The following is a 230,686-nucleotide window of genomic DNA, read 5'->3' as shown; positions in this document are numbered from 1 at the left end:
CCGCGTATTCGGCCGATCCCATCGATCCCGATTTCCTGCTCGACGCACTCGGGCTGACCGAGGTGCGTCGTACGTCCTACCGACGTCTGTCCGGTGGCCAGCAGCAGCGCCTGGCCCTCGCCTGCGCGGTCGTCAGCCGCCCCGAACTGGTCTTCCTCGACGAACCGACCGCCGGACTCGATGCCCACGCCCGCCTTGTCGTGTGGGAACTCATCGGCCGGCTCCGGGCCGACGGAGCATCCGTCCTGCTCACGACTCATCTGATGGACGAGGCCGAGGAACTCGCCGACCACGTCGCGATCATCGATCACGGCCACGTCGTCGCCGACGGGACACCCGCCGACCTCACCAGCACCGGCGCCGAGAACGAACTGCGCTTCACCGCACCACGTGGACTCGACCTGTCGATGCTGGTGCTGGCCCTGCCCGAGGACTACCACTGCACGGAGGCCACCCCCGGCTCGTATCTGGTCATCGGTCCGATGACGCCGCAGGTGCTGGCCACGGTGACCGCCTGGTGCGCCAAGATCAACGTCCTCGCGACCGATCTGCGCGTGGAGACCCGCAGCCTCGAAGACGTCTTCCTCGATCTCACCGGACGGACCCTTCGACCGTGACCTCATCCGCACCCACCGGGCTCCCCCGCCCCGCCGACCGTGCTGCCGGAACATTCCCCGACGGCCTGTTCCGCCCCGCTCCCCGGGCGGCGTCGCTGCCGGCGATGATCGCCGCGCAGAGCGGCCTCGAACTCAAGCTCCTGCTCCGCAACGGCGAGCAGTTGCTCCTCACGATGTTCATCCCGATCACGCTGCTCGTCGGTCTGTGCCTGCTGCCGATCGACACCGGGTTCGGCGACGGCCCCGCCGAGCGGGCGGCGCTGTTCGTCCCGGCGATCCTGACCGTCGCGGTGATGTCGACGGCGTTCACCGGACAGGCGATCGCCGTCGGCTTCGACCGTCGCTACGGCGCGCTGAAACGCCTCGGCGCGACGCCGATACCGCGCTGGGGCATCATCGCCGGCAAGTCGATCGCGGTCCTCGTGGTGGTCGCGCTGCAGTCGGTGATCCTCGGTGGGATCGGCGCCGCGTTCGGCTGGCGACCGAGCCCCGTCGGTCTGCTCATCGGTGCGGTGGTCCTCGCGGTCGGCACCGCGTGCTTCGCGGCTCTCGGGCTGCTGCTCGGCGGCACCTTGAAGGCCGAGGTCGTGCTGGCACTGGCGAACCTGCTGTGGTTCGCGTTCATCGGCCTCGGCAGTCTCGTCGTCGTCGACTCCAACATCCCCGACGCCGTGCACTGGATCGCGCGGTGCATCCCGTCGGGGGCACTGAGCGAGGCGCTCGAGATGGCCTCGGAGGGTTCGTTCGACGCCTTCGGGGTGGGTGTCTTGCTGGTGTGGGCCGCGGTGGCCGGCACCTTGGCGGTGAGGTGGTTCCGATTCCGATGACATCCGATACTTCGAACGCCCCGGCCACGGCCCGGTCGGGCGATCATGCCGCGGCCGCCGGCGACGCGCGCCGGCCGCTGACCGGTCCGTGGCGGTTCGTCCCCGGCTTCGGCCGGCCGACGGCACGATTCGTGCATCGCTGGGCCATCGCCCTGCTCGTCTCGAACGTGGGCATCGTGGTCACCGGCGGCGCCGTGCGCGTGACCGCCTCGGGCCTCGGTTGCCCGACCTGGCCGCGGTGCACCGACGAGTCGTTCGTGCCGCACGGCGAACTGGGCATGCACGGCGCGATCGAGTTCGGCAACCGTCTGCTCACCTTCGTGCTGATCGTCATCGCGATCGCGACCTGGGTCGCCGTCCTGCGGTCGGCCGGAGCGGCGCGCCGGGACAAGTGGCTGGTCACCCTCATCGCGCTCGGTATCCCGTTCCAGGGGGTGATCGGCGGGATCACGGTCCTGACCCAGCTCAACCCGTGGGTCGTCGCGCTGCATTTCCTGCTGTCCATGGCGTTGGTCTCCGCATCCACCGTGCTCGTCTACCGGATGCGTCCGTATCCGACGCCCACCGCGCCCGATGCCGACGCCCCCTCGACCGCCACGCGCCGGCTCGGCATCTACCTCGCCTGGCTGGTCTATCTCGTCACCTGGGGCACGATCTACCTCGGCACGGTCGTGACCGGTTCCGGCCCGCACGCCGGCGATGTGGACGCCCCGCGGAACGGTCTCGACCCCGGCAACGCGACACAGCTGCACGCCGACGCCGTCTTCACCCTCGTCGGGCTCGCGATCGCGGCCCTCGTCTACGCACGGGTCTTCGCACGGCCGCAACAGCGCTCGGCAGTGGTGTTCATGCTGCTCCTGCTGCTCCAGGGCCTGATCGGGTTCGTGCAGTTCGCCACCGATCTGCCCATCGCCCTCGTCATCGCGCACATGTTCGGCAGTGCGGTCCTGCTCATCGGCGCCACCTGGCAGCTCCTGATCGCGCGGAACCCGATCGTCAAGGATCCGGCGACGAAAAAGGCAGACCCGCTGCGCGAGCCTGCCTGATCGAACTCCGGCCTCAGAGGATGGCGCGGTTGCGCGCACGCGGGAAGCGCTTCTGCCGCGCGACCCAACCCGCCATCTTGCGGTAGTGCGACGTCGACACCGTGGTCTCCGAGGTGAGGTCACGGTCCCATTCGGCGATCTCGAGACCGTCGACGGCGTCGACCACGGCCTGCGCGGTCGCGAGGTCGGGCACGACCCGGTCCCCGAGGATGCCGTTGGCGTCGCCGACGAGCGTGATCCGCACACCGGCGTCCCCGATCGCCTGGAGGACGACCTTCGCGCTGCCACCTTCGCGTTCGACGAACTTGCGTACCGAGGCGACGACCTCGGTGGGCGCCTCGACCTTCTGCTGTGTGCCCGACTTCTCGTCGTCGGTGGTGTTCGTCATGGGGGTCAGCATACCGGGGCGATCCCGGCGTGTAGAACGGTGTCGTGCGAGCTATCCAGGTGACCCGCCACGGAGGACCCGACGTCCTGACCTTCGGCAGTGTCGACGATCCCATCCCGGCCGCCGACGAGGTGATCGTCCGGACCGCAGCGGTGGGCGTGAACTTCATCGACACCTATCTGCGCCGGGGCCTGTACCCCTCCACACCGCCCTACATCCCCGGTACCGAGGGCGCGGGCGTCGTCGTCGCGACCGGCTCGGATGTGACGTCGCTGCAGGAAGGTCAGCGGGTCGCCTGGTGTGCGGCCCCGGGTTCGTACGCCGAGCTTGTCGCGGTCCCGGCCTCGAAGGCGGTCCCGGTACCCGACGCGGTCGACGACGCGGTGGCCGGTTCGTCGTTGCTCCGCGGTCTCACCGCGCACTATCTCCTCGACGGGAGTGCTCATCCCCAAGCCGGCGATCCGATCCTCGTGCACGCCGGTGGCGGCGGTGTCGGACTGATCCTCACCCAGCTCGCCAAGCGCCGCGGACTGACGGTCATCACGACGGTCTCGTCCGATGAGAAGGCGGAACTCTCGCGCGCCGCCGGGGCGGATCACGTTCTGCGCTACGGAGAGGACCTGAGTTCCCGCGTCCGCGACCTCACCGACGGGCGCGGCGTGCCGGTGGTCTACGACGGCGTCGGCGCCGACACCTTCGAGCAGTCGCTGGCGTCGACCGCGGTCCGGGGGATCATCGTGCTCTTCGGGGCGGCGAGCGGGCCGGTTCCGCCGTTCGACCTCCAGCGTCTCAACGCCGCGGGGTCGTTGTCGGTGACGCGGCCGACACTGGCGCACTTCACTGACACGGCCGACGAACTGAACCGCCGGGCCGGTGAGTACTTCGAGGCGATCGTCGACGGCAGTGTCGAGGTGCGCGTCGGCCAGCGTTACCGATTGGCCGACGCGGCTGCCGCACACACCGACCTGGAGGCACGTGTCACCACGGGTTCGACGGTGCTGTTGCCGGCCGGGACGTGAGCCGCGCTCAGAAGTAGGACGAGATGGTCTGCAGTCCGACGACCGCGTCGATCGCGAGTCCGCAGAACACGATGGCGAGGTACTCGTTGGACTGTAGGAACACCTTCAGCGGTGCCACCTCGGCACCGCGCTTGGTGTCGCGGTACAGCTTGGTCACCCGCTCCAGGAACCAGCCACCGGCGGTCAGCGCGATCACGGTGTAGATCCAGCTCGTCGCCGGGATCAGCAGCAGTGAGGTCACCACGGTGAGAACCGTGTAGATCAGCATCTGGCGGGTGACGCGTTCCTCGGTCGCGATGACCGGGAGCATCGGCACACCGGCCGCCTTGTAGTCCTCCTTGTAGCGCATCGCCAGCGCCCAGGTGTGCGGCGGCGTCCAGAAGAAGATGACCGCGAAGAGGACGATCGGCTGCCAGCTCAGCGACCCGGTGACCGCGGCCCAACCCACCAGGGTCGGCATACAGCCCGCGGCGCCGCCCCAGACCACGTTCTGCCAGGTCCGACGCTTGAGAATCAGCGTGTAGACCCCGACGTAGAACAGGATCGTCGCCGAGACCAGCAGCGCCGAGAGGAGGTTGGCGGCGAAGTACAGGACCGCGAACGACGCCGCCCACAACGCGAGACCGAAGATGAGCGCGCTCCGCGGCGCGACCGCGCGGCGGGCCAGCGGACGCCGGGCGGTGCGCTTCATCTTCTTGTCGATGTCTGCGTCGGCGACCATGTTGAGGGTGTTGGCACTGCCGGCACCGAGCCAGCCGCCGATCAGCGTGAACGCGATGACCGCGATGTCGACGTGACCGCGATCGGCTTGCAGCATGACCGGGATCGTCGCGACGAGAAGCAACTCGATGACACGCGGCTTGGTCAGTGCGATGTAGGCGAGCACCGTCGCACGCACGCGCCCGGCCCACGACTGATCTCCCGGTGCGACCGGATCGGTCGATACCTGCGGATTCGATGCGGTGTCGGTCGAGTGAGATGCGGCGGAACTGTCCCCGCTCACACGCTCCCCTATCCTCACGAACACTCCTCGTCCGCCCGCACAGACGCCCGCGGGCTACTACAGAGCATGGTAGACGTTTGCCTTTGCGAACCGTGAATCGAGGCATGGCGACGCCGGCTGCGGCACCGCGACCGGCGACGACACCTGAACTCGCCGGTAACCATCGGTCGGCGCGCAGCTCGGGCCCGGCGCCGATTACTCTGGACTCATACACGCCGACGATCGTCGGTTGCCCGAAGACGGATGGCCCCGGTACCGATCGCCCCGGGTACCGATCGCCATGTGTCCGAGACGGACCGAGTACACAAGCACCGAGCAGGCACAGGAGACAATCAGCATCGTGGCCGACACCGACGAGATCCGCGCATTGACCACCCCCCGCCACCCGGACGACTGGACCGAACTCGACACCCGCGCCGTCGACACGGCCCGGCTGCTGGCGGCTGACGCAGTGCAGAAGTGCGGAAGCGGGCACCCCGGCACCGCGATGAGCCTCGCTCCCCTCGCCTACACCCTGTTCCAGCGGGTGATGCGCCACGACCCCACCGACACCGACTGGGCCGGCCGCGACCGCTTCGTGCTGTCGTGCGGTCATTCGAGCCTCACGCTGTACATCCAGCTCTACCTCGGCGGGTTCGGTCTCGAGCTCTCCGACATCGAGGCGCTACGTACCTGGGATTCCCTCACGCCCGGCCACCCGGAGTTCCGCCACACGCGCGGTGTGGAGATCACCACCGGTCCCCTGGGTCAGGGTTTGGCCTCGTCGGTCGGCATGGCGATGGCAGCCCGACGCGAGCGCGGCCTGTTCGACCCCGATGCGGCCCCGGGAAAGAGTCCGTTCGACCACTACATCTACGTCGTCGCGTCCGACGGTGACATCGAAGAAGGTGTGACCTCCGAGGCCAGCTCGCTGGCCGGAACGCAGCAGCTCGGAAACCTGATCGTGTTCTACGACCAGAACCAGATCTCGATCGAGGACGACACCGACATCGCACTGTCCGAAGACGTGGCCAAGCGCTACGAGGCCTACGGCTGGCACGTGCAGACCGTCGAGGGCGGCGAGGACATCGTCGCCATCGAGGCGGCGATCGAGGCGGCCCAGCAGGTCATCGACCGGCCGTCGATCATCTGTCTGCGCACCATCATCGGCTACCCCGCCCCGAACTTGATGAACACCGGCATGGCCCACGGTGCGGCCCTCGGTGAGGACGAGGTCGCGGCGACGAAGAAGGTCCTCGGTTTCGACCCGGAGAAGAACTTCGAGGTCACCGACGAGGTGATCGGCCATACCCGCAAGCTGGTCGATCGCGGCGCCGAAGAGCGTAAGGCGTGGACGTCGTCGTTCGACGCGTGGGCTGAGAAGAACCCCGACAACAAGAAGCTCTTCGACCGGCTCACCGCCCACGAGTTGCCCGAGGGCTGGACCGACGTGCTGCCCAGCTGGAACGTCGGCGACAAGGACGTCGCGACCCGCAGCGCCTCGGGCAAGGTCCTCGGCGCACTGGCACCCGTTTTGCCCGAGCTGTGGGGCGGTTCGGCCGACCTGGCCGGCTCGAACAACACCACGATGGACGGTGAGCCGTCGTTCGGCCCGACGTCGATCAGCACCAAGAAGTGGTCGGCCAACCCGTACGGCCGCACCCTGCACTTCGGCGTCCGTGAGCACGCGATGGGATCGATCCTCTCGGGCATCGCCCTGCACGGGCCGACCCGCGCCTACGGAGGCACCTTCCTGCAGTTCGCCGACTACATGCGTCCCGCCGTGCGCCTCGCGGCACTGATGGAGATCGATCCGATCTACGTCTGGACCCACGACTCGATCGGCCTCGGCGAGGACGGCCCGACCCATCAGCCGATCGAGCACCTCGCCGCACTGCGGGCGATCCCGAACCTCGACGTCGTGCGTCCTGCCGACGCCAACGAGACCGCGTACGCCTGGCAGCACCTGCTGACCCGCCGCAACCACCCGGTCGGCCTGGCGCTCACCCGCCAGAACATCCCGATCCTCGAGGGCACCTCGGCGCAGGGCGTCGCCAACGGCGGATACGTCCTGAGCGATTCCGAAGGCGACCCGCAGGTCGTACTCATCGGCACCGGTTCCGAGGTGTACCTGGCCGTGGACGCGCAGAAGGCGTTGGCGGAGAAGGGAATCAAGGCCCGCGTCGTCTCGATGCCCTGTGTCGAGTGGTTCGACGAGCAGCCGCAGGGCTACCGCGACCACGTGCTGCCGCCGTCGGTTCCGCGCGTCGCCGTCGAAGCCGGCATCGCCATGCCCTGGTACCGCATCGTCGGCGCCGGCGGCGAGATCGTCTCGATCGAGCACTTCGGCGCCTCCGCCGACTACAAGGTGCTGTTCACGAAGTTCGGCATCACCGCCGAGGCCGTGACCGCAGCCGCCGAGCGCGCTGTCGCCGGCTGAGCGCACCACAACCCGAAGAGGAGAGAATCGTGACCCAGAACGAGAAGCTCGCCGAATTGTCCGCCGCCGGAGTCTCGGTGTGGCTGGACGACCTGTCCCGGGACCTGATCAGCTCAGGCGATCTCGCGGACCTCATCGCCACCAAGTCGGTCGTCGGGGTGACCACCAACCCGTCGATCTTCCAGGCCGCGCTGTCCACGGGCAATGCCTACGACGACCAGGTCAACGAACTGGCCGCGCGGGGCGCCGATGTGGACGCCACCATCCGCACGGTCACCACCGACGACGTGCGCAACGCCTGTGACGTCCTCGCCCCGACCTTCGAGGCGACCGACGGCGTCGACGGGCGGGTGTCGATCGAGGTCGATCCGCGTCTGGCCCACGACACCGACGCGACGGTGGCGCAGGCCGTGGAACTGTGGAAGATCGTCGACCGGCCGAACCTGCTCATCAAGATCCCGGCCACCGAGGCCGGCCTGCCGGCCATCACCAAGGTGATCGCCGAGGGCATCAGCGTGAACGTGACCCTGATCTTCTCCGTCGAGCGCTACGAGAAGGTCATGGAGGCCTACCTCGACGGTCTCGACGCCGCCGCCCAGGCCGGGCACGACCTCTCCCGGATCCACTCGGTCGCGTCGTTCTTCGTGTCGCGGGTGGACACCGAGATCGACAAGCGACTCGACGCCATCGGCACCCCGGAGGCCACCGAGCTCAAGGGCAAGGCCGCACTGGCCAATGCACGTCTCGCCTACTCGGCCTACCAGCAGGTCTTCGAGGTCGAGTCCAGGTTCCCCGAGCTGCTGGCCAAGGGCGCCCGCCCGCAGCGCGCACTCTGGGCGTCGACGGGCGTCAAGAACCCCGACTACCCGGACACCCTGTATGTGAGCGAGCTGGTCGCGCCCAACACGGTCAACACGATGCCGGGCAAGACGATGGACGCCTTCGCCGACCACGGCTGGGTGAACACCGAGTCCATCATCGGTCTCGCCGCCGAGTCGCAGGAGATCTTCGACAAGCTCGTCGCAGTGGGCGTCGACCTGACCGACGTCTTCCTGGTCCTGGAGAACGAGGGCGTCAGCAAGTTCGAGGACGCGTGGAACGATCTGCTCAGCGCGACCGCCGAGCAACTGTCCGCGGCGAACAAGGGCTGACCCCAGGTGGCGGGAGGCGAGGAGTCAACCGGGACCGGTTCGTGGACCAATCCGCTCCGTGACCCGCAGGACAAACGGCTGCCGCGCATCGCGGGACCGTGCAGCCTGGTCATCTTCGGGGTCACCGGCGACCTCGCCCGCAAGAAGTTGATGCCGGCGGTCTACGACCTCGCCAACCGCGGCCTCCTGCCACCGTCGTTCGCCCTCGTCGGCTTCGCGCGGCGCGACTGGACCGACGAGGACTTCGGCGCCATCGTCCACGACGCCGTCCGTGAACACGCACGGACCGGATTCCGCGAAGAGGTGTGGGAACGCCTCGCCGAGGGATTCCGGTTCGTGCAGGGCGCATTCGACGACGACGCCGCCTTCGACAGGCTGCGCGACACGCTCAAGTCGCTCGACGTCGAACGCGGGACCGACGGCAATCACGCGTTCTACCTGTCGATTCCGCCGGGGGCCTTCCCGACGGTCTGCGAGCAGCTCGAACGCAGCGGTCTCGCCGCCCCCACCGGTGACAGCTGGCGGCGGGTGGTGATCGAGAAGCCGTTCGGTCACGATCTCGAGTCCGCACGCGAACTCAACGCGATCGTCAACAACGTCTTCCCCGAGTCGTCGGTGTTCCGCATCGACCACTATCTGGGCAAGGAGACCGTCCAGAACATCCTGGCCCTGCGGTTCGCCAATCAGTTGTTCGATCCGCTGTGGAGTTCGCATTACGTCGACCACGTCCAGATCACCATGGCCGAGGACATCGGTCTCGGCGGCCGGGCGGGCTACTACGACGGGATCGGCGCGGCGCGCGACGTCATCCAGAACCACCTGCTGCAGCTCATGGCCCTGGTCGCGATGGAGGAGCCGATCTCCTTCGAGCCCAAGCAGTTACAGGCCGAGAAGATCAAGGTTCTCGCCGCGACGCGCAACGTCCTGCCGATCGACGAGAACACTGCCCGCGGTCAGTACGGACCGGGTTGGCAGGGCAGCGAGAAGGTGCCGGGCCTCAAGGAGGAGGAGGGCTTCGCGAAGGACTCGAAGACCGAGACCTTCGCCGCCATCGCCCTGGAGGTCGACTCCCGCCGCTGGGCAGGGGTCCCGTTCTATCTGCGCACCGGAAAGCGCCTGGGCCGTCGCGTCACCGAGATCGCACTCGTCTTCAAGCGCGCTCCGCACCTGCCGTTCGACCAGACCATGACCGAGGAACTGAGCCAGAACGCGCTCGTGATCCGGGTCCAGCCGGACGAGGGCATCACCTTGCGGTTCGGGTCGAAGGTCCCCGGGTCGAGCATGGAGGTCCGGGACGTCAACATGGACTTCAGCTACGGCACCGCCTTCACCGAGGCCTCGCCGGAGGCGTACGAGCGTCTCATCCTCGACGTCCTGCTGGGTGAACCCTCGCTGTTCCCCGTCAACGAGGAAGTCGAATTGTCCTGGCGCATCCTCGATCCGGTGCTCGACCACTGGGCCGAGTCGGGGTCGCCCGACACCTACGAGTCCGGGACGTGGGGGCCGCGTTCGGCCGAGGAGATGATGGTCCGCACCGGTCGCGCGTGGCGCCGGCCGTGACGAGACGTCCGTACGCCCGCACCGACCGATCCGTTCAGGAGGCCTCCCGATGATCGTCGAACTGCCCGACACGTCGACCGGAAAGGTCGCCAAGAAGATCATCGAGGTGCGCGCCGCGGGCGGCGCGCTGAGTCTGGGTCGCGTGCTCACCCTGGTCGTGTGCGTCGAACTCGGTGAGCCGATGGAGGGGGCCATCGAGGCGGCGGTCGGCGCGAGCCGCGAGCACCCCAGCCGCGTCATCGTCGTGTATCGCGGTGTGCGCGAAGGCGACTCACGACTCGATGCACAGATCCGCGTGGGCGGCGATGCCGGCGCCTCCGAGGTGGTCGTGCTGTCGCTGCAGGGCGAACTCGCCGACCATCCGGACAGCGTGGTGACCCCCTTCCTCCTCCCCGACACCCCGGTCGTCACCTGGTGGCCGGGCAAGGGGCCACGACGCCCCGCCGACGATCCGCTCGGCAAACTCGGGCACCGGCGCATCGTCGACGCGAGCAAGGCGGGCGACTCGCTCGCGGTGCTGGCGCAGCGCCTCGAGACCTACTCCCCCGGCGACACCGACCTCGCCTGGACCCACATCACCCACTGGCGCGCGATCCTCGCGTCCGCGGTCGACCGACCGCCCCACACCCCGATCACCGAGGTCGTGGTCACCGGGTCGCAGAACTCGCCCTCGGTGGACCTGATCGCCGGTTGGCTGCGGTCCACCCTGAACGTCCCGACACGACGCCGCCGCGGCAGTTTCGAGATCCGACTCCACCGCGACGAGGGACCGACCATCCTCGCCGTCGACGAGGAGAACAACGCCGTGCTGACGATGCCCGGCAAACCCGATGGACGCGTCGCCATGGGCCGGCGTGAACTTCCCGCGTGTATCGCGGAGGAGCTACGACGACTCGACACCGACGAGGTGTACATCGAAGCACTCAAGGGTGTGCCCGAGGTCGAGTTCACAGATGACACCGAAGGAGTTGCCGCCCGATGACCACCGAGACCCTCGTCTTCGACTCCAAGCAGGAACTCGTCGAGACCGCCGCGACCCGGTTCGTGGATCTCGTGACCCGAGCCCAGGCCGAACGCGGCGTCGCGAGTGTGGTGCTGACCGGCGGCAGCAACGGGATCGGCCTCCTGTCGGCGCTCGCCGCCGACAGCGGCACCATCGACTGGTCCAAGGTCGACATCTACTGGGGCGACGACCGTTTCGTCCCCGCCGACGATCCGGAACGCAATTCGGGTCAGGCGCGCGAGGCGCTGCTCGACACCGTCCCCGTCGACCCGTCGCGGGTGTTCCCGATGGCGCCGTCGGACGGACCGCTCGGCGACGACATCGAGGCCGCCGCCGCGGATTACGCCGCGATTCTCGCCGGCCGGTCGAGCGACGGCGTGGCGCCGGAGTTCGATCTCCATCTGCTCGGCATGGGCGGTGAGGGACACATCAACTCGTTGTTCCCGCACACTGCGGCCACCGCGGAGACCACGAAGTCGGTGGTCGCCGTCGAGGATTCGCCGAAGCCGCCGCCGCGCCGGATCACCCTGACCCTGCCCGTCGTCAACCGTTCCCGGCAGGTGTGGTTCCTGGTCGCCGGCGACGACAAAGCCGAGGCGGTCGGTGCCGCACACGGTGGCGCGGACCCGGCCGACTGGCCCGCCGCCGGGGCGCGCGGCACCGAGGAGACCATCTGGTTCCTCGACGACGCGGCCGCCGCCGACATCCGGTGACCGTCCGCTAGCCCGAGTTCCGCAGCGCGGTGGCGAGGCCGTTCATCGTGAGCTGGATCCCGCGCCGCACGATCGGGGTGTCCTCCCCCGCACGGAAGCGCCGCAGCAACTCGACCTGCAGCAGGTTGAGCGGCTCGAGATACGGGAAGCGGTTGTAGACCGACCGCTTCAGCGCGGCGTTGTCGTGGAGCAGGTCGTCGGTGCCGGTGATCTTCGCGCACATCGCGATCGTCCGCTCGTGTTCGTCGACGATCATGCCGAACACCCGCTCGCGCAGCTCCTCGTCGGGCACCAGCTGTGCGTACCGGTGGGCCAGGCCCATGTCCGACTTCGCCAGTACCTGAGCCATGTTCGACATCACGGTGCGGAAGAACGGCCACTTGGCGTAGTACCGCCGCAACGTCTCCAACCGCTCCGGATCGTCCCCGACCCATTCCTCGAACGCCGAGCCCGTGCCGTACCAGCCGGGCAGCATCACGCGCGACTGCGTCCACGAGAGCACCCACGGGATGGCCCGCAGATCGGAGATCTTCTCGGTCTGCTTGCGCGACGCCGGCCGGCTGCCGATGTTGAGGGCACCGATCTCCGACAGGGGCGTCGAGGTGGTGAAGTACTCGACGAATCCCGGGGTCTCGTGGACCAGCCGGCTGTACGCGGCTCGCGCCTTCGCCGCGATGTCGTCCATGATTTCGTAGGCCGAATCGGATTCGTCGCCGAGGCCTTCGGTGTCCAGGAGCGAGGACTCGATGGTTGCGGCGAGCAGCGTCTCCAGGTTGCGCCGCGCCGTGACCGGTTCGGCGTACTTCGCGGCGATGATCTCGCCCTGCTCGGTGATGCGCAGCGAGCCCTGAACCGCACCGGGCGGCTGGGCCAGGATGGCGTCGTAACTGGGACCGCCGCCGCGCCCGACGGTCCCGCCGCGCCCATGGAACAGACGCAACCTGATGCCCGACCGCGACGCCACGTCGACCAGATCGAGCTCGGCGCGGTAGAGCGCCCAGTTCGCGGCCATGTAGCCGCCGTCCTTGTTCGAGTCCGAGTAGCCGAGCATGATCTCCTGAATCCCGTTCTGGGACTCGACCATCGCCTTATAGAACGGGACGTCGAGAACGGCGAGGAGGGTCGCTGCGCCCTGCTGGAGATCCTCGATCGTCTCGAACAGCGGAACCACGCGGACACTACACCGCGGAGAACCGTCATTCGCGTCGTAGAGGCCTGCCTCCTTGAGCAGGATCAGCGCCTCGAGCATGTCACTGACCGACGTGCACATGCTGATCACATAGTTGGGCACGGCCGCGGGACCGAAGGTCGCGACCGCCCTGGCGGCGGCCCGGACGATTCCGAGTTCCTTGGTGGCCAGCTCGCTCAGCTCGGCGTCGGGACTGGTCAACGGTCGACGCGCACGCAGTTCCGCGGAGAGGATCTCGACGCGCTCGGTCTCGTCGAGCGACGCATAGTCCGGATGCACACCCGCCCACGCGAGCAGCTCGGCGACCACTTCCTCGTGCATGTCGGAGTTCTGCCGCATGTCCAGTCCGGACAGGTGGAACCCGAAGGTGCGCACGGCTTCTCGCAGGGCGAGCAACCGGTCGTCGGCGATCGTGTCGTCGTTGTTCGCGCGCAGCGCGCCGTCGATCACATCGAGGTCGGCGAGGAGTTCGGCGGCGTCGCCGTACGGCTGTTTCCCGTCGATGAGGAAGAGGTCGCTCGAGGTGAGGAAGTCGTCGTCGAACATCTCCCGGGCGGTCGCCACCAGACGGGACCGGATGGAGCGCAGGGCGAGCCGGAAGGGCTCGTCGGCCCCCGGGTCGTCGGCGTCGGCCCCGGCGAGGTCGAACAGGGTGTCGCTGGCGTCGATGAGCCGGGCCGACATGCTGAGTTCCTGTGCGAGACTCTCGAGTTCGGCCAGGTGATGTCCGACTGCGGTCTGCGCGGCGAGCGTGGTGGCCAGGGTCACCACCTCGGAGTTCACGAACGGATTGCCGTCGCGGTCGCCGCCGATCCAGGACCCCATCCGGATCATCGGTTCGTCGGCGAGTCCGGCGTCGGGGTATGTCGAGCGCAGCGCGGTGCGTACCGCGGTGTTGATGGCGGGCACGACCTCGAAGAACGAGGCGTCGTAATAGCGGAGCCCGGAACGGATCTCGTCCTGGATGGTGAGACGTTCGAGGCGGATGAGGGCGGTCTGCCAGAGTGTCAGGATCTGACGCCGGATGGACTCGGTGACCTCCGCGTCCTCGTCCGGCATCAGCTCGGTGCGGCCGCGGAATCGCATCAGCTCGGTGATGCGGTTCTGGGCCTCGAAGACGGTGCGGCGACGGGTCTCGGTGGGGTGAGCGGTGATGACCGGCACCACGGCGGCATCGGCCAGCGCCCGGCCGACCTCGTCGTCGCCGAGTCCCGCCTCGGCGAGCTTGCGGTAGGTGGCGGCGAGGCTGCTGTCCTGGGGCGGGTCACCGGCCCGGACGTGGATGGCGCGGCGCCGCTCACGGTGGATGTCCTCGGCCAGGTTCGCCAGCAGGGCGAAGTGGCTGAACGCGCGGATGACCGGGACCGCGGTGGAGATGTCCAGATCGACGAACATGTCGGCGAGTTCGGTGCGGTCGATCTCGTTGCGGCGCACTCGGAATGCGGCCACGCGGGCGGCTTCGACGAGGTCGAAGACGTCGCTGCCGGAGTGTTCGCGGACGACGTCACCCAGGATTCCGCCGAGAAGGCGGATGTCCTCCCGTAGGGGTTCGGTGAGTGCTCGGCCCTCGTCGTCGACGACGATGTGGTCGACGATGGAGATCGATGGGCGCCAGTCCGGGACTCCCCGCGCGGGGACGGTTTCACTCATGCCGTCAAGTATCCCGGCAACTCACGGGCGCGGCATCCCGAGGCGCGTACGGTGGCTAGCCGGACAGTTTGATGTCGACGCCCACGCCGACGATGAAGATCACCCAGATGAGCCCGACGAAGATCGTCAACCGGTCCAAGTTGCGTTCGACGACGCTCGAGCCCGAGAGGCTGGACTGGACACCGCCGCCGAACAGCGACGACAGACCGCCACCCTTGCCGCGGTGCAGCAGGATGAGCACGATCAGCAACACGCTGGTCACGATCAATCCGATGTCGAGTGCACCTTGCACAGTCACGAGTCGCAACGCCCTTCCGTAAAGCCCCTACATACAGCTGTGGCAGGTCAACCCCCGAAAAGAGGCCAACCTGCCACAGTGTACGCGTGGGTGCGACCCGTCAGGGCAAGGGGCCACCCGCGGCTATCGCCGACAGCGTCGCGAACTCGTCGGACTTCAGCGATGCACCGCCGACCAACGCGCCGTCGACGTCGGGACGTCCGACGATGTCGCCGACGTTCTTGGCGTTGACCGATCCGCCGTAGAGGATCCGCACCGATGCCGCGGTCTCGGCGTCGGCGATCTCCGCCAGCGCCTCACGGATCGCCTTGCACACCTCCTGGGCGTCGTCCGCACTCGCCACCCGGCCGGTGCCGATCGCCCAGACCGGCTCGTACGCGATGACGGTCTGAGCGATCTCGGCCGCGGACAGACCGGCGAGCGATCCCTTGAGCTGCGCCACGTTGTAGGCCACGTGGTCGCCGGCCTCGCGGACGTCGAGCCCCTCACCGATGCACACGATCGGGGTGAGTTCGTGCTTGAGCGCCGCCTTCGTCTTGGCCAGCACGACCTCATCGGTCTCGTTGTGCAGGGTGCGACGCTCGGAGTGCCCGACCACCACGAAGGTGCAGCCGAGTTTCGCGAGGAACGCACCGCTGATCTCGCCGGTGTAGGCGCCCGAGTCGTGCGCCGACAGGTCTTGCGCACCGTAGGTGAGCAGGAGCTTGTCGCCGTCGACGACCGTCTGCACGCTGCGGATGTCGGTGAACGGCGGGATGACCGTCACATCGACCTTGTCGAAGTACTTCGCCGGGAGGGCGAAGGCGATCTTCTGAACCAGCGCGATGGCCTCGAGGTGGTTCAGATTCATCTTCCAGTTGCCCGCGATGAGCGGTTTACGAGTTGCCATGGATCAGCTCTCCAGAACCTTCAGTCCGGGGAGTTCCTTGCCCTCGAGGTACTCCAGCGATGCGCCACCTCCGGTGGAGATGTGCGAGAAATCGGAGTCGGGCAGACCCAGAGTGCGGACCGCGGCCGCCGAGTCGCCGCCGCCGACCACGGTGAACGCACCGTTGCCCGTCGCACCGGCGATCGCCTCGGCGACACCGCGGGTGCCCGACGAGAACTTCTCGAACTCGAACACACCCGACGGGCCGTTCCAGAAGATGGTCTTGGCACCCGAGAGGACCGCGGCGAACCGCTTCACCGATTCCGGCCCGATGTCCAGACCCATCCAGCCGTCGGGAATGGCGTCCGAGGCCACCGTGTCCGATTCGGCGTCGGCGGCGAACTTGTCGGCCACCACGACGTCGACCGGCAGGTGGATGACGTCACCGAACCGCTCGAGCAGGCTCTTGCAGACGTCGATCTGATCTTCCTGCAGCAGCGAGGAGCCCACCGAATGCCCTTGTGCGGCAAGGAAGGTGAACGCCATACCGCCGCCGATGACCAGCGTGTCGACCTTGGGTGCCAACGCCTCGATGACGCCGAGTTTGTCCGACACCTTCGATCCGCCGAGGACGACGGCGTAGGGTCGCGTCACCTCTTCGGTGAGCTTGGACAGCACGTCGACCTCGGCCGCCACCAGCTCGCCCGCGTAGTGCGGGAGCAGCTTGGCGACGTCGTAGACCGAGGCCTGCTTGCGGTGCACCACTCCGAAGCCGTCGGAGACGAACGCGCCGTCGTCGCCGACGAGCTCGACCAGCGCTTTGGCGAGCGCCTCGCGCTCGGCGTCGTCCTTGGCGGTCTCCCGCGGATCGAAGCGGATGTTCTCTAGCAGCAGGACGTCGCCGTCGGTGAGTCCTTCCGCGCGGGCCAGCGCGTCGGTGCCGACGACGTCCCCGGCGAGCTGCACGTTGCGGCCGAGTTTTTCACCGAGGCGGGCGGCCACCGGCGCCAGCGAGAACTTCGGATCCGGCTCGCCCTTCGGACGACCCAGGTGCGCGGTGATGATCACCTTGGCACCGGCGTCGATGAGCGCGTTGAGCGTCGGCAGGGACGCGAGGATGCGACCCGGATCGGTGATCGTCGACCCGTCGAGCGGGACGTTGAAATCCGACCGGACCAGCACACCCCTGCCCGAAACACCTTCGTCCAGAAGGTCTTTCAGAGTGGGAACACCCATGAGGCGTTGACTCCTAAGGTCGTTGGGGGTGGGTCAGAGCGACTTGCCGACGAGACCGATGAGGTCGACGAGGCGGTTGGAGTAGCCCCACTCGTTGTCGTACCAGGACACGACCTTGGCCTGGTCGTCGATCACCTTGGTCAGGCCGGCGTCGAACAGCGAGCTGTGCGGGTCGGTGACGATGTCGGACGAGACGATCGGTGCGTCGTAGTACTTCAGGATGCCCTTGAGCGGACCGTCGGCAGCGGCCTTGAGCGCGGCGTTGATCTGCTCGGCGGTGGCGGTCTTCGACAGCTGGGCGGTGAGGTCGGTGACCGAACCGGTGGGGATCGGGACACGCAGCGCGTAGCCGTCGAGCTTGCCCTTCAGCTCCGGGAGCACCAGGCCGATGGCCTTGGCGGCACCGGTCGAGGTCGGCACGATGTTGATGGCGGCGGCGCGCGCGCGACGCAGGTCCTTGTGCGGGCCGTCCTGCAGGTTCTGGTCCTGGGTGTAGGCGTGGATCGTGGTCATGAGGCCCTTGACGATGCCGAACTCGTCGTTGAGGACCTTGGCCAGCGGGCCGAGGCAGTTGGTGGTGCACGAGGCGTTCGAGATGATGTTCTGGCTGCCGTCGTACTTGTCGTCGTTGACGCCCATCACGATGGTGATGTCCTCGTCCGAGGCGGGGGCGGAGATGATGACCTTCTTGGCGCCGGCATCGAGGTGTCCCTGAGCCTTGGCGCGGGCGGTGAAGATGCCGGTCGACTCGACGACCACGTCGACGCCCAGGTCGCCCCACGGGATGGCGGCCGGACCTTCCTTGACCTCGAGGGCCTTGATCTTCTGCTCACCGACGACGATGGTGTCGTCGCCCTCGAGGGTGACGTCGTCGGACAGGCGACCGAGGATGGAGTCGAACTTCAGCAGGTGCGCGAGGGTCGCGTTGTCGGTCAGGTCGTTGACCGCGACGATCTCGATGTCGGTGGTGCCCAAAGCTTTTTGCGCTTCGACGGCACGGAAGAAGTTGCGGCCGATCCGGCCGAATCCGTTGACGCCTACCCGAACAGTCACAGTTGTGCTCCTTAGCGGTATTCATGGTCGGGCCTGGTGGTCAAGCCCGGTCTGGCCGCGCGTGAGCGGTCAGCGAAGCACACCTGAGTGGTCACGCCTCCGCCCACGTCGCCACCAGCCTAGTAGGCGACCCTCTGCTCGGCACACCGCAGGTCCGTGTCAGGCCTCGTCGAGCAGCTCGGAGGTCACCGCGGATTCGGTGTCGGGGATGCCGTCCTGGCGGGCCTTCTTGTCGGCCATCGACAGCAGGCGGCGGATGCGCCCGGCGACGGCGTCCTTGGTCATCGGCGGGTCGGCGAGCTGACCGAGCTCCTCCAGCGACGCCTGCCGATGGGTGATCCGGAGCTGTCCGGCCGCGATCAGATGGTCGGGCACCTCGTCGCCGAGGATGTCCAGCGCGCGTTCCACGCGGGCCGCGGCGGCGACCGCCGCACGCGCCGATCGACGCAGATTGGCGTCGTCGAAGTTGGCCAGGCGGTTGGCGGTGGCGCGCACCTCGCGGCGCATCCGGCGTTCCTCCCACACGAGCCTCGTGTCGTGGGCCCCCATCCGGGTCAGCAACGCCCCGATGGCCTCGCCGTCGCGGATGACGACGCGGTCGGCCCCGCGGACCTCGCGGGCCTTGGCCGTGACACCGAGGCGTCGGGCCGCGCCGACGAGGGCGAGCGCCGCCTCCGGCCCGGGACAGCTGACCTCCAGGGCCGACGACCGGCCCGGCTCGGTGAGCGAGCCGTGCGCGAGAAATGCTCCGCGCCAGGCGGCCTCGGCGTCGGCGACACTGCCGCCGACGACCTGGGCGGGCAGGCCGCGCACCGGGCGGCCGCGCAGGTCGAGCAGCCCGGTCTGTCGTGCCAGGCCTTCGCCGTCCTTGGTGATCCGCACGATGTAGCGCGCCGACTTCCGCAGCCCGCCACCGCGCAGGACGTGGACGTCCGAGGCGTAGCCGTAGAGGTCGTGGATCTCGCGGCGCAACCGCCGCGCCACGTTGCCCATGTCCACCTCGGCCTCGACCACCACGCGACCCGCGACGATGTGCAGACCGCCGGCGAAACGCAGCAGCGCGGACACCTCGGCTCTCCGGCAACTCACCTGAGTCACCGACAGGCGACTGAGTTCGTCCTTCACCGCCGCCGTCATCGCCACCGGTACCTGTCCTCCTGTCAACAGACCACACGTCCCTCGAGTGAAAATCGCGGAGACATCGCCCGAATCAGGCGTCCGCTCGGTCAGAGTAACGGGTCAGTTCACCTTCGCACAGTTCGTTCACCACGGCGGCGACTTTCGCCGGGTCATGGACCTGCCGGCCCGGCACCGCGACGTCTCCGACATTCAGCTCCGCGCCGAACAATCCGGCCGCACGCACGAGGTGATCGCGTTCCCGTCCCGCGGGCACCGACGACGCGTCCACGAGGACGTGGTCGACGCGGAAGGTGTTCGCATGGGCGTGCAGGACGTGGAGGTGGCGCTCGACCGAGAACCCCGGGGTCTCCCCCGGCTCGGGGGCCAGATTGACCACGAGGACCTTGCGAGCGCTGCTGCGCTGCAAGGCCTTCAACTGTTCGGGGACGAGCACGTGCGGGATCACGCTCGAGAACCAGGAGCCCGGCCCCAGCATCAGCAGGTCGGCCGATTCTATTGCGGTGAGCGCCGATTCGCAGGCCGGTGGGTCGCCGGGCAACAGCCGGACGCGGCGCACCTTGCCGGGGGTGGTGGCCACCGCGACCTGTCCCCGGATCTCGCGACTGATGCGTGGATCGGCCTCGAGTCCCGAGACGTCGGCCTCGATGTCGAGGGGCACGGTCGACATCGGCAGCACGTGCCCCGTGATGCCGAAGATCTCCCGCAACTCGGCGAGGGCCCCCACGGTGTCGCCGAGCACCTCGGTGAGTCCGGCGAGGAGCAGATTGCCGATCGGATGCCCGGCGAGCGCCCCACGGCCGCCGAAGCGGTGCTGGAGCACCTCGGCCCACAGTTCGTGCCGGCGGCGGGCCGCCGGGCCGTCGGCGGCCTGTGCGTCCGGCAACCCGTCGGGCGTACTCATCAAGGCGGCGAGCGCCATTCGCAGGTCGCCGGGCGGGATGAGTCCGAGTTCGGCGCGCAACCGTCCCGACGACCCCCCGTCGTCGGCGACGGTGACCACCGCGGTGATGTCGGCGCTCAGATAGCGCATCGCGGTCAGCGTCGCGTACAGGCCGTGACCGCCGCCGAGGGCGACGATCCGGGGTTCCCGGGAACTCATTCGCGCCCCAGATCACGATGCATGACCCGGACGTCGTAGGACGCGTGCCCGGCGTCGTCGACGGCGCGGCGCAACCGAGCCGACAGTTCCTCGGCGATGGCGACACTGCGGTGCTTGCCGCCGGTGCAGCCGACGCTGATGGTCATGTAGCGCTTGCCTTCTCGCAGGTAACCGCGGCCGACGATCGAGACCAGGCCGGTGTAGAGGTCGAGGAATCCGTCGGCGTCCGGTTGGCCGAGGACGTAGTCGCGGACCGGTGCCTCCCGGCCGTTGTGATCGCGTAGTTCGTCGATCCAGTGCGGATTGGGCAGGAAGCGGACGTCGGCGACGAGATCGGAATCGATGGGCAGACCGTACTTGAAGCCGAACGACTGCACCGCGATCGACAGCCGGGGTTCGGTGTCGCCCGGCGCGACGCCCTCGACGATCGCGCGCAGTTTGGCCGCGGTCAGCGCCGACGTCTCCACCACCAGATCGGCCACGTTCTTGATCGGGGCGAGGATCGCCCGTTCGCGGGCGATCCCCTCGACGAGGGTTTCCTTGCCCTGCAACGGATGTCGGCGACGAACCTGCTCGAAACGGCGGACCAGCACCTGGTCGCTGGCGTCGAGGTAGAGCAGCCGGGTCCGGATTCCGGACTCTTCGAGACTATCCCGCAGCTGTTCGAGCTGATGGGCGAGGTTGGCGTCGGACGCGCGCAAGACCATGGCGAGCCGGGTGATCGCCGGATCGTCTTCGCGGACCATCCCGACCATCGTCGAGATCAACGAGGGAGGCACGTTGTCGGCGACGTACCAGCCGTCGTCCTCGAGCACGTTCGCCGCGGTGGAGCGTCCCGCGCCGGACATCCCCGTCACGAAAAGGACGGTGAAGTCGGTGTCGTTCGCCTCGGCGATCGCCGCGCTCTGCACTTCGGTGTGGTCACTCATCGGCACCTCGTCCCGTGTCACCGGTCGCCACCGTCATCTCCTTCTCGGCCCGCTCCGGGATCGGGGCCGGGTTCGGGGTCTGGTCGGGCGCCGCCACCTCGCCGGAGAGCGCGGTCTGGACCGCACGCGCCGTGGTGAGGCCGATCCCGGGCACCTGGGATATCTCATCCAACGATGCCTCGCGCAGGCGCGCAACCGAACCGAAGTGGGTCACCAGCGCGGTGCGGCGGGTTCGGCCGAGGCCGGGGACCCCGTCGAGCACCGACTCGGTCATGCGCTTGCTGCGCTTGCTGCGGTGGAACGTGATGGCGAACCGATGGGCCTCGTCGCGCACCCGTTGCAGCAGGAACAGTGCCTGGCTGTTGCGCGGCAGGATCATCGGGTCGTCGTCGCCGGGCACCCACACCTCCTCGAGGCGTTTGGCGAGCCCGATCACCGAGACGTCGGTGATGCCGAGTTCGTCGAGGACCGCCGCGGCGGCGTGCACCTGGGGCGCACCGCCGTCGACGACGAAGAGGTTCGGCGGGTAGGCGAACTTCCGCGGTTGCGCCGTGGTGTCGGCCGCCGCGCTGATCTCGCCGGACACCGGTGGCGGCGCATCGCGGTCGGTGCGGTGGCGCAGGAACCGGCGTCGGGTGACCTCGGCGATGGACGCGACGTCGTCGGATCGGCCCTCGCCGGCGGCGTGCCGGATCGAGTAGTGCCGATAGTCGGACTTACGCGGCAGACCGTCTTCGAAGACCACGAGGGAGGCGACCACATCGGTGCCCTGCACGTGCGAGATGTCGACGCACTCGATGCGCAGCGGCGCCTGATCGAGCAGTAGCGACTCCTGCAGTTCGGTGAGCGCCGCCGATCGGGTCGTGAGATCGCCCGCGCGTCGGAGTTTGTGCTGCGCAAGGGCTTCGCCGGCATTGCGGGCGACGGTCTCGAACAGCGCCTTCTTGTCGCCGCGCTGGGGCACCCGCAACCGCACCCGGCTGCCGCGGAGACCGGACAGCCACTCCTCGAGCTCCTCGGCGTCGGACGGCAACTCCGGCACCAGCACCTCACGGGGTATCGACTCCCCGTGTGCCCGATCGGTCCCGACGTCGACGGTGGCGTCGAAATCGACCTGGGCGCCGTAGAACTGGGTGATGAACTCCCCCACCACATCGCCGTCGGTGCCGTTGTCGCTGCGCTCGACCACCCATCCGCGCTGGCCGCGCACCCGTCCGTCGCGGACGTGGAACACCTGGACCGACACCTCGAGCTGATCGCCGGCGAGCGCGATCACGTCGGCGGTGGTGCCGTCGCCGAGCACGACCGCCTGCTTCTCCATGGCGCGTCGCATCGCACCGATGTCGTCACGCAACCGTGCGGCACGCTCGAAGTCGAGCTCCTCGGCCGCGACGTTCATGTCCCGTTCCATCTTGCGGATCATCAGGTCGGTGCGGCCGGCGAGGAAATCGCAGAAGTCCTCGACGATCTCCCGGTGTTCCTCGGCATCCACCCGCCCGACGCAGGGGGCGGAGCACTTGTCGATGTAGCCGAGCAGACACGGGCGGTCGATCTGCCGATGCCGTTTGAACACACCGGCCGAGCAGGTCCGGGCCGGGAAGACCCGGGTCAGTAGGTCGACCGTCTCGCGGATCGCCCACGCGTGCGCGTACGGACCGAAGTAGCGCACGCCGCGCCGGCGCGGACCCCGGTACACGAACAGGCGCGGGTACTCCTCGTTCAGGGTGACCGCGAGCATCGGGTAGCTCTTGTCGTCGCGGTAGCGGACGTTGAAGCGCGGGTCGAATTCCTTGATCCAGTTGTATTCGAGCTGCAGCGCCTCGACCTCGGTGCCGACCACCGTCCACTCGACGGAGGCGGCCGTCGTCACCATCTGACGGGTGCGGGGGTGCAGCGAGGCGATGTCGGCGAAGTACGACGTCAGCCTCGACCGGAGGTTCTTGGCCTTGCCCACGTAGATGACACGACGATGCTCGTCGCGGAACTTGTACACCCCGGGATCGGTCGGGATGGACCCCGGGGCGGGTCGGTAGGTAGTCGGGTCGGCCACGTGTTCCAGGCTAGTGTCCGGGCCGGACAGTCCCGCGGTAGCGCTCCTCGAGTTCGCGGAATCGACCCATCGCGTCGATGGCGCGCTGACCGTCACCGGCCTGAACGGCCAGGACGGTGATGTGTTCGTCGGCCGGGAAGAGCAGCCACGCCCCGAAACCCTGCTCCGGGTAGGTGAGACCGAGAACACGGTCCCATTCGAAGAGCCGCGCCGACACCAGGTTGCGCACCTCGACGCCGGCGGCTCCGACGCGCAGTCGCGGGCGGGTGAACAGCAGGATGGCTGCCGAGATGAGCACGCCGATGAGGATGATCGCGATCTGGTCGGAACCGCCGAGATTGCGGACTCCGACGTCGTCGATCGTGAGCAGTAGACCGAACGTGATGTGGATGGCCATCACCACGACGGCGGCGGCGATGGCCCACCGCGGTAGGTTGCGGGGCCGGTAGACCAGGTCCCAGCCGGTGGAGTCGGTCGGCGGGGTGTCCGCGGGACTCACGCCGATGCTCCTCCGACCGCCACCGGGAGGGTTTCGCCACGCGCGAGCGCGCGCAGGGTCAGCGCCGACGCCAGCGCGGCGACCGTCGCCTGTGCGCCCTTGTCCTCCGTCGAGCCCGGGAGTCCGGCCCGTGCGATCGCCTGGTCCTCGGTGAGCACGGTCAGGACTCCGTTGCCGACCGGGGTCGACTCGTCGAGCGACACCCGCGTCAGGCCGGCGGTCACCGCGTCACACACATACTCGAAATGCGGTGTCTCACCCTTGATCACGACGCCCAGCGCGACGACCGCGTCGTGCGTCCGCGCCAGTGCCTGCACGATGACGGGCAGCTCGATGGCGCCGGCCACCTGCACGATGGTCGGGTCGACGACGCCGTTGTCGCGCGCGGCCCGGATGGCGCCGTCGAGGAGCGCGCCGCAGACGACCTCGTGCCACTGCGACGAGACGATCGCCAGGCGCAGCGAGCCGGCGTCGGCGAGTTCGAGGGTCGGCTCTCCGTGGCCGCTCATGCAGGTGCTCCTTCGGACGCGCCGTCGGTGGGCTGGACGTGATCGTCGAGCCCGATCAGATCGTGGCCCATCCGGTCGCGCTTGGTACGCAGGTACCGCAGGTTCTCGGCGTTGGCGCGCACTGGCATCGGGACCCGGTCGACGATGTGCAGACCGTATCCGTCGAGCCCCACGCGCTTGGCGGGGTTGTTGGTCAGCAGACGCATGGACCGTACGCCGAGGTCGACGAGGATCTGGGCACCGAGTCCGTAGTCCCGCGAATCGGCGGGCAGGCCCAGTTCCAGGTTGGCGTCGACGGTGTCGGACCCCGCGTCCTGCAGCTGGTAGGCCTGCAGTTTGTGCAACAGCCCGATCCCGCGACCCTCGTGCCCGCGCATGTACAGGATGATCCCGCGGCCCTCGTCGGCCACCATCTCCATCGCGGCGTCCAACTGCGGGCCGCAGTCGCAGCGCAGCGACCCGAAGACGTCGCCCGTCAGGCACTCCGAGTGCACCCGGACGAGGACGTCGTGGCCCTCGCCGTCCTCGCCGGTGACGTCTCCCTTGACGAGCGCGACGTGTTCGACGTCGTCGTAGACGCTGGAGTAGCCGACGGCACGGAAGTCGCCGTGCCGGGTGGGGATCCGGGCGTCGGCGACGCGGACCACGTGCTTCTCGTGACGGCGTCGCCACGCGATGAGGTCGGCGATCGAGATCAGTGCGAGATCGTGCTCGTCGGCGAACACACGCAACTCGTCGGTCTGCGCCATCGAGCCGACGTCCTTCTGGCTGACGATCTCGCAGATCACGCCGGCCGGGGCGAGGTCGGCCAGGCGGGCGAGGTCGACCGCGGCCTCGGTGTGCCCGGGACGACGCAGCACGCCGCCCTCCTTGGCTCGCAGCGGGACGACGTGGCCGGGTCGGGTGAAGTCGGCGGCCGCGGCGTCGGGGTCGGCCAGCAGACGCATGGTGGTGGCGCGGTCGGCGGCGCTGATACCGGTACCGATGCCCTCCCGGGCATCGACGGTCACGGTGTAGGCGGTGCCGTGCTTGTCCTGGTTCATCGAGTACATCGGCGGCAGGCCGAGCCGGTCGCAGGCGTCGCCGTCGAGCGGGACACACAGGTAGCCGGAGGTGTAGCGCACCATGAACGCCACCAGTTCGGGGGTCGCCTTCTCCGCCGCGAAGATCAGGTCGCCCTCGTTCTCACGATCCTCGTCGTCGACCACGACGACCGCCTTGCCGGCGGCGATGTCGGCGATGGCGCGCTCGATCGTGTCGAAGGCGACGGCGCCGCCACCCTCGGTTGCCGTCGCGTCGTTCCCCTCGCGCGGTGACTCGCTCATCAGAACCTCACTCGTTGTGCTCATTTCGCCCCCGCTACATCAGGAGTACCAGTCGTGTCCGAACCCAGGTGAAGGCGCTCGACGTATTTCGCGATGACGTCGACTTCGAGGTTGACCACGGTGCCGGGTCGGGCGGCGCCGAGGTTGGTCTCGTTCAGGGTCGTCGGGATCAGGGAGATCTCGAACCAGGAGTCGTCGCCGGACCCGCCGACCGCGGACACGGTGAGGGACACCCCGTCCACGGTGATGGAACCCTTCTCGACGAGATACCGGGTGAGCGCCGCGGGCACGGCGATCCGTACGACCGTCCAGTTCTCCGACGGGTTGACCGCGGCGATCGTGCCGGTGCCGTCGACGTGTCCCTGCACGATGTGGCCGCCGAAGCGGCCGTTCGCGGGCATGGCGCGTTCGAGGTTGACGGTGCTCCCGGCGGCGAGGTCGGACAGCGAACTACGGCGCAGGGTCTCGCCCATCACGTCGACGGTGAACTCACCGGGACGGAGGTCGACGACCGTCAGACACACGCCGTTGACGGCGATGGAGTCGCCGTGACCGGCGTCGGCGGTGACCACGGGCCCGCGGACGGTGAATCGGGCGGCGTCGGAGAGATCCTCGCGGTCGGCGATGACGCCGAGTTCTTCCACGATTCCGGTGAACACGCACTCCTCCTGCTCGCTCGGAGCAGACAGGGCGGCCTCGTGTCGCCTGTTCTCTCGCATCCGGACTATGACCGTCGGCTTCGGATTCGCACCGAATCTGCTGTCCCTGCCTGGTGGCAGGCGCTCGCGGGCTGGACGATGCGGATCCACCGCACCCTCATCACCGCCGGTGGGGATTTCCACCCCGCCCCGAGAACTGGTGACATCGACGCTAGCACGGTCGGGGATGTCAGTCGCATTGCGATTCCGGTGAGCGAAATGCATCGCGGGCATGTCGCTCGCTCAGCTGTCGTGGAGGATGGTCGACGGTCGTGCCAGCGTGACGAGGATGTCCTCGCCGAGCCGGGTCACCGATCTCGTGCTGAACCGCTGGCCGTCGTCGAGGGTGGTCACGCCCGGGATCTCCACCGAGGCGCGACCGGCGCCCAGCACCAGCGGGGCGACGTAGGCGTGCACCTCGTCGACGAGGCCTGCCGCGAAGAATGCGCCGAGGATGTGTGGCCCGCCTTCGACCAGCACCCACAGCGCGTCGGGCAGCGCGGCGAGGACGTCGGCGGGGTCGTGGGATTCGACGCGGACCAGCGGCCCGCCGGCCGGATCCCGGAGCCGGGCGTCGGCCGGGATGCCGCGATGACCGAGGACGACGCGAGCGGGTTGGTGCGGATGGAGCGCGCCGTCGGCGGTGCGCGCGGTGAGAGTGGGGTTGTCGGCCAGCGCGGTGCCGGTGCCGATCACCATGGCGTCGATCCGGGCACGCTGTGAGTGCGCGTGTTCGCGGGCCTGGGCACCGGTGATCCACTGACTGGTGCCGTCGGGCGCCGCGATCCGGCCGTCGATTCCCGACGCGATCTTCGCGGTGACATGCGGACGACCGAGACGCTGGCGGGTGAGCCATGGCCGCAGCGGCCCGTCCTCGACGGCGCCGGCGGATACTCCCCCGGTCACCCGGACCCCCGCGGCCCGAAGCGTCTCGGCACCACCGGCGGCGAGCGGGTTCGGGTCACTCACCGCGAACTGGACTTCGGCGATCCCGGCCTCGATGAGTGCCTGCGCGCACGGGCCGGTGCGGCCGGTGTGGTTGCACGGTTCGAGGGTGACGATCGCGGTGCCGCCTCGCGCGGCCTCGCCCGCGGCTCGGAGCGCCATGACCTCGGCGTGCGGCCCGCCGGGGGGTTGGGTCGCGCCGATGCCGGCGACGGTGCCGTCGGCGGCGAGGATGACCGCGCCGACGGGCGGGTTCGGTGAGCTGATCCCCATCGCCTCCCGGGACGCGCTGATGGCGCGTTCCATGGCGGCGGCGATGTCCATCGGGTCAGGCCTGGGTCTGTGCCCGTGCGGCGGCGGCCGACTCGCGGAGTGCGGCGACGGCCTGTCCGGGATCGTCCGCGCCGTAGACGGCCGAACCGGCGACGAAGCAGTCGATGCCGGCCTCGGCGGCCTCCTCGATCGTGTCGGCGTTGATGCCGCCGTCGATCTCGACGAGGAGCCGCAGGTCTTCGGCGTCGATGAACTTCCGGATGGCGCGGGCCTTTTCGAGGACCTCGGGGATGAACTTCTGACCGCCGAACCCCGGTTCGACGCTCATGATCAGCAAGGTGTCGAAGTCGCGCAGGATCTCCAGGTACGGCTCGAGCGCCGTACCTGGTTTGATCGACAGCCCGGCCTTGGCCCCGGCGGCGCGGATGTCGCGGGCGACGCCGATCGGGTTCTCGGTGGCCTCGGCATGGAAGGTGACGTTGTGTGCTCCGGCCTCGGCGTACGGCGGCGCCCACCGCTCCGGGTTCTCGATCATCAGATGGCAGTCGAGCGGGATGTCGGTCGCCTTCAACAGGCTCTCGACGATCGGCAGCCCCAGGGTCAGGTTCGGGACGAAGTGCGCGTCCATCACGTCGACGTGCAACCAGTCGGCGCGAGTCTCCCCCGGCTGCGCCACCGCAGCGGCCTCGGCTGCGAGATTCGCGAAGTCCGCGGACAGGATGGACGGGGCGATCATGGGCGCGGTACCGGCGGTGCACATGGTCGACAAGTGTAGGGCGCGGGTTCCACTACGGACGAAAGCGTGCCGGAGTCTCAGAGACCGTTTGCCGGCCAGCCCGGAGACGGGGGCTCAGGCGGACGCGGGGTTGGGCCCATTCCTCGAAGTTCTTCCTCGAGCGGTATCCCCTCTGGGACCGGGTGGGCTTGGCACTGCTCCAGTTCTGATGAGAACTCGCGCCCCACGGCCACGAACTCGAACTCTTCTGCTCGCCACCCACCAAACACGTCTTTCTGGGCCTCCCGAGCGGCACCACGCTGCCGAGCGGGCGGTGCCTGTCCCGGCCGGGTGAAACTGATCACGGATGGGACCGCACTCTTCGGGTACGTAGTCCACACGCCCGTTCCGCCCGAATTGTTGCTGGAAGCGTATCCGAACTCGCACAGTACAATTCGCGTTTGAGAACCCCTCTGCTCCCGACTCGCAACGACGAAGACAGAAGTGCCTGCAAGGCCGCCCTCTGCACTCTCGCTCGGAATCTCGCGAACTCGTTGCTCTATATCCGTTGGCGATGCGCTGACGAAGCCCGGGTACGCCCACTTGGTGGACTGCCCCTCATTCGCCAAATAGAACGACTCCACATACGCGCGTACGAAAGTGCCTTCAGCAGATAGTGGGTCGAAGTTATCGTTCACGGTCCAACGAAACGTGACGTCGAATCCAGGCGGCAACTCGGCTGCCCGCGCGGGTGACGGTGGAGCTACTTCCGGACTGTCTTCTGAGTCGCACGACGAGATCAACACGGCCACCATCAACGCCGTGGCAAGTGCCGCAGTCGGTGCGATTCGCCTACTCACCAACCGGCACCATCCGGGTAGTCCTTGTCATTCATCCTGGACAGCTGATTGTTGTAGTCGTTGAGAAAGTAGCTGCCGGGGCCGCCGATAAGATCTTGTACGACAGTTTTCAACGCCTTCTCGTCCCAGCCTGGCGGCAGGCCGTTCGCTTTTATGGATTCCAAGAATTCCGGATCGTCAGCGCGCGAATCGTAGATGGACCGGAAAGCAGCTGTGTCGAGAAACTCCGGATGACGCGAGATGTACCCCTCGAGCATTCCGTGATACACTAGATCCAGGTCGGTGCTCTTATACAAACTCGCGCGCAAAGGAGCGAATTCAGTCGCTGAACCAACATCCTCAGGATTCGGCGGTAAACCGGTGACATCGAGCTTGAGCGAGGGCGCCGCTATGTCAATCGCACCCTTGATAGCCGGGCTCAACCCGGGAATACTCGTTGCGAGGGACTTCACGGAATCGAACGCGGCGCCGTGCAGGGCGTAGTCGCGCGCCGCGTCATAACGCCGGTCGGCAGTATCTTCGTCTAGCATCGCGTTCATACCGGCGGTCATTCCACCGTGTAGTCGAGCCACCTTTTCCCCGAGATCAGTCCGCTCTGGGTCGCTACCGAACACCTGTTCAAGCACATTGGCTTGCCAGAGCGCGCTTGTGTTCATCACGCGCCCGGCTTCCGGGTCCGAGGTGAGGATTTGGAAGAGCGACTTGAACTGATTCGCCTCGCCGAGGGCGGTTACACCGCGAGTGTCGAACAGCGTCGGGTCCACCTCGGCCAGTTCGGCCAGATACGGACTGACTGCTCGCGCAAACGTTCTCGTCAGCTCGGGATTGACCTCTCCCAGCGAGGCGGATCCGCTATTCATGTCTTCGAAGTCGCTCTTGTTCTCGGCGATGATCCTTGCCAGCTCGCTCGCGATCTGGCCGGATCTGACGCCGTCGGCCATGCGCTCGGCAGACACACCGTCCGGGGTGCTGGCAACGTCCGGCATCCAGTTGAACAGCCGGTTGATCCCGTCGTGTTCGCGTCCCGCCTTGTCTGCCCAATCGAACTGGAATAGCTCTTTCATTGCCAGCGATGGGTCGTAGGGCTTCTGGTCGCCATCAAGACTGTGAACTACCGGCATCGACGAGTGCGAGCCACCTGTGGCCCCCACCACCGCATCGTGGACAGCAATGTGGTCGGACCCAGCGACTCCCAGCATTCTGTCGAGCAGCCTCTCGACGGACGAGTGCGAGATGGTTTCGTTCCGGTCGGTGACGTAACGCTCGTTTACGTCCCCGCCGGCAATCTCGCTCGCACGAGCGATGAGCGCCCTGTCGACGTCACTCCCGAGCTGAACAGATTGCGACCCGTACGAGGCGAGACCAGGGTCCTCTGAGCGGTGTTCCAGGACATCCATGAGGTCGTTGAAGTCGTCAACAGAATCGAGCCGTGTGACATCGATCATCCGGCTACCGTCTACGCCAGACGGATCGTTGGAGATGCTCGCCTTCGATGCTGCCGGACCACTCAGAAGGTCCCGTATCGGCGCCGGGAGTTGGTTCAATCCTCCTGCCACGAGTGGCGTATTTGTCCCCAAGACCTCGGCGATCGAATTCGAATCGGTCTGTCTGGTCCGCAAGTTCGGATTCCCCAACAGATAGACGCCGTCGCCGAGACCTCGTTTCAGGTTCTCTCGCTCTGCGCCGATGTATCTGTCGCCGAACGACTTCAGGGCATCAAGAGATAGCGGCTGCCCTTCGGGTCCACCACCCCAACTCGGTGTGTAGATCGCTTTCAGGTAATCGAACTGCTCCTTCGAAATCTCCGCGAAGTCCCCGCGGGCCAACGCGGCCCGCTGTTCCGCGGTCAGGCTGGTCGCACGGAAGAACCGATCTTTCTGCTCCTTCGTGGCACTACCACTCATGATGGCCTGGACATCGATGCTCGCCTGGCCGGGTGAGTAGCTCGACGCGAGTGGCGCATTACCTTCGGCATCGCCAAAGGCTGCCGCGAGAACTCTCGCCCCGTTGCGATCGTCCTCGCCCATCTGATCGGCCAGGGATTGCAACGAGAGGGTCGCCGTCTTCGCCTCCTCCGCTTGGGCGGCCTGAGCGTCGAGAATCGAGCGCTCGGTCGCACTTCCCGCCTCCACGCCCTTGAGCTCGGCCGCATAGTCTCGGGTGTCTCGTACCGTCCAGTCGTCGGCAACGCTGAACTCGTCCCGTTCCAGCCCGAGCGCTCGAACCAGTGCGGTAGTGCGATTCGGACTGATCGCAGACGACGTATCCCGGAGCACAGTGGCGGCGCGGGTGATGTCGGCCCCGAGTTTGTTGATCTCGGTTCGATCGGAGTCGGTGCGCGCCTCACAACCCCGCTGGGACTCCCCCACCCACCCTTTGGAGTCACCCGCTTTCATCGGCGCTTCGGCCATCCTCTGGGTGAGATCCCTCAGGCCATCCACGGCCGCGTCGAGCGCAGTCGCGACCGCATCCAGAGACATCAGGTCCCAGCCGTTGACGACGGAACGCGACGGACGCGACATCAAAACTCGCTGATGGCACGGAAGCCGCTGGCCAGGTACTCCTCGGTATCAGCAACGTCACCGGCGGCCTGGTAGCAGGTCTGCGACACCTGGTCCATCCTCGCCGCCGCGCGGCCCAGCAATGAGCGGACGGTGTCGTCTTTCCCGGCGCACGCCGCACCGATGGCCGACGCCGGCATCGCCCCCGACGCATCGTCGAAGGCGGACTTTCCGGTCCACAGAGCTCGTGTCTCCGATGAGCATCGAGCGAGCGCATCGCCCACGCCGGTGATGACACCCAGCTCCTCGACACCGAACCGCTCAGCCATACAAACCCCCGAGTTTGCACCGACAACGACGTGGCGGACCGCCACGACGAACAACCTAGTACAGCATCACCGGACTATGCGTTCGCCATCCACAATCACGACGCTGCGAGTATCTGGATCAGGCTGGTTTCGACGCCGCTGCGTGCGGGCGGTTGATGCCCGATCGCGGGCGGAGCGACACTGCGGTGTCGTCGCGCGGTCGCGGTGATCACGTCGCGGCTGAGTCGGCCACACCCAGAAGGGGCCGTTCGGGCAGGACGAGGTTCACCGCGACCGGCGTCGGCTGGGAAGGATCTCCACCTGGCTGGATCATCAGCGCGTTGTCTGGACCGAGCGCACGGCCCGTCCAGGACAAACCCGAAGTCGAGCGATCGCAGCGACGAGTGATTGACGTGACCGGCCACGTGATCGGCGAAGAATCACTGCTTGCCGGCAGATCTCAGTTGTTGGGCGGAGGTAGTTCGAGTGCCCGCGAGTGGCGCATCCGCCACGTCAGGAACGCCATACCGAGCCTCGCTCGGCCGACTCCGTCGAGGGGGTCGAAACCCAGTGCATCCGTAAGGATTTCGACCCGGGACTGCATTGTCGAATGATGAATGTCGAGGAGTCTCGCCGACTGTCGCACACTGGAAGAATCGAGCAGTGCCCCCACGGTGGGGCGGACCCACTTGAGATCCCGAATGGAATCGAGCGCGTCCGCGTCGGGATTTGTTGCGGCGGAGGGGGATTCGGCAAGCAGATGAACCAGCCCACCGTATCGTTCCGCATCCACGGCTCGGTGGGGACTCTCGCAGAGTTGGAGGGCGATGAGTGCGGTTCTGAACGAGTCCGCCAGTCGGTCGATGTGGGCGGTGACACCCAGCCCGCACGGCGTCATGGGGGCATCCGCACACATCGCATCCGCCGGCGCGATCAGCGCATGAATTGTCCCGATCGCGGTCGCCATCACGTCTTGAGGCCAGGACGGGTGCGTAGTCCACTCGGCGAACAGAGTGCTGGCAACGGCCCGATAACGCACATCCGGAGTGAGACCCAGACGGCACGCGGCTTCGCGACGATCGTCGATCGGCGTCTCGCGATCGAACAGCACCGCGATATCACGACGAGTACGCTCCGGTGCGGCCCCGGCCAGTCGAACGCCGACCGCGAGACCGAGCCGCTCCAGAATGATCGCATCGTTGGGCAATTCGGGACCGTGACGTTCCAGCCACACTTCGCCACCGTCCACCTGTAGTCCACGACGCATCGGCGGGAGACCTCCGCCGAGGGGTTCTCCAAGCACTGACACTCGATAGGACGAAGAACCATGCGAACAGCCCGCCGGGCACCCTGCCAGGGCTGCGGCGGTGGCGAGCAGACCCTGGATGTTGACGTTGCCGACGACCAGTTCGTCGAAGCAAGCTATCACCCTCAGACCCACACTCGCGTTCGGATCCAGTGCAGCGATGCGACCGAGGAGTTCCTGCACGTCGCCTCCCTGGAGAATGGTGGATCATGTGATCGGATCAACACTACGCCGCCACGCCCGTGCCGCACCGGCACACCGGCACACCGGAGGTCGGATGGATCGGGGGCACGGGCGGCGTCGCAGGCAGATCGGCCGGCAGATCCGCCTCGCCTTCGCTAGCTCTGCAGGGAGGCGTACACGGCGGTCTCGAAGTCGAGGTATCCGCCAACCGACCCGGCGTCGGCGAACGGCAGGATCTGAGTCGCCCAGTAGCCTCCGATCCTGTTCTGCCGGTCGATCCAGTAGTAGAGGTTCGCCAGCCCCGCCCACGCGAGGGAACCAGCAGGACGTCCGGTGGGAGCATCGTGTTCATTGATCATGAAGGTCAGCGCCCACGACTTCGGCATTCCGGGAAAGAACTCGGCGTCGTTGCTCAGACTCGGGATGACGCCGGGCAGTCGCGTGATCTTCATCGATCCCGGCAGATGGTTTCGCGCTGCGAGATCGACGGTCGCCGGGCTCAATATCGGCTCGCCGGAATCAGCGCGGCCGTCGGCAAGCCACATCCGGATGAATTTCAGGTAGTCGCCGACTGTGGAATAGAGGCCGTGACCGCCCATGTGCACTTCGGGCTCGTCGGGCAGAGTGAAGTCGTGGTCAGGCGCCAGGGACCCGTCGGCGGCTCGGTGATGGATGGTGGCAGTGCGTTCGCGCATGGAGTCGGTTCTGGTGAAAGCAGTATCACTCATCCCCAGCGGCGCGAGAATCCGCTCGGTGATCACTTCTCCGAGCCGTTTGCCGGCGATTCGTTCCACCACCAGCCCCGCCCAGTCGATGTTGGTGCCGTACTCCCACGCGGTACCCGGATCGAAGAGCAGAGGCGTCTGGAGCGATGCCATCGTGGACGTGACAATGCTCGGCTGGCCGTGCTCGGCGGCGAGTCGCGCATACACCTCGTCGAAGAAGTCATACGCGAACCCAGCAGTGTGGGTGAGCAGGTGGCGAGTCGTGATCTCCGATCGGGGCGCACGCAGGCGAGGCTGACCTCGATCGTCGAACCCCTCGATGACAGCCACGTCACCAAGCCGCGGCTCGTACTCGCGGGCCGGGGCATCGAGATCGAGGTCTCCGCTCTCCACCAGCTGGAGAACGGCGGTACCTGCGATCGCCTTCGTAGTGGAGAAGATGGCGAAGACCGTGTCGTCGGTCATCGGGTCCGGTTCGTCCAGCGCGCGGACACCGGAGTGGCCCAGGTAGACGGTCTCCTTGTCGGTGGTCACTCCGGCCACGACACCAGGAACTCCCTGTTCGCCGGCCGATGCCACTCGGACCACCGCATCGGCAAATTCGGCAATTCTGTCGGAATCGACTGTGCGAGTACTCATTTCGAACCTCTCGTTGTGTTGACGCGGGCGTGTGGAACCACCGCCGGTCCATATGGTGTCGGGCGGAAGAGTGTCGGTTGCGTGAGCGCCGCTCTCAGTCGGCAAGCATCCGCTGCATCCACAGCAGTCTTGTGTGCAGCATGGCCTTGGCCAACGCGGTGTGCGGCGCAAAAATGTCGCAGGCATGGAATGCTCCGGGCCACACATGCAGCTCGGCGTTACCGCCGGCGGCCCAGATCGTCGAGGCGTAGGCGATGACCTCGTCCCGGAAGATCTCACAGTCACCGACGTCGAGAAACGCCGGCGGCAGACCCGACAGGTCGGTCTCGCGAGCCGGGACCGCGTAGCGGTGGGCGTCTTCTGTCCGGTAGGTGGCACCCAGATAGGCCCGCCAACCGGTCTCGTTGGACACCCGGTCCCAGACTCCGACGCCGTCGAATTGCGTTGTCGACGGTGCGATACCCCGATCGTCGAGCATCGGATAGGACAACATCTGGCCGCGGAGGGGTGGCGTCGAACACCGGTCGCGCGCGGCAAGTGCCAGCCCCGCGGCAAGACCGCCACCGGAACTCGCACCGGCGACGACAATTCGTGTGGGATCGATTCCCAGTACGCCGGCCTGCGACACCATCCACTCGAGGGCGGCGTACATGTCCTCGCGCGCGTACGGATCCGTGTATTCCGGTGCCAGCCGGTACTCGGGACTCACCAACACCGCTCCGAGATGTTCGACCCAGTCGAGATTCGCGTCGAGCGCATTGAAACGGTCACCGAACATCAGTCCGCCGGAGTGCGCGTAGAGCACTGCCGGCCGGCGGCCGGCCGCCGTGGGCGAACGAAACACGGACACCACGATGGCGTCGCCCCGGTACCCTGCCACCTCGTACTCGAGGTGGTCAACCGCGCGACCGGCGAGCGTCTCAGCCACCGGTCGGGATGCATACGAACGACGCATGAAACCGATCAGGTCGGGTGTCACGGTGGGCGGAAACATCCCACCGACAACAGCCAGGCCGGCGCGAAGCTCCGGATCGAAAGCAGGTCGAGCCTGCGCCCTGGGCTGTGTCATAGAGCACAGTTTATGGAACCTGTGGGAGCCGCGGAACCGCCGGATGTGCCCTGTTCGGCTGTCGTCGACCGCCATATGGCGGCCGTCCGGAAACCTGGCCGTGAGCCGGCACGCAACCGCCGGCCACTAGTCCCGCGTCAACGCCGCCAGGAACATCGCGTCGGTGCCGTGGACATGTGGCCAGAGCTGCACGTGGGGGCCGTCGCCCAACAGGTCCGGGCCGAGCTTGCCCACCGTCGCCAACGGGCGGGCGTCGAGTTGGCGCACACCGTCCGTCGACGCCAGGACGTCGGCCACCACCGCCGTCGTCTCGGCCGGGTGCGGCGAACACGTCGAATAGACCACGATGCCACCGGGTTTCACCAGGCGCAGCGCTTCGGTGAGGAGCTCCTTCTGCAGGACGACGAGTTCGTCGACGTCGGCAGCGGTCCGGCGCCAGCGGGATTCGGGTCGTCGGCGCAGCGAGCCCAGCCCCGAGCACGGGGCGTCGAGCAGGATGCGGTCGTAACCGGCGTCGAGCCCACTGGACCGGGCGTCGGCGACATGGATGGTGACCGGGAGGTCGGAGACGACCTTGCGGATCAGGCCGGCGCGATGCTCGGACACCTCGACCGCATCGAGTCGGGCACCGTCGATCTCGGCGAGCGAACCGATCAATGCGGCCTTCCCGCCGGGGCCGGCGCACATGTCGAGCCACCGCCCACCGTCGTCGGGGACCTCGGCCACCGTCACCGCGCGTGCGATCAGCTGGCTGCCCTCGTCCTGAACACCCGCGTACCCCTCACGGATCGCGGCGACGTCACCGGGATCGCCGCCCGGGAGATACACGCAGTACGGCGAGAAGTCGCCGACCTCGCCCTCGCTCGTGAGGGCGAGCTCTTCCGCGGTGATAAATCCGGGGCGGGCGACGAGGTGGACCGGTGGTCGTTCGTCGTCGGCGGCCAGCGCCGCCTGCAGTTGTCCCGCCGATCCGCCCAGAGCGTCGCGGAACACCTCCGCGATCCATCGCGGGTGCGCGTACTGGAAGGCGAGGTAGCCGACGAGGTCTTCGGTGGGTGACGGCGCGAGCTCCTCCACCCACATGTCCTCGTCCTTCTGGGACACCTTGCGCAGCACCGCATTCACGAACCCGGAGGGGCCCATTCCGTTCTCGGAGCGCACCAGATCCACCGATGTGGACACCGCAGCGTGGGCACCAACCCTCGTCCGCAGGAGCTGATACGTACCGAGGCGCAGGACGTCCAGGACGGAGCCGTCGATGTCGGCGACGGGACGCTTCGCGGCGGCGGAGATCACCGCGTCCAGCAATCCCTGTGCTCGTGCGGTGCCATAGGCGAGTTCGGTGGCGAAGGCGGCATCCCGACCGTCGATCCGCCTGTCCCGCAACATCTTCGGAAGAACGAGATTGGCGTAGGCGTCACGCTCGCGCACCGCGCGCAGCGTGTCGCGGGCCGCGACACGCGCCGGGTCGAGGTCCTTCTGCCGGAACTTGCCGCTCATCGGAGAACCGTCCCGTCGGTCAGCCGCGCGCCACGAGCCCAGTCGGGCGCGGACATCGGCTTCTTCCCCGGCGGTTGTACGGTGCCGAGTTTCACCGGCTGCGAACCGGTTCCGACGAACACCGCCTTCTTCGTGACGGCCAGTGCACCGGGCGCCAGGGCGCCGTCCCGCACCGCGTCGGGCAGACCGGGATCGTCGGTCGACGCGACCGACACCGGCCCGACCTTGATCCGCGCGTCGTCGAGGCTCGTCCACGGTCCGGGTGCGGGCGTGTAGGCGCGAACCAGGCGATCGATGATGTGTGCCGGCAGTTCCCAGCGGACCCGCGCGTCCTCGACCTCGACCTTGGGCGCGTGGCTCACCCCCGTGGTGGGCTGCGGTTCGGGGGCGAGTTCACCGGCCTCGAGGCCGTCGAGCGTGGACAGCAACAGTCCCGACCCGGCATCGGCGAGACGCCCGAGTAGATCACCGCTGGTGTCGGTGGGTCGGATGGTCTCGGTCAGCACCCCGAAGACCGGACCGGTGTCAAGACCCTTCTCGAGCCGGAACGTGCTGGCCCCGGTCACCTCGTCGCCGGCGGCGATCGCGGCCTGGACCGGAGCGGCACCGCGCCAGGCGGGCAGCACCGAGAAGTGCAGATTGATCCAACCGTGGCGCGGCAGGTCCAGCAGTCCGGGCGGTACGAGCCCGCCGTAGGCCACGACGGCACCGCAGTCGGGAGCCCAGCGCCGGAGCACGTCGTCGACCTCCGGCTCCGACAACCGGCGCGGGGTGATCACCTCGAGCGCATGCTCGTCGGCGAGTTGCCCGACGGGTGACCGCATCACCTTGCGGCCGCGGCCTGACACGGCGTCGGGCCGGGTGATGACCCCGACCACCTCATGCGAGGGCGAGTCGATGAGGGCCTGCAACGACGGCACGGCGACCTCGGGGGTACCGGCGAAAACGATGCGCATTCATCCGATCGTAGGCGGGTCGATCTGCACCCGGATCGGCCCGGTCTGTCGATGTGTGTTGCGGCGCACCTGTCCCGCGACGAGCGCCTCGGCGAGGAGCCGTCCGTGCTTGCGCGGCAACCGCACCAGGATGCGATCCATCTCGTCGTCCGCGGCGGCCTCCCACTCGGCACTGCCGGCCGGCGGGCGGACGCCGGGCGGCAACGGCACCGGGCCGAGAACATCGGCGTCGGACGGTAACTCGAGGTGCTCGACGAAGTCGGTGATCACCCCGGTCGGCCCGTCGACCGACGCCATCGTCACCGCCGGGGGGAATCCGAGTTCCACGCGCTCCTGCAACTGGATCGACGCGAAACCCACCGGGTCCCAACGGATCAGGGCCTGCACGGGTGCGAGCGCCGAGTCGGCGACGATGACCACTCGCCCACCGTCACCGTGCGGGGTCACCATCGCGGCGAGCGCCATCCACCGCCGGACCGCATGCTCCTCGGCACGCAGGTCGGCCCGGTCGAGCTGGGCCCAGGTGTCGACGACGATCGCGGCGCCGTACCCGCCCGGGGCCACCGGCTCCGCGCCAGGCGTCGCGACGACGAGCCGTGCGCCGGGTTCGATCTCGTCGAGGATCGTGTTGCCGCCGCTGGTCAGCACCGGCACGCCGGCGAAAGCACGCCCCAGCTCCTCGGCGGTCCGGCGCGCACCGGTCACCGTCGCGCGCACCGAGGTGTTGCCGCACTCCGGGCAACGGAAGGACCTTTCGGGCCGTCCGCACCATCGGCAGCTCAACCGTTGGTCGGCATCGAGCTGCAGCGGTCCGTGACAGGCCCGGCACCGCGCGTGTTCGCGGCAGCGGGTGCATGCGAGCGACGGCACGTAACCCCGGCGCGGGACGCTGAAGATCACCGGACGATCGGCGGCGAACGCCGACCGCGCCGCGTCGAACGCGACTTCGGGGATGCGCGCCGACCGGGCCATGGGGTCGCGGGCGATCTGCCGGTCGTCGTCGGAGATGGCCTGGACACGGGGGCTGCGGGTGCGGACCGTCGTGCGGTCGGCGACGAGGTCGTGGGCCCAGCCCGAGACCACCAGCGCCTGCGCCTCGGCGGTCCGGGCGAACCCGCCGAGCAGCAGGCCGCACCGCTCGTGGTGCGACCGCAGCACCGCCACCTCGCGGGGATGCGGGTAGGGCGCCCGCGGGTCGGCCATGCTGTCGTCGCCGTCATCCCACACGACGACCAGGCCGAGGTCCTTGACCGGCGCGAACACCGCGCTTCGGGTACCGATCACCAGCTGCGCGGCACCGCGGCGCACGGCCAGCCAACGACGGTAGCGCGCGGTGGGTCCGAGTCCGGCGGACAGCGCGACCCCACGGTCGCCGATCAATGGCTCACACTCGGCCCACACCCGATCGAGATCCCGCTGATCGGGCACGACGAGGATGCACCCGCGTCCCACTGCGAGTGTCGCCGCCGCGAGTTCGGCGAGACGGCGCGGCCAGTCCTCCCCCGGTAGGGCCTGCCAGACGGCCCGCGGATGGCCGTCGGCCAGGTTCTCCACGTAGGAGTCGGCCAGGGCATACCGATGCCAGTCGGCGAGTTCGGGTGATGCGACGACAGCAACCGGGTCGGGCGTCGTCTCCTTCTCGGTGCGCGCATGCCGCGGCGGTATGGCCAGGCGCACGACGTCGCCCATCGTGCCCGCATACCGATCGGCCACCGCGCGGCACAGCGTCGCCAGCTGCCGGGTCAGTACCGGCTCGGCGGACACGACCCGGTCGAGCCAGCCCAGCTTGCCGGGATGATCGCTCTTCTCGATGCGGTCGAGGAGGTAGCCGTCGACGAGCCGACCCGAGAATCGCACGCGCACACGAACACCGGGCTGCGCGTCCTCGTCCTGGTCGACGTCGATCAGGTAATCGAAGGGACGGTCGAGGTGAGCGAGCCCCAGAACAGGAAGAACACGGGCCACCGGCAGCTCGGCGGCCGGGACCCGTGCTCCTTTGGGTGTCAGTGAGAGTACTTCCGCAGAAGGTCTACAGACCCGCGGCGGCCCGCAGCTTCTCCGCGCGGTCGGTCCGCTCCCACGGCAGGTCGACGTCGGTACGACCGAAGTGGCCGTACGCGGCGGTCGGTGCGTAGATCGGGCGCAACAGGTCGAGGTCGCGGATGATCGCGAGCGGACGCAGGTCGAAGTTCTCGGTGATGACCCGCTCGATGACAGCCGGATCGACCTTCTCGGTGCCGAACGTCTCGACGAACAGGCCGACCGGTGCGGCCTTGCCGATCGCGTAGGCGACCTGGACCTCGATGCGGTTCGCCAGTCCCGCGGCCACGGCGTTCTTGGCCACCCAGCGCATCGCGTAGGCCGCGCTGCGGTCGACCTTCGACGGGTCCTTGCCGGAGAACGCGCCGCCGCCGTGACGGGCCATGCCGCCGTAGGTGTCGACGATGATCTTGCGGCCGGTCAGGCCGGCGTCACCCATCGGACCGCCGAGGACGAACTTGCCGGTCGGGTTGACCAGCAGACGGTAGTCGGTGGTGTCGAGGGTCGGCAGATCGATCTCGGCGAGTACCGCGTCGACGACCTGCTTCTTGATGTCCGGGGTGAGGAGGTTGTCGAGGTCGATGTCGGCCGCGTGCTGCGTCGACAGGACCACGGTGTCCAGACGAACCGGCGTGTCACCGTCGTACTCGATGGTGACCTGTGTCTTGCCGTCCGGGCGCAGGTACGGCAGCGTGCCGTTCTTGCGCACCTCGGTGAGGCGGCGCGACAGGCGGTGGGCCAGCGCGATCGGTACCGGCATGAGCTCGGGGGTCTCGTTGGTGGCGTAGCCGAACATGAGGCCCTGGTCGCCGGCGCCCTGGCTGTCGATCTCGTCCTCCGAGATGCCGCTGCGGCTCTCGTGCGAGTTGAAGACGCCGCCCGCGATGTCCGGGGACTGCGCACCGATGGCGACGTTCACGCCGCACGACGCGCCGTCGAATCCCTTCGTCGAGGAGTCGTAGCCGATCTCGAGGACCTTGTCGCGCACGATCTTGGGGATGTCGGCGTAGGCGGTGGTGGTGACCTCGCCGGCGACGTGCACCTGCCCGGTGGTCACGAGGGTCTCGACCGCGACACGCGCCTTCGGATCGTCGGTGAGGATGGCGTCGAGAATCGAGTCGCTGATCGCGTCACAGATCTTGTCGGGGTGTCCCTCGGTGACGGATTCGCTCGTGAACAGGCGTGACGAGGTGGTCATCAGATCCTCTCGAGATCTACGCGCGTCGGTGGTCGACGCGCCGCTGGCAGTGTCGGCCAGGTCCGACTGGCCGGGTGAATACATCCAACCTAATCGGTCGGTCGAGCTCCTCGACCATCAGGCACCAGTTGGCGCACTTCGTCAAGTATCCGGCTCGACATGAGTGTTTTCGACCCGAACGGCAATGCCGTCTCGTCGCCGGTGGCGGCGAGCAACCAGCCGGTGTTGTCCTCGGTTCCGAAGGCCTTGCCGTCGCCGACGGCGTTGACGACGAGCAGGTCACAGCCCTTGCGGGCGAGCTTGGCGCGGCCGTGGTCGAGGACGCCGCCGGACTCGTCGCCGGTCTCCGCGGCGAAGCCGACGATCACCGTCTCGGGAGGGATCCGGCCCTCGTCGCGGGCGGTGACCAGCCCGCGCAGGATGTCGGGGTTGGTGGTGAGTTCGATGGGCGCCGGGCCCGTGTCGCCCTTCTTGATCTTGGCGTCGGCGACGGCGATCGGGCGGAAGTCCGCGACCGCGGCGGCCATGATGACGACGTCGGCGTCGGCCGCGCGCTTGGTCATCTCCTCGGCGAGTTGCTCAGCGGTCGAGATGCGCACGATCGACACACCGGCCGGGTCACCCGGGTCGGCGGTGGACCCGGCGACGACGGTGACGCTCGCACCGCGTTGCGCAGCGGCGCGGGCAAGGGCGAAGCCTTGCTTGCCGGAGCTGTGATTGCCGAGGTAGCGGACCGGGTCGAGTGGTTCTCGGGTGCCGCCGGCACTGATGAGCACCCGGACCCCGGCGAGGTCGTATGGGAGTGCATCGGACCGGGCGAGGAGCAGTTCACCGATCAGTGCGATCTCCTGCGGGTCCGGGAGGCGGCCGCGGCCGGAGTCGGTACCCGTCAGGCGCCCCGACGCCGGGGTCATCACGACCGAGCCATGGGACCGGAGCGTCGCCACATTGGCCTGCGTGGCGGGGTGCTCCCACATCTCGGTGTGCATGGCCGGGACGAACAGCACCGGACAGCGGACGGTCAGCAGCGACGCGGTCAGCAGATCGTCGGCGCGTCCCTGGGCGGCGCGGGCCATGAGGTCGGCGGTGGCCGGGGCGATGACGACCAGGTCGGCACCCTGCCCGAGGCGGACGTGGGCGACCTCGTCGACGTCGTCGAACACGGTCGTGGAAACGGGATTACCGCTCAGCGCCTCGAAGGTCGCCTTGCCGACGAACTCGAGTGCTGCCGGCGTCGGCACGACACGGACGTCGTTGCCGGCCTCGGTGAAGTGCCGGATCACCGAACAGACCTTGTAGGCCGCGATCCCGCCGCCGACGCCGATCAGGACGCGACGCCGGGTTCCGGTCGCTGTCGTCATCAGGGGGCCGGGACTATTCGCCCTCGGTGTGCTCGAGCAGGTCGGAGTGGATCTCGCGCATGGCGATCGAGAGCGGCTTCTCCTGGAGGCCGGGCTCGACCAGCGGGCCGACGTATTCGAGGATGCCGTCGCCGAGCTGGTTGTAGTAGTCGTTGATCTGGCGTGCACGCTTGGCCGCGTAGATCACGAGCGCGTACTTCGACGACGCGCGATCGAGCAGGTCGTCGATCGGCGGATTCGTGATGCCCAACGGCGTGTCGTAGGCCGGTGCGTCGGCGATCTCGGTGATGTCGAAATTGGTCGGGGTGCTCACACGAACTCCTGCGTCGAGGTCTGGGTGTCGGAAAGGGCCGGTCAGGTCGCGGATGCGGCCGGCTGTTCAGGTCCGACCAGCAAGGATACCAACTCATCGACGGCGCGGTCGACTTCGCTGTTCACGATGACGTGGTCGAACTCGTCCTGCGCGGCCATCTCGGTGCGCGCGGTGGCCAGTCGGCGCTCGATCGCCTCGGGCGTCTCGGTGGCCCGCCCGGTCAGGCGGGCGACGAGTTCGTCCCAGCTGGGCGGCGCGAGGAAGACGGTGATCGCCTCCGGGAGCCGGGCCACGACGTTGCGCGCACCGACCAGGTCGACCTCGACCAGAACCGGCTTGCCGGCTTCCAGAGCGGCGAGCACAGGGGCGATGGGGGTGCCCGAACGCTGCAGCCCGCCGTGGATCTCGGCCCATTCCAGGAGTTCGTCGGCGGCGATCATCTTGTCGAAGTCGCCCGCGGACACGAAGTGGTAGTCGCGGCCGTCGACCTCGCCGGGCCGTGGGTCCCGGGTTGTTGCCGAGACGCTGAAGTAGACATCGGGTACCGCGGCGCAGACCCTCGCGACCACGGTGGACTTGCCGACGGCCGAGGGGCCGACCAAAACGATCAGTCGACCCCTCGTGCGTCCGGTTCCCTCGTGGTCCGGGCGGTGGTTCACCGCCGCGTCCACGGGTTCGTTCCGCTGCCGTATCCGGTTCGGTTGCTCACGCTCAGGAGCTGAACTTCTCGAGCAGAGCCTTGCGCTGACGGTCGCCGAGACCACGCAGGCGGCGGGTCGGGGCGATCTCGAGCTCAGTCATGATCTCCTGCGCCTTGACCTTGCCAACCTTGGGCAGGGCCTCGAGCAGGGCCGAGACCTTCATCTTGCCCAGGATCTCGTCGTTCTCGGCATCCTTGAGCACCTGCTGGAGATCGGTGCCACCGCGCTTGAGGCGCTCCTTGAGCTCCGCGCGGACGCGACGAGCGGCAGCTGCCTTCTCCAACGCAGCGGCGCGCTGCTCATCGGTCAACTGGGGAAGGGCCACGGGGTTCCTCCGTCTTTCGTTCTCGAGTGGGACTGCATCGTTCGCCCGGGGGCGTCCGAGGCTCTGTTGCCGTGCGACCGCGGCTGGATCGCCATCGCCGGCCTGTCAGCCGGGTCTGCACCCGGCCGACGCCATCAAAATGTTGGCGGCGAATGCGACCGTACCCACGTGAGCAGGCATTTGCGAGTGCGACCCCCCGTTTTCGGGGCGTTTTCTCATGTTGTAGGGCCTCGTGTGCGTTCACGGGAGCACAGCACCGATTCAGTGCCTCCCCCATCGCGCTGACTACGTGTTTCGTAGCATTCTCGCAGGTCAGCGCAACATCAGGCGACAAGGTGGTCGATAGCACAGCGAACGACCTCCCGTCCGGACGTCCCTCGACTGAGACGCGTGTGACACCAGTGATGTGGCCGGAATTTGTGGGATTGGACCGAGGGATCGCGCGTGTCGCGGGCAGCCCCACGGCCTCCCTGGGGACAGTTGACCGTCGTCGTCGGTGCATGCGGCTAGCATGATCTGACTTTCGGGGAAGTAGCTGATCGGGGGCGGTTGATGAAGGTGGTTCCGGCGCGGGTGCGCGAACTGGGCGAGAAGATGCGTGCGGTCGACGGAACGGTATGCAGGCTCGCGCCGCTCGACGGCGGGGTCGACGCCTCCAGTGGTGCCGGGGGCAACGAGCTCGCCGCGAACCTCAGGGATGCGGCGAAAGCTCTGAACAAGGTGATAGACCACCATGCCGACAGGTACCTGGGTTATGCCGACCTGTGCACGCGGGCCGCTGAGTCCTATGAGAACTCCGACCGCCATGGCGCAGCCGGGATCGAGTCCACTGCCGCCGTACCGGCGACGCCGGGAGGCTGAGCGGTGTCGGATGGATTCGCGTACACCGTCGAGAAGGTGCTGGCGTGGGACTTCGGCAGCGCGAGGACGGTCAGTGACCGGTTGACGTCGAAATCCGCCGACTTGAGGGGTACGGCCAGAGCAGCTGCCACGACCTTCGACGGCTCACTGGAGTACTGGCGCAGTGACGGCGGACGGGACGCCCGGGAGTCGTCGAACGCGCACGCGGACGCTGCCGATCGCAGTGCCACCGTGATCGAGTCGCTGGCCGGGAAGTTCGATTCCCTCTTGGCGTCGATGGAAGGCGAGATCGCCAACGTGAGGTCGAAGAAGGCCGAGGCACTCGGCTCGGAGTTCGAACTCGCCGTCGCCGGTGACGGGGAGGTCTACTCGACGAAGTCGAACCTCGAATGGCTGAAGACCTGGAAGTTGGCCTACCAGGTCAAGATCGTGCAGAAGGAGTCACTGGAGAGCTACCTCACCAAGGAGATCCGCGGTTCCCTGCGGCGCATCGAGGAGATCGACAAGGTCGGGTCCGAAGGGCTGCGACGGATACTCGAGAAACTCCCCGACTCCGTGAAAGCAGGAGCGGCGGGTCACCACTCCGATCCCCGGCTCGCCGAGATCCTGCGCGAGTATCAGGTCGACGCGTCCAAGGGCGGAGCGCGCCTGTGGCCGTCGGGCGACCTGCTCGACACGATCCGCAGGTTCGATCCGACGTTCAAGCCCACCCTCATGACGCCCGAGGAAGTCACCATGCTCGCCGAGATGGGGGCGACACCGGTGACGGGCTGGCGAGCGGTCTACGACTTCTTCCAGATCCAGTCGAAGGCGGATGCCGTTTCACAGCAACGACATCCCAACGCCGGAGACTCCAAGAGATCCCAAGCCGACGGACACGGTGACGCCTTCCGACATACGTACTGGAATGCTCTGATGACTGATCGGTTCGGCAAGGACTGGACCGAGCGATTTGCCACCGCTCATGAGGGCCTGGGCGGCAATCCGGCCCACCGCGAAGCGATGGATCTCTACAACAACGAGCTAGGACGACGAATCGCCACGGAGAACACAGACGCGACTCCGGAGGAACTCGCAGACCTCGTGGACCGAGCGGTGGCCAACGGCCGCACCCTGGTCCTCGACACGAACGGAAAGATCGAGTGGAGCGACAACGTCGAGAAACACCGCACGGGTATCGCATTGAAGACAGACATACCGCTTCAGATGCCCGGACGCTGAGATGAAGAACTCAAGACTCCACCGCCCCTGGCGCTGTTTGCTGACACTTGCGATGGCATCCCTCTGCGCTGCGACGACCGGTTGTCTCGCGATACCGCGCGTCGGCGACGACCCCCAGGTCGAATGCACGCGACATTTCGACCTCGACAGCACTGCAGAGCCATTGGGCTCTTCTGAGGCATTCATCGGGGCCGCAGAGGGATTCGCTGCCGCGACGAACACCTCACCGACCCTCAACGACATCGCGCACAGCGCCGGCTGGCGGCATGACGGTTGGGACCGACTTCTCAAAATCGGAGACCACAACCAGAGCGAGGACGTGAACGTCTACGCCGGAACCAGCGGTATCTGCTTCACCGGGTTCGTCAGCAGCGACCCCGATCGTGGCGGTTCCGACGGCTGGTACATCTTCTTCCACGGACCGGACCCCGTTCAGACGATCCCCTGGGGATACGACGCGGTGATCGAAACCGACGGCAACCCTGTTCTGGGGCGCGACGAGCGGCTGTCCCCAGACCAAACGGTGACACCACCGGTTCTTCGGCGAACGAACAGCGGAACGTCGTGAGCGAGTCGTGGCGGTCGCCGGAGCGGGCCTCGCCGTGGCGACCGCCGGTTGTCTCCCGACCCCGCGACTCCTGACCGCACCTCAGCCCAGCGCGGCCTCGACCTCGTCCCGGGTGCGAACGAAAGCGTCGCGCAGAGCGGTGGCATCGGGCCCGTATCGGAGCACGCCGCGGGAACTGGCGGGCAGCACCCAGGCCGGGTCGGCCCCCTCGAACACAATCGGCAGGTCGGCGGCCGTCGCACCCTGGGCACCCAGCCCGGGGGCCAGGATCGGGCCGCGGAGGCCGGCGAGATCGAGCCCGTGCTCACGTGTCGCCCCGACGACCAGACCGACGGTCGCGGTGCCGTCCGTGTTCTCGGCGGCCGCGGCGTCGACGATCGATTGCGCGACCGTCCGCTCCCCCACCTGCGCCCGCTGGAGCTCGCCGCCCTCCGGGTTCGACGTCCGCGCCAGCACGAAGACGCCGCGCTCGCCGGACCGCGCGAGATCAAGTGCAGGGCGCAGGGATTCGTATCCCAGGTAGGGAGACGCGGTGACCGAGTCGGCGCACAGCGGCGACGACTCGGACAACCAGGCCTGCGCGTAGGCGGCCATCGTCGAACCGATGTCACCGCGCTTGGCGTCGGCGATGACGAGGGCGCCCGCCTCGCGGCAGCCCGCGACGACGCGTTCCAGTACCGCGAACCCCGCGGACCCGAACGGCTCGAAGAAGGCGACCTGAGGTTTGATGACGGCGGCCACCGGACCCAGCGCCTCGACGCAGATGTCGGCGAACGCCGACAGTCCGTCGATGTCCACCGAGAGGCCCCACTCCGCGAGCAACGCGGCGTGGGGATCGATCCCGGCGCACAGACGCCCGCGCTCGGCGACCGCCCTTGTGTAGCGGCCGCCGAACCCGGACGCGTCCGTCACGAGCGGCCGGCCAGGTCGGCGTGCCGGTTCTGCAGCGACCGCACCCCGATGTCCCCGGTCATCGCGGCCTCGATGCCCTGCACGGCGGCCGAGGCACCCTGCACCGTGGTGATACATGGGATGTTCACCGACACCGCGGCGCTCCGGATCTCGTAGCCGTCGACGCGGGGCCCCGAGTTGCCGTACGGGGTGTTGATCACCATCGTCACCTCGCCGGCGCGGATGATGTCGACGATCGTGCGCTGCCCCTCGGCGGCCTCGAAGTGCTTGCGCACCGTCTCGCACTTGATCCCGTTGCGGCGCAACACGTCCGCGGTCCCCTCGGTGGCCAGGATGTCGAACCCCAGGTCGGCGAGGTGCTTCACCGGGAAGATCAGCGCCCGCTTGTCCTTGTTGGCCACCGACACGAAGATCTTGCCGCTGGTCGGGAGCGAGCCGTAGGCGGCGGTCTGCGACTTGGCGAATGCGCGACCGAAGTCGGCGTCGATGCCCATGACCTCGCCGGTCGACTTCATCTCGGGGCTCAGCAGGTTGTCGACCCCGCTGCCGTCATGGCGACGGAACCGATTGAACGGCAGGACCGCTTCCTTCACCGAGATCGGCGCCGTCGCCGGAGCCTCTCCGCCGTCGCCGGTGGCGGGCAGGATGCCCTGCTCCCGCAAATCGGCGATCGACGCGCCGAGCATGACGCGCGCACACGCCTTGGCCAGGGGCACCGCGGTGGCCTTGGAGACGAACGGCACCGTCCGGCTCGCGCGCGGGTTGGCCTCGAGCACGTAGAGGATGTCGTCCTTGAGCGCGTACTGGACGTTGAGCAGACCCTTGACGCCGATGCCCTTGGCCAGCGCCTCGGTCGAGGTCCGCACCATCTCGAGGTCGGCGCGGCCGAGAGTGACCGGCGGCAATGCGCACGCCGAGTCACCGGAGTGGATTCCGGCCTCCTCGATGTGTTCCATCACGCCGCCGATGTAGACCTCGTCGCCGTCGCACAGGGCGTCGACGTCGATCTCCACCGCGTCTTCGAGGAACCGGTCGACCAGTACCGGATGATCCGGGGTCAGCTCGGTCGCGCGAGAGATGTAGTCCTCCAGGGACTTCTCGTCGTAGACGATCTCCATGCCGCGTCCACCGAGGACGTACGACGGCCGGACGAGCACCGGGTACCCGATCCGGGCGGCGGTGTCGCGGGCCTCGTCGAAGCTCGTCGCGGTACCGAACGCCGGGGCCGGTAGTCCGGCGGCGGTCAGCACCTTGCCGAACTCGCCGCGATCCTCGGCGAGGTCGATGGCCGCCGGGCTGGTGCCGACGATCGGCACCCCGGCCTCCTCCAAACGGTGCGCGAGACCGAGCGGCGTCTGGCCGCCGAGCTGGACGATGACACCTTCGACGGTGCCCGACTCCGATTCGGCGTGGTAGACCTCGAGGACGTCCTCGAACGTCAGCGGCTCGAAGTAGAGACGGTCGGCGGTGTCGTAGTCGGTGGACACCGTCTCCGGGTTGCAGTTGACCATGACGGTCTCGTATCCGGCGTCCGACAGGGTCAATGCGGCGTGCACGCACGAGTAGTCGAACTCGATGCCCTGACCGATGCGGTTGGGGCCCGAACCGAGGATCAGGACCTTGGGGCGCTCCGTCTGGGGCGCGATCTCACTGGTCGCCCCGGGGTCGAGTTCGTAGCTCGAGTAGTGGTACGGCGTCTTCGCCTCGAACTCGGCCGCGCAGGTGTCGACGGTCTTGTAGACCGGCCGTACGCCCAGCCCGATCCGGTGGGCGCGAACGGCTGCCTCGTCGGCGAAATCCGAACGCAGAGCGGCGATCTGACGGTCGGAGAAGCCGGTGGACTTGGCCTCGCGCAGCAACGGCTCGTCCAGTGTGTCGGCGTCGCGGATCTCCGCTCCGAGCGCGGCGATCCCGCCGATCTCGGCGAGGAACCAGGGATCGATCGCAGTGGCCTCGTAGAGGTCCTCGATCGTCGCGCCGGCCTCGAAGGCGAGCATCAGCTTGTACAACCGGCCGTCGCGCGGGGTCTTGATGTCCTCGAGCAGGGCGGGCACGTCGACCGTCGCCGGGTCAGGGCGGTTGGGCTCGGCCCAGAAGCCGCCGGCCTTCGTCTCCAGCGACCGCATGACCTTGCCGAGTGCCTCGGCGAAGCTGCGACCGAGGCTCATGGCCTCGCCCACCGACTTCATCGTGGTGGTCAGCGTGTCGTCGGCGCCCGGGAACTTCTCGAACGCGAACCGCGGAGCCTTCACCACGACGTAGTCGAGCGTCGGCTCGAAACAGGCCGGCGTCTCCTTGGTGATGTCGTTGACGATCTCGTCGAGGCTGTACCCGATGGCGAGCTTCGCGGCGATCTTCGCGATCGGAAAGCCGGTGGCCTTCGACGCGAGCGCCGACGACCGCGACACGCGCGGATTCATCTCGATGACGACGAGGCGCCCGTCGCGCGGGTCCTGGGCGAACTGGATGTTGCAGCCACCGGTGTCGACGCCGACCTCGCGCAGGATGTCGATGGAGAGGTCGCGCATGATCTGGTACTCGCGGTCGGTGAGCGTCATCGCCGGGGCGACGGTCACCGAGTCGCCGGTGTGGACGCCGACCGGGTCGAGGTTCTCGATCGAGCAGACGACCACCACGTTGTCGCGGTTGTCGCGCATGAGCTCGAGCTCGTACTCCTTCCACCCGAGGATCGACTCCTCGATGAGGACGTTCGCCGTCGGGGAGGCGGCGAGACCGCCCCCCGCGATCCGGTCGAGGTCCTCGTCGTCGTAAGCCATTCCCGAGCCGAGACCGCCCATGGTGAACGACGGCCGGACGACGACCGGGAACCCCAGTTCGGCGACGGTGTCCCGCACCTCGTCCATCGTGTGGCAGACGCGGGACCGGGCGCTCTCCCCGCCGACCTTCTCGACGATGTCCTTGAACATCTGCCGGTCCTCGCCGCGCTGGATGGCGTCGAAGTCGGCGCCGATCAGCTCGATGCCGTACTTCTCCAGCGAGCCGCGATCGTGCAGTGCGACAGCGGTGTTGAGTGCGGTCTGACCGCCGAGGGTCGCCAGCACGGCATCGATGGGATGCCCGGCGTCGCGTTCGGCCTCGATGACCTTTTCCACGTACTCGGCCGTGATCGGCTCGATGTAGGTGGCGTCGGCGAACTCCGGATCGGTCATGATCGTGGCCGGGTTCGAGTTCACCAGGCTGACCCGCAGGCCCTCGGCCTTGAGGACCCGACAGGCCTGCGTGCCGGAGTAGTCGAACTCGCAGGCCTGACCGATCACGATCGGCCCGGACCCGATGACCAGGACGTGGTTGATGTCTTCGCGGCGCGGCATCAGGCACTCGCTCCTTGGGACTTGTCCCCTTCGAGCAGGGTGACGAACTTGTCGAACAGGTAGGCGGCGTCGTGGGGACCGGCGGCCGCCTCGGGGTGGTACTGCACCGAGTAGGCACGACCGGAGAGCAGCTCGACGCCCTCCACGGTGCCGTCGTTGGCGCAGACATGGCTGACCCGGGCGCGGCCGAAGTCGGAGTCGAACTCCTCGCCCGCCTCGCCTTCAAGGGCGAAGCCGTGATTCTGCGAGGTGATCGAGACCTTGCCGGTGGCGTGGTCGACGACCGGGATGTTGATGCCCCGGTGGCCGAACTTCATCTTGTAGGTCGACCGGCCGAGCGCGCGGCCCAGGATCTGGTTGCCGAAGCAGATGCCGAAGAGCGGGATGTCCTGGCCGAGCACCCCGCGGGTGAGTTCGACGATGTCGTCGGCCGTGGCCGGGTCGCCGGGACCGTTCGAGAGGAACACCCCGTCGGGTTTGAGGTCGGCGATGGCGTCGAGCGCGACGGTCGCGGGCAGCACGTGGGTGCGGACGCCGTGTTCGGCGAACATCCGCGGCGTGTTGGTCTTGATGCCCAGGTCGATGGCGGCCACCGTGAACCGGTGCTGGTCGAGGGGTTCGACCACGTAACCGCTGTCGGTGGTGACCTCGTCGGCCAGCCGGGCGCCCTTCATGTCCGGCTGGTTGCGCACGCGGGCGACGAGTTCGTCGGTGTCGGCGAGCGCCGGGCCGGAGAAGATCCCGGCCTTCATCGACCCGTGGTCGCGGAGGATGCGCACCACGGTGCGGGTGTCGATACCGCCGATCCCGACGATGCCCTGACGGTCCAGCTCCTCTTCGAGAGAGGTCGTCGCGCGCCAGTTGGAGACGCGTCGGGTGGGGTTGCGAACCGCATACCCCGCGACCCAGATCTTGCCCGAGTCACCGTCGACTCCGGTGCTCCCGGCGCTGCCCGTGCTCTCGCCGTCCTCGGTGTTCCAGCCGGTGTTGCCGATCTGCGGCGCCGTGGCGACCACGATCTGCCGGTGGTAGCTCGGATCGGTCAGGGTTTCCTGATAGCCGGTCATCGCGGTGCAGAACACCGCCTCGCCAAGGGTCTCGCCGACTGCGCCGAAGCTCCGGCCGGTGAACACCTGGCCGTTCTCCAGCACCAAGACCGCTGTGTTCATTCCTGTGCCCCTTGTCCCTGTGGCCCGTGGCCACTGTCATGCGTCCCGGCGAAGGCGCTCACCCAGCCGGGGTAGATCGTTTTGTCGTCGGCGCGCACCCCGGAGTCGATCTCGGTGCCGCTGGGCAGGACCCAGCGGATGGCGAGGACGCCGTCGGCGGTCATCACCTTGCCCGCGATGCCGCGTTCGGTCCGGACCGCGGTAATCGATTCCCGGGGAATCCAGAGGTCACTGGCTCCCTGACGCGCGATGAGGATGCCCCTCTCGAACTCGGTCAGCACCGAGGACGCCCGGTCGCCGATGTCGCCGACGGTCACCCGGTTCTGCCAGCTCGGCGCGATGGTGCTGCCGAGGTAGAGGCCGGTATCTGGACCTCTGAGTACCGCGCCCGGCTCGGTGGGGATCGTCGGAAGCGTGCCGATCACGTCGGCCTGCGCCGCGGTCTTCTTCCGATTCCCGGTCGCCAGCAGGTAGAACACCGACGCCACCCCGAGGGCGAGCAGTGCGACCACGCCGATGAACCAGGCGTTGAAGACGATTTTGCCGTATCCGAGCAGCGACGCGATCACCGAGGCGACCACCAGCACCGCGAGGATCGCCGGTACCAGTCCACGCCTGGGTCTCGCGGTCATCGGGTCACCTGCCCGTCGTGGGCCGTCACCACGCCACGCAGCACGGTCGCGGTGACGGTGGCGGGCATGGTCATCGACTCGAACGGGGTGTTGTCCGAGAGGCTTGCCAGCTCGGGACCGTGCACCACCCAGGACGTGTCCGGGTCGACGACGGCCAGATTCGCCGGCTCGCCGACCTCGATCGGACGGCCCTGATCAGTCAGTTCGACGATCTGCGCGGGCCGCTCGCTCATCACACGCGCGACGCCGCGCCAGTCGAGCAGGCCGGGCTTCACGAGGGTCTCGACGATGATCGGCAATGCGGTCTGCAGGCCGAGCATCCCGGGCTTGGCCTGGGCGAACTCGCAGCACTTCTCCTGCGCGGCGTGCGGGGCGTGGTCGGTGGCCACACAATCGACGATCCCCTCGGCCAACGCCTGTCGCAACGCCTCTTTGTCGCGGACCTCGCGCAGCGGCGGATTCACCTTGTTGACCGGGTCGTACGTCTCGAGCCGGGAGTCGTCGAGCAGCAGGTGATGCGGGGTCACCTCGGCGGTGATCGCGATCCCCTGGTCCTTGGCCCAGCGGAGAAGTTCGACGGTGCCCTCGGTCGAGGCGTGGCAGATGTGGATGCGTGCACCCGCGTCGCGCGCGAGCAGGGCGTCGCGGATGACGATCGACTCCTCGGCCGCCCGCGGCCAGCCCGCCAGGCCGAGGCGCGAGGCCGTGGGCCCCTCGTTGGCAACGGCTCCGACGGTCAGTCGCGGCTCCTCGGCGTGCTGGGCGATGAGGACGCCGAGCCCGGTCGCGTACTCGAGCGCGCGGCGCATCAGGAGCGGATCGTCGACGCACTTGCCGTCGTCGCTGAACATCCGGACGCCTGCGGCACCGGCGGCCATCATGCCCATCTCGGCGAGCTGCTTGCCGGCCAGACCCACGGTCACGGCGCCGACCGGGTACACGTCGACGAGTCCGACCTCGCGCCCGGACCGCCACACGTTGTCGGTGACGGTCGAGTTGTCGGCCACCGGGCTGGTGTTGGCCATCGCGAAGACCGCGGTGTAACCGCCGAGCGCGGCGGCTGCCGAACCCGACCGGATGGTCTCGGTGTCCTCGCGGCCCGGCTCCCGCAGGTGGGTGTGGAGGTCGACGAACCCCGGCAGCAGCACGCCGCCCTTGCCGTCGATCGTCTCGGTGCCGTCGGGCACGGTGACCGCGGAACCCATCTCGCTGATGATGCCGTCGACTACGAGGACGTCGATCGGGTCACCCTCGCCGTATGGACGAACGGCGCGGAGAAGAACGGATCCGGTGCGGGCGGTCACTTCACATCTCCTGACACGATGTCGTGGGCGGTCACAGGTGCGCTCCCGCGGAATCGGAGCCGACGAGCAGCCGGAACAGGACCGCCATCCGCACGTGCACGCCGTTGCGGACCTGTTCCAGCACGGTCGCCTTCGGTGAATCGGCCACCGAGTAGCCGATCTCCATGCCGCGCAACATCGGTCCGGGATGCAGGACCACGGCATCGTCGGCCAGCAACGCCATCCGACGATCGTTGAGCCCGAAGCGGACCGAGTACTCGCGGGCACTCGGGAAGAACCCGCCGTTCATACGTTCGGCCTGGACGCGGAGCATCATGACGGCGTCGACGGCCGGCAGTTCGGCGTCCAGACTTCCCGAGACGCTCACCGGCCACTGGTCCACCCCGACCGGCAGCAGCGTCGGGGGCGCCACCAGGACGACCTCGGCGCCGAGCGTCGAGAGCAGGTGGGCGTTCGACCGCGCGACGCGGGAGTGGATGATGTCGCCGACGATCGCGATCCGCCTGCCCTCGAGCGAACCGAGCCGCTGTCGCAGGGTCAGCGCGTCGAGGAGCGCCTGCGTGGGATGCTCGTGCGTTCCGTCGCCGGCGTTGATCACCGCGGGACCGTCACCGTCGGGCGTGGTCGTCCAGTCGGCGATCTGGGCCGGCGCACCCGACGCCGGATGCCGGACGATCAGCGCGTCCGCGCCCGCCGCGTGCAGGGTCTTGGCCGTGTCGCGCAACGACTCCCCTTTGCCCGCAGAGGAACTCGAAGCACTGACGTTGATGACGTCGGCACTCATCCACTTGCCCGCGACTTCGAAGGAGACCCGGGTGCGGGTGGAGTTCTCGTAGAACACGGTCATCACCGTCCGACCGCGCAGCGTCGGCAGTTTGCGAACCTCACGCCCGGTCAGGGCCTGCTCGAAACGTTCGGCGTCGTCGAGGAGGGCGGTGGCATCGTCACGGCTGAGGTCTTGCGTCGACAGCAGATGCCGCATCATGAATCACTTTCCGCGGCAATCGAACTCGACGCCGAGGCGAGGACGACCTCGTCGATGCCGTCGTGTTCGACGAGGTGAACCGAGACCTGCTCGTCGCGGGCCGTCGGGATGTTCTTGCCGACATAGTCTGCGCGCAACGGGAGTTCGCGATGGCCACGGTCGACGAGGACCGCGAGTTGCACGGCCGCGGGACGACCGAGATCGCGCAGTGCGTCGAGCGCGGCACGGACCGTCCGTCCGGAGTAGAGGACATCGTCGACGAGGATCACGATGGCGCTGTCGACGCCACCGGCCGGCACCATCGTCCGTTCGAGCGGGCGGTGTGGCTTGCCGCGCAGATCATCGCGGTAGAGCGTGATGTCGAGATATCCCACCGGCACGTCGACCCCCGCGAACTCGCTGATCTTGGCACCCAGCCGGGTGGCGAGAGATGTTCCGCGAGTGGGGATTCCGATGAGGACGACGCGAGGTGCGTCGGGCGAGTCCAGAGCAGTCTTCTCGATGACCTGGTGTGCGACACGGGCAATCGTGCGCGACACGTCAGCGGCATCGAGCAGCACCCTGGGAGCGGGGCTGGCCAAAGCCGACCTCCTTCTCCGCCTCGCAGGACGGATCGTTAAAGGATGTCTGTCTCGCGACACTCTACACCGGGCGGCGACGCCGACGAATTCCCGCGACGTACGCCACACCCGGTGCTGATCAGTTGGGCTCCGGCCGTCCGGGTGCGGCCCCACCGGGTTCGGCGGAAGCGGCTGCGCGGACCTGCGGCGCGAGCTCGGCGATTTTGGCCAGCACGCCGTTCACGAAGGCCGGCGAGTCGTCGGTCGAGAGTTCCTTGGCGAGTTCGACCGCCTCGTCGACGACCACGATCGTGTCGACGTCGAGAGAATTGAACAGCTCCCACGTCGCCAGTCGCATGATGGCGCGGTCGACAGCCGGGAGGCGTTCGAGGGTCCAGTCGCGCAGATACGACGAGATGACCGCGTCGACCTGACCCTGGTCCTCGGCGAGCCCCTGGATCACGGTCGCGGTGTAGTCGTGGATCGAGCCGACGCTCTCGTCCGAGCGGACGTATTCACGACGTTCGGCGACGAGCTGCGCGGGACTGACCTTCTTGGCCTCGGCCTCGAAGAGCAGGTCCACCGCGCGCCGCCGCGCCTTGTGTCGGGTTCCGGGTTGTTTCACAGGTCAGGAGTTGACGCGGCCGAGATAGCTGCCGTCGCGCGAATCGACCTTGAGCTTGTCACCGGTGTTGATGAACAGCGGAACCTGGATCTCGGCGCCGGTCTCGAGCGTGGCGGGCTTGGTGCCGCCGGTGGAACGGTCGCCCTGGAGTCCGGGATCGGTCTGGGCGACGATCAGCTCCACCGTGACCGGCAGTTCGACGAACAACGGGTTGCCCTCGTTCAGCGAGACCTGCACGGTCATGTTCTCCAGCAGGAAGCGGGCGCCGTCGCCGACGGTGGCCGGCGGCAGGGAGAACTGCTCGTAGTCCTGCGCGTCCATGAACACGTAGTCGGTGCCGTCGTTGTAGAGGAAGGTCATGTCGCGACGGTCGACGGTCGCGGTCTCGACCTTGACGCCCGCGTTGAAGGTCTTGTCGACGGTCTTGCCGCTCAGCACGTTCTTGATCTTGGTGCGCACGAACGCGGGGCCCTTGCCTGGCTTGACGTGCTGGAACTCCATGATCTGCCAGAGCTGGTCGTCCATGCGCAGCACGAGGCCGTTCTTGAAGTCGGCGGTGGATGCCATGTGGTTTTCGTTCCCTTGCAGTCAGATGACGGTGAATGTCTTGTCGGTGGCGGTCAGCAGGTCGGGGTCGCCGTCGGTGACCACCAATGTGTCCTCGATCCGGACCCCACCCCATCCGGGTAGGTAGACACCGGGCTCCACGGTGACCGCAGCACCGCATGGCAGTGTACCCGCCGCGAGTTTGCCGATTCCCGGCGCTTCGTGGATCTCCAGTCCCACTCCGTGACCGAGACCGTGCACGTAGTTCTCGCCGTGGCCGGCGTCGGCGATCACGTCGCGGGCCGCGGCGTCGACCGCCCGCAGGTCGGCCCCGGGCGTGAGGGCCTGGCGGCCGGCGGCCTGCGCGGTGGCGACGAGTTCGTAGAGGTCCCGCTGCCACGACGCCGCGCGCCTCAGGACGAAGGTCCTGGTCATGTCGGAGTGATACCCGCCGACCACCGAGCCGAAGTCGATCTTGACCAGATCGCCGTCCGCCAGAGCCGTGTGGGTGGGCCGGTGATGCGGGATCGCCGAGTGCGCGCCGGCGGCCACGATGGTCTCGAACGCGATCCCGTCGGCCCCGAGGCGGTACATCTCCCACTCGAGCGCACGCGCGACCTGCCGCTCGGTCGTCCCGGCCCGCAGGACGCCGTCGGCGATGATCTGCGCCAGGGCCGCATCCCCGATCGCGCACGCCGCCCGGAGCAGCTCGATCTCCCCCGGCTCCTTGACCGCGCGCAGGTTCTGCACGACACCGGTCGTGCTGACGAGTTCGATCCCGGAGTCCCCGACAGCCGCGGACAGCGCTCGGTGCCCGGCCACGGTCTCGGTGTCGGCCTCGAAGCCGACGCGACCCGCCCCGGCGGCCCGGGCGTGGTCGACGAGGGCACGCGCCGCCGAGCGTTCGATGATCGGCTCGACGTCGGGCACCTGTTCGGCGACCTGGGTGAGATACCGGCCGTCGGTGGCGATCCGGTCGCCGGCCGGATCGTCGACGTCGATCAGCACGGCGGCGTTGGAGCCGGTGAACCCGGTCAGGTAGCGGACGTTGACGAGGTCAGAGACGACGAGGAACGAGACCGGGTCGTCCGCGGTACGCAGCTCGGCGCGCAGCCGGGCGCGGCGGCCTGCGGTGTCATGGTTGATCGGCACCCTGGCCACGCTACGGCCGGCGCCCGAACCGCGCGAACCCGCCCGACCCGCGAAACCGGCCACTTCGACCAGGTGTGTCCGCTGTCACCACCTCCGTGCGTAAGATGACGCGCATGTCTTCGTGGTTGGTGCGCGGTCTGACGATGACCGCAGTTCACGTCCTCGCCCGCGTCTTGCTGGGATTCGCCGTGGTGCAGGCGCCGCTGAACTCGACGATCTGGCGCACCATCGCGATCGCGGTCGTCGTGCTCATCGCCCTGGTGTGGGGTGGTTACGACGGAATCCGCGACGCCCGCGCCAACCCCGATCCCGACGACTACGAGGATCTGACCGTGCGCTGGCTGCAGGCCGGTGTCCTCGCCGGCGTCCTCGCCGGGTTGATCTCCTGGATCCTCGGCACGGTCGTCCTGGCCGGCATCGGGCAGGCCAGCCTGTTCATCGAGCTGATCGCCGGGGCGTCGTTCACCGCACTGCTCGTCTTCGTCCCGGCCTTCGTCGGCGCGGCGATCGGCCGTTTCCTCGTCCGGCGCGACCAGAACAAGGGCGCAGCCGACGACGACTGGTCGGTGCACGAGGATCGTTCGCACCGCCACGACGGCGGGACAGAGGCCGACTCGGACGCGCCGACACAGCGCATTCGCTGAGGCTCAGGAAAGAGCCCGCGTGCGAGTGGCCGAATTCTCAGCTCCCTGAGGTACGAGCGAAGCGAGCCACCTCCTGCTCCCTGAGGAGCGCTCGGAGCTTGCGGAGGGCGCGTCACGAAGGGTCTTCGCAACTCGTCTCGCCAGGACTTCGCCTCACAGCAAAATCGAGGTGCTCTTCTTCGCTGAGCCACCGGCCACTGCCGAGTAGGCAGCGGCGATCAAGCCGGGGTCGGGCCCTTCGAGCCGGCCCGGCTTGGCGAGTCCGTCGAGCACGACGAAACGCAGTACGCCAGAACGGTTCTTCTTGTCCCCCGCCATCCCCTGCAGGAGGTCGGCGAACGCATCCGGGTCATAGGTCGTCGGCAGCCCCACGAGATCCAGGATCGCCTTGTGCCGATCCGCTGTGGCGTCGTCGAGGCGGCCGGCCAGGCGCGAGAGTTCGGCAGCGAACACGAGACCCACCGAGACCGCCGCGCCGTGACGCCAGCGGTAACGCTCGCGGCGCTCGATCGCGTGGCCGAGAGTGTGCCCGTAGTTGAGGATCTCGCGCAGCGACGACTCCTTGAGGTCGGCCGACACCACGTCGGCCTTGACCTGCACCGAGCGCCGGATGAGATCGGGCAGTACCGGCGACGTCGGGTCGAGTGCGGCTTCGGGGTCGGCCTCGATGATGTCGAGGATCGTCGGATCGGCGATGAACCCGGTCTTGATGACCTCGGCGAGTCCGGCGACGATCTCGTTGCGCGGGACGGTCTCCAGCGTGCCGGTGTCGATCAGGACGGCGTCGGGTTCGTGGAACGAACCGACGAGGTTCTTGCCCGCCTCGGTGTTGATGCCGGTCTTGCCGCCCACGGCGGCGTCGACCATCGCCAGCAGGGTCGTCGGGATGTGGATGACTCCGATGCCGCGCATCCAGGTCGCCGCGACGAACCCGGCGAGGTCGGTGGCGGCTCCCCCGCCGAGGCTGATGACCTTGTCGTTGCGTTTGAGGCCGATCCGGCCGAACACCTCCCAGCAGAAGGACGCGACCGACAGGTCCTTGCCGGCCTCGGCGTCGGGGATCTCGACGCGATGGGCGTCGAACCCCTTCTCCGCCAAATACTCTCGGATCTGTTCGGCAGTCTTGGCCAGCGGCGGCTGATACAGGATCGCGATGCGGTCGGCGCCCTGCGCGGCCGCGGCCACCTCACCGAGGAGTCCCCGGCCGATGGTCACGTCGTACGGTGCGCCGGCGTTGACCCGGATGGCGATGGGTTCGTTCGCTGCCTGTTCGTTCACGGTGATACTCGGCTTCCTCACATCAGTTCACGGGCGAGTTGGACGACCACGGCGTCGGCCACCGCGTCGGGGTCGGGGTCGGCGTCGACGTCGAAGGTGCAGACCGCCTCGTAGACGGGTGTCCGCTCGGCGAGCAGTTCGGCGTACCGAGCGGCGGGGTCGGCCGTCGCCAGGAGCGGACGGTCGGTACCCGACACGCGGTCGTACCCGCGCTCGGGCGACACCCGCAGGTATACGACGCGCTGGTCGGCCAGTGCCTCGCGGATCCCGGCGGTCGTCACCGCGCCGCCGCCGAGCGACACCACCCCGCCGTGGTTGTCCAGGACATCGGTGACGACGTTCGCCTCGATCGTCCGGAATCCCTCGAGACCGTCGGATTCGAAGATCTCCGGGATGCTGCGGCCGGTGCGCCGGACGAGTTCGATGTCGGTGTCGATGAAGTCGACGCCGAGCCGGTCGGCGAGCATGCGACCGACGGTGGACTTCCCGGCTCCCATGAAACCGATCAGTACGGCCGCCGGACGGCGACCGGTCGTCGGACGCGTCGGGGTCGGGGGTGCCGGGGGCTGGGTCATGCCCGGGGCGGACGCGCGTCGACGGCAGCCCGGTAGGCGGCGAGGTTCGCGGCGGTCTCGGTCACCGAGTCGCCGCCGAACTTCTCGAGAGCGGCCTGGGCCACGACGAGCGCGACCATCGCCTCCGCGACGACGCCCGCCGCGGGCACGGCACAGACGTCGGAACGCTGATGGATGGCGCTGGCCGTCTCCCCGGTCGACATGTCGATCGTGGACAGCGCACGCGGCACCGTCGAGATCGGCTTCATCGCGATGCGGACGCGCAGGTCCTGGCCGTTGGTCATGCCGCCCTCGAGTCCGCCCGCGCGGTTGGTCGATCGCAGGACGCCGTCGGCACCGGGCACCATCTCGTCGTGGGCCTCACTGCCACGCCGGCGGGCGGTGGTGAAACCGTCACCGACCTCGACGCCCTTGATCGCCTGGATGCCCATCAGGGCGGCCGCCAGCTTGGCGTCCAGGCGGGTGTCGCCGCTCACGTGCGAGCCGAGGCCCACGGGCACCCCCGTGGCGACGATCTCGACCACGCCGCCGAGTGTGTCGCCGTCCTTCTTCGCCGCCTCGATCTCGGCAATCATGGACTTCTCGGCGTCGGCGTCGAACGCCCGGACCGGACTGGCGTCGATGGCCTCGAGGTCGGACATGCGCGGCGGCGGACCGACGTAGGGATCGCTCGCGCCGATGGAGATGACATGGGAGATCACGTCGACGCCCAGTACCTGGCGGAGGAAGTTGCGGGCGACCGTGCCCGCGGCGACACGCGCGGCGGTCTCGCGGGCGCTCGCGCGCTCCAGCACCGGACGGGCGTCGTCGAAGCCGTACTTGAGCATGCCGGAGTAGTCCGCGTGCCCGGGGCGGGGACGCGTCAGCGGTGCGTTGCGGGCGCTTCCCTCGAGTTCGGCCGCGTCCACCGGGTCGGCGGCCATCACCGTCTCCCACTTGGGCCACTCGGTGTTGCCGATCTCGATCGCGACCGGGCCGCCCATGGTCTGGCCGTGGCGAACCCCGCCGAGCACGGTGACCTGGTCGGCCTCGAACTTCATCCGCGCACCGCGGCCGTAGCCGAGCCGGCGGCGTGCCAGTTGCCCGGCGATGTCGGACGAGGTGACCTCGACACCGGCCACCATGCCCTCGACGATGGCGACCAGGGCGGGACCGTGGGATTCTCCGGCAGTTATCCAGCGCAACACAGTGATCGATTGTTCCATGCTGCCGAGCCCGGTCCGACGGCGGCGCCGCCGAACCACGCGTAGCACGCGTCACAACAGACCGGCGACCACGATGGTGGCGGCGACGAGCGCGGGTCCGTGCGGATGCGACCCGCGGCCGGCGGGGGCGCGGCGACCCACGCGATCGCCGACCACCGTGCCCACCGCGATGACCGAGGCGAGCGCCACCACGAGCAGGGCGGCGTCCCACCGTACGGTGAGCGCACCGCACGCGATGGCGAGCTTGACGTCCCCACCGCCGCACCATCGCATCCCGAAGGCGAGCGCGTACGGGGCCGCGGCGACCAGCGCGGCCACCGCCGCGCCGGGGTGGACTGCGCACGCGCCCACCGCACCGCAGATACCGGGCCAGACGAGCACGTTCGGGATCCGGCGGGTGTCGGCGTCGGTCACCGCGATGACCGACAGCCAGATCAGGATCACGCACTCGGCCATCGGTCGAGCATGTCGGGGTGATCGACCGGCACCGCTCGCCCGTCCACAACCGGCACGTCCTGTGGACGGAGTCGGAGCTCCCCCGGAATCAGTGGGCGGTGAGTGCCGCGACCATCACGTCGCGGGGTGCGGGCAGCCCGGTGAACTGCTCGACCTGTCGGAATGCCTGGTTGACGAGCATGACCAGACCGCCGACCACGGTTCCACCGGCCGCGTCGACCGCGGACGCGAGCGGAGTCGGCCAGGGGTCGTAGATCACGTCCACGACCTTGCGTGCCCGCGCCACGGCGGGCGTCAGGACCGCGGCCGCGTCGGCCGGCACCGTCGACACGACGACCGCGGACTCGCGACACCTTCGGGCCAGCGCCTCGGCGGGTTCGAAGGGCACGACGTCTCCGTTCATCCCCAACCGCTCACACAGTTCGAGGACGGGCGCGGCCCGGCCGGCGTCGCGGGCGACCACCGTGACGTCGGTGATGCCCGTCTCGGCGAGCGCCATGATGGTCGGAAGTGCCGTGCCACCCGCTCCGACGACCACGGCGACCGGCGAGGTCCCGGCGGCCCGGTCCACGTCGACCCCGAGGTCGGTGAGCGCTCCCGACACGCCGTCGATGTCGGTGCAGTCCGCGCGCCAACCGGTCGCCACGCGCACCAGGGTGTTCGCCGACCCGACCAGTTCGGCGCGTTCGGTGCGTTCGGTGGCGAACTCGAGGGCAGCGCGTTTGTTGGGCATGGTGACCGAGAACCCGATGAAGTCGGCGTCGGCTCCCGAGACGATCTCGGGCAGACGGTCGGCGGTGCACTCGATCCGGTCGTACCGCCAGTCGACCAGCCCGAGTGCCCGGTAGGCGGCCAGATGGACACGCGGCGAGCGCGAGTGCGTGATCGGCGACCCCAGAACCGCGGCCCGACGGTGGTCACCGTGCGGTGAGCGGACGTCGGCGGGCATGGTGTTCATGGCGGGTCCGCTGCTCACTGGCTGCAGCCGGTGGCCACCAGCTTGTTGCGGCAGGCGACCTGGCGGTTGCGGATGTGATCTTCGAAGGTGTTCGCGAACAACGTGGTCCCGGCGGTGTCGACGGTGACGAAGTACAGCCATCCGCCGGGCGCCGGGTCGAGCATCGCCTCCAGGGCGGGCACGCCGACCGCCGCGATGGGCGTGGGCGGCAACCCCTTGTACCGGTAGGTGTTCCACTCGTTGTCGTTCTTGTACGCCTCGCCGTGGACATCGATGTTCGTGATGTCGGCCGTGTAGTTCTGCGTCGAATCCATCTGCAGCAGCTGGTCGCGGTCGAGGCGGTTACGGATGACCCGCGCCACCTTCGGCGCATCCTCGACATGCCGGACCTCGCGCTCGACGATCGACGCCGCGATCAGGGTGTCGTACGGCTCGAGTCCGGAGTTGTTGCGGTCGAGCAGTCCCCATTGTTCGAACATCGTCGCGCTGCTGGAGATCATCTCCCGCAGGATCTGCGTGGCGGTGTGATCGGGTTCGATGCGCTCCCAGGTGGTCGGCGCGATGAGCCCCTCGATCCGGCGGTGATCGCCCGTCATCTCGGCGACGTTCTGTTCGGCCCACGCGGGCACACCGAGCTCGGCCGGGGTGGTTTCGGCGGCGGCCTTCTCGAGGTCGGCAACCGTCACCCCCTCCTGCTGCCCGTTGAACGAGAACGACGTGGCGTTCTCGATGAGCTGGAAGATGCCCGGGGTGACCTTGCCGTCGATACCGGTCTTCGAATCGAGCTGCAGCCCTGGCGGGATCACCACCCGCCCGACGCGGTGCACGGCGCCGTCGGCGGTCAGCATCTCCACGGCCGTGGTGGCCGGGATCTGGGTGCGCATCTTGTAGAGGCCGCCGGACATCGGCTGTCCACCGGCGGCGTCGACGAACGCCCGCACGCTGCCCACCACGTCGGCGTCGACGAGGATGCGGCCGAAGTCGGCGAGCGTGGAGTTGTCCGGGATGTCGACGACGACATCGCCGGAACCGGCGGCGTTGGTGTAGTCCTTGCGCGACTCGAGCAGGCCGGTGGCGCGCACACCGTAGTAGCCGACCCCGGTGATCAGCGTGAGCATGAAGACGATCGCGACGGCGAGGACCGCACGACGCTTGCCCCGGCTGCGCTTGCGGCGCGGCGTACGGCGCTGTTGCTGGTCGGGTTCGGTGTCGTCGGCGCCGGGCCACCAGTCGTCGTGCTCGTCGTGCTCGTCGAAGCGCCGGTCTCGTCGGGCGACGCGATCGTCGTCGCGGATCGGGCGTGCGGTGCCCGGCGTCTCGAAACGCCCGGTCTCGAAACGCCCGGCGTCGTGGCCACCGGTGTCGTAGCGCCCGGTGTCGTACAGCTCGGCGTCATGGCGTTCTGCCCCGTGACCCGCCGGCTCGTAGTCGGCAGCGGTGAACTCCTCCGCGGCGTGATCGTCCGGGAAAGAACGAGATTCGTCGGAGCGAGGACCCCGGGCCGGAGGCGCCGGAGCGGCCGGACGGGCCATGGTGAAGTCGGTGTCGACGTCGTCTTCGACCGGACCCCCGGCAGCCGTTGATGGACCGGGCTGCGGCGGACCGGGCTGCGGCGGACCGGGCCGCGGTAGTGCCACCGGCGGCGGGGTGGGCGGCTGCCCCGGCGGGATGCGAACCGGCGTCGCGCGGGGGCCGGGCGTGCCGGATACCGGCCGCGCCTGTTCGGCGGGCGGGACATTCGGCGGGGCCGGGCGCCGGGGAGCCGGTTCGGCATTCTCGCCACCGGCGCGCCGGCGGCGGTGCCGCGTGTGGGGCGACCCGTCGGCCGACTGCGTGAAGTACCGCAGACGCTCGGGATCCATGCCCTCGGCACGGCGTCCCTGGCCGTCTCGGTGCCGGGTGCGACGCCGATCATCGGTCACCGGAGGCTCCCCTGACTCACCGTCGCGCATCCAACCACCCCTGCAGAATAGCGACCGCCGCGGCCTGGTCGATCACCGCGCGCGAGGACTTCACCGTCCGGCCGCTGGCGTGCAGTGCCTGCTGTGCGGTCACCGTCGTGAAACGTTCGTCGTGCCAATGCACGGCCACCGGGTCGATCCGGGTCGCGAGACGGTCCCCGAATTCCTGTGCGGTCTCGGCCGCCGCCCCCGCGGTGTTCTTGAGCGTCTTCGGTAGCCCCACGACCACGCCGACGGCCTCGTACTCCGTGACCAGCGCCGCGATGCGGTCGATATCGTCTGTGCGCGAAGGGGTTCGACGCACCGTTTCGACCGGTGTGGCGAGGATGCCGTCGGGATCGCACACGGCGACGCCGATCCGGACGCTTCCGACGTCAATCCCGAGGAGTCGCCCGCGGGTCCGCTGGTGACCATCGGCCCGGGTGTGCGGATCCGGCATCAGGCGACGAACTCGCGGATTCGCGTCAGTGCCGCGTCGATCCCCGCGGGATCGGTGCCCGCGCCCTGGGCCAGATCCGGCTTGCCACCGCCACGACCGCCCACCAACGGCGCGACCTCCTTGACGAGGTCACCGGCCTTGATCCCGGCGTCGCGGGCGGCCGCCGTGGTGGCGATCACGAACGGCACCTTGGCATCCGGTCCGTCACCGCTCGGCGAGAACAGCGCGATCACCGCCTGGCGGTCGGCGACTCGGCCGCGGAGGTCGGTCACCACCGAGCGCAACCCGTTGGCGTCGAGGCCCGGCACCCGTCCCTCGACGACGAGGGTGGCACCGACGGTCGTCGCCGTGTCGAGGAGACCGGACACCGCGGCCCGGGCCGCCTCGGCACGTACCCGCTCGAGTTCCTTCTCCGCGTCACGCAGCTTGGTGACGAGCTGCTCGACCCGGCCGGGCACCTCTTCCGACGGGACCTTGAGCGACGACGCCAGGCCGGCCAGCAACGCACGCTCCTTCGACAGGAACCGGAACGAGTCCATGCCGACGTAGGCCTCGACGCGCCGGACACCCGACCCGACCGAGGACTCCCCGATCAGCGTGATGGGTCCGATCTGCGATGACGACGCCACGTGCGTGCCGCCGCACAGCTCCATGGAGAACGGCCCGCCGATCTCCACCACGCGGACGACGTCACCGTAGTTCTCGCCGAAGAGCGCCATCGCGCCCATTGCCTTGGCCTCGGACAGACCCGTCTCGAACGTGTTGACCTGATAGTTCGCCTCGACCGCGGCGTTGCTGATCTCCTCGATCTCGCGTCGCTGGGCCTCGGTCACCGGGCCGCTGGCGTTGAAGTCGAAGCGCAGGTAACCGGGCCGGTTCAGCGAACCGGCCTGCGTCGCGCCGGGGCCGAGGACCTCGCGCAGCGCGGCGTGGACCATGTGGGTGCCGGAGTGGCCCTGCGTGGCGCCGTGACGCCACGCGGTGTCGACCGCTGCGAGGACCTCGTCGCCCTCCTCGATCTCCCCCTCGTCGATGCGGACCTTGTGCAGCCACACCGACTTGCCGACCTTCTGCACGTCGGTCACCGACATGCGCACTCCCGACCCGGTCGTGATGGTGCCGACGTCGGCCATCTGGCCACCGGATTCGGCGTAGAGCGGGGTGCGGTCGAGGACGACCGTCAGTTCCTGGCCGGCCGACGCCGCCGGCAGCCGTGCACCGTCGGCCACGAGGCCGAGCACCCGCGCCTCCGACACCAGCTCGTCGAAGCCGGTGAACTCGGTCGGCCCGCGATCGAGGAAGTCCCGGTAGACGCTCAGGTCGGCGTGCCCGGTCTTGCGGGCGGTCGCGTCGGCCTTGGCGCGTTGCTTCTGCTCGGCCATCAGGGCGGTGAAGCCCTCCTGATCCACCGAGAGACCGGCCTCGGCGGCCATCTCCAGGGTGAGGTCGATCGGGAAGCCGTAGGTGTCGTGCAGCGTGAAGGCGTCGGAACCGGTGATGGTCGTACGCGACGCACTCTTGGTGGCGGTCGCCGCGTCGGCGAACAACTTCGACCCCGCGGCCAGGGTCTTGGAGAACGAGGTCTCCTCGCCCACCGCGACGTCGATGATGTGCCGGCGCTGCGTCTCCAGCTCGGGGTATGACGGTGACATCAGGTCGATGACCTTGCCGATGATCGTGCCCATGGTCGGCTGATTGTCACCGGCGCCGAGCAACCGCATCGACCGGACGACCCGACGCAGCAGGCGGCGCAGGACGTACCCGCGGCCGTCATTGCCGGGCAGCACGCCGTCGCCGATCAGCATCGCCGAGGTCCGCGCGTGGTCGGCGACGACCCGGAACCGGACGTCGTCGGCATGCGAACCGGCGGCGTATGCACGTCCGGACAATTCCGCGGCGAGGTCGATGATCGGCTTGCACAGGTCGGTCTCGTACACGTTGTCGACGCCCTGCAGGATGCAGGCCACGCGCTCGACGCCCATACCGGTGTCGATGTTCTGCTTGGGCAGCGGGCCCAGGATCTCGTAGTTGTCCTTGCCGCCCCCGGGACCGCGGACGTTTTGCATGAAGACGAGATTCCAGATCTCGATGTAGCGGTCCTCGTCGGCCTCCGGCCCACCCTCGACGCCGTACTCGGGTCCGCGGTCGTAGAAGATCTCCGAGCACGGCCCGCAGGGACCCGGGACGCCCATCGACCAGTAGTTGTCCTTCATGCCCCGTCGCTGGATGCGCTCGGCCGGCACGCCGATCTCGTCGCGCCAGATGGCCTCGGCCTCGTCGTCGTCGAGATAGACCGTCGGCCACAGCTTCTGCGGGTCGATACCGAAACCGCCGTCGTCGACGCTGTTGGTCAGCAGCGTCCAGGCGAAGGTGATGGCCTCGCGCTTGAAGTAGTCGCCGAAGGAGAAGTTGCCCGCCATCTGGAAGAAGGTGTTGTGGCGGGTGGTGATGCCGACCTCGTCGATGTCGAGGGTGCGGACGCACTTCTGCACGCTGGTCGCCCGCGAGTACGGGGGCGTCTGCTCACCCAGGAAGAACGGCTTGAACGGGACCATGCCGGCATTGACGAACAACAGATTGGGGTCGTCGAGGAGCAGCGAAGCGCTCGGCACCTCGGTGTGCCCGGCTTTGATGAAGTGGTCCAGAAAGCGCTTCCGGATGTCATGCGTCTGCACTGTGGGTTTCGTCCTAGCCGTTGGTGGTCCCAGCCGTTCGGTGGTAGCGGCCGTTGTTTGTCGCGACATCCCAGCCTACCGTCGGCGAGTCGCCGGGGGCGCAGGGACTCTGCACTGGGGAAACGCCCCACGGACGGTCAGCGCGACCGGCGCCGCGACACCGCGCCACGCACGATCGATCGCAACTTCGCGACCCGCGGCCCGATTTCGCGTTCCAGCCCATGGTCGGTGGGCTCGTAGTAGTCCCGGCCGACCAGGTCGTCGGGCGGATACTGTTGCGGCACAACCCCGTCGGGATCATCGTGCGGATATCGGTATGCGACACCGCTACCGAGCTTCTTGGCCCCCGGATAGTGACTGTCACGCAGATGGGCCGGAACCGCGCCGGCCTTGCCCGACCCGACATCGGCGAGGGCCGCGCCGATCGCCGACACCACGCCCGCCGACTTCGGTGCCGTCGCGAGGTGGATGGTGGCCTGTGTGAGCGCGAGTTTGGCCTCCGGCATCCCGACGAGGTTCACGACCTGAGCGGCCGCGACCGCGGTCTGCAGGGCCGTCGGGTCGGCCATGCCGATGTCCTCGCTGGCGTGGATCATGAGGCGCCGCGCGATGAACCGCGGGTCCTCCCCGGCCGCGATCATGCGGGCGAGATAGTGGACGGCGGCGTCGACGTCGGAACCCCGGATGGACTTGATGAACGCACTCGTCACGTCGTAGTGCTGGTCGCCGTCCCGGTCGTACCGGACGGCGGCGCGGTCGATCGCGGTCTCCACATCGGCGAGGTCGATCCGGTCGGTGGCGTCGGCGCTGGCCTCCAGCGCGGTCAGCGCCCGGCGCGCGTCCCCACCGGACACCGCGACGAGGTGGTCGTAGGCGGCGTCGGTCACCTCGACCTTGCCGTCGAGCCCACGCGGGTCGGCGACCGCACGAGTCAGCACCTCCCGGATGTCGGCATCGGTCAGCGACCGCAGCTGCAGGACCAGCGACCGGGACAGCAGCGGCGCGACCACCGAGAACGACGGGTTCTCGGTCGTGGCCGCGACGAGCAGCACGATCCGGTTCTCCACGGCGTCGAGCAACGCGTCCTGCTGGGTCTTCGAGAACCGATGGACCTCGTCGATGAACAGGACCGTCTGCTGACCGCCGTTCTTGCCGTCACCGATGAGCCGGCGCCGGGCCACGTCGATGACCGCGCGCACCTCCTTGACCCCCGCCGACAGCGCGGACAGGGCCTCGAAGCGGCCGCCGGTGGCGCGCGCGATGAGCGAGGCCATGGTGGTCTTGCCGGTTCCGGGCGGCCCGTAGAGCAGCACCGACGCCGCGCCCGAGCCACTGATCAGCCTGCGCAGCGGCGAACCGGTGCCGAGCAGGTGCTGCTGTCCGACGATCTCGTCGAGGGTCTGCGGCCGCATGCGGACCGCCAGGGGTGCGGTCGGGGCCGGTGGTGCGGTGAGACCACCGGCGTTGCCATGCCCGTCGGAGCCGGCCCGAGGATCGTCGGGTGGGTCGAACAGTCCGTCCACGAGCGTGTCAGGCCAGCCAGATGCGCTGCAGCGCGACGCCCATCGCGGTCGCGAACACCGCGATCTCCTCGTCGCCCGCGCGTCCCGCGGCGGCGGCGAGGTCGGTCCAGCGGCTGACGATCACGCGGGGGTCGTTCGTGTGCAGCGCCCAGTCATGCGTGAAGCCGGCGGCAGTGACGTCGGCCGGCTCGAAGTCGGGCGCCTCGACGTCCGCGTCCGGGCGGGTGGGAGCCAGCGGGTCGCTCGGCAGCATCCACACCGTCGACAGCCACACCCACAGCTGACGGGCGAGCAGCACCTTGCGCTGCATCTCCCGCTCATGGGCGAGCGCCGGCCAGATCGAGTGCACCTCCGAGCGCCATGCGTCGACCATCGAGACCTCGAGGTCGGTGGCCCGAGCAGTGGTCCGGGGCGGAAGCTGCGCGGTGATGGTCACGAGGGCGTAGGCGATGTCGAGGGTGGCGTCGCGGAAGCCGCCCCACTCGTAGTCCATGAACTGCACGCCGTCGTCGTTGAGCAGGATGTTCTCGGGCCCGACATCCGACGGACTGAATGCGCGGTGATCGCCCTCGTCGAACAGCGTCGCCGCGGTACGCAGCGACTCCACCACCTGCTCGGGGACCTCGACGTCGAGCGCGGCCGCGTGCCCCACCACCGAGTCGATCGACCGCAACGCCTCGTCGCGCAGGATGTCGCGTCCCTGCATCCCCGACGGTCCGCGCCGCAGCAGCGCGAGGAAGTCGCCCTCGCCGCCGACCGTCGCCGCGTGCATCCGGCCGAGTGCCTGGCCCCAGGCACTGACAGCACGTGAGGTCTCGACCGGGTCGACGCCGGCCAGGTACTCGAGCATCGTCCGGCCGTGGCCGAGGTCGGAGAGCACCATGATGCGGAGATCGGTGTCGGAGGCGATCAGTTGCGGCCCCGGGCGCGATTCGTTCGGGAGGGCGGTCGCGTACTTGTACGACGCGATCTCCCGGTGGAAGGCCTGTGGGTCCTCGTGTTCGGGAAGGGCCTTGATCACCAGTGAGCGGTCCAGGCTGAGGGGGTTCTGGGCGACGCGGACCCGCACGACCGTGGTGCGTCCGCTGCCGCCGAGGTCCTCGGGATCGTCGAGAACCACTGCTGATCCGGCGCGGTGTGACAGCAGCGCCTCTGCCGCCCGCACCACGCTGGTGATGCGGCTTTCCGTAATGACCGTCATGTCGCCAACCAACCTACCCGTTGCAACGTTGTCGCAACAGCGCGTTCGTCCATCTATACCACGTCGTTACCGGTATAGCCCGAAAACGTGCGCCGAAAACACTGTGGCACAGCGACTTACCGAGCAAGCGAGTCCGATGTGCCTGGTTCAACCCGCGGCGAGGTCATCTGTCGGCCGGACGTCGACCGACACGTCGATCCGGCTCTTCGTGGAATCGGTGTAGATGACCCCTCGGAGAGGCGGCACGTCGTCGTAATCCCGCCCCCACGCCAGCGTGACGTGGCGTTCGTCGACCAGCTTGTCGTTGGTCGGATCGAACGACAGCCAGCGGCCGTCGGGCATCCAGACGGCCGCCCAGGCGTGACTGGCGTCGGCACCGAAGACCTTTTCCTTGCCGGGCGGCGGCTCGGTCGCGAGATACCCCGACTCGTACCGCGCGGCGAGACCCTGTGACCGCAGACAGGCGATCGCGATCCGGGCGAAGTCCTGGCAGACGCCCTCGCGACGCTGCAGGACGGTGTCGACCCGCGTGGAGATGGCCGTCGACCCGGACCGGTAGGTGAAGTCGGTGAAGATCCGCGACGTCAGATCGATGACCGCCTCCGCCAGCGGCCGACCGGGGGTGAAGATGCCGGCGGCGTAGTCGCGCACCGCGGGGGTGATCTCCGGCGGGTCGAGATCGAGGACGAACTCGGCGGCCAGGGCGCTGTCCCGCCCGTCGACCACGCACGGTCGCGCCTGTTCCCACGGACCCCGGGCCGCCGGACTGAGGAGGACGCCCGGGTCCACGGGATCCACCTCGACCACCGACCGCGCGGTCACGGTCAGCTCGCGGTGCGCGGTCCGGACATGGAAATAGCTGTCGTGGTTGCCGTAGACGTCGAGCCCCGTCGACCGGTCGTCGGGTTCGGGGTCGATCTCGATCGACGTCGAGTGCACGCGCTGGCCGGGCAGGTCGCGCGGGGTCAGATGGCAGCGCCCGTACGAGGACGACACGTCGTCGTCGTAGGTGTAGCTGGTCCGGTGCAGCACACGGTAGACGCGCGTGCTCACGATTCCCCACCGGCCCAGATCGGTCGCGCCTGGCGCGGGGTGGCGAAGCGGGTCCGGGTGAGCAGATCGGAGAGTTCACGCGCCCCGTTGCGCAGGGTCGTCATCAGTTCGACGAGTTCCGGACGCCTCCGGTCGGCGTCGACCCGCACGAGGTCGGCGGGGTCGCCGCGGCGCAGTTCGGCGATCATGTCCTGCACGGCCCGTTCGGCGCCCGCCGACCGCAGGGTCTCCGGTACGGACGACAGGTCGGCGTTCATCTTGTCGAGACAGAAGATCATCGACCGGGGATTGGTCGGGTCGAACAGCAGCAGCTCGGCGACACTGGCCGCCTGATACAGCCCGCGGTTGCGGCGACGGTAGATCACCGACGATTCGTTGGCCACCAGGTACGACTCCAGCAGCGCCTGCTCGACGTCGGTGTCCTGCGCGTCGGCGAACATCGCGAGCGTGAGGTCGGCGAGGGTGACGGCCCGTTCGATGCGTCGGCCGACGTCCATGAACATCCAGGCCGGATCGTGCACCATCGACTCGGCCTGCAGCCCGGTCAGCGCCAGGACGCCGTGCAGGATCTCGTCGTGCGCGCGGGCCAGATCGGGTCCTAGGTCCAGCGCGGCGTCGCCCGCCCCGGCGTCCGCGCGCGACCGGAGGACCAGCCGGGTCGTGCTCGCCATGATCCGTTCGACCGGCGCGAGCACCATCCAGGTGCTCGTGGACATCTGGTCCCGGACCGCCCGGACCGTGCTGATCAGCCGGTCGATCGAGTAGGCGATGGTCCCGGGCACCGATCGCGACACGGTCAGGTCGGCGATCTTCTCGATCGCCTCGTTGACCTGATCGGGTGACCGCGGCCGGTCCGAACCCGGCAACAGCAGGTCGGCGGTGTCCAGATAGCGCGCGGTGCCCGTCACCGTGGCGACCGCGTGCAACAGCAGCGGTACCGCCGGCGTACCCGACATCCACGGCCGATACTGGAAGTCCTGATAACGCTCGCGGGACACCTTGGCCAGGCGGGTCACGAGCTCGGTCCGCTCCCCGTAGCGGCCCAGCCAGAACAGGTCCGCCAGGACGCGCGGACTGGCCGCGGCCGCGACGTCGGAGTACTCCCGGGTCACCGGGCGACCCGCCGACGTGCCCGCGACGACCTCCCCGGCCGGCTCACCGCGGGTCTCCGACCGCCGCGACACGTGCCCGCCCACCTCGGTACTGGTGACCCACACGTCCTTGGCGGCCACCACGTGGTGGGCGGCGCCGGCGACCCCGTCGGCGAGAACGGCCCCCAGGCCGCCCGGCATGACCGCGTACCCGGGACCCTGCGCCACGCTGAACGCGCGCACCGACACCGGCGCCGCCCGTAGCGCCGCGATCGGTCCACCGGAACCGCTGCCGGGGGTGACCGTCGGGGCCACCGAGAACGCCTCGAGCTCGCGGGCCACCCACTGCCAGGTCTGGGCCTCGATCCGGGCGGCGAGGTCGGCGCGATCGGTCGCTGCGAGCAACGGGCCGTTGAACTCCTCCCCCGTACTCGTGTTCGTCAGGACCAGGGTGGCAAGTCGATCACGAATCAGGCTGCGTTGCAACGGATCTCCGGCCCAGTACGTGGTGACCGAGCCCAGCCGCAGGTCCTCGTCGAGCAGGACGGGCGCGAGACGTTCCAGCACGGTGTGCAGCGCCGGGTTCTCCAGCACCCCCGAGCCGAGGGTGTTGAGGACCGTCACCGTGCCGCGCGAGATCGCCTCGACCAGCCCGGCGACGCCGAGCTGGGAGTCCGTCCGCAGGTCCAGCGGATCGGAGTAGGCGGCGTCGACCCGTCGCAGCAGCACGTCCACCCGCTTGTAGCGACCCAGCGAGCGCATGTAGACCGCGCCGTCCCGAACGGTGAGGTCGGCGCCCTCGACGAGGGGGAAGCCGAGTACCGACGCGAGATAGGCCTGGTCGAAGGCGGTCTCGGACATGCTGCCGGGGCTGAGGACCGCCACCGTCGGGTCGTCGACCCCGGGCGGCGCGTACTCGGTGAGTGCCAGCCGCATCGTGCCGGCGAAGGTGGTCATCGGCCGCGGTGCGCACGCCTGGAACAGCTGCGGGAAGGTCTTCGACATCAGCCGCCGCCCGACGATCGCGTATCCGATCCCCGACGGCGCCTGGGTGCGGTCCCGGTAGGCGACGAACCGGCCGTCAGCAGTACGCGAGATGTCGACCGCGTGCAGGAACAGCGCGTGCGGCCCGGCGACCTCGAGTCGGGCGGCCTTGCGGATGTAACCGGGATGGCCGAAGACCATCTCGGGCGCGACCAGACCGGCCGCGATCGTCTTCTGATCGCGGTAGAGGTCACGCAGGAGCAGGTCGAGCAGCATCGACCGCTGCGTGATGGCCTTCTCGAGTTCGGCCCATTCGACGCCGTCGATCACCAGCGGCACCGCGTCGACATCCCAGTCGCGGGTCACGGTGTGCTGACCGTCGAACTCGTTGTAGACCACGCCGTCGTCGCTGACCGCTGCGGCCAGCCGGGCCGCGGAGTCGCGGAGGCGGTCCGGACCGCGCAACTGGTAGATGCGGGCCAGGTCGGCCCACGCCGGACGGATCGCGCCGTCGGCTTCCAGGAGCTCGTCGTAGGAGTCGGCCGGCCGGTCCGCGGATGCGGCCAGACGGGCGGGATCGAAGAGAGTGTGGCCCTCGGCGCGGTAGCGGTCGAACACCGCGGAAGCGTTGCCCGGCGAAGAGGTCACCGAAGAACTGTACGTGCCCGCCGGAGGTCGAGGATCCCGGGCACCCCGAAGTCGGTGGCCTGCCGGGACTGTCGTTCGCGCAACAGCCCGACGTCGACGGTGCCGGTCGTGTGACCGGCCGCCTCGAACCGCCCGTTGCGCCGGGACTCGGCCTCGACCGCGTTCACCGGCGGCCGATCGTAGGCACGTCCTCCGGGATGCACGACGTGGTAGGTGGCACCGCCCACCGACCGGCCGTTGACCGTGTCGATCAGATCGAAGGTGAGCGGGGTGTCGATGGTGATCGTCGGGTGCAGCGAGCTCGGCGGCTGCCAGGCCCGGAACCGGATGCCGGCGACGCGTTCACCGGTGCGACCGGTTGCGCGCAGTGGAATCGGGAAACCGTTGCAGGTCAACAGGTAACGATCGTCCTCACCACCCAGGACGCGCACCTGCACGCGCTCGACAGAGGAGTCGACGTATCGGGCCGTTCCCGTTCCGGTTGCCTCCTCCCCCAACGTGTTCCACGGCTCGATGGCACCGCGCAGCTCGATCTCCTGGTCCCGGATCTGCACGGTCCCCAGACGCGGGAAGCGGAATTCGGTGAACGGGTCCAGCCAGGCGGTCTCGAACGGATAGCCGGCCTCGCGGAGTTCCTCGGCGACCAGCGCGATGTCGGCGATGACGTAGTGCGGCAACAGGTGTTTGCCGTGTAGGTCGCCGCCGTGGCGGATCAACCGGGCCCGGTAGGGCTTCTCCCAGAACCACGACACCAGGCTCCGCACTAGCAGCGACTGCACCATAGCCATCCGGTGGTGGGGCGGCATCTCGAAAGCCCGCAGCTCCAGCAGGCCCAGCCGGCCGCGCACCGAGTCGGGACTGTAGAGCTTGTCGATGCAGAACTCGGCCCGGTGCGTGTTGCCGGTGATGTCGGTGAGCAGATGCCGCAGCGCCCGGTCGGTGACCCAGGGGTTCGGGGGCGCGCCGTCGAAGCGTCCGCCGGCCCGGGCACCGTCGCCAGAATTCTTGACCGCGAGCCGGTCGATCTCGGCGAAGGCGATCTCCAGCTCGTAGAGCGAGGACTCCCGACCCTCGTCGACACGCGGCGCCTGCGAGGTGGTGCCGATGAACCGGCCGGAGAACAGGTACGACAGCGCGGGATGACGTTGCCAGTAGGTCAGCATCGACACCAGCAGATCGGGGCGGCGCAGCATCGGCGAATCGGCGGGCGTGACGCCGCCGAGGGTGATGTGGTTGCCGCCGCCCGTGCCACCGTGGCTCCCGTCGAGGTCGAAGCTCTCGGTGCCCAGCCGCACCTGTCGGGCATGGTCGTAGAGCGATTCGAGCAGCTCGGACTGCTCGGCGAAACTCCCGGTCGGCTGGATGTTGACCTCGACGACCCCCGGGTCCGGGGTCACCGACAACGAGACGAGTCGCGGATCGGCGGGCGGTCCGTACCCCTCGACGACGACCGGCGTCGACACCGTGGCGGCGGCGTCCTCGACGAGTTCGACGATCGCGAGATACTCCTCCAGGGTCGAGGTCGGCGGCATGAACACGTGGACCACGCCGCCGCGGACCTCGGCGACGAGGGCGGTCCGGGGCAGGAACTGCGCGGGGTCCACCTCGCGGACGGTGTGCCCCAGCGCCGCCGACGGGTCGGTCGGCAGGTCGTCGTGGCGCGCGGACGGATCGGCTTCGAACAGCGTCGGTGCCGGACCCCACGACAGCGAGTTGAGCGGCAGCCGCAAGCCGGCCGGCGAGGTGCCGGGGGTCAGCACGATCCGTCCCCGCCGGGTCGTCCACACCGCGCTCTGCCACGCGGTCCGGTCCTCCGAGCGGCTCAGCGGCAACACGTGCGCACTCGGCTGGGTGACGGCGGCGTCGAGCCGCTCGATCAGTGCTCGTCTGCGTCGGACGGAATCCGTTGTCGGCGCGAGGCTCTCGTCGTCGTCGCCGTCCGCCGAATCGGCGTCGACGGCGATCTCGGCCTGCGTGAACGACCGTGCGGCGGGCAGGGTGGGGTCGGTTCCGGGGTCACCGGGCGGCATCGCGGCGAGTTCCCGCATCCGGACCAGCGGGTCCTCATAGGCCGGCACGACCTGACCGACCGGGAATCCCAGTCGCGTCGCGAAGGCGGTGAGCAGTTCCCGTGCCGGGCCGGCGTCGCCGAGGTCGTCGGGGTTCGGGCCGTGGGTCTCGCGGTCGATCGCCGCGGCACAGTCGTCGGGCGTCGCCCACGGGTCGGCGAGCAAATTCGGATTCCGCCAGATCGGCAGACCGTCGGCGCGCCACATCAGTTCGAGCTGCCACCGCGGCAGCGGTTCACCGGGATACCACTTGCCCTGGCTGCGCCGCATCAGGCCGCCCGGCGCGTACGCCGTCATGAGGCGGTCGGCCAGCCGCCCGGCCAGCAACCGTTTGTGCGGACCGTCCGCGGCGGTGCGCCACTCCGGGTCCGTCTGGTTGTCGATGGACACGAATGTCGGCTCGCCGCCCATCGTCAGGCGTACGTCGTTGCGTTCCATCCGTTCGTCGACCAGCGCGCCGAGATCGGTGACCCGGCCCCACTGCTCCGCGGTGTAGGGCAGCGTGACGCGTGGGTCCTCGTGGAACCGCGTGACCGTGTTGGTGAAATCCAGAGTGGCGTGGCACGGGCCGGTCGAACCGGTGATCGGTGCGGCGCCGACCGGATGCGGGGTGGCCGCCAAGGGGATGTGCCCCTCGCCGGCGAACAGACCCGACGTCGGATCCAGTCCGACCCAACCGGCCCCGGGGAGGTACACCTCGGTCCACGCGTGCAGGTCGGTGAAATCGGCGTCGGGACCCGACGGACCGTCGAGCGACTTCACGTCCGAGGTCAACTGGACGAGGTATCCGGACACGAAGCGTGCCGCGAACCCGAGTTCGCGGAGGAGGGCGACCAGCAACCAGGCCGAGTCCCGGCAGGAACCGATGGCACTGGAGAGCGTGTACTCCGGCGACTGCACGCCGGCCTCGAGGCGGACGGTGTAGCCGACGGCGTCGCGCACCGCGGCGTTGAGGCGCACCAGGAAGTCGATGACCCGCGTGCGGCCGGACGGCCGATGCTTCGCCGCGAACCTCGCGATCTCCGGATGCACCGGCGCACCGGCGAATTCACCGTCGGTGACCCCGGCCGGCCGGAGGAAGATCTCGAGGTCGCGCCGCAGCTCGGCCGGATAGTCGAACCCGTAGAACTCGGCCCACTCCTCGATGAAGAAGTCGAACGGATTGATCGCGGTGAGGTCCGCGACCAGACTGACGGTGATCCCGAGGGTGGTCGAGGGTTCCGGGAACACCAGGCGCGCCAGATAGTTGCTGAACGCGTCCTGCTGCCAGTTCAGGAAGTGCTCACCGGGGTCGACGGTGAGCGAGTACGCCTCGATCGGTGTGCGCGAGTGCGGCGCCGGACGCAGGCGGACGACGTGGGGGTAGATCTTGGTCGGCCGGTCGAACGAGTACACCGTCCGATGCTCGAGGGCAACCTTGATCGTCACCGGCGGAACTCCCCGCCCGGGCCCGTCACCACGGTTCCGGCAGCCGACTCGATCCCACCGCTGTGCGCCATGGTGGAGATCTCATCACAGATGACCTCCAGGCGCCGGGTGACGAGCACCGCGCCGGGAACACGGTGGCCGAACTCACTTCGGTCCACCGCTTTTCGGCTCAGGCAGTGCTCCCGGCGTCCTTCTGGTCGGCGCCCTTCTGCTCGGCGTCCTTCTGGTCGGCGCCGCCCCGCGGTGCGGGCTTGGCGTCGATCCCCGATTCCTTGCGCTGCTGCGGGGTGATCGCCGCGGGGGCGTCGGTCAGCGGGTCGACGCCGCCACCCGACTTCGGGAAGGCGATGACCTCACGGATGGACGACTCGCCGGCGAGCAGGGCGGTGATGCGGTCCCAACCGAAGGCGATGCCGCCGTGCGGCGGAGCGCCGTAGGCGAAAGCGTCGAGCAGGAAGCCGAACTTCTCCTGCGCCTCGTCGTGGCCGATGCCCATGATCTCGAAAACGCGCTCCTGCACGTCCCGCCGATGGATACGGATCGATCCGCCGCCGATCTCGTTGCCGTTGCACACGATGTCGTAGGCGTAGGCCAGGGCCGAACCCGGATCGGACTCCAAGGCGTCGATCGACTCCGGCTTGGGCGAAGTGAACGCATGGTGCACCGCGGTCCAGGCCGAATGTCCCAGTGCGACATCGCCGGACGCCGTCGCGTCGGCAACCGGCTCGAACATCGGCGCGTCCACCACCCAGGTGAACGCCCAGTCCCCGTCCTTGATGAGCCCGAGCTTCGAGGCGATCTCACCGCGCGCGGCACCGAGCAGGGCGCGGGTCGACTTCACCTCTCCCGCACCGAAGAACACGCAGTCACCCGGCTCCGCGCCGACATGGGCGGCCAGACCGGAGCGCTCCTCCTCAGAGAGGTTCTTTGCGACCGGCCCGCTGAGGGTCCCGTCTTCGGCGACGAGGACGTACGCCAGACCGCGTGCCCCGCGCTGCTTCGCCCATTCCTGCCATGCGTCGAGCTGGCGGCGTGGCTGCGACGCACCGCCGGGCATGACGACCGCTCCGACGTACGGTGCCTGGAACACGCGGAACGGGGTGTCCTTGAAGTACTCGGCACACTCGACGAGTTCGATACCGAAGCGCAGATCCGGCTTGTCCGAACCGAATCGGCGCATCGCATCGGCGTAGGTCATCCGCGGGATCGGGGTGGTGATGTCGACGCCGATGAGCTTCCACAGCGCGACGAGGATCTCCTCGGCGACAGCGATGACGTCGTCCTGGTCGACGAAGCTCATCTCGATGTCGAGCTGGGTGAACTCCGGCTGCCGGTCGGCGCGGAAGTCCTCGTCGCGGTAGCAGCGCGCGATCTGGTAGTACCGCTCCATGCCCGCGACCATCAGCAGCTGCTTGAACAGCTGCGGGCTCTGCGGCAAGGCGTAGAAGGTGCCCGGCTGCAGGCGCGCCGGAACCAGGAAGTCACGTGCCCCTTCCGGCGTCGACCGGGTCAGCGTGGGCGTCTCGATCTCGGTGAAGTCGTGGGCGGCGAGCACGCCGCGCGCCGCCGCGTTCGCCTTGGACCGCAGGCGAAGCGCCGCGCTGGGCCCCGCACGCCGCAGGTCGAGGTAGCGGTGACGCAGACGCGCCTCCTCGCCCGGCGACTCGTCGAGCTGGAACGGCAGGGGCGCCGACTCGTTGAGGACCTCGAGCTCGACGGCGTTGATCTCGATCTCGCCGGAGCTCAGATTGGGGTTCTCGCTGCCCTCGGGACGCACCTCGACGACGCCGGTCACGGTGACGCAGTACTCGGCGCGCAGACGGTGGGCGGCCGGCGCGACCGACTCGTCGCGGAAGACCACCTGGACCAGTCCGGTGGCGTCGCGCAGGTCGATGAAGACCACGCCACCGTGGTCGCGTCGGCGTGCGACCCACCCGGCGACGGTGACGGTCTGCGACGCGTCGGCGCGGCGCAGCGAACCTGCGGAATGCGTGCGGAGCACTGAGAATCCTTCCGGGAGTCGAAATCGGTCGGCGGAAACGCAGACCAGGTGTCCATGGTGCCGTATCCGCGCCCCCGGCCGTCAATCGCATACCTTCGCCGAGGCAGCGAGGGGCGGGTGACGATCGTGCCAGAATGGCCGCGTGACCTTCCAAGGCAGCGGATCGATCGACACCGGCAGCGTCTCCGGCGGCGGTGGAGGCAGTGGGGGCCGGATCGCGCTGGGCGGCGGCGCGGGACTCCTCATCACGATCGTCGCGCTGTTCTTCGGGGTGAACCCCGGCGATCTGCTCGGCGCCGGCGGCCCCACTCCCGGCACCTCGTCGGACGCCGCGCAGATCCAGCAGCAACTGGACGAGTGCACCTATGAGATGGCCAACGAGAACACGATCTGCCGGATCAAGGCGACCACCGTCAGCGTCGACACGGTGTGGTCGGATCTGTGGCCCGAGTACGAGCCACCGCAGACGGTCATCTTCTCCGACGCGGTGAACACCGGATGCGGCGCGGCGAGTTCGGCGACCGGCCCGTTCTACTGTCCCGCCGATTCGACGGCGTACTTCGATCCGACGTTCTTCGCCCAGCTGCGTCGCATGGGCGGCAGCGACGGGCCCCTCGCGCAGGAGTACGTCGTGGCCCACGAGTACGGACACCACGTGCAGAACCTCACCGGCGCCCTCGCCAAGGGGCAGCGGATGGGTTCGCAGGGACCGCGATCGGGTTCGGTGCGGGTCGAATTGCAGGCCGACTGCCTCGCCGGGGTGTGGGCCCATCACGCCGACGACGGCCCAGACGCCCTCCTAGCGCCCATCACCGAGGAGCAGATAGCGACGGTCATCCAGACCGCGAAGGCCATCGGCGACGACACCATCCAGGGCGCGGGCTCCAATCCCGAGGGCTGGACTCATGGTTCGGCCGCCCAGCGCATGCGGTGGTTCACCGTCGGCTATCAGTCGGGCGATCCGGATCGCTGCGACACCTTCGCCACCGACGACCTGTGAACGCCACCGACCCCGGCGGGACCGGCCCGCGCAGGCCCACCGCCGTCGATGCGATCGCCGAGGCGCACCTGGACCGGTTGTGCGCGCTCGATCCGCTGTTCGCCACCGAGATCGGGCGCGGTGGGCACGACGACCGGCTGACCGACTTCTCCGCGCAGGGGTGCGCCGAACGCGCCGAGGTCGCCGCCGGCACCCTCTCCGCCCTGGGCGGCGCCGACGTCGTCGATGACATCGACCGCGTCACCGTCGCGACCATGAGCGCCTCGCTGCGTCGCGAGCTCGCACTCGCCGACGCGGGCGAGCACATCGGCGACTGCAATGTCATCGCGTCACCGTTGCAGGCGCTGCGCGACGTCTTCGACCTCATGCCCACCGACACCCGCGAGCAGCGGGAGACCTTCTTGTCCCGCCTCACCGCGATCCCGGCGTCGCTCACCGACGTCGTCGACGGCCTCGCCCACCGGCTTCGTCACGGTCCGCCGCCGGCCCGTCGACAGGTGGCGGCGGTCGCCCGGCAGGCCGACACCGCGGCCGATGCCATCGCCGGCAACACCGCACCGATCGCGGCCGACCCGGCGCTCGCCGGCACCCTCGCCACCGCGCTCGACGCGGCGCGGACCTCGTTCGGGACCTTCGCCCACTACCTGCGCACCGGCGTTCTCGCTCAGGCCGTCGACGACGACGCGGTCGGCCGCGACCGCTACCTGCTGCACCTGCCGGCCTACCTGGGCGCCGACGCCGACCCCGACGACGCCTATGCCTGGGCGATGACCCGGTTGCAGCAGATCGTCGCCGAGCAGCAGGAGATCGCGGAGGGTGTGCTCCCCGGACAGGGGGTCGCGGCGACGCTCGCCTGGCTGGATCGTCAGCCGCAGTACCAGATCCACGATCGCGCGGAATTCGTCGACTGGATGCAGGCGACGTCCGACGCGGCGGTCGCCGGTCTGGCGGGCACGCACTTCGACCTCCCGGCCCGGCTGTCCCGGCTGGAGTGCCGGCTCGCCCCGTCGTCGACCGGCATCATCTACTACACCCAGCCCAGCGAGGATCTGTCCCGCCCGGGCCGGATGTGGTGGGCGGTGCCCGACGACCAGACCGTCTTCCACACCTGGCAGGAGAAAACGACGGTCTACCACGAGGGCGTGCCCGGGCATCATCTCCAGCTCGGATCGGCGATCGTCGACCCCGACCTCAACGCCTGGCGCAAGCTCGCGTCGTTCACCTCCGGACACGGCGAGGGCTGGGCGCTCTACGCCGAACGCCTGATGGACGAGCTCGGCTGGCTCGAGGACCCGGGCGACCGCATGGGGATGCTCGACTCGCAGCGGCTGCGGGCCGCGCGGGTCGTGGTCGACATCGGCGTCCACTGCCGCCTGCCCGCGCCGGAGTCCCTCGGCGGCGGGATCTGGGACGCCGACAAGGCCTGGACGTTCCTGACCTCGTCGGTCGCGATGGACCACGCCGTGCTGCGCTTCGAACTCGACCGCTATCTGGGCTGGCCCGGCCAGGCGCCCTCGTATGCGCTCGGCCAGCGCGTGTGGGAGCAGACGCGCACCGCCGCCCTCCGCCGGCACCCGGACTGGACGCTCAAGGACTTCCATTCGCGCGCACTGGCTCTCGGCGGTGTCTCGCTGGACGTCCTCGTGGCCGAGGTCGCCGGCCCGCCCTCCGGGTGAGATCTCCCCGAGTGGCGGGCGCCGAAAACCGCCCATCACAGGTCCGCCGGCCGCACATCGTCGTCGGTCGAGCTGTGCGGGTCGGTTCTCAGCGGCGGAATGTGCGGCGGGCTCAGCCCAGGAGGCGACGGACCTCGGCGACCACGTCGTCCAGGGCGACCCGGTGCTGTTCGCCGTTGCTCAGGTCCTTGATCTCCAGCCGGCGCTCGGCGAGTTCGTTCTCCCCGAGCACCAGCGCCAGCCGCGCCCCCGAACGGTCGGCCGCCTTCATCGCGCCCTTGAGGCCACGATCGCCGTAGGCCAGGTCGACATTGATCCCGGCGGCGCGCAGAGCGCCTGCGACACCGACGAGTTCGGCTTTGGCCGCCGAGCCCAGCGGCACTCCGAAGACCTGGCAGCGGGCCGCCTCGGTGCCCGCGACGCCCTCGGCCTCCAGCGCCAGCATCGTCCGGTCGACGCCGATCCCGAACCCGATGCCCGACAGATCCTGCTTGGCGCCCAGCTGCCGCATCAGACCGTCGTAGCGCCCGCCGCCGCCGATGCCCGACTGCGCACCGAGACCGTCGTGGACGAATTCGAACGTGGTCTTCGTGTAGTAGTCCAGGCCGCGCACCAGACGCGGGTTGATCTCGTAGACGACACCCAGCCGGTCCAGGTGCGCCAGGACGAGGTCGAAGTGCGCCTTCGCGTCGTCGGACAGATAGTCGATGAGCAGCGGTGCGCCTGCGGTCGCCGCCTTGATCTCCGGACGCTTGTCGTCGAGGACCCGCAGCGGGTTGATCTCGGCGCGCATCCGGGTGGCCTCGTCGAGGTCGAGCCCGAACAGGAACTCCTGCAACGCCTCTCGATAGCGCGGCCGGCTCTCGTCGTCACCCAGCGAGGTGATCTCCAGCCGGAACCCAGTCAGCCCGAGTCGGCGATAACCCTCGTCGGCGATCGCGATGACCTCGGCGTCGAGCGCCGGGTCGTCGACACCGATCGCCTCGACGCCGACCTGCTGCAGCTGGCGATACCGGCCGGTCTGCGGCTTCTCATAGCGGAAGAACGGCCCGGCGTAGCAGACCTTCACCGGCAGCTGGCCGCGGTCGAGACCGTGCTGGATCACCGCGCGCACCACGCCCGCGGTGCCCTCGGGACGCAGCGTCACCGAGCGGTCGCCGCGGTCGGCGAAGGTGTACATCTCCTTGCTCACGACATCGGTCGACTCCCCGACCCCGCGTGCGAACAGCGCGGTGTCCTCGAACACCGGCAGTTCGATGTGGCCGTAGCCGGCACGACGCGCTGCGTCGGTGAGCGTGTCCCGGACCCTCCGGAAGTCCGCCGAGTTCGGCGGGAAGTAGTCCGGGATGCCCCGGGGGGCCTGAAATGCTCCGCTCACAGTCCGTGTCGTCCCTTCGGTCGCGTGCTCTGGTGCTCGAGGCCGGCCAGGAAGGGATTGCTCGCACTCTCCTGGCCGATGGTGGTCTGGGGTCCGTGGCCGGGCAGGACCAGCGTCTCTGCGGGCAGCGGCAGGAGTTTCGCCGCTATCGAGTCGAGCAACTGCTGATGGTTGCCCCCGGGGAGATCCGTCCGGCCGATCGAACCGGCAAACAATACGTCACCGGAGAAGCAGACCCCGACCACCGACGGCGTGTCGGGCCCGGCCTGATCCCGGGTCTCGTCCGGCACGTCGACGTCGACGCCGAGCAGCACCGAGCCCTGTGTGTGCCCGGGCGCGAGATCGACCGAGAAGGAGACCCCGGCGAGCTCCACCGACTCGCCGTCGGCGAACTCGACCACCTTCTCCGGCTCGGTGAACACCTGGTCGCCGATCATCGCGCCCAACGCCCGTCCGATGCCGAGACCGGGATCGGCGAGCATCGGACGATCCGCGGGATGGATGTAGGCCGGGATCGAGTACTCGTCGCAGAGTTCCGTCGCGTTCCAGGTGTGGTCGAGATGACCGTGCGTGAGCAGCACCGCCACCGGGGTGAGGTCGTGTTCGGCGAGCAGTTCCCGGACCCGCGGCGCCGCATCCTGGCCCGGATCGATGATCACCGCCTCCGATCCCGCCTCGGCGGCGACGATGTAGCAGTTCGTCTGGAACATCCCGGCGGGGAATCCGGTGATGAGCATGCTGCTCCTCGGGTCGGCGCGGACAGGACGACGCACACACGTCGGTGTCCATTGTTGCGTAGGCGGCATGGCTCGCGACCCGCCGCACCCCGTTCTCAGGTACAACTGGCACACTTGCCCCCGAGTAAGTGACATCCACGACGATGTCGGCACAGCCATGCCGAGGTTTCAGGAGGATCCACCCGCGTGTCCACCAATGAGGAGCGCCGCGAGGCGGCGAAGCGGAAGCTCGAAGAACGCCTCGAGACCGAGCGCCTCGCCCGGCGCAAGCGGAAGATCGTCATCGCCTCCGTCTCGACCGCCGTCGTGGTCGCCGTGGTCGCGGGCGTGACCGCCGTCGTGGTGAAGAAGATCATGGACGACCGCGAGGCCGCACGCTGGACGACCTGCGCCTACGAGGACTCCCCGAGCCGCTTCGACCAGCTGCCCGATCAGGTGCCCGACAACGTCCCGGCCGATCAGCGAGCGCAGTACCAAGCCGAACTCGACGAGCTGAAGGCGGCCGCGGAGAACGAGCGCACCTCGCCCAAGCCCGACGAGCGCGTCCTCAAGTCGGGCACCGAGAAGGCCACGTTCGTCACCTCCCAGGGCATCCTGCCGATCACGCTCGAACGCGATGGCGCGCCGTGCAACGCGGCTGCGGTGACCTCGTTGATCGAGAACAAGTTCTACGACGACTCCACCTGCCACCGCATGACCACCAGCGAGACGCTGAAGATCCTGCAGTGCGGCGACCCCACCGGCACCGGCATGAGCGGGCCCGGTTGGACCAGCCCCGACGAGCCGCCGACCGACCTGCAGACGGTCGGGCAGCCGGATCCGACGACTGGTTCGCAGCCCGTCATCTACCCGCGCGGCACCATCGCGATCGCCAACAGCAGCCAGGGCGGACAGAACCCGAACACCGGGTCCAGCCAGCTCTTCATCGTGATCAACGACAGCCAGTTGGGCCCGGACTACTCGATCGTCGGCAAGGTCGACGAACCCGGACTCGCGGTGCTCGACAAGGTCTACGCCGGCGGCATCAACCCCGGCCCGATCGGCAGTCAGCCCGGGGACGGCGAGCCGAAGCTCCCGGTGACCATCGAGACGGCCACGATCAACTAGGCGCCGGGAACTCTGATCCCTAATCCAAAAGAACCTCGAAACCCGTGATCCCTGAGGTGCGAGGAGCGCGAGCGACGAGCCACGAAGGGCCTGGCGAGGCAGCTCACCCGGCCCTTCGTGGCTCGCTTCGCTCGCACCTCAGGGAGCAGAGGGAGTGGGCTGGCGAATCAGAACAGAGCCTCCCGATCACGCCGCCGAGGTCACCCGGTAGACGTCGTAGACGCCTTCGACGTTGCGCACGACGTTGAGCACGTGCCCGAGGTGCTTCGGGTCGCCCATCTCGAACGTGAACTTGCTGATGGCCACCCGGTCCCGGCTCGTCGTCACCGACGCGGACAGGATGTTGACGCGTTCGTCGGCGAGCACCTTGGTCACGTCCGACAGCAGCCGGTGCCGGTCGAGCGCCTCCACCTGGATCGCCACCAGGAACACCGATTCCGGCGACGGGGCCCAGGACACGTCGAGAATTCGTTCCTCTTGCTGCCGAAGCGATTCGGCGTTGGTGCAGTCGGTGCGGTGCACGCTGATCCCGCCGCCGCGGGTGACGAAACCGAGGATGTCGTCGCCGGGCACCGGGGTGCAGCACTTGGCTAGTTTGATCACGACGTTGTCGATGCCGTCGACCATGACGCCCGCGTCGCCGCCCTGACGTGCCCGGGTCGGCATCGTCGACGGCGTCGACCGCTCGGCGATCGCCTCTTCGGCGTCCTCGATGCCACCCAGTGAGGCGACCAGCCGGTTGACGACATGCCGTGCGGAGACGTGGTTCTCACCGACCGCGGTGTAGAGCGCGGTGACGTCGGTGTAGCGCAACTCGCGGGCGATCGCCGACATCGATTCCGCGCTGAGGAGCCGCTGGAGCGGGAGCCCGCCGCGGCGGACCTCCTTGGCGATCGCGTCCTTGCCGGCCTCGAGGGCCTCCTCGCGTCGCTCCTTGGCGAACCACTGCCGGATCTTGGCCTTGGCGCGCGGCGAGACCACGAACGTCTGCCAGTCCTTCGACGGACCGGCGGTCGGCGCCTTGGAGGTGAACACCTCCACCACCTCGCCGTTCTCGAGCGTGCGCTCGAGCGCGACCAGCCGGCCGTTGACGCGCGCGCCGATACAGCGGTGCCCGACCTCGGTGTGGACCGCGTAGGCGAAGTCGACCGGGGTCGACCCGGCGGGCAGGGTGATGACATCGCCCTTCGGGGTGAACACGAAGATCTCGCGCACGGCGAGGTCGTAGCGCAGCGACTCCAGGAACTCGCCCGGGTCCGCGGCCTCCCGCTGCCAGTCGAGCAGCTGGCGCATCCAGGCCATGTCGTCGATCTCGGCGGTGTCGGACTTCTTGCCCGACTTGCGGTAGCCGTTCTCCTTGTAGCGCCAGTGCGCGGCGATCCCGAACTCAGCCGTGCGGTGCATCTCGTGCGTGCGGATCTGTACCTCGAGCGGTTTGCCCTCGGGTCCGATCACGGTGGTGTGCAACGACATGTAGACGCCGAACCGCGGCTGGGCGATGTAGTCCTTGAAGCGCCCCGCCATGGGTTGCCACAGCGAGTGCACGACACCGACGGCGGCGTAGCAGTCACGGTCCTCCTCGCAGAGGATGCGCATCCCGACGAGGTCGTGGATGTCGTCGAAGTCGCGGCCCTTGACGATCATCTTCTGATAGATCGACCAGTAGTGCTTGGGCCGCCCTTCGACGGTTGCGTTGATACGCGCACCGGCCAGCGCGTTGTTGATGTCGGCTCGCACCCGGGCCAGGTAGGTGTCGCGGGACGGCGCGCGGTCGGCGACGAGCCGGACGATCTCCTCGTAGCGCTTGGGGTGCAGGATCGCGAACGACAGGTCCTCGAGTTCCCATTTGACCGTCGCCATGCCGAGTCGATGAGCAAGTGGCGCAATGACTTCCAGGGTCTCGCGGGCCTTGCGCGCCTGCTTCTCCGGCGGCAGGAAGCGCATCGTGCGCATGTTGTGCAACCGGTCGGCGACCTTGATGACGAGAACGCGCGGATCGCGCGCCATCGCGATGATCATCTTGCGGATGGTCTCGGCCTCCGCGGCGCTGCCGAGGGCGACCTTGTCGAGCTTGGTCACGCCGTCGACGAGGTGCGCGACCTCGGGTCCGAAGTCCTTCTCCAGCGCCTGCAGGGAGTAGCCGGTGTCCTCGACCGTGTCGTGCAGCAGCGCCGCGATGAGGGTCGTGGTGTCCATGCCCAGATCGGCGAGAATCGTGGCGACCGCCAGCGGATGGGTGATGTAGGGATCGCCGGACTTGCGCTTCTGGCCGCTGTGCCGTTCGTCGGCGACGTCGTAGGCGCGCTGCAGCAACGCCACGTCGGCCTTGGGGTAGATCTCGCGGTGCAGCGTGACCAGCGGTTCGAGGACCGGCCGGACCTGGCTGCGGGTTGCGGTCATACGGCGCGCGAGGCGGGCGCGCACCCGGCGTGAGGCCGACGCACCCGGCTGGATGGAGCCGACCGCGGCCGGTGCGTTCGGCCGGTCGGCGGTCTCGGCCGACGTCGCTCCGGCGTCCGGGTTACCCGCGGGGGTCACGCCACGCTGCGCCGTGTCGGATTCATCGGGCATCAGCGGTCCTCCTCACGGTTGTCTGTCGGCATACGGTGACCCGTCCGGCCTGCCGGGCGGGCTCAGCCGATTCTAGTCGCGGCCCGCCCATGACCGGGTCGACGCCGTCAGTCCAGTGCGACCGCATGCACGGGAACGTCCGGTCCGAGGCCACGGGCGATCGTGTCCCGGCCGCCGAGACCCGCGAGTTCCATGATCACCGCGACCCCGACGACGTGCGCACCCGCACGATGGAGCAGTTCGGCCGCGGCGACCGCCGTCCCGCCGGTGGCGAGCACGTCGTCGACGAGCAGGACACGTCGCCCGCTGAGGTCGAGGCCGTCGGCCGGGATCTCGAGCGTTGCCTGCCCGTATTCGAGGCTGTAGTCGATGGCGAGGACCGGCGGCGGCAGCTTGCCGCCCTTGCGGACCGCCAGCACCCCGACCTCGAGCTCACGCGCGACCGCGCCACCCAGCAGGAACCCGCGCGCGTCGATACCGGCCACGAGGTCGATCGACGAACAACCATGCGTGAGCGCGGTGACGATCGTCGACAGCCCTTCCGGGTCCGCGAGGACCGGTGTCAGATCCTTGAAAGCGATTCCGGGAGCCGGGAAGTCGTCGACGAGGCGAGCGTGTTCGGCGATCGCCGCCTGCGCTCGCGAGACCGCCTCCGCCGTACGGTCGGGCACGACACCACCCATCGCTTCACTCCCCTGCTCAGCCACGGATCGTCCACCGATCCATGTTCCATCCGGTGCCGTCGCGGCCGAGACCGGCCACCACGTTGCCCACCCGATCCTTCCACTGCCGTACCCGCGGCGCCGCGAAGAGGGGCACCGACGGCATCGTCGCCCAGGTCGCGTTCTCGATGGACCGGGCCAGACGGAGTCGGTCGGGCGCCGAGACGGTCGTCGCGAGCTGATCCACTCCCCGACTCACCATCGGCTCCCGGATGCCGGACAGGTTCAGGGGGTCTCCGCCGCGCAACGCGTAGGCGTCCCGGCTCGGGTCGGCAGCACCGGCCGCGGCGAATGACGCGCCCCCGGCGACGATGAGTGCGTCGACATCGCGGCCCAGAGCGTCGGGCCGCAGGTCGGGTGAGGACGCGTCCTCGACGACGATCCCCGCTGCGCGGCACGACGCCGCGATCGCCGCGGTCATCTGCTGCCAGCGCGGAGTCGGCGCGACGTAGCCGATGCGTACCGTCCGCGGTCGCAGCGCGACCTCCGAACCGGCCGCCTCGCCGCCGGCCGGATCCTGTACCGCGCCCTGCACGGTGGCCGCCCGGACGAGTCCGCGCGCTCGTTCGATGTCCGGCCGCTGATAGGCCTGGCCGAATTCGGTGTTCATCTGTGCGGCCAGATTGTCTGCCGGGGAGAGCACCCGGAGATTCCAGACCTGCGCGCCGGCGCCGAAATCGCGCGCGAGGTCGGCTCGCGGGACGCAGGAGGCGAACGCCCGGCGCATCCGGACATCGCCGAACAAGCCGCGGCCCGCCAGGACGAGTTCCTCGACGCCCAGCGCGCGCGCCGGCGAGGACGTCCCGGCGGCCCCCGCCGAACCGGCGATGTCACCGTCGACGAGGCCGGCCGTCACGTCGACGACGTCGAATCGCCCGTCGGGGAGCCGGCGGGTCGCGTCGGTCCCGCGCCCCCAGACGACGACGCGCGAGGTCTCCGGCTTGTCGCCCCACCACTCGTCGTTGGGCACCAGCACGAGTCCGCCCGAGCGCGAGTACCGGTCGATGCGATACGGACCCGACGCCGGATAGTGCGCGTGATCGACCGGTCCGAACGTCAGGTCGAAGCCGGTGTTCCATGCGTCCGCGATGCGTCCGACGGCGGCCCGGTCCATCGCCCGGATCGGGTCGATGACGTCGGAGAGGCCGGCCACGCGGGCCACCACATGCGCCGGCATCATCGCCCCGGCGCCGAAGAGCGAGAGCCAGTTCCGGTACTCCCGTCCGGGCGCGAAGGTGACGGTCGCGCTCTTGTCGCCGGCCGCGCAGTTCACCGAGTCGATGTCGCGATAGCCGGCGGTGGTCGCCGGGGTGAAGCCGGGCAGCCGTCCGCTCATCGCCGCCCAGGCGAGCACGAGATCGTCGCAGTCGAGGGCCACCCCGTCGGAGAAGGTCGCCTCGGGGTTGAAGTCATACCGCAGGGTCGGCACGCGGCCGGGCACCTGGGTGACCGTGCCGACGTCGCGATCCGGGATGACCTGGCCGGCCGGGCCCAGCAGACTGAAGCCGGGCAGCAGCCGGGTGGTCGCCATGAGGACGCCATCGGCGTTGCCGCTCACCGTGTTCGCGTTGTAGGTCGTGATCCGCGCGTCGACCACGTAGTCGATCGTCGGCGGCCCGTCGTCGCCGCAGGCCGTCACCAGCCCGGCGACCGTGACGAGCCCGACGAGGAGGCTCAGGACCCTGACGAACTCCCGGCGTCCAACGCTCACGTCGCAGAGACTAGCGGTTGCGGCGGCGTTTGCCGGTCGGGACCGCGCGGTCCGCGTCGTCGGTGTCGACTGCTGCCCCGGCGGACGCCCCTCGGCGCGTCCGGACCGGCCGCGGCTCGTCGGACGGGAGCCCGGCGCGACGTCGAAGGACCTTCTCGGTGTGCCGGCCGATGTCGGGGCGACGTTCCTTCAGTGTCGCCAGGAGCGGCGCGGCGAGGAAGACCGACGAGAACGTACCGACGAGGACACCGACGAGCTGGATCAGCCCGAGATCCTTGAGCGTTCCGACGCCGAGCAGCCAGACCGCGATGACCATCAGCGCGATGATCGGCAGCACCGAGATGACGGTGGTGTTGATCGATCGCATGAGGGTCTGGTTCACACCCAGGTTGGCCTGTTCGGCGTAGGTGCGCCGGGTGGTCTGGAGCACCGAGCGGGTGTTCTCGGAGATCTTGTCGAACACGACCACCGTGTCGTAGATCGAGAAGCCGAGGATGGTGAGCAGGCCGATGACGGTCGCCGGGGTGACCTCCCACCCGACGAGCGAGTAGATACCGGCGGTCACGATCAGGTCGAAGAACAGCGACCCCATCGCCGCGATGGACATCTCCCGGTCGAATCGCACCGCGATGTAGACGAAGACGATGACCAGGAACACGGCCAGCGCGATCAGCATGCGCTCGGTGATCTCGCTGCCCCACGTCGAGCTCACATCCGAGATGCTCACCTCGGCGGGCGCGAGTTCGGGACCGAATTCGTCGGCGAGCGCGCGCGTCACCGACTCCGCCTGGGCGAGATCGAGGGTCTCGGTGCGCACCTGGACCGTCTGGCTGCCACCGGCTCCCGCGGTCTGTACCGATTCGGGCGCCTCGCCGAGGGTCGCGGTGACAACTTCTTCGACGGACTCCGCGGTGATCTCCGAGGAGACGACCGGCACCGACATCTGGGTGCCGCCCTCGAAGTCGATACCGAGGGTGAACCCGCGGATTCCGATCGAGGCCAGGCAGATCAGCAGGATCGCCGCGGTGACGCCGTACCACATGCGGCGGCGCCCGACGATCTCGAAGGCACCGGTACCGGTGTAGAGCCGGGACAGGAACGAGCGGTTGCGATCGGCGACGAAGTCGGCGTCCGCGCCGGGCTGCGCCTTGTCGGCGTCGAGGACGGCCGAGTCGCCGGTTGCCTTGTTGTCCGGCCCGGTCATCGCACGGTCCCCTTCTCCCGAGTGGCGTCAGTGGTGTCGTCGGCGTCCGTCGACGATGCAGACGTGCCGGCGGTGGCCGCACCCGCTTGCCGGTGCGCGGCGACGCGACGCTGGCGGGCGACCTCGCTGATCGCCCCGAGTCCGTTGACGCTCGGCTTCGACAGGAATGTCGAACGGCTCGCGTAGACGACCAGCGGGTGGGTGACCAGGAACACGACCATGACGTCGAGGATCGTGGTGAGACCCAGTGTGAACGCGAAGCCGCGGACCTCGCCGATCGCCAGGATGTAGATGACCGCGGCGGCGATGAAGCTCACCGCATTGCCGGACCAGATGGTGCGGCGCGCGCTCGCCCAACCGCGGGGCACCGCGGACCGGAAGCTGCGCCCCTCGCGCATCTCGTCCTTGATTCGTTCGAAGTAGACGACGAACGAGTCGGCGGTCATACCGATACCGATGATCAGACCCGCGATGCCGGCGAGGTCGAGGGTGAACCCGATCCAGCGACCGAGCAGCACGATGATGCCGTACACCATGGCCCCGGCGAGGACGAGCGACAGCACCGTCAGGATGCCGAGCATGCGGTAGTAGGCCAGGGCGTAGATGAACACCGCGACCAGGCCCACCAGTCCGGCGATCAGGCCGGCCTGCAGCGACGCGAGACCCAGTGTCGCCGAGATCGTCTCGGCGTCGGAGGCGGTGAACGACAACGGCAGCGAGCCGTACTTCAGCACGTTGGCGAGTTCGTTCGACGACGACTCGGTGAACGGACTGGCGCTACCGCCGCTGATCCGGGTCTGACCGCCCGGGATGGGCTCGTTGATCGCCGGCGCCGAGACGACGCGCGAGTCGAGCGTGAAGGCGGTCTGGGTCCGGTTGGGGGCCTGCTCGGCGGTGTACCTGGGCCAGAAGCTGGCGGCCTCACCCTCGAATTCGAGGGTCACCACCCATTCGCCGGTCTGCGGATCGGTACCGGCGTTCGCGTTCTTGATGTCGCGACCGTCGATGATCTCCGGGCCGAGGAGGTAGACCTCCGAGCCGTCCGTCGAGCAGGCCACGAGGTACTGGTCGGGGCGGTCGTTGCCCAGCAGCGGGTCGTTGGCCGTCGGCGAGCAGTCCATCTTCGCCATCTGCTGCTGGAGAGCCTCGAGCTGCTGCGGGGTCGCGTTCCCCGGCGCCTGACGGAGCTTGCGCTGCTCGTCGATGGCGGCTGCCGCGGCCTCGGTGGGCAGGGCGTCGGCCTGATCGTCGGCACTCTCGGGCTTCGGCGGTTGCGGAGTCGCCATGGCCGGCTGCCCGACGACCGGTCGGACGTACAGGCGCGCCGTCTGGCCGAGTGACTTGGCCTGCGCGCCGTCCTGGCCGGGGACCGTGATGATCAGGTTGTCACCGCTGACGACGACCTCGGAACCGGAGACGCCGAGCCCGTTCACGCGCTGCTCGATGATCTGCTTGGCCTGATCGAGCTGCTCTCGGGTCGCCGCCTGACCGTCCTCGGTCCGCGCGGTCAGCGTGACGCGCGTACCGCCCTGGAGGTCGATACCGAGCTTCGGTTCGATGGTCCGGGGTCCGGTGAAGAAGATCAGTCCGTAGACGACCGCGAGCAGGCCGATGAAGGCCACGAGCGGACGCCACGGCGGGATCTCTCGAGCCGGTCGCGACCGCTTCCCTGCAGTCCGGCCCTTCCCCGAAGTCCGAGAGGGAGTTGTCACAGCTGTTCAGGTCTCCTTGAGAGCGTCAACCGGCCGACGAGCAGCCCGACCGGCATGACCCATCGTCCACTCCTGGCCGGGACACGCCGGAAGCGCGTCGGAGGCGGTGCAGACGGACGGGCGCGCCGCATCGTGGTCCGACGCGGCGCGGATGCGGCTTACTTGTCGTTGTCGCGCGCGTCGTCGGTGGCGGGCTTGTCCAGGCTGACCGAGTCGGCGTCGTCGTAGTCGTCGGACTCGATCTCCGGGGCGACGTGGCCGGCGTAGGTGGCCGCGGCCTCATCAGTCGGGACGACGCGCATGACGGCCAGCCGGTTCCAGCGGGTGACCACGCCGGTGGCGATCTCGACATCGACGACGTCGGGCGAGCTCGCGTCGATCACGGTGCCGAAGAGACCCGAGGTCAGCTGGACGCGGGTACCGGTGGACACCGAGTTCTGCATCTCCTGCATCTCGGCCACACGCTTCTTCTGCTTCCGCATCGACAGGAACATGAAGCCGGCCAGCAGGGCGAGCAGAAGCGGGAAGAGCAGAGCGTCCATGAGTGCGAGTCAGTCCTTTGGGTATCAGTGGGTACGGCGTGAGCGAGCGGCCTGTCCGGACGAATCCGGGCAGCATCAGCTCAGCTGTGCTCCACACAGTGTGCCACGTCTTGCGCGGAGCTCATCCCCGCAGGTGGTGCCGGTGTCCTCGACGGTCGTCGAAGATCCGGCTAGAGGTCGTCGAACAGCGTGTCGGCCGCCACGTCACGGGGACGCACCCCGAAGGTGGCGTTCATCGCACCGGCGGGCGGGGTGAGTCCGAGGTGATGCCAGGCGGCGGCGGTGGCCACCCGCCCGCGCGGCGTCCGCGCGATCATGCCCGCGCGCACCAGGAACGGCTCGCAGACCTCCTCCACGGTCGCCGGTTCCTCGCCGACGGCCACGGCCAGCGTGGACACCCCGACCGGCCCCCCGCCGAAGGCGCGGATCAGGGCGTCGAGGACCGCCCGGTCCAGACGGTCGAAGCCGAGTTCGTCGACGTCGTAGACCGCGAGCGCCGCGCGGGCGACGTCCACGGTGATCGACCCGTCTCCCCTCACCTCGGCGTAGTCGCGGACCCGGCGGAGCAGCCGGTTCGCGATGCGGGGCGTGCCCCGCGACCGGCGCGCGATCTCGCCCGAGGCGTCGCCGCGGAGTTCCATGCCCAGGATCCCGGCCGAGCGATGCAGCACCCGGACGAGTTCGTCGGGCTCGTAGAACTCCATGTGCGCGGTGAACCCGAACCGGTCGCGCAGCGGGCCGGTCAGCGACCCCGACCGTGTTGTCGCCCCGACCAGCGTGAACGGCGCGACGTCGAGCGGGATCGAGGTCGCTCCCGGGCCCTTGCCGACCACGACGTCGACGCGGAAGTCCTCCATCGCGAGGTACAGCATCTCCTCGGCCGGGCGCGCGATGCGATGGATCTCGTCGATGAACAGCACGTCGCCCTCGACGAGGTTCGACAGCATGGCCGCGAGGTCGCCGGCGCGCTCGAGTGCCGGACCGGAGGTCACCCGGATGGCGGCGCCCATCTCCGAGGCGATGATCATGGCCAGCGACGTCTTGCCGAGCCCGGGCGGTCCCGACAACAGGATGTGGTCGGGGGTGCCACCGCGGCCCTTGGCCCCGTGCAGGACCAGTTCGAGCTGTTCGCAGACCCGCGGCTGTCCGATGAAATCGGCGAGTGACCGGGGACGGAGACCGGCGTCGAGGTCGCCGTCGGAGCGCACCGGCATCGCGCTCACGTCGCGATCGTCGACGTCGTGCGGATCGCCGCCCATCTACGACGCCTTGCCGAGCAGTGACAGCGAGTGACGCAGCGCGGTGGACGCATCGGCGTCGGGATTCTCGGCCAGTACCGCCGTGACCGCCTTCTCCGCCGGACCGGCGGTGAACCCGAGCCCGACGAGCGCCTCGGCGACCTGCTCGCGAATACCGCCGACGGCGGTCACACCGGTCGACGCCTCGCCCGTGGGCCGGTCCACCTTGTCCCGCAATTCGACGCACAGCCGTTCGGCCACGCGTTTGCCGATGCCGGGTACCGAGGTCAGTGACTTGGTGTCCGATTCGGCGAGCGCGCGTCGCAACGCATCCGGCTCGAGAACCGCGAGGGTCGCCATCGCGAGTCGCGGGCCGACGCCGGTGACCGTCTGCAACAGCGCGAACAGCGCACGGGCGTCGGGTTCGGTGAAGCCGTAGAGCGTCATCGAGTCCTCGCGGACGATCATCGAGGTCAGCAGCGTCGCCTCGTCGCCGCGGCGCAGCCGGGACAGCGTCGCGGGCGTCGCCAGCACGCGGTATCCCACTCCCCCGCAGTCGATCACGGCGTGGTCGAGCGCGATCTCGAGCACCGGTCCGCGGACTGACGCGATCATGCGCGACTCCCCTCTCGTGCCTGGGCCACCCGCGCGCGGTGCCGGGCCGCGGCGGCGTCGGCCTGCTTCTGTGCGGCTGCCATCCGCTCCATCATGGGTCCGCGCCAGCATTGACAGATCGCGAGCGCGAGCGCATCCGCGGCATCGGCGGGACGTGGCTTGGTCTGCATGCCGAGAATCCGGGTGACCATCGCGGTGACCTGGGACTTGTCGGCTCGTCCGCTGCCGGTCACCGCCGCCTTCACCTCCGACGGGGTGTGGAAGCGCACCGGTACGTCGCGCTGGGACGCCGCGAGCGCGATGACGCCGCCGGCCTGCGCGGTCCCCATGGCCGTGGATACCTGATTCTGCGCGAAGACCCGCTCGATCGCCACCACGTCGGGCTGGTGCACATCGAGCCAGTGACACGCGGAGGTGTAGATCGCGAGCAACCGCTCGGCGAGTTCCATGTCACTGGGGGTGCGCACGACGTCCACGTCGAGGGCGGTCACCGTCCGCCCCCGACCCGACTCGACCAGCGCGATACCGCACCGGGTCAGACCCGGATCGACGCCCATGACGCGCACTCGTACCCTCCCAGGCATCGTGATCTGCGAACAGTTGTTCGAGATCTTATCGGGGAGAGCGGACAAGTCCGGTGATCAACACACCGGGCGGGCGGCGGGTGTCAGTCGTTCTCGAGTTCGGCGAGGACCTCGTCGCTGATGTCGACGTTGCTGTAGACGTTCTGGACGTCGTCGGAGTCCTCGAGGGCGTCGATCAGCTTGAACACCTTGCGTGCGCCGTCGGCGTCCACCGCGACCTCGACCGACGCGCGGAAGCTGGCCTCGGCGGAGTCGTAGTCGATCCCGGCCTCCTGCAGCGCGCTGCGGACGGCGATGAGATCGCTTGGCTCGCTGACGATCTCGAAGGACTCGCCGAGATCGGTGACCTCTTCGGCGCCCGCGTCGAGCACGGCCATCAGGACGTCGTCCTCGGTCTGTCCGTTCTTCTCCAGCGTCACCACGCCCTTGCGGGTGAACAGGTAGGAGACCGAACCCGGGTCGGCCATGTTGCCGCCGTTGCGCGTCATCGCGGTCCGGACCTCGCCGGCCGCACGGTTGCGGTTGTCGGTGAGGCATTCGATGAGCACGGCGACGCCGTTGGGCCCGTAGCCCTCGTACATGATGGTCTGCCAGTCCGCGCCGCCGGCCTCTTCACCACCGCCGCGCTTGCGTGCGCGTTCGATGTTGTCGTTGGGGACCGAGGACTTCTTCGCCTTCTGGATCGCGTCGAACAGTGTGGGGTTACCCGCCGGGTCACCGCCGCCGGTCCGCGCCGCCACCTCGATGTTCTTGATGAGCTTGGCGAACATCTTGCCGCGCTTGGCGTCGATGGCCGCCTTCTTGTGCTTGGTGGTGGCCCATTTGGAGTGGCCGCTCATGTCCGTCGATTCCTTTCCCGGCGCCGGCACGTGCGGCGGGCCGTGGCCCGCATCCGGCGCACTCCTACCTGTATCCGGTCGCCCTGTTGGTGGTGCGCCCTGTTGGGTTGTTCCCGGCGTGCCGGGCTCGTGGTCTACCGCTGGTTCGGCACGATCTTACCGACGCACCATCTCCACGAAGTATTCATGTACGCGCCGGTCGCCGGTCACCTCCGGGTGGAACGACGTCGCGAGCACGTTCCCCTGACGCACCGCGACGATCCGCCCGGCCGCCGGGCCGTCGGGAACACGCGCCAGGACCTCGACCTCCGGGGCGACGGACTCGACCCACGGCGCCCGGATGAACACCGCGCGCATCGGCGCGGCGCCCTCGGCGTCGGTGATCCCGGTGAACTCCAGGTCGGTCTCGAAACTCTCCACCTGACGCCCGAATGCGTTGCGCCGCACCGTGACATCGAGGGCGTCCAGATGCCGTGCGTCGGGCCGGGTGTCGAGGATCGTGGAGGCGAGCATGATCATGCCCGCGCACGACCCGTACGCCGGGAGGCCGTCGGACAGCTTGTCCACCAGCGGGTCGAACAGGTCGAAGATGCCGAGCAGTTTGCTCATCGTCGTCGATTCACCGCCGGGGATGACGATTCCGTCGACCTCGTCGAGTTCGGCCGGGCGTCGCACCGCCACGGCGTCGGCGCCGGCCGCCTCGAGCGCGAAGACGTGCTCGCGCACATCGCCCTGCAGTGCCAGAACCCCGATCCGCGGCCGGTTCCCTTCGCTCACCGATCGGTCCGGGCGTGCTGGTCGTCGGGCATCACGCGGCCGGTGCGCGCCAGCCCCTCCTGGGTGACCGCCGCGACCAGGCGGCCCTGTCGATCGAAGATCCGTCCCTGGGTCAGGGCGCGACCACCGCCCGCCGACGGCGACGTCTGGTCGTAGAGGAGCCAGTCGTCCGCGCGGAACGGCCGCATGAACCACATCGCATGGTCGAGCGAGGCGACCTGCGGATTGGATTCGGGGTGGGGCACACGCGAGGACCCGAGCAGGGTCATGTCGCTCATGTAGGCCAGCGTGCCGACGTGGAAGACGGTGTCGTCGGGCAGCCGATGGCGGTAGCGGAACCAGACTCGTTGTTGCGCAGCGAAATACGACGAGGTGACCATCATCTCCGGGGGCACGATGCGCAGATCGAAGTTGCGCCACTCCTTGAACACCGCGCGCTCTTCCTCGGCCAGCTCGTCGAGGCGGTCGGTGAGCTCGTCCGGTTGCGGCGCCGGCGGCATCCGGTCCTGGTGCTCGTAGCCCTGGTCAGAACGTACATGGAACGACGCCGACATGGTGAAGATCGCCTCACCGTTCTGGATGCCGGTCACCCGCCGGGTGACGAACGACCGTCCGTCGCGGATGCGGTCGACGAGGAACACCGCCGGACGATCCGGGTCACCGGGACGCAGGAAGTAACCGTGGAGGGAATGGACGTCGAACTCGTCGGACACCGTGCGGGTCGCCGACATCAGGGCCTGGCCGGCGACCTGGCCGCCGAAGGTGCGCTGAAGGTGACTCGGGAACGCACCGCCGCGGTAGATGTCGGTCTCGATCTGTTCGACCTGGAGTATGTCCTCGATGGCTGCCACGCAGACCAGTATCGCGCACGGCGCCGGTGGGCACTCCCCTGCCCGCCGAAGCGCGGCCGGCGATCAGAGTTCGTCGAGGGTCATGATCCCGTCTTGGATGGCCCGGGCGACCAGTGATGCCTTCGTCGGGGCGGGACGACCGATCTCGGCGTACTTGGCCCGGATCCGGGTGAGGTGGGTGTTGACCGTACCGAGCGAGATGTAGAGCTCCTGGGCCACAGCGGGTTTGGAGTCGACGAGCATCCAGGTGCGCAGGACCTCGACCTCGCGCGAGGTGAGATTCGGCTTGGCCCGGTCGGCCGTGGCCTCCGCGACCTCGGGGACCTCGGTGAGCGCGGGAACGGCGACCGCACGGTGCAGGTGGGGGTGTCCCGGACGATGGCCCAGGCCGAGCGGCTGACCCGCGCGCGGCGTCTGGATCTGGTGGCCGGGCAACGGCATCCGGCGAGCCGCCAGACGCGCCAGGGCTTCCTTCCGGCGGGCGATGGCCTCCGCGTCACGACGAGCGCTGACCGAGCGCAGGTGCTGGGGGGCCTGATGGGCGATCGCAGTCATGTGTGCTTCCTCTTCACTCATTCAACCGGTGGTCTTCCGGGTTCTCCCGGCGATGAGATGAAGATTATGGGCTGTGGCCCGGGTGGTCGATGGGGAGAACTCCCCTACCCGTGGGGAGAAGTACCCACGGAGAAACCGCAGGTCAGCGACGTGCAGACGCGGCGGCTGACTCAGTCGGCCGCGTTTCGGGCCGCCTCGGCGTCGATGAGGGGGAGATCTTCTCGCGTGACGATGCGTGACGACACCGCGTACTCCACCAGTTTGGTCCGGCGGTTGCTCGCGAGTTTTCCGCCCCCGCCGCGCATTCCGCTCACCCCGAGTTGATCGAGTTTGTCGCAGACGTTGTCGAGCTTGCGATTGAACTTGGTCAGCGGCCAGCCCAGCCGGCGCGCCGCCTGCGCCGACGACGGGATGGCACTCGAGCCGGTCCCCTCACGCCGCAGGATCTCCTCGGCCAGCACGATGATCAGCAGCTTCTGACTCTCCGTGAGCGTGGGCACGCCTTGCGTCGTGTGCCCGCCGCTGTATTCCGGACGCGTCACCGATTTCACCTGCGGTGCGCGGGCGAAGAGGCTCAGCTCGTAGGTCGTCGGGCCGGCGGTGAACACGATGGTCGTCTCACCGAAGACGAGCGGCATCCGCGCACCGGGGCCCAGGGTCGCCGAGAACCCGACGTCGCCCGCCGAGACGCTCGCCGACAGGTGCGTACCGAGATTGGTGAGCCACCAGAGCCCGTTCTCGTTGTGTATCACCAGGAATCGGCGATGTAGGTACGGGTTGTCGTCGATGGACAGATCCGCTTCGCGGCCGATGAAGAACCGTCGGTCTGCGTCGAGCGCGATGCGCTCGCCGCAGTATTCGACGTAGGTCGCCCCGGCGTCCAGCGCGGCGTCGCCGGACTCTGCGGGGGGTGTCTCGGCCCGGTCCTGACCCGTGGTCATCAGTCCTCCGATCAGCTCGGGTCGGGGGCCGGAGCAGCTCCGGCGGCCTCTCCCTGCGCCGAGTCGTCGAGCGCGGGCATCGTGAGGGTCGGCACCGATTCGTGGACACTCACGACGATGACGGTGACGTTGTCGTGCGCGCCGAGCGCCAGGGCGGCGTCGACGAGCCGTTCGGCCGCCTGCCGGGAGTCCTCCGCATTGCGCAGGATGTCACCGATCTCCTCGTCGGGCAGCTCCCCGGTGAGACCGTCGGTACACAGCAGCAGCACATCCCCCGGGAATGCCGGCGTACTCGAGTAGTCGGCGACCGGGTCGACCATGCCCGCGCCGAGGGCGCGCGTGATCACGTTGCGGCGCGGGTCGGTTCGGGCCTGCTCGGGGGTGAGGAATCCGGCGTCGATGAATTCCTGGACCTGCGAGTGGTCGGTGGTGAGCTGGTTGAGCGACCCGTTCTGGAAGCGATAGGTCCGCGAGTCGCCGATGTTGAGCACCAGCCAGTGGGGGGTCTGTTCGTGCGTGACGAGCACGATGCCGGTGGCGGTGGTACCCGCGCGTCGCTCGGTCTCGGTGTCGATCTCGCCGATGCGCCGCTGGGCGGCGAGCAACAGATCGTCAAGCTGCAGTTGGGTCGCCTTGAGTTCACCCGCGCTGGTGGCCTCCGACAAGGTGAGCAGTGCGGCCTCGCTGGCCAGTTCGCCGCTGTCGTGCCCGCCCATGCCGTCGGCGAGCAGGTACATCCCCGGCAGCGCGAGTGCCGCGTCCTCGTTCGTCTCCCGAACTCGCCCCACATTGCACGCGGCGGACCACTCGAGCCGCAATTCACCCACGATGTGTGTGCCCGAGACCGAAGCGTCTCGAACGATGGTCGCCGCATCCATGATCAGCAGATACTACCGCCGCGAAGCCCCTGACCCGCCACGCATGTCGACTGTTCGGTCTCCGGCGTGTTGAGACGGGGCGCCGCGGCGGCCGGCGGTCGGTCTGACCACCTACGATTCGGACGAAGCGGTCACCAGCCGCGCTCGGCGAGGCGGTGCGGCTGCGGGATGTCGTCGACGTTGATGCCGACCATCGCCTCGCCCAGGCCGCGCGAGACCTTCGCCAGCACGCCGGGATCGTCGTGGAACGTGGTCGCCTGCACGATCGCCGCGGCCCGCTGTGCCGGGTTGCCCGACTTGAAGATCCCCGATCCGACGAACACGCCCTCGGCGCCGAGCTGCATCATCATCGCCGCATCGGCCGGGGTGGCGATCCCGCCGGCGGTGAACAGCGTGACCGGCAGCTTGCCGGCCTCGGCCACCTCGACCACGAGCTCGTAGGGAGCCTGCAATTCCTTTGCGGCCACGTACAGTTCGTCCTTCGGCAACGAGGTCAGACGCCGGATCTCGTCGCGGATCTTGCGCATGTGGGTCGTCGCGTTCGACACGTCGCCGGTGCCGGCCTCGCCCTTCGAGCGGATCATGGCCGCGCCCTCGGTGATCCGGCGCAAGGCCTCACCGAGATTGGTCGCACCGCACACGAACGGCACGGTGAAGGCCCACTTGTCGATGTGGTTGCTGTAGTCGGCCGGGGTCAGGACCTCGGATTCGTCGACGTAGTCCACCCCGAGGCTCTGCAGGATCTGCGCCTCGACAAAATGGCCGATGCGGGCCTTGGCCATCACCGGGATCGAGACGGCGGCGATGATGCCGTCGATCATGTCGGGATCGCTCATCCGCGACACCCCACCCTGGGCACGGATGTCGGCGGGCACCCGCTCCAGAGCCATGACGGCCACCGCGCCGGCATCCTCGGCGATCTTCGCCTGCTCGGGGGTCACGACGTCCATGATCACGCCGCCCTTGAGCATCTCCGCCATGCCGCGCTTGACCCGGGCCGTGCCCTGGCCGACCTCGGGAACGGTAGCGCCGTTGTGACTCACTGAAGATCTCCTCGTGTCGCAGTCCCGACCTGCCGCGTTCGCGGCGGCGGTATGCCCACCAGTCTAGGTGAGGGGCCGAGGGCCCCCGACGAGGGATCAGTCCGCCTGGCCTGGGGTGACGCGCTCGATGATCTCGAAGTACTCCGGGGGTGCCGCGTGGCCGCCGAGCCGCAGCCATCGAACGGGCCGTCGTTGCGCGAGGGCCCTGGTGTCACGCACGGCGTCGTTGTAGAACCGACGCGCCATCATCACCCGCGTCTCGGCGTCGGCGAGTTCGACGACGAGGGCCGCGGACCGACGATTCGGGTCGGTGCGCGCCAGTGCGGCCGACAGCGCGTTCTCGGCGTCCTCACGTGCCGACGGCGCGGCCCGCTCGGCGCGATCGGCCAGCGTGGCGAGCTCTCGCGCCTGGGCGGCGACGCCGTCGTCGACGGACGTGCGGGAGTTCGCGGCGCCGTCGCCGGCGATCATCTCCGCTGACACCGCACGCACGACCACCGCGCGCCGGTCGAGGTTCGATTCGAGCGCCTGGCGGGCGAGATCGACGCGGACGTTGAGCCGGTCGAGGCGGTTGGCCGTGTGGTAGGCCCATCCCGCCACGAGCAGCACGGCCACCACGCCGAGGACGATCCAGGTGGCCATCAGTCCGACACCACGACCGGACCGGCTCCCACGGTGACGGTGTCGTAGACCCGGAGGATCTGGTCGGCCACCCGCGACCAGTCGTACTTGTCGGCCCGAATACGTCCGGCGGCGACGAGGTCGCCGCGCGCCTCCGGGTCGGCGAGGAGTTCGACGAGGCCGGCGGCGAGTTGATCGGGGGAACCCGTCTCGACGAGTCGCCCGGCCCGGCCGTCGTCGAGCACCCGCCGGAAGGCGTTCAGGGAGCTGGCGATCACCGCCGCCCCGGCCGCCATCGCCTCGACCAGGACGATGCCGAAGCTCTCGCCGCCGAGGTTGGGCGCGCAGTAGACGTCGGCGGAGGCCAGCGCCCGCGCCTTGGTCGCGTCGTCGACCTGCCCCAGGAACACCAGGTGTTCGGCGAGTGGACCCGCCCGCCGCCGCAGCGCCGCCTGGTTGCCGCCGCCGACGACCAGGACCCGCACGTACGGGAACCTCTCCACGACCGCGGGCAGCGCACGCATGAGCACATCGATGCCCTTGCGCGGTTCGTCGAAACGGCCGAGGAACAGAATCGTTCCACCCGGGTGCGGATACCCCTCGAGAGGCTCGGCGTCGGCGAAGGACGCGACGTTGATGCCGTTCGGGATCTCGACGGCATCGGAGCCGAGTGACTCCATCTGCCAGCGACGCGCGAGCTCGGAGACGGCGATCTTGCCCGCGATCCGTTCGTGATACGGCCGTAGGATTCCCTGGAACACGCTCAGCCACAACGATTTCGAGGTGGCGGTGTGGAAGGTGGTGACGATGGGCCCGGAGGCCACCATCAACGACAGCATCGAGATGCTCGGCGAATTCGGTTCGTGGACGTGCAGGACGTCGAATCCGTTCTCGGCGACCCAGCGACGCAAGCGCAGGTAGCCCTTGGGACTGAAATTCACCCGGGAGACCGAGCCGTTGTACGGGATCGCCAGCGCGGGCCCCGCCCGGACGACGTAGTCCGGCAGTTCGGTGTCGCGGCCGGCCGGGGCGAGCACGCTGACCTCGTGGCCCCGGTCGAGGAAGACGTCGGCGAGTTCGGTGACGTGGGCCTGTACACCCCCGGGCACGTCGAACGAGTAAGGGCAGATCATTCCGATTCGCATAGCACTCCCCTGGTCGTCGTCATGTCGGCGTCCCGTCCTGCTCCACGCGACCGCGCTGACGGTCGGTCCAGTCGCTCTCCCAGAGCGGCTGCAGCATGTGCCAGTCCGCCGGATGCGCGGCGATATTGACCGCGAAGGCGTCGGCGAGGGCCTGGGTGGCCGTTTCGATCCCACCGGAGACGTCGATCTGCTCCCCGCAACACATCCGGGAGTACGGCGCCTCCTCGAACCAGTGATGGACGGGCATCAGCGCGGCACCGGTCTCCATCGCCAGCCGTGCGGACCCCGCCGGCATGCGGGTTCGCTCGCCGAAGAAGGTCACCGGCACCCCGTGCCGGGCGATGTCGCGTTCGCCGAGCAGGCACACGATGCCGCCGGCGCGGAGCCGGTCGGCCAGCTGCCCGAACGGGGGTTGCTCGCCACCGCTCAGCGGGAAGATCTCGAAGCCGAGCGATTCCCGGTAGGCGACGAACCGGTTGAACAGTGACTCCGGCTTCAGGCGTTCCGCGACCGTCGCGAACCTGCCGTAATGGTGGACCAGCCAGACACCGGCCATGTCCCAGTTGCCGGTGTGCGGCAGCGCCAGGATGACTCCCTTGCCCCTCGCCAGCGCGGCGTCCAGTCGGGCCCGGTCCTCGTCGGGGAGCGTGACGGTGGACGTGACGGTCGCACGATCCTGCGTCGGCAGGCGGAACGCCTCGCACCAGTACCGGGCGTAGGAGCGCATGGCGTCGGCGACGAGGTCGTCGGGCACCTGCGCGGGTTCCACGCCCAGGACACGGGCCAGGTTGTGGCGCAACTGGTCCGGGCCACCGCCACGACGACCCGCGTAGCTGCCGGCACGGTCGAACAGACCCCGCGCGGCGCGTTCCGGAGCCCAGCGAACGGCGGCCCAGCCGGCCCGGTACCCGAGATCGGCGGCCATCGCGCCGAGATCGGTCATCGCTGTCCCGCGGGCGGGGTCTGACCGTCCGAGCCGGACGAGGGTTCGGCATCGCCGTTCTCGGTGTCTGAGGGCCCGGTGTCTGCGGGTTCCGAGGCGATGGGGATGAGGTCCCGCGCACCCGGCGACTGCGCGATCGACCACATCCGCTGCCCGACGGTGATGACACTGGCGACCGCGAGGAACCACATCGCGACGTGGATGGCCCACCACAGGCCGAGACCCGTGAGACCGGCGCCGACGAGCACGATGATCAGCCGGTCGGGCCGCTCGATGAGACCGCCGTCGCCGTACAGGCCGCTCGCCTCCGCGCGGGCCTTGGCATACGAGATGACCTGGGAGGTCACCAGACAGATGAGGGTCGCGACGAGGAGCAGGTCGTGGGGTTCGGTGACCGCGCACCACCAGGCGAGGCCGGCGAAGATGGCGCCGTCGGCGACGCGGTCACAGGTCGCGTCGAGAACGGCGCCGAATCGCGTGCCGCCGCCCCGGGCACGGGCCATCGCGCCGTCGAGCATGTCGAACATCACGAACAGCCAGATGACCAGCGTGCCCCAGAACAGCTCCCCCATCGGGAACAGCGTGAGGGCGGCTGCGACGCCGGCCAGCGTGCCGATCACCGTCACCGAGTCCGGCGTCAGCCCGGTCCGCAGGAGCGCCCGACCCATCGGGAGGGTCACCTTCGAGACCGATGCCCGACCCAGAATGCTCAGCATCGCCGAGTTCCTCCCCCATCTCGCGCCGCGTCGTGGCTCAGCGCTTCCCGATCGCTCTCGTCTGACATCGCCTCACCTGATCGCACCGGCACCCGATCGCTCACAGCGGGGTCAGTCGTCCAGCCGTTGCCAGGCGGTGGCCAGCAGTCCGCGAGTGTCCCGGAGCAACTGCGGCATGACCTTCGTCTCGCCGACGATGGTGATGAAGTTCGCGTCGCCCATCCATCGCGGCACGATGTGCTGGTGGAGGTGCTCGGACAACGAACCGCCGGCCGCGTAGCCGAGATTCAGACCCACGTTGAACGCGTTGGGGTTCGACACCGCCTTGATCGTGCGGATCATCCGCTGCGTGAACGCCATCAGTTCCGCGGACTCCGCGGCGGTCAGATCCTCGAGGTCGGCGACCTGCCGGTACGGCACCACCATGGTGTGCCCCGGGTTGTAGGGGTACAGGTTCAGCACCGCGTAGACGGTGTCACCACGCGCCACGATGAGACCGTCCTCATCGCTCATGGTCGGGATGTCGAGGAACGGGTGCCCCGTCTTCTCGGCCGGTTGCGGGTCGGCGATGTAGGTCATCCGGTGGGGACTCCACAGCCGTTGCAGGCGATCCGCCACACCGACACCCTCGTCTCGGATCTCGCCGGGCGCCTCACCGAACGCGGCGTCACTCATCGAGCGCCCCCGCCACCACGACCGTCTCCACCTCGCCGAGCGCGGCCTCGACCAACTCCTTGGTGGGCGACTCGTTGCGCCTGCTCCGGACCCACTCGACGATCACCGACACCGCATCGGCGACCGGTACGCCGTTGACCTGTGTGCCGTCGCGGAACCGGAAGCTCACCGCCCCGGCCTCGACGTCGCGTTCGCCGGCCAGCAACATGAACGGCACCTTGCCGGTGGTGTGGTTGCGGATCTTCTTCTGCATCCGGTCGTCGGAGGCGTCGACCTCGGCGCGGACACCGGCGGCGAGAAGGTCGGCCACCACATCAAATAGGTGTCCCTCGAACGCCTCCGCGACCGGGATGCCGACCACCTGGACCGGTGCGAGCCACGCCGGGAACGCGCCCGCGTAGTGCTCGGTGAGCACGCCGAAGAACCGCTCGATGGAGCCGAACTTCGCCGAGTGGATCATCACCGGCTGCTGCTTGGTGCCATCGGCGGCGGTGTATTCGAGGTCGAATCCGGCCGGCTGGTTGAAGTCGTACTGGATGGTCGACATCTGCCAGGTACGCCCGATCGCGTCCTTCGCCTGAACCGAGACCTTCGGTCCGTAGTAGGCGGCACCACCCGGGTCGGGCACGAGGTCGAGACCTGATTCGACGCACACCTCTTCGAGGATGGCGGTCGCGGCGGCCCACTGCTCCGCGGAACCGATGAACTTCGGCGAGTCGTCACGGGTGGACAGCTCGAGGTAGAACTCGTCGAGGCCGAAGTCGCGCAGCAGCCCGAGGATGAAATCGAGCAGATGCTTGATCTCGTCCTTGGCCTGTTCCGGCGTCACATAGCTGTGCGAATCGTCCTGGGCGAACCCGCGGACGCGGGTCAGACCGTGCACGACGCCCGACTTCTCGTAGCGGTAGACGTGACCGAACTCGAAGAGCCGCAGCGGCAGTTCACGGTACGACCGTCCGCGCGACCGGAAGATCAGATTGTGCATCGGGCAGTTCATTGCCTTGAGGTAGTAGTCCTGCCCCTGGCGGGTGATCTCCCCTGCCTCGTTGCGTTCCTCGTCGACGTGGATCGGCGGGAACATGCCGTCGGCGTAGTACGGCAGATGGCCAGACAGGTGGAACAGATGTTCCTTCGAGATGTGCGGGGTGCCGACGTACTGGAAGCCGTTCTCGATGTGCTTCGCGCGGACGTAGTCCTCCATCTCGCGCTTGATGATGCCGCCCTTCGGGTGGAAGACCGGGAGTCCCGAGCCGAGCTCGTCGGGGAAGCTGAACAGGTCGAGTTCGGCGCCGAGCTTTCGGTGATCGCGCTTCTCGGCCTCGGCGAGCATCTCCAGGTGTGCGTCCAGCGCCTCCGACGATTCCCACGCGGTGCCGTACACGCGCTGCAGACCGGCGTTGGCCTGATCGCCGCGCCAGTACGCCGCCGAGCTGCGGGTCAGCTTGAAGGCCGCGATGTACTTGGTGGTCGGGACGTGCGGTCCGCGGCACAGGTCGCACCAGATGCGTTCTCCGGTGCGCGGATTGAGGTTGTCGTAGACCGACAGTTCCCCGCCGCCGACCTCCATCACCTCGGCGTCGTCGGCCGCGCCCTTGTCGTCGATGAGTTCGAGTTTGAACGGCTCGCCGGCCAGTTCGGCGCGGGCCTCGTCCTTCGACTCGTACACCCGCCGCGAGAACCGCTGACCCGACTTGATGATCTGCTTCATCTTCTTCTCGAGGGCGGTGATGTCCTCGGGGGTGAAGGGTTCGGCGACGTCGAAGTCGTAGTAGAAGCCGTCCTTGATCGGCGGGCCGATGCCGAGCTTGGCCTCGGGGAACAGCTCCTGGACCGCCTGCGCGAGAACGTGTGCGGTGGAGTGCCGGATCACGCTGCGGCCGGCCTCGGTGTTCGCGGCGACCGGTTCGACATCGGTATCGGCGTCAGGTGCCCACGACAGGTCGCGGAGGTCCCCGCCCGCGTCACGGACGACGACGATGGCCTCCGGGCCCTTGTTGGGCAGCTCGGCCTCGCGCAGTGCGGTGCCCGCGGTCGTCCCAGCCGGCACACGGATCGTGGCGGGGCTGGTCACCTGGACGTCGTCGGGCACGGGGGCGCTCCTCGGGTTGGGGCGGACACGCGAAGACGCGTCCGGGTCGGACGTTTGCGACTCTGATGGTATCCGCGACGGGTCGTCGTGGAGTGCACCCCTACCTTGCGGCGTCGGAGATCAGCCGAAGATGGGACTCGCCAGCCAGCCGTAGTCGAGGCCGACCCACCCGGCGACGGTGTTGAGCGCGCCGAGAACCCACAGGGTGGCGATGACGATGGCACAGGTTGCGAGCCAGAAGACGGCCTGTACCGACCAGTGTTGCCGACCGATCCAGTCCATCCAGGCGTCGTATTTCGCCCGCGCGAACTTCAGCAACCGGTGCGCCCAGTCGAACTCGGACGCCAGGATGCCCAGTCCGAGGAACACGATGAGCCAGCCCGGGCCCGGGTACGGGATCGCGACGATTCCGCACAGCAGGACGATCGTGCCGATGGTCCCGACCGCGATGCGGTACATGCCGTGCCACTTCGGGTTGCTGCGCACGACGTAGCGACGATGGCGTGCGCGGATGCGCACGCGATGCCGGAGAGACCCGCGGTCCGCGTCGGCCGACGTCCGCGCGCCGCTCGGTGTGGACGTCTCGTTCACTCCGGACTCGCTCGCCCCCTGTGTCGGCATCGTCTCCCACCTCGTTCATTCGGCCCGCTGCGCACTTCGGCCCGGTGTTCGTCTCGGCCTGGAAAGTGACGTCCAGGCTACGCGATGCAGGTGTGGGCCTCCGGCGTCGGCAGGGTGGTCGAGCGGCGCCGTCGCCTCCGCCGCGCGCCGTCGATCAGAGTCGCGGACACGGTGACCGCGAGAAGCAGCGGATAGCAGCCCGAATACAGCACGACGAGCAGATCGCCCACGACGGAGTCGTCACCGTTTCGCGGCATCATGAAAAGCCCCAACGCGATGGCGTGGTCGGAGGTGAGGTACGGCCCGCTGTCCCACCAGTGCCGCCACCAGGTGAACGTCAGCGTCGCCACGCCGGCCGGCGCGAGCCAGTACCACCACGTGCGAGCCGTACTCCCCCGCCGCATCGCCAGATCCAGCGCGACGACGAACAGCGGCACGCACCAGACCCAGTGATGTCCCCACGCGAAGGGTGAGACCGCACACATCGTCATCCCGACGATCGTGGCCGCGAGGAGGTCGCGACCGTCGCGGTGGGCAACCACCGCGGCGAGCAGTCCGAGCGCGGCGACGACCAGCGCGAGCGGGAGCCACAGCCACGTCGGCGCGACGAAGACGGGCCCGCCGGGTGCAGGCTCGGCGAACCGCCCGATGTCGAAGTGGGACAACATCTGCGACACGAATCCGCGCACCGACTGGTTGGCCGGCGAGTCGGCCCGGCCGATGCGTTCGGTGTCCGTGAGGTGGCGGGTCCAGTAGGCCCACGAGTCGGCGGGGACGGCGAGGAATCCGATCATCACGGTCGCCGCGAACGTCGCCAGCGCCGTGGCTGCCGCGCGCCACTGGCGGGTCACCAACAGGTAGACGACGGCGAACAGCGGTGTCAGTTTGATCCCGGCGGCGATGCCGATGGCGACTCCGCGCCACCGCGATGTCGTCGAGAGGAACACCAGGTCGACGAGGATCAGGGTCATCACCAGGAAGTTGACCTGTCCGAGCCAGGTGGTGGTGCGGATCGGTTCGAGGGCGGTCGACGAGATCGCTAGTAGGGCGGCAAACGTGATCAGGCGACCACCGGGCCGGTAGTGCAGGCTCCGTAGGCACATCCCGATCACGCCGGTGAGCGCGGCGAAACCGATTGTCCACCAGACGATGTTGGCGACGGCCTCGGTGAGCAGAGCCAGCGGGACGAACACGACCGCAGCGAACGGCGGATAGGTGAAGTGCAGACGCCACAGGACGGGTGCGTCGTACAGCGGACCCGCGTCGAGCACGGTGGCCGCGCCCGCGCGATAGACGCGGGCATCAGTGGCGTTCTCGAAGAGCCCGTAGAACGGGTTGGTGATCGGGAACGCCGCGATGTGCCAGGCGATCACCCCGACCGCGACGACGGCCGCCACGACGATCGCCGCCATCGGGATCCGTGCGGGCACAGAACGAGACGACTCCGGCGATTCGACGGCAGTCTTCGCGGCCACGCGGCGAGCGTACGCCCTGTCTGTGAGCTGCATCACGCGCAACGCCGTGGGGCGTGGTCGGTTGTTCGGTGGACAGCTGGATCGCGACGGTCCGTGCCGGACTACCGTTGTCCTCGGTGGGTGACGAGATCACCTTGGGGACGACACCATGTCATCACTACGAGCAACCCTCGGAGTCGTACTGGTCATCGCGGCATCGTCGACGCTGACCGTCACATGCGTCGGGGAAGGCATCGAGCCGGTCGCGATGACGCGCGACACCTCGTCGAGCACCGCCGACGGTCCGGTTCCACCGATCCACATCGCACTCGAGACCACGTCCGAGGACGTGCGCCCGCGGCTCGACCCCTGGCCACTCCCCGACGACACTGCGCTCCGACCCGACCAGCGGCGAGTCGTCGACATACTCGTCGACCTCTCGACCGGGACCGACGGTGAGGAGCTCGCGCAGCGGTCGACCTGCCGCGTTCTCGACGGCATCCAGTCACCGCCGGCCGACGCGCCGGCCTGGCAGGCGCGCATCGTCGCCACGGTGACGATGCGACACGGTTACGCGCTCCTCGCCGCGCCGTTGCAGCGGTCCGCGGACGCCGCGGTCGTCGTGCTGGCCCGGGCTCTCGACGACGTCGATGCGGTTGCGGGACAGCCATACCGGCCCGTGTTCGTTCAGGGATGCAGTCCATACTGACGCAGGTCGGTGATGCCGAACGGACGAAACGCTGGTGCGGCGATTACCACTGCCACCGCAAACCGGCGCTGCTCGACTGGCGGCAGGTGGCGATGCCGTCGGTCTGGTAGACCATCGCGCGAGCACCGAGCTTCGGGCAGGGTGTGCCGATTCGGACCTTGGGCGCACTGGTTACTGCGTAGCTGCGCCAGAACCCATCGCCCTCCGGCGAGCAGTACAGCGTGCCGTCGGCAGAGTCCATGCCGTACTCGTGCTGATAACAGGGTCCGCCTTCGCGCTGAACCGAAGACGGTGCCGCCGACGCCCCGCCGGCACCCGCTAGCAGTCCTCCGCTCAAAGCCATCGTGACGAGGATTCCGGTGATGAGTCGCTTCATCTTGCCTCCAAGCATGTGCCTGCGGCCGTGACCTCCCGATGACCCAACTGCCGCTGCCGCCGGATCGTAGCGCCGCGAGGCGAGGCGATCGGCAATTCCGAGGCACTGTTCATCCGATCGACCGAACCCCGGGTTCCGGCGAGACGAGCGGGTGAGGTCGAACGAAAAAAGCCCCGCCGATGTCGGCGGGGCTTGTGGAACTGTGGTGGTCCCGGCTGGGATCGAACCAGCGACCTTCCCGGTGTGAACGGGACGCTCTTCCACTGAGCCACGGGACCGTGTCGGGCGCCTTCGGTCAGTGCCGGGGGCGCCTGCGCACGAGCCAGAAGATTACACGGGTTGCGCAGAAGTCCCAAATCACCGCGGTGGGCCACGTCACAAACGCCCCTACACGGCACGGGAGCGAATCACACGCTGGGGATTCACTCGCGGCCACGCCCCTGACCAGGCGATTTGGATAGTTCGGAAACCATCGCGTAAGTTTCTCTTCGCACCGCGAGCAGCACGATCCACAAGATCGCTCGTGGGCATGCGGATGTAGCGCAGCTGGTAGCGCATCACCTTGCCAAGGTGAGGGTCGCGGGTTCGAATCCCGTCATCCGCTCGGCGCGAGTCGACTCGCATCTGGTGGTGTGGCCGAGTGGTGAGGCAACGGCCTGCAAAGCCGTGTACACGGGTTCGATTCCCGTCGCCACCTCCACCGCTGCACAATTCCATACCCGCGCGATTAGCTCAGTGGGAGAGCGCTTCCCTGACACGGAAGAGGTCACAAGTTCAATCCTTGTATCGCGCACCACGACAAAACCCCCGGATCGCTCCGGGGGTTTTTCGTTGGCTCCTCGGCGTCTCAGTTGCCCGCCGACCACTCGTCGACGATTTCCCCCAACGACGCCGCCGACGGACCTGAGGGCGCCGGCAGTACGGTCCGGGAGAACCGCGGTGCCGGCGCGGGGGCGATTGCGTCGTCGACGCGCACGAAAGAACCGCGTTGCACCGCGACCGGGTCTGCGGCGGCCTCGTCGAAGTCGAGAACCGGTGTCACGCAGGCGTCCACACCGTCAAACACACTCCCCCACTCGTCGCGCGTACGCGACCCGAAGCGGGCTTGCAGTGCCGCCCTGATCACCGGCCACGCGGCACGGTCCCACCGGTCGGGCAGGTCGCCGATGCCGAGGGTGTCGATCAGGTTCCGCCAGAACTTCTCCTCGAGCGCGCCGACGGCGACGAACTTGTCGTCGGCGCACCGGTACGTCGCGTAGAACGGCGCCGAACCGTCGAGCAGGTTGCCCCGGTCCCGAGAACCCCAGCGTCCGGCGGCCTTCCACGACCACTGCAGCGCCCCGAGCAGCCCGGCACCATCGACCATGGCGGCGTCGATGACCTGGCCCCGGCCGGTCCGAGTGCGGTCGTGCAAAGCGGCCAGCACGCCGACGACGAGCAGCATCGATCCCCCGCCGAAGTCGCCGACGAGCGAGAGCGGCGGCACCGGCGGGGCGCCGGCCGGACCCATCGCCTCGAGCACACCGGTGACCGCCAGGTAGTTGATGTCATGCCCTGCGCTCGCGGCACGATCCCCGTCCTGCCCCCACCCGGTCATGCGCGCGTAGATGAGTTGCGGTGCGTCGGAGCAGATCTCGGGACCCAGGCCGAGACGTTCCATCACGCCCGGCCGGAACCCCTCCACGACGATGTCGGCGCGCCGGATCAGCTCTCGGATGCGGGCCACGTCGTCGGGATCCTTGACGTCGGCGTCCACGGTGCGTCGCGACCGGTACAGACCGGCGTCGGCATCCGGGATACCGTCGGGCCCGGGCAGATCGGGGCCGGGCCGCCGGATCCGGATGACGTCGGCGCCGAGGTCGGCGAGCAGCATGCAGGCGTGCGGGGTCGGCCCGAGTCCGGGCATCTCGACCACCCGCACGCCGGCGAGTGGTCCGCTCACGACGTCGAACGATGGTGGAGAACGCCACCGATCGTGAAGTCGACGTAATCGCGGACCAACTGGTCGACATCGTGGGAGTCGTTGAGCCACCAGCTGATCCCGTTCATCAGGTCCAGCACCGCGATCGCCGACTGGTGCGGGTCGCGGACCTCGAACAGCCCTAGTCTTGCGCCGGCGGCGATCACATCGCGAATTCGACGCTGGTAGTACTTCCGATAGTCGGTGACCACCCGTCGGTGCTCGGGTGTCAGAGCCGACAATTCGCGAAGGGCGACAAGGTGTTCCACCCGGTGCCGCGCCAGACGCCGGACGTGGGCCTCGATCAGGTTCGTGAGCCGTTCGACGGGACCACCCTCGACATCGAGCAGCAGCAGATCCTGCTGGGGATCCTCGGTCATCCGCAGCGCGATGGCGTAGAGGATCTCCTCCTTGGACTGAAAGTGGTTGTACAGGCTCGCTCCCCGCATACCGACCGCCTGGGCGATGTCACGCATCCCCGCGTTGGAGTAGCCGTGATCGGCGAAGTAGCGGGCCGCGGCCTCGACGATCTCGTCGCGCCGTCGGCGGGGCCGCCGCGCCGGCGGCGTCCGGTGTTCGTCGGTGGCCGCGTCGGCGTCGATCTCAGCCCTGACCGGTTCCATAGGCCTTCCTCAACTCGCGTTTGAGCAGTTTGCCCTGGGCGTCGGTCGGCAACGCGTCGACCACGTGGACCTCCTTGGGCACCTTGTACGATGCCAGGTCGGTCCGGCAGTACTCACGGATGTCGGCGCCGGTGTGTTCCGCGCCGGCGCGGAGCACCACGAATCCGGTGACCGCCTCCGACCAGTAGGGGTCGGGCAGCCCGACGACAGCGGCGCGCTCGACGTCGGGATGCGCCTGCAGAACTCGCTCGACCTCCTGCGACGCGACGTTGAATCCGCCGGTCTTGATCATGTCCTTGCGCCGGTCGCGGAAGAACAGGTTGCCCTCCGCGTCGATGCGGACGATGTCACCGGTGTGCACCCAGCCACCCTCGAAGACCTGGGCGGTGCGCTCGGGGTCCTTGTGATAGCCGAGCATGACCGACGGTGTGCGACAGAGCAGCTCGCCCTCGTCGGCGTCGTTGCCATCGGCGTCGACGACCTTGACCTCCAGGTGACCGACCGGCTTGCCGATCCAGGTCGGGTCCTGGTCCGGTACGTCTTCGAGCCGCCGGAACCAGCCCACCGAGCCGAGCTGGGTGAGCTCGGACTGTCCCCAGTAGGTGCCCCACACGGACTCCGGGGTGGCCGCGGCCCACGCGTCGACCGCGTGCGGCGACACCTGCCCGCCGTAGGTCAGGCAGCGGCGCACCGAACCGACGGTGTCGGCCCCGAAGTCGGGGTGGTTGGCGAGCGCGATGAAGAACGTCGGCGTCTGCGCCAGGACGGAGATCTTCTCGTCCCGGATCATCCGCAACGCCGTCGCCGGGTCGACCGCGGCCGGCAGGACGAGGGTGGCACCCAGCAGCGTCAGCGACGTCAGCGAACCGATCCCGGCGATGGTGTGGAAGGGCATGACGTAGAGCCACACGTCGTCGTTGCGGCAGCGAAGTCCCCATGTGTACGCGGGCGAGGTGGAGATGAGGTAGTTCCGGTGCGCGATCTCGACGCCCTTCGGCGTCGACTCGGTGCCGCTGGTGTAGACGATCATCGCGAGATCGTGTTCGTCGACCTCGCAGTCGGGTTCGGAATCGTCAGCCGCCGCGACGGACTCGTCGAACGAGTTCCACGAGTTCGCCTCGTCGTCGCCGACGACGAGAACCGAGACGCCGAGACTGTCGGCGATGGGGCCGGCCAACGCGGACAGCGGCTGCTCGACGACGAGCACCGTCGGTTCCAGGTGCCGGAGCTGCTGGGCGACCTCGCCCTCCCGGAACATGGGACTGACGCCGGAATACGCGGCACCGACCTTGAGGGCGCCGTAGTAGGTGGCGACCGTCTCGACCCGGTTACGACTCATCACCGCAACGCGATCCCCGCGCCCGACGCCGAGGTCGAGCAGCACATGGGCGACCCGGTTGGCCATCGTGTTCAGCTCCGCGTACGACGTCGACGTACGTCCGCCTTCCGCGTCGTAGGCCACGATCACCGGGGTCGAACCCTGGGACCGGGCCAGGCGACGCAGCTGGTCACCGATGGTGGCCCGGCCCAGCATCGAGGTCTGAGCGGGAGACAGGGCGCGCGTCGAGGGGTTCACGGCGGGGGCGCTCACGCGAACATCCGGTTGTCGAAGCGGTCGAGGAAGGCGATCTCCTCGACCGGGGTCCGGGACAGCTTGCGGGGGAAGTCATCACGCGGATAGCCGACGGCGATGTGGGCGGCGGTGAGATAACCCTCGGGGATGCCGAGGAGGTTCTTCACCTCGTTCTCGGCGGCGCAGAGCAGGGTCGTCAGCGCAGTGGCCACGCCTTGCTGCCGGAGCGCAAGGGTGAGGTTCTGGACGCTCGGATAGATCGACGCCCCGCCGACGACGCTGAGCCTGCCCAGTTCGTGGTCGGTCGGGTGCAGTCCGTCCATCTCGGCGCACACCACGATCAGGGCGGGCACCTCGGCGAGGTGGTGCGCGAAATAGTTGGCGCTCTCCACGGTCTTGGGTATGGCGCCGACCTTCTTCGACCCCTCGACGACCGCGGCGTAGTAGCCCTCCCAGAACGGCAGGTACAGGTCGGCGAGAGCCTTCTTGGTCACCTCGTCGCGGACGACGACCCAACGGACGGGCTGGCGGTTGCCGCCCTGCGGGCCGAATCGCGCGTCGTCGAACGCCCGGTACAGCACCTCGTCCTCCACCGGACGGTCGCTGAAGTAGCGGCAGGTGCCCGTCGTGCGCATTGCCTCGCTGAGATCCATGTCAATCCTCCGTGCTCACTAACCGTTGTTAGTATGACTGAGGACACAGTGGCACAGCCGGCTTTGGTCGTCAAGGGCCGTCAGACGGAGTTGAAGGCGGTGTTGACGTCGCACTACTAACAGTGGTTAGTTTTAGTTATGACATCTGTTTCGCTGCGTCCGGAGACGCGACCGACCACAGCGGAGATCAGGGCGTTCGTGGCGGCGGGCAACATCCCGACCCTGCTCGCGGTCCTCGTGGAGATGACGGGTGACCACCGGTGGATGGCCGATCGATACCGCCCGACGCGGAGCCGAGGCATGGACGACAACTCCTCGGGCGGGCTCGGAGAGGACGTCCAGCAGGAGATCCGCGCGGCGGTCGTCGACGCCCTCGAGGACTGGTACGACCACGGCCGGCCCGCGCGGAAGCCGGCCGACGAGGCACTCGTCGCATCGTTGATGTCGTTCACCGCGGGCGAGCAGGTGGCCCCGGAATTCGCGCCGATGATGACCGAGATCGTCCGCGGCGACCTCCGGGACACACATCTGCCGGTGTTGCCCGACGATCTCGCCACGTCGATGGACGCATTGGTCATCGGCGCCGGTGTGGCCGGCATGCTGATCTCCACGCAACTCGCCGAAGCCGGCGTCGAGCACACCGTGCTGGAGAAGAACGACGAGGTCGGCGGCTCGTGGTACGAGAACCGCTACCCCGGCGCCGGCGTGGACACGCCGAGCTACCTGTACTCGATCTCGTCCTTCGACCACCCGTGGTCCACGCACTTCGGCAAGCGCGACGAGGTGCAGGGCTACCTACAGGCCTTCGCCGACCGGCACGCGGTGCGCGATCGCGTCCGCTTCGGCACCGAGGTCCTCTCGGCCGCCTACGACGCCGAGACCCAGCGCTGGACGGTCCACGTCCGTAACCGCGAGGGCCACCAGGACACCCTGACCGCCCGGATCCTCATCAGCGCAGTCGGTCTCCTCAACCGCCCGAAGCTTCCCGAACTTCCGGGGATGGACGACTTCACCGGTCCGATCTTCCATTCCGCACAATGGCCGGACGAACTCGACGGGCCCGGCGCGCTCACCGGCAAACGGGTCGCCATCGTCGGATCCGGTGCCAGCGCGATGCAGATCGGGCCGGCCATCGCCGATCGGGTCGGATCGCTGACGATCTTCCAGCGCTCGCCGCAGTGGATCGCGCCGAACGATGACTACTTCGCCCCGGTCGGCGACGACGTGCACTGGCTGATGGACAACCTCCCCGGGTACCGGGAGTGGTACCGCGCACGACTGTCGTGGATCTTCAACGACAAGGTCCACTCGACCCTGCGCATCGACCCGGACTGGCCCGAGCCGACCGCGTCGATCAACGCCGTCAATCACGGTCACCGCGAGTTCTACCTGCGCTACCTGCGCAGCGAACTGGGTGACCGCGACGACCTCATCGACCTGTCGACTCCCGACTACCCGCCCTTCGGCAAGCGGATGCTGTTGGACAACGGCTGGTTTCGCATGTTGCGCCAGCCGAACGTCGAGCTGGTTCCACACGGCGTCGAACGGGTCACCTCCGATGGACTCGTCGACGGCACCGGCACCGCCCACGACTTCGACATCATCGTCTTCGCCACCGGATTCCACAGCGACCGCTACCTCTACCCCATGGACATCGTCGGACGCAGCGGGCAGAACACCGTCGAGGCGTGGGGTGATCACGACGCGTACGCCTACCTGGGGATCACCGCACCCGACTTCCCCAACCTGTTCATCCTCACCGGGCCGAACACCGCACTGGGACACGGCGGCAGCTTCATCAGCATCCTCGAATACCAGGTGCGCTATGTCTGCGACGCTCTCCGCGCGATGATCGAGAACCGGCTGGGCGCACTGGAAGTCCGGCGTGACGTCACCGAGGAATACAACGACGCCGTCGACCGCGCCCACGCGCAGATGGTGTGGACGCATCCGGCGATGACCAACTGGTATCGCAACCCCGACGGACGCGTCGTCGCCGTCCTGCCATGGCGGATCGTCGACTACTGGGCGCGGACGCGCAGTGTCGACCTCGACGATTTCGTCGCCGAACCCCTCGTCGACTGACGGGACTACCGTGGCTGTCATGACGCCCCTCATCTCCGCCACCGATCTCGCCGCCCGCCTCGGCGAGGAGAACCTCCGCATCGTCGACGCCACCGTCCATCTGACCTTCGATGCCGACGGCGCACACGTCGCCTCCGGCCGGGAGACCTATCTGGCCGGGCACCTGCCCGGCGCGGTGTTCGCCGATCAGATCACCGACCTCAGCGACCCCGACGGCGAGGCACCGTTCGCCGCAGCAGACTCCGCGCGTTTCGCCGATGCGGTCGGCCGCCTCGGCATCGGCGACGACTCCACCGTCGTCGTGTACGACACCGCCAACGGCATCTGGGCCACGCGACTGTGGTGGCAGTTCGGACTCGAGGGCTTCGACGACGTACTCGTCCTCGACGGCGGATACGCCGCCTGGACCGCGGCCGGCCTCCCGGTCGAGACCGGCGAGGTCACGACTACCCCGGCTTCGTTCACCCCGCGCCGCCGGCCCCAGCGGATCGTCTCCACCGACGAGGTCGCGGCCGCCACCGGCGAGTCCTCCGTCCTGCTGGTCAACGCGCTCGACCGGGAATCGTTCGCGGGCGGCCACATTCCCGGCAGTGTCAACGTGCCGTTCGCCGAACTGGTCGACGACGCGGGGCGCCTCCGGCCGCTAGAGGAGTTGCGCGAACTGTTTGCAGATGTCGGCGCCCTCGACCCGTCGGTACGCCCGGTCACGTACTGCGGCGGCGGAATCGCTGCCACCGCTGCGGCATTCGCACTGCACAGCCTCGGACGCGACGACGTCGCGGTCTACGACGGATCGATGAACGCCTGGACCGCCGATCCGGCTCGGCCGCTGTCGTGACCGATCCCGGTATCGCCGACCTCGCCGATGTCACCGTCGAGGTCGTGACCGACCCCGCAGCGGCGGCGGGAGTCGCCGAGGTCGCCGCCATCACGTTCCCGCTCGCGTGCCCGCCGCACGCAACGCCGGCCGACATCGAGAGTTTCGTCGCCGACAATCTGCGGGAGAACAACTTTCGTGATCACATCGCCGATCCGACTGCGGACGTCCTGGTCGCGCGCGACGGTGTCGGCGGACCGATCCTCGGGTACGCGCTGGTGATGCATCGCGACCCGACGCACCCCGACGTGTGTGCGGTCGTGACCGAGCGTCCGGTGAGCGAGATCTCGAAGATGTACGTGCTGCGCGACCATCATTCGCGGCAGGGCGCGACTCCGTCTCACCTGCTCATGGGTGCCGCGCTCGATCGCGCACGGTCGCACGGCAGCGCTCTGGTGTGGTTGGGCGTGAACCAGCTCAACGTCCGGGCCCAGCGGTTCTACACGAAGATGGGTTTCGAACGCGCCGGCGCGAAGACCTTCACCCTCGGTGACAGCATCGAGCACGACTACGTGTTCACGCAGCGGCTGTGAGCCTTCGGTTCGATCGGACGTCGCACCTGGACTGGTGACTTCGGCCACGCGCTGTCAAGACACCACGCTTTCCGTGTGACCATTCGAGAGTGTCCGCAGAGCGTCATGCAGTAGTCACCGCGATCTCGGCGGCGGCCGCCGACGCCGGGATCGTGCTGGACCCTCAGCAACGGCTACTCGTCGATCGGCTCGCCGTCCTCGTTCCGGAGGGACGCCGGCGGACACGACGCTCGTCGGGCCCGCGCGGGCTTTATGTCCACGGTTCGGCCGGCCGGGGCAAGACGTGGCTGGCCGATGCCTTCTACAACGTGAGCCCCGTACCGAGGAAGACGCGGATCCATTTCCACAGCTTCTTCGAGGAACTCCATCGCCGAGTACACGAGCACCGGCACGACCCGCACTCGCTACGCCTGGGCATGGACGATGTCGTCGGCAACAGCGAGCTGTTGTACTTCGACGAGCTTCACGTGCACGACTCCGGGGACGCACGTCTCCTCATCCGATTGCTGGAGTACGTGCTCGCCCGCCGGATCACCGTCCTGGCGACGTCGAACTACGCCCCGGATGACCTTCTGCCGAACCCCATCTGGCATCACCTCTTCGAGCCCGGCATCACGCTGATCAAGAATCATTTCGACGTCCATCACCTGAACGGGCAGACCGACTACCGCACATCTCCCCGCGGGGACTCCGTCGGCTTCGCCGCGGGAACTTGGATCACAGTGCCGCCGTCAGGTCGCGTGTCCGAGACCACCCAGACAGTCGGGCTCACTGTTCGTGGGCGACGTTTCGAGGTCCACTCCGAGCGTGACGGGTGTCTGCAGGCCTCGTTTGCGCACTTGTGTGACGCGCCGGTGTCAACCATCGAGTATCTGACGTGGGCGCGAATGTATTCCCGATGGACGATCACCGACGTACCGACATTCGATGTCGCCGACGAGGAGGCGCAGCAGCGGTTCGTCAACCTTGTGGACATCCTGGTCGACGAGGACATCGCCGTCACGTTCACCTCGCCCCACTCCTTGCCCGACTTCTGCGCCGCCGCAACGGCCTACCGTCCCGATGCATTTCGTATGACCAGTCGTCTGCGGTTGATCCGCTCGACTCCGTAATCGCGGCGTTCCGCCGTCGTGGTCGAATCCCTGGCGTTTTCTTGAGTCGAACCAACTCAAGTTCGCGCCACATCACGGGACAACCGGATACTCCTGTGACTGAAGGTGCGTTCTCGTGGTAATCACGCCTCGATCCACACTCTCAGAGTGATTGCAGTGCAACAGTATTCATGTGCACAACCCCTGGCGCTCGCCAGGATGTTCGAGTACCTTGAAGGCATGACCGATCTCACACTGCTTCTCGATCAACTGGTCGACGCCGAGTCACCACCTGACGATCCCGCCGGGCGTGCAGCTTTCACCGAGCTGGAGACACTGCGGCTCCTGCGGAACGTGATCGATCACCGGATCGCCATGCGCTCAGCACAACTGGGGCGCCTACGGGTCGCTGAGCGAAACCACTCGACGCTACGGAGACTGCTGATCGAGATGGGCTTCGCGCCCGCTGTGGCCTCGCGAATCGTGCGGATCGTTGACAGACTAGAAGATCTACCCAAGGTTGCCGCCCACGCCGCCGACGGCCGTCTTTCCGCCGAGATCGTCGACGCCGTCGCCCGAGGCCTGGGTCACATCGAGAAGCGTTCGGCCACTGCGCTTGTCGACGACGACCGAGCCGCCTTCGAGACCGAGTTGATCACCCAGGCACTGTCCGGGGCCACGCCCGCAGAGGTGCTGCGACGTGCTCGAGCCCTCGGCAACACGGTTGCCGAGACCAACGGCGGAGTCCCGGCCGCCGAGGATCGGACACTCAATGCCGTCGTCCACAACGTCACCGACGATGGCCGGGTCGAGATCGCCGCCGACTTGACCAACGTCATCGGCGAGAAGTTCATCGCCATGATCGACGAGCGCTCCGTCCCGCGACCCGAACCCGACGGCGCCGGCGATCGCCGCTCGCCCGCAGAACGGCGCGCCGATGCGCTCGAACTGATCCTCGACCAGGCATGCCTGGGCGCCACCGTCCAGACCGCGGGAGCCCCACGCACACAACTGATCCTGACCATCCCCGCCGACGCCACCGACCTCGGCGCCCTGCCATGGACGGGCACCATCACCGACACCACCGCCCGCGCTCTCACGTGCGACGGCACCCTGACCGAGATCGTGGTCGACTCGGCCACCGTGCCCCTCGACATGGGTCGCGAGAAACGGGTCTTCCCACCGGAGTTGCGCAAGGCCGTGGTCGTCCGCGACGCGTGCTGCATCAAATGCGGTGCGCCACCCTCACATACCCAGGTCCACCATCTCGAGCACTGGGCGGACGGCGGAACGACCAGCCTGGACAACGGTTGCCTACTCTGCCAGCGATGCCACACGCAGGTGCACCATCATGGCTGGGACGTCGTCATGGGCTACGACCGACATCCGTGGCTGATCCCACCTGTCGAGGTGGACCCCAACCGAAAGCCGCTACCGGCCTACAACAGACGCACGATGCGCCTCGACGACGCCGCCTGAGTCACCGGACCTCACGACAACCTCGTCCACCTGCTGGTGGCACGTTCCTGCGCGGCCCCGAACCCGGGACCCTGCACGTACATTGAAAACTCCACAGTGTGTGGGCCGCCGACGACGGCCTCTACCCCGAAGTCAGGCCGCCGACTCCGCGAACCGCGAGAGAGCCAGCAGGCGCGACGTGGCGCGTAGGTACTTCTTGCGGTAACCGCCGGCGAGCATCTCCTCGGTGAAGATCTCGTCGAGCTTCGCGCCCGAGACGGTCACCGGGATGTGGGCGTCGTAGAGACGGTCGGCGAGCACCACCAGGCGCAGGGCGACCGACTGGTCCTCGGCCGGGTGCACCCCAGAGATGCAGACCAGGGAGACGCCGTCGACGAGGTCCTTGTACTTCGACGGGTGCAGGGTGCTGAGGTGGTCGCACAATGCGTCGAAGTCGTCGAGGGTCGCGCCGTCGGTGGACTCGGCGATCTCGGTCAGTTCGGACTCGCTGCGCGGCTCCGGCGCCGGCGGCAGATCGCGGTGACGATAATCGGGACCGTCGACGCGGATCGTCTCGAACACCGAGGACAGCTTGCGGATCTCCCGTAGGAAGTCCTGGGCGGCGAACCGGCCCTCCCCCAGCTGGCCGGGGAGCGTGTTGGAGGTGGCGACGATCGACACGCCCTTGGCGGTGAGTTCGGTCAGCAGCCGGGAGACGAGCATCGTGTCGCCCGGGTCGTCGAGCTCGAACTCGTCGATACACAGCACCGTGTGCTGCGAGAGCCGCTCGACGGCGTTCACGAAGCCCAGCGCGCCGACCACGTGTGTGACCTCGACGAACGTGGCGAACGACTTCGGTGCGGGCATCGAGTGGTAGATCGACGCCAGCAGGTGGGTCTTGCCGACGCCGAAGCCGCCGTCGAGGTACAGACCGACCCCTTGGGCCGGCGCCTTCCGGGAGAACAGGCCCTTCTTGCCCGAGCGCGCCTTCGACGCCCGCGCCACGAAGTCGCGCGCCTTGGCCACCGCCTCGGCCTGCGACGGCTCGTTGGGGTCGGGGATGTAGGAGTCGAAGCTCACGTCGTCGAAGGTCGACGGGGGCACCATCTCGTCGATGAGTGCGTCGGGCGAGGTCGCAGGGTTGCGATCGCAGAGTCGGGCCACCATGTGTGGAGAGTAGCCAGGCGCGGAATGATGAACGCATGTTCCACCTGCAGAAAGCGACCCAGGTCACATCCGAGGACGAGCTGGTCCGGCTGGCCGAGCTCTACTCGTACCCCCCTCGATCGTCCACGGATCCGGACGACGGCGCGCCGTTCGTGCGGGCGAACATGGTGTCGTCGATCGACGGTGCGGTCACCGTCGACGGCAAGTCCGGCGGTCTCGGCGGTCCCGGCGACAAAGCCGTGTTCCGCGTGCTGCGAGGGCTCGCCGACGTCGTCCTCGTGGGTGCGGGCACGGCGACCACCGAGGGATATGGGCAACCCGAGCCCGACGACGCCCTCGCCGCAGTCCGGCGATCGCTGGGGCAGGCGCCCGCCCCGGCACTCGCGCTCGTGTCCCGGTCGCTGTCGATACCGCCCGACTTCGAGCCCGTGTCCCACGAGAACACCGTCGTCCTCACCTGTTCGAGCGCGCCCGCCGATCGCCGGCGGGCTCTGCTCGATGCCGGCGCGACGCTGGTGGACTGCGGCGACGACACCGTGTCGACCGCGGCCATCCTGGAGCACTGCGGTGTTCGCGGATGGTCCCGGGTGCTCTGCGAGGGCGGTCCGAGTCTGCTCGGTTCGCTCGTGGCGGCCCATGCCGTGGACGAGCTGTGTCTGACCACGAGCCCGCACTTGGTCGGCGGGAGCGCCGGCCGCATCGCGGTCACCGACGAGGGGACGGCGGTCCTGCGCGCACTGCACCCGGCGTCGATCATGACCGACGACGATGGGTTCGTGTTCACCCGCTGGGTCCGCGACGGCCGCGCGTCCACCCGGTGAGCTGTCCGCTCTCTATCCGGGACTCACCCCGACACCCGGCTCGAGCGTCCTCGCGGATTCGTTGACTACGCTCGCGGACATGCCAAGAGCGCACACCCCGGCCGTCGGCGCAGCACCGAACTCCCGCCCGAGGGCTCTCGCGGGTGTGGTCGCCGGCGTGATCGCGGCGATAGTCCTGTCCTCTTGTGCCGTCGGTCCCGACCGTGGCCCCGACCTGATCCCGGGCGGCGGCGGTCAGGAGGGACCGGCACCGTCGTCGTCGACCGCTCCCCCCGCCCCCGCGCTCGCGGTACCGAAGACCGATCTCGAGTGGAGCGAGTGCGCCGCCGAGACGAGCGAACGATACGGGGTGCCCCGTCCGGACGGCGTGACGATCGAATGCGCCGAATACGACTCGCCCATCGACCGCGACCAGCCCGACGGCGAGGTCGTGTCGATCGCGGTGACGCGCGCCCGGACCGCGGACACCCCACCCGACGCTGCGCCGCTCGTCCTCACCTCCGGTTCCGATCTGCCGTCGTCGCGGACCCTGATGGTGATGACCGCCGGCCAGGGCCGGGCGTTCCTCTCCTCGCACCCCGTGGTCGCGGTCGACCACCGCGGCATCCCGCTCAGCAGCGACATCGACTGCATGACCCGACTGGAACGCACGACGATCGCCAACAACGGCCTCGTCGACCGCGCCACGACGACGGACGCGCGGATCTCGCGCCTGTCCACGGCCGCGTCATCGGCCTCGGACGGGTGCACGGAGACGCTCACCCCCTACCAACTGAGTTTCGGGGCCGCGAACGCCGCCGCGGACCTCGAGTCCCTGCGGCAGCGCTGGGGCGTCGAACATCTCGGGCTCATCGGCACCGGTGAGGGTTCCGACGTCGTGCTCACCTACGCGTCCCTGTACGGCGGACGTGCCGGGCGGATCATCCTCGACACCCCGACCCCGTTCGGCGCGAACGCCCGGGATCGCGCACAGTCCCAGGCGCGGGGCGTCCAGGTGGCGCTCCAGGGCTTCGCACAGCGGTGCTCGGCGTTACCGGGCTGCGCGCTCGGGTCCAACGGGGTCGCGACGATGACCCGCATGCTGGGCAAGGCACGGGCGGGCGACCTCGAGTCGCTCTCCGACACGGCCGCGCTCGAGGCGATCACCACGACCCTGGCCCTGGCGCCGGACCGCCCGCAATCGTTGCTCGACCTCGCAGATGCCATCGCAGCGGCCGACCGCGGACAGACCGCGGCGCTGGTCCGGCTCGCCGATCGCGCCGCGACCCTGCGGCTCCCCGACGGCGCCCTGGTGTCCCGCTGCAACGACGTGACCGGCCCGGTCGGACAGAACGAGGTGCCGGGTCTGGTGGACGCGTGGTCCAAGCAGAACCCCCTCACCGGCGCCAACAGCGCGCTGTCACTCGTCCGGTGCAACGGCTGGGCGTCGGGCAATCCGGTCCGGCCACCCACGTCGCTGCCCGCCGACCCGTTGATCCTCAACGGGACGCGCGACCCGATCAACGGTGGCGAGGGAGCCAATGCTCTGGTGCCGCTGTTCATGAACGCCGAGGCCGAGCCGGTGACCGTCACCTGGGACGGCCTGGGGTATTCGGTCCTGGGACGCAGTGCGTGCGCCGCCGAGGTCGTCGCGGAGTACGTCGATCGGGCACCGCTGCAGGGTCCGACCCAGCGAGGCTGCCCCACCTGAGTCCCCGGACCACGCCGCACTGTTCTGAGCTCGGCGGCGCGCGTAGTACGGTTCGCGGGTGGCCAATCTCGACAGGTATCTCTATCCCCCGATGAGTGCTCAGCGGATCATCCCGATGGTCCTGTGGCCGATCAGCCTGCTCATGGTCGTGCACCGCTCGGTGTTCCTCGGGGTCAACGGTGACCGCACCGACGACTTCAAACCGGTGTACGCCGCGGCCTACAACTTCCTCAACGGCCTGCCGGTCTACGGCGAGAACTATGCGACGGTCGACCCGCACTACCTCTACCCGCCGTCGGGCACCCTGCTGATGGCGCCGGTCGCCGTCATCGACTACGAGCGCGCGCGCTGGGCCTTCATCGCCGCGAGCGTCATCGCGTTGCTGATCTGCGCCTACCTGCTCACCCGGATGTTCGGGTTCGCGTTCAACTCGTGGGTCATGCCGACGGTCCTGTTCTTCTTCTTCAGCACCGAGACCGTCTCGCACACACTGATCTTCACGAACTTCAACTCGTTCGTGCTCCTCGGCCTGCTCGCCTTCCTGATGCTGATGCTCAGCCGGCACGACTGGTGGGCCGGTGTGCCGATGGGCCTCACCCTCGCGGTGAAACCGGTACTGGCGCCACTGATGCTGCTTCCCCTCCTCAACCGGCAGTGGCGGGTGTTCGCGCTCGCCATCGTGGTTCCGGTCGTCCTGACGATCGTCGCCTGGCCCTTGTCGATCGACGCCGACGACTTCATCAGCCGGACCGTCCCGTACCTCGGCGAGGCGCGCGACTACTACAACAGTTCGATCGCCGGCAACGGCGCGTACTTCGGCGTCGCACCCTGGCTGGTGCTGCTGCTCCGCGTCGCCTTCGTCGCGATGGCCGCGTTCTCGCTGTGGTTCCTGTACCGCTACTACCGCCGGACCAACGAGTTGCTGTGGATCACGGCATCGTCGGGAGTCCTGCTGTGCACGACCTTCCTCGTCGGTTCGCTCGGTCAGGGCTATTACTCGATGCTCCTGTTCCCGCTCCTGATGACGGTGCTCCTGCCCGGCTCGCCGATGCGCAACTGGCCCGCCTGGCTCGGGGTCTACGGGTGCATGACCTTCGACGGTTTCTACTCCGACCGCTGGACGGCGTTCGGCTGGATGGTCGAGTACAACAAGGTCACCTGGGGTTGGTCACTCCTGATGATCGCGGTGTTCTGCTCACTGCTGTTCCGCTACCTCGACATGCGGTCCGACGGGGTGGCCGGCATGGTGCCGCCGGTCCGTTCGGAGACCGACGCGCCGAGCGTCCCCGCCACCGAGACCGCGACTTCCACGAGCGAGACCGTGGGCCTGTCGAAATAGTGCTGCCAAAGCCGGTCCGGCTGCGCGCTACCGTGGAGGACATGACCGACAGCACCCCGTCGACCGACGCCGAGAATCTCGCCGAACTCACCGACGAGCAGTGGCGGCAGCGCCTGACGCCGGCCGAGTACCGTGTCCTCCGCCAGGCGGGCACCGAGGCGCCGTTCACCGGTGAATACACCGACACCAAGACCGTCGGCATCTACCGGTGCCGCGCCTGCAACACCGAACTGTTCCGTAGCGAGCAGAAGTTCGAATCGCACTGCGGCTGGCCGTCGTTCTTCTCCCCACTCGCCGGCGACAAGATCATCGAGGTCGAGGACAACTCGCTGGGCATGCGGCGCGTCGAGGTGCTCTGCGCGAACTGCAAGAGCCACCTCGGCCACGTCTTCGCCGGAGAGGGCTACGACACCCCCACCGATCTCCGGTATTGCATCAACAGCATCAGCCTGACGCTGGAACCGGCCGAGTAGCGGCCGGTTCCAGCGGCTCGGCTCAGGGCAGCGCGTCGATCAGCGCCGGCACCTCGACCCGTGGGCCGGTGAAGAACGGCGTCTCCTCGCGGACGTGCATCCGCGCCTCGGTGGCGCGCAGATCACGCATGAGGTCGACGATGCGGTGCAGCTCGGGCGCCTCGAAGGCCAGCAGCCACTCGTAGTCGCCCAGCGCGAACGACGACACCGTGTTGGCGCGGACGTCCTTGTACGCGCGCGCTGCCTTGCCGTGGTCGGCGAGCATCTTGCGCCGCTCCTCGTCGGGCAGCAGGTACCACTCGTAGGACCGCACGAACGGGTACACGCAGATGTAGTTGCCGGGGTCCTCGCCCGCGAGGAACGCCGGGATGTGGCTCTTGTTGAACTCGGCGGGCCGGTGCAGCGCGACGTTGCTCCACACCGCGTTGCACGCCCGTCCCAGAACGGTCTCGCGACGGAACTTCGCGTAGGCGGCCTGGATCGGCTCGACGTCCTCGGCGTGCCACCAGATCATGAAGTCGGCGTCGGCGCGCAGACCCGACACGTCGTAGACACCGCGGACGACGACGCCGGTGTCCTCGAGGGACTTGAAGAAGTCCGCGGCGTCGGATTTGGCCTGATCGCGATCAGCACCCAGTTCACCTGGGCGGACCGCGAACACCGAGAACATCAGGTAGCGGATCGTCGAGTTGAGTTCTGCGTAATCCAAGCGGCTCATGGGTGCCATCGTGCCACCGGCGCCCACCCGGCGACCAGGCAGGTCAGCGGAGTCGGGTCACGTCAGATCTGCCAGCAGTTCGGCCGCCGCGCGGCCGGCCCGGCCGATACAGGCCGGCACCCCGACACCGGCATACGACGACCCGGCCAAGGCCAGACGCGACGGCCGCGCGGCCAGCACCTGCGACATCGCCGCGAGGTGCCCGGGCGCATAGACCGGCAATCCGTCGTCCCAACGCTGCACGTATGCGTCGACGACCCGCGACGACACCGGCGCGACACCGGCGGCGCGGCACACCTCGTCGAGGTCCTCGAGTGCCTCACGACGCAGCCGGTCGTCGACGCCGGGTTCGGCCGTCTCATCCGGTACCACCGCACCGAACCGTCCGAACGACGCCCGCACCGAGACCGGCCGGCCCGCATCCGACATATGCGCCCACTTCTGCGAGCTGAACGTGAAAGCCTTGGCGCGCAACCCTTCTCCGGTCCCCACCAGCACACCGGAGTGATCGGGCAGCTCGGTCCCCGGCGCGAGCGCGATCGACACCACCACCGACAAGGCGCCCCGAACCGCGCGCAACGGCGCGGACAGGTCCGGCGCGGACCGACCCAGGAGCTCCCCCGCCCGCCAGGCCGGCACGGCCAAGAGCACGGCGTCGTACGGCCGCGGGTCGCGGGCCCCTCCGAACTCGAGCACCCAACCGTCCCCCGACGGAGTGACATCGGTGACCGGACAGGAGATCTCGGGTTCGACGCCGGCCGCGGCCCGCAGGGCGTCGAGCAGGACCGTGTATCCGCCCACGAGGGCGCCGAAGACCGGCCCCGAGGCCCCGGCCCCCGCGGCGATGAGGTCGCCGACGGCAGCGGTGAGCGACGGCGCGCCCGCGTCGAGGCGCGTGGCCAGCACCGGTAGCGCCTCGCGGACCCCGATGTCGCCGGCGAGACTGGAGTACACACCCCCGAGCATCGGGTCGACGCTGCGCGCCACCACCGAGGGCCCGAACCGGTCGGCGACCAGCTGCCCGACCGACGTATCGGTCCCGGCTTCCCACCGCATCGAACGGTCGGGTTCACCGGACATGCGGTCGACGTCCTCGGGGTCGGCGAGACCGTCGACGACGGCCGGTCCGGCCGGGATGCCCATCAGCGCCGGACTGGGCAACGGATGCAACCGCTTACCCGACCACACCGCGGGACGGCGCGGCGTCGGCGAGACGATCCGGTCGGCGAGGCCCAGTTCGGTGACGAGTTCGAGCGCCTCGGGTCGCCGGACGATGAACGCCTCGGCCCCGACGTCGACGGCCCGACCGCCGACCGTCGTGGTGTGCAGGACCCCGCCCACCCGTCCGGAGGCCTCGAGCAGGTCGAGGTGCGCGTCGGGCCCGAGCGCACGACGAAGGCGGTAGGCGGCGGTCAGACCGGAGATCCCGCCGCCGACGATCGCGATCCGGACCCGCGGGGACATCAGAGGCTGTGGATGACTTCGACGGCCCGGGTCAGCACGTCCGGGTCGGTGCCGGGCAGCACGCCGTGTCCGAGGTTGAAGATGTGCCCGACCGCCCCGGCGGCGATCGCCCGGTCACCGTCGGCGACGACCCGGCGGACCTCGGCGTCGACGACGTCGGGGCCGGCGAACAGCAGGGTGGGATCGAGGTTGCCCTGCACGGCCTTGCCCGGGCCCACCCGGCGCACGGCCTCCTCGAGCGGCACACGCCAGTCGACGCCGATGACATCGGCACCGACATGCGCCATCGGGGCGAGCAGCTCACCGGTGCCGACGCCGAAGTGGATGCGCGGGACGCCGTACCCGGCGACCTCGGCCAGGACACGGGCGCTGTGCGGTGCGACGAAACGCTGGTAGTCGGCGGCCGACAGCATGCCCGCCCACGAGTCGAAGAGCTGGATCGCGTCGACCCCGGCCTCCAGCTGGACGCGCAGGAACGCGATGGTGATGTCGGCGAGACGCGCCATCAGCTCGGCCCACGTCTCCGGGTCGCCGTGCATCATCGCCTTGGTCCGCTCGTAGTTGCGGCTCGGGCCGCCCTCGATGAGGTAGGAGGCCAGGGTGAACGGCGCTCCGGCGAAGCCGATCAGCGCCACCTGGTCCCCCAGCTCGCCGAGGAGTAGTTCGATGGCCCGCGCGATCGAGCCGACCGCTGCCGGTTCCAGCCGCGGGATGCGCGACACCGCGTCGGGCGAGCGCACCGGCTCGGCGATCACCGGCCCGGTGCCCGCGACGATGTCGAGGTCGATGCCGGCGGCCTTGAGCGGCACCACGATGTCGGAGAACAGGATCGCCGCGTCGACGTCGTGCCGGCGGACGGGCTGCATGGTGATCTCGCAGACCAGTTCGGCGTCGAAGCAGGACTCCAGCATGCCGTGATCGGCGCGGATGGCCCGGTACTCGGGCAGCGAGCGACCGGCTTGCCGCATGAACCACACCGGCCGGCGTGACGGGGTCGCGCCGGTGGCCGCGGCGACGAGCGGCAGGTTCGACCTATGGACCCGGGTACCAGTTGCGTTCGACATCACCGCTTACTCTGCCATGCCCCTCGATCTGCGCACGGGTGGTCCTCGGCGCGCCTCCGCCGTGGCCGGGCACCCCAGCCCTACGGTCGAACGGTGACCTCTTCGGGAGCTCCGGACGAGCCTGCTGATTTCCGCGCGGCGGTGGAGTCGCTGCATGCTGCCCGGGTGCGCCGCGAGATCGAGGTCGGACCGATCCGGCCGCCGCAGCGCCTGGCGCCGTACAGCTACGCCGTCGGTGCCGAGGTGCGCCCGCCCGAGGACCTCGACGTGGTGCCCACGGATTCGCAGGGCAGCGCGTTCGGGCGCCTCATCCTGCTGTTCGATCCCGCTGGACAGGACGCGTGGAACGGCACCATGCGCCTCGTCGCGTTCCTCCAGGCGGAGGTGGAGGCCGCCTTGGCCATGGATCCGCTGCTGCCCGAGGTGGCCTGGAGCTGGCTCAGCGACGCCCTCGGCGTCCCGGTGGGCGCGACCGCCACCCCCGACGGTTCCGCCCACCGAGTCGAGGTGACCGCGCTCGGCGGCACCGTCACCTCCACGACGTCGGTCCGGTACGGCGACATCGCCGGACCTCCGCGCGCACATCAGCTCGAGGTGCGCGCCTCGTGGACCGCCCTGAGCTCGGACGGCCTGAACAACCACCTCGAGGCATTCTGCGACGTCCTCGCCTCCGCCGCCGGCCTCCCGCCGGTCGGGGTCACCGAACTCGGCGCGACGTGAACGACTCCGCCCCCGGGGATGCGGCCGAGCCGGACCCCGCGCCGGAGGTCACCCCGTTGCTCCGGCCGGCCGACGGCGTGCCCCCGGTACTGGCGACCGCCACCGAATTCGCCGACGCGGCAGCCGCTCTGGCAGCCGGCGACGGGCCGATCGCCGTCGACACCGAACGCGCGTCGGGCTACCGGTACTCGCAACGCGCCTATCTGATCCAGATCAAACGACGCGGATCGGGGAGCTTCCTGCTGGACCCGATCGGTGATCCCGGCGCGCTGGCGCCCGTCATCGACGCGATGCGCGGACCGGAATGGGTGCTGCACGCGGCCGATCAGGACCTCCCGTGCCTCCGCGAACTCGGTTTCGAGTGCGTCGAGCTGTACGACACCGAGCTGGCCGGACGCCTCCTGGGCCTGGCCAAGGTCAACCTCGCCGCGATGGTGGCGGAGTTCCTCGGGCTCGGACTCCTCAAGGGACACGGCGCCGCCGACTGGTCGCGCCGCCCGCTGCCCGACGAATGGCTGAACTACGCCGCGCTCGACGTCGAGGTCCTCGTCGAACTGCGCGACGCCATGGACGCCGCACTCGCGGAAGCGGGCAAGGACGGCTGGGCGCGAGAGGAATTCGCGTACGTCCTGGGCCGGCCACCGGCACCGCCGCGCACCGACCGGTGGCGCAAGACGTCGAACGTGCACACCGTCAAATCCACCCGCGCCCTCGCCGCGGTCCGCGAATTGTGGACCGCGCGTGAGGAACTGGCGCAGCGTCGGGATGTCGCGCCCGGACGTGTCCTGCCCGACACCGCCATCGTCAACGCCGCGACCGTGAACCCCCAGTCCATCGCCGAACTCACCAAGCTGCCGGTCTTTGGCGGCCCGCGCCAGCGCCGTCAGGCCGGGGTCTGGATGTCCGCGCTGCAGCGGGCGCGCGAGATCCCCGACAGCAAGCTGCCCTCGCGGAAGTCGACCGGACCGGGCCTGCCCCCGGTCAGCCGGTGGGATCAGCGCAACCCGGAGGCCGCGGCGCGGCTGCAGGCGGTCCGGCCGGTGCTCAAACAGATCGCCGAAGACCACACCCTGCCGGTGGAGAACCTCCTCGCACCCGATGTGGTGCGACAGCTGTGCTGGGACGGGTTGGCGGAACCGATCACGACCGAGGCGGTCGATGCACATCTGGCCGCCGCCGGCGCCCGCACGTGGCAGCGGACGCTCTGTGCGGAGGCCCTGACCGAGGCCTTCCTCGACGCCGCCCGACCAGGGCCGACGGCGGCCGCCGAGTAGATCGCCCAGCCCGACGAGACCCCCGGCCATCGCGCTGTGGCGCCGACCGTCGCGTACATTCGGGGGTCACGACCCGAATGCCATCACCCGAGTACGCGAGCCACCGGGAAGTCACCTCCGGTGTGCACACCACCTTCCGCGATGGGAGCAGTTCTGTGGCCACAGTCTCCGTCGGCATCGACTCCGACCTCGAACCGAGCGCAGCATGGGCGCTCGCCAGCAACCTCTCGCGCTTCGACGAGTGGATGACCATCTTCGGCGGGTGGCGCTCGCCGGTCCCCGACACGATCGCCGAGGGCACCACCATCTCCTCCCTCATCAAGGTCAAGGGCTTCCGCAATGTGATCCACTGGACCGTCACCGACTACGACGAGCCGCGGCTCATCGCGCTGTCGGGAACCGGCCGCGGCGGGGTGAACATCGATCTGGCGATGAAGGTCGACGAGATCGCCGACGGTTCGTACTTCGATCTGTCGGCCGAGTTGTCCGGCGGTCTGCTCAACGGCTCGGTCGGTAGGCTCGTCGCCAAGATCCTGGAATCCGATGTGCACAAGTCGATCTCGAACCTGGCGACACTGCGCTGAGTCGATCGGGGCCGACCTGACCCCTCTGCACCCTAACCCGAGGAACCACCAAACCGCTGGTCTGTGGGGTGCAAGCGACACCCTCCCTCCGCTCCCTGAGGTGCGAGGAGCGCCAGCGACGAGCCACGAAGGGTTCGCGACGCATCTCACCAGGACCCTTCGTGACGGCCTCCGCAAGCTCCGGCCTCCTCAGGGAGCAGTAGTAAGGCTCGCCGCGAGCACACAGGTTTCTTTCGTAGTCCAGGACGGCCGTCAGGCCGCTGGTACTGAGGTGCGAGGAGCGCCTAGCGACGAGCCCCACGAAGGGCAGGCGTCCGTCGTCAGCCAGGCGGGTGCAGTGTCGCGGCCCGGACTACGGCGAGAGCTGATCCGGACTCCTCGAAGAGGCGCCGCTGGCGAGAGGCCCCGTTGCCATCCAGACGCAGCCGGTCCAGCGCCTGCATGACGCCGTCCCGCTCACCGAGTCGGTCCAGCGCCGGCGCGAGCACGGTGAGGAACTGCTCGACCCGCGTCCAGACCGGCACCAACGCGCCGGTCGTCGGGTCGAGCGCACGCCCGTCGACGCCGTCGTGGGCGGCGATCCAGTACGCGGCCGACAGCAGCGCCGGATCGAGGTCCGCGGCCGGGAACCGCCGGTCCTCCGCGCGCAGGTCGTCGAGGGCGGTCATCACCGCCGCACGGACGAGGGTGGCGAAGGTCCGCGTCTCCTCCACCCGCATCTGCACGTCCCCGACCCGCACCTCGACCGTGGGCAGGTGATCCGACGGCCGAGCGTCCCAGTACAGCATGTGCGGGTCCAGGATCGTGCCCGTGGCCACGAGGACTTCGACCGTCTCGGCGAAGTGTTCGGCCGAGCGCAGGTGCGGTGGCGGTCCCGCCGCGGGCCATCGCGACCAGAGCACCGAGCGCCAACTGGCGTGGCCGGAGTCGGCGTCGCGATAGATCGCCGAGTTCGCCGACAGCGCAAGCAGTATCGGTAGCCACGGGCGCAGGCAATTGCACACCGCGACGGCGGTGTCGGTGTCCGGGACACCCACGTGGACGTGACAGCCACTGATGCCCTGTTCGTGGGCCAGCATGCCGTACCGCGCGGCGATCGCCCGGTAGCGGCCGGTGTCGGTCACCGGAAACGACTCGGGCACGCGTGGCGGCACCCCGCAGGCGACCACGTCCACGCCTATGTCATCGGCCGCCGCCGCCAGGATGCCCCGCAGCCGGTGCAGGTGGTCGCCGATCTCCTGACTCGTCGCCGCGGTCGGCGTGGCGATCTCCACCTGCGACGAGGTGAGTTCCAACTCGAGATCGAGGCCGCGCGCGGATGCCGCGGTCGCCACCTCGCGGTTGCTCCCGACCGGCCGTCCGGTCTCCCGGTCGACGAGGACGAACTCCTCCTCGACCCCGAGGGTCGGCGCCGGAATGCCCCGGAAATCCCCGCCCGCGGAACCGTACTCGTCGTTCACACGGAGAAAATGCCCAGCGGCGGCATCGGTCAAACGGGACGTCAGTCCTCGGCGCGGCTCTCCGCCGGATCGGGCGTGTTCTCGATCGCCCGGTCCAGGCCGGGACCGGCCTGCATGCCCGAGACCGTCGCGGTGATCGACCGGGCGAGGTCCTGCGCGGTCAACCCGATATCGGCGAGGATCTCGTTGCGCGAGGCGTGTGCGATGAACTCCTGCGGGATGCCCTTGATCTGGACCGGGACGAGCACCTCCGCCGCCGACAGCGCGGCGGCGACCGCGGACCCGACGCCGCCGCTGGTGCACCCGTCCTCGAGCGTGACGACGAGCCGGTGGCGGCGCGCGACCTCGACCACCGAGGTGGGCACCGGCAGTACCCAGCGCGGATCCACGACCGTCGCATCGATTCCCTGACGGGCCAGGCGTTCGGCGGTGTCGACGGCCAGCCCGCAGAAGGCACCGACCGCGACGATGAGCACATCGCCGCCCGCCGGACCGAGGTCCCGGTCCGTCCGGTGCAGCACGTCGACACCGTCGTCGAGCCGCTCGACCGCCCGGATGTCTTCGGGGACAGCACCTTTGGAGAATCGGAGGGCTGTGGGGCCGTCGGCGACGCCGAGAGCCTCGTCGAACTCCTCGCGCAGTCGGACGGCGTCACGGGGTGCGGCGACCCGCAGGCCGGGCACCATCGCCATCAGCGAGAGATCCCACATGCCGTGGTGGCTGGGGCCGTCGGGTCCGGTGATGCCGGAACGGTCGAGGACGAGCGTCACCGGCTGCTTCAGCAGCGCGACGTCCATCAGCAGCTGATCGAATGCGCGATTGAGGAACGTCGAGTAGATGGCGACGACCGGATGCAGTCCGCCGAGCGCGAGACCGGCCGCCGAGGTCATCGCATGCTGTTCGGCGATGCCGACGTCGAACATGCGGTCCGGGTAGCGCTCGCCGAAGGGGGTGAGTCCCGTCGGCCCGGGCATCGCCGCGGTGATCGCGACGACGTCGGGACGGTTGGCGCCGGCGTCGAGCAGTGCGGCGGAGAACACGGCGGTCCAGTCCTGGGGTGAGACGCTCGTGGGCCGGCCGGTGACCGGGTCGATGATGCCGGTCGCATGCATGAGGTCGGCGACGTGGTTCTCGGCGTGGGCGTAGCCCATGCCCTTGCGGGTCACGGTGTGCACGATCACAGGGCCGCCGAAGTCGCGGGCCTGCCGCAGCGCCGACTCGACCGCGTCGATGTCGTGACCGTCGACGGGCCCGACGTACTTCAGTCCGAGGTCGGTGAACATCGCCTGCGGGGCCAGGAGGTCCTTGAGCCCGCTCTTCATCCCGTGCAGGACGGCGTATGCCGGCTCCCCGACGACCGGCACCTGCTTGACGACGCGGCGACCCTCGTCGAGGAACTTCTCGTACCCGGGCTGCAGGCGCAGCCCCGACAGGTGACTTGCGAGTCCGCCGATCGTCGGCGCATAGGACCGACCGTTGTCGTTGACGACGATGACGACCCGGCGGTTGCAGGCGGCGATGTTGTTGATCGCCTCCCAGCACATGCCGCCGGTCAGGGCGCCGTCGCCGACCACCGCGACCACCGTGCGATCCGGCTGACCGGTCAGTTCGAAGGACTTCGCGAGCCCGTCCGCATACGACAGCGCCGCCGACGCGTGCGAGGACTCCACCCAGTCGTGTTCGGACTCCGCGCGCTCCTGATATCCGGTGAGCCCGCCGCGTTGGCGCAGCTGATCGAAGCCGTCTTTGCGTCCGGTGACGATCTTGTGGACGTAGGACTGGTGGCCGGTGTCGAACAGGATCGGATCCGACGGCGAGTCGAAGACGCGGTGGATTCCGAGGGTCAACTCGACGACTCCGAGGTTCGGTCCGAGATGTCCGCCCGTGGCGGCGACCTTCTCGATCAGGAACGTCCGGATCTCGGCCGAGAGAACCTTCATCTCCTCGTCCGACAGCGGCCGGAGATCGGCCGGCGAGCTGATCCGGTCGAGCACACCCATCGTTTCCTCCATCACCGGCGTGACGCCAGGTCGGCTGTCGAGCCGGAGAGCGTCCGGCACATGTCTGGTCAGTCTACGGAAGCATTCGTCGCGAGCCCGATCGACGGATGGCCGACACGTCGGGATCCCGGACCTCGCGAGCGCGCCCCGCTCACCCGTCGGCGGCCGGAACGAGGCAGGCCACCGCCTCCACGTGGTGCGTCAGCGGGAAAGCGTCGAAACCGCGTATGTCGACGACACGGAATCCCCGCGCGGCGAAGTATCCGAGATCACGTGCGAATCGGGCGGCGTCACAGCCCACGTGGACCACGATGCCGGGCCGGGCGTCGGCGATCGCCCCGATTACCCGTTCTCCGGCTCCGGTACGCGGGGGATCGAGGACGACGACGTCCGGCCGCGCGGTGAGGTCCGCGATCCGGGCCGCGACCTCCCCGCGGTGGGTGTGTACCCGATCGCCGTCGCCGGCGAAGGCCTGTTCGGCGGCGTCGAGTGCGGCCGGATCCGAATCGACGATGTGCACCGTGTCCGGCGCACCGGCCGGGCCGTCGAGCAGTGCACCTGCGAACACCCCTGCCCCGCCGTACAGATCCCACGCCACCCGCGTCGGTCTTCCGAGATGCGCACCGACGAAGTCGACGACGGTCTCCGCATAGGTCCGCGGCGCGTCGCGGTGCGCCTGCCAGAATCCCGCGACGGGAATGTCCCACGACCGCCCGCCGACCCGCTGGACGGCCGTCGCCCCACCTTCGACGACCCGCTGGGCACGGGGCCGTGCGTGCCGGGCGCGGTTCTGCTGCGCCCGGCGCCGGCTGTCGGCGCGGCCCCGCCGCGGCTCCGCCACGGGCGCGAGTTCGGTGACGTGGCGCGCGCCGTCGGCGTCGAGCACGACGGCGAGTTCGGAGTGCGGGGTGAAACCGCGGTCGGCGAGTCCGTCGAGCATTCCCGGGGCAGGCTGGACACAGGCCTCGGTGACGACGCCGCGGCCGCGGAACGCCGACTGCCCCGGGCGCCCCCGGCCGTCCACGGCCAGGCGGGTCCGGATTCGCCACCCCGTGTCGGCGTCCCCGAGACGCCGGACGCCGTCGGTCGCCAGCTCGGTGCCGGCGACGATCTCGCCCGGTAGACGGCCCACGCGATCCAGGACGTCGAGCAGCACAGCCTGTTTCAGGTCCCGCGCGTGATCGGGTGCCACGTGCGCGAGATCACAGCACCCGGCCCCGGCCGCGGCCGCCGGACACCGCGGCTCCACCCGATGCGGCGAGGCGTCGAGCACCTCCGCCGCCTCGGCCCGCCAGTACGAGTCGTGCCGGTCGTCGGTGATGTCGGCGACCACCCGTTCGCCGGGGATCGCCCCGCGGACGAACACGACGCGGCCGTCGGCGCGGCCCACGGACTCACCGCCGTTGGCCGGACGGTCGACGGTCACCTCGACCCGTCGCGGTGTTGCCGGGCCGCTCACGGTCGCCGTTCGGGTTCGCCGAGCGCACGGCGGGTCTCCCCCGGCGCCCAGTACGCGCGGTCTTCCTTGCGCCGGTCCGACGAGGTGAGCTGCCACGGCACCGAGGTCACCATCACGCCGGGCTCGAACAGCAGCCGGCCTTTGAGGCGCAGCGCCGACTGGTTGTGCAGGATCTGCTCCCACCAGTGCCCGACGACATACTCCGGGATGAACACGGTCACGACGTCGCGCGGCGACTCACGCCGCACCCGGCGCACGTATTCGATGACGGGCCGGGTGATCTCGCGATAGGGCGAGGCGATGACCTTCAGCGGGACGGTGATGTCGCTGGCCTCCCACTCCGAGACGAGCTTGCGGGTGTCGCGGTCGTCGACGTTGACCGTGATCGCCTCCAGCACGTCCGGACGGGTGGCCCGCGCATACCGCAGGGCCCGCTTGGACGCCATGTGCAGGCTGGACACGAGCACGATCGAATGTGTGCGGCTGGGCAGGACGGCCTCGTCGTCGTCCTCGGCGCGGTCGAGTTCGCGCTGCACCGACGCGTAGTGGTGATGGATGAGTTTCATGATCACGAACAGCGAGACCATCGCGATCACGGCGATGTAGGCACCCTCGGTGAACTTGGTGATCAGGACGACGACCAGGACCGTCGCGGTCATCACCAGGCCGACCGTGTTGACCACCCGGGACTGCATCATCCGACGCCGCGCGCTCGGGTCGGTCTCGGTACGCAGCAGGCGGGTCCAATGCCGCACCATGCCGGTCTGGCTCAGGGTGAACGACACGAACACGCCCACGATGTAGAGCTGGATCAGGGACGTCACCTGCGCGCCGAACGCGACGACGAAGATGATCGCGGCGATCGCGAGGAACAGGATGCCGTTGCTGAACGCCAGGCGGTCGCCTCGGGTGTGCAACTGGCGCGGCAGGTAGCGATCCTGCGCGAGTACCGACCCCAGGACCGGGAAACCGTTGAAGGCGGTGTTCGCGGCCAGCAGCAGGATCAGCGCGGTGACGGTGGCGACGAAGAAGAAGGCCGGCGGGAAGGAGTCGAAGACGGCATGGGCCAGCTGGGCGATCATGGCCTTCTGCTGGTAACCCTCCGGCGCCCCGATGAGGTCCTGCTCCGGGTTCATCACGTACTTCGCGCCGATCTTCTCCGCCAGCAGCACGATGCCCATCAGCAGGGTGATGGAGAACGCGCCCAGCAGCAGCAGCGTCGTCGCGGCGTTGCGCGACTTCGGTTTCCGGAAGGCCGGCACCCCGTTGCTGATGGCCTCCACCCCGGTGAGCGCCGCACAGCCCGAGGAGAACGACCGGGCGACGAGGAAGATCAGCGCCAGCCCCGTGAGGTTGTCCTGTTCGGGCACGATGCCGAAGTCGGCGGTCTCGGAATGAATGTCCTGCCCGAGCACGTAGATCTCGGTGAACCCCCAGATGAGCATGCCCAGGACACCGATGATGAACCCGTAGGTCGGGATCGCGAGCACGGCGCCGGACTCCTTGATGCCGCGCAGGTTGACCGCGGCGAGCAGCATGATCGCGCCGACGCAGAACCACACCTTGTGCTCTTCCACGAACGGGATCGCCGAACCGATGTTCTCCGCCGCCGACGTGACCGACACCGCCACCGTGAGCACGTAGTCCACCAGCAGAGCGCTGCCGACGGTCAGGCCCGCGTTGGGACCGAGATTGACGGTCGCGACTTCGTAGTCGCCGCCACCCGAGGGATAGGCGTGCACGTTCTGGCGGTAGCTCGCGACGACCACGGCCATGACGACGGCGACGGCGATCGCCACCCAGGGCGTGAACGCCAGCGCGCTGATGCCGGCGACGGACAGGACCAGGAAGATCTCCTGCGGCGCGTACGCCACCGAGCTCATCGCGTCGGAGGCGAACACCGGCAGGGCTATCCGCTTGGGCAGCAGCGTGTGACCGAGCGTGTCGCTGCGGAAAGGCCTGCCGAGCAGGAGGCGTTTCGTCGCAACGGACACCTTGGAGACGGTGGACACCAGGCAACCCTAGAGCGTTGGCGCCGAGGCGGGTAGGTTCGACTCGCGGCAGACGAGCCGCGTGTGGAGAGGAATGCCGTGCAGGTGGTCATCATGGGTTGCGGGCGGGTCGGATCCGCGCTCGCGATGTCGATGCAGAAGCGCGGACACGACGTCGCGATCATCGATCGGGATCCGAGCGCGTTCGTGCGGCTGAGTCCCGACTTCGCGGGCCGCACGATCACCGGGGTCGGGTTCGACCGCGAGATCCTCGTCAAGGCGGGCATCGAGCACGCCGACGCGTTCGCCGCGGTGTCCTCCGGGGACAACTCGAACATCATCTCGGCGCGGGTGGCCCGCGAGACCTTCGACGTCGAGCGCGTCGTCGCCCGGATCTACGACGCCAAGCGCGCCGAGGTGTACGAGCGACTCGGCATCCCCACGGTGGCGACCGTCCCCTGGACGACCGAGCGATTCGTCTCGGCGCTCGGCGAGACGACGACGATGGAGTGGCGTGACCCGTCGGGTTCGCTGGCGATCGCCCAGATCGACGTCGACGACTCGTGGATCGGGATCTCGGTCGGCAAGTTCCAGGAGCAGACCGGCGCGCGGGTGGCCTTCCTCAGCCGTGTCGGACGTCCGGTTCTCCCCGAGGCGAGAACCGTTCTGCAACAAGACGATGTGGTCTACGGGGCGGTCATGCTCGACAACCTCAAGAACGCCCGCGGCGTCGCCGCGCGGCCGTTCACCCAGAACGAGTCCGGATGACCCGGGCCGAAGGAGTCCCGAAGTGAAGGTCGCCATCGCCGGAGCCGGCGCGGTCGGGCGCTCGATCGCCCGCGAACTGCTGGTGAACGCCCACGAGGTCACGCTTTTCGAGCGCAACGCCGGCCACATCGACACCGACTCCGTCGTCGGCGCGGGGTGGGTGCTCGCCGACGCGTGTGAACTCGCCAATCTCGAAGAGGCGCAACTACAGACCTACGACGTCATGATCGCCGCGACCGGCGACGACAAGGCCAACCTCGTCGTGAGCCTGCTCGCGAAGACCGAGTTCGCCGTCAATCGGGTCGTCGCCCGCGTCAACGACCCGCGTAACGAGTGGCTGTTCGGCGAGGACTGGGGGGTCGACGTCGCAGTCTCGACCCCGCGCCTGCTCGCCTCCCTGGTCGAGGAGGCGGTGTCCGTCGGCGATCTGGTCCGGTTGATGACGTTCCGTCAGGGGCAGGCAAACCTCGTCGAACTCACCCTGCCGTCGAACACTCCCCTCGCCGGCAAGCCCGTCCGGAAGCTGGAGCTGCCGCGCGACGCCGCGCTCGTCGCGATCCTGCGCGGCGGCCGCGTCATCGTCCCGCAGCGCGACGACCCCATCGAGGGCGGCGACGAACTGGTCTTCATCGCGCCCACCGAGGCCGAGCCCGCCCTCTACGAGGCTATGCAGATCGCGCGGTGACGTCCGCGTCCGGCGGGGTGCCGGCGCGCGCCGCCTCGGCTCGCTGCGCCCGGCGGACCAGGAGGATCGTCGCGAGCACCACGAGCGCGGTCAGCGGCCACCCCATCGCGATGCGCGCGAACGCCAGCCACCCGGTGGCCCCGTCGTCGTACAGTTCCGACTGCGTGAGGTAGCGCGCCGCGAAGAGCACCGCCCACAGTGCGGTGGCGATGTCGTAGGCGCGGAGGATGGAACGCTGCTTGCGCCAGCCGGAACCCTCGCCGTTGATCAGATGCCAGGCCACCCCGATGAGGGGCCACCGAACCAGGATCGAGACGGCGAACACGATCGCATAGACGAGGGTGCTCCAGATCCCGAAGAGGAAGTAGCCCTTGGCGTCCCCCACCCGGTCGGCGATGAAGACGCAGATGGCGACGCCGAGCAGACCCGAGATCGCGGGGGTCAGGGGTTCGCGGCGCACGAGCCGTACGACGAAGAGCAGCGCCGCCACGCCGAGCGCCGCGTAGATGGCGGTCCGGAGGTCGAAGAAGGAGTTGACGGGGACGAACACCACGACGGGCACCGTCGAATAGACCAGGCCGGAGACGCCACCGATCTGTTCGAGGACCGTGGGCGCCGTCCGCTCGGGTGCTGACGGTCCGGGTGCCGACGGTTCGGCGTCCGCCTGTCTCGAGGCCGGATGCTCGGGGAGCGGACCGGTCACTCGTCGACGCCGTGCAACTCGTAATAAGGGTTGTAGATCACCTTGTGGCCGTCCTGCTCGGCGAGCCGGCCCCGGACGGTGACCTTGCGGCCGGGCTCGATGCCGGTGATGCGGTTACGGCCCAGCCACTTCAGCATCACGATGTCGGATCCGTCGAAGAACTCGGCCTTCACCCCCGCCTTGGCCGAGCGCGAACAGGTCTCGACGGCACGCAGTTCGCCGTGCATGGTGACCTCGTCACCGCGGCAGCACTCGGATGCGCGCTGAGCGCCTGTCGCCTTGGATTCCTCGGCGATCTTCTCTGCGTCGGCGTCACCGAGATCTTCGGTCAGCCGACGGGTCAGTCGTTTGAGATAGCCGGCAGTGGGCATCTCGACCCTCCCAATGGATTTCGGCCGGCACCGCAGGGCTGTACAGAGCGGTGTCCGTGGGTCGCCGAACGAGTGATCGGTGACCTGCCCGCCAGCGTAGACCTCGGCCTCGGCCAGTGACAACGTCGGCGACCGCGGGGCCATTCCGTGGTCGTCGGACCCCCGCTGTCCAGGTCTGCGCGGGGGCCTCGGGACACCCTAGTGGTGTGTCTCGGAAACAAGCGAATGGTCCCCGGCGCCCCACCGGATACCGGCCACCTATTTCCGAGACATACCACTAGGGGATGATGCCCTGATGCCTGGCACCGACGGTCCGCACCGCCCTCGCCCGACGGCTCTCGTCGGCATCCCCGGAACGGGCTCCGACGCCGATCACGTCACGCGTTCCTTTCAGCGCGCCGCAGCTGACCTGGAGGTAGAGCTCATCGCGCTGGACCCGACGACGCCGTTGATCGACGGCCACCTCCGCGGGCTGGAGCGGGCCGCCGGAGCGCACCGCTCGATCCTCGTGGGCGGGGTGTCGATCGGGGCCGCGATCGCGCTCGAGTGGGCCCTGCGCGACACCGGCCGACGCTGCGCCGGGGTGCTCGCCGCGCTGCCGGCATGGAGCGGTGACGCCCACTCGGCACCCGCGGCCGCGAGTGCCGGCGCCACCGCCGATGCGCTCGAACGTGACGGACTCGAGGCGACCATCGCGGCGATGGCGAGCAGCAGCCCGGCCTGGCTGGCCGCGGAACTGACCCGGTCGTGGCGGGGTCTGCACCCGGGCCTCGCCCGCATGTTGCGCGAGGCGGCTCGTCATCGGGCGCCGACGCCGGCCGAGATTGCCGGGCTCACGGTGCCGCTGGCCATCGTCGCGGCCGCCGACGATCCGGTCCACCCCATCGCCGTCGCCCGCGAATGGCATGCTGCCGCACCGCAATCGACCCTCGTCGAGATCACGCTCGACGACTGGGGCCACGATCCGGGTGTGCTGGGAGACGAGCTCCGGGCCGGGCTTGTCGAACTCACCGACCCGCCGGGGTGATCGGAGCCCGGTGTGGCCGGAGCTTCAGCGGCGGCGGCGGAAGCGCTGCATCGCCGAACCCGACGACGGCGGCAACGGCTCCTCGTCGATCTCGGGATCGGTGGGAGCCACCGGAGCCGCGGACTCCGCATCCGGGGCGGCGACCGCCTCCGGCTCGTCGCGGTAGGCGTTCTCCCCGTAGACGGTGGCGTGGGCGACCTGATCGAGCGCGCCCCCGGCAACGGGTACCGAATCGTCGATCGCGTCACCCGGGCCCGCGTCCTGTGCGGTGGGGTTCGGGGACTCTTGTCCGGCCGGGGGGCCCGCGAACATCTGCTGCTGGGCGGCCGCGACCTGCTCGGCGAGCACCGGCGGCAACACGACGGGCAGCGGATCCCGCGGGGGGAACGGCTCGGACCCGCGTCGGACGACCGTCTCGGCCAGTACGGCGCGGCTCAACCGTGCGAGGTCGTCCGCATGCTCGGTGGGTCCGCTGCCCACGCACCGGACGAGCCAGCGCGGGCCGTCGACCCCGATGAACCGGTGGGTCGCACCGTCCGTCTCGGCGACCACCTCCCGCCCCCAGTGCCCGTCTTCGACACTCGTGGCCGCGCCGTCGTCGCGGAGGGAACCGGCCAGCTCACGGACCACCTCACGCCACATCCCGGGGGACTTGGGTGCGGCGAAGGCGCTCACCGAGATCCGGCCGATGGGGGTCACCAGGTACACGTTCTGCGGCTGGTGGGCCTCGGACATCTCGACGGTGACCTGGCCACCCTCGACCACCGGGACCAGCACCGATCCGAGGTCCAGATGGGAGTTCTCGAGCTCTTGCGGCCGGGTCGCCAGTGCGTCGATGTCATAGGGACCGCGCGCCTGACCGACCCGCAGCTCCTCTGATCCGTCCTGTGCCATCGCGTCACTCCTCGTTCGTCACCGCCGGCGACAACGATCCGCCGGACACACGGGAAACACTAATCGACTCCCGCCGGGGAGAGCCCCGGCCGACGGTTCACCGAAGAGGTCAGGCGAGAATCGCCGATCCCCCGCTCGATCCGTACCCGCCGTCGCCGCGTGCGGTGTCGTCGAGTTCGTCGACCTCGACGAAGTCGGGCAGCTCGACGCGCTGCACGATCAGCTGGGCTATGCGGTCGCCACGCGAGATGGAGATCGTCTGCTCCGGATCGTGGTTGATCAGACAGACCTTGATCTCCCCGCGATAGCCCGCGTCGATGGTGCCGGGGGTGTTCACGACCGACAGGCCGGCCCGGGCGGCCAGTCCCGACCTCGGGTGGATCAGCCCCACGGTGCCGATCGGCAACGCCACGGCGATCCCGGTCCCGACGAGTTGACGGCGTCCGGCGGGCAGTTCGAGATCGATCGTCGAATAGAGATCGACCCCCGCATCCCCTGGGTGCGCCCTGGTCGGCAGCGGTAGGTCGGGATCGAGGCGTCGGAGCGCGATCGGCGCCGGGTCAGCGGGGTGCGCAGGGGGGAGATCTGAGGCCACGCAGGCAGACTACGCTGGTCACGTGACCGCAGATCATTCGCCCGAGCGCCCCGGAGGACCCTCGGACGCCTCCCCCGCACCCACCGGGCGGAACGCCGGCGTCACCGACTCGACCGCCGATCTGTTCGACGAGCGCCTGTACGTGCCGTGGTGGTGGTGGTTGGCAGCCGTGGTCCTCACCGGCGTGGTGGGCTACGAGATCCAGCTGTCGGCGCGCGGGAGCGCCTGGAGCATCATCGGATACGTGGCCACCGGCGTGCTGTGCGTCGTGATGCTGTGGTCGATGAGCCGTACCCGCATCCGGGTGACCGCGGATCGGGAGCTGCATGCCCACCGTGCGGTCCTGCCGCGCGCCGTCGTCGCGCGGGCGGCGACGGTCCCGGCGACCGCGAAGAGCGCCGCACTCGGGCGGCAGCTCGACCCGGCGGCCTATCTCGTGCACCGCTCCTGGGTGAAGACGATGGTCCTCATCGTGCTCGACGACCCCGACGACCCGACTCCGTACTGGCTGGTCTCGACACGTCGGCCGGCCGAACTCCTCGCGGCACTGGGCGTCGACGACGCCGCGGCCGACCGTCCCGCACCCACCGCCTGACCCGGGCACGACTCTCTACCCGAGACACGACGAAGGGGCCGCGCCGTATTCGGCGTCGGCCCCCTTCATCAGCTGTGACAGCTGGACTCAGTTCATCTCATGCGCAGTCGACGCAGATGAGCGAGCTTCCGTTCTCCTCGGCCAACCGGCTGCGGTGGTAGACGAGAAAGCAGCTGGTACAGGTGAACTCGTCGGCCTGCTTGGGGATGACACGCACCGACAGTTCCTCGCCCGAGAGATCGGCACCCGGGAGTTCGAAGGACTCCGCGGTATCACTCTCGTCGACATCCACTGCCGAGGACTGCGCCTCGCTGCGTCGGGCCTTCAGTTCTTCGAGCGAGTCCTCGTTGAGGTCCTCGGTCTCCGTCCGTCGTGGCGCGTCGTAATCTGTAGCCATTCTGTGCCTAACTTGTCGAGAGTGTGAGGGGCGCTCACGGTGACGGCGCTGACGTCGCCACCCGGTGTTATTGCGCACGACTCCGCCGGGATTGTCTTACCGATGGGGTCACTGCAACGTCGTCTCGGGCGAGATTCGTACCAGAGGATCAGACGTATTGCGTGATTTCGATCACGGTTTCATATCGGGCGCACCCCGGGTCTGGAAGCGCGGGCGCCCGAAGCATAGTCGACACGCTATCGAAGGTCAATACCCGGGACCCAACTCGTCGGTAAGTTTCGGTTCGGCGCCCGATCCATGCCCCGGCACACCCCAGTCGTACCGCTCCCGGCGAGGCTCGCGGGGCACTGCGGGGTCACCCTCTACAGTGATCCGAGGTCACGCAACGCCCAGTGAGGAGTCAGTCCACGGTGGTGTCGAAGATTACGGTCGGCTATCCGACCGACGAGCAGGGCCGACCCTACCGTCGGCGGCGCTACGCACCGGCGATCGTCACGGTCGTCGTCCTGATGGTCGTCGGCGTGGTGGTGTGGGCGGTTGCGCTGGGCGGCGGCGAGTCCGAATCCGTTCCGACAGCGTGCAATCAACCGACTCCGCCGACGTCGATGGAAGCGGGCGCGCCACCTCCGCCGGCCCCGCCGACCCTCACCGTCGTCGGACGGGACGAGATGCTCGGAGTCGCTCCGGCCCCGCTGTCGACCTTCGGCGTCCGCGTCCTCAACGCCTCCGACGAACGAGGCGCGGCCCGCACGGTGTCCGACGACCTGACCGCGCAGGGGTTCAGCCCGGTGCCGGACACGCCGTACGCCGATGACCCGGTCTATCCCAATCGGGATCTCAACTGTGTCGCACAGATCCGATTCGGGCCGGCCGGTCGCGCGGCGGCGGCGGCCACGTGGCTGGCGTTCCCGTGCGCCCAGCTGGTCGACGACGGCCGGCGCGGTACGGCCGTCGACGTCGCACTCGGGGTCCACCACTCGGGTGGCGAGATGTCGCAGGACGCGCAGGCTGCCCTGGAGGCGCTGCGGTCGGCGGATCCGAAGAACCCGGCGAGTGGTGTCGACCCGGTCCTCGTCGAGGCCGTGCACTCCGCCCCCTGCTGACCTCCGCACGCCGTGCGGCGGCCGCCGACCCCATGGCGAGACGCGGGAGGGCCGTCAGGTGAGCGGGCTGCGGGCGTCGAATTCGTCGAGCAGCGCGAGGAATTCGTCGGCCACCCCGGGCGCGACAGCGACGGTGATGTGACCCTCGTCGGCCCGTGAATCCGGTGGCGGAGTCTGGACGACGGCGCCGGCCTCGGCGGCGATCAGCCCGCCGGCGGCCCAGTCCCACGGGCTCAGACCGTGTTCGTAGTGAGCGTCGACCGCGCCGGACGCGACCATGCAGAGGTCGAGGGCCGCGGCGCCGATGCGTCGGACGTCGCGGACACGAGGGAGCAGTTCGGCGACGATGCGTCCCTGCTTCCGGCGGCGCGCCGCGTCGTACCCGAAACCCGTTGCGACGAGCGCCAGTTCGGCCCTGTCGACCGGATTGCAGCGGAGCGGCCGGCGTACCCCGGCGGAGTCCGCCGCCCACGCTCCCCCGCCGAGGGTCGCGCCGTACGTGACGTCGCGGGCGACGTCGACGACGACCCCGGCGACCGACTGTCCGTCGACCTGGGCCGCGATGGACACCGCATAGGCCGGCACGCCGTACATGAAGTTGACGGTCCCATCGATCGGATCGACCACCCATCGGACACCGGTAGGCACCGCCCGGCTCCCGCCGTCCTCCTCGCCCAGCACCTCGTCGTCGGGGCGCGCCTCACGGAGCAGGGAGCGGATCAGGCGTTCGGTCTCGGTGTCGGCGAGGGTGACCGGATCGGTTTCCGTCGACTTCGTCGACACCGGCTGCACCGTCGACTTCGTCGACACGGACTGCACGGTGGAATCCACCGCGGCGGGCTGCGGCGGCTCACCGTGTCCCGGTGTCGCACCGAACAATTCGGGCCGGCGGCGACGTACGTGCGCGGCGGCCTCCCGGGCCACGGCGCCGGCGACCGCGGCGAGCTCGTCCACCGGAATTGTCTGATCCACGCCCTCCATGTGAGCACATGGCCGGTGCGCACCACCGATCGCGGTGACCGATCTCTCCCCCTGCGTGGTCGAATCGTGTCGACATGCGTTGCGATGACGGGCGTTGCGCCGGTCGCGTGAATAGGCTGGTCTCGGATTGCCCCCACCCTCAGACACCGACCCGGACAGGGAGCCCGCCATGACCGACACGTCCGTCCCCGGATCGTCCGACTCCGATGTCGCCGGCCCCGATGATCCGACACCTCCGACGAACCTCGGTTTCGGGGTCGACGTCGGCGGTTCCGGGATCAAGGGCGGCATCGTCGATCTCGACACCGGTGAACTCGTCGGCGAACGGTTCAAGGTGCTCACCCCGCAGCCCGCGACACCCGAGGCCGTGGCCCGGGGCGTCGCCGAGGTGGTCGCGCATTTCGACTGGACCGGCCCGGTGGGTGTCACCCTCCCCGGGGTCGTGACCGACGGGATCATGCGTACGGCGGCGAACATCGACAAGGCCTGGATCGGCACCGACGTCTACGACCTCTTCAGCGGACACCTCGGCGGTAGGCAGGTGTCGGTCCTCAACGACGCCGACGCCGCGGGTATGGCCGAGGACGCGTACGGCGCGGGCAAGGGCGTCGCGGGGGTCGTGATGCTGCTGACGTTCGGAACCGGTATCGGGTCGGCGATCCTGATCAACGGCACCCTCGTGCCCAACACCGAGCTCGGTCACCTACAGGTCGGCAAGAAGGAGGCCGAGCACCAGGCGTCTTCGCGTGTCCGCGAGGAGAAGGGCTGGTCGTACGAGAAGTGGACCGAGAAGGTCTCCGAGGTCCTCGAGACCTACGAGGCGCTGTTCTGGCCGAATCTCTTCATCGCCGGCGGCGGTATCAGCCGCAAGTCCGACAAGTGGATTCCGCTGCTGACCAACAAGACGCCCGTGGTACCGGCGACGCTGTTGAACACCGCCGGCATCGTCGGTGCGGCCATGGCAGTGGCCCAGGGGCTGAAGACGTGACGCCGCGCAGGGCGTGACCAGGGCTTTGACACACCGGGGACGGCGATGTCGTTACAATGGTCGTCACCGGTCATTCCAACCGAGAAACCAAGACCTCGTCCACGGCGGCTCATGCTGCCGTGTCGCGTCTGGTGACAGACGACAGAAGACACCACAGAAGACAGCTCGAAAGGTTGTACGTGGCAGCCATCACGACCCACCAGGGTGATGCAGAGGCCGAGTCGACGGAGTCGACCCCAGCCGCGACCGACGCCCCGGCGAAGCGAACCGCCAAGAAGGCTGCGAAGAAGACCGCTGCCCGCAAGGCCCCCGCCAAGAAGGCCCCGGCGAAGAAGGCCACCAAGAAGGCGGCACCGAAGAAGGCCGCCAAGAAGGCCGCGTCCGCGGAGGGTTCCGGCGACGATCCGAACGCCGAGCCCGACGACCCGGACTCGATCGACGACATCGACGGTCCCGACGCCGAACTCGAGGACGTCGAGATCGACGACGACCTGGAGGTCGACGACGACGACTCCGAGGACGAGTCGGAGGACGACGAGTCCGAGGAGGCGACCGCGCCCGCCGCCGGCGGCGCGGCCCCGGCCGCCGCGAAGGCCGCGTCCAAGGACGAGGCCGCCGCCGCGAAGTCCGGCGACTTCGTCTGGGACGAAGAGGAGTCCGAGGCGCTGCGTCAGGCCCGCAAGGACGCCGAGCTCACCGCCTCCGCCGACAGTGTCCGCGCGTACCTGAAGCAGATCGGCAAGGTCGCCCTCCTCAACGCCGAGGAAGAGGTCGAACTCGCCAAGCGCATCGAGGCCGGACTGTTCGCCACCGAACGTCTTCGGCGCATCATGGATGCCGGCGAGAAGCTCAGCACCGCCCAGAAGCGTGACCTGAACTGGATCTCCCGCGACGGCAACCGCGCCAAGAACCACCTGCTCGAGGCGAACCTGCGCCTCGTCGTGTCGCTGGCCAAGCGCTACACGGGCCGCGGTATGGCGTTCCTGGATCTCATCCAGGAGGGCAACCTCGGTCTGATCCGCGCGGTCGAGAAGTTCGACTACACCAAGGGCTACAAGTTCTCGACGTATGCCACCTGGTGGATCCGTCAGGCGATCACCCGCGCCATGGCCGACCAGGCCCGCACCATCCGTATCCCGGTGCACATGGTCGAGGTCATCAACAAGCTCGGTCGCATCCAGCGTGAACTCCTCCAGGACCTCGGCCGCGAGCCGACGCCGGAAGAACTCGCCAAGGAGATGGACATCACCCCGGAGAAGGTGCTGGAGATCCAGCAGTACGCCCGGGAACCCATCTCGCTGGACCAGACCATCGGCGATGAGGGCGACAGCCAGCTCGGCGACTTCATCGAGGACTCCGAAGCCGTCGTCGCGGTCGACGCGGTCAGCTTCACGCTGTTGCAGGATCAACTGCAGTCGGTGCTCGAGACCTTGTCCGAACGTGAGGCCGGCGTGGTCCGCCTCCGCTTCGGACTGACCGACGGCCAGCCCCGCACCCTCGACGAGATCGGGCAGGTGTACGGCGTGACCCGCGAGCGCATCCGTCAGATCGAGTCGAAGACGATGTCGAAGCTGCGTCACCCGTCGCGCTCGCAGGTCCTGCGCGACTATCTCGACTAGTCGGTGACGACAACACCCTGATCGCCCCCGGAACCTCACGGTTCCGGGGGCGATGTCGTTCTGCCACCCACATAGACATCGATCTGTCAATAGTTCTGCGCGCTCCGATTTGGACACGACCGGATTCTCGGGCTTTCGGGGACGCACTACATAGGATGGCGCGGTGACTTACGCAGTGACCGGGAGCAGACGCGGCGCCATGCTGGTGCGTCGTGCCACCGTCGACCTGCTGCGCACAGCATCGATGCTGTGTCTGTGACGCGACAGACCCCACCCGAGGGCGAGAACGCCACCTGCGATCCCCTCCTTCGCGTTCCACTTCGTCGCGGGCACCGAGTGCCTGCCCCAGCCTCGTCACGTCCCTGACGACGTGACTTCCCGGAAAGACCCACTATGAGAACGATTGTCCTGATCGGCCTCGTCGGCTTCGCTGCTCAGCTCGTCGACGGCAGTCTCGGCATGGCTTATGGCGTCACCACCACGACCCTCCTCCTCGCCATCGGTACCAACCCGGCTGCCGCCTCGGCCACCGTGCACCTGGCCGAGATCGGCACCACGCTGGTCTCCGGCGTCTCGCACTGGAAGTTCGGGAACGTCGACTGGCGCGTCGTGCGCCGTATCGCGATTCCGGGAGCCATCGGCGCCTTCCTCGGCGCCACGATCCTGTCGAATCTCTCCACCGAGACCGCTGCGCCGGTCATGGCCGTGATCCTGCTGCTGCTGGGGCTCTACATCCTGGTGCGGTTCACTTTCCAGGGCATCCCCCGCCACAACCTCGGCAAGCCGCTGCGCAAGCGATTCCTCAGCCCGCTCGGATTCGTCGCCGGATTCGTCGACGCCACCGGTGGCGGCGGTTGGGGTCCGGTCGGCACCCCGGCCATCCTGGCCAGCGGCCGTCTCGAGCCCCGCAAGGTGATCGGTTCGATCGACACGAGCGAGTTCATCATCGCCGTCGCAGCGAGCCTCGGCTTCCTGTTCAGTCTCGGTTCGCAGGGAATCAACTTCGCATGGGTCGCGGCCATCCTCGTCGGCGGCGTGATCGCCGCTCCGATCGCGGCCTGGCTCGTGCGTCACATCCCGCCGCGTCTGCTGGGCGCCTCGGTCGGCGGCCTGATCGTCCTCACGAACACCCGCAGCCTGCTGAAGAGCGACTTCATCGACGCCCCCGGCTCGGTGCGCAACGTCTTCTACATCGTGATCGCCATCGCCTGGGCCGCGGCGTTCGCCTACTCGCTCCGCGAGTACCTGCGCGACCGGGAGAACGAGTCCTCCGACGCGGTCACCCATTTCCGCGAGGAGCAGGAAGAGGCGCTCGTGGGCGCCGAGGGCGCGGAACGCCCCGGCTCCGAGGGAACGTCGACGTCGGACATCCCGGCCGCCGACTCCGCACCCGAACCCGATGCGGGTGCGAGCGGAACACACACCCCCACGCGGACGAGCTGACCGAACGACTCGTCCCGCGCACAACGCGTAGAGTGGTGCGACCCGGCCCCATGGCCGGGTCGCATTGCGTTCGGGCGATCGTTGTCGAGTTGTTGCCTGGTGTAAACGGTGAGTGACGACACACCGAGAGCACCGTCGGAACAATACGAACGCCCCGAGCGTCTGACAGAGTGAGGTTGACGCATCGCCCGGATGTGTCGGCTCGAAGGGAAGGCGACCGGACACCCGGCGCCGGACCGGGACGGAGGAACGAACATGACTGACATCGCCACCACAGCCCCGATCTACCTGCCGCTCACTGCCGCCGATCGCTGCGATCGCTGCGGCGCCGCAGCCAAGGTACGGGCCGTCCTGCCCAAGGGCGGCGAACTTCTCTTCTGCCGCCACCACTTCAACGAGCACGAGGCCCGCCTTGTCGAGTTGAGCGCCACCGTCGTCGAATCCGCCGGCGAGCTGGTCTGACACCTCCGACGATCGAACGCGGGCTTTCCCTACGCGCACAGAGCCCGGCCGGAGCAATCCGGCCGGGCTCTGTCGTGTCCGGGGCCTGTTCCGGGCCGACCGACCAGCGCCGCTGCGCAGCCTCTGTCAGCGCCATTCGCGCAGTGTCTATCAGCGCCACTCGCGCAGTGCGGCGATCCGTTCCTTCAGCTGATCGGCGCTCGCCATGGCGGTCGGGGGCCCGCCCAGCCGAGTCCGCAACTCGTTGTGCACCATGCCGTGTGGTTTGCCCGTGCGGTGATGATGCATCGCGACGAGCGTATTCAGTTCCTTGCGCAGGGCGTGCAAATTCTCGCCGGTGGTTCCCGCCGGCCGGCCGGGAGTGGGCGGCTCGGCAGCCGACGACTCCGAGGACGACGCGACCGTCCGCGCCGTGACCTGTTCCTCCTGGCGTTTGCGCAGGAGGGCACGCACCTGGTCGGCATCGAGCAGCCCGGGCAACCCCAGATAGTCCGACTCCTCGTCGCTACCGGCGAACGTGGCCGTGCCGAACGAGGTGCCGTCGAAGATGACCTGATCGAGTTCGGCGTCGGCATGCAGCGACTGGAACTTCGGCTCGTCCTCCCCCGGCTCGTCCTCCTGCTTGTTGGCGTCGATCAACAATTGGTCGTCGAGGCCGTCGCTCTCGCGGTGCGGCTTGCCGAGCACGTGATCGCGCTCGACCTCCATCTGGCTGGCGAGGTCGAGCAGCACCGGGACCGACGGCAGGAAGACGCTCGCGGTCTCACCCGGACGACGCGATCGCACGAACCGTCCGATGGCCTGGGCGAAGAACAGCGGCGTCGACGAGCTGGTGGCGTACACACCCACGGCCAGGCGGGGGACGTCGACACCCTCGGACACCATGCGGACCGCCACCATCCACTCGTCGGTGGACGCGGCGAACTGGCCGATCCTCGACGACGACTTCGGGTCGTCGGAGAGCACCAGCGTCGGCGGCTTGCCGGTGATGGCGGTGAGGAGTTCGGCGTAGTCGCGGGCCGCGGTCTGATCGGTGGCGATGACCAGCCCGCCCGCATCCGGTGTGCCGGTCGCACGGAGCTGTCCCAGCCGCGTGTGTGCGGCGGTGAGGACCGCCGGAATCCAGTCGCCGTGGGCGTCCAGCGCGGTACGCCAGGCGCGGGTGGTGTGCTCCGCGGAGAGCGGTTCACCCAGCCGGGCGGTGTACTCCTCACCCGCGCTGTCGCGCCAGCTGGCCTCACCGGAGTAGGCGAGGAACACGACCGGACGGACGACGCCGTCCTTCAGTGCGTCGGCGTAGCCGTAGGTGTGGTCGGCCTTGGAGCGCTGATGCCCGCCGGCCTCCGGTTCGTAGGTGACGAACGGGATCGGCGAGTCGTCGGAGCGGAAGGGTGTACCGGTCAGCAGGAGCCGGCGCTCGGCGTCGTCGAAGGCCTCCCGGATCGCCTCGCCCCACGACTTGGCATCGCCACCGTGGTGGATCTCGTCGAGGATGACCAGGGTGCGATAGTTCTCGGTGCGCACCCGGTGCCGGGCCGGATGGGCAGCCACCTGTGCATAGGTGACAACGACGCCGTGGAAGTCCGAGCTGGTCTGTCCGGCGGCGTTGGTGAACCGCGAGTCGAGCGCGATCCCGACCCGCGCGGCGGCCTCGGCCCACTGGTGCTTCAGGTGTTCGGTCGGGGCGACCACGGTGATCTTGTCGACGGTGCGGTCATCGAGGAGTTCGCGGGCGATACGCAGGCCGAACGTCGTCTTTCCGGCGCCCGGCGTCGCCACGGCGAGGAAGTCCTTCGGCTTCTGCGTCAGGTACTTGGTCAGCGCACGACGCTGCCAGGCGCGGAGCTGGAGTTTCGGGCCGGCGGTGGATCCGGGGGGTTCGGCTGACGTCACCTTCTGGGCTGCTCCTCCACGCGTGCGGGTTTCCGGCCGGACATGAAACGACCCCTCGCGTGCGGGACCCGCGCCCGAGGGGACCCGCCAACTGTACCGCCGAAGCGCGACACCTCCCGCATCCCGACACCGGGCCGCGGCGTCCGCCGCGACGGGCGCCCGTGGGCGATCCGAACGACTCGCCTGGTGACCCGGGTACCCAATCGGCCTCCCGATCGGGGATATTGAACACATCACAACGCGCAAGAGGAATCCGGTCCCACTGGCCGACGACCCGTCGTCGGTGGTTCCCGCCGTCCCGCCGGGTCCCGTGTCGGCTGCGGTCACCGCGCCGATCGGCGACCCACTCGCCGATGTCGGGGCCGCGACCGAACCCCTGCGCGCGCCGCTGCGGTCCGCCCCGGCCTCCGGGGACGTCGAAGTCCTCCGCGGCGCGAAGGGGTCGACCGAACCGGACGCTGGGTCGGAGAAGACCGGGAACGACGATCCGGAACGAACCGAGGCGGCGTCCGGACCGGGCCTGCCGGTCCTGCCGAACATCCATCGCGTGGTCTGGCGCACGATCGTCAAGTCCTGGGACGACGGGATCATCGGTTGGGCCGCACAGGCCGCGTTCTGGCAGGCGCTGTCGCTGCCGCCGCTGCTGCTCGGTCTGCTCGGCTCGGTCGGTTACGTCGCCGGCTGGTTCGGCCCCGACACCGTCGACGTCGTCTACGCCCGCATCATCGACCTCGCCGGCCGGACCTTCACCCCCACGGTCGTCGACGACCTGATCACCCCGACGGTCGACAGCGTGCTCGGGCGTGGCCGGATCGGCCTCATGTCGGTCGGGTTCGTCATCTCATTGTGGGCGGGATCGTCGGCCGTCTCGTGCTTCATCGCCTCGATCGCGCACGCACACGACCAGCACGAGGTCCGACACCCGGTGTGGCAGCGGTTCTTCGCGCTGTTCCTCTACGTCGGCTTCCTGAGCGTCGCCGTGTTCCTGCTACCCCTCGTCGCGCTCGGACCGAACTACCTGCGGTCGATCGTGCCGGAGTCGTGGGGATCGTTCGTCACCACCCTCATCGACTACGGCTACTTCCCGTTCGTCGCCGTCCTCCTGCTGTTCGTCCTGACGACGCTCTACCACCTCGCGCTGCCCAATCCCCTGCCGTGGCATCGGCTCATCGGCGGGGCGATCGTGGCCGGCGTGTTCTTCTGGGTCGCGAGCTACGTGCTGCGCATCTATCTGACCAAGATCACCGAGGCCGGGGTCTCCTACGGGGCGCTGGCCACACCGATCGCGTTCCTGCTCTTCACGTTCTCACTGGGCTTCGGCATCGTGATCGGCGCCGAGTTCAACGCGGCGGTGCAACAATTCTGGCCCGCGAAGGCGTCGACCACCACGCAGGTCCGGCACTGGGTGAACTCCCAGACCTCCGACTTCACCGGACAACTCCGGACCCTGCCCGACCGGCTGTCCTCCGGCCCGATCCGCCGGCAGGCGCGGCACCGCGACCGCGGCTGACCGGCGACGCCCGCCGATCAGCCGCGTCGCGTCACTTGCGCATCTTGTTGTAGATCTTCTTGCACTTCGGGCAGACCGGCGACCCGGGCTTGGCCGACCGCGTGACCGGGAAGGTCTCGCCGCAGAGGGCGACGACATGATTACCCATGACCGCACTCTCGGCGATCTTGTTCTTCTTCACGTAGTGGAAGAACTTGGGGCGATCGTCGTCACCCCGGTCGGTCGCGTCGGCATCGGGACGCTCGTCGGTCTTGGTGTCGGACCATTCGTCGAGGTCCGGGCGTTCGATGGTTTCGGTTCCCATTCGTCCATTGTGCGTCACAACCGGGCCGACGGAACACCCGAGTGCTCATTCGCCCCGCTCGCTACGCTCCCGGCGGCGGGTGCGATAGACCGACAAAAGGAGGACAGTGGAGAGGGTGTTCGAACAAAGGGAATCCATGGGTGAGTCCGGTCGCGGACAGCACGGCCGCAACAGCACGTCGCCGCACGTCGACGAGCACGGACATCCCGCGTCGAAACGTCCGGGCGCCGAGGCCTACCTGATCACCGACGCACCGGACTCGCTCGAGGCCCAGCACCGAGCGCGTGTGCGTAAGTACCTGTTCCTCATGGCTTTCCGCGTGCCGGCGCTCGCCATCGCCGGTATCGCCTACGGCATCACCGGGTCCGGACTACTGGCGCTGGCCATCGTCGCGATCTCCATCCCGCTGCCATGGGCGGCGGTCCTGATCGCCAACGACCGTCCTCCGCGCAAGCGCGGCGAGGTCCCCCAGTACAAGTACGGCGCCGACCATCACGTCGTCGGACCCCCGGCACTGACCGACACCGGCACCGACCACCAGCTGTCGCGCACCATCGACGGGCAGGTCGTCGATCCCGACGACCCCCGCGCCTGACACCTCCGGACCACGGGTCGGCACCGCGGCCCCGTGCGTTCCCCGCGTTCCCTCGGGTTCCCCCGCGCGCGACATCTCAGCAACTTCTCAGCCGGTTGTCGAGTCGCGAAAAAGAATGCGCAGGTCACCAAGCCTCGGCGAGGTTTGCTCCGAACCACTCTCGGGAACTATCGCCCACACAAGGGCGTTGGACCCAGTGAACGCACTCAAGTCAGGAGGCCGCATGTCACGCTCGACAGTTGCACGTTCGACCCCGACCAAAGGTTTCGCCGAAGTCACCCCTCCGGGTACCCGGCCGGCGATGACCGAACAGGATCTCGACGCCCAGTCTCCAGCGGCGGATCTGGTCCGTGTCTATTTGAACGGAATCGGTCGCACCGCACTTCTCAACGCGGAGCAGGAGGTCGAACTCGCCAAGCAGATCGAGGCCGGGCTCTACGCCAAACACGTTCTGGCCAACAAGAAGCGGCTGTCCGCGGCCAAGAAGCGTGACCTCGCGGTCATCGTCCGTGAAGGCGAGGCCGCCCGGGCCCACCTGCTCGAGGCGAACCTCCGCCTGGTCGTGTCGCTGGCCAAGCGCTACACCGGCCGCGGCATGCCTCTCCTCGACCTGATCCAGGAGGGCAACCTCGGTCTGATCCGGGCGATGGAAAAGTTCGACTACGCCAAGGGCTTCAAGTTCTCGACCTACGCCACCTGGTGGATTCGTCAGGCGATCACCCGCGGAATGGCGGACCAGAGCCGCACGATCCGGCTCCCCGTCCATCTCGTGGAGCAGGTCAACAAACTGGCCCGCATCAAGCGCGAGCTGCACCAGCAGCTCGGCCGCGAAGCGACCGACGACGAGCTGGCCAACGAATCGGGCATCCCCGCGGAGAAGATCGCCGACCTGCTCGACCACAGCCGCGATCCGGTGAGCCTGGACATGCCGGTGGGCAGCGACGAGGAAGCTCCCCTGGGCGATTTCATCGAGGACGCCGAGGCCACCTCCGCCGAGAACGCCGTCATCGCCGGCCTGTTGCACTCCGACATCCGCGCCGTCCTGGCGACGCTGGACGAGCGCGAGCAGCAGGTCATCCGGATGCGCTACGGCCTCGACGACGGCCAGCCGCGCACCCTGGATCAGATCGGCCGCATGTTCGGGTTGTCGCGCGAGCGCGTGCGTCAGATCGAGCGCGAGGTCATGGGCAAGCTCCGCCACGGCGACCGTGCCGAGCGCCTGCGCGCCTACGCCAGCTGAGCGTCCCCGCACGCTCAGCCGCCTCCTTCACTGAGTCCACTCGGTCACCCGAGTCGCCTGGGTCCGGTGTCCCGCCTGTCGGGCACCGGGCCCACGCGTATGCGGGCATTGAGAACGGCCGCGCCGTCGACCGAGGCCAGGATCGGATCGCAGACCACCTCGCGGACCTCCGGGATGTCGTCGGTGAGCGTCGAGATGCGCAGCAGCAGATCGGCGAGCGCCTCCTTGTCGGCAGGCTCCTCCCCGCGGTATCCCGACAGCAGCGGTGCCGAACGCGGCTCCTCGATCAGTTCCCGTGCATCGAGTTCGGACAGCGGGACGGCGCGGTAACCGTGATCGCCCAGCAGATCGAAGGTCCGCCCGGACAGACCGAACGACATCACCGAACCGAACGACGGATCGTCGCGCACCCGGATGACCGTGCCGACGCCCTTCGGCGCCATCTTCTGCACGTGCAGCACGCGGTCGCCGGTGAGTTCGGTCAGTTCGGCGAACGCCGTCACCACCGTCGTCGCGTCGGGTAGGTCCAGGCGCGCGCCCTCGCGATCGAGACGACCGCGCCACTTGTCCGACGTCGCCTTCACCGCCACCGGCAGCCCGAGTTCACGGGCCGCCGCGGATGCCTCGTGCATCGTGGTCACCTCGCGGAACGGGACCACGTCGATCCCGTACCAGCGCAACAGCTTCGCCGACTCCACATGCCCCAGCAACCGTTCGGCTGGACGACCGGTCGCACCGTCGCCGACCATCGCCTCGCGCACGAACATCCGTGCGGCCTCGGGATCGGTGCCGTCGGGACGGTGGACCACCGATTCCGGCCGCAGGCGCCACCGGGCGTACTGCCACGCCCTCGCCAGTGACGCGGCCGCGCGCTCGGGCGAGCCGTACGACGGAATCGACCCCTTGGTCGGCATGCCGTTCGGGCCGGGCCGAGTCAACCCCGGCGGGATGCCGTCGACGGCTAGGAAGGTCGTGACGATCGGCTTGTCGGCGTCGGCGTCGGGGGTGTTGGCCGCCGCCATGAGCGCCCGGGCGTGCCAGTCGGCGCCGACCGCGACCGGCGGCACGAACACGACGATGATCCCGTCCACGCCCGGGTCGGCCATGGCCGCCGAGACCGTCGACTCGAACTCCTCCTCCGAGGCGCCGGCACCGAGATCGACGGTGTCGACGACCTCGAGGCCGCCGTTGCGCGCGGTGTCCGCCGCCAGGCTGCCCAGAACCGACGAATTGCCGATGATGCGGACGCGCGGGCCGCGCGGCAGCGGCTGATAGGCGAACACGGCCGCGCAGTCGAACAACTCGGGGATCGTGTCCACCTGGATGACGCCGGCCTGTTCGAGCATCATGCGGGCGATCTGGTCGTCGAGGGTGGCCGCCGAGCGCGCCGCCCGGACCGGCGTCATCGCACCCCGGCCGGATTTGACCGCGATGATCGGCTTCGAGCGTGAGACCCGCCGCGAGATCCGGGAGAACTTGCGCGGGTTACCGAAGCTCTCCAGGTAGAGCAGGATGACGTCGGTGGTGGCGTCGGTGTCCCAGTACTGCAGGAGGTCGTTGCCGGACACGTCCGCGCGGTTGCCGGCCGAGGCGAACGTCGACAGGCCGATCTGGCGACGGGCCGCGGTGTCGAGGATCGCGATGCCCAGGGCGCCCGACTGACAGAAGAACCCGACCCGGCCGGCGGCCGGGATGCGCGGCGCCAGGGTCGCGTTGAGCGCGACCGCCGGGTCGTTGTTCGCAACGCCCAGCGCGTTCGGCCCGACCAGTCGCATCCCGTGCTCGCGGACCTGGGCGACCAGGCGGCGCTCGTTCTCGAGGCCCTCCTCCTCGCCGGACTCGCCGAAGCCCGACGACACCACGACGAGCGTGCGCACACCCTTGACCAGGCAGTCGTCGAGCACGTCGTCGACGCGCGCGGCCGGCACCGCGACCACCGCGAGGTCGACGGGGTCGGGGATGTCGCGGACGGTCTCGTACGCCCGGATCCCCCGCACCGACGGCGGTCGTTCCCGGGTGCGACGACGCGCCGGCGTCGGTTCGCGGCCGACACCGGGCCGTCCCGGCTCGGGCTCCTCCTCGACCCGGGCGGGGCCGTTGACCGGGAACACCGGCCCGGTGAATCCCCCGGCGATGATGTTGGCCAACAGGGCGTTTCCGACCTTGTTCGGGTCGGTCGAGGCCCCGATCACCGCGACCGAGGCGGGTCGCAGCAGATTGGCGACGCTGCGGGCCTCCGACGCGCGTTCACGGGCGTTGCGCACCGACAGCAGCGCCTCGGTGGGGTCGATGAGGAACTCGACGTGCACGGTCGAGCCGTCGAAGCTCCGTGCGAGCTGATACCCCGCGTCGCGGAACACCGCGACCATGTTCGGGTTCTCGCTGAGGACCTCGGCCTCGAAACGGGTGAACCCGTTCTCCGCCGCCGCACCGGCCAGGTGCTCGAGCAGGATGGGTCCGAGGCCGCGGCCCTGGTGTTCATCGGCGACGACGAACGCCACCTCGGCCGATTCGGGTTTGCCGTCGAAGCCGAGACCCTCGTAGATGCCGACCGCGATGATCTCGCCCCCGAGTTCGGCGACGATCGCGACACGCTGCTGGTGGTCGACGGTCGTCATCCGGGCCACCTCGCGCGGCGGCAGGGTCGGGGTCGGACCGAAGTACCGCATGTACCGGGTGCGCTCGGAGAGCTTGGAGTGGAAGGCCACGATGCGGTCGGCGTCGTCGGGCACGATCGGTCGCAGGTGCACGACGCCGCCATCGGAGGCCAGCACATCGGCGATCCAGTGCCGCGGATAGTCCCACGGGCTACGCGGTTCCGGCTGATCGGCCATCGCGGGAGCGCCTGCGGGCGCGGTGGCGTCGGCGGTCGAGGTGTCGTCAGTCACGGGGGTCCTCCGGGTCGAGACCGTGGAGCGGGTAGACCGCGCGTCGGGTGGCGAGGATCGCGCGGTCGGTCTGGCGTTGGGCGTTGGCCGCGACACCCTCGGGTGGTTCCTGGCCGGCGTCGCCGGCCCACGGCTGGTAGTCGACGATGCCCCCGTCGCCCATGACCCGAACGGGCGGGGCGGCATAGTCGGAGTGCACCTGCTCGGAGATCTGTTCGGCTGTGGCACACCAGGATTCGTCGATGACCGACGACACGTCGACCTCGCGACCGAGCGCGACGCCCAGCAGATGCGTCCAGCTGCGCGGCACCACGTTGACGACGCCGTAGCCACCGCCGCCGACCGCGATCCAGCGGCCCTCGCAGTACTTGTCGGCCAGGTCGCGCATGGCGATCATCGCCGCCCGCTGTCCGTCGACGGTCAGCGAGAGGTCGGTCAGCGGATCGGCGCGGTGGCTGTCGGCACCGCACTGGCTGACGATGATCTGCGGCCGGAACTCGGCGATCAGCGACGGCACCACGGCGTGGAAGGCGCGCAGCCACAACCGGTCCTCGGTGTTGGGCATGAGGGCCAGGTTGACCGCGCTGCCCGCCGCGTCGCCGTCCCCGACCTCGGTCGGCCATCCCGTGCCGGGCCACAGGGTCGCCGGGTGCTGGTGCAGCGAGACCGTCATCACCCGCGGGTCGGCGGCGAACTCGACCTGGACGCCGTCGCCGTGGTGGGCGTCGACGTCGATGTAGGCGATGCGGTCGAAACCGTGGTCGAGCAGATACCTGATCGCGATGGCGCAGTCGTTGTAGATGCAGAATCCGGCGGCGCGCGAACGCATCGCATGATGCATGCCGCCGCCGATGTTGACCGCTCTCGTCGCCGCCCCGGAGACGACCGTCTGCGCCGCGGCCAGCGTGCCGCCGACGAGCAGGCGCGCGGCCTCGTGCATCCCGGTGAAAACCGGGTTGTCGGCGTCGCCGAGGCCGAACAACCGCTCGAGCAACGGCCCCGACAGCGACGCCGTCCCCGAACCGACCGCACGGACCGCGTCGATGTAGTCGCGGCTGTGGACGACGGTCAGGGCGTCGTCGTCGATGGCCTGCGGCGGGATCGTCTCGACGTCGTCGAGGACTCCGAGGCTCTGCGCGAGGGTCATCGTGAGGGCGAGTCGGACCGGGTTCATCGGGTGCGTGTGGGCCCATCGGTAGGACAGGAAGTCCTCGCTCCAGATGACGGCCGTCGTCATCGGGCGCTCGTAGTGTTGATCACGACCTCAGGCTAGTGGTACACATCGCGCAGCGGCCACGGATGTCGCGTCGGACACGAGTGCGCGCCACGTACCGCCGCCCCGGGACTCCCCGGTCGCGGTGAGATCGCGGTCACCACTCCCGAAAAGGGTAATCTTGGCGGGGACGAAAGGGATTGCGCACAGTGAACGACCTGGTTGACACCACCGAGATGTACTTGCGAACGATCTACGATCTCGAAGAAGAGGGCATCGTGCCGCTGCGGGCGCGGATCGCCGAGCGTCTGGACCAGTCCGGTCCCACCGTGTCGCAGACCGTTGCCCGCATGGAGCGCGACGGTCTCCTCCGGGTCGCCGGGGACCGGCACCTCGAACTGACCGACCGCGGACGCACGCTCGCCGTCGCGGTGATGCGCAAGCATCGCCTCGCCGAACGCCTCCTGGTCGACGTCATCGGAATGCCCTGGGATCAGGTCCACGAGGAGGCCTGCCGCTGGGAGCACGTGATGAGCGAGAACGTCGAACGCCGCCTGCTCGCGGTCCTCGAATACCCGACGACCTCGCCCTACGGAAACCCCATCCCGGGACTGGAGTTGCTGGGCGTGGAGGTGCCGAGCTCCGACGACGGCGCCACCCGCCTCGCCGACCTCCCGCCGGGTGAGACGGTGCCGGTCATCGTGCGTCGCCTGTCCGAACACGCCCAGTCCGACACCGAACTGCTCGGCGCGCTGCGCGAGGCGGGCGTGGTTCCCAACGCCCGTGTGACGGTGTCGAACACGGCCGGCACGATCACGATCGACACACCCGGTCACGACGGCCTCGAACTCTCGTCCGACATGGCGCACTCGCTGTTCGTCGAGAAGGTCGTCGAAAAGGTCTGACACAGCAAGGTCTGACACAGCAAGGTCTGCAGTGGTCACCCGGCGGTACGCAGTGTCGCCGCCGGGATGACGACGCCGAGGCGTTTCGCGGCGTCGTAGGACTTCTCGATGGTGCCCCACAGCCTGGCCGGGCGGACACCTGCCCGCAGGGCGGTGTCGAGCAGCGTGGCCAGGTGGTCGGTGTCCGTGCCCGCAAGCGCGACGTCGAGGGCGACACCGGTGTAGGCGCCGTCCCCGCCGATGTAGTGCAGGTGTGCGAGAAGTGTTGCGGCGGTGGACCTTCCGCGTCCGGTCAGACGGCGGGTGAGTTCTCGCCAGAGGTGTTCGGCGGCTCCCCGGAGTTCGGTGACGGCCAGGGCGAGCGCGGCGTCGCGGACGTCGGGGCGCAGGATCGCCCGTTCCAGTCGGTCCAGTTCGCCACAATCCAGGGGTTGTTCCGCTTCGATCATCGCGCTGATGACCAGGTCGAGTGCCCGTGTCGAGGCCTCGACGTCCTCTTCCTCGGGTTCGAACAAATCGAGATCGCTCTGATCCAGATCGATGCCGCGGCACGCCCGACAGTCCGGCAGCGGACGTCCCGGACCGCATTCGCCGTCGAGCGGTTCGAGCATCGTCCGCATCTCCGAGCGCCGGGCAAGAATCCGTCGCCCCGAGCGCACCGCCTCCGCGACCGCGGTCGGACTCGTGTGCGGATCGTCGAGTTGTCCGGCCGACCCCGCGGACACGTCGACCGACCAGGCCCGGTCCTCCGGACACCAGATGGTCGACCAGTGCACGCCGGCATCGAAGCCCGGCATCACGAAGCCGGCGGCGACACCACCGACATCGGCGAAGTACCGGTCGCTCATCGCGAGGATCCGCCGATAGCGACGGTCGTCCGCCGGGTAGCGGTCATCGGCGATCACGACCACGATCTCCTCGATGCCGTAGGTGGACGTGATCTCCCCGAGTCCGGCGAGGACGACCACCAGTTCGCGCGTGGGGCTGCCGTCGGGTTCGAGGGCGAGGTCGTGCCGCATGGTCGCGTTCACCGTGCGGTCGCCGGCGATGGCGATCGCGATGATCGACCGCTCGGGGACGAACCCCAGTCGAGCGGGGATCGAGGTGAGCAGCGTCGTCGGGTCGTGGGGGCCGTGCGGTGGTGGTTCGAGGATCTGCATGGCGACAGCGTCACCCGCAGCGAAGCCGCTCGAACGGCGGTCGACACACGCTGTGGACAACCGGGGAAGGTCATCCACAGGGCGGTACTGGTCAGCCGAACGCGGCCGCGAGCGCCTTTCCGAACAGCGTGTCGAGCGCGGCGGACGCTTCGGGAGGTACGGGACCTGCTGCGGGCCAACGGTATTCGGTGTACACCCGGACGCCGTCCCGCTCGCCGAGCAGCGTGAGAGCGCTCGTGGTGGACGGGACACCGCCGCCGGTCACGATCGTGCGGCGGATCGTCGCGGTGTCGACCCCGTCCGGCGCCGGCGGTGGGGGCAGCACCTCGGTGGTGATCGTCGAAGACGCCCCGAACGTGGTCGTGGTGGTCTCAGGGCAGCGCTCGGCCGACTCGACCACGTCGCCGAGCGGCGTCTCGACACCGGCCACGACCGAGGTGAGGGTGGCCCGCTCCCCCGGGCCGGGACCCAGGAACGCGACCGCTCCGTCCGCGGAGACGGACGCGGGTGCACACTCCGGCGGCGACACCTCGGTGCCCGTCTGTCCGGGCATCGGCGCCCCGGTCACGTCGGCCAGCGCGTTCGCGACCGCCGACGTCGGGATGGGACTCGCGGCGCCGTCCGGGAAGTCCGCGGCCTCGACCGATCGCGCGGACAGGTCCGGACTCGACGGCTCCGGCTGACCGCCGACCGAGCAGGCGGACAGCACGAGCGCCGCGGCGACGAGACCGGCCACCGCGCCGGGAACGAGGCGGCCGGACAGGGACAGGCGCAGTCGGGGCGCATGCGGCTCGATCACAACGGTCTACTGTGCCACCGGCGCCTTCGCCAGGTGTCGAGGACACACCCCTGGGGAACAACAAACAGGAACACCAACTGGGGGAATCACCGGTGTGTCGAGGTGGTTGCACCGAGGCGAGTGGCCACCGCCGGGTGCGGTGCGAGACAATGGACGTTCAGCTGTCTCTTCCGGGACAGCTGCCAGCAGAAGGAGGGACGACGTGGACGAGCAGCCCGCGCGCAACGACGCGCTGTATGAACTCGCCTTTCCCGCTCCGCAGGTGACCCGGCCCGACGGCACGGGTCCGGTACTGATCCACGCGCTCGAGGGCTTCGCCGACGCCGGGCACGCGGTCGCGCTGGCCGCGACGCACCTCCGCGACAGCCTCGAGTCCGAGTTGGTCGCGACCTTCTCCTCCGACGAGCTGATGGATTACCGGTCACGCCGGCCGACCATCTCGTTCAGCGGCGAGACCTTCACCGACGTCGAGATGCCGACGCTGGCGCTGCACGCGATCCGCGACAACTCGGGCAAGGGTTTCCTCCTGCTCGCCGGTTCCGAACCCGACCTCCGGTGGGAGCAGTTCGTCGACGCGGTCCGACGCCTGAGCGACGGACTCGGCGTCACCGATGTCATCGGCCTCAACGCGATCCCGATGGCCGTGCCGCACACCCGACCGCCGTCGATCACGGCGCACGGCAGTGATCCCGACGCCCTCGGTGACCTGCCCCGGTGGGGATCGGCGATGAAGCTGCCCGCCAGCGCGTCGATGCTCCTCGAGTTGCGGATGGGCGAACACGACTACCGGGCGTCGGGCCTGTCGGTACATGTCCCGCACTATCTCGCGCAGACCAACTACCCGGCGGCGTCCGCACGCCTGCTGGCGGCGGTCGCCGAGCTCGCCGGTCTCGACCTCCCCCTCGCCGCTCTCGACAGCGCCGCCGAGAAGGTACGCGCACAGGTGGACAACGAGGTCGAGGGCAACTCGGAGATCGAGTCCGTGGTGGCTGCGCTGGAGACCCAGTACGACACGTTCACCCAGGCCGCGCAGGAACGCTCGTCGCTGCTCGCCGCCGAGGAATCGCTGCCCAGCGGTGACGAACTCGGCGCCGAACTCGAACGGTTCCTGGCCGAGCAGACCGGCGACGGTGAGGCCGACCCCGGGGACGAGGGTCCGCGATCACCGATCTGATCCCGGACACCGCACCGATACCCGCGCCGCACGTCCTGGTCCCCACCGACGACGAGGACACCGCACTCGAGCGGTACACCGAGTGGTGGACGGGACGCGGCCTCGACCTCTACCCGCATCAGGAGGAGTCGCTTCTCGAGCTCCTCGCCGGCAGCCACGTGATCCTGGCGACGCCGACCGGCTCGGGCAAATCACTCGTCGCGGCGGGCGCGCTGTACTTCGCGCGCTGCCGCGGCGAGCGTGCGTTCTACACCGCACCCATCAAGGCGCTCGTCAGCGAGAAGTTCTTCGAGCTGTGCGCCATGTTCGGCGCCGACCAGGTCGGACTGCTGACCGGCGACGCCGCGGTCAACGCCGACGCGCCCATCGTGTGTGCGACCGCCGAGATCGTCGCCAACCTCGCCCTCGCCGCCGGCGGTGCGAGCGACATCGGCACCCTCGTCGCCGACGAGTTCCACTACTACGGCGAACCCGACCGCGGCTGGGCCTGGCAGGTCCCGCTCATCGAATTGCCGTCGACGCAGTTCCTGCTGATGTCGGCGACGCTCGGCGACGTGTCGTTCTTCGTCGACGACCTGACCCGGCGCACCGGACGCGAGACGGTCGAGATCACCGGCGCCGAGCGTCCGGTCCCCCTGGACCACGCCTACGCGATGACCCCGATCCACGAGACGATCGAGGAGCTCGTCGACCGGGGACGGGCGCCCATCTACGTGGTGCACTTCACCCAGGCCGCCGCGGTGGACCGCGCGCAGGCGCTGCTCAGCGTCCGGATCTGCGACAAAGCGGAGAAGGCGGCGATCGCCGAGGCGATCGGTGACTTCCGGTTCTCCACCGGCTTCGGCAACACACTGTCCAAACTGCTGCGCGCCGGTATCGGCGTCCACCACGCCGGGATGCTCCCCCGTTACCGCCGTCTGGTCGAACGTCTTGCGCAGCAAGGGCTGCTGAAGGTGATCGCCGGCACCGACACCCTCGGCGTCGGCATCAACGTGCCGATCCGCACGGTCCTGTTCGCGGCCCTGAGCAAATACGACGGACGGCGGGTCCGGCGGCTGCGGGCACGCGAGTTCCATCAGATCGCCGGCCGGGCCGGGCGGGCCGGTTTCGACACGATCGGCTATGTCGTCGCGCAGGCTCCCGACCACGACGTGGAGAACGCCCGTGCGGTGGCCAAGGCCGGCGACGATCCCAAGAAGCTCCGAAAGCTGGTGCGCAAGAAGCCACCCGAGGGTTTCGTCTCGTGGGGGGAGAAGACCTTCCTCCAGCTCGTCGATGCGCCCGACGAGCCCCTGCGCAGCCACTTCCAGATGACGACGGCCATGCTCCTCGAGGTACTCGGCCGACCGGGCGACTGTTTCGCCGCGGTCCGCCACCTTCTCGAGGACAATCACGAACCGCGCGACCGCCAGCTGCGCACCATCAAGCACACGATCGAGCTCTACCGGGGGCTCCGGGACGCGGGCATCGTCGTGCAACTCGCCGAACCCGACGACACCGGCCGGCACATCGCCCTGAGCGTGGACATGCCGGAGAACTTCGCGTTGACCAACCCGCTGTCCGCCTTCGCGCTGGCGACGTTCGAGATCCTCGACCCCGAGTCGTCCACTCACGCACTCGATGTGGTCTCCATCCTCGAATCGACCCTGGAGAACCCGCGACCCCTGCTGCTGGCCCAGCGCAAGGTCGCGCGCGACGCCGCGATCGCGGAGATGAAGGCCGACGGCATCGAGTACGAGGAGCGGATGTCGCGCCTGGAGGAGATCACCTGGCCGCAGCCGCTGGCCGAGGAGATCTACGCCGCGTTCGACATCTATCGTCGCGGGCACCCGTGGGTGTCGTCGTTCCCGCCGGCGCCGAAGTCGGTGCTCCGCGAGATGCTGGAGAAGGCCATGACCTTCACCGAGCTGATCTCCGCGTACGGGCTGGCGCGCAGCGAGGGCGTGCTGCTGCGCTATCTGTCGGACTGCTATCGCGTTCTCCGGCAGGGCGTTCCGACGAGCGTCGTGACCCCCGAGATCGAGCGGATCGTCGAGGAGCTGGGCACCATGGTCCGTGAGGTCGACTCGAGTCTCGTCGACGAGTGGGAGGCTCTCGCCGCACAGGCGGCCGCGGCCGAGATGGCCGGCGGCACGGTCTAGAGCGCGGACACGGCACCGGTCGCGCCGACGAGATCGCCGATGAGAGAGCCCAGTTCGCGGTAGGCCTCGTCGTGGCGCGCGGACGCCCGGAAGACCAGGCCGATCCGCCGCCCCGGCCGCGGGGCCGCGAAGGTCGCGGTGGCCAGATCACCCGACGCCGTCTCGGAGGCCACCGCCGTCTGCGGGATGAGCGTCACGCCGAGTCCGCCGACGACGCAGTGCACCGCGGTGGTCAGCGAGGCGGCCCGGGTCTGACCCAGATCGGGCCGCACGCCCGCGAGCCGGCACACCTCGAGCGCCTGATCGCGCAGACAGTGCCCCTCGTCGAGGAGGAGGAGCGGCAGGTCGGCGAGCGCGGTGGGATCGACGCGGCGGCGTCCGGCCAGCGCGTGACCGGACGGGAGTGCGAGAACGAAATCCTCACGATAGATGGGAACTTCGACGATGCGGGGCATGTCGACGGGGAGAGCGAGCAGCGCGACGTCGAGCGTGCCGGTGCGCAGTTGTTCGATGAGGCGGGCGGTCTGTTCCTCCACCACCCGGGGTACGAGGTCCGGGAGCCGTTGCCCGAGTCCGCGCAGCAGCGTCGGCAGGACGTAGGGCGCCACCGTGGGGATGACCCCCAGCCGCAGCGGCCCGCTGAGCGGTCGGCCCGTTCCGGCGGCCGCCGAGGTGAACTCGTCCATGGCCTCGGTCACCGCGATCGCTCGCGGGAGGAGTTCGTCACCCTCGGCGGTCAACAGGACACGCCGCGTGGTGCGTTCGACGAGGGTCACACCGAGACCGGACTCCAACGCCGACAACGCCTGCGACAGCGATGGCTGACTGACACCGAGATCGGCTGCCGCAGTGCCGAAGTGGCGTCGATGCGCGAGTGCGACGAAGGCACGCAACCCGGCCATGGTCGGCTGATAAGTTCTATCGGACATGCTTATCAGTGTAGTGCTAGTAATCACGTTTCGTTTTCGACCGTAATCCGGCACGATGGTACCTGTACGTCGCGAAACTCATTCGCGCGCAGATTCCGTACATTCACCAGCTGAAGGAGCGATACATGGCCCTGCTCACCATCGGTGACCAGTTCCCTGCCTACAACCTCACCGCCGTCATCGGTGGCGACCTCAGCAAGGTCAATGCCCAGCAGCCCGACGACTACTTCACCACCGTGTCGTCCGACGATCACCCCGGTCAGTGGCGCGTCGTGTTCTTCTGGCCGAAGGACTTCACCTTCGTGTGCCCGACCGAGATCGCCGCGTTCGGCAAGCTGAACGACGAGTTCGCCGACCGCGACACCCAGGTGCTCGGCGCCTCGGTGGACAACGAGTTCGTCCACTTCCAGTGGCGCGCACAGCACGAGGACCTCAAGACCCTCCCGTTCCCGATGCTGAGCGACCTCAAGCGCGAACTCGCCACCGCCGCAGGCGTTCTCAATGCCGACGGCGTCGCCGACCGCGCCACCTTCATCATCGACCCGAACAACGAGATCCAGTTCGTGTCGGTCACCGCGGGCTCCGTGGGCCGCAACGTCGACGAGGTCCTGCGCGTCCTCGACGCACTGCAGTCCGACGAACTGTGCGCCTGCAACTGGAAGAAGGGTGACCCGACGATCGACGCCGGCGAGCTCATGACGGCCGGCGTCTGAGAGGAGAACAGATGAGCATCGACAACCTGAAGGAAGCACTTCCCGAGTACGCCAAAGACCTCAAGCTCAACCTCGGTTCGATCAGCCGCACCACCGCGCTGACCGAGGAGCAGCTCTGGGGAACCCTGCTGTCGACCGCTGCCGCCACGCGAAACGCCAAGGTGCTCAGCGAGATCGCCGACGAGGCCGCCGACACGCTGTCCGCCGAGGCCTACAACGCCGCGCTCGGCGCCGCGTCGATCATGGGGATGAACAACGTGTTCTACCGGGGTCGCGGCTTCCTCGACGGTAAGTACGACGACCTGCGTCCGGGCCTGCGGATGAACATCATCGGCAACCCCGGCGTCGACAAGGCCGTTTTCGAGCTGTGGTCGTTCGCGGTGTCCTCGATCAATGGCTGCGGTCATTGCGTCGCCGCGCACGAGAACACCCTGCGCGAGGCCGGCGTCGACCGTGAGGCGATCCTCGAGGCGCTCAAGGTCGCGTCGATCGTCAGCGGTGTCGCCCAGGCGATCGCGACCACCGAGGTGCTCGCCAACGCCTGATCCGTCGCATGTGAGACGACGACGGGGCCCGGCTGCGCTACGCAGCCGGGCCCTGACGTTTTCAGGCGCGCTGGACCGCCTGTCCGGCACGGAACAGATCGACGACTCGGGACCACCCGTCGGCGCCGTACCCCTCGGCCACCGCACTCGTGGCGAGGTCGTGTAGCAGGCGTGGCAGCCGGGCATCGAGCCCGGCCTCCTCGGTGGAGTCGACGATGTGCCCCAATGCCGCCGCCTTCATGGCGATGTTGTCCTCGGTTCCCGGGTACTCTCCTGCGTCGACGTCGGCCGCGAGTCCTCGGAAGGTCTCCGGCAGGATGTCGAGCATCTCGGTCGCCATCGGGACGAAACCCGACGCGGTGTGACCGGCGGAGGTGACCAGCGCGGCCGCACGCAGGAAGGCGGTCATCCCGCTGAAGAAGATCTCCAGCATGCCGGTGTCGAGCACGGAGGCATCTCCGGGATCGGCCCCGACGAACACCGATCTCGGTGCGAGAACCTCCAACTGGCGCCGATGCCGCTCGAGAAGGTCCTCCCGTCCGCTGTAGAGGACGAGAGCTCCCGGTGTCCCGATCACCGGAGTCGGAACCATGATGGCGCCGATCAGGACGTCGATACCGCGCTCATCCGCCCACCACTGGGTCGTGCGGGCTTCGTCCGGTGTCGACGAGGCGAGGACCACCACGAGTCGCCCGCGGAACGCCTCGGCCGGAATCGATCCGAGCACCTCGCGGGTGGTCTCCTGATCACGCAGACACGTGATGATCAGGCGGGCGTCGACCACCGCCGACGCGACGTCCTCGGCCACCGTTGCCCCACCCGCGGCCACCTTGTCCGCCGCCGATCGGGTGCGAGTCCACACCGTCGTCGCGACATCAGCGGCCAGAAATGCCTGTGCGAGTGCGGACCCCATCGGTCCGAGACCGATCACCGTCACCGCGGCGTGGGACGGCATCGTGCATCGTGAGGTCTACCAGGAGGTACCGCCCCGGGTGGTCTACAGCCTGACGCCCAAGGGCGCGGCGCGCGACCGGGCACTCGCACCCCTGGGCGACTGGGGTGAGGAACACATGCAGACCATCACGGCGGCCCGGCGATGACCTCCGGATCGTCGGGATGACCACGACAAGGCGTGGCCTGCGGCGTCAGCTCAGCGCTGCGCGCATCCGGTCGGCGAGTTCGCCGACCTCGGCCGTCGTCATCACGAACGCGGGCGAGATCTGCAGCGCCCCTTGACCTGCGGCCCGGGTGCTCACCCCATGTTCGCGCAGCTTGACCACCGCGGCCGGCGCCGTCGCTGGGTCGGCCAGCTGTACCGCGGTGACCGCGCCGAGTCCGGTCCGGACCTCGGCGACCGTGTCGAGGTCGGCGAGCGGCGACAGCGCGGCGGCGAGGTCGCCCTCGAGCCGTGTCGCCTCGGCGAGCAGGTTCTCTCGCCGGATGATCTCAAGGTTCGCGAGGGCCGCCGCCGCCGCGCCCGCGTGGCCGCCGTAGGTGTACCCGTGCCGCCACCAGACGCCACCGGCGAAGAACGGCTCGGCGATCCGCGGTGCGATGAACACCGCGCCCATCGGGACATACCCCGAGGTGAGCCCCTTGGCAGTGGTGATCATGTCCGGTTCGAGGCCGAATCGTGCGGAGGCGAACCAGGATTCGCCGCCGATGCGGCCGAAGCCGGTGACGACCTCGTCGACGACGAAGAGGATGTCGTGGTCGCGGCAGATGTCCCGCACCTCGGCGAGGTAGCCCTCCGGCGGGAGATAGATGCCGCCGGCGCCGATGATGGGCTCGCAGAAGAACGCGGCGATGTTGTCGGCGCCCACGCGCTCGATGAGACCGAGCAGGCTCTTCGCGTCGTCCCATTCGACGTTCTGGACGTCGTGCATGAGTTCGCCGTAGCCGTCGTGGTTGAGCGGGATGCCCGCCAGCGAGGTACCCGCGGCATGCATCCCGTGATAGGCCTTGGTGCGGCTGACGACGACCCGCTTGGATTCGCGGCCCTGCTCCACCCAGTAGCGGCGGGCGAGTTTGACCGCGGTGTCGATGGAGTCGCTGCCGCCGGAGGTGAAGAAGATCTTCGATCCGGGTACCGGCGCGATGGCGCCGAGCTCCTCGGCGAGTTGCAGGGTGACGTCGCTCGCGAAGTCACCGAAGTTAGAGTAGTGCGCGAGGGTGCCGAGCTGGCGCGCGACGGCATCGGCGATCTCGGTCCGGCCGTGCCCGACGTTGGTGAACCACAGTCCGGCGGTCGCATCCAGGTAGGAGTTGCCGTCGCGGTCGAAGATCCGCGCACCCTCTCCCCTGGTCACGACGAACGGCCCGCTCGCGGTCACCGCACCCATGTCGGCGAAACCGTGCCACAACGATCCAGTACCAGTGCTCGAACCATCAGCCATGGCCCCATGATGCCGGTCCACGCGGCCCACGCGGCCACTGGGGTGAACCGGCCTCGGCGCTTCCCCATATCCTGGAGTGATCATGTCGGCCCCGTCCTCGTCACCTGACCCGTCCCCGTCTCCACCGGACACCGCTGCATCGGACATCCCCCGCTCGGATCTGCTCCGCGCACTCGACGACGTGGGCCTCGTCGACGCCGACCGGTTGCGTCGTCGCATCGATCGGCTCGCCGCGCGCCCGGATGCCGCGAAGTGGCGACAGTTGGTCGCCGATGTCGACAAGGCACGCGCCCGTCTCGACCGGCGGCGCGCGACCGTGCCGATTTTGCGCTTCCCCGACGAACTACCGGTCTCCGCCGCACGCGACGAGATCGCCGAGGCGATCCGCAACCACCAGGTCGTGGTCGTCGCGGGCGAGACCGGCTCGGGCAAGACCACCCAGCTCCCCAAGATCTGCCTCGAACTCGGGCGTGGCATCCGCGGGTCGATCGGGCACACCCAGCCCCGGCGCATCGCCGCGAGCTCGGTCGCCAAGCGCATCGCCGACGAGACCGACACCGAACTCGGCGACGCGGTGGGCTACTCCGTCCGGTTCACCGACCGGTCTGGCGCCGACACCCTCGTCCGGGTCATGACCGACGGCATCCTGCTCCGCGAGATCGCCACCGACCCCATGCTGCGCCGCTACGACACCCTCATCATCGACGAGGCCCACGAGCGCAGCCTCAACATCGATTTCATCCTCGGCTATCTGCGCCGCCTGCTGCCCCGACGCCCCGATCTGAAGGTGATCATCACCTCGGCGACGATCGAACCGGCGCGCTTCGCACGGCATTTCAGCACGCCGAAGACCTCGGTCCCGGTCATCGAGGTATCCGGACGCACCTATCCGGTCGAGATCCGGTACCGACCGCTGAGCCTGCAGGAACGCCCCGACGACGGGGACGACGCCGGCGGCGGCGAACATGCCGACCTCGACCAGATCCAGGGCATCGACGCCGCCGTCGACGAACTGTGGGCCGGTGGCCGCGGCGACATCCTCGTGTTCCTGCCCACCGAACGGGACATCCGAGAGACCGCCGAGGCGCTCCGTCGACGAACCGGCGGCGGCAAGGGGCCCGGTGCCGAGATCGTGCCGCTCTATGCGCGACTGTCGATCGCCGAGCAGCAGAAGGTGTTCTCCCCCTCCGACGGACGCCGGATCGTGCTGGCGACCAACGTCGCCGAAACGTCGGTGACCGTGCCCGGCATCCGCTACGTCATCGACACCGGCACCGCCCGTATCAGTCGGTACTCGACCAGGACCAAGGTCAATCGTCTTCCCATCGAACCGGTCTCACAGGCCAGTGCCCGGCAGCGGGCCGGTCGATGCGGTCGTGTCGCCCCGGGCGTCTGCATCCGTCTCTACAGCGAGAACGACTTCGACTCCCGGCCGGCCTTCACCGACCCGGAGATCCTGCGCACCAACCTCGCGGCGGTCATCCTCCAGATGACCTCGCTGAAACTGGGTGAGATCGCCGAGTTCCCGTTCGTCCAGCCGCCCGACGACCGCGCGATCCGCGACGGTATGGGTGTTCTCACCGAACTCGGCGCCATCACCGTCCCGCGCGAGGGCGGGCCCCCGCGACTGACCCCGATCGGCCGGTCGATGTCGCGGATCCCGGTCGATCCCCGGGTCGCCCGGATGCTCATCGCCGGACACGAACTGGGTTGTCTCGACCACCTTCTCGTGATCGCCGCCGCGATGTCGCTCCCCGATCCACGGGAACGGCCGGCCGAGCACCGGGAGGCCGCCGACGCCCAGCACCGGCGCTTCGTCGTCCCGCAGTCGGACTTCCTGTCCTACGTGGAGCTGTGGCGGTACCTCGGCGAACAGCGCAAGGAGTTGTCCGCCAGCCGCTTTCGGCGCATGTGTGAGCGCGAGTACCTCCACTTCCTGCGCATCCGGGAATGGCAGGACCTCCATCGGCAGCTGACCGAGATCGTCAAGGACCTCGACTGGTCGGTCGCACCGACCGAACTCGACGCCGACGCCGTCCACCGATCCATCCTGTCCGGGTTGCTCAGCAACATCGCCGCCCGCAACACCGAGGGCCGCGAGTTCACCGGTGCGCGCAACACCACGCTGATGATCTTCCCCGCTTCTCCGCTCGCCAAGAAGCCGCCCGCCTTCATCATGGCGGCCGAGGTCCTCGAGACGTCGCGCCTGTTCGCCCACACCGTCGCCGGGATCGATCCGCTGTGGGCCGAGAAACTCGCCGGGGATCTGGTGAAGCGCACCCACAGCGAGCCGCACTGGTCGGCGAGACGCGGAGCGGCGATGGCCTACGAACGCGTGACCCTCTACGGGGTCCCGCTCGTCGCCCGCCGGCGCGTCGACTACGGCCCCATCGACCCGGTGGTCTCGCGGGAGCTGTTCATCCGGCACGCTCTCGTCGAGGGCGATTGGCGGACGCAGCACGCCTTCTTCGACCGCAATCGCAAGCTTCTCGAGGCCGCCTCGGACGTCGAGAACCGCACGCGCACCCGGGGTCTCGTGATCACCGAGGACCAGCTCTTCGAGTTCTACGACCAGCGGCTACCGTCCGACGTCACCTCGGCCCGGCACTTCGACACCTGGTGGAAGAAGGCCCGCCGTGCCGAACCCGATTTGCTGGATCTGCGCCCCGAGGACGTCACGGGAGGCACCGACGTCGCCCCCACGGACTATCCCGGCGCCTGGCAGCAGGGCGACACCCGACTCGAACTGCGCTACCGGTTCGAACCGGGCGCACCCGACGACGGCGTCACCGTCGTGATCCCGCAGGCACTGCTCCCCCATGTCCGACCGGCCGGTTTCGACTGGTCGGTACCGGGCATGCGCGCCGAACTGGCCACCGCACTGGTCAAGTCGCTACCGAAACAGCTGCGCAAGAGCATGTCACCCGCGCAGCGGTTCGCCGAACTCGCGCTCGGCCGGCTCACCCCGCGCAAAGAGCCGCTGGCCACCGGGCTGGCGCGCGAGCTCTCCGCGATCACCGGGATGCGGGTGACCGCAGCCGATTTCGACACCCACCGGGTACCGCCGCACCTGCGCATGCATTTCGCGGTGGCCGACGACTCCGGGCGGATCGTCTCCCGCGCCGACTCGTTGCCCGAACTTCAGCAGACCGGAACGCCCGCGGCGCCGAAGACGGTGTCGCGCACCCTGTATCGGACCTGGACCGCAGACGGGATCGGCTCGCTCGCCGAGCAGACCACGGTCGATGTCGCGGGGCAGCGGCTGACCCGGTACCCGACGATCGACGTGGTCTCCGATGCGAAGGGCCACGCGCGGGGCGTCGTCGTCGTCGATGCGGCGAGCCCCGAGACACGAGATCGCCTCCTGCGACGAGGGATCGTCGCCCTCCTCGACCTCGCGATACCTCCGCTGCACAAGCGGATCGCCGGCTCGCTGAGTCCGGTCGAACGACTCGCCCTGAGCCAGAGCCCGTACTCGACCATCGAGGCACTGCTCGCCGACTGCACCCGCCGGGCGACCCGGGACACGGTCGCCGACATCGACGACGCAGAGCTCGCCGCGGTTCGCTCACCGCAGTCCTTCTCGGCGCTGCTCGAACAGATCCGGCCACGGGTCGCCGCGGCCGCACCGGACTACTTCTCGCTGGCCGTCGCGGCCCTCGAACGGATGGCCCCGCTGCGGGCGGCGATCGACCGGCACGCCGGTTCGCTGGCTGCCGACGACGTCGCCGAACAGGTCGCCCACCTCGTGTTCGACGGATTCGTGGCGGCCACCGCGCGACGCCACCTGGAGAATCTGCCGCGCTATCTCGACGGCGCGCAAGCACGTCTGGAGGCACTACCCGCGTCCGCAGCACGCGACCAGGCCGGGGTGGCCGCCGTCGATCGCGTCGTCGAACGGTGGGCCCAGCGCATCGAACAGGTACCCGAGCACCGGCGGGCGGTGGTCGACGACGAAGCGCAGTGGCTCGTCGAGGAGTTGCGCGTGGGGCTGTTCGCCCAGCGTCTCGGTACCGCGTTCCCGGTGTCGGAGAAACGGGTCCTACGAGCTCTGGACCGACTCGGCTGACACGGGTTCGGCGAGCGCGCTCCCGGAACCCGATGCCGCCTTCAGGTCGTCGATCTCGCGCTGGAAGTCCTCCACCGAGTCGAACGACCGGTACACCGAGGCGAAGCGCAGATACGCCACCTCGTCAAGATCGCGGAGCGGACCCAGGATGGCGAGTCCGACCTCGTTGCTGGGGATCTCGGCCGATCCACTGGCGCGCACCGTGTCCTCGACCTGCTGGGCGAGTTGCGCGAGCGCGTCCTCGGCGACGTGGCGGCCCTGACAGGCTCGCCGCACGCCGCGCATGACCTTCTCCCGGCTGAACGGTTCGGTCACGCCGTTGCGTTTGACCACCGCGAGCACGGCGCTCTCCACGGTCGAGAACCGGCGACCGCACTCCACACAGGAGCGACGGCGGCGGATGGCCTGCCCTTCATCTGCGACACGCGAGTCGATGACCTTGGTGTCGTCGTTCTTGCAGAAGGGGCAGCGCATCGTGTCCTCACGCAGGTCGCGGGACGCTGGAACGCACCCGAAGCGTGCGCCCCGCCGCTTGTCGGCCGGCCCCTGTGACATCGAGGATACCGCCCGGCCTCAGCGGTACCGGGGGGTGAGCAGGGGCTGGCCCACCTGCAGCGCGCTCGACCCCAGATCGTTCATCGCGACGATCTCGTCGATCACGACCTCGCGCGGCATCTCGGGTGCCACCCGGCCGGCGATCGAGCTGAGCGAGTCCCCCGAGCGCACGTGGACGACCTCGGCACTCACGGCGGACGGGGTCAGCGAGTCCGAGTAGTTCTGGCCCACGACACCGAACACCCACACGACGAACGCCAGCCCGACGCCGGCGAGGAGCGCGACCGCGGTGCGGCGGCGCCGACGGAACACCGCCGCGTCGGGTCCGACCGGGCCACGCCCGCGCACCCCGACCGGAGAGCCACAGTGGGTACCGCCCACCCGCGGGGTCACCGGCGACGCACCCCGCGGTCGGGTGCCGGCCGGCCGGTTGTCTATCGGCCGGCCGCCGTCGGACAGCGGGGCGCGCGTCCGGACCCGATCGGCGCGGTCGGTGGGGGGCCGGACAGCGTCGGGACGGTCGGTGCGGACGGGAGCGACGAGAGTGGCGGTGCGCATGGTGCCCTCCGGTGTTCTGGTGTCTGGATCGTGCGGGGTGTCGCGGTCGGTGTTCGAACATCGATCAGATGTTCGATGCACTGATGTTCGAATTTGTAGCACGACGGCCCGACAAAGTCTCGCGACACATCGAACAAATGTTTGAGGTGCCGGTCGAACTCCGCTAGGCTCGGACCCGGCGCAAGCCATCTACCAGCACGTTCCGAAGACGAGAGGAACCGAACATGAGTGACACCGGCGATAGGCGCGGCCGAGCGCGGGGCGCCGACGACGAGGCCCCGTTCGACGCCGCCGCCGCCGAGGCCTCACTCACCCCGCGACAGGCCGGGGTCCTGGAGGTGATCCGCCGCTCGGTGCGCGAGCGCGGTTATCCGCCGAGCATCCGGGAGATCGGCGACGAGGTCGGCCTGGCCTCGACGTCGTCGGTGGCCCATCAGTTGCGGACGCTGGAACGCAAGGGGCTGCTCAAGCGCGACGCGAACCGTCCCCGTGCGGTCAACATCGCCCCGAGTGACACCCCGTCGCCGGACACCCCGACGGCCGGCCAGCTTCCCGAGCCGACCTTCGTGCCGGTTCTCGGCCGTATCGCGGCCGGCGGTCCGATCCTGGCCGAGGAGGCCGTCGAGGACGTCTTCCCGCTGCCCCGTGAGCTGGTCGGCGAGGGATCGCTCTTCCTGTTGCGCGTCGTCGGCGAGTCGATGATCGACGCCGCGATCTGCGACGGCGACTGGGTCGTGGTCCGGCAGCAGAACGTCGCCGACAACGGCGACATCGTCGCGGCCATGATCGACGGCGAGGCCACCGTGAAGACCTTCAAGCGTCAGGGCCCCAACGTCTGGCTCATGCCGCACAACGAACTGTTCGATCCGATCCCGGGCAACGATGCCGTCATCCTCGGCAAGGTCGTCACCGTGATGCGGCGAGTCTGACCTCTCCGCCGACCGAACCGTCGAGCACCGCCGCGGCAGCCTCGCGCGCCGCGGCGGGATCCGAGGTGGCCAGGGCGGCCTCGGCGGCGGCCCGGCAGTCCGGTGCGGACACCTCGCCGAGCCGGGCCCCCACGGCCGCGGCAGCAGCCGGCGCGCTGGACAGCGAGGTGACGCCGAGACCGACGAGCACGCAGGCGAGGTTCGGATCGGCGGCGGCCTCGCCGCACACCCCGACCGGCTTTCCCTGACGTGCGCCCGCTGCCGCGACTCCCGCGATGAGGCTCAACACGGCCGGTTGCCACGGGTCGGTCAGTCCGGCGAGATCGGCCGACATCCGGTCGGCCGCCATCGTGTACTGGGTCAGATCGTTGGTGCCGATGGACACGAAGTCCACCTCGGCGAGGACGGCTTCGGCCAGGATCGCCGCCGCGGGCACCTCGATCATCACCCCGGCGACCAGACCACGGCCACGGACCTCGGCGGCGAAGGTGCGCGCCTCCGCCGGCGAGGCGATCATCGGCGCCATGACCCACGGCGCGACGGCCGACCCCGACGCGGCCTGCGCGATCGCGTCGAGCTGATGCGCGCGGATCTCGGGGTGCGCCAGCGCGATCCGATCACCCCGCACGCCGAGCGCTGGGTTCGATTCGTCGGGATGGGTCACGAACCGGAGCGGTTTGTCGGACCCGGCGTCGAGGGTGCGGATGACCACCTTCTGCCCGTTGAACGCATCGAGCACCTCCCGGTAGATCGCGGCCTGCTCGTCCACCGACGGTTCGTCGGCACGCTCGAGGAACGCGAGTTCGGTGCGGAAGAGCCCGACGCCCTCGACTGGGTACCCGGCCGCGGCGCGTGCCGACGATCCGTCGGCGACGTTGGCGAGCACCGCCACGGCCACCCCGTCGGCGGTCTGCCCCGGACCGGTCCAGCCGGCGACGAGTGCGGCATGCCGCCGATCCTCGTCGACGCGAGCCCGGGCCGCCTCCGCATCGGGCTCCACCTCGATTCGCCCGGTGCTGCCGTCGACGAGAACGGTTGTGCCGGGCTCGATCTCGTCCAGGTCGGCCACCGCCACCACGCACGGGATCCCCAGCTGGCGCGCGATGATCGCGGTGTGGCTGGTCGGTCCGCCGAGGCGGGTGACGAGGGCGATGGTGCTCGTGGGGTCGAGGCCCGCGGTGTCGGCGGGCGCGAGGTCGTCGGCGAGCAGGACCGACGGCACCTCCGGAGTGGGCACACCAGGTTCGGGTAGGCCGAGCAGTTCGGCGAGGACCCGGTCGCGCACGTCGTTGAGATCGGTGACCCGCTCGGCCATCAGTCCGCCGAGCTTGGTGAACACCGCCGCGAACTGTTCGGTGGCCGCGACGGCAGCGGCCTCGGCGGGGGCGCCCTTGCCGATGAGCGCGGTCGCGGCACCGATCCAGCCGCGGTCCTCGGCCAGGCCCGCCGTCGCGGCGAGCACCTCGGCCGTCACCCCGGTGTTCTGCGACGCGCGCGTGCGCAGCCGCGCCGCGACGGCGCCGGCCGCGGTGGCGAAGCGCGAGACCTCGTCGGCGCGCCGTTCCTCGGCGATCTCCACACCGACGCCGAGCTTCTCCGGCGAGTGGTCGGGTCGCTCGCCCGGCCACAGCGCGGGACCGTGGGCCAATCCGCCGACCACCGGGGTTCCCGTCAGGATCTGCGCCATCGTCTTGCCTCTCACTCGACTATCGATGTGACCACCGTTACAAAAAGTGCTTGACTTGTCAACACAAACAGGCGTAAACACAATTACTACAACATCCAATCCCACACGCCTCAACAAGCGGGTGGTCGAAACCGGAGATCGGAGCGGTGTGTACGCCGAGGAGAGACAACAGGCGATCGTCGACGAGGTGCGCCTCGCGGGGCGGGCATCCGTGGCCGCGCTCGCCGAGAAATTCGACGTCACCAGCGAGACCGTCCGACGCGATCTCGCGGTACTGGAACGCGCCGGACATCTCCAGCGGGTCCACGGCGGCGCCGTGCGCGCCGAGATCATGCGCACCCTCGGCGAGCTCGGGATCGACGAACGGGAGTCGAGCCAGATCGAGCAGAAGACCGCGATCGGCCGGGCGGCCATCCGGTTCCTGCCGCCCGACGGCGGCTCGGTGCTCTTCGACGCCGGCACCACCACCTACCGCGCGGCCGAGGCGACCGCTCCCGATCGGAGGCTCACCCTGTTCACCAACAGCCTGCCCATCGCCGGCCTGCTCGCGGGAACCCATCCCGACGGTCTCCATGCCCTCGGCGGACGCGTACGCGGTCTCACCCAGGCGACCGTGGGCGTCGACACCGTGGACGCGCTTCGCCGACTGCGCGTGACCACCGCCTTCATCGGGACGAACGGCCTGAGCGAGGCCCACGGGTTGTCGACACCCGACCCGGACGAGGCCGCGGTCAAGGCGGCGATGGTCGCAGCCGCGCAACGGGTCGTAGTCCTTGCCGACAGCTCGAAGATGGACCGCGAGGACCTCACCTCCTTCGCCGGACTCGACGACGTCGACGTCCTCATCACCGACTCCGGGATCGACCCGGCCTATTCGGCGGCCCTGTCCGCGCGTGGCGTCGAGGTCGTGATCGCATGATCGTCACCGTCACCGCCAACCCGAGTCTCGACCGCACCCTCGAACTCGGCGCACCGCTCGCCCGCGGCGAGGTGCAGCGCGCCGGCGTGGTCCGCACCGAGCCGGGCGGCAAGGGCGTCAACGTGGCCCGGGTCGTCGCGGCCGCGGGCCTGGCCACCCGCGCACTGCTCCCGGCGCGGCCGGGCGACCCGTTGCGGGCCGCACTCGACGACCTCGCACTCCCCTACGACGCCGTGCCGGTCGAGGGCGAGGTCCGGTCCAACATCACCATCGCCGAATCCGACGGGACGACCACCAAGATCAACGCACCGGGCGTCACCTTGACGGGCCCGGATCGCGAGGCGCTAGTCGGGCTGATCCGTGAGCACGCCGGCTCCGCGCAGTGGGTCACCCTCTGCGGTTCGCTGCCTCCTGGCGTCCCCGACGACTGGTACCGCTCGATCGCCGACGACCTCGTCCTCGCCGGATGCCGGGTCGCGGTGGACACCTCGGGCGCTCCCCTCCGTGCCAGCGTCACCGGTCGCGTCGACCTGATCAAGCCCAACGAGGACGAGCTCGCCGAACTGACCGGAGCCGACCCCGGACAGCTCCGAGAAGCACTCGCGCGCAACGATCTCGGACCGGTCATCGACGCCGCTACGACCATCGCCGAGCAGATCGGGGGCAACGTCCTCGCCACCCTCGGCGCCGTCGGGGCCGTGTTGGTCACCGCATCCGGCGTGTGGTCGGCGACCCCGCCGCCGATCGTCCCCCGCAGCACCGTCGGCGCCGGCGACTCGTCACTGGCCGGCTACCTCATCGCGCAGAGCACCGGGGCCGCGCCCGCCGACTGCCTCCGGTCGGCCGTGGCGTACGGCGCGGCGGCGGCATCGCTCGCCGGCACCCAGGCCCCCACGCCCGACCACCTCGACCTCCCCGGCGTGCGGGTGACCGAACTGTCGGGAGCCGCGCGCATGACCTGACGGCACCGTCCCGGCGGGTCCTCACATCCATCCAACACCGCACCCATCCAGCACCGACTCCATCCACCATCGACCCACCCAGCACCGACCCCACCCTTTCCACCGAAGGACATGCCATGACCGAGCAGATCATCACCGACCAGACGGTGAGTCTCGACGTCGACGCCGGCGGCGATCCCGCCGCCGTCATCACCACGCTCGCCGACGCCCTCGCCGCGGCCGGCCGGACCACCGATCCCGCCGACCTCGCGCGGGCCGCACTGGACCGAGAAGCCAAGTCCGCCACCGGACTTCCCGGCGGCATCGCCATCCCGCACGCCCGTACCGCGTCGGTGACCGCGGCCAGTCTCGCCATGGCGCGGCTGTCCCGCAAGGTCGACTTCGGCGCACCGGACGGGCCGGCCGACCTGGTCTTCCTCATCGCCGCGCCCGAGGGGGGTGCCAGTGCGCACATGAAGCTCCTCAGCTCGCTGGCGCGCTCACTCGTCCGGCCCGACTTCGTGGCCTCGCTCCGCGCGGCCGAGAACGAGGAGCGGGTCATCGAATTGGTCAACGAGGCCATCGACCCCGCACCCCCTGCCCCCGCCACCGCGCCGACCGCCACCCCGTCGACCCCTGCCCCGTCGACCCCTGCCCCGGCCGCCGCGGCAGCACCAGCGACGTCTACCAAGGAACCCGAAGGTGCGCCGGCCCACCCGGACTCGGACCGGACCCCGGACCCGGGACCGGCCACGCCGCGCATCGTCGCGATCACCGCGTGCCCGACCGGCATCGCCCACACCTACATGGCGGCCGACGCCCTGAAGTACGCCGCCGAGCGGGCCGGCGTCGAGTTCGCGGTGGAGACCCAGGGGTCCTCGGCGACCACGGCCTTCGATCCGGATGTGATCGCGTCGGCCGACGCCGTCATCTTCGCCACCGACGTCGGGGTCAAGGACCGCAACCGGTTCCGCGGCAAACCCGTCATCGCATCCGGGGTGAAGCGCGCCATCAACGAGCCCGACGCGATGATCGCCGAGGCGGTCGCGGCGGGGCGCGACCCGAACGCGGCGCGCGTCACCGGCGACGGCGCGGACGCGGACGCGGCCGACTCGTCGAAGTCGGGCATCGGTCTCGCCGGCCGTACACGCCAGGCACTCATGACCGGTGTGAGCTACATGATCCCGTTCGTCGCGGCGGGCGGACTGCTCATCGCGCTCGGCTTCCTGCTCGCCGGCTACGAGGTCGCCAACACGAACCTCGACGACGGCGGCACCCTCAGCGACGGCGCGTTCATCGCCCTGAACAACAGCCTCTGGGATCTGCCGGCAGGCGGGTTGTTGCAGTACCTGGGCGCGGTGAGCTTCGCGATCGGCTCAGGCGTGATGGGCCTGGCCGTACCGGTCCTCGCGGGCTACATCTCCTTCGCGATCGCCGACCGCCCCGGTATCGCACCCGGTTTCGTGGCCGGCATCGTCTCGCTCGCCGTGGGCGCCAGCTTCATCGGCGCACTGATCGGCGGTCTCATCGCCGGCGTGGTGTGCCTGTGGATCGCGCGGACCCCGGTGCCCCAGTGGGCTCGTGGTCTCATGCCGGTCGTGGTCATCCCGCTGTTCGGCAGCATGATCGTCGGCGGACTGCTCTACATGGTCCTCGGCAAACCGCTCGCCTGGCTGACCGAGCAGATGAACAGCGGCCTCGAGAGCATGTCCGGCGGATCGGCCATCGCCCTCGGCATCGTGCTCGGCCTGATGATGTGCTTCGACCTCGGCGGACCGGTCAACAAGAGCGCGTACCTGTTCGCCACCGCCGGGATCGCCGACGCGGCGACTGCCGGACCCGCGCAGTTCCAGATCATGGCGGCGGTCATGTGTGCAGGCATGGTGCCCCCGCTCGCCCTGGCTCTCGCCACCGTCGTCCGACCGGGCCTGTTCACCGAACCGGAGCGCGAGAACGGCAAGGCCGCATGGCTCCTCGGCGCGTCGTTCATCTCCGAAGGTGCCATCCCGTTCGCCGCGGTCGACCCCTTCCGGGTCATCCCGTCGATGATGGCCGGTGGTGCCCTCAGCGGTGCGCTGATCATGGCCTTCGGTGTCGAACTGCGCGCCCCGCACGGCGGCATCTTCGTCTTCTTCGCCATGAACAACTGGGTCCTGTTCCTCGTCGCGCTGGTCGCCGGTACGGTGCTGTCCGCTGTCCTGGTGGTCGCGGCCAAGCAGGTGCACCGCAGTCGGGACGCCGTCGCCTTCGACGAACTCGAGGCGGTCGCCGTCTGACACCCGATCACACGACCACCTGACATCCGGGGCGCTCCCCGGCACCGAATCGCCCGACAACCACCGCAGATCGCACGACATCACTCGAAGGAGTTCCCATGCCCAGCACCACCGCCACCGTCGGCTCCGCAGTCGGACTGCACGCCCGCCCCGCCACGATCATCGCCGAGGCGGTCGCCGAGACCGGCAGCCCGGTGACGCTGGGCCTCGAGGGCGGTGACCCGGTGGACGCGGGGTCGGCGCTGATGATCATGACGCTCGGGGCCGAGAAGGGCACCCGCGTGGTCGTGACGGCCGACGACCAGGCCGCGCTCGACACCATCGTCGGTCTCGTCGAGAAGGATCTCGACGCCGACTAGGTCCGTACAGCCGACTGGGTCCGTACAGCCGACTGGGTCCGTACAGCCGACTGGGTCCGTACAACCGGCGAAGCGCTCAGATCCGGAGGTCCGCGATCTCGCCCGCGAAAGCGGCCGGGACGCGGACCTTCATCGTGGTACCGGTCTCGGTGTGCTCCGACGAGATGACCTCGCCCTCGCTGTGGACGCGAGACACGACATCACCCCGGTCGAACGGCACCTCGATGGTCATCTCGACGTCCTCGCGACCGACGAACTCGCGCACCCGCCCGAAGAGTTCGGGCAGTCCCTCACCGGTTCGGGCGGAGATGAACACCGCATCCGGACCGAGCGCGCCACGCAACTCGGTGAGGCGGTTGCCGTCGATGGCGTCGATCTTGTTGATGACCAACAACTCCGGCGGCGCGGTGACGCCCTCTTCGGCGACGATCTCGTTGATGACCTGACGGACGGCCGAGATCTGCTCTATCGGAAAGGCGTCCGCACCGTCCACGACGTGCAGAAGCAGATCGGCGTCGACGACCTCCTCGAGCGTCGACCGGAACGCCTCGACGAGCTGGGTCGGCAGATGCCGGACGAACCCGACCGTATCGGTGAAGACGACCGCGCGGCCGTCGTCGAGCGTCGCCCGCCTGGTGGTGGGATCCAGGGTCGCGAACAACGCGTCCTGCACGAGGACACCGGCGCCGGTCATCGCGTTGACCAGGCTGGACTTGCCCGCGTTGGTGTAGCCGGCGACGGTGATCGTCGGGATCGAACCGCTCTTGCGCGCAGCACGTTTCGTCGTCCGCGCCTTCTTCATGCCACGGATCTCGCGCCGCAGCTTGGCCATCCGCTCCCGAATGCGGCGACGGTCGGTCTCGATCTTGGTCTCACCGGGACCGCGAAGGCCCACACCGCCGTTGCTGCCCGCCCGGCCACCGGCCTGCCGGGACATCGATTCACCCCAGCCGCGCAGACGCGGGAGCATGTACTCCATCTGCGCGAGGGAGACCTGCGCCTTGCCCTCGCGAGAGGTCGCGTGCTGGGCGAAGATGTCGAGGATCAGCGCGGTGCGGTCGATGACCTTCACCTTCACCACCTTCTCCAGCGCATTGAGCTGGGCGGGCGTGAGCTCACCGTCGCAGACGACGGTGTCGGCGCCGGTCGCGAGGACGATCTCGCGCAATTCCTCGGCCTTGCCACTGCCGATGTAGGTGGCGGGATCGGGTTTGGAGCGACGCTGGATCACCGCGTCCAGGATCTGGGAACCGGCCGTCTCGGCGAGGGCGGCCAGCTCGGTCATGTTGGCCTTCGCGGCAGCCGCGCTGCCCTCGGTCCACACGCCGACCAGGACCACGCGTTCGAGTCGTAGCTGCCGGTACTCGACCTCGGTGACGTCGGTGAGTTCGGTGGAGAGTCCCGCGATGCGCTGCAGTGAGGCGCGCTCGGACAGTTGGAGTTCGCCGGTGGTGGGATCCGCGGTGTCGCGGATCCCGAGATCGGCCGCGGACATGATCTGTGCTTCTGATTCGGTCATACGGGAACCATGGTCTCACGACCGTCCAGGACCGAGCACGCGAATATCGAGCTCAGCGCTCCCAGCCGGGCCGCAGCACCCCGTCGGCGACCAGCATCGACGGCCCGCGCAGGGTCGAGCCATCGGGACGGATCGTCACGGTGACCTCACCGCCGGGGATGCCGATGCGCAGCTCGCCGGTGTCCGCGCCGCGGGCGTCGAGAGCGGCGCGCGCCGCCGCGACCAGGCCGGTTCCGCAGCTGCGCGTCTCCCCGACGCCCCGTTCGAACACCCGCATCCGCGCGGTCAGGCTGCCGTCGGGCCCTTCCGCGGGTGGGGTCAGCAGCTCGACGTTCGCGCCGTGCGGGAAGTCGGCGGCCTCGATGATCACGCCGGCGGAGAAGTCGACCGCGTCGAGGTCGGCCGCGGTCATGTCCGCGACGACGCACGCCAGGTGGGGGTTGCCCACGTCGACCATCGCGCCGGGGTAGATGTCGTCACCGATGCGGACCACCGACGACCCGTCGAGCCGCGCCGGACCCATCTCCACCGTGACCTCGGCGTGCACGGCGTCGAAGGAGTGGATGGTGACGCCGCGGGCACCCGCACGGGAACCGACGGAGAACGTGTCGGTGTCGACGAGTCCCGACGCCCGGACGTAGTGGGCGAAGACGCGTACCCCGTTGCCGCACATCTCCGCGACCGAACCGTCGCCGTTGCGGTAGTCCATGAACCAGTCGTCGGCCGACACCCCGTCCGGCAGGGCGTCGAGGACACCGGTCGCGACGAGGGCGCCCGAGCGGGCGACGCGCAGCAATCCGTCGGCGCCGATCCCCCGTTGCCGGTCGCACAGCGCCGCGACCGTCGCGGCGTCGAGCGCGATCTCGGCGTCGGGGTCGGCGAGGACCACGAAGTCGTTCTGGGTGCCATGACCCTTGACGAAGTGCAGGCCGTCGCTCGCACTGCTCTGCGGGGCGGAAGTCACGGATCACAGCCTACGGGGAAGGCGCGTCGACGATGCGCAGCGCTCGGTCGAGCAGATCGGGCGCGGCGGCGTCGAGCCACTGCGCCCGGTGATCGCGACGGAACCACGAGCGCTGCCGACGGACATAACGCCGGGTGCCGATGAAGGTCAGCTCCTCGGCCTGCGCGAGGTCGTACTCGCCGTCGAGGGCCGCGAGGACCTGTTTGTAACCGATCGCCTGCGACGCGGTGCGTCCCTCTCGCAGGCCGCGGGAACCGAGGTCCTCCACCTCCTCGACGAGGCCCTGCTCGAACATCGCTCTCGTACGACGGCGGATCCGGTCGTCGAGTTCATCGGTGTCCCGGTCGAGGGCGAGGATGATCGTGCCCCAGCGCGGTTCGCCGATGGTGGGCTGCGACGCGGCGAAGGGTGCACCGGTCAGCTCGACCACCTCCAGCGCCCGCACGATGCGGCGACCGTCGGTGGCCAGGATGGTCGACGCCGCGGCCGGGTCGACCTCCGCGAGCAGCCGGTGCAGCTCGCCCACTCCGCGCTCGTCGAGCATGTCCTCGTAACGCCGGCGGACCTCCGGGTCGGTGGCCGGGAACTGCCAGTCGTCGAGGAGTCCCTGGACGTACATCATGGATCCCCCGACGATCACCGGGACCCGACCCGCGGCGCGCAACCGATCGACGTCGGCCCGCGCGCCCTGCTGATAGCGCGCGACGGTCGCCACCTCGGTCACGTCGAGCACGTCCAACTGGTGGTGCGGGATGCCACGGCGTTCGTCGGGCGGGAGCTTGGCCGTCCCGACGTCCATGCCGCGGTACTGCTGCATCGCGTCGATGTTGACGATCTCGCCGCCGAGCCGTTCGGCAAGGTCGAGGGCCAGATCGGACTTGCCGCCGGCAGTGGGTCCGACAACAGCGATCGGGGTGGGCGGCGCGGTCATCGGACGTGCTCACCGTCGTCGACGGTCCAGGTCACGACCACGTAACCCACGCCGAAGGGCGCGTCGGCGAAGTCGGGTACCGCCCGGACCGACCGGTCGCCGACGAGACCGGCCGCCACCTGCCACGCGACCCGGCCGCCGACGCCCTCGGCATCGCACTTCGCAGGGTCGAGTGCCATCAGCGTGTCCGTGTCCGCCGATCCGAGCGCAGCCACGATCGCGTCGTTCAGCGCCACCGCCGATTCCCGACGCCCCCCGCCGGGGGCCTTGTCGGTCAGCGCCGTCGACCCGTCGCCCACCACCAGGACCCCGACGGCGTCCGAGCCCTCGTCGAGACGGGCGGCCAGCCGGGTACCCACCGCGACGCACTCCGCGGGCGGCGTGGCGGAACCGACGCTGCACACGCTCAGCGGACCCAGCGACATCCGCTCGGCGATCCACCCGGCGATCAGCGCCGACAGACTCATCCGGGGCAGCGGGTCGGTGACCGCGACATCGGCGATAGCAACATCGGTGATCGCGGAGTCGATCGTGACCGGGACATCCACGCCGAACCGCGCGAAGGTGCCGCGCAAGGGCTCGCCCACGAGGCCAGCGGTCGACTCGTCGGCGGTTCCGATCGCCACCCAGCGGTCGATGCCGAGCGCGCCCGCGACCGCGTCGAGAGCTGCGCGCCGCACCGGCTCGGTGTCGGAGGCGGCCGGTCCGGCCAACTCAGGGACGAGCAGCGGGGCACTCGGAACGAAGACGACGGCCGCAAGCACACCACGACGCTAGTCGACAACACGAGGCCCGCTCGCTCCGCTCCCGGCGCCGGTGACATTCGGCCCGCTCGCTCCGCTCCCGGCGCCGGTGACATTCGGCCCGCTCGCTCCGCTCCCGGCGCCGGTACCCCGCGCCGCGACCCACCAACTCGGCACGGACGCCACATCGACGGGCCTGAACTGCTTGAATGGAACGGTACTTGTCGGCGATCGCGGGCGTAGGATGCCCGGCGAGAACCGACTCCAGCGACCGGCAGCCGTGACGCGCGGCACCACTGAGCGGCAGGACACGTGCACATGAGCAACCCGACCGAATCGGCTTCCGAACCCCAGCAGGCACCCGCCGGGCAGGACACACCGAAGCCGGGACCCAAGCCGGGACCCAAGCCGGGACCCCGGCCCAAGCCCGGACCCCGGCCCGGCATCGCGTCCGAACCGGTCGTCACGCATCTCGTCACCGGCGATCCGCACCGCTTCGGTCGTATCGACGAGTCGGGTGTCGTGTGGCTCAAGACCGACGAGGGCGAACGCGAGATCGGTTCGTGGCAGGCCGGCACGGTCGAGGAGGGGCTTGCGCACTTCGGACGCCGGTTCGACGACCTCGCCACCGAGGTCGAGATCCTCGAGGAACGGCTCACCGCCCGCTCGGGAGACCCGCGTAAGGCCCAGCAAGCCGCCAAGCACCTGCTCGACGAGTTGCCCAACGCGCATGTGATCGGTGACGTCGCCGCGCTGCAGCGGCGCCTCGAGGCGATCGTCGGCAGCGCCGACGAGGTCGCCGAGACCATCCGCGCCGAGCGCGAGAAGACCCGGTCGGAGGCCATCGCGCGCAAGGAGGTCCTCGCCGCCGAGGCCGAGCAGATCGGCGCCGACGCGACCAACTGGAAGAGCGCGGGCGACCGGCTGCGCGAGATCCTCGACGAGTGGAAGTCCATCAAGGGCGTCGACCGCAAGACCGACGACGCGCTGTGGAAGCGGTACGCCAAAGCGCGCGACGCCTTCAATCGCCGGCGAGGTGCGCACTTCGCCGAACTCGACCGCGAGCGCGCCGGTGCGAAGGAACGCAAGGAAGCACTCATCGCCCGCGCGGAGGAGCTGTCCGGCTCCACCGACTGGGGTCCGACGTCGGCCAAGTTCCGGGAACTGCTCGGTGAGTGGAAGGCGGCCGGCCGCGCCCCGCGGGACACCGACGAGGCCCTCTGGCAGCGGTTCAAGGCCGCACAGGACGTCTTCTTCGGCGCCCGCAACGCGGCGTCGTCGGAACGCGACGCGGAATTCTCCGCGAACGCGACCGCCAAGGTCGCCCTGCTCGATGCCGCCGAGAAGGCCATCGACCCGGCCGCCGATCTCGACGCGGCCCGCCGCGAGTTCCGGTCGTTCCGCGATCAGTGGGACGAACTGGGCAAGGTCCCGCGCGATCAGATGCACAGCCTGGAGGCCCGCGCGCGGGCCCTGGAGAAGCGCATCCGCGACGCCGAGGACGCTCAGTGGCAACGGACCGATCCCGAGGCACTGGCGCGGGCGGCGCAATTCGCCGATCGCGCGGCGCAACTCGAGGACCAGGCACGCAAGGCGGCCGAACGCGGAAAGGACCGCGACGCCGCGAAGTTGCGCGATCAGGCTGCGCAGTGGCGCGAGTGGGCCGCCGCCGCGGAGAGTGCCGTCACCGACCGCTGAGTCCGGTCGGGGCCGGCCGGATCAGTCCTCGTTCGGGTTCTTGCGGTACAGCGCTGCGGCGTAGGCCTCCTGCTCGGCGGCCTGCCGGCGCCGCTCGTCCTCGAGCGCGAGCTGATAGGAGCTCCGCGCCCACACGACGCGGGACCAGTGGAACGTGAGCACGAAGACCGCGATCCAGCCCAGCACAAGGCCGATGCCGACGCCCGACGGCGGCTCGACGCCACCGACGCCCGGCGTGTTCCGCGACCACCACGCCAGCATCCCGGCGACGCACGCGATGGCGCACCCGCACAGCGCGATCCACGCCAGGAACCACCGGCGGGTGAGCAGCGCGAGCATGGAGACGACGATGCCGAAGATCGTCACCAGGTAGACGAAGATCCTCGACACGATCGTGACGCGCTCGGCGGCCGCCTCGGGCGTGAAGGTGAGGACCTCGAGCCCGGTGACGGATCCCGTGTGCGGCAACACCATCGACACCATGGCGAGGACGACGGCCACGGCGACGACGACCGCGCGCGCACCCGGGTCGATCTCGCCGGCCACCCGCCGTTCCGCCTTGCGCAGGTCGTTCTCGTACTGCTCGAACGCGGCCTTCTCGGACGCAGAGCTGCCGGACGCCTCGTTGTCGGACGCCGAATTCTCGGACATGGTCATCGCCTCACTTCGTGATGGTGGTCAGCTGCCGCAGCCACTGCCGCAGCCGGCGTCGGCCGGGACGGCGGCGGGGGCACCGAACCCCGGCAGCCCGAGCCCGACGCCGACGGGCGCGGTGGTGGGGGTACGGCTCTGTTCGTGTGCGTCGCCGGCGCGGGTGCGGCGGTGCGCGAGAACGCCGGAATCGGCGATCAGATGGTGTGGTGCAGCTGCGGTGAGCTGCGTGTGCACGACGTCACCCGCGCGGATCCCCGACGCCGTTCCGGGCGAGAAGTGCACCAGGCGGCCGTCCCGGGCGCGGCCGGTCATGCGCTGGGTCTTCGCCGACTTGCGCCCCTCGTCGGCGACCACGAGCAACTCCACCTCGGTCCCGACCAGCGCCTCGTTCTCGGCCAGGCAGATCCGCTCCTGCAGCGCGATGAGACGCCGGTAGCGATCGGCCACGACCTCGGGCGGCACCTGATCGGCCATCGTCGCGGCGGGCGTGCCGGGGCGGGGCGAGTACTGGAAGGTGAACGCGCTCGAGAAGCGGGCGCGCTCGACGACGTCCAGGGTGGCCTGGAAGTCCTCCTCGGTCTCGCCGGGGAAGCCGACGATGATGTCGGTGGTGATCGCCGCATGCGGCATGGCCTCGCGGACCTTGTCGAGGATGCCCAGGAACTTGGTCTGCCGGTAGCTGCGGCGCATCGCGCGCAGGATGCGATCGGACCCCGACTGCAGCGGCATGTGCAGTTGCGGACACACATTCGGCGTCTGGGCCATCGCCTCGATCACGTCGTCGGTGAACTCGGCGGGGTGCGGTGAGGTGAACCGGACGCGTTCGAGCCCCTCGATGTCACCGCAGGCGCGCAGCAGTTCGGCGAAGGCGCCCCGGTTGCGGGGCTGATCGGGATCGGCGAAGGACATCCCGTAGGCGTTCACGTTCTGGCCCAGCAGCGTCACCTCGACGACACCCTGGTCGACGAGGGCCTGTACCTCGGCGAGCACCTCGCCCGGCCGGCGGTCGACCTCCTTGCCGCGCAGCGACGGCACGATGCAGAACGTGCAGGTGTTGTTGCACCCCACCGACACCGACACCCAGCCCGAGTAGGCGGAGTCGCGCTTGGCCGGCAGGGTCGACGGGAACCGCTCGAGCGCGTCGAGGATCTCCACCTGGGCGGCGTCGTTGTGGCGGGCACGATCGAGCAACGCGGGCAGCGACCCGATGTTGTGTGTGCCGAAGACGACGTCGACCCACGGTGCTCGGGACAGCACCGTGTCCTTGTCCTTCTGCGCGAGGCAGCCGCCGACGGCGATCTGCATGCCGGGCCGATCGGACTTGACCGGGGCGAGGTGCGACAGGTTGCCGTACAGCTTGTTGTCGGCGTTCTCCCGGATCGCGCAGGTGTTGAAGACGACGAGATCGGCGGGGTCGTCCTCACCCGCGCGCACGTACCCGGCGTCCTCGAGCAGACCGGCGATGCGCTCGGAATCGTGGACGTTCATCTGGCAGCCGTAGGTACGGACCTGATAACTGCGCGCGGCGGGTGCTGCCTGCTCAGGCCGATCCGACAACTCGATACTCACCCCTACGAGGGTACGGGGCGCACGCAAATCGACTCCCACAGGACACCGTGTTCCACGTCGGCCGATAGGGTGCCCCAATGACCGTTTCGCCGAGTAAGTCCGCGGACCCAGGGTCCCAGCCGATGATCGCGATGCGCGGGGTGCAGAAACACTTCGGGTCGTTGCACGTCCTCAAGGACATCGATCTCGAGGTCCCCGCCGGTCAGGTCGTGGTGGTCCTCGGACCGTCGGGCTCGGGCAAGTCCACCCTCTGCCGCACGATCAATCGCCTCGAGCCGATCGACGGCGGCGAGATCCTGGTCGAGGGTCAGGTGCTGCCCGCCGAGGGCAAGGACCTCGCCCGGCTCCGCGCCGACGTCGGAATGGTCTTCCAGTCCTTCAACCTGTTCTCGCACAAGACGATCCTCGAGAATGTCACGCTCGCGCCGATCAAGGTGCGCAAGAAGAGCAAGGACGAGGCCGGCAAGCGCGCCCTGGAACTGCTCGAGCGCGTCGGCATCGCCAGCCAGAAGGACAAGTACCCCGCCCAGCTCTCCGGCGGCCAGCAGCAGCGCGTGGCCATCGCCCGGTCGCTGGCGATGAACCCGAAGATCATGTTGTTCGACGAACCGACCTCGGCCCTCGACCCGGAAATGGTCAACGAGGTGCTCGACGTGATGGTGTCCCTCGCGAAAGAGGGCATGACGATGGTGGTCGTCACCCACGAGATGGGCTTCGCGCGCAAGGCCGCCGACCGCATCATCTTCATGTCCGACGGGGCGATCATCGAGGACTCCGATCCGGAGACGTTCTTCAGCAACCCGTCGACCGATCGCGCCCGGGACTTCCTCGGCAAGATCCTGGGGCACTGACATGACACAGCGAACCACCCGCCCGATGCGGACCGCGGGCCTGGTCCTCGCGGTCGGCGCCCTGCTCGCCACCGTGTTGTCCGCCTGCGGCAGCACCGAACCGCGCAACCTGCTCGACTCCATCCGCGAGGGATCGGTCGTGCTGGGCGTCAAGTTCGACCAGCCCGGTCTCGGCCTCTACGAGCCGGACGACAACGTCGAGGGATTCGACGCCTCGGTGTCGCGCTACGTCGTCAACCACATCGCCGACGACCTCGGTGTCCCCCATCCCGAGGTCACCTGGCGCGAGACCCCCTCGGCGCGCCGCGAGGCGATGATCGACAACGGTGAGGTCGACCTGATCGCGGCCACGTACTCGATCAACGCGGCGCGCTCGAAGAAGGTGTCCTTCGGCGGTCCCTATCTCGTCACGTACCAGGGTCTGATGGTGCGCGCCGACGACAACACGATCGACGAACTCGCCGACCTCGACAAGGGCAAGAAGCTCTGCTCGGTGACCGGCTCGACACCGGCGCAGAACGTCAAGGCACAGCTGCCCGCGGTCCAGTTGCAGGAGTACGACTCCTACTCGGCCTGCGTCGAGGCGCTGCGTCGCGACAAGGTCGACGCGGTGACCACCGACGAGGCGATCCTCGCCGGCTACTCCAACTTCTGGGAGGACGAGTTCAAGCTCGTCGAGATGACCTACCTCAAGGACGCCTGCGTGAAGGATGCCCTGAAGACCGCGGGCAGTCCGTTCTCCACCGAGCGCTACGGCGTGGGGCTGGCTCTGGACGACACCGCGTCGCAGAACGCCGTCAACACGGCACTCGACGCGATGCTCGCGCCTTCCGTCGACGGCGAGTCGGCCTGGAACGCCGCGCTGCGCGAGGCGCTCGGCAATCCCTACGTGGACGAGATCATCGCCCGCGCCGACCGTCCGGACTCGAAGTTCCCCTACCTGCCCGATCCCGGCGACCTCGACTTCCTCGACTCGCCCTCCACACCGTGCCCGCCCGGGCTGCAGTGAGCGACGGAGCTACCGATGAATGACGTCTCTCTGTGGGAGAGCATGGGTCCAGAGCTGTGGCCCGCCTTCTGGGTGACCATCCAGCTGACCTTCTACTCGGCGATCGGCTCGCTGGTGTGGGGCACGATCCTCGCGGCCATGCGGGTCTCCCCGGTGCCGGTGATGCGCGGCTTCGCCGAGGTCTACGTGAACATCGTCCGCAACACGCCGCTGACACTCGTGGTGCTGTTCTGTGCGATCGGCCTGTACCAGAACCTGGGCCTGACCTTCGCGCCGACGATCGAGTCGAACAACTTCTGGCTCGCCGTCCTCGCCTTCGTGCTGTACACCTCGACGTTCGTCTGTGAGACGCTGCGCTCCGGCTTCAACACGGTCCCGCTCGGGCAGGCCGAAGCCGCTCGCTCCCTCGGCCTCTCGTTCACGCAGGTCTTCGGGGTCATCGTGCTGCCGCAGGCGATCCGGTCGGTGATCGGTCCGCTGGGCAGCGTCCTGATCGCGCTCACCAAGAACACGACGGTCGCCTCGGTGATCGGCGTCGCCGAGGCGGCGGCTCTGATGAAGACCGAGATCGAGACCTACTCCGACCAGCTGTTCGTCATCTTCGGCGTCATCGCGGCGGGATTCATGATCATCACACTCAGCGAGGGTGCCGTCTTCGGCTACCTCGCCAAGCGACTGGCGGTGAAACGATGAGCGCTGACTCGACCGTCCTCTACGACGCCCCGGGACCACGCGCCCGCACCCGGAACCGCTTGCTGGCGATCGCGTTCATCGCGGTCCTGGCCGCGATCGCGATCTACGTGATCGCCGTCCTCACCGCCAACGAACAGTTCACCGCCGAGAAGTGGTCGCCGTTCGTCACGTGGAGCACGTGGACCGGCTACATCCTGCCGGGCCTGTGGCGGACCCTCGCGGCCGCGGCGGTCTCGATCGTGCTGTCGTTGTTGCTCGGTGCGGTCCTCGGTATCGGCCGACTCTCCGATCACCTGTGGGTACGCACCATCGCGGGCCTGTTCGTCGAGGTGTTCCGCGCCATCCCGGTGCTGATCCTGATGGTGTTCACCTGGTTCCTGTTCGCGATCTACGGGGTCTTCCCGTCGTCCTTCCTGGCGTTCGCGGCGGTGGTCACCGGACTCACCCTGTACAACGGGTCGGTCATGGCCGAGATCCTGCGATCCGGTATCAACTCACTGCCCAAGGGACAAACCGAGGCGTCGATGGCCCTGGGTCTGCGCAAGAGCCAGATGATGCGCATCATCCTTCTGCCACAGGCGATCACGGCGATGATGCCCGCACTGATCTCGCAGATGGTCGTGGCGCTGAAGGACAGTGCGCTGGGCTACATCATCGGTTACTCCGAGGTGGTCCGCAGCGGCCTGCTCTCGGCGTCGCGCTACGGCAACTACATCCCGGCACTGATCGTCGTGGCCATCATCATGATCCTGATCAACTTCGGGCTCTCGACCTTCGCCACCAGCCTCGAACGCCGGCTCCGGCAGGGGCGCCGGTCGTCCGCACCGCCCGCGGATCCGGAAGAGACCGAACTCGCTGCGTCGGAGAACCTGCCGACCGGCAGGTGACACCCGCACGATCGTCGTGTGGGGGCGCTCAGCCGCTACGCAGCTCGCTGAGCGCCTCCCCCACGACGTCGAACGCCAGGGACTGGGAATAGCCGCGCCGCACCAGCATTCCGACGAGACGTCGCATCGCCTTGTCGCGTTCGGCGCGATCCTCGGCTATCCGGTCGACTACCGAGGGCGTGAGTTTGCGCACGACCAGACCCGACGCGATCTCACGTTCGTCGTCGGGGTCGATGTCGGCGAGGGCCTCGGCGATGATCGACTCGTCGATCCCCTTGGTGCGGAGCTCGTGTCGTAACGCGACGCGCCCCTTACCGGAGTTCAGGTGGCGGGATCGTACCCACTCGGAGGCGAACTCCTCGTCGTCGAGGAGGTTGTGTCGCTCCAGGCGCGCCATCACGTCGTCGACCGCCTCGGGTTCGAAACCCTTGCGCGTCAATCGCTCTCGCATCTCCTGGCGTGAACGCGCACGGACCCCGAGCAGTCGGAGCGCCGAGTCCCATGCACTGGGTCCCTTACGGTCGGGGTCGTTGCCCCGCCGTGTGCGCGTCTGCCCGGGGTCCGTTGCCTCGCTCACGGTCTACCTGAACTCGCCTTCGATGTCAGAATTCGACTGGGGCGGGGGCGATGTCGTCGGCGTCGACGGTGGCGCCGATGCCCAGCTTCTCTTTGATCTTCTTCTCGATCTCGTCGCGGATGTCGACGTTCTCGAGCAGGAACTTGCGCGCGTTCTCCTTGCCCTGGCCGAGTTGATCGCCCTCGTAGGTGAACCACGAACCGGACTTGCGGATGAAGCCCTCCGCGACACCCATGTCGATCAGCGAGCCCTCCTTGCTGATGCCCTGGCCGTAGAGGATGTCGAACTCGGCCTGCTTGAACGGCGGTGCGACCTTGTTCTTGACGACCTTGACGCGTGTGCGGTTACCGACCGCGTCGGTCCCGTCCTTGAGGGTCTCGATCCGGCGAACGTCGAGGCGCACCGACGAGTAGAACTTCAGCGCCTTTCCGCCCGTGGTGGTCTCGGGCGAACCGAACATGACGCCGATCTTCTCGCGCAGCTGGTTGATGAAGATCGCGGTGGTCTTCGACTGGTTCAGCGCGGAGGTCATCTTCCGCAGGGCCTGGCTCATCAGGCGGGCCTGCAGACCGACGTGGCTGTCGCCCATCTCGCCCTCGATCTCGGCCTTGGGGACCAGCGCGGCCACCGAGTCGATGACCAGGATGTCGAGCGCGCCCGATCGGATCAGCATGTCCGCGATCTCGAGCGCCTGCTCACCGGTGTCGGGCTGGGACACCAGCAGCGCGTCGGTGTCGACGCCGAGTTTGGCGGCGTAGTCGGGATCGAGTGCGTGCTCGGCGTCGATGAACGCGGCGATGCCGCCCTGCGCCTGGGCGTTGGCGACGGCGTGCAGGGCGACGGTCGTCTTACCCGAGGACTCCGGACCGTAGATCTCCACGACGCGGCCGCGGGGCAGTCCGCCGATACCGAGGGCGACGTCGAGCGCGATGGACCCGGTGGGGATGATCTCGATCGGCTGACGGGTCTCCTCGCCGAGCCGCATCACCGAACCCTTGCCGAAGTTCTTGTCGATCTGCGCGAGGGCGAGGTCGAGAGCCTTCTCGCGGTCTTGGGGCGCAGGTGCCATGGGAGTTCTCCTCGGTTGTGAGCCGGATTTCCGGCGGGCGGTCTGTGCGGTCCGGGCGTTCATGTGATGAAAGTAGCCGGTGGGTCCGACAACTCTTCAGACGCAGACTCGGCCCGTGTGGTTCCGTCTGATTTCACCTCTGGGCACCAGGATGGACGAACACCTGTTCGATGGCAAGTGTGACACGCGGTGGCGTGTCACCAGCGATGGCGCGGTACGTCGAAGTCGCGACAGATCGCGATCCAGACGTCGCGCGGGTCGACCCCGTCGTCGATCGCCTGGGCACCCGTGCGTCCGCCGACCTCGATCAGGATGTGATCGGACAGGATCGAATCCGCCGACGGCACACCGAATTCGGTGGTCATCAATTCGGTGAACTCGGTCAGACGCACGGGTCCAGCCTAGGTGACGCCGCCAGAACGCGATGCGCGACCGCCACCGGGTCGACGACGTCGGTCACCGACTCCCCGATCGCACCCGCCGCGCGTGCATGTGCCGGATCGTCCAGGACGGCCCGCACGGCGTCGGCAACCGCGTCCGCGGTGACCGGACGCACCGCCTGCCCCGCGCCGGCTCGTCGGATCCGGGCGGCGAGCTCCCACTGGTCACCCCCACCGGGTACCGCGACGACCGGCACCGACGCGAGCATCGCCTTCGCGAGGATCCCGTGCCCGGAGCCACAGATCAGCAGGTCGGCGTGCGCGAGCACCTCGTCCTGCCGGCCCGGCCCCGCCGTGATCAGTTCCCCGCGGAAGCGGGCGAGATCAGCCCCGTCGGGGTCGCGGAGCCCCGAGACCACCACCCGCACGGTCCGGCCCAGTGTGTCCGGCGACAGGGCTTCGAGAGCCTCGCCGAGCATGTCGGCGGCGCCGGTCTGCGCGGTCGACGGGGCGACGACGACGAGGGGGTGATCGCCGGGAGGCACGGTGAAGTGATCGTCGGTGGGCTCCCACACCAGGGGTCCGACGAGATGCGCGTCGGTCGGCCAGTCGGGGCGCGGGACCTCGAGGCCGGGAAGGGTGGCGATGAGTCGCGCCGCCGGTTCCGCGTCGACGTCACCCAGCCCGATCGTCCGCCGGGCAGCGTCCCGCTGCCGCACGCCCTGGCGGATCGACGACGCGGTGGCGGCGCGCATCAGCGTGTCGCGCAGCCGACCCCCGACGCCGCGACCCGGTTCGAGCCCGGACCCGATCGGCGGTAGTCCCCGGGACGGCCGGTACAGCGGATGCGGCGACAGCTCGATCCAGGGCAGTCCACACAGTTGAGCGGCCCAGCCCCCGCCCACGGTGATGACGTCGGAGATGACGAGTTGCGACCCGGCCGCACGCAGCGGCCCGACGAGCTGCTGGGCCATGCGCGCGGCGCGGGCACTCAGTTTGGCTCCGGCGTCGGAGTCGTCGTCGGAGTCCTCGGCGCGCAGCCCCGGGAGATCAGCGATGTCGATCCCCCGGCGGCGCGCGGCCTCCGACCATGCGAGGGAGGTGAACACGACCGGTGTGTCACCGGCGGAGCGGAACCGCTCGGCCAGCGCGAAAGCCGGGAAGGCATGCCCGGCGTCGGAGCCCGCGACGATCGCGACGCGCACGGGTTCGTCGTGCACGCGTGCGCGATCTGTCAGTTCTGCTGGGGCGGCTCGGTGGTCGGCGGCGCGGACTGGGTCGCCGGCTTCTGCAGACCCGGTGCGGTCGTGCCGGCGGCGGGCAGCGCGTCACCGCGCATGCTCGCGCGGATCTGTTCGAGACGAGAATGTCCGGCCATCTGCACGCCGGCCTGCTCGACCTCCTGCATGCGGCCCTGCACGGAGTTCTTGGCCAGCTCCGCCGAACCGAGCGCGTTCGCGTAGCGTCGTTCGATCTTGTCGCGGACCTGGTCGAGGCTCGGCGTGTTGCCGGGCACCGACAGCTCGCTCATCTGGTTGAGCGACGCCGAGACCTGCTCCTGCATCTTCGCCTGCTCGAGTTGACTGAGCAGCTTCGAACGCTCGGACAGCTTCTGCTGCAGGATCATCGCGTTGCGCTCGACGGCCTTCTTGGCCTGATCGGCCGCCTGGAGCGACTGGTCGTGCAAGGACTTGAGGTCCTCCACGCTCTGCTCGGCGGTCACCAGCTGGGCCGCGAACGCCTCGGCGGCGTTGGTGTACTCGGTCGCCTTCTGGGTGTCGCCGGCCGCGGCGGCCTGATCGGCCAGCGTCAGCGCCTGGCGGGTGTTCGCCTGCAGCCGCTCGACGTCCTCGAGTTGCCGGTTCAGCTTCATCTCGAGCTGACGCTGGTTGCCGATCACCGAGGCCGCCTGCTGCGAGAGCGCCTGGTGCTGGCGCTGGGCGTCCTCGATCGCCTGCTGGATCTGGACCTTCGGGTCAGCGTGCTCGTCGATCTTCGCGTTGCCGAGTGCTGTGAGGTAGCGCCACAACTTCACGAACGGGTTCGCCATGCTCGTCGTACTCCATTCAGGGGTCTGAGAACTCTGGTGACCAATCTAGCGTCTGCGAGTCCGGTGTTGAGTCGGTGTCGTTCAGACGGTGCGGGTCAGGCAGCCGCGAGAGCCGTGGCCTCCCGGCGGCCGGCGGGAGCCGGGATCACGACCTTGGTCGCGGTCAGTCCGGCCTCGGTGGCCTCGACGCCGTCACCCATCGGCTCGGCGCCGACCACGACGGGTTCGGCACCGGCCGGACGCATGGCGCTGCCGACTTCGAGGAGCAGGTCGGCGATCTCGACGTCGAGCGCGTCGCAGATCGCGGCGAGCAGTTCGCTCGACGCCTCCTTCTGACCGCGTTCGACTTCCGAGAGGTAGCCCAGACTCACCCGCGCACCGGTGGACACCTCGCGCAGGGTCCGACCCTGCTGCGTCCGGACCCGACGCAGGCTGTCGCCGAGCGCCTCGCGTAAGAGCATCGCCATCGAGTCTCCTCCCTACTGAACGTCTCGGCCCAACTGAACTGCTCGGCGGCCACCGAACCGGCGGCGCGCCTGCTGCCCTACCCAACGCTTCGCGGTCCCGACGGGTTCCCGCGGCACCGGCGGCGTCGGCACCCACGGTCGGGGCAGCACCGTCTGATCGACGATAGTCGAAGTCAGTGACCGCCGCCGGTTCCTCCCACAGCACGTCCGCGCGGTGCCACCGGCCGGGGTGCGGTCTCATCGCGATCGGACCGGACCTTGACCGCCTGCCAGGTGTAGTCCAGACCCGTGTAGATCGTCACCACCACCGCCAGTCCCATCAGGATGTCGGCGGCGAGCTGCCACGGTCCGCCGAGCGGGAGGAGGTACAGACCGATGGCGAGCGCCTGCAGCAGCGTCTTGAGCTTGCCGCCGCGGCTGGCCGGGATGACCTTGTGCCGCAACACCCAGAAACGCAGCGCCGTCACCCACACCTCGCGGGCGACGATCACCACGGTGACCCACCACGGCAGGATGCCGAGGATCGACAGCCCGACGAGGGCACCGCCGATCAGGGCCTTGTCCGCGATGGGGTCGGCCAGCTTCCCGAAGTCGGTGATCAGGCCGCGCTGCCGGGCGATCATCCCGTCGTACCGGTCGGTCAGGGCCGCGACCCCGAAGACGATCGTGGCGATCGTGCGCCACAGCATCGACTCGCCCGACTCCATGAACAGCGCGACCAGGAACACCGGCACCAGGACGATCCGGAACACCGTGAGTGCATTGGCGATGTTGACCACCGGCACCGGGTCCACCGGGTCGGTGATGTGGTCGGGCCCGCGGCCCGCATTGGCGATGCCGTTCTCTTCGACGGCGCGCCGGATCCGGTCGGTCATGAGCTCGCTCCTGACCGCGGCGTCGTGCCGCAGTTCAGGGCAGTCCTCAAGTACACGCCCATCAGGGTATCGGCAGTCCCGGCGAACGACGTGCACAGGTCGCCCCATCGCAGAGACTAAGCTGAATTCCCATGTCCCCCGCCGATCACGTCGTCATCCGTCGTGCGCGCACCTCCGACGTCCCGCGGATCAAAGAACTGATCGACCAGTACGCCGGGAAAATCCTCCTCGAGAAGAACCTCGTCACGCTCTACGAGTCCGTCCAGGAGTTCTGGGTCGCCGACGTCGACGGCCTGGTCGTCGGTTGTGGTGCGCTGCATGTGCTCTGGGCCGATCTCGGCGAGGTCCGCACGGTCGCCGTCGACAACGCCCACGCCGGGCGCGGCATCGGCCACCTCCTCGTCGACCGGCTCATGGCGGTCGCCCGCGAACTGCAGCTCTCGCGCGTCTTCGTGCTCACGTTCGAGACGGCCTTCTTCGCGCGGCACGGTTTCGCCGAGATCCAGGGCACCCCGGTCACGCGCGAGGTGTTCGAGGAGATGTGCCGGTCCTATGACACCGGCGTCGCAGAGTTTCTCGACCTCAGTTACGTCAAACCCAACACCCTGGGCAACACCCGGATGCTGGCAACCATCGAGCAGGAGTGACCATGCCGTTCTTCGCCGTGCAGTACACCTATCGCCCCGCCAAGGCCGCCCTGCGGGATCAGCACCGGCCTGTGCACCGGGAGTGGCTCGCGGAAGAACATTCGGCGGGCAACGTGCTGATCGCCGGCCCCTATCCCGACGGGTCGGGCGCGCTCATCGTCATCCGCGCAGCCGACCTCGAGGCGGCCGAGGCATTCCTGGCCAACGACCCGTTCCAGGCGCATCAAGCCGTCGACGCCATCCGCATCGACGAGTGGACGCAGGTGTTCGGGCCGTTCCCGGGCTGATGCCACGTCCACCCGTCGGCGACGGGTGGACGTGGACGGGTCAGGAGTCCTTGGACTTCGGTGCCGGGGCGTCGGTCGTGTCGCCGGCGGATTCGACCTCCGGCGACTTCGCCATCCCGCGACTCTTGATCAGGCTGGCCACCGTGGTGATCACCAGGACACCGAGGATCACCGACAGCGACAGCCCGGTCGAGATCTCGGGGACCGCCACGTGCTCGCCACCGTTGATGAACGCCAGGGTGTTCTCGTGCAGGGCGTGGAGGACCAGCTTGACGCCGATGAAGGCCAAGATGATCGACAGGCCGATGGACAGGTACACCAAGCGGTCGAGCAGTCCGCCGATGAGGAAGAACAGCTGACGCAGACCCATCAGGGCGAACGCGTTGGCGGTGAACACCAGGTAGGGCTCGGACGTGAGCCCGTAGATGGCCGGGATCGAGTCGAGCGCGAACAGCACGTCGGTGAAGCCGATGACGATGAGGACCATCAGCATCGGGGTCGCGAGGCGCTTGCCGTTGACGCGGGTGAACAGCTTGTCGCGGTCGTACGAGTCATGCGTGCGCAGGTAGCGCTTGACGAAGCGCTCGAGGCGCGTCTCGCGCTCCTCCTCGTGCTCGACCGGGTCGTCGCTCTCGCGGAGCAGCTTGACGGCGGTGAAGATCAGGAACGCGCCGAACAGGTAGAAGACCCAGCTGTAGGCGTTGATCGCGGCCGCACCGACGGCGATGAAGATGCCGCGCATGATGAGGGCCATCAAGATGCCGAGCAGCAGGACCTTCTGCTGGTACTCCTTGGGCACCGCGAACTTCGCCATGATGATGACGAAGACGAACAGGTTGTCCACCGACAGCGCCTTCTCGGTGACGTAACCTGCGAAGTACTCACCGCCGAAGGTCGAACCCCAGTTCCACCAGACGAACAGACCGAAGACGACGGCGAATCCGATGTAGATCGCCGACCAGATGCCCGACTCCTTGAGCGACGGCGCGTGGGGCACGCGCACGTGGGTGAAGAAGTCGAACGCGAACAGGGCGAGGATCACCGCACAGGTGATCAGCCATACGGACAGCGAAACATCCACTTGTAACCTCCAGCAGGCAGCATGAGCTGACGAGCCAGAGGTCTCTCCCACCGAACGGGGGCCGACGCTCCGGGTCAGGGCCGCGACGATGATCGGCATCGTTGCGAATCGTGACCGTATTGACGGAGACGCCGCTTTGGGGATACTCCCCTCATGGATCTCCGGCTACCTTATACAAACTGCAGGAAACCTGCAGAAACCGCAGGTCAGCGACCCGAGTCAGGTGCCGGAACTGTCCGTTTCGTCGCCGCCGCCGGTGATCGAGGCGATCACCCCCGCCAGATCGTCGGGCTTCACGAGCACCTCACGCGCCTTGGAGCCCTCGCTGGGGCCGACCACTCCCCGCGTCTCCATCAGGTCCATGAGACGGCCGGCCTTGGCGAACCCGACCCGCAGCTTGCGCTGCAGCATCGACGTCGACCCGAACTGGCTCGACACGACCAGTTCGATCGCCTGCAGGAGATCGTCGAGGTCGTTGCCGATGTCGCTGTCGATGTCCTTTTTGTCGCCCGCCTTCGCCGCGGTGACACCCTCGGTGTACTCCGGCTCGGCCTGCTCCTTGGAGAAATCGACGACCGCGGCGATCTCCTCGTCGGTGATGTAGGCACCCTGCATGCGGATCGGCTTGTTGGCGCCCATCGGGAGGAACAGGCCGTCGCCCATGCCGATCAGCTTCTCGGCACCCGGCTGGTCCAGGATGACGCGTGAGTCGGTCAGCGACGACGTCGCGAACGCCAGCCGCGACGGCACGTTGGTCTTGATCAGACCGGTGACGACATCGACCGACGGACGCTGCGTCGCGAGCACCAGATGGATGCCGGCAGCGCGCGCCTTCTGGGTGATCCGCACGATCGCGTCCTCGACGTCGCGGGGCGCGGTCATCATCAGGTCGGCGAGCTCGTCGACGATGGCCAAGATGTACGGATACGGCTTGTAGACGCGTTCGCTGCCCAGCGGGGCGGTGATGTCTCCCGACCGGACCTTCGAGTTGAAGTCGTCGATATGGCGCACCCGCGAGGCCTTCATGTCCTGATAGCGCTGCTCCATCTCCTCGACGAGCCAGGCGAGTGCGGCAGCGGCCTTCTTCGGTTGCGTGATGATCGGCGTGATGAGGTGCGGGATTCCCTCGTACGGGGTGAGCTCGACCATCTTCGGGTCGATCAGGATCATCCGCACCTGCTCCGGCGTCGCACGGCTGAGCAGCGACACGAGCATGGAATTGACGAAGCTCGACTTGCCCGAGCCGGTCGACCCGGCGACCAGCAGGTGCGGCATCTTCGCCAGGTTGGCGCTGACGAAATCACCCTCGATGTCCTTGCCGAGCCCGATCACCAACGGATGCTTGTCCTTCCGGGTCGACGGCGAATTCAGCACGTCGGCCAGGCGAACCATCTCACGGTCGGAGTTGGGGACCTCGATACCGACCGCGGACTTGCCGGGGATCGGCGCGAGCAGGCGCACGTTGTCCGTTGCCGCGGCGTAGGCGATGTTGCGTTGCAGCGCGGTGATCTTCTCGACCTTCACGCCCGGGCCGAGTTCGATCTCGTATCGCGTGACGGTCGGCCCGCGGGTGTATCCGGTGACCGCGGCGTCGATCTTGAACTGCTCCAGCACGCCGGTCATCCGGTCGATCATGTCGTCGTTGGCGCTGCTGCCCATCTTCGGCGGATCGCCCTCGAGGAGAAGGTCGGCGGGCGGCAGGCGATAGTCCCCGTCCGCGGTGGGATCGGACGGGATGAACGCCTCGTCGTCCGACATCCCCTCGTCCGTCATCTCGTCGTCGAGATCGGGTTCGTGCCGGGGCTCCGGTTCGGGTGCGGGACGCGGCGCGGATCGCGCGGCGGCGCGACGGGCCGGGGTGGCGCGGGTACGGGGGCTCGGCGCGATCACCTCGGTGACCTGCTGGTCGGCATCCGCAAAGTTCTCGGTGACGGCCTCCTCGAGGGGGTCGACGTCGGCGACGTCGGCGGGCTTGCGCCGCGACGTCCGTCCCGAGGTCCGCGCCGGCGCCGAATCCGGCGGGTAGTTGTCGTACGGGTTCGACGAGTACGGCCGACGCCGGGACCGCGACTCGAGCGCGCCGGAGTCCCAGGGATCCGACTCGGCGGTGTCGGTCTCGGGATCGGGGTCGTCGAAATCCGGATCATCGTAGTTCTCGGCGTCGGCATCCCACTCGTCGTCGTCCCAGGGCGCGTCGTCCGCTCGTCCGACACCCAGCCCGAGGTAACCGGCGGCGGCGTCGACGACCTCGCGGACGGTTCGGCCGCTGAGGATGAGTACGCCGAATGCCATGCCCAACAACAGGATCGGCACCGAGACCCACGCGGTGACACCCGCGGTCAACGGTGTGCCCACCGCGAAGCCGACGAACCCGGCCGCGCCGGACCGTCCGGGCAGGTCGACTGGCGCACCGGCGACGAGGTGCATCAGACCGAGCAGCGGAAGGATCACCAGGAACCCACCCGACAGGTAGCGGCCGCGTCGCTCCGGGGCGGCCGGCCGTCGCATCAGGACCACTGCCAGCGCGAGGAGACCGACCGGCACGAGCACGGCCGCCGACCCGATGACCGCGCGGATGAGGGCCTCGATGAAGGCGCCCACCGGACCCGCCGCACCGAACCACACACTGGCGCCGACGAGCAGACCGAAGGCGAGGAGACCGAGTGCTGTCCCGTCCCGCCGATGGCTGTGACCGCCGGGCCGGGGTCGACCGTTGCCGTCGGACCCGTCGTCGAACTCCTCGAAGTCCGGGTCGGTGTCGTCGATGTCGTCGAACTCTCCGACGACTTCGGTGCGCGGTCCGCGGCCGACGCCCGAGCCCGCCCGGGCGGCGCTGCCGACGCCCCGCGCGAACAACGACCATCCGGCACCGATGCCCTTGCCCACCGCGGACGCCCCGGCCGCGGCGACGGAACGACGATGCAGGTCCACCGACTCCGCTGGTGCAGCGGACCGGGAACTCTTCCGCGATGCCCCGGCCTTCGACCTCGTCGAGGCACCGGCGCCCGTCTGACGACGCGAACCACCGCTCTTCGAACCGCCGCTCTTCGAACCGTCACCCGCTGAGCGACGAGCGGCGGTCGAACTCCCTCGAGCCGAACTCGCCCGCCCCGAACCACCGCGTGCGGATCCACCGCGCGTGGAACCAGCAGCGCCGCGCGCGGAGGACGCGCGTGTACCCGTGCTTGCCTTCGAAGCCATACCGACAGACTAGTGGGCAGCGGTCACATCAGTCACACGGGCAACACAGACAACGAATGCGTGTCGAAGTTGTGATCGCTCAGAGGCCGCGCGAACTCTCGCGGACGCCCGTGATCGCGGCGGCGTCGCCGGCGAATGTGACGTCGACCGGTGTACGGCCGAACGCGAACAGCACCAGCTCACCGACGCGACCGGTCACGATGACGTCGTCACCCGATCCCGCCGTCACCAGGTCCTCGCCGTCCGGGGTGCGCAGGGTCACGCGGGCCGGGACCTTCTTGAGCGTCATCCGGCCCATCGACTTGGCCGGCGTTCGCAACTCCGCCTCGAGTTCGGGGGCCAGCGACCGGGGCGTCCACGGCCCGTCGGGGTCGGCGGCACCACGCAGGACGTCTTCGTGGTGGACGAACATCTCGGCGAGGTTGGCGAATCGGTCGATCAGCTTGAACGGCGAGTAGACCGGCGGTCCGGAGGCGAGCAACGCGAGTTGGGCATCCCAGTCCTTCGACGTCGCCTGGGCCCGCACCTTCTCGGTGTGGCCGGCGAAAGCCGGGATGAGGATGCCCGGCCCGGTGTCGGGGCGTCGTTCCCGGACCACGAGATGCGCCAACAGATCGCGGGTGGTCCAGCCCTCACACAAGGTGGGCGCGTCGGGGCCCACCTTTCGAAGGGTCTCGACGAGGGCTGCTCTTTCCTTCTGCGCTCCGGTCACACGACCACGGTAGCGACAAAGAGGTGGTCTCGTTCCTCCGCGCCGGTCAGTCCCCGACCGCGATGACCGTCGGCACGATCATCGGACGGCGACGATAGGCGGTCGACACCCAGCGCCCGACCGCACGGCGAATCCCCTGGGCGATCCGGTGTGTGTCGGAGACACCCTCGGCCGCCAGCGAATCCAGCGTCTGGTTGACGATGTTCGCCGCCTCCTTGAGCGCGTCCGGGTCGTCGGAGAAACCGCGTCCGGAGACCTCGGGTGTGCTCACCGCACGGCCCGTCGTCACGTCCACGGCGACGGTGATGGCGATGAATCCGCCCTCCCCCAGCACGAGCCGTTCGGAGAGCGTCGACTCCCCCACGTCGCCGACCGAGAGGCCGTCGACGTAGACGTGCCCGACCGGAACCCGTCCGACGATGTCGGCGCGACCGTCGACGAGGTCGACCACCACGCCGTCCTCGGCGAGGACGACCCGGTCCTCGGGCACACCGGTCGCTACCGCGAGCGCGGCGTTGGCGCGCAGGTGCCGCCATTCGCCGTGCACGGGCATCGCATTCGAGGGGCGCACCGCGTTGTAGAGGTAGAGCAGCTCACCGGCCGAGGCGTGGCCCGAGACATGGACCTTCGCACTCTGCTGGGTGATGACGGTCGCGCCGCGCTTGGCCAGCCCGTTGACGACGGCGAACACCGAGTTCTCGTTGCCGGGGATGAGCGAGGACGCCAGCACGACGAGGTCGTCGGCCCGGATGTTGATCTGCCGGTGCTCTCCGCGCGCCATCCGGGAGAGCGCGGACAGCGGCTCGCCCTGCGAGCCGGTGGAGATCAGCACGACGCGGTGGTCGGGCAGGGTTGCCGCGGTGTCGAGATCGACGACGACGCCGTCGGGTACCGAGAGGTAGCCGAGATCCTGCGCGATCTGCATGTTGCGCACCATCGAACGGCCGACGAAGGTGACCCGCCGATTGTGGGTGTGCGCCACGTCGATGATCTGCTGGATGCGATGGACGTGGCTCGCGAACGACGCCACGATGACCCTCTGTGTGGCCTTGCCGATGACCTGGTCGAGCACCCCGCCGATCTGACGTTCCGGGGTCACGAAACCGGGCACCTCGGCGTTGGTCGAGTCCACCAGGAACAGGTCGACGCCCTCATCGCCGAGGCGGCTGAACCCGGCGAGGTCGGTGAGCCGGCCGTCGAGGGGCAGCTGGTCGAGCTTGATGTCGCCGGTGTGCAGCACGACGCCGGCGGGGGTCCGGATCGCGACGGCCAGGGCGTCCGGGATCGAGTGGTTGACGGCGAAGTACTCGCACTCGAACGGGCCGTGCGAGGTCTTCTGACCTTCGACGACCTCGACGAGCTTGGGTCGCAGGCGATGCTCGCGACACTTGGCCTCGACCAGGGCGAGCGTGAACTTCGCGCCGATCACCGGGATGTCGCTGCGTAGCCGGAGCAGGAACGGCAGAGCGCCGATGTGGTCCTCGTGGCCGTGGGTCAGGATCACCGCGTCGACGTCGTCCATGCGGTCTTCGATGTAGCGGAAGTCCGGCAGGATCAGGTCGACGCCCGGCTGGGCGTCCTCGGGGAAGAGCACACCGCAGTCGACGATCAGCAGACGGCCGTTGTATTCGAAGACGGTCATGTTGCGGCCGATCTCGCCGATCCCGCCGAGCGCCACCACGCGCAGACCACCCTTGGGCAGTCGGCGGGGTGTGCCCAGTCGGTCGACAGGGGCCGGGGTTGCCGGTTCGGGCCGGCGGCCGCCGCGGGCGTCGCCGCGCTCGTGGCGGGGGCGACGGGTGTTCGACGCGGGACTCGCCGGACGCTTGGCCGCGTGCTTCGGCGAGTTCGCGTCGGACTTCGGTTCCGCTGATCCGGTCCGCTCGGCTCGCGCGCGCCGGGGTTCCCGTGCCTTCGAGGTCACCTCGACAGGCTCGGCGGGCGGGGTCGGCTCGGCGGGGGGCGGACTCGGCGGGCCGGCCTTGCGGGCGGCGGCCCGGCGTCGGGTCCGGGGGCGGACGGTGCCGGTGGTGTCGTTGCCGGTGGTGTCGTTGCCGGTGTGGGGGCCGGTGGTGTCGTTGTCCGTCATCAGACCAGCACACCCGCCGCGCGCAGATCCACGATCAGTTCCTCGATCTGCGCCGGGTTCGCGGGCACCTGCGGCAGGCGCGGGTCGCCGACCTCCAGCCCGAGGATGCGCAGTGCCGCCTTCACCATCGTGACCCCGCCGAGGCGCCCCATGGCGTTGACCAGCGGCAGCATCGAGGTGTTGATCGCGCGGGCGGTCGGCAGATCGCCCTTCTCGACAGCGATCTGCATGTCGCGCAGGCGATCCGGGACGAGGTGGCCGATGACGCTGACATAACCGGTCGCGCCGATCGACAGCCACGGCAGGTTGAGTGCGTCCTCGCCGGACAGGTACTCCAGGCTGGTGCTGGCGATCAGGCCGGCCGCCGAGTGCAGGTCGCCCTTGGCGTCCTTCACCCCGCGGATGTTGGGGTGTTCGGCCAGGGCGAGCATCGTCTCGTTCATGATCGGGACCACCGATCGCGGCGGGATGTCGTAGAGCAGCACCGGCAGCGCGGTGGCGTCGGCGACGGTCCGGAAGTGCGCGAGGAGCCCGGCCTGCGGCGGCTTCGAGTAGTACGGGGTCACCACGAGGAGCGCGTGAGCACCGATCTTCTCGGACTCGATCGCGAACCGGACGCTCTCGGCGGTGTCGTAACTGCCTGCGCCCTGGGTGATCCGGGCCCGGTCGCCCACCGCGTCGAGGACCACCCGCAGCAACTCGAGCTTCTCCGGCACGGTGGTGGTCGGCGACTCACCGGTGGTGCCGGACACGACCAGCCCGTCACATCCCTTGGCGACCAGATGGTCGGCGAGGACGGCGGCCTTGTCCAGATCGAGGCTTCCGTCCGGGCGGAAGGGGGTGACCATCGCAACCACGTTCGTCCCGAAGGGATGCTCGTGCAGCGGTTCCTGGACTGCGTTCATGGTGCTCAAGGCTACCGCCTCCCTGTTGGTGACGATCCTCACCCTTCCAGCACGAATGGTGAGGTGGCGACCTCGGTCCCGTCGGCCAGGGTGCCGATCTCGAAATCGCCGAACACGGTGGGCGCCACCCGCATCAGCTGGCGTAGACACTCCACCGCGAGCTGGCGGATCTCGACGTCGGCGTGCTCGGTGGCGCGCATGCCGACGAAGTGCCGCCAGGCGCGATGGTTGCCGGTGACGACGATCTTCGTCTCGGTGGCGTTCGGCAGCACGGAGCGAGCAGCCTGACGTGCCTGTTTCCGACGCAGGATGGCGTTGGGGACGTCGGCGAACTTCGCCTCCAGCGCCGCGAGGAGCTCGGTGTAGGCCGCCCGGCTCGCGTCGGTCGCCGCGGCGAAGAGGTCCTCGAGTTCCGGGTCGCCCACGATCGCCGGCGGCGCCACCACGTTGGAGTCGTGCTCGGGCACGAACCGCTGGGACAGTTGCGAGTACGAGAAGTGGCGGTGCCGGATCAGTTCGTGGGTGCACGAGCGGGAGATGCCACTGATGTAGAACGTCACCGATGCGTGTTCGAGCAGCGACAGGTGCCCGACCTCGAGGATGTGCCGCAGGTAGCCGGCATTGGTGGCGGTACGCGGGTTCGGCTTGTCCCAGCTCTGATAGCACGCCCGGCCGGCGAACTCGACCAGCGCCTCACCGCCTTCGGCGTCGGTGCTCCACGGCACGTCTTCCGGCGGGGTGAACTGGGTCATCGCCACCATCTGCACCTTCAGCGGCACCAATTCGGACACGCATGTCTCCTGTCGTCCGTCGCGGCCACACGTCCGCGTGCCGCGCGGTATCCGATTCTCCCCCACCACCTGAGTACCGCACCGTCGGGCTCCGCCCGCGGTAGAGTCCCTGCAGGCGTGGGCGAGTACCCGGGGGTGGATGCGATGACGACGCGACGCGACTTCCTGCGCACGGGCGCGGTCGTGACCGGTGCGGCGCTCGCCTCCCCCGCCGTCGTCGCCCAGGGCGCCCCGCGGTCGCCCGGGCCCCCGTCGGCGGCGGTGTTCCGCCACGGCGTGGCGTCCGGCGACCCGCTCCCCGACGCCGTCGTCCTCTGGACCCGCATCACCCCGACCCCGGCTGCGACCCCCGGTTCCGGCCTGGGGCCGGAGAGCCTCGTCCGCTGGGAGATCGCCCGGGACCCCGGCTTCGGCGCCGTCGTGGCCGCGGGCGAGGTGCGGACGTCCGCCGACTCCGACCACACGGTGAAGGTCGACGCGTCGGGTCTGACGCCGCGCACCTGGTACCACTACCGCTTCACGGTGCTGTCCGGACCCGCCACCGGCGCGGTGTCGCCCGTCGGTCGCACGTGCACCGCCCCCGCAACGGGTGCCGACGTCGCGAAGATCCGTTTCGGCGTCGTGTCCTGTGCCAACTGGGAGGCCGGATACTTCGCCGCCTACCGGCATCTGGCCGCGCAGCCGGCACTCGACGCGGTGGTCCACCTGGGCGACTATTTCTACGAGTACGAGACCGGGCGATACACCGGCAAGACCGGAACCGTCCGGCCGCACGACCCCCGCCACGAGATCGTCACCCTGCGCGACTACCGGACACGCCACGCGCAGTACAAGACCGACCCCGACCTCGCCCGGCTGCACCGGGACCTGCCGTTCATCTGCATCTGGGACGACCACGAGTCGTCGAACGACTCGTGGTCGGGCGGGGCGGAGAACCATCAGGCGGGCGAGGGCTCCTGGGCCGCACGGCGCACCGCCGCGCTGCGCGCGTACGCCGAATGGATGCCGATCCGCCCCGCCGTCGACACCGCGGGCCGGCACCTGTTCCGCAGGCTCCGCTTCGGCCGTCTGCTCGAATTGTCCATGCTGGATCTGCGCTCCTACCGCGACCTGCAGGTCAGCGCCCGGTCGGCGGCCATCGACGATCCCGCCCGCTCGATCCTCGGCCGGTCTCAGATGTCGTGGCTGACCAACGGACTCACGTCGTCGGAGACCCGCTGGAAGATCGTCGGCAACCCGGTGATGATCGCCCCGGTGCTGATCCCCCCGCTGGACCCGCAGACGACCGGGGCCGTCACCGCGCTGCTCGGCATCCCGCGCGAGGGCATCCCGTACAACGCCGACCAGTGGGACGGTTACGCGGCCGATCGTCGACGGCTCCTCGAATCGCTGCGACGCAACCGCGTCGACAACGTCGTCTTCATCACCGGCGACATCCACTCGTCGTGGGCGTGCGACATCCCGGCCGACCCGGCGAACTATCCCGGCGGCGGGACTGTCGCAACGGAATTGGTCGGCACCTCGATCACGTCGACCAACATCGACGACATGCTGAACGTGCCCGCGAACACCGCCGGGGTCGCGGTGTCCTCGGCCTTCGCGGCCACGAACCACCACGTGCGCTGGAGCGAGTTCGACGCGCACGGGTATTCAGTCCTGACCGTGACGCCGGCGGCGACGCAGATGGACTGGTACTTCGTGCACGACAAGACGAATCCGCGCTCCGGCCAGTATTACGCGAGGTCTTACCGGGTCGCGAACGGCACCCAGCGGGTCGTCCCGGCGGGCGGGCCCGTCGACTAGCTGCCCGTCTCGACCTGATCCAGCAGCGCCGACAGCTTCGCGTGGGTGTCGGGCCAGCCGTGGACGGCGATCGACGTGATGCCCAGAGCCTTGACCGGGTAGTCGTTGCCGCCCTCGTCGAGCCGGTCACCGAAGAACAGGATATCGCTGGTGCTGAGGCCGAGGATGTCCATCAACTTCAGTGCGCCGTAAGCTTTGTCGATGCCCTTCTTGGTGACGTCCACCGACGTCGAACCGCCGCTGCGCACCTCGAGGTCGGGAAGTCGCTCGGCGGCGTAGGCCCGCAGGGACTCCTTCTTCGCTCCGTCGGGGTCCCAGGCCGCCTTCGCGTCGACGGGCGCCTTCTGCCCCAGCGCGCTGAAGGTAATCTGGCTGCCGCGGTCCTCGAGGATGTCACCCCACGTCTCGCTCTCCCACAGGCCGAGCTCTTTCGCGCCGGCCTCCAGCACGTCGAGCGTGCGCTGCTTCTCGTCGTCGGTGAGGAATTCGGCGTAGACCGTCTCCCAGTCGTTCCCGGACCACCGCACGTACTGCGTTCCGCACGTCGGCATGAGGTGGAGGTTGGCGACGCTGTCGAAGTTGCCGAGCCGCGCGAGAACCTGCTTCTCGAACTGGGTGAAGTTGCCGCCGGAGATGATGCAGCCCAGGCTCACGTCGAGCATCCGCCGCAACAGATCGACCATCTGGTCGTCGAGCGGGCTCTTCGACGGGGCCAGGGTGTCGTCGAGATCGAACATCACCAATCGGTAGTCGTTGCCCTCATACGACACGGTCATCGCTTCGTCTCCCATCGCTGTCGTGAACTTTCGATCCTCAGCATCGCATCACTCGGGGTGAGTCACGCGACGTGCAGCACCCGTTGCAGGTCGGGCGCCAGGTCGCCGCGTCCGGACACGACGACTTCGTCGAGGTCCTGCCAGCCGGCGAAGCTCCGCAGATCCGCGGACAGCCGTTCGGCGACGAGGCCTCGGGAACGACCCGGCTCGCAGTATGCCCCGAGCACCTGCAGGGTGCGGTTCTTGCGGTCGGCCTTCAGGTCCACGCGCGCGGCGATGTCGGTGCCCAGCAGATACGGCAGCACGTAATAGCCGTGCACGCGTTTGTGTTCGGGCACATAGATCTCGATGCGGTAGTGGAAGTCGAAGAGTCGTTCGGCGCGGGGGCGGAAGAACACGAGCGGGTCGAACGGCGACAGGATCGCCGAGGCGTCGACGCGCCGCGGAATCACTGCGCCGGCGGCCAGGTAGGCCGGGTCGCGCCAGCCGTCCACGGAGATCTCCTGCAGCCCACCGTCCTCGACGAGTTCGGCGACCGCCGGCCGCGCGTCGGCCGGCCGGAGCCGGTAGTAGTCGGCCAGATCGGCCACGGTGGCGACACCGAGCGCCTGGGCGGCACGGCTGACGAGTTCACTGTGCGCCTGCCCACGGTCGGGTCGCAGCGCGACGATGTCCGCGCCGACGATCCGTTCGGTGAGGTCGTAGTGCCGCACGAAGTTCCCGTTGCGGACCGCCGACAGGTCACCGGCGGCGAACATGGCCTCGCACAGGTGCTTGACCTCACCGCGCTGCCACCAGCTCCCGGCTGCACCGGGTTCACGTTCGATGCCCAGTTCCGCTTCGATGGCACGGGGCGTGGTCGCGCCGACCGCCTCGATCACGGCCCGGATGTCGCCGACCAGAGAACGGTTGCGACGCATCACGTCTCGCGTGTGCCGATACCGACCGTCGGCGAAGTCGTCCATCCGCCATCGGAAGAGGGGCCAGTCGGGTACCGGGATCAGCGCCGCTTCGTGGGCCCAGTACTCGACGAGTAGCCGCCGACCGCGCCCGGGCTGCCACGCGGCGCGGTGCAACAGGTCGGGATCGTAGGCACCCAGGCGAGAGAACAGCGGCATGAAGTGCGCACGCGCGGCAATGTTGACCGAGTCCATCTGCAGCAGCCGCGTCCGGCCGACGACGCGCTTCAGGTGTGCCATGGTGGGCGCGGCGGCGGGCCGGCGGTCGGTGAAACCCTGTGCGGCGAGCGCGATTCGACGCGCCTGCGCGATCGAGAGACGATCCGGCGCCATCAGCCCTGCCGAGCGCGCCGATAGTCGACGAAGCGGTACCCGATGCCGCTCGTCGAGGTCTGCCACTCACCGCGATGTGCCAAAGCCCACTCGTCGGTGATCTCCGGGGCGAACGCGTCGGCGCCGTCGACCTCGACGTCGATCTCCGTGACACACAGTTCGGTGGCGAATTCCATTGCCAAGCGGTAGATCTCGCCGCCGCCGATGATTCCGACCCGTTCGCCACCGGCCAGCTCGAGCGCCTCGGCGACCGATCCCGCGACCGACGCGCCGTCGGCCGACCAGCTCGCGTCGCGGGTGACGACCACATTGGCGCGACCGGGCAGCGGCCGAAATCGCGGCGGCAGCGAATCCCATGTCTTGCGGCCCATGACAACCGGGTGCCCGACCGTCAGTTCCTTGAACCGCGCCACATCTTCGGGGACCCGCCACGGGATCGTGTTGTCCCGGCCGATCGCCCCGCCGCGTCCCTGTGCCCACACCAGGCGCACCTCACGCGAGCCCTCCCCCGCGAGGTCGGACGTCACACCGCCACCGGGGCTTTGATCCCGGGATGGGACCGGTAGTCGACGATGGCGATGTCGTCGTACTCGTAGTCGAAGATCGAATCCCGTTTGCGCAGTTCGAGTTTCGGGTACGGGTACGGGTCGCGAGACAGTTGCAACGTCACCTGCTCGACGTGGTTGTCGTAGATGTGGCAGTCGCCGCCGGTCCACACGAACTCGCCGACCTCGAGGCCCGCCTGCTGGGCCATCATGTGCGTCAGCAGCGCATACGACGCGATGTTGAACGGTACTCCCAGGAACAGGTCGGCGCTGCGCTGGTACAGCTGGCACGACAGTTTGCCGTCGGCGACGTAGAACTGAAAGAACGCGTGGCAGGGCGGCAGTGCCATCTGCGGGATCTCCCCCACGTTCCATGCGGACACGATGTTCCGGCGCGAATCGGGGTTGGTCTTGAGCAGGTCGAGGGCGGCCGCGATCTGGTCGATGTGCTCGCCGGACGGTGTCGGCCAGCTCCGCCATTGCACGCCGTAGACGGGTCCGAGTTCACCGTTCTCGTCGGCCCACTCATCCCAGATCGAGACCCCGCGCTCCTGCAGCCATCGGACGTTGGAGTCGCCGCGCAGGAACCAAAGCAACTCGTAGACGATCGACTTCAGATGCACCTTCTTGGTGGTGATCAGCGGGAAACCCTCGGCGAGGTCGTAGCGCAATTGCCTGCCGAAGAGGCTGCGCGTCCCGGTGCCGGTGCGGTCGGCCTTTGGTGTCCCGGTCTCCATGACGAGGCTCAGCAGGTCCTCGTACGGAGTCGGGATGGTCCCGGTCGATGACATGTCGCGGATGGCCGTGCTCACGGGTGCCAGTCTAGGCAAAGCAGTAGTCGCACCGCCGGGCGCACGACACGGCCCCGACTCGGCCTGTGACGGCTGTGACACGTGTGATCCGAGCGGTAGGCTCCTCCCGTGGCCACCCGCAGCACCACCCGCGCCAATCGGTACGCGAAGCGTCGTCGCAAGCGTGTTGCCGCCCGCGACAACGACCTCACCGACGCCCAGTGGCTCGCGCTGCAGGAGGCCTGGGGTGGGTGCGCGTATTGCGGCGCGGTGGGCGTCGCCCTCCAGCGCGACTGCATGCTGGCCATCTCCCGCGGCGGCCGGTACACCGTCGCCAACGTCGTGCCGTGCTGCGGTTCGTGCAATGCGAGCAAGTGCAACTCCGAGGTCACGACGTGGATGCGGCGGAAGAAGCTGGACGAGAAGGCGTTCCTGGTCCGGCAATTCGAGGTGAGCAGCGCGCTCGCCGCCGCCGTCGACCCGGCCGCCGGCGAGGACGAGTGATCAGCCGGCTCGCGCTGCGCGTCGTACTCGTCCGGGTGAGGACCGGTGACGACATCAAACGTCGGATCACGCCGCGGTTCTCACCGAGTCACCGCGGTCACTGCGCCGAGTTGCGGGCGATGATCAGTTTGTCCGTGCTGCGCAGCGGTCCCGGCGATTCGAGGGTGCGACTCAGCGTGCCGTCACGGACGATCCCGATCACGTCGTCCGGCAGGTCCTGCGGCTCTCGTCCGATCTCGCCGGAGGTGACGGCGCGCTCGCGGATGGCCAGTCCGGTGGCCGGGGTGAGCAGATCCTCGATGACGTCGACGACGTGCGGAGTCCGTGTCGCGATGCCCATGAGCCGCCCGGCGGTCGCTGCCGAGACGACGACCGAGTCCGCTCCGGATCTCCGTAACAGGGCGGCGTTGTCCGCATCACGGGCCGCGGTGACGATTCTCGCGGAGGGGTTGAGTTGCCGTGCGGTCAGCGTGATGAGGACCGCGGTGGCGTCTCGGTGGGCACCGATCAACACGGTGCGCGCGTCGTCGACCTTGGCAAGGGCCAGCACCTCCCGCCGTGTGGCGTCACCTCGTACGGCCACCACGCCGAGCGCTTCGGCCGCCTCGAGCGGTTCCGGTTCCGAGTCGACCACGACGATCTGCGATCGGTCGACACCGGCATCGAGCAGCGCGTGGGCGGCGCTGCGTCCCTTTGTGCCGAAACCGACGATGACATGGTGGTCACGGAGCTGCTGCCGCCACCGCTGGATACGCAAGGCCTGCCGGGAACGCTCCGTCAGGACCTCGAGGGTGGTCCCGATCAGCACGACCAGGAACAACACCCGGAGCGGCGTGATCACGAAGACGTTGATGGCCCGGGCCTCGGCGGTGATCGGCGCGATGTCGCCGTAACCGGTCGTCGACAGTGACACCGTGACGTAGTAGAAGCTGTCGAGCAGCGTGAGCGGTTCGTCCGTGGAGTTGGTGTACCCGTCTCGGTCGAGGTAGACCACGAACGCGGCGATGCAGATGACGGTGACCGCGATGGCAACCCGCCGTCCGATGGCGCGCAACGGGTTCTGCGCGCGCTCGGGGACGGTGATCACGCCGACCGCGAGGTTCTCCTCGCCCTTGGGCCGCCGGCTCAGGAACATGCCCTTCCCCCAGTTTGCGCTCTCACCGTTCTTGTTGTTGATACACGTCCGGGATGCCGTCGTGGTCGTCGTCGCGCATCTCCTCTTCGGCGATCCTTCGATAGTGCCGGTTGCGCATCCGCAAGATCACCGCTGCGGCCGAGGCGGCGGTCAGCGAGCCGACCAGGACACCGATCTTGACGTACTCGGCGCGTTGGGAGTCCGGGTCATACGCCAGGTCCCCGATGAGCAGGGAGACCGTGAACCCGATGCCGGCGAGCATCGCGACACCGGTGACGTCGATCCATCGGATGCTGGCGTCGAGGGTGGCCCGCGTGAACCTGGCCAGCATTGCGGTGGTGCCGACTATGCCGGCCGTCTTGCCGGCCACCAGACCGAAGATGATGCCCAGCGCAACAGGACTGGTGAGCGCCTCGCCCAGCCCGCTCAATCCGCCGATCGTGACGCCGGCGGCGAAGAAGGCGAACACCGGGATGGCGAAGCCGGCCGAGATGGGTCGGATTCTGTGTTCGAAATGCTCTGCCAGGCAATGCCGGGTATCAGTCTGGTCGCTCTCGGTCCGACGGAGCACCGGGACCGTGAAGCCGAGGATGACGCCGGCGACGGTGGCGTGGACGCCGGACTCATGGACGAACGCCCACGTGAGCGCGGCCAGTGGCAGCAGGAGCCACCACGAAGTGATCCGCCGCTGCACGAGGAGGGCGAACGCCGCGAGTGGGATCAGGGCCAGGGCCAGCGCGGTGCCGTTGATGGAGTCGGTGTAGAACACCGCGATCACCGTGATGGCCAGCAGGTCGTCCACGACGGCCAGGGTGAGCAGGAAGGTACGCAGTGCGGCGGGCAGATGCGTCGAGATCACGGCCAGCACCGCGACCGCGAAGGCGATGTCGGTGGCGGTGGGAATGGCCCAGCCCTGCACGGCTCCATCCCCCGCCCGCATGGTGATCGCGACGAAGATGAGTGCGGGAACAGCCATTCCACCGACCGCCGCGGCGATGGGCAGCGCGGCCCGCGCGGGGTCGCGGAGGTCGCCGGCGACGAACTCGCGTTTCAGCTCCAGTCCGACGACGAAGAAGAAGATGGCGAGCAGACCGTCCGCCGCCCAGGTGGCCAGGGAGAGATCAAGGTGCAGACCGAGCGCGTCGGACCCCACATGGATGTCACCGAGGCCGAAGTAGGCGGCCGACCATGGCGAGTTGGCCCATACAAGGGCTACGACCGCGGCGACGAGCAGCAGCATGCCGCCGATGGTTTCGCGCCGGAAGATGTCGGCGATGCGGGAAGCTTCGGGCCAGGAGCCGCGCGAGAAGAGCGTCGGGGTGGCCCGACGTGAGTCGGTGTCAGTCATGGTGCGTACGGAGTCCTTCGTCGGGTGGGCTACGTACGCGTCGTGGCCGCCCCCTCGTGCAGGGCTCACCGTCAACGCGCAGCCGACCAGACTTCCCGGCACACCGCGTGTCAGTCTAACAGCTAGGCGCCTACGCGGCCCTCTGCACGGCGGGATCGGAGCGAGTTGCGTTGCGTGCCTTCCACTCCCACACGGCGTAGAGCACCTCGGTGGTGTAACCCAGGTCCATCCGACCACCGCCGACCGGGATGGTCGCGTCTGCGTCTATCCGGGCGTTCGGCCGCCACCCAACCGGTCTCTCGGTTGGGGGCGCCGCCTCGATCTCCGAACCGTCCGGACGATGAAAGGTGAACCGTTGCTCACCATGTGCGGTGATCGAGAACTCACCCCGATGCAACGACCGATGACACGACCCACACAACAAGATCAGATTGTCCGGATCCGTCCGCCCACCCGCCGACCAGAACACCACGTGATGGGCATGCAGATGACGCGTCCGACCACACCCCGGCACCTGACAACACCGATCCCGCACGAACAACGCCCGCACCAACGCCTTGTTCGGCGCCCGCTTCCGACGCCCCACCCCCAACAACGCCAACTTTCCCGGCCGCCCAGGCATTCCGCGGCTCACCACATCCCGCGTCGACGCCCCGCACCGGGCTTCGTCCACCTCGACCTCCGACAATGCCGGACCGTCATCGAGATGAGCATGCTCCACCCCGTCACCGGCATGGATCAGGATCTCCGCACCCGGTGCGAGATCGGGCATCGCGATCCCCTCGTGCACCATGTCGGCCATCGCCACCACCGCCGGCGCCACATTCGACGGCACCTGCCGCCACAGATCCCGCCGCCGCGACGGAACCACCTCCGAATCCTCAGGTGCCGAACCGGCTTCAGTGTTCCGCGGAACACTCTTCACCGTAGGTAGATCCGGGTCATCGCAGGTCCGGGTGCGTTCATACTCCGCCCGCACCGACCCCGCCAGGAACCGCGCCCCATCCAACGGACTCAACCGCAACGACACCGACAACGACCCATCCGCATTCCACTTCCACCGCCCGGTCGACTCCACCGGCGGCCGGCGTTCGTCTTCGACGCCACGGTTGCGGTCGATCTGGCCCATCGCCCGTACCGCCCGATCCAACTGAGACGCCGTCGTCGACAACGCCAGATTCACCAATTCCGCCTCACGCTCCGGCGTAGCCACCCGTGTCAGGGCGCGGACCTTCGAATACGACAACCGGCCTTCGCCAAAGGCCCTGCGGATCACCGGCAACTCCCGTATCGCCTTGGCGACCCTCAACTGCTCATGCGCCGTTCGCGGTGCGATGCCGGCTTTCACGACAACCAGTGCGCCAGCGAGTGAATCCCCGGCCCCCGCCACGACTCCCGCTCGTTCAGTTCTGCCACCAGGTCAAGGAAATCCGCTGTCAGCGCAGTGATCTGCGCGGCATACCCCAGCACACGGCCCTCGAGCACCTCATCCGTCAGCGACGCCGGAGCCGCACCATCGAACATCGACGACGCATCTCCACCGCAACGAAAAGCACTGACCCCCAACGCAACCCCCTGAACCGAGCGAGAAGTACAGGAACAAGGTATCGCCAGGCACCGACAATTCCTCGAGCCTCAACCCGAGGTCACGAGTGTTCCGCGGAACACTCGTTCATCCCTCCATCAACCCCGCGGCCACCGTCGCACCCAGCTCCCAGCACGCTTCGCGATCGTCCTTGCTCGGCGCACCGGAGACGATGACGTACTCGGCGGCCTTGGTCCAGCCGAGGCCGGAGGTGATCGAATCGACCGCTCGCACAGCCCCTTCGGTGCCCTGGTTCCCATGCAGGTACAGCCCGAACGGCCGACCCTGAGTCGAGTCGAGGATCTGGTAGTAGCTCACGTCGAACGCGTGTTTCAGTGCGCCGCTGATGTATCCGAGGTTGGCGGGCGTGCCGAGGAGGTAACCGTCGGCGTCGAGGAAGTCGGAGGCGGTGACGGCGAGCGCCGCGCGTCGGATCACCTCGACGCCTTCGATCTCGGGGTCGGTAGCACCGGACACGACTGCCTCGAACATCTCCTGGCATGCCGGTGACGGGGTGTGGTGGACGATGAGCAGCCGGCTCATCGGACTACTGCTCCCGGCCGTGGTACTGGGCGACAGCCCGTTTCATCATCGAGCGGGCACGGGTGCGGTCGCCGGCGTAGTCGTAGGCACGGGCGATGCGGTAGGTGTTGCGCCAGTCGCTCGGGTCGGCCTCCCATTCGGCCTTCACCTGGGCGAAGAGTTCGTCGGCCGCGTCGCGCTCCATCCGGCCCGATGCGCGGTGCGGCAGGTTCGAGATGTCGAGTTCACGTCCCTCGTCGGCCATGATGGCGGCTAGTTTCTGGTGCTCGAGGCCCGCCCGCAGCGTCGCGTAGACCAGCCACGCCCCGATCAGCGGCAGCGCGATCACGCCCAGACCGAGACCGATCCCGGCGGCCGACCCGGAGGCGATCAGCTGGAAGCCACGCCATCCGAGCAGGACGAAGTACACGATGAGCGCCACGACGAGAAATGCGATCATCCAGACGATCGGACGGGAGTCCTTCTTCCGCGGGCCGAGTCGGGGTGCGCCGCCCTCGGTGTCGTCGTCGTGAGCTGGCTCGTTCGGCGGGCCGGAGGAGGTCATCGTCAGAGGTCCATCAGTTCTTCGAGCCCGATCGTGAGTCCCGGACGGCCGGCGATGCTGCGCACGCCCAGGAGCACTCCGGGGGCGAACGACGCCCGGTCGAGGGAGTCGTGCCGGATGGTGAGCGTCTCGCCTTCGGTGCCGAGCAGCACCTCCTGATGTGCCACGAGTCCCGCGAGGCGCACCGAGTGGACACGTACGTCGTCGACGACCGCGCCGCGGGCGCCGTCGAGTTCCTCGGTCGTGGCATCGGGACTGCGTCCGACACCGGCCTCGGCCCGCGCGCGCCCGATCAGCTCTGCCGTCCGATAGGCGGTTCCCGACGGCGCGTCGGCCTTGTGCGGGTGATGCAACTCGATGACCTCGACCGAGTCGTAGTACTTGGCGGCCTGGGAGGCGAAACGCATGGACAGCACTGCGCCGATCGCGAAGTTGGGTGCGATGAGGACGCCGACACCGGGGTTCTCCGACAACCAGCCGCGGACGGTGTCGAGGCGTTCCTCGGTGAATCCGGTGGTCCCGACGACGGCGTGAATTCCGTTGGCGATGAGGAACTTCAGGTTGTCCATGACCACATCGGGATGGGTGAAGTCGACGACGACCTGGGTCTCGGTGTCGGTGAAGAACTCGAGTGAGTCACCTTTGTCGACGCCCACGGTGTAGGTGAGGTCGTCGGCATTCTCGACCGCCGCGACGATCGCCTGCCCGACCTTGCCCTGGCTGCCCAGGACGCCCACCTTGATACCGCTCATGTCCACCTCTTCGTGTCGTGTCCTGCCGGCCGAGTCGCTGCCGGGCCAGTCTAGTGGCGTCTCTCCTCAGAAGATCGGGGCACCGCCGCGGCGGTGTTCGAACACCAGCGACGTGGTGGTTCCGGCGACCTCCGGCCGGCCGTTGAGTCGTTCGACGAACTGGCGCAGAGCCTCGGTGTCGGCGGCGGCGACATGCAGCAGGTAGTCGTCGGTGCCGGCGAGGAAGAACACGTCGATCACCTCGTCGTGGGTGGCGATCTCGCCGACGAAGCGCCGGATCTGACCGCGCGCGTCGGACTGCAGACTGACGGCGACCATGGCACGCAGCGGGCGCCCCAGCGCCGCCGGGTCGACGTCGGCGAAGAAGCCGCGGATGATGCCGAGGTCGACGAGCCGACGCAGTCGGCCGTGGCAGGTCGACGCGGCGATGCCGACGCGCTGCGCCAGTTCGCTGTTCGGCATCCGCGCATCGGACTGCAGCAGGCGGAGCAGCTCCCGGTCCGTCGCGTCGAGTTCACCGGCCCGAACATCCTTCGGTGTGGTGGCCATCGCACCCTCCGTCCTCACACGATCGTCGGCAGACCGAGCTGCACGAGAATATTCTTCCGCACGATTGTGTCATGGCCGATGTTCCTTCACTCTGAAAACAAGTTCATCGAGGAACGTTCAGGAGACCACAACCCGACGGAGTCATCATGCGCATCGGCATCCCCACCGAGATCAAGAATCACGAATACCGCGTGGCCATCACCCCCGCCGGCGTCGCCGAACTCCACCAGCGCGGCCACGACGTGATCGTCCAGGCCGGCGCGGGCGAGGGATCGGCCATTGCCGACAACGACTTCAAGGCCGCCGGTGCACAGATCTTGGGAACCGCCGCCGCGGTCTGGGAGCAGGCCGAACTACTGCTGAAGGTGAAGGAACCGATCGCCTCGGAGTTCGCGCTGATGCGTCGGGATCAGACGCTGTTCACCTACCTGCACCTGGCCGCCGGCAGGGCCTGCACCGACGCGTTGCTGGCGTCGGGCATCACCTCCATCGCCTACGAGATGGTCCGGACCGCCGACGGCGCGCTCCCGTTGCTGGCCCCGATGAGCGAGGTCGCCGGACGCCTCGCACCGCAGGTGGGTGCCTATCACCTGATGCGTTCGGCGGGCGGTCGGGGCGTACTCATGGGCGGCGTGCCGGGAACCGAGCCCGCCGACGTGGTCGTTCTCGGCGGTGGCGTCAGCGGCGTGAACGCGGCGCAGATCGCGCTCGGCATGGGCGCCCAGGTCACCGTCTTCGACATCGACATCGCCAAACTCCGCTCGATCGACGCCCGCTTCGGCGGCCGCGTCCACACCCGGTACAGCACGGCCCTGGCAGTCGAGGAGGCGGTCGTCGGTGCCGACCTCGTCATCGGGGCCGTCCTCGTGCCGGGTGCTAAGGCACCGGTCCTCGTCTCGAACAGCACGGTCGCCCAGATGAAGCCGGGCGCGGTGCTCGTCGACGTCGCGATCGACCAGGGCGGCTGCTTCGAGGACTCTCGACCCACCACCCACGACGACCCGACCTTCGCCGTCCACGACACAGTCTTCTACTGCGTCGCGAACATGCCCGGCAACGTCGCGCGTACGTCGACACAGGCGCTCACCGGTGCGACCCTCCCCTACGTCCTCCGGCTGGCCGATTCGGGACCGGAGCAGGCGTGCGCAGCCGACCCGGCACTCGCCTCGGGACTGAGCACGCGGCACGGTCAACTGTTCACCGCCGAGGTCGGCGCCGCACTCGACCTGGACGTGTCGCCAAACCCCCACGCGCACAACTGATCAGAACGTCAGCGTGGTGGTTCCGCGGCGTCGGCCCCGCCAACCGTAGCGGCGCTCGGTCATCGATCCGTGGCCGTCGTACCCGACGCGCAGCAGGGTCGATGCCCGGGTCCCGTACCCGGGGATGTTGATGAACATCGGCGACAACGCCGCCTCGGCCTGTGGCCCGACGCCGGTGTCGGGCAGACGCGTCGGGTCGGGCCGATCCTGGTCGGCCAGCATGGCGAAGTAGGACTCGTCCGCAGACCCAGCCGACCCGCCGCCGTCTGCCTCGACCAGCCCACTCAACGCCGCCGCACCGTCGACGACCTTCGGCCAGTCGTTGTCCAGGGCACCGTTCGAGAGACCGTGCACACCGTCGGCGACCCGCTCGGCGCGCGGTTCCGGCCAGTTGGTCATCCACCACAGCTCGTCCCGATCGGCGATGAGCAGATTCACCGGATCGTACGCGGCCGCATCGTCGAGGACCCGGTGGGCGTACACCTTCGGGTCGTCGTCGCCGATCAGATAGTCCACGGGAAGTTGTCCGCGCGAACGGATTCCGGCCCGTCGAGCCGGCCCGACACGGACGTTGGTGACCATGGCCACCCGGTCGGGGATCTCGGCCGAGACAGCCATCCACGTACCGCCGGCGACGGCGTCGCGACCGCCGAGGATCGGCAGGTCGTCCCAGTGCGACAGCGCGAAGGTGCGGCGACGGTGTTGCTCGTCCCGATTGGCGGCCACGATCAGCCGCTGAGTGGGGTGTGCGTTCCACGCAAAAAGGATCAGGCACATCGGGTTTCAGGTCACCTGCTCGGTTCCGGGGATGAGTCGGCTCATGGTCGACATGCGGCGCTGCACTCCGGCGATCTCGCGCACCGCCTGCCCGAGCAGGCTGCGGTCCAGCGGGGACAACTGCCTGACATCGAACCGATCGCCGGGCGGATCACCGTTGTCGAACTGTGCGACCTGATATCGCAGCCGAACGCGCTGCAGCACATCGAAGACCTCGATGAGCGTCGACGCCTGATCGGTCGGCAGCATCTCGCTGCCGGACGCCGCGCGCAGACGGCCGCGGGTGTCGACGTCGGTCGAACCCACACTGACCGCGGCCCACCGCGCGATGTTGACGAGCGGTGTCACCGCATGCCCCTTGATGTCGACGATGTTGCCCCGGCCGGTCAACACATCCCGCCGGGACCGCAGCCGGGCACGCGTCGAAAGGGTTTCGGCCAGCAGCAGATTCATCGTCCGGGGGTCACGCCGCAACCCGGTTATCATCGCGACCGCGGGCGTCGCCGACACCGCGTCGCGCCCACGGACCGGCCGGCCGTCGAGCATCAGCGATGTGAAGATCATGCCCTTGCCGGCGAGCGGATCATCGATCCACGCACGCGCCGCCGTCTGCCACTGCGTGTGGGTCCGCGCGAACAGCGGCTTCGACGCGACGGCGCCGTTGTCGTCGACCCGCAGTCCCGCGTTCCGCACCACCTCGTCGACCTCACCGAAGGCTGCCCGATAGCGTTCGATCTCGCCGCCGGCCGAATCGTCGAAGGAGACAGCCGAATCCACGTCCGAGCTCAGCACCGGCTCCCGACGTGCGTTGCTGCCCAGCGACAACCAGGTGAACGCTGCGGGGTCGAGTTCGGGGTGTGCGGTCAGGACGACATCGAGCGCGCGACCGACGACCGCGTCGACGATCATGGAAGCCGCGCGCGAGATCTCGTACGGCGGTCGGTCCCGGCGAACCTGATCGGCCACGAACTGCGGCAGCCTGCGCGCGTGCCCCTGCAGCTCCTCGACGTCGATCGAACGTCGGATCTGTTCGCGCAGCGGGATACCCGCACCGACGGGGTCGGCGACGAAATCCCCCGCCCCGACGACACCGATCACCTCGCCGTCGGCGCCACGGACGGGGACGATCGCCAGATCGCGGTCGACGAGCTCGGTCAGCACGTCCATCGACGCCGCACCGGCATCGACGACGAACGCCGGTTCCGTGACGATCTCCCCGACCGAGGTGTCGATGCTGCGGCCGGCCGCGACCACCTCGGCCCGGATGTCGCCGTCGGTCAGCACGCCGAAGCGCCGGTCCGGCAGCGGGATCACCACGTAGTCCTGTCCGCGCTCGGTCATCAGCGCGGCCGCCTGGCGGACGGTCATGTCGGCCCGGCCGATCACCGGTGCGGTGCGGAGCAGTTCCGCGACCGTGCTCGCCGCAGAGATCCCACCGGCGTCCCGACGCCGCGCCACCGTCAGCCTCGGCTTCTCGTCACCGGCCATGTCTGCAGAGTCTAGGCGGGCCCGGGGTCTCCGAAGACCGTCGGCCGGTCGAATGATTCGGAGTCCGGCCGGCACACCGCGAGGCCCGGGTTCGGCTCGAAGGGAGCAGACACCCTCTCGGAGCAAAGGACCCCCGATGATCAAGCCGCACGTCGCCGCCGCGACCACCCTGCTGGCCGCTCTGGCCGTGGCAATGGGCACGACCGCCCCCGCAGCCGCCATCACGCCCGAATACGCCGACACACTCACCGCCGGCCAGGGCATCCTGATCGGCGACGGCCTGTGTTCCATCGGCTTCTTCGGGACCAACGCCGACGGTGATCGCCTCGCCGTCACGGCCGGGCACTGCGCCGAGGGCGTCGGCGACGAGGTCACCACCACCGACGGCGAGACGATCGGTGAGGTCGTGGACTGGCAAGACGACGGCGGCACCCCCGACGGGTCGATCACGCTCGCCGATCCCCGCGGTTACACCGTCATCGCGATCGAGGACGACTGGGAGGTGGAACCCGTCTTCGCGACGGCGGCCGACCCCGAGGTCGGCGAACCGGTCGCCAAGACCGGCGAACGCACCGGCACGACCGTCGGCACCGTGACCGCCCTGCTGCATCAGGACGCCGCGCCCGAGCATCGGCTCGTCAACGCCGAACTCGTCGTCCTCGGCGGGGATTCGGGTTCACCGTGGTACCAGGAGACCCGTGGCGGACGGTATGTCCTCGTCGGGATCTCCTCGAGCGGCAACTTCGGCACGCAGAACCCCGACCAGGCGATCTCGACGGCCCAGACCATCGAAGGCCTCTACGAGCAGATCGCCGGATCCGGGTCGGCCTGGACCGACGGCTTCGAGATCAGCTTCGACACCGCCGACCGATCCTGACGCCGGCTTCCAGACGACACCGGGGCCCGCCGTCCGCAATGGACGACGGGCCCCGGTGGGTCGTACTCAGATCAGGCGTCGGCCTTCACCGCGTCATCCTTGACCGCGTCGGGGGCGGGTGCGTCGGCCTTGTCGGCGTCGTCATCGACCGGGACGAGGCTGATCTTGCCGCGCTCGTCGATGTCGGCGATCTCGACGCGGAGCTTGGAGCCCACGTTGACCACGTCCTCGACCTTGTTGATGCGCTTGCCCTTGCCGAGCTTCGAGATGTGCACGAGGCCGTCGCGACCCGGGAGCAGCGACACGAAGGCGCCGAACGCGGTGGTCTTGACGACGGTGCCCAGGAAGCGCTCCCCGACCTTGGGCAGCTGCGGGTTGGCGATCGCGTTGATGCGGTCGATCGCCGCCTGCGCGGACGGACCGTCGGCCGCGCCGACGAACACGGTGCCGTCGTCCTCGATGGAGACGTTGGCGCCGGTCTCCTCGGTGATGCCGTTGATCGTCTTGCCCTTCGGGCCGATCAGCTCGCCGATCTTGTCCATCGGGATCTTGATGGTGGTGATCCGCGGCGCGAACGGGCTCATCTCGTCGGGCTCGTCGATGGCCTCGGCCATGACGTCGAGGATGGTCAGTCGGGCGTCCTTGGCCTGACTGAGCGCACCCGCGAGCACCTGCGACGGGATGCCGTCGAGCTTGGTGTCGAGCTGCAGGGCGGTCACGAAGTCCTTGGTGCCCGCGACCTTGAAGTCCATGTCGCCGAAGGCAT

208 protein-coding genes, 4 tRNA genes, 1 pseudogene and 1 riboswitch (2 of these 214 cut by a window edge) are annotated in these 230,686 nt (G+C 68.9%); of the genes and pseudogenes, 67 read left to right on the top strand and 146 right to left on the bottom strand.

All coding sequences use genetic code 11. The annotated features are described in order from the left end of the window. The 3 genes from B1818_RS07990 to B1818_RS07980 form a co-directional block, all read left to right on the top strand. Positions 1-617, top strand: partial view of an ABC transporter ATP-binding protein gene (locus B1818_RS07990; RefSeq protein ID WP_078112380.1) — the 3' portion only. Its footprint begins 406 nt before the window's first position; the window shows 617 of its 1,023 coding nt (coding positions 407-1,023); its start codon lies off the left edge, out of view; its stop codon occupies positions 615-617. A 65-nt stretch (positions 618-682) separates the two neighbouring features. Then, positions 683-1,444: an ABC transporter permease gene (locus B1818_RS07985; protein WP_137811340.1), complete on the top strand. Its 762-nt coding sequence runs from the start codon at positions 683-685 to the stop codon at positions 1,442-1,444. Further along, positions 1,441-2,490, top strand: coding sequence for a heme A synthase (locus tag B1818_RS07980; protein ID WP_058250569.1), 1,050 nt, complete (start codon positions 1,441-1,443; stop codon positions 2,488-2,490). Before B1818_RS07985 ends, B1818_RS07980 begins: the two co-directional genes overlap by 4 nt. Before the next feature lie 13 nt (positions 2,491-2,503). Here B1818_RS07980 and B1818_RS07975 read toward each other — a convergent pair whose 3' ends face one another. Then, on the bottom strand, positions 2,504-2,890 hold the full coding sequence (locus B1818_RS07975) for a hypothetical protein (RefSeq protein ID WP_058250374.1): 387 nt from the start codon (positions 2,888-2,890) through the stop codon (positions 2,504-2,506). 32 nt (positions 2,891-2,922) lie between these two features. Between B1818_RS07975 and B1818_RS07970 the strand changes: the two genes are divergently transcribed. Next, positions 2,923-3,897 (top strand): quinone oxidoreductase, encoded by a 975-nt coding sequence (locus B1818_RS07970; protein ID WP_078112379.1) that lies wholly within the window; start codon positions 2,923-2,925, stop codon positions 3,895-3,897. 7 nt (positions 3,898-3,904) lie between these two features. On the opposite strand, the gene B1818_RS07965 is transcribed toward B1818_RS07970, so the two are convergent. Further along, the gene (locus B1818_RS07965; RefSeq protein WP_078112378.1) at positions 3,905-4,900 is read right to left on the bottom strand and encodes a heme o synthase; all 996 of its coding nucleotides are present in this window, start codon (positions 4,898-4,900) and stop codon (positions 3,905-3,907) included. 340 nt (positions 4,901-5,240) lie between these two features. Between B1818_RS07965 and tkt the strand changes: the two genes are divergently transcribed. From tkt to pgl, 5 genes are read left to right on the top strand one after another with little or no spacing between them, the layout of a single operon-like run. Continuing rightward, on the top strand, positions 5,241-7,319 hold the full coding sequence (gene tkt / locus B1818_RS07960; RefSeq protein ID WP_078112459.1) for a transketolase: 2,079 nt from the start codon (positions 5,241-5,243) through the stop codon (positions 7,317-7,319). 29 nt (positions 7,320-7,348) lie between these two features. Beyond that, positions 7,349-8,470, top strand: a complete 1,122-nt coding sequence (gene tal, locus B1818_RS07955) for a transaldolase (RefSeq protein WP_078112377.1) — start codon at positions 7,349-7,351, stop codon at positions 8,468-8,470. A gap of 6 nt (positions 8,471-8,476) precedes the next feature. Further along, positions 8,477-10,030, top strand: a complete 1,554-nt coding sequence (zwf, locus tag B1818_RS07950) for a glucose-6-phosphate dehydrogenase (protein ID WP_078112376.1) — start codon at positions 8,477-8,479, stop codon at positions 10,028-10,030. 49 nt (positions 10,031-10,079) lie between these two features. Further along, positions 10,080-11,012, top strand: coding sequence for a glucose-6-phosphate dehydrogenase assembly protein OpcA (locus tag B1818_RS07945; RefSeq protein WP_058250370.1), 933 nt, complete (start codon positions 10,080-10,082; stop codon positions 11,010-11,012). Next, positions 11,009-11,746 carry a 6-phosphogluconolactonase gene (pgl, locus tag B1818_RS07940; protein ID WP_078112375.1) on the top strand — a complete coding sequence of 246 codons (738 nt, stop codon included), beginning with the start codon at positions 11,009-11,011 and terminating at the stop codon, positions 11,744-11,746. Before B1818_RS07945 ends, pgl begins: the two co-directional genes overlap by 4 nt. Before the next feature lie 7 nt (positions 11,747-11,753). On the opposite strand, the gene ppc is transcribed toward pgl, so the two are convergent. The 28 genes from ppc to mihF all read right to left on the bottom strand — a co-directional run bounded on the left by ppc (position 11,754) and on the right by mihF (position 44,207). Then, on the bottom strand, positions 11,754-14,585 hold the full coding sequence (ppc, locus tag B1818_RS07935; RefSeq protein ID WP_078112374.1) for a phosphoenolpyruvate carboxylase: 2,832 nt from the start codon (positions 14,583-14,585) through the stop codon (positions 11,754-11,756). A 55-nt stretch (positions 14,586-14,640) separates the two neighbouring features. Next, the gene (gene secG, locus B1818_RS07930) at positions 14,641-14,877 is read right to left on the bottom strand and encodes a preprotein translocase subunit SecG (RefSeq protein WP_010841002.1); all 237 of its coding nucleotides are present in this window, start codon (positions 14,875-14,877) and stop codon (positions 14,641-14,643) included. A gap of 106 nt (positions 14,878-14,983) precedes the next feature. After that, positions 14,984-15,772, bottom strand: a complete 789-nt coding sequence (gene tpiA, locus B1818_RS07925; protein ID WP_058250367.1) for a triose-phosphate isomerase — start codon at positions 15,770-15,772, stop codon at positions 14,984-14,986. A gap of 3 nt (positions 15,773-15,775) precedes the next feature. After that, the gene (gene pgk, locus B1818_RS07920; protein WP_078112373.1) at positions 15,776-16,987 is read right to left on the bottom strand and encodes a phosphoglycerate kinase; all 1,212 of its coding nucleotides are present in this window, start codon (positions 16,985-16,987) and stop codon (positions 15,776-15,778) included. 33 nt (positions 16,988-17,020) lie between these two features. After that, positions 17,021-18,040 carry a type I glyceraldehyde-3-phosphate dehydrogenase gene (gene gap / locus B1818_RS07915; RefSeq protein WP_058250365.1) on the bottom strand — a complete coding sequence of 340 codons (1,020 nt, stop codon included), beginning with the start codon at positions 18,038-18,040 and terminating at the stop codon, positions 17,021-17,023. A gap of 159 nt (positions 18,041-18,199) precedes the next feature. After that, entirely contained in the window at positions 18,200-19,177 is a 978-nt protein-coding gene (gene whiA, locus B1818_RS07910) for a DNA-binding protein WhiA (protein ID WP_174316851.1), read from the bottom strand. 73 nt (positions 19,178-19,250) lie between these two features. Further along, positions 19,251-20,279 carry a uridine diphosphate-N-acetylglucosamine-binding protein YvcK gene (gene yvcK, locus B1818_RS07905; RefSeq protein WP_058250364.1) on the bottom strand — a complete coding sequence of 343 codons (1,029 nt, stop codon included), beginning with the start codon at positions 20,277-20,279 and terminating at the stop codon, positions 19,251-19,253. Next, on the bottom strand, positions 20,276-21,208 hold the full coding sequence (gene rapZ / locus B1818_RS07900; RefSeq protein WP_078112458.1) for an RNase adapter RapZ: 933 nt from the start codon (positions 21,206-21,208) through the stop codon (positions 20,276-20,278). Before rapZ ends, yvcK begins: the two co-directional genes overlap by 4 nt. After that, entirely contained in the window at positions 21,201-23,258 is a 2,058-nt protein-coding gene (gene uvrC / locus B1818_RS07895; protein ID WP_058250363.1) for an excinuclease ABC subunit UvrC, read from the bottom strand. Before uvrC ends, rapZ begins: the two co-directional genes overlap by 8 nt. Before the next feature lie 10 nt (positions 23,259-23,268). Further along, a complete protein-coding gene (locus B1818_RS07890; protein ID WP_058250362.1) occupies positions 23,269-23,757 on the bottom strand; it encodes a PH domain-containing protein in 489 nt (162 codons plus the stop codon). Next, complete coding sequence (gene ribH / locus B1818_RS07885; protein WP_058250361.1) at positions 23,754-24,266, bottom strand: 6,7-dimethyl-8-ribityllumazine synthase; 513 nt, start codon at positions 24,264-24,266, stop codon at positions 23,754-23,756. Before ribH ends, B1818_RS07890 begins: the two co-directional genes overlap by 4 nt. Further along, the gene (locus B1818_RS07880) at positions 24,263-25,591 is read right to left on the bottom strand and encodes a bifunctional 3,4-dihydroxy-2-butanone-4-phosphate synthase/GTP cyclohydrolase II (RefSeq protein ID WP_058250565.1); all 1,329 of its coding nucleotides are present in this window, start codon (positions 25,589-25,591) and stop codon (positions 24,263-24,265) included. Before B1818_RS07880 ends, ribH begins: the two co-directional genes overlap by 4 nt. A 20-nt stretch (positions 25,592-25,611) precedes the next feature. Next, the gene (locus tag B1818_RS07875; protein ID WP_058250564.1) at positions 25,612-26,250 is read right to left on the bottom strand and encodes a riboflavin synthase; all 639 of its coding nucleotides are present in this window, start codon (positions 26,248-26,250) and stop codon (positions 25,612-25,614) included. A 44-nt stretch (positions 26,251-26,294) separates the two neighbouring features. Next, positions 26,295-26,451, bottom strand: a riboswitch (FMN riboswitch). An 81-nt stretch (positions 26,452-26,532) separates the two neighbouring features. Then, the gene (gene ribD, locus B1818_RS07870; RefSeq protein ID WP_078112372.1) at positions 26,533-27,558 is read right to left on the bottom strand and encodes a bifunctional diaminohydroxyphosphoribosylaminopyrimidine deaminase/5-amino-6-(5-phosphoribosylamino)uracil reductase RibD; all 1,026 of its coding nucleotides are present in this window, start codon (positions 27,556-27,558) and stop codon (positions 26,533-26,535) included. Positions 27,559-27,562: 4 nt separating this feature from the next. After that, on the bottom strand, positions 27,563-28,267 hold the full coding sequence (rpe, locus tag B1818_RS07865) for a ribulose-phosphate 3-epimerase (protein ID WP_078112371.1): 705 nt from the start codon (positions 28,265-28,267) through the stop codon (positions 27,563-27,565). 811 nt (positions 28,268-29,078) lie between these two features. After that, positions 29,079-31,604, bottom strand: a complete 2,526-nt coding sequence (locus tag B1818_RS07860; protein ID WP_078112370.1) for a hypothetical protein — start codon at positions 31,602-31,604, stop codon at positions 29,079-29,081. Further along, positions 31,604-31,912, bottom strand: a complete 309-nt coding sequence (locus tag B1818_RS07855) for a hypothetical protein (protein ID WP_078112369.1) — start codon at positions 31,910-31,912, stop codon at positions 31,604-31,606. Before B1818_RS07855 ends, B1818_RS07860 begins: the two co-directional genes overlap by 1 nt. A 439-nt stretch (positions 31,913-32,351) precedes the next feature. Next, complete coding sequence (locus tag B1818_RS07845) at positions 32,352-33,194, bottom strand: helix-turn-helix domain-containing protein (protein WP_254859596.1); 843 nt, start codon at positions 33,192-33,194, stop codon at positions 32,352-32,354. A gap of 341 nt (positions 33,195-33,535) precedes the next feature. After that, positions 33,536-34,744, bottom strand: coding sequence for a serine hydrolase (locus B1818_RS07840; protein WP_078112366.1), 1,209 nt, complete (start codon positions 34,742-34,744; stop codon positions 33,536-33,538). A 94-nt stretch (positions 34,745-34,838) separates the two neighbouring features. Next, the gene (locus B1818_RS07835) at positions 34,839-35,813 is read right to left on the bottom strand and encodes an alpha/beta hydrolase fold domain-containing protein (RefSeq protein ID WP_231742256.1); all 975 of its coding nucleotides are present in this window, start codon (positions 35,811-35,813) and stop codon (positions 34,839-34,841) included. Between the two features lie 126 nt (positions 35,814-35,939). After that, a complete protein-coding gene (locus B1818_RS07830) occupies positions 35,940-37,313 on the bottom strand; it encodes an RsmB/NOP family class I SAM-dependent RNA methyltransferase (protein ID WP_078112365.1) in 1,374 nt (457 codons plus the stop codon). Further along, positions 37,310-38,269: a methionyl-tRNA formyltransferase gene (fmt, locus tag B1818_RS07825; protein WP_078112364.1), complete on the bottom strand. Its 960-nt coding sequence runs from the start codon at positions 38,267-38,269 to the stop codon at positions 37,310-37,312. Before fmt ends, B1818_RS07830 begins: the two co-directional genes overlap by 4 nt. Further along, positions 38,270-40,234, bottom strand: coding sequence for a primosomal protein N' (locus B1818_RS07820; RefSeq protein WP_078112363.1), 1,965 nt, complete (start codon positions 40,232-40,234; stop codon positions 38,270-38,272). A gap of 64 nt (positions 40,235-40,298) precedes the next feature. Then, positions 40,299-41,510 carry a methionine adenosyltransferase gene (metK, locus tag B1818_RS07815; protein WP_217700282.1) on the bottom strand — a complete coding sequence of 404 codons (1,212 nt, stop codon included), beginning with the start codon at positions 41,508-41,510 and terminating at the stop codon, positions 40,299-40,301. A gap of 86 nt (positions 41,511-41,596) precedes the next feature. Then, a complete protein-coding gene (coaBC, locus tag B1818_RS07810; protein WP_078112362.1) occupies positions 41,597-42,868 on the bottom strand; it encodes a bifunctional phosphopantothenoylcysteine decarboxylase/phosphopantothenate--cysteine ligase CoaBC in 1,272 nt (423 codons plus the stop codon). 13 nt (positions 42,869-42,881) lie between these two features. Continuing rightward, complete coding sequence (gene rpoZ / locus B1818_RS07805; protein WP_004021987.1) at positions 42,882-43,181, bottom strand: DNA-directed RNA polymerase subunit omega; 300 nt, start codon at positions 43,179-43,181, stop codon at positions 42,882-42,884. A gap of 41 nt (positions 43,182-43,222) precedes the next feature. Continuing rightward, positions 43,223-43,852 (bottom strand): guanylate kinase, encoded by a 630-nt coding sequence (gene gmk / locus B1818_RS07800; protein ID WP_137808803.1) that lies wholly within the window; start codon positions 43,850-43,852, stop codon positions 43,223-43,225. A 40-nt stretch (positions 43,853-43,892) separates the two neighbouring features. After that, positions 43,893-44,207: an integration host factor, actinobacterial type gene (mihF, locus tag B1818_RS07795; protein WP_004021989.1), complete on the bottom strand. Its 315-nt coding sequence runs from the start codon at positions 44,205-44,207 to the stop codon at positions 43,893-43,895. Positions 44,208-44,759: 552 nt separating this feature from the next. On the opposite strand from mihF, the gene B1818_RS07790 reads away from it, so the two are divergent. From B1818_RS07790 to B1818_RS07780, 3 genes are read left to right on the top strand one after another with little or no spacing between them, the layout of a single operon-like run. Beyond that, positions 44,760-45,068, top strand: a complete 309-nt coding sequence (locus B1818_RS07790; RefSeq protein ID WP_078112361.1) for a type VII secretion target — start codon at positions 44,760-44,762, stop codon at positions 45,066-45,068. 3 nt (positions 45,069-45,071) lie between these two features. Further along, positions 45,072-46,289: a hypothetical protein gene (locus tag B1818_RS07785; RefSeq protein ID WP_078112360.1), complete on the top strand. Its 1,218-nt coding sequence runs from the start codon at positions 45,072-45,074 to the stop codon at positions 46,287-46,289. A gap of 52 nt (positions 46,290-46,341) precedes the next feature. After that, positions 46,342-46,857, top strand: coding sequence for a hypothetical protein (locus B1818_RS07780; RefSeq protein WP_078112359.1), 516 nt, complete (start codon positions 46,342-46,344; stop codon positions 46,855-46,857). An 81-nt stretch (positions 46,858-46,938) separates the two neighbouring features. Here the strand turns inward: B1818_RS07780 and pyrF are convergent, their stop codons facing one another. The 10 genes from pyrF to B1818_RS07730 all read right to left on the bottom strand — a co-directional run bounded on the left by pyrF (position 46,939) and on the right by B1818_RS07730 (position 58,074). Beyond that, the gene (gene pyrF, locus B1818_RS07775; RefSeq protein WP_078112358.1) at positions 46,939-47,769 is read right to left on the bottom strand and encodes an orotidine-5'-phosphate decarboxylase; all 831 of its coding nucleotides are present in this window, start codon (positions 47,767-47,769) and stop codon (positions 46,939-46,941) included. After that, positions 47,766-51,101 (bottom strand): carbamoyl-phosphate synthase large subunit, encoded by a 3,336-nt coding sequence (carB, locus tag B1818_RS07770; RefSeq protein WP_078112357.1) that lies wholly within the window; start codon positions 51,099-51,101, stop codon positions 47,766-47,768. Before carB ends, pyrF begins: the two co-directional genes overlap by 4 nt. Then, positions 51,101-52,270, bottom strand: coding sequence for a glutamine-hydrolyzing carbamoyl-phosphate synthase small subunit (carA, locus tag B1818_RS07765; RefSeq protein WP_078112356.1), 1,170 nt, complete (start codon positions 52,268-52,270; stop codon positions 51,101-51,103). The genes carB and carA overlap by 1 nt, the downstream gene beginning before the upstream one ends. After that, entirely contained in the window at positions 52,267-52,902 is a 636-nt protein-coding gene (locus B1818_RS07760) for a hypothetical protein (protein WP_078112355.1), read from the bottom strand. Before B1818_RS07760 ends, carA begins: the two co-directional genes overlap by 4 nt. Continuing rightward, entirely contained in the window at positions 52,899-54,206 is a 1,308-nt protein-coding gene (locus B1818_RS07755; protein WP_078112354.1) for a dihydroorotase, read from the bottom strand. Before B1818_RS07755 ends, B1818_RS07760 begins: the two co-directional genes overlap by 4 nt. A gap of 31 nt (positions 54,207-54,237) precedes the next feature. Beyond that, positions 54,238-55,188, bottom strand: coding sequence for an aspartate carbamoyltransferase catalytic subunit (locus tag B1818_RS07750; RefSeq protein WP_058250562.1), 951 nt, complete (start codon positions 55,186-55,188; stop codon positions 54,238-54,240). Further along, complete coding sequence (gene pyrR, locus B1818_RS07745; protein ID WP_078112353.1) at positions 55,188-55,772, bottom strand: bifunctional pyr operon transcriptional regulator/uracil phosphoribosyltransferase PyrR; 585 nt, start codon at positions 55,770-55,772, stop codon at positions 55,188-55,190. Before pyrR ends, B1818_RS07750 begins: the two co-directional genes overlap by 1 nt. A gap of 118 nt (positions 55,773-55,890) precedes the next feature. Then, the gene (nusB, locus tag B1818_RS07740) at positions 55,891-56,376 is read right to left on the bottom strand and encodes a transcription antitermination factor NusB (protein WP_058250343.1); all 486 of its coding nucleotides are present in this window, start codon (positions 56,374-56,376) and stop codon (positions 55,891-55,893) included. A gap of 3 nt (positions 56,377-56,379) precedes the next feature. Continuing rightward, positions 56,380-56,943 (bottom strand): elongation factor P, encoded by a 564-nt coding sequence (efp, locus tag B1818_RS07735; protein WP_058250342.1) that lies wholly within the window; start codon positions 56,941-56,943, stop codon positions 56,380-56,382. A gap of 21 nt (positions 56,944-56,964) precedes the next feature. Further along, complete coding sequence (locus B1818_RS07730) at positions 56,965-58,074, bottom strand: aminopeptidase P family protein (RefSeq protein ID WP_078112455.1); 1,110 nt, start codon at positions 58,072-58,074, stop codon at positions 56,965-56,967. A gap of 113 nt (positions 58,075-58,187) precedes the next feature. On the opposite strand from B1818_RS07730, the gene B1818_RS07725 reads away from it, so the two are divergent. Beyond that, positions 58,188-58,718, top strand: coding sequence for a B-4DMT family transporter (locus tag B1818_RS07725; protein WP_078112454.1), 531 nt, complete (start codon positions 58,188-58,190; stop codon positions 58,716-58,718). A 153-nt stretch (positions 58,719-58,871) separates the two neighbouring features. On the opposite strand, the gene aroB is transcribed toward B1818_RS07725, so the two are convergent. The 15 genes from aroB to aspS all read right to left on the bottom strand — a co-directional run bounded on the left by aroB (position 58,872) and on the right by aspS (position 80,264). Continuing rightward, entirely contained in the window at positions 58,872-59,996 is a 1,125-nt protein-coding gene (gene aroB / locus B1818_RS07720; protein ID WP_078112453.1) for a 3-dehydroquinate synthase, read from the bottom strand. A gap of 17 nt (positions 59,997-60,013) precedes the next feature. Continuing rightward, the gene (locus B1818_RS07715) at positions 60,014-60,571 is read right to left on the bottom strand and encodes a shikimate kinase (protein ID WP_078112352.1); all 558 of its coding nucleotides are present in this window, start codon (positions 60,569-60,571) and stop codon (positions 60,014-60,016) included. Continuing rightward, a complete protein-coding gene (gene aroC, locus B1818_RS07710; RefSeq protein ID WP_078112351.1) occupies positions 60,568-61,776 on the bottom strand; it encodes a chorismate synthase in 1,209 nt (402 codons plus the stop codon). The genes B1818_RS07715 and aroC overlap by 4 nt, the downstream gene beginning before the upstream one ends. A gap of 51 nt (positions 61,777-61,827) precedes the next feature. Beyond that, the gene (locus B1818_RS07705; RefSeq protein ID WP_058250338.1) at positions 61,828-62,232 is read right to left on the bottom strand and encodes an A24 family peptidase; all 405 of its coding nucleotides are present in this window, start codon (positions 62,230-62,232) and stop codon (positions 61,828-61,830) included. Positions 62,233-62,320: 88 nt separating this feature from the next. After that, the gene (locus tag B1818_RS07700) at positions 62,321-63,190 is read right to left on the bottom strand and encodes a shikimate dehydrogenase (RefSeq protein ID WP_176455896.1); all 870 of its coding nucleotides are present in this window, start codon (positions 63,188-63,190) and stop codon (positions 62,321-62,323) included. Between the two features lie 14 nt (positions 63,191-63,204). Continuing rightward, positions 63,205-65,142, bottom strand: coding sequence for an endolytic transglycosylase MltG (gene mltG, locus B1818_RS07695; protein ID WP_078112349.1), 1,938 nt, complete (start codon positions 65,140-65,142; stop codon positions 63,205-63,207). Then, on the bottom strand, positions 65,129-65,590 hold the full coding sequence (gene ruvX, locus B1818_RS07690; protein ID WP_058250335.1) for a Holliday junction resolvase RuvX: 462 nt from the start codon (positions 65,588-65,590) through the stop codon (positions 65,129-65,131). The genes mltG and ruvX overlap by 14 nt, the downstream gene beginning before the upstream one ends. Beyond that, a complete protein-coding gene (alaS, locus tag B1818_RS07685) occupies positions 65,590-68,265 on the bottom strand; it encodes an alanine--tRNA ligase (RefSeq protein WP_078112348.1) in 2,676 nt (891 codons plus the stop codon). Before alaS ends, ruvX begins: the two co-directional genes overlap by 1 nt. A 137-nt stretch (positions 68,266-68,402) precedes the next feature. After that, positions 68,403-69,788 (bottom strand): replication-associated recombination protein A, encoded by a 1,386-nt coding sequence (locus B1818_RS07680; RefSeq protein WP_058250333.1) that lies wholly within the window; start codon positions 69,786-69,788, stop codon positions 68,403-68,405. A 7-nt stretch (positions 69,789-69,795) separates the two neighbouring features. Beyond that, positions 69,796-70,989, bottom strand: coding sequence for a hypothetical protein (locus tag B1818_RS07675; RefSeq protein WP_078112347.1), 1,194 nt, complete (start codon positions 70,987-70,989; stop codon positions 69,796-69,798). A 147-nt stretch (positions 70,990-71,136) separates the two neighbouring features. Then, the gene (locus B1818_RS07670; RefSeq protein ID WP_078112346.1) at positions 71,137-72,042 is read right to left on the bottom strand and encodes a transglutaminase family protein; all 906 of its coding nucleotides are present in this window, start codon (positions 72,040-72,042) and stop codon (positions 71,137-71,139) included. Beyond that, positions 72,039-74,765 carry a circularly permuted type 2 ATP-grasp protein gene (locus B1818_RS07665; RefSeq protein WP_078112345.1) on the bottom strand — a complete coding sequence of 909 codons (2,727 nt, stop codon included), beginning with the start codon at positions 74,763-74,765 and terminating at the stop codon, positions 72,039-72,041. The genes B1818_RS07670 and B1818_RS07665 overlap by 4 nt, the downstream gene beginning before the upstream one ends. After that, positions 74,762-78,262: a DUF2126 domain-containing protein gene (locus B1818_RS07660; RefSeq protein ID WP_078112344.1), complete on the bottom strand. Its 3,501-nt coding sequence runs from the start codon at positions 78,260-78,262 to the stop codon at positions 74,762-74,764. Before B1818_RS07660 ends, B1818_RS07665 begins: the two co-directional genes overlap by 4 nt. After that, positions 78,259-78,420, bottom strand: coding sequence for a hypothetical protein (locus tag B1818_RS24165; RefSeq protein WP_176455895.1), 162 nt, complete (start codon positions 78,418-78,420; stop codon positions 78,259-78,261). Before B1818_RS24165 ends, B1818_RS07660 begins: the two co-directional genes overlap by 4 nt. 11 nt (positions 78,421-78,431) lie before the next feature. Then, complete coding sequence (gene aspS / locus B1818_RS07655) at positions 78,432-80,264, bottom strand: aspartate--tRNA ligase (RefSeq protein WP_078112343.1); 1,833 nt, start codon at positions 80,262-80,264, stop codon at positions 78,432-78,434. 142 nt (positions 80,265-80,406) lie between these two features. Between aspS and B1818_RS07650 the strand changes: the two genes are divergently transcribed. Both B1818_RS07650 and B1818_RS07645 read left to right on the top strand, forming a co-directional pair. Further along, entirely contained in the window at positions 80,407-81,264 is an 858-nt protein-coding gene (locus B1818_RS07650) for a neutral zinc metallopeptidase (protein WP_078112342.1), read from the top strand. Next, on the top strand, positions 81,261-82,940 hold the full coding sequence (locus B1818_RS07645; RefSeq protein WP_078112341.1) for a DUF885 domain-containing protein: 1,680 nt from the start codon (positions 81,261-81,263) through the stop codon (positions 82,938-82,940). The genes B1818_RS07650 and B1818_RS07645 overlap by 4 nt, the downstream gene beginning before the upstream one ends. Before the next feature lie 112 nt (positions 82,941-83,052). Here the strand turns inward: B1818_RS07645 and hisS are convergent, their stop codons facing one another. Both hisS and B1818_RS07635 read right to left on the bottom strand, forming a co-directional pair. Next, positions 83,053-84,318: a histidine--tRNA ligase gene (gene hisS / locus B1818_RS07640; protein ID WP_058250325.1), complete on the bottom strand. Its 1,266-nt coding sequence runs from the start codon at positions 84,316-84,318 to the stop codon at positions 83,053-83,055. Beyond that, complete coding sequence (locus B1818_RS07635; RefSeq protein WP_078112340.1) at positions 84,315-85,055, bottom strand: MBL fold metallo-hydrolase; 741 nt, start codon at positions 85,053-85,055, stop codon at positions 84,315-84,317. The genes hisS and B1818_RS07635 overlap by 4 nt, the downstream gene beginning before the upstream one ends. A gap of 186 nt (positions 85,056-85,241) precedes the next feature. Here B1818_RS07635 and B1818_RS07630 point away from each other — a divergent pair, with 186 nt between their 5' ends. Then, a complete protein-coding gene (locus tag B1818_RS07630) occupies positions 85,242-86,162 on the top strand; it encodes a peptidylprolyl isomerase (protein WP_078112339.1) in 921 nt (306 codons plus the stop codon). A 186-nt stretch (positions 86,163-86,348) separates the two neighbouring features. Here the strand turns inward: B1818_RS07630 and B1818_RS07625 are convergent, their stop codons facing one another. The 24 genes from B1818_RS07625 to B1818_RS07510 all read right to left on the bottom strand — a co-directional run bounded on the left by B1818_RS07625 (position 86,349) and on the right by B1818_RS07510 (position 111,230). Further along, positions 86,349-88,733: a bifunctional (p)ppGpp synthetase/guanosine-3',5'-bis(diphosphate) 3'-pyrophosphohydrolase gene (locus B1818_RS07625; protein ID WP_078112338.1), complete on the bottom strand. Its 2,385-nt coding sequence runs from the start codon at positions 88,731-88,733 to the stop codon at positions 86,349-86,351. A 107-nt stretch (positions 88,734-88,840) separates the two neighbouring features. Then, on the bottom strand, positions 88,841-89,416 hold the full coding sequence (locus B1818_RS07620; RefSeq protein WP_058250276.1) for an adenine phosphoribosyltransferase: 576 nt from the start codon (positions 89,414-89,416) through the stop codon (positions 88,841-88,843). Between the two features lie 16 nt (positions 89,417-89,432). Next, complete coding sequence (locus tag B1818_RS07615) at positions 89,433-91,166, bottom strand: ABC transporter substrate-binding protein (protein WP_058250275.1); 1,734 nt, start codon at positions 91,164-91,166, stop codon at positions 89,433-89,435. Between the two features lie 10 nt (positions 91,167-91,176). Beyond that, positions 91,177-92,370: a protein translocase subunit SecF gene (gene secF / locus B1818_RS07610; protein WP_058250274.1), complete on the bottom strand. Its 1,194-nt coding sequence runs from the start codon at positions 92,368-92,370 to the stop codon at positions 91,177-91,179. Beyond that, positions 92,367-93,992 carry a protein translocase subunit SecD gene (gene secD, locus B1818_RS07605; protein ID WP_254859594.1) on the bottom strand — a complete coding sequence of 542 codons (1,626 nt, stop codon included), beginning with the start codon at positions 93,990-93,992 and terminating at the stop codon, positions 92,367-92,369. Before secD ends, secF begins: the two co-directional genes overlap by 4 nt. Before the next feature lie 248 nt (positions 93,993-94,240). Continuing rightward, positions 94,241-94,624, bottom strand: coding sequence for a preprotein translocase subunit YajC (gene yajC, locus B1818_RS07600; protein ID WP_065632106.1), 384 nt, complete (start codon positions 94,622-94,624; stop codon positions 94,241-94,243). A gap of 170 nt (positions 94,625-94,794) precedes the next feature. Further along, entirely contained in the window at positions 94,795-95,883 is a 1,089-nt protein-coding gene (gene ruvB / locus B1818_RS07595; protein WP_078112336.1) for a Holliday junction branch migration DNA helicase RuvB, read from the bottom strand. Beyond that, positions 95,884-96,477 (bottom strand): Holliday junction branch migration protein RuvA, encoded by a 594-nt coding sequence (ruvA, locus tag B1818_RS07590; protein ID WP_078112335.1) that lies wholly within the window; start codon positions 96,475-96,477, stop codon positions 95,884-95,886. Continuing rightward, positions 96,474-97,043 (bottom strand): crossover junction endodeoxyribonuclease RuvC, encoded by a 570-nt coding sequence (gene ruvC / locus B1818_RS07585; RefSeq protein ID WP_078112334.1) that lies wholly within the window; start codon positions 97,041-97,043, stop codon positions 96,474-96,476. Before ruvC ends, ruvA begins: the two co-directional genes overlap by 4 nt. Before the next feature lie 101 nt (positions 97,044-97,144). After that, positions 97,145-97,900 carry a YebC/PmpR family DNA-binding transcriptional regulator gene (locus tag B1818_RS07580; protein ID WP_058250268.1) on the bottom strand — a complete coding sequence of 252 codons (756 nt, stop codon included), beginning with the start codon at positions 97,898-97,900 and terminating at the stop codon, positions 97,145-97,147. 156 nt (positions 97,901-98,056) lie between these two features. Continuing rightward, complete coding sequence (gene pdxT / locus B1818_RS07575; protein ID WP_078112333.1) at positions 98,057-98,677, bottom strand: pyridoxal 5'-phosphate synthase glutaminase subunit PdxT; 621 nt, start codon at positions 98,675-98,677, stop codon at positions 98,057-98,059. Then, entirely contained in the window at positions 98,674-99,528 is an 855-nt protein-coding gene (locus B1818_RS07570; RefSeq protein WP_078112332.1) for an acyl-CoA thioesterase II, read from the bottom strand. The genes pdxT and B1818_RS07570 overlap by 4 nt, the downstream gene beginning before the upstream one ends. Positions 99,529-99,591: 63 nt before the next feature. Beyond that, positions 99,592-100,083, bottom strand: coding sequence for a LuxR C-terminal-related transcriptional regulator (locus B1818_RS07565; RefSeq protein ID WP_058250265.1), 492 nt, complete (start codon positions 100,081-100,083; stop codon positions 99,592-99,594). 170 nt (positions 100,084-100,253) lie between these two features. Next, positions 100,254-101,024: an FHA domain-containing protein gene (locus B1818_RS07560; RefSeq protein ID WP_078112331.1), complete on the bottom strand. Its 771-nt coding sequence runs from the start codon at positions 101,022-101,024 to the stop codon at positions 100,254-100,256. Between the two features lie 11 nt (positions 101,025-101,035). Next, positions 101,036-101,902, bottom strand: a complete 867-nt coding sequence (locus B1818_RS07555; RefSeq protein ID WP_078112330.1) for a PP2C family serine/threonine-protein phosphatase — start codon at positions 101,900-101,902, stop codon at positions 101,036-101,038. A gap of 131 nt (positions 101,903-102,033) precedes the next feature. Next, positions 102,034-102,945 carry a pyridoxal 5'-phosphate synthase lyase subunit PdxS gene (gene pdxS, locus B1818_RS07550; RefSeq protein ID WP_078112329.1) on the bottom strand — a complete coding sequence of 304 codons (912 nt, stop codon included), beginning with the start codon at positions 102,943-102,945 and terminating at the stop codon, positions 102,034-102,036. Positions 102,946-103,041: 96 nt separating this feature from the next. Further along, positions 103,042-103,587: an NUDIX hydrolase gene (locus B1818_RS07545; RefSeq protein ID WP_058250261.1), complete on the bottom strand. Its 546-nt coding sequence runs from the start codon at positions 103,585-103,587 to the stop codon at positions 103,042-103,044. Continuing rightward, the gene (locus tag B1818_RS07540) at positions 103,587-104,711 is read right to left on the bottom strand and encodes a glycosyltransferase family 4 protein (protein ID WP_058250260.1); all 1,125 of its coding nucleotides are present in this window, start codon (positions 104,709-104,711) and stop codon (positions 103,587-103,589) included. Before B1818_RS07540 ends, B1818_RS07545 begins: the two co-directional genes overlap by 1 nt. A 19-nt stretch (positions 104,712-104,730) precedes the next feature. Beyond that, positions 104,731-105,654 (bottom strand): phosphatidylinositol mannoside acyltransferase, encoded by a 924-nt coding sequence (locus tag B1818_RS07535; protein ID WP_058250259.1) that lies wholly within the window; start codon positions 105,652-105,654, stop codon positions 104,731-104,733. After that, complete coding sequence (pgsA, locus tag B1818_RS07530) at positions 105,651-106,370, bottom strand: phosphatidylinositol phosphate synthase (protein WP_058250258.1); 720 nt, start codon at positions 106,368-106,370, stop codon at positions 105,651-105,653. The genes B1818_RS07535 and pgsA (B1818_RS07530) overlap by 4 nt, the downstream gene beginning before the upstream one ends. A gap of 111 nt (positions 106,371-106,481) precedes the next feature. Then, positions 106,482-107,045, bottom strand: coding sequence for an HIT domain-containing protein (locus B1818_RS07525; RefSeq protein ID WP_058250257.1), 564 nt, complete (start codon positions 107,043-107,045; stop codon positions 106,482-106,484). Further along, a complete protein-coding gene (gene thrS, locus B1818_RS07520; RefSeq protein WP_058250256.1) occupies positions 107,038-109,134 on the bottom strand; it encodes a threonine--tRNA ligase in 2,097 nt (698 codons plus the stop codon). The genes B1818_RS07525 and thrS overlap by 8 nt, the downstream gene beginning before the upstream one ends. A 120-nt stretch (positions 109,135-109,254) precedes the next feature. Then, the gene (locus B1818_RS07515; protein WP_078112328.1) at positions 109,255-109,755 is read right to left on the bottom strand and encodes a TIGR02611 family protein; all 501 of its coding nucleotides are present in this window, start codon (positions 109,753-109,755) and stop codon (positions 109,255-109,257) included. A 77-nt stretch (positions 109,756-109,832) separates the two neighbouring features. Then, positions 109,833-111,230: a glycosyltransferase 87 family protein gene (locus tag B1818_RS07510; RefSeq protein WP_231742243.1), complete on the bottom strand. Its 1,398-nt coding sequence runs from the start codon at positions 111,228-111,230 to the stop codon at positions 109,833-109,835. 148 nt (positions 111,231-111,378) lie between these two features. Between B1818_RS07510 and B1818_RS07505 the strand changes: the two genes are divergently transcribed. Next, positions 111,379-111,918 carry a hypothetical protein gene (locus tag B1818_RS07505; RefSeq protein WP_058250255.1) on the top strand — a complete coding sequence of 180 codons (540 nt, stop codon included), beginning with the start codon at positions 111,379-111,381 and terminating at the stop codon, positions 111,916-111,918. 43 nt (positions 111,919-111,961) lie between these two features. Here B1818_RS07505 and B1818_RS07500 read toward each other — a convergent pair whose 3' ends face one another. Together B1818_RS07500 and B1818_RS07495 are read right to left on the bottom strand one after the other, a co-directional pair. Further along, positions 111,962-112,294, bottom strand: coding sequence for a hypothetical protein (locus tag B1818_RS07500; RefSeq protein ID WP_078112326.1), 333 nt, complete (start codon positions 112,292-112,294; stop codon positions 111,962-111,964). A gap of 203 nt (positions 112,295-112,497) precedes the next feature. Beyond that, a tRNA-Val gene (locus B1818_RS07495) sits at positions 112,498-112,572 on the bottom strand. Positions 112,573-112,825: 253 nt separating this feature from the next. Here B1818_RS07495 and B1818_RS07490 point away from each other — a divergent pair. From B1818_RS07490 to B1818_RS07480, 3 genes are all read left to right on the top strand, one after another. Then, positions 112,826-112,898, top strand: a tRNA-Gly gene (locus tag B1818_RS07490). A gap of 22 nt (positions 112,899-112,920) precedes the next feature. Continuing rightward, positions 112,921-112,994 (top strand) — tRNA-Cys (locus B1818_RS07485). Between the two features lie 21 nt (positions 112,995-113,015). Then, positions 113,016-113,090, top strand: a tRNA-Val gene (locus B1818_RS07480). A gap of 51 nt (positions 113,091-113,141) precedes the next feature. On the opposite strand, the gene B1818_RS07475 is transcribed toward B1818_RS07480, so the two are convergent. From B1818_RS07475 to B1818_RS07460, 4 genes are read right to left on the bottom strand one after another with little or no spacing between them, the layout of a single operon-like run. Then, entirely contained in the window at positions 113,142-114,236 is a 1,095-nt protein-coding gene (locus B1818_RS07475; RefSeq protein ID WP_078112325.1) for a CaiB/BaiF CoA-transferase family protein, read from the bottom strand. Then, positions 114,233-114,877, bottom strand: a complete 645-nt coding sequence (locus tag B1818_RS07470) for a TetR/AcrR family transcriptional regulator (protein WP_078112324.1) — start codon at positions 114,875-114,877, stop codon at positions 114,233-114,235. The genes B1818_RS07475 and B1818_RS07470 overlap by 4 nt, the downstream gene beginning before the upstream one ends. Beyond that, positions 114,858-116,468, bottom strand: a complete 1,611-nt coding sequence (locus tag B1818_RS07465; RefSeq protein WP_078112323.1) for a class I adenylate-forming enzyme family protein — start codon at positions 116,466-116,468, stop codon at positions 114,858-114,860. The genes B1818_RS07470 and B1818_RS07465 overlap by 20 nt, the downstream gene beginning before the upstream one ends. Next, positions 116,465-117,103 carry a nitroreductase family protein gene (locus B1818_RS07460; protein WP_058250243.1) on the bottom strand — a complete coding sequence of 213 codons (639 nt, stop codon included), beginning with the start codon at positions 117,101-117,103 and terminating at the stop codon, positions 116,465-116,467. Before B1818_RS07460 ends, B1818_RS07465 begins: the two co-directional genes overlap by 4 nt. A 138-nt stretch (positions 117,104-117,241) precedes the next feature. On the opposite strand from B1818_RS07460, the gene B1818_RS07455 reads away from it, so the two are divergent. The 5 genes from B1818_RS07455 (at position 117,242) to B1818_RS07435 (ending at position 123,168) form a co-directional block, all read left to right on the top strand. Continuing rightward, the gene (locus B1818_RS07455; RefSeq protein WP_078112322.1) at positions 117,242-119,188 is read left to right on the top strand and encodes an NAD(P)/FAD-dependent oxidoreductase; all 1,947 of its coding nucleotides are present in this window, start codon (positions 117,242-117,244) and stop codon (positions 119,186-119,188) included. Between the two features lie 19 nt (positions 119,189-119,207). Next, entirely contained in the window at positions 119,208-120,026 is an 819-nt protein-coding gene (locus B1818_RS07450; RefSeq protein ID WP_078112321.1) for a sulfurtransferase, read from the top strand. Between the two features lie 11 nt (positions 120,027-120,037). Beyond that, entirely contained in the window at positions 120,038-120,598 is a 561-nt protein-coding gene (locus tag B1818_RS07445) for a GNAT family N-acetyltransferase (RefSeq protein ID WP_078112452.1), read from the top strand. Positions 120,599-120,687: 89 nt separating this feature from the next. After that, positions 120,688-121,710, top strand: coding sequence for a cell division protein ZapE (zapE, locus tag B1818_RS07440; protein WP_058250240.1), 1,023 nt, complete (start codon positions 120,688-120,690; stop codon positions 121,708-121,710). Positions 121,711-121,908: 198 nt separating this feature from the next. Then, complete coding sequence (locus B1818_RS07435; protein WP_058250239.1) at positions 121,909-123,168, top strand: HNH endonuclease signature motif containing protein; 1,260 nt, start codon at positions 121,909-121,911, stop codon at positions 123,166-123,168. A 132-nt stretch (positions 123,169-123,300) separates the two neighbouring features. Here B1818_RS07435 and zapE (B1818_RS07430) read toward each other — a convergent pair whose 3' ends face one another. Next, positions 123,301-124,314 (bottom strand): cell division protein ZapE, encoded by a 1,014-nt coding sequence (gene zapE / locus B1818_RS07430; protein ID WP_058250238.1) that lies wholly within the window; start codon positions 124,312-124,314, stop codon positions 123,301-123,303. A gap of 35 nt (positions 124,315-124,349) precedes the next feature. On the opposite strand from zapE (B1818_RS07430), the gene B1818_RS07425 reads away from it, so the two are divergent. The 4 genes from B1818_RS07425 to msrB all read left to right on the top strand — a co-directional run bounded on the left by B1818_RS07425 (position 124,350) and on the right by msrB (position 128,637). Further along, positions 124,350-125,135 carry a pyrimidine reductase family protein gene (locus B1818_RS07425; protein ID WP_058250237.1) on the top strand — a complete coding sequence of 262 codons (786 nt, stop codon included), beginning with the start codon at positions 124,350-124,352 and terminating at the stop codon, positions 125,133-125,135. A gap of 79 nt (positions 125,136-125,214) precedes the next feature. Further along, positions 125,215-126,825 carry an alpha/beta hydrolase gene (locus B1818_RS07420; protein ID WP_078112451.1) on the top strand — a complete coding sequence of 537 codons (1,611 nt, stop codon included), beginning with the start codon at positions 125,215-125,217 and terminating at the stop codon, positions 126,823-126,825. A 58-nt stretch (positions 126,826-126,883) separates the two neighbouring features. Continuing rightward, positions 126,884-128,164, top strand: a complete 1,281-nt coding sequence (locus B1818_RS07415; RefSeq protein WP_058250236.1) for a glycosyltransferase family 87 protein — start codon at positions 126,884-126,886, stop codon at positions 128,162-128,164. 41 nt (positions 128,165-128,205) lie between these two features. Then, on the top strand, positions 128,206-128,637 hold the full coding sequence (gene msrB / locus B1818_RS07410; protein WP_058250317.1) for a peptide-methionine (R)-S-oxide reductase MsrB: 432 nt from the start codon (positions 128,206-128,208) through the stop codon (positions 128,635-128,637). A gap of 22 nt (positions 128,638-128,659) precedes the next feature. On the opposite strand, the gene hemQ is transcribed toward msrB, so the two are convergent. From hemQ to hemE, 3 genes are read right to left on the bottom strand one after another with little or no spacing between them, the layout of a single operon-like run. Then, a complete protein-coding gene (gene hemQ, locus B1818_RS07405; protein ID WP_058250316.1) occupies positions 128,660-129,355 on the bottom strand; it encodes a hydrogen peroxide-dependent heme synthase in 696 nt (231 codons plus the stop codon). Positions 129,356-129,412: 57 nt separating this feature from the next. Next, entirely contained in the window at positions 129,413-130,819 is a 1,407-nt protein-coding gene (locus B1818_RS07400; protein ID WP_058250235.1) for an FAD-dependent oxidoreductase, read from the bottom strand. Beyond that, positions 130,819-131,883 carry a uroporphyrinogen decarboxylase gene (gene hemE / locus B1818_RS07395; protein ID WP_078112320.1) on the bottom strand — a complete coding sequence of 355 codons (1,065 nt, stop codon included), beginning with the start codon at positions 131,881-131,883 and terminating at the stop codon, positions 130,819-130,821. Before hemE ends, B1818_RS07400 begins: the two co-directional genes overlap by 1 nt. A 93-nt stretch (positions 131,884-131,976) precedes the next feature. Here hemE and B1818_RS07390 point away from each other — a divergent pair, with 93 nt between their 5' ends. The 3 genes from B1818_RS07390 to B1818_RS07380 all read left to right on the top strand — a co-directional run bounded on the left by B1818_RS07390 (position 131,977) and on the right by B1818_RS07380 (position 134,461). Next, the gene (locus B1818_RS07390; protein ID WP_058250234.1) at positions 131,977-132,603 is read left to right on the top strand and encodes a DUF3000 domain-containing protein; all 627 of its coding nucleotides are present in this window, start codon (positions 131,977-131,979) and stop codon (positions 132,601-132,603) included. Next, the gene (locus B1818_RS07385) at positions 132,600-133,877 is read left to right on the top strand and encodes an HRDC domain-containing protein (RefSeq protein WP_078112319.1); all 1,278 of its coding nucleotides are present in this window, start codon (positions 132,600-132,602) and stop codon (positions 133,875-133,877) included. Before B1818_RS07390 ends, B1818_RS07385 begins: the two co-directional genes overlap by 4 nt. A 155-nt stretch (positions 133,878-134,032) precedes the next feature. Then, positions 134,033-134,461 carry an SRPBCC family protein gene (locus tag B1818_RS07380; RefSeq protein ID WP_078112450.1) on the top strand — a complete coding sequence of 143 codons (429 nt, stop codon included), beginning with the start codon at positions 134,033-134,035 and terminating at the stop codon, positions 134,459-134,461. Positions 134,462-134,781: 320 nt separating this feature from the next. Here B1818_RS07380 and B1818_RS07375 read toward each other — a convergent pair whose 3' ends face one another. The 4 genes from B1818_RS07375 to B1818_RS07360 form a co-directional block, all read right to left on the bottom strand. Next, positions 134,782-135,921 carry a glutamate--cysteine ligase gene (locus B1818_RS07375; RefSeq protein ID WP_078112318.1) on the bottom strand — a complete coding sequence of 380 codons (1,140 nt, stop codon included), beginning with the start codon at positions 135,919-135,921 and terminating at the stop codon, positions 134,782-134,784. 41 nt (positions 135,922-135,962) lie between these two features. Beyond that, on the bottom strand, positions 135,963-137,921 hold the full coding sequence (dxs, locus tag B1818_RS07370; protein ID WP_078112449.1) for a 1-deoxy-D-xylulose-5-phosphate synthase: 1,959 nt from the start codon (positions 137,919-137,921) through the stop codon (positions 135,963-135,965). Positions 137,922-138,072: 151 nt separating this feature from the next. Further along, on the bottom strand, positions 138,073-139,380 hold the full coding sequence (locus B1818_RS07365; RefSeq protein ID WP_078112317.1) for a class I SAM-dependent RNA methyltransferase: 1,308 nt from the start codon (positions 139,378-139,380) through the stop codon (positions 138,073-138,075). Then, positions 139,377-141,392, bottom strand: coding sequence for an APC family permease (locus B1818_RS07360; RefSeq protein ID WP_078112316.1), 2,016 nt, complete (start codon positions 141,390-141,392; stop codon positions 139,377-139,379). The genes B1818_RS07365 and B1818_RS07360 overlap by 4 nt, the downstream gene beginning before the upstream one ends. 78 nt (positions 141,393-141,470) lie before the next feature. Between B1818_RS07360 and B1818_RS07355 the strand changes: the two genes are divergently transcribed. Together B1818_RS07355 and B1818_RS07350 are read left to right on the top strand one after the other, a co-directional pair. Then, positions 141,471-142,139 (top strand): TrkA family potassium uptake protein, encoded by a 669-nt coding sequence (locus B1818_RS07355; RefSeq protein ID WP_078112448.1) that lies wholly within the window; start codon positions 141,471-141,473, stop codon positions 142,137-142,139. 22 nt (positions 142,140-142,161) lie between these two features. Beyond that, positions 142,162-142,824, top strand: a complete 663-nt coding sequence (locus tag B1818_RS07350) for a TrkA family potassium uptake protein (protein WP_058250226.1) — start codon at positions 142,162-142,164, stop codon at positions 142,822-142,824. Here B1818_RS07350 and B1818_RS07345 read toward each other — a convergent pair. Beyond that, the gene (locus B1818_RS07345; RefSeq protein ID WP_091344242.1) at positions 142,805-143,419 is read right to left on the bottom strand and encodes a DUF3159 domain-containing protein; all 615 of its coding nucleotides are present in this window, start codon (positions 143,417-143,419) and stop codon (positions 142,805-142,807) included. The genes B1818_RS07350 and B1818_RS07345 overlap by 20 nt on opposite strands. Before the next feature lie 104 nt (positions 143,420-143,523). After that, complete coding sequence (locus B1818_RS07340; protein WP_004018839.1) at positions 143,524-143,898, bottom strand: OB-fold nucleic acid binding domain-containing protein; 375 nt, start codon at positions 143,896-143,898, stop codon at positions 143,524-143,526. A 295-nt stretch (positions 143,899-144,193) separates the two neighbouring features. On the opposite strand from B1818_RS07340, the gene B1818_RS07335 reads away from it, so the two are divergent. Further along, positions 144,194-144,925, top strand: coding sequence for an alpha/beta fold hydrolase (locus tag B1818_RS07335; protein WP_078112314.1), 732 nt, complete (start codon positions 144,194-144,196; stop codon positions 144,923-144,925). A 24-nt stretch (positions 144,926-144,949) separates the two neighbouring features. Here B1818_RS07335 and B1818_RS07330 read toward each other — a convergent pair whose 3' ends face one another. Next, complete coding sequence (locus B1818_RS07330) at positions 144,950-145,819, bottom strand: DUF3710 domain-containing protein (protein ID WP_078112313.1); 870 nt, start codon at positions 145,817-145,819, stop codon at positions 144,950-144,952. A 109-nt stretch (positions 145,820-145,928) separates the two neighbouring features. Further along, positions 145,929-146,414, bottom strand: coding sequence for a dUTP diphosphatase (gene dut, locus B1818_RS07325; protein ID WP_065628893.1), 486 nt, complete (start codon positions 146,412-146,414; stop codon positions 145,929-145,931). 22 nt (positions 146,415-146,436) lie between these two features. On the opposite strand from dut, the gene B1818_RS07320 reads away from it, so the two are divergent. Further along, positions 146,437-147,009, top strand: coding sequence for a DUF3093 domain-containing protein (locus B1818_RS07320; RefSeq protein WP_065628894.1), 573 nt, complete (start codon positions 146,437-146,439; stop codon positions 147,007-147,009). 97 nt (positions 147,010-147,106) lie between these two features. On the opposite strand, the gene B1818_RS07315 is transcribed toward B1818_RS07320, so the two are convergent. Continuing rightward, positions 147,107-147,406 carry a DUF4193 domain-containing protein gene (locus B1818_RS07315; protein ID WP_004018846.1) on the bottom strand — a complete coding sequence of 100 codons (300 nt, stop codon included), beginning with the start codon at positions 147,404-147,406 and terminating at the stop codon, positions 147,107-147,109. 410 nt (positions 147,407-147,816) lie between these two features. On the opposite strand from B1818_RS07315, the gene cei reads away from it, so the two are divergent. Continuing rightward, positions 147,817-148,509 (top strand): envelope integrity protein Cei, encoded by a 693-nt coding sequence (gene cei, locus B1818_RS07310; RefSeq protein ID WP_078112312.1) that lies wholly within the window; start codon positions 147,817-147,819, stop codon positions 148,507-148,509. Positions 148,510-148,563: 54 nt separating this feature from the next. Here cei and B1818_RS07305 read toward each other — a convergent pair whose 3' ends face one another. Beyond that, positions 148,564-149,490 carry an inositol monophosphatase family protein gene (locus tag B1818_RS07305; protein WP_078112311.1) on the bottom strand — a complete coding sequence of 309 codons (927 nt, stop codon included), beginning with the start codon at positions 149,488-149,490 and terminating at the stop codon, positions 148,564-148,566. A gap of 169 nt (positions 149,491-149,659) precedes the next feature. On the opposite strand from B1818_RS07305, the gene ppgK reads away from it, so the two are divergent. From ppgK to B1818_RS07285, 4 genes are all read left to right on the top strand, one after another. Continuing rightward, positions 149,660-150,478, top strand: coding sequence for a polyphosphate--glucose phosphotransferase (gene ppgK, locus B1818_RS07300; RefSeq protein WP_058250218.1), 819 nt, complete (start codon positions 149,660-149,662; stop codon positions 150,476-150,478). Between the two features lie 56 nt (positions 150,479-150,534). Then, the gene (locus B1818_RS07295; protein ID WP_078112310.1) at positions 150,535-152,097 is read left to right on the top strand and encodes an RNA polymerase sigma factor; all 1,563 of its coding nucleotides are present in this window, start codon (positions 150,535-150,537) and stop codon (positions 152,095-152,097) included. Positions 152,098-152,490: 393 nt separating this feature from the next. Continuing rightward, on the top strand, positions 152,491-153,540 hold the full coding sequence (locus B1818_RS07290) for a sulfite exporter TauE/SafE family protein (RefSeq protein WP_058250216.1): 1,050 nt from the start codon (positions 152,491-152,493) through the stop codon (positions 153,538-153,540). Between the two features lie 255 nt (positions 153,541-153,795). Further along, positions 153,796-154,002 (top strand): hypothetical protein, encoded by a 207-nt coding sequence (locus B1818_RS07285; RefSeq protein ID WP_004018852.1) that lies wholly within the window; start codon positions 153,796-153,798, stop codon positions 154,000-154,002. Between the two features lie 150 nt (positions 154,003-154,152). On the opposite strand, the gene B1818_RS07280 is transcribed toward B1818_RS07285, so the two are convergent. Then, positions 154,153-155,895 (bottom strand): DEAD/DEAH box helicase, encoded by a 1,743-nt coding sequence (locus B1818_RS07280; RefSeq protein ID WP_078112309.1) that lies wholly within the window; start codon positions 155,893-155,895, stop codon positions 154,153-154,155. Positions 155,896-156,178: 283 nt separating this feature from the next. Between B1818_RS07280 and B1818_RS07275 the strand changes: the two genes are divergently transcribed. Next, positions 156,179-157,405, top strand: a complete 1,227-nt coding sequence (locus B1818_RS07275; RefSeq protein ID WP_176455894.1) for a YihY/virulence factor BrkB family protein — start codon at positions 156,179-156,181, stop codon at positions 157,403-157,405. Between the two features lie 31 nt (positions 157,406-157,436). On the opposite strand, the gene B1818_RS07270 is transcribed toward B1818_RS07275, so the two are convergent. Continuing rightward, positions 157,437-157,709, bottom strand: a complete 273-nt coding sequence (locus B1818_RS07270; protein WP_058250213.1) for a DUF3039 domain-containing protein — start codon at positions 157,707-157,709, stop codon at positions 157,437-157,439. A 136-nt stretch (positions 157,710-157,845) separates the two neighbouring features. Here B1818_RS07270 and B1818_RS07265 point away from each other — a divergent pair, with 136 nt between their 5' ends. Both B1818_RS07265 and B1818_RS07260 read left to right on the top strand, forming a co-directional pair. Then, positions 157,846-158,304, top strand: coding sequence for a DUF3099 domain-containing protein (locus B1818_RS07265; RefSeq protein ID WP_058250212.1), 459 nt, complete (start codon positions 157,846-157,848; stop codon positions 158,302-158,304). Positions 158,305-158,605: 301 nt separating this feature from the next. Then, positions 158,606-159,544 carry a sigma-70 family RNA polymerase sigma factor gene (locus tag B1818_RS07260; protein ID WP_171011532.1) on the top strand — a complete coding sequence of 313 codons (939 nt, stop codon included), beginning with the start codon at positions 158,606-158,608 and terminating at the stop codon, positions 159,542-159,544. A gap of 44 nt (positions 159,545-159,588) precedes the next feature. Here B1818_RS07260 and B1818_RS07255 read toward each other — a convergent pair whose 3' ends face one another. Then, positions 159,589-162,378: a bifunctional GNAT family N-acetyltransferase/acetate--CoA ligase family protein gene (locus B1818_RS07255; RefSeq protein WP_240199188.1), complete on the bottom strand. Its 2,790-nt coding sequence runs from the start codon at positions 162,376-162,378 to the stop codon at positions 159,589-159,591. Between the two features lie 46 nt (positions 162,379-162,424). Next, positions 162,425-163,669 (bottom strand): acetoin utilization protein AcuC, encoded by a 1,245-nt coding sequence (locus tag B1818_RS07250; RefSeq protein WP_058250210.1) that lies wholly within the window; start codon positions 163,667-163,669, stop codon positions 162,425-162,427. Positions 163,670-163,854: 185 nt separating this feature from the next. On the opposite strand from B1818_RS07250, the gene B1818_RS07245 reads away from it, so the two are divergent. Continuing rightward, positions 163,855-164,550 carry a metal-dependent transcriptional regulator gene (locus B1818_RS07245; RefSeq protein ID WP_058250209.1) on the top strand — a complete coding sequence of 232 codons (696 nt, stop codon included), beginning with the start codon at positions 163,855-163,857 and terminating at the stop codon, positions 164,548-164,550. 35 nt (positions 164,551-164,585) lie between these two features. Here B1818_RS07245 and B1818_RS07240 read toward each other — a convergent pair whose 3' ends face one another. Then, entirely contained in the window at positions 164,586-165,710 is a 1,125-nt protein-coding gene (locus tag B1818_RS07240; protein WP_058250208.1) for a DUF4192 domain-containing protein, read from the bottom strand. Positions 165,711-165,801: 91 nt separating this feature from the next. Beyond that, positions 165,802-166,509 carry a hypothetical protein gene (locus B1818_RS07235; protein ID WP_078112306.1) on the bottom strand — a complete coding sequence of 236 codons (708 nt, stop codon included), beginning with the start codon at positions 166,507-166,509 and terminating at the stop codon, positions 165,802-165,804. Between the two features lie 202 nt (positions 166,510-166,711). On the opposite strand from B1818_RS07235, the gene B1818_RS07230 reads away from it, so the two are divergent. Both B1818_RS07230 and B1818_RS07225 read left to right on the top strand, forming a co-directional pair. Further along, entirely contained in the window at positions 166,712-167,683 is a 972-nt protein-coding gene (locus B1818_RS07230; RefSeq protein ID WP_058250207.1) for a proteasome assembly chaperone family protein, read from the top strand. 17 nt (positions 167,684-167,700) lie between these two features. Continuing rightward, positions 167,701-169,824 (top strand): RNA helicase, encoded by a 2,124-nt coding sequence (locus B1818_RS07225; protein WP_176455902.1) that lies wholly within the window; start codon positions 167,701-167,703, stop codon positions 169,822-169,824. Here the strand turns inward: B1818_RS07225 and B1818_RS07220 are convergent. After that, a complete protein-coding gene (locus B1818_RS07220) occupies positions 169,821-170,753 on the bottom strand; it encodes a hydrogen peroxide-inducible genes activator (protein ID WP_078112304.1) in 933 nt (310 codons plus the stop codon). The two genes, B1818_RS07225 and B1818_RS07220, sit on opposite strands and share 4 nt — an antisense overlap. 125 nt (positions 170,754-170,878) lie before the next feature. Here B1818_RS07220 and B1818_RS07215 point away from each other — a divergent pair, with 125 nt between their 5' ends. Both B1818_RS07215 and B1818_RS07210 read left to right on the top strand, forming a co-directional pair. Next, complete coding sequence (locus B1818_RS07215) at positions 170,879-171,466, top strand: peroxiredoxin (protein WP_058250204.1); 588 nt, start codon at positions 170,879-170,881, stop codon at positions 171,464-171,466. 11 nt (positions 171,467-171,477) lie between these two features. After that, the gene (locus tag B1818_RS07210) at positions 171,478-172,011 is read left to right on the top strand and encodes an alkyl hydroperoxide reductase (protein ID WP_058250203.1); all 534 of its coding nucleotides are present in this window, start codon (positions 171,478-171,480) and stop codon (positions 172,009-172,011) included. A gap of 61 nt (positions 172,012-172,072) precedes the next feature. Here B1818_RS07210 and B1818_RS07205 read toward each other — a convergent pair whose 3' ends face one another. Continuing rightward, positions 172,073-172,966 carry an NAD(P)-dependent oxidoreductase gene (locus B1818_RS07205; protein ID WP_078112303.1) on the bottom strand — a complete coding sequence of 298 codons (894 nt, stop codon included), beginning with the start codon at positions 172,964-172,966 and terminating at the stop codon, positions 172,073-172,075. 1 nt (position 172,967) lies between these two features. Between B1818_RS07205 and B1818_RS24390 the strand changes: the two genes are divergently transcribed. Next, a complete protein-coding gene (locus B1818_RS24390) occupies positions 172,968-173,111 on the top strand; it encodes a helix-turn-helix domain-containing protein (RefSeq protein ID WP_231742234.1) in 144 nt (47 codons plus the stop codon). 45 nt (positions 173,112-173,156) lie between these two features. Here the strand turns inward: B1818_RS24390 and B1818_RS07195 are convergent, their stop codons facing one another. Continuing rightward, on the bottom strand, positions 173,157-174,407 hold the full coding sequence (locus B1818_RS07195; RefSeq protein ID WP_058250200.1) for an aspartate aminotransferase family protein: 1,251 nt from the start codon (positions 174,405-174,407) through the stop codon (positions 173,157-173,159). A gap of 82 nt (positions 174,408-174,489) precedes the next feature. On the opposite strand from B1818_RS07195, the gene hrpA reads away from it, so the two are divergent. Beyond that, the gene (gene hrpA / locus B1818_RS07190) at positions 174,490-178,476 is read left to right on the top strand and encodes an ATP-dependent RNA helicase HrpA (RefSeq protein ID WP_078112447.1); all 3,987 of its coding nucleotides are present in this window, start codon (positions 174,490-174,492) and stop codon (positions 178,474-178,476) included. Here hrpA and nrdR read toward each other — a convergent pair. Further along, positions 178,450-178,950, bottom strand: coding sequence for a transcriptional regulator NrdR (nrdR, locus tag B1818_RS07185; RefSeq protein WP_058250310.1), 501 nt, complete (start codon positions 178,948-178,950; stop codon positions 178,450-178,452). The genes hrpA and nrdR overlap by 27 nt on opposite strands. A gap of 99 nt (positions 178,951-179,049) precedes the next feature. Beyond that, complete coding sequence (locus B1818_RS07180; RefSeq protein WP_058250199.1) at positions 179,050-179,589, bottom strand: LysM peptidoglycan-binding domain-containing protein; 540 nt, start codon at positions 179,587-179,589, stop codon at positions 179,050-179,052. A gap of 224 nt (positions 179,590-179,813) precedes the next feature. On the opposite strand from B1818_RS07180, the gene lexA reads away from it, so the two are divergent. After that, positions 179,814-180,518 (top strand): transcriptional repressor LexA, encoded by a 705-nt coding sequence (gene lexA, locus B1818_RS07175; protein WP_058250198.1) that lies wholly within the window; start codon positions 179,814-179,816, stop codon positions 180,516-180,518. Here lexA and B1818_RS07170 read toward each other — a convergent pair. After that, positions 180,496-182,205 carry a phosphoenolpyruvate--protein phosphotransferase gene (locus B1818_RS07170; protein WP_058250197.1) on the bottom strand — a complete coding sequence of 570 codons (1,710 nt, stop codon included), beginning with the start codon at positions 182,203-182,205 and terminating at the stop codon, positions 180,496-180,498. The two genes, lexA and B1818_RS07170, sit on opposite strands and share 23 nt — an antisense overlap. A gap of 148 nt (positions 182,206-182,353) precedes the next feature. Here B1818_RS07170 and B1818_RS07165 point away from each other — a divergent pair, with 148 nt between their 5' ends. The 4 genes from B1818_RS07165 to B1818_RS07150 all read left to right on the top strand — a co-directional run bounded on the left by B1818_RS07165 (position 182,354) and on the right by B1818_RS07150 (position 186,700). Beyond that, positions 182,354-183,124: a DeoR/GlpR family DNA-binding transcription regulator gene (locus B1818_RS07165; RefSeq protein ID WP_058250196.1), complete on the top strand. Its 771-nt coding sequence runs from the start codon at positions 182,354-182,356 to the stop codon at positions 183,122-183,124. Next, positions 183,121-184,086, top strand: a complete 966-nt coding sequence (locus B1818_RS07160) for a 1-phosphofructokinase family hexose kinase (protein ID WP_058250195.1) — start codon at positions 183,121-183,123, stop codon at positions 184,084-184,086. Before B1818_RS07165 ends, B1818_RS07160 begins: the two co-directional genes overlap by 4 nt. Positions 184,087-184,202: 116 nt before the next feature. Beyond that, positions 184,203-186,341 carry a fructose-specific PTS transporter subunit EIIC gene (locus tag B1818_RS07155; RefSeq protein WP_058250194.1) on the top strand — a complete coding sequence of 713 codons (2,139 nt, stop codon included), beginning with the start codon at positions 184,203-184,205 and terminating at the stop codon, positions 186,339-186,341. A gap of 98 nt (positions 186,342-186,439) precedes the next feature. Next, a complete protein-coding gene (locus B1818_RS07150) occupies positions 186,440-186,700 on the top strand; it encodes an HPr family phosphocarrier protein (protein ID WP_058250193.1) in 261 nt (86 codons plus the stop codon). 76 nt (positions 186,701-186,776) lie between these two features. Here B1818_RS07150 and hflX read toward each other — a convergent pair whose 3' ends face one another. The 4 genes from hflX to B1818_RS07130 are packed head-to-tail and all read right to left on the bottom strand — an operon-like array spanning position 186,777 to position 190,878. Next, complete coding sequence (gene hflX / locus B1818_RS07145; protein ID WP_058250192.1) at positions 186,777-188,219, bottom strand: GTPase HflX; 1,443 nt, start codon at positions 188,217-188,219, stop codon at positions 186,777-186,779. A gap of 52 nt (positions 188,220-188,271) precedes the next feature. Continuing rightward, a complete protein-coding gene (gene dapF / locus B1818_RS07140; protein ID WP_078112302.1) occupies positions 188,272-189,183 on the bottom strand; it encodes a diaminopimelate epimerase in 912 nt (303 codons plus the stop codon). A 10-nt stretch (positions 189,184-189,193) separates the two neighbouring features. Further along, on the bottom strand, positions 189,194-190,114 hold the full coding sequence (gene miaA / locus B1818_RS07135) for a tRNA (adenosine(37)-N6)-dimethylallyltransferase MiaA (protein ID WP_078112301.1): 921 nt from the start codon (positions 190,112-190,114) through the stop codon (positions 189,194-189,196). Next, complete coding sequence (locus tag B1818_RS07130) at positions 190,111-190,878, bottom strand: hypothetical protein (RefSeq protein WP_078112300.1); 768 nt, start codon at positions 190,876-190,878, stop codon at positions 190,111-190,113. The genes miaA and B1818_RS07130 overlap by 4 nt, the downstream gene beginning before the upstream one ends. Before the next feature lie 297 nt (positions 190,879-191,175). Between B1818_RS07130 and B1818_RS07125 the strand changes: the two genes are divergently transcribed. Next, complete coding sequence (locus tag B1818_RS07125; RefSeq protein WP_139362993.1) at positions 191,176-192,555, top strand: DUF349 domain-containing protein; 1,380 nt, start codon at positions 191,176-191,178, stop codon at positions 192,553-192,555. 21 nt (positions 192,556-192,576) lie between these two features. Here the strand turns inward: B1818_RS07125 and B1818_RS07120 are convergent, their stop codons facing one another. Then, positions 192,577-193,206 carry a hypothetical protein gene (locus B1818_RS07120; RefSeq protein ID WP_137808714.1) on the bottom strand — a complete coding sequence of 210 codons (630 nt, stop codon included), beginning with the start codon at positions 193,204-193,206 and terminating at the stop codon, positions 192,577-192,579. A 27-nt stretch (positions 193,207-193,233) separates the two neighbouring features. Then, a complete protein-coding gene (gene miaB, locus B1818_RS07115) occupies positions 193,234-194,766 on the bottom strand; it encodes a tRNA (N6-isopentenyl adenosine(37)-C2)-methylthiotransferase MiaB (RefSeq protein ID WP_078112446.1) in 1,533 nt (510 codons plus the stop codon). Between the two features lie 134 nt (positions 194,767-194,900). On the opposite strand from miaB, the gene B1818_RS07110 reads away from it, so the two are divergent. The 4 genes from B1818_RS07110 to B1818_RS07095 are packed head-to-tail and all read left to right on the top strand — an operon-like array spanning position 194,901 to position 198,218. Further along, complete coding sequence (locus B1818_RS07110; protein WP_165630857.1) at positions 194,901-195,629, top strand: amino acid ABC transporter ATP-binding protein; 729 nt, start codon at positions 194,901-194,903, stop codon at positions 195,627-195,629. 1 nt (position 195,630) lies between these two features. Then, positions 195,631-196,638 (top strand): glutamate ABC transporter substrate-binding protein, encoded by a 1,008-nt coding sequence (locus tag B1818_RS07105; protein ID WP_078112297.1) that lies wholly within the window; start codon positions 195,631-195,633, stop codon positions 196,636-196,638. 15 nt (positions 196,639-196,653) lie between these two features. Next, entirely contained in the window at positions 196,654-197,331 is a 678-nt protein-coding gene (locus B1818_RS07100) for an amino acid ABC transporter permease (RefSeq protein WP_058250184.1), read from the top strand. Next, positions 197,328-198,218, top strand: a complete 891-nt coding sequence (locus tag B1818_RS07095) for an amino acid ABC transporter permease (protein ID WP_078112296.1) — start codon at positions 197,328-197,330, stop codon at positions 198,216-198,218. The genes B1818_RS07100 and B1818_RS07095 overlap by 4 nt, the downstream gene beginning before the upstream one ends. Positions 198,219-198,246: 28 nt before the next feature. Here B1818_RS07095 and B1818_RS07090 read toward each other — a convergent pair whose 3' ends face one another. From B1818_RS07090 to pgsA (B1818_RS07060), 7 genes are all read right to left on the bottom strand, one after another. Next, a complete protein-coding gene (locus B1818_RS07090) occupies positions 198,247-198,795 on the bottom strand; it encodes a regulatory protein RecX (protein WP_078112295.1) in 549 nt (182 codons plus the stop codon). Positions 198,796-198,820: 25 nt separating this feature from the next. Further along, positions 198,821-199,864, bottom strand: a complete 1,044-nt coding sequence (recA, locus tag B1818_RS07085; protein ID WP_006866461.1) for a recombinase RecA — start codon at positions 199,862-199,864, stop codon at positions 198,821-198,823. A 197-nt stretch (positions 199,865-200,061) separates the two neighbouring features. Continuing rightward, positions 200,062-200,256 carry a DUF3046 domain-containing protein gene (locus B1818_RS07080; RefSeq protein WP_058250181.1) on the bottom strand — a complete coding sequence of 65 codons (195 nt, stop codon included), beginning with the start codon at positions 200,254-200,256 and terminating at the stop codon, positions 200,062-200,064. Beyond that, positions 200,247-201,449: a glycosyltransferase gene (locus B1818_RS07075; protein ID WP_078112445.1), complete on the bottom strand. Its 1,203-nt coding sequence runs from the start codon at positions 201,447-201,449 to the stop codon at positions 200,247-200,249. Before B1818_RS07075 ends, B1818_RS07080 begins: the two co-directional genes overlap by 10 nt. A 29-nt stretch (positions 201,450-201,478) precedes the next feature. After that, entirely contained in the window at positions 201,479-202,294 is an 816-nt protein-coding gene (gene pspA / locus B1818_RS07070) for a phage shock protein PspA (protein WP_058250180.1), read from the bottom strand. A 95-nt stretch (positions 202,295-202,389) separates the two neighbouring features. Then, entirely contained in the window at positions 202,390-202,761 is a 372-nt protein-coding gene (locus tag B1818_RS07065) for a helix-turn-helix domain-containing protein (RefSeq protein ID WP_058250179.1), read from the bottom strand. 173 nt (positions 202,762-202,934) lie between these two features. Continuing rightward, positions 202,935-203,636, bottom strand: coding sequence for a CDP-diacylglycerol--glycerol-3-phosphate 3-phosphatidyltransferase (pgsA, locus tag B1818_RS07060; protein ID WP_078112294.1), 702 nt, complete (start codon positions 203,634-203,636; stop codon positions 202,935-202,937). 131 nt (positions 203,637-203,767) lie between these two features. On the opposite strand from pgsA (B1818_RS07060), the gene B1818_RS07055 reads away from it, so the two are divergent. Beyond that, positions 203,768-204,283: an amino-acid N-acetyltransferase gene (locus tag B1818_RS07055; RefSeq protein WP_058250177.1), complete on the top strand. Its 516-nt coding sequence runs from the start codon at positions 203,768-203,770 to the stop codon at positions 204,281-204,283. A gap of 2 nt (positions 204,284-204,285) precedes the next feature. Continuing rightward, positions 204,286-204,570 carry a YciI family protein gene (locus B1818_RS07050; protein WP_058250176.1) on the top strand — a complete coding sequence of 95 codons (285 nt, stop codon included), beginning with the start codon at positions 204,286-204,288 and terminating at the stop codon, positions 204,568-204,570. 40 nt (positions 204,571-204,610) lie between these two features. Here B1818_RS07050 and B1818_RS07045 read toward each other — a convergent pair whose 3' ends face one another. The 6 genes from B1818_RS07045 to thyX form a co-directional block, all read right to left on the bottom strand. Continuing rightward, positions 204,611-205,651, bottom strand: a complete 1,041-nt coding sequence (locus B1818_RS07045) for a TerC family protein (RefSeq protein WP_078112293.1) — start codon at positions 205,649-205,651, stop codon at positions 204,611-204,613. A 219-nt stretch (positions 205,652-205,870) separates the two neighbouring features. After that, positions 205,871-208,852: a DNA translocase FtsK gene (locus B1818_RS07040; RefSeq protein ID WP_254859591.1), complete on the bottom strand. Its 2,982-nt coding sequence runs from the start codon at positions 208,850-208,852 to the stop codon at positions 205,871-205,873. A 79-nt stretch (positions 208,853-208,931) separates the two neighbouring features. Next, positions 208,932-209,564, bottom strand: a complete 633-nt coding sequence (locus B1818_RS07030) for a TIGR03085 family metal-binding protein (protein WP_078112291.1) — start codon at positions 209,562-209,564, stop codon at positions 208,932-208,934. 46 nt (positions 209,565-209,610) lie between these two features. Continuing rightward, entirely contained in the window at positions 209,611-211,653 is a 2,043-nt protein-coding gene (locus B1818_RS07025) for a ribonuclease J (RefSeq protein ID WP_078112290.1), read from the bottom strand. Beyond that, positions 211,653-212,558, bottom strand: coding sequence for a 4-hydroxy-tetrahydrodipicolinate synthase (gene dapA, locus B1818_RS07020; protein ID WP_058250171.1), 906 nt, complete (start codon positions 212,556-212,558; stop codon positions 211,653-211,655). The genes B1818_RS07025 and dapA overlap by 1 nt, the downstream gene beginning before the upstream one ends. A 38-nt stretch (positions 212,559-212,596) precedes the next feature. After that, positions 212,597-213,349, bottom strand: coding sequence for an FAD-dependent thymidylate synthase (thyX, locus tag B1818_RS07015; RefSeq protein WP_058250170.1), 753 nt, complete (start codon positions 213,347-213,349; stop codon positions 212,597-212,599). Between the two features lie 144 nt (positions 213,350-213,493). Between thyX and B1818_RS07010 the strand changes: the two genes are divergently transcribed. Beyond that, entirely contained in the window at positions 213,494-215,152 is a 1,659-nt protein-coding gene (locus B1818_RS07010) for an alkaline phosphatase (RefSeq protein WP_078112444.1), read from the top strand. Here the strand turns inward: B1818_RS07010 and B1818_RS07005 are convergent. The 4 genes from B1818_RS07005 to B1818_RS06990 all read right to left on the bottom strand — a co-directional run bounded on the left by B1818_RS07005 (position 215,149) and on the right by B1818_RS06990 (position 218,577). Further along, entirely contained in the window at positions 215,149-215,928 is a 780-nt protein-coding gene (locus B1818_RS07005) for an HAD-IIB family hydrolase (RefSeq protein ID WP_058250306.1), read from the bottom strand. The two genes, B1818_RS07010 and B1818_RS07005, sit on opposite strands and share 4 nt — an antisense overlap. Positions 215,929-215,990: 62 nt before the next feature. Next, positions 215,991-217,220 carry a winged helix-turn-helix domain-containing protein gene (locus B1818_RS07000; RefSeq protein WP_078112289.1) on the bottom strand — a complete coding sequence of 410 codons (1,230 nt, stop codon included), beginning with the start codon at positions 217,218-217,220 and terminating at the stop codon, positions 215,991-215,993. Further along, entirely contained in the window at positions 217,220-217,747 is a 528-nt protein-coding gene (locus B1818_RS06995; RefSeq protein ID WP_065628934.1) for a dihydrofolate reductase, read from the bottom strand. The genes B1818_RS07000 and B1818_RS06995 overlap by 1 nt, the downstream gene beginning before the upstream one ends. Continuing rightward, positions 217,744-218,577, bottom strand: a complete 834-nt coding sequence (locus B1818_RS06990; protein WP_078112288.1) for a thymidylate synthase — start codon at positions 218,575-218,577, stop codon at positions 217,744-217,746. The genes B1818_RS06995 and B1818_RS06990 overlap by 4 nt, the downstream gene beginning before the upstream one ends. Before the next feature lie 108 nt (positions 218,578-218,685). Between B1818_RS06990 and B1818_RS06985 the strand changes: the two genes are divergently transcribed. Then, complete coding sequence (locus B1818_RS06985) at positions 218,686-219,060, top strand: HNH endonuclease (RefSeq protein WP_078112287.1); 375 nt, start codon at positions 218,686-218,688, stop codon at positions 219,058-219,060. A gap of 97 nt (positions 219,061-219,157) precedes the next feature. On the opposite strand, the gene B1818_RS06980 is transcribed toward B1818_RS06985, so the two are convergent. From B1818_RS06980 to B1818_RS06950, 7 genes and pseudogenes are all read right to left on the bottom strand, one after another. Then, positions 219,158-220,195, bottom strand: coding sequence for a TrkA family potassium uptake protein (locus B1818_RS06980; RefSeq protein WP_058250165.1), 1,038 nt, complete (start codon positions 220,193-220,195; stop codon positions 219,158-219,160). Between the two features lie 22 nt (positions 220,196-220,217). Further along, positions 220,218-221,543 (bottom strand): Na+/H+ antiporter NhaA, encoded by a 1,326-nt coding sequence (nhaA, locus tag B1818_RS06975; protein WP_058250164.1) that lies wholly within the window; start codon positions 221,541-221,543, stop codon positions 220,218-220,220. A 130-nt stretch (positions 221,544-221,673) separates the two neighbouring features. Next, positions 221,674-223,067: pseudogene (locus B1818_RS06970) on the bottom strand (HNH endonuclease). A 148-nt stretch (positions 223,068-223,215) separates the two neighbouring features. Then, the gene (locus B1818_RS06965) at positions 223,216-223,671 is read right to left on the bottom strand and encodes a flavodoxin family protein (RefSeq protein ID WP_078112286.1); all 456 of its coding nucleotides are present in this window, start codon (positions 223,669-223,671) and stop codon (positions 223,216-223,218) included. A 4-nt stretch (positions 223,672-223,675) separates the two neighbouring features. Beyond that, entirely contained in the window at positions 223,676-224,215 is a 540-nt protein-coding gene (locus tag B1818_RS06960) for a hypothetical protein (protein ID WP_065628941.1), read from the bottom strand. A 2-nt stretch (positions 224,216-224,217) separates the two neighbouring features. Continuing rightward, positions 224,218-224,967 (bottom strand): 4-hydroxy-tetrahydrodipicolinate reductase, encoded by a 750-nt coding sequence (dapB, locus tag B1818_RS06955; protein WP_078112443.1) that lies wholly within the window; start codon positions 224,965-224,967, stop codon positions 224,218-224,220. A 66-nt stretch (positions 224,968-225,033) separates the two neighbouring features. Next, a complete protein-coding gene (locus tag B1818_RS06950; RefSeq protein WP_058250145.1) occupies positions 225,034-225,516 on the bottom strand; it encodes an Lrp/AsnC family transcriptional regulator in 483 nt (160 codons plus the stop codon). 146 nt (positions 225,517-225,662) lie between these two features. Here B1818_RS06950 and ald point away from each other — a divergent pair, with 146 nt between their 5' ends. Then, positions 225,663-226,778, top strand: a complete 1,116-nt coding sequence (gene ald / locus B1818_RS06945; RefSeq protein WP_078112285.1) for an alanine dehydrogenase — start codon at positions 225,663-225,665, stop codon at positions 226,776-226,778. Here ald and B1818_RS06940 read toward each other — a convergent pair whose 3' ends face one another. Beyond that, a complete protein-coding gene (locus tag B1818_RS06940) occupies positions 226,779-227,555 on the bottom strand; it encodes an NRDE family protein (RefSeq protein ID WP_078112284.1) in 777 nt (258 codons plus the stop codon). It lies immediately after the preceding gene. A 6-nt stretch (positions 227,556-227,561) separates the two neighbouring features. After that, on the bottom strand, positions 227,562-229,043 hold the full coding sequence (locus B1818_RS06935) for a putative nucleotidyltransferase substrate binding domain-containing protein (protein WP_078112283.1): 1,482 nt from the start codon (positions 229,041-229,043) through the stop codon (positions 227,562-227,564). A 136-nt stretch (positions 229,044-229,179) separates the two neighbouring features. On the opposite strand from B1818_RS06935, the gene B1818_RS06930 reads away from it, so the two are divergent. Next, positions 229,180-229,920: a hypothetical protein gene (locus tag B1818_RS06930; protein WP_078112282.1), complete on the top strand. Its 741-nt coding sequence runs from the start codon at positions 229,180-229,182 to the stop codon at positions 229,918-229,920. A 71-nt stretch (positions 229,921-229,991) separates the two neighbouring features. Here B1818_RS06930 and B1818_RS06925 read toward each other — a convergent pair whose 3' ends face one another. Beyond that, positions 229,992-230,686, bottom strand: partial view of a polyribonucleotide nucleotidyltransferase gene (locus tag B1818_RS06925; RefSeq protein ID WP_078112281.1) — the 3' end only. The gene runs 1,609 nt beyond the window's last position; 695 of the gene's 2,304 nt are visible here — the last part of the coding sequence; its start codon lies beyond the right edge, outside the window — the gene reads right to left on this strand; the stop codon is at positions 229,992-229,994.

This window comes from Gordonia sp. IITR100 (assembly GCF_002009645.1).
Classification (GTDB): Bacteria; Actinomycetota; Actinomycetes; order Mycobacteriales; family Mycobacteriaceae; genus Gordonia; species Gordonia hongkongensis.
Note: the sequence above shows the minus strand (reverse complement) of the source record. Positions and strands in the feature narration are given on the sequence as shown.

Coding starts and splice junctions, on each gene's coding strand:
- B1818_RS07160 (WP_058250195.1), top strand. CDS start 183,121: ATGATCGTCACCGTCACCGCCAACCCGAGTCTCGACCGCACCCTCGAA.
- B1818_RS07095 (WP_078112296.1), top strand. CDS start 197,328: ATGAGCGCTGACTCGACCGTCCTCTACGACGCCCCGGGACCACGCGCC.
- rapZ (WP_078112458.1), bottom strand. CDS start 21,208: ATGAGTGACCACACCGAAGTGCAGAGCGCGGCGATCGCCGAGGCGAAC.
- tpiA (WP_058250367.1), bottom strand. CDS start 15,772: ATGGCAACTCGTAAACCGCTCATCGCGGGCAACTGGAAGATGAATCTG.
- B1818_RS07715 (WP_078112352.1), bottom strand. CDS start 60,571: ATGACCCAGCCCCCGGCACCCCCGACCCCGACGCGTCCGACGACCGGT.
- B1818_RS07065 (WP_058250179.1), bottom strand. CDS start 202,761: ATGGCGATGCTCTTACGCGAGGCGCTCGGCGACAGCCTGCGTCGGGTC.
- B1818_RS07420 (WP_078112451.1), top strand. CDS start 125,215: ATGCCAAGAGCGCACACCCCGGCCGTCGGCGCAGCACCGAACTCCCGC.
- B1818_RS07840 (WP_078112366.1), bottom strand. CDS start 34,744: ATGAGTACTCGCACAGTCGATTCCGACAGAATTGCCGAATTTGCCGAT.
- pspA (WP_058250180.1), bottom strand. CDS start 202,294: ATGGCGAACCCGTTCGTGAAGTTGTGGCGCTACCTCACAGCACTCGGC.
- fmt (WP_078112364.1), bottom strand. CDS start 38,269: ATGCGCATCGTTTTCGCCGGTACCCCCGAGGTCGCCGTGCCGTCGTTG.
- B1818_RS07860 (WP_078112370.1), bottom strand. CDS start 31,604: ATGTCGCGTCCGTCGCGTTCCGTCGTCAACGGCTGGGACCTGATGTCT.
- B1818_RS06940 (WP_078112284.1), bottom strand. CDS start 227,555: ATGTGCCTGATCCTTTTTGCGTGGAACGCACACCCCACTCAGCGGCTG.
- efp (WP_058250342.1), bottom strand. CDS start 56,943: ATGGCATCCACCGCCGACTTCAAGAACGGCCTCGTGCTGCGCATGGAC.
- carB (WP_078112357.1), bottom strand. CDS start 51,101: ATGCCGCGCCGCGAAGACATCAACCACGTCCTGGTCATCGGGTCCGGG.
- B1818_RS07255 (WP_240199188.1), bottom strand. CDS start 162,378: ATGGCCGATCAGCCGGAACCGCGTAGCCCGTGGGACTATCCGCGGCAC.
- ribH (WP_058250361.1), bottom strand. CDS start 24,266: ATGAGCGGCCACGGAGAGCCGACCCTCGAACTCGCCGACGCCGGCTCG.
- B1818_RS07830 (WP_078112365.1), bottom strand. CDS start 37,313: ATGAGCGGCAAGTTCCGGCAGAAGGACCTCGACCCGGCGCGTGTCGCG.
- B1818_RS07285 (WP_004018852.1), top strand. CDS start 153,796: ATGACTGACATCGCCACCACAGCCCCGATCTACCTGCCGCTCACTGCC.
- B1818_RS07580 (WP_058250268.1), bottom strand. CDS start 97,900: ATGAGCGGCCACTCCAAATGGGCCACCACCAAGCACAAGAAGGCGGCC.
- pgl (WP_078112375.1), top strand. CDS start 11,009: ATGACCACCGAGACCCTCGTCTTCGACTCCAAGCAGGAACTCGTCGAG.
- ruvX (WP_058250335.1), bottom strand. CDS start 65,590: ATGCCGGATCCGCACACCCGGGCCGATGGTCACCAGCGGACCCGCGGG.
- hflX (WP_058250192.1), bottom strand. CDS start 188,219: ATGACCGAATCAGAAGCACAGATCATGTCCGCGGCCGATCTCGGGATC.
- B1818_RS06930 (WP_078112282.1), top strand. CDS start 229,180: ATGATCAAGCCGCACGTCGCCGCCGCGACCACCCTGCTGGCCGCTCTG.
- B1818_RS07620 (WP_058250276.1), bottom strand. CDS start 89,416: ATGGGTGGTGTCGTGCCCGACCGTACGGCGGAGGCGGTCTCGCGAGCG.
- yajC (WP_065632106.1), bottom strand. CDS start 94,624: ATGGACGCTCTGCTCTTCCCGCTTCTGCTCGCCCTGCTGGCCGGCTTC.
- B1818_RS07435 (WP_058250239.1), top strand. CDS start 121,909: ATGTTCGAGTACCTTGAAGGCATGACCGATCTCACACTGCTTCTCGAT.
- B1818_RS07270 (WP_058250213.1), bottom strand. CDS start 157,709: ATGGGAACCGAAACCATCGAACGCCCGGACCTCGACGAATGGTCCGAC.
- zapE (WP_058250238.1), bottom strand. CDS start 124,314: ATGGTGGCCCGACTCTGCGATCGCAACCCTGCGACCTCGCCCGACGCA.
- B1818_RS07500 (WP_078112326.1), bottom strand. CDS start 112,294: ATGAAGCGACTCATCACCGGAATCCTCGTCACGATGGCTTTGAGCGGA.
- B1818_RS07705 (WP_058250338.1), bottom strand. CDS start 62,232: ATGGCCGAGTGCGTGATCCTGATCTGGCTGTCGGTCATCGCGGTGACC.
- B1818_RS07125 (WP_139362993.1), top strand. CDS start 191,176: ATGAGCAACCCGACCGAATCGGCTTCCGAACCCCAGCAGGCACCCGCC.
- yvcK (WP_058250364.1), bottom strand. CDS start 20,279: ATGAGTTCCCGGGAACCCCGGATCGTCGCCCTCGGCGGCGGTCACGGC.
- B1818_RS07205 (WP_078112303.1), bottom strand. CDS start 172,966: ATGCCGTCCCACGCCGCGGTGACGGTGATCGGTCTCGGACCGATGGGG.
- ppc (WP_078112374.1), bottom strand. CDS start 14,585: ATGAGTGAAACCGTCCCCGCGCGGGGAGTCCCGGACTGGCGCCCATCG.
- B1818_RS07760 (WP_078112355.1), bottom strand. CDS start 52,902: ATGACCGCGAGACCCAGGCGTGGACTGGTACCGGCGATCCTCGCGGTG.
- hemQ (WP_058250316.1), bottom strand. CDS start 129,355: ATGAGCCGCTTGGATTACGCAGAACTCAACTCGACGATCCGCTACCTG.
- B1818_RS07700 (WP_176455896.1), bottom strand. CDS start 63,190: ATGAACACCATGCCCGCCGACGTCCGCTCACCGCACGGTGACCACCGT.
- B1818_RS07725 (WP_078112454.1), top strand. CDS start 58,188: ATGTCTTCGTGGTTGGTGCGCGGTCTGACGATGACCGCAGTTCACGTC.
- B1818_RS07880 (WP_058250565.1), bottom strand. CDS start 25,591: ATGAGCGAGTCACCGCGCGAGGGGAACGACGCGACGGCAACCGAGGGT.
- B1818_RS07105 (WP_078112297.1), top strand. CDS start 195,631: ATGACACAGCGAACCACCCGCCCGATGCGGACCGCGGGCCTGGTCCTC.
- B1818_RS07150 (WP_058250193.1), top strand. CDS start 186,440: ATGCCCAGCACCACCGCCACCGTCGGCTCCGCAGTCGGACTGCACGCC.
- B1818_RS07210 (WP_058250203.1), top strand. CDS start 171,478: ATGAGCATCGACAACCTGAAGGAAGCACTTCCCGAGTACGCCAAAGAC.
- pgk (WP_078112373.1), bottom strand. CDS start 16,987: ATGGGTGTTCCCACTCTGAAAGACCTTCTGGACGAAGGTGTTTCGGGC.
- B1818_RS07525 (WP_058250257.1), bottom strand. CDS start 107,045: ATGAGTGACGCCGCGTTCGGTGAGGCGCCCGGCGAGATCCGAGACGAG.
- B1818_RS07100 (WP_058250184.1), top strand. CDS start 196,654: ATGAATGACGTCTCTCTGTGGGAGAGCATGGGTCCAGAGCTGTGGCCC.
- pgsA (WP_078112294.1), bottom strand. CDS start 203,636: ATGACCGACCGGATCCGGCGCGCCGTCGAAGAGAACGGCATCGCCAAT.
- pgsA (WP_058250258.1), bottom strand. CDS start 106,370: ATGCTGAGCATTCTGGGTCGGGCATCGGTCTCGAAGGTGACCCTCCCG.
- nrdR (WP_058250310.1), bottom strand. CDS start 178,950: ATGCGCTGCCCCTTCTGCAAGAACGACGACACCAAGGTCATCGACTCG.
- carA (WP_078112356.1), bottom strand. CDS start 52,270: ATGAACACAGCGGTCTTGGTGCTGGAGAACGGCCAGGTGTTCACCGGC.
- B1818_RS07025 (WP_078112290.1), bottom strand. CDS start 211,653: ATGACGGACAACGACACCACCGGCCCCCACACCGGCAACGACACCACC.
- B1818_RS07170 (WP_058250197.1), bottom strand. CDS start 182,205: ATGGCGCAGATCCTGACGGGAACCCCGGTGGTCGGCGGATTGGCCCAC.
- B1818_RS07750 (WP_058250562.1), bottom strand. CDS start 55,188: ATGCGGCATCTGCTGTCGACGCAAGACCTCAGCCGTGACGATGCCACC.
- B1818_RS07505 (WP_058250255.1), top strand. CDS start 111,379: ATGTCATCACTACGAGCAACCCTCGGAGTCGTACTGGTCATCGCGGCA.
- B1818_RS07265 (WP_058250212.1), top strand. CDS start 157,846: ATGGGTGAGTCCGGTCGCGGACAGCACGGCCGCAACAGCACGTCGCCG.
- B1818_RS06960 (WP_065628941.1), bottom strand. CDS start 224,215: ATGACCTCCTCCGGCCCGCCGAACGAGCCAGCTCACGACGACGACACC.
- B1818_RS07195 (WP_058250200.1), bottom strand. CDS start 174,407: ATGGCTGATGGTTCGAGCACTGGTACTGGATCGTTGTGGCACGGTTTC.
- B1818_RS07945 (WP_058250370.1), top strand. CDS start 10,080: ATGATCGTCGAACTGCCCGACACGTCGACCGGAAAGGTCGCCAAGAAG.
- B1818_RS07425 (WP_058250237.1), top strand. CDS start 124,350: ATGTTCCACCTGCAGAAAGCGACCCAGGTCACATCCGAGGACGAGCTG.
- B1818_RS07240 (WP_058250208.1), bottom strand. CDS start 165,710: ATGCAGATCCTCGAACCACCACCGCACGGCCCCCACGACCCGACGACG.
- msrB (WP_058250317.1), top strand. CDS start 128,206: ATGACCGACAGCACCCCGTCGACCGACGCCGAGAATCTCGCCGAACTC.
- B1818_RS07315 (WP_004018846.1), bottom strand. CDS start 147,406: ATGGCTACAGATTACGACGCGCCACGACGGACGGAGACCGAGGACCTC.
- B1818_RS07040 (WP_254859591.1), bottom strand. CDS start 208,852: ATGGCTTCGAAGGCAAGCACGGGTACACGCGCGTCCTCCGCGCGCGGC.
- B1818_RS07545 (WP_058250261.1), bottom strand. CDS start 103,587: ATGGCCACCTGGATCGTCCTCGGCGTGGTGGCCGTGCTGCTCGTGGCG.
- B1818_RS07535 (WP_058250259.1), bottom strand. CDS start 105,654: ATGACCGATCTCGGCGCGATGGCCGCCGATCTCGGGTACCGGGCCGGC.
- B1818_RS07980 (WP_058250569.1), top strand. CDS start 1,441: ATGACATCCGATACTTCGAACGCCCCGGCCACGGCCCGGTCGGGCGAT.
- ribD (WP_078112372.1), bottom strand. CDS start 27,558: ATGGACATCGCCGCCGCCATGGAACGCGCCATCAGCGCGTCCCGGGAG.
- B1818_RS07220 (WP_078112304.1), bottom strand. CDS start 170,753: ATGTCCGATAGAACTTATCAGCCGACCATGGCCGGGTTGCGTGCCTTC.
- nhaA (WP_058250164.1), bottom strand. CDS start 221,543: ATGACTGACACCGACTCACGTCGGGCCACCCCGACGCTCTTCTCGCGC.
- B1818_RS07790 (WP_078112361.1), top strand. CDS start 44,760: ATGAAGGTGGTTCCGGCGCGGGTGCGCGAACTGGGCGAGAAGATGCGT.
- recA (WP_006866461.1), bottom strand. CDS start 199,864: ATGGCACCTGCGCCCCAAGACCGCGAGAAGGCTCTCGACCTCGCCCTC.
- coaBC (WP_078112362.1), bottom strand. CDS start 42,868: ATGACGACAGCGACCGGAACCCGGCGTCGCGTCCTGATCGGCGTCGGC.
- miaA (WP_078112301.1), bottom strand. CDS start 190,114: ATGACCGCGCCGCCCACCCCGATCGCTGTTGTCGGACCCACTGCCGGC.
- B1818_RS07460 (WP_058250243.1), bottom strand. CDS start 117,103: ATGGATCTCAGCGAGGCAATGCGCACGACGGGCACCTGCCGCTACTTC.
- aroC (WP_078112351.1), bottom strand. CDS start 61,776: ATGGAACAATCGATCACTGTGTTGCGCTGGATAACTGCCGGAGAATCC.
- ald (WP_078112285.1), top strand. CDS start 225,663: ATGCGCATCGGCATCCCCACCGAGATCAAGAATCACGAATACCGCGTG.
- B1818_RS07260 (WP_171011532.1), top strand. CDS start 158,606: ATGACCGAACAGGATCTCGACGCCCAGTCTCCAGCGGCGGATCTGGTC.
- B1818_RS07055 (WP_058250177.1), top strand. CDS start 203,768: ATGTCCCCCGCCGATCACGTCGTCATCCGTCGTGCGCGCACCTCCGAC.
- B1818_RS07450 (WP_078112321.1), top strand. CDS start 119,208: ATGACGCCCCTCATCTCCGCCACCGATCTCGCCGCCCGCCTCGGCGAG.
- B1818_RS07010 (WP_078112444.1), top strand. CDS start 213,494: ATGACGACGCGACGCGACTTCCTGCGCACGGGCGCGGTCGTGACCGGT.
- hemE (WP_078112320.1), bottom strand. CDS start 131,883: ATGTCGAACGCAACTGGTACCCGGGTCCATAGGTCGAACCTGCCGCTC.
- B1818_RS07515 (WP_078112328.1), bottom strand. CDS start 109,755: ATGCCGACACAGGGGGCGAGCGAGTCCGGAGTGAACGAGACGTCCACA.
- B1818_RS07780 (WP_078112359.1), top strand. CDS start 46,342: ATGGCATCCCTCTGCGCTGCGACGACCGGTTGTCTCGCGATACCGCGC.
- ppgK (WP_058250218.1), top strand. CDS start 149,660: ATGACCGACACGTCCGTCCCCGGATCGTCCGACTCCGATGTCGCCGGC.
- dapB (WP_078112443.1), bottom strand. CDS start 224,967: ATGAGCGGTATCAAGGTGGGCGTCCTGGGCAGCCAGGGCAAGGTCGGG.
- B1818_RS07305 (WP_078112311.1), bottom strand. CDS start 149,490: ATGGAGGGCGTGGATCAGACAATTCCGGTGGACGAGCTCGCCGCGGTC.
- B1818_RS07120 (WP_137808714.1), bottom strand. CDS start 193,206: ATGTCCGAGAATTCGGCGTCCGACAACGAGGCGTCCGGCAGCTCTGCG.
- dxs (WP_078112449.1), bottom strand. CDS start 137,921: ATGGGTGTGCTCGACCGGATCAGCTCGCCGGCCGATCTCCGGCCGCTG.
- B1818_RS07290 (WP_058250216.1), top strand. CDS start 152,491: ATGAGAACGATTGTCCTGATCGGCCTCGTCGGCTTCGCTGCTCAGCTC.
- B1818_RS07855 (WP_078112369.1), bottom strand. CDS start 31,912: ATGGCTGAGCGGTTCGGTGTCGAGGAGCTGGGTGTCATCACCGGCGTG.
- B1818_RS07250 (WP_058250210.1), bottom strand. CDS start 163,669: ATGACGACGGCCGTCATCTGGAGCGAGGACTTCCTGTCCTACCGATGG.
- B1818_RS07555 (WP_078112330.1), bottom strand. CDS start 101,902: ATGGATGCGGCGACCATCGTTCGAGACGCTTCGGTCTCGGGCACACAC.
- B1818_RS07560 (WP_078112331.1), bottom strand. CDS start 101,024: ATGACCACGGGTCAGGACCGGGCCGAGACACCCCCCGCAGAGTCCGGC.
- B1818_RS07155 (WP_058250194.1), top strand. CDS start 184,203: ATGACCGAGCAGATCATCACCGACCAGACGGTGAGTCTCGACGTCGAC.
- B1818_RS07110 (WP_165630857.1), top strand. CDS start 194,901: ATGATCGCGATGCGCGGGGTGCAGAAACACTTCGGGTCGTTGCACGTC.
- B1818_RS07295 (WP_078112310.1), top strand. CDS start 150,535: ATGGTCGTCACCGGTCATTCCAACCGAGAAACCAAGACCTCGTCCACG.
- mltG (WP_078112349.1), bottom strand. CDS start 65,142: ATGCGCGACGGTGAGTCAGGGGAGCCTCCGGTGACCGATGATCGGCGT.
- B1818_RS07400 (WP_058250235.1), bottom strand. CDS start 130,819: ATGTCCCCGCGGGTCCGGATCGCGATCGTCGGCGGCGGGATCTCCGGT.
- B1818_RS07340 (WP_004018839.1), bottom strand. CDS start 143,898: ATGCCCACTGCCGGCTATCTCAAACGACTGACCCGTCGGCTGACCGAA.
- ruvA (WP_078112335.1), bottom strand. CDS start 96,477: ATGATCGCGTCAGTCCGCGGACCGGTGCTCGAGATCGCGCTCGACCAC.
- B1818_RS07975 (WP_058250374.1), bottom strand. CDS start 2,890: ATGCTGACCCCCATGACGAACACCACCGACGACGAGAAGTCGGGCACA.
- B1818_RS06965 (WP_078112286.1), bottom strand. CDS start 223,671: ATGAGCCGGCTGCTCATCGTCCACCACACCCCGTCACCGGCATGCCAG.
- B1818_RS07050 (WP_058250176.1), top strand. CDS start 204,286: ATGCCGTTCTTCGCCGTGCAGTACACCTATCGCCCCGCCAAGGCCGCC.
- dapA (WP_058250171.1), bottom strand. CDS start 212,558: ATGAACGCAGTCCAGGAACCGCTGCACGAGCATCCCTTCGGGACGAAC.
- B1818_RS07835 (WP_231742256.1), bottom strand. CDS start 35,813: ATGACACAGCCCAGGGCGCAGGCTCGACCTGCTTTCGATCCGGAGCTT.
- B1818_RS07335 (WP_078112314.1), top strand. CDS start 144,194: ATGCCTGGCACCGACGGTCCGCACCGCCCTCGCCCGACGGCTCTCGTC.
- B1818_RS06950 (WP_058250145.1), bottom strand. CDS start 225,516: ATGGCCACCACACCGAAGGATGTTCGGGCCGGTGAACTCGACGCGACG.
- B1818_RS06935 (WP_078112283.1), bottom strand. CDS start 229,043: ATGGCCGGTGACGAGAAGCCGAGGCTGACGGTGGCGCGGCGTCGGGAC.
- B1818_RS07540 (WP_058250260.1), bottom strand. CDS start 104,711: ATGCGAATCGGAATGATCTGCCCTTACTCGTTCGACGTGCCCGGGGGT.
- secF (WP_058250274.1), bottom strand. CDS start 92,370: ATGACCGGGCCGGACAACAAGGCAACCGGCGACTCGGCCGTCCTCGAC.
- hrpA (WP_078112447.1), top strand. CDS start 174,490: ATGTCGGCCCCGTCCTCGTCACCTGACCCGTCCCCGTCTCCACCGGAC.
- B1818_RS06980 (WP_058250165.1), bottom strand. CDS start 220,195: ATGTTCCTGAGCCGGCGGCCCAAGGGCGAGGAGAACCTCGCGGTCGGC.
- B1818_RS07330 (WP_078112313.1), bottom strand. CDS start 145,819: ATGGCACAGGACGGATCAGAGGAGCTGCGGGTCGGTCAGGCGCGCGGT.
- B1818_RS07675 (WP_078112347.1), bottom strand. CDS start 70,989: ATGACGGTCATTACGGAAAGCCGCATCACCAGCGTGGTGCGGGCGGCA.
- B1818_RS07180 (WP_058250199.1), bottom strand. CDS start 179,589: ATGCGCACCGCCACTCTCGTCGCTCCCGTCCGCACCGACCGTCCCGAC.
- B1818_RS07635 (WP_078112340.1), bottom strand. CDS start 85,055: ATGCTCATCACCGGATTCCCCGCCGGGATGTTCCAGACGAACTGCTAC.
- ruvB (WP_078112336.1), bottom strand. CDS start 95,883: ATGGGCGGCGATCCGCACGACGTCGACGATCGCGACGTGAGCGCGATG.
- B1818_RS07470 (WP_078112324.1), bottom strand. CDS start 114,877: ATGGAACCGGTCAGGGCTGAGATCGACGCCGACGCGGCCACCGACGAA.
- B1818_RS07000 (WP_078112289.1), bottom strand. CDS start 217,220: ATGGCGCCGGATCGTCTCTCGATCGCGCAGGCGCGTCGAATCGCGCTC.
- B1818_RS07455 (WP_078112322.1), top strand. CDS start 117,242: ATGACATCTGTTTCGCTGCGTCCGGAGACGCGACCGACCACAGCGGAG.
- rpe (WP_078112371.1), bottom strand. CDS start 28,267: ATGTGCACCGCCGGTACCGCGCCCATGATCGCCCCGTCCATCCTGTCC.
- B1818_RS07215 (WP_058250204.1), top strand. CDS start 170,879: ATGGCCCTGCTCACCATCGGTGACCAGTTCCCTGCCTACAACCTCACC.
- B1818_RS07565 (WP_058250265.1), bottom strand. CDS start 100,083: ATGACTGCGATCGCCCATCAGGCCCCCCAGCACCTGCGCTCGGTCAGC.
- lexA (WP_058250198.1), top strand. CDS start 179,814: ATGAGTGACACCGGCGATAGGCGCGGCCGAGCGCGGGGCGCCGACGAC.
- B1818_RS07625 (WP_078112338.1), bottom strand. CDS start 88,733: ATGCCCGATGAATCCGACACGGCGCAGCGTGGCGTGACCCCCGCGGGT.
- whiA (WP_174316851.1), bottom strand. CDS start 19,177: ATGACGGCGGCGGTGAAGGACGAACTCAGTCGCCTGTCGGTGACTCAG.
- B1818_RS07005 (WP_058250306.1), bottom strand. CDS start 215,928: ATGACCGTGTCGTATGAGGGCAACGACTACCGATTGGTGATGTTCGAT.